This is a genomic window from Yoonia maritima (assembly GCF_002933395.1).
In the GTDB taxonomy this organism is placed as follows: Bacteria; Pseudomonadota; Alphaproteobacteria; order Rhodobacterales; family Rhodobacteraceae; genus Yoonia; species Yoonia maritima_A.
This window is the reverse complement of record NZ_PKFN01000010.1, coordinates 170,773-336,994: the sequence shown is the minus strand read 5'-3', so window position 1 is coordinate 336,994 and position 166,222 is coordinate 170,773. Positions and strand designations below refer to the sequence as shown.

Here is a 166,222-nt window from a genome sequence, read left to right as displayed (position 1 = left end):
CTATTGGCGGTGGGCCGGGCATCGGGACGCCCGCCTATGACGACGGCGGCAAGGGATCAAAGGGCGAGACGGGCACAGCCACGACGTCGGGTCGGCTACACTTTCCCTAACTGAACGAGGCGTTGGAGGATACTATGGATCAAGACGTAATCGACGAGCATTTTCAGGTGGTGAACAAGTATCTCGGCCTTGGCCCTAATGATTTTACTGCTGGTGCGAACTCACTTGTCGACGGGGATAAAGACAGCCAAGAGGTCATTCTCAACAATAGCGGCGACTGCGCGATCAAGGGCCACATACTGAAAACCTATGACCTTGATCAACTGCGCGCAATTGTACTGGCCGATACATTGTTGAACGCGACGGACATGCGGACGTTGAGCGCGCTATATGACAAAGTCGATCCCGCCCTTTTGACCCTGCTAGCCTCCGGCGATGTGAAACGGGGCTCGGACAAGCTCGACAAACCCGAACTTCTGAAGTTGGCTTCGCTTTATGTGTTTGGCCATTCGACAATTCCCCCCAACGTTCTGGAAACCGCAAACAGGTTGCTGTTCCCGTCCAAAGTCACAGTCTACACCGGAGATACCCTGACAATCGGCCCCGACACTCGGCTGGTGCTCGAAGATAACGACCCGATCATCCTTAACTTCAAACATGTGCGGATGGCAGCTTCGGCCCAAATCGGGGTGTATGGCAAAGCATCCTTATTCTTTGGCCAACTCACGGTTCTGCCCCCCGCTAAAGATCACGAAGAGAAGTGTGACACCACGGTCTACATCTCGGGCAGACCATTTGACCCCGACAAGGCCCAAACAGGAGAGCTGGGTGCCACACCCGATGTGGGCGCTGACGGCACGCCGGGCGAACACAAGTTGGACAAAGCCACCGACACCTATATCTGCACCTGGCCTCCCGGCGATGGCGCCCCCGGCGTGGCGGGGCTCGAAGGGGGCAAAGGCATCGAAGGCCAGCCCGGCCGGGCGATCCAGCCTGCCAATATCGACATCTGGTACACCGAAGGTGACCCGACCATTGTTGCCCAGGGCGGATGTGGTCAAAGTGGCGGCGATGGCGGGACCGGCGGAACAGGGGCGGCAGGTGGTTTGGGCGGCTATGCGCCCTCGGGGTGTATGCAGGCCAAAAATGGCATCTCTGGCCCCGGCGGGCGCGGCGGCGAAGGCGGTGACGGCGGCGATGCCAACCTCATCACCGAACCTGTGCGCGTCGTCAAAAGAAGCGCAAACCTTACGGTCGAGGCGCGCCGTGGCGCGGGTGGTGCAGGCGGACGCGCAGGTCCTGCGGGATACAGCCCTGACGGCAACGGCAGCCTTGGCGCAGCAGGGCGGGGCAAGGACGGACAAGACGGCGCGACACCTTTGGTTTTCACGGTCAGAGATTAAACTTGCAAAAATTTAAACTGCTAACCAATCTGTTCTGTCAGGCAGACCCGGATCTGGCCACTCGGGACTGTCTGGTTTTCCTTAATGCACGCGGCGCTGAAACAGACCGCTATTCTTACGCCCAGCTGCGGGTTTGGACCCAAAGGCTGGCACAGACCTTTATAGAACACGGGCTGATCCGGCGCGAACCCGTTGCAATGATCATCACCCAACAGGCAAGATTCACCTTGTGTTTTGCGGGGTTGATGCTGGCTGGTGCCGTGCCTGCACCGCTCGCCGGGATCACGCCGCGCGCAGAACACGCCAGTGTCAAACGACTTCTGCGAATCCTGCACGCTGACGCGATAAAGACGCTTGTAGTCGAAAGCGAGCAACACGGGCAAATACAACAGCTCTTGGCACAATCGGGACTGGAGGATGTCAAAGTGCTTGCCCTCGACGATCTGATGGCACAGCCCCCGCAACAGGCGTTTGACCTCTCAAGCCACCCTGCCCCCGATCCATCGGACGTGGCCTATGTCCAATACACCTCCGGCACAACCGCTCGCCCCAAAGGCGTGGCTTTAAGCCATGAAAATGTGCTGGCCAATCTGGCCTTTATGGACCGAATTTTTGAACAAACCGACACCGTGCGTATGTCCTGTTGGTTGCCGCTGCATCATGACATGGGGTTGGTCGGCAACCTTCTAAAGGTGCTCTATGGTCAAGGGTTCGGCGTATTTATGCCCCCCAACGCGCTGATGTATAACCCCGCGTTGTGGTTTCAAACCATCCATGACAACCGCGTTAATACTGTCGCCACGCCTGATTTTGCGCTTGGGCTGTGTGCCGATCGGGTTGATCCCGATCCGGGGTGGGATTTGTCCTGCCTGACGCAGATCTTTGTCGGAGCCGAACCCGTCAAACTGGCAACGCTGAACACTTTTGCCGACAGGTTCCATGCCTGTGGATTGGCCGCGTCAGCCTTGCGCCCGGTCTACGGCATGGCCGAAGCCAGTCTTTTGGTCGCCGGCGGTGCCCAAGACCTGACCCAGGCCCGCGACCATATCCTGCAACGTCCGCTCGGCGGTGGCGATCACACGCGCGACCTGCTGCCTTATGCCGTGCATGATGGCATCACTGCTGCCATCCGCGATCCTTTGACACAGGACCTATGCCCTGATGACACTATAGGCGAAATCTACCTGACAGGCGACAGCCTTGCGCGTAACTATCTGGACGGGTCAGCGTTGGCCCCAACAGACGCCGGGATGCCAACCGGAGACTTAGGATTGTTACATGACGGCCGCCTCTACATCACAGGCCGCAAGAAAGACGTGGTGATCGTGCGCGGCCTCACCCTGCCGGCCGAAGATATCGAAACGCTTTTGCAGCAAACATTAGGCGAGGTTCTGGGCGGTTTGCCCTCTGTTGCGATATCACGGCACTTTGGCGATGACGAACAACTGTATCTGTTCCAAGAAGCACCCCGCTCTGCGACGCGGGCGGATCTGGCATCGCTGCGCAAACATATTTCCGCCACGTTGATCGAACATTACGGCTGGGCTCCGGCCCAGATTGTGTTTGTTCCGGCGAAATTTCTACCGCGCACCACCAGCAACAAAATCGCGCGCGCGCTGTGTATGGAACAGTACATCGCGGGAACGTTAAAGACACTTTCCCCCAGCGCGCCCGAGACGCCCGTCGCCACGGTGCCGTCAGTCACTCCCGTAGATCCAGACGACCCAATTGTGATTGTCGGCATGGCCTGCAATTTCCCGGGAGCGGCGTCGATCGACGCCTTTTGGGAAAATCTATGCAACGGCGTGGATTCGATCACAGAAGTACCGCCTTCGCGGTGGGATAATGACCTTTGGTACGACCCCCGCCCCGGTATCCCCGGCAAAACAAACACCAAATGGGGCGGATTTGTCGATGAGCTGGACCTGTTTGACGCAGATTTGTTTGGTCTGTCAGCCATCGAAGCCCGTGAGACCGATCCCCAACACCGCATGTTGCTAGAAACCTCGTGGCGGTTGCTGGAATATATGGGCCACAAGAAATCCGATCTGGCCCGGTCAAATACCGGCGTGTACGTGGGCATCAGCGGAGCGGATTACCTGCACGCCAAAATATCCCTCACTTCGGGGCTGACCAGCCACAACGCTTACACCGGGTTGGGCAATGCCCATTGCATCGCGGCCAACCGGCTGTCGTATTTCTACGACCTCAACGGCCCCAGCATGAGCGTCGACACTGCCTGTTCATCATCTCTCACCGCGTTTAATCTGGCGGTGCAGTCCATGCGGCAGGGCGAATGCGATCAGGCCATCGTGGCAGGCGTGAACACGATGTTCACCCCGGGATCGACCACCGTGCTTAGCCAATTTGGCATGATGTCCCCCGACGGACGGTGCAAGACCTTTGATGCCAGCGCCAATGGCTATGTCCGCTCTGAAGGCTGCGGCATGGTGATGATCAAACGCAAATCCGCCGCTTTGGCCGCAGGCGACAGGATTTTGGCGCAGGTTTGTGCCGTGGTTTCGGCGCAGGACGGCGCGGGCTCGGACCCCGGCGGCGGCATCACCTTTCCCAACGGCGCAGCGCAGCAAGCGTTGATAGCCCGCGCATTGGATCAAAGCGGGTTTACTGGGGCCGAAATCACCTATGTCGAAAGCCATGGCACGGGCACCACCGCAGGCGACCCGATTGAGGTCGCGCAAATCAAACACCACTATGGCCAAATCAATCCGGATGCACCCAAGCGGTGCTGGATGGGTGGGGTTAAAGCCAACATCGGTCATCTGGAATCCGCTGCCGGGATCGCGGGGCTGATCAAAACGGTATTGGTGCTTCAGCACAAACAGATCCCACCACAAATCCACATCCAGACTCTCAACCCCAACATCGACCTGAGCGATACCCGTCTTGCCATCCCAAACGCGCTCGAATCGTGGGACTTGCCCGAAGGCGCGCCGTATCTTGCGGCCGTCAGTTCCTTTGGCTTCGGCGGGGCGCTGGCGCATGTGATCCTGTCGGATCCCAACACCCAACCGCACCACCCGCCCCAAAACCCCGACATGCCCGGGTTCAAAAAGTATCCTCTGGCCGTTACCGCCAATTCGCATGACGGGCTGCGGGCGACACTGGCAACCGTATCGGGCTGGCTCAAAGATCGTCCCGGCCTGCCACTGTCCGACATCAGCCATTCCTTTGCCAAAGGTCGCACGCCGTTGAAACACCGCGCTGCGGTGGTGGCAGTTCAGGGTCAGGATGCCGCTGCTCAGTTCGACGAGCTCATGGCCCAAGACACCTGGGACACCGCCGCAGACCGCAGCCACCTGCCCTGCTACCTCTTTTCCGGTCAGGGAGAGCTTTACGCCCAAATGGGCAAGGACTTTTATCAGCGATACCCGGTCTTTCGCGCGGCCTTTGACGAATGTGCCGCAGTGATTGACCCGCTTGAGCCAGGCTTTGATCTGGCCGAATACGCCTTTGCCGACAGGGACCAACATATCGACAAAGACCGCTACAACCTGCCGATCCTGTTTGCTAATCAACATGCGTTGACCACCCTGTTTCAGGCATGCGGCCTGACGCCATCCTATGTGCTGGGTCATAGTATGGGCGAATTTGCCGCCGCCAGCGTCGCCGGCGCGATATCCCCCCAAGATGCCATTTGGCTCTTGTATCATCGCAGCCGCCTGATGGAGGATGTGGTCGAACCGGGTGCCATGTTCGTGGCCAACGCACCACCCGAACAGGTCAACGCGTTGCTCGACCCAGATCTGGGACAGATCGCAGCGTATAATGGACCTAACCGGCTGACCGTGTCAGGCCAGATGACCCATATCAACCAAGTCCACGCAGCACTTGCCGAGCAAGGGGTGAAAACCCGACATCTCAACACTAATTTTGCCTTTCACAGCCCGCTGGTCCGCCCAGTTTTGGACGCCTATCGCAGCTTTTTGGATCAGGTCACGTTTCATCCGCCCAAACTGCCGTGGATCTCCAGCGTTACCGCCGATTTTGTGACCACCGCGCCTGACGCGGACCATTGGATCAACCAGCTCAGCCAGCCGGTGCTTTATGATCAATCCCTCGACCATCTGCGCCTGCAATCGGTCGATTTCGTCGAAATCGGTCCGGGCGGCGCCTGCCTCGCGTTGGCACTGGCCTGTTTGGGCAAACGCGACGCGCACCATATGCGCACGATGTTATATGCCGAACCGTCGCGCAAAGAAGACGGGTTCTTCATCGATGTACTGAAAAACCTATATCTGCGTGGGCTGGATTTGGACTGGTCAGACGTGATGGGTGGACATTTTTACCCCGAAAAGTTGCCCCCCATGGTGATGGATCGCAAACGCCATTGGCTCAAGGTTATCTCACCCGAGACCTTTGTCAAATTCAACGACGGCTCTTTGCATCACACCGACGACCCGGTGCCATTTGCTACGCTGGACCGGATCGAACCTAACCCAGCGAAACCCCCGCCTGACATCACGTCACAGGAGGGCTGGCATTACACCACCTCATGGACGCCGACGCCTACCCCGCCAGACACTGATTTTGCCGACCGCGCAATGAGGTGGATGGTCGTGGGCGCCAACACGCCCTTGACCGAGGCCTTGTGCCACCGGATCAAAGCCCGCGGAGATGGATGTTACTGGATCGAACATGGGACAGATAAAGCCGCAGTACGGGGCAAATCCGCGCAAAACAGCACCAAGCCAGATGCCCATATCACCTTGTCCGATGCTACGAACCGCGATCAATGGCGGCAAGCAATCTGGGACATTGCCCATCGGTGGAGCACTCAAGAACCGATCCCGTGGAAAATCCTGTTTGTCTGCCCGGACACGGATCTGGTGGACAATGATCTTGACGGCTTGAACGCATATCAATCGGGCAGTTTCACCAGCTTGATCGAAATGCTACGCGAGCTGAAGGAACAGGTGTTTTTCTGTCCCGTTTGGCTTGTGACCCCGAACACGCAGGCCGTTCAAGACCAAGGCACCGTGTCGCCAATGGCGGCCCCTATCTGGGGGTTTGGCAAGACCTTGTTCATGGAACAACCCGACATTCGCGGTGGGATGATCGACTATGACCGAGCGGATGATCCTGTGGGCACGGCCGATCACATCCTGCGCAAGGCGGTGACACCGGAATTTGAACCCTTTGTCGCCGTGCGGGACGGCAGGATGTATGTCCAGCAAATCACCCCCGCGCCTTTGCCCGCGCAAACGCGCGCAGACTTCAGGCCCGATGGCGTTTTCATCGTAACCGGAGGATTGGGCGGGCTAGGACTGGCCACCGCCCGTTGGCTCGCCGACAAAGGCGCGCGGCACATTGCGTTGTTGTCGCGCCGTGATATGCCGCCCAATACCGGGTGGGACACTCTTGACCCCGGCGATCCGTTTTATGCGGCAAGCCGCACAATCAGCGACCTGCGGGCGCAGGGCATCCAGATTGATACGCACGCCGTCGACCTGCGCGATGCCGCATCGGTTACAGCCTTGTTTGATAGCTTCGACGCTGCAGAAATACCCATCCGAGGCGTGCTTCATGCTGCCGGAGAAAACTGGTTTGATCGTGTGCAAGATATTGATATTTCAGCCCTTCTCGACACGCTGAAAACCAAAGTCCAGGCAAGCTGGCATTTGCACAACCTGACCCAAGACCGCGACTTGGACTGCTTTGTGCTGTTTTCCACGGTCTCTGCGCTGTGGGGGTCCGCCAAGCTCAGCCACTATACAGCTGGCAACCATTTTTTGGATGCTTTGGCAAACCTGCGCGCCGCACAATCGCTACCGGTGACCAATATCAATTGGGGGCCGTGGGACGACGTCGGGATGAGCGCAAAGGATAGCGAAAAGCCCACGCTGCAAAAGCTGGGTTTCTACCTGATGCCCGTCCCCGATGCCCTGACTGCGATGGAAACCGCCATGGCACAAAACCGCCACTCTAGCATGATCTGTGCAGTGAACTGGCAGACCTACGCCCCGATCATTAAATTCGCCACGCAGCCGTCTTTCTTTGCCCCTATTGATCACGGCGACCACAGGAAATTGACCACAGCCCCGAAACGGCTCAAATCCCTTCGAGCTTTGGACCGGGATGTGGCTTTGGACGCAATCGGACGGGTGATCCGCAAAGAATTACAATCCGTTACCCTGCTGGAAGATACTGATGAGATAAAAGGAGATATGCGGTTCAACATCATGGGCATGGACTCTTTGATGACCATGACCTTTGCGGCCAATCTGGAAAACTACTTCCAATGCGAATTCCCAACCACGCTGGCCTATAATTACCCCACCATCGACACCCTTGGCGCGTTTATCTACGACGTGATCCATCAAGCCGCACCGGACAAGGTCACACCTGACACGGAGAACCTGACCCCGTGGCTCAGACCCTTGAACAGGTCAGTCGTAGATGTGCCAAAACTCGTGTGCCTGCCCTTTGCTGGCTCTGGGGCTTCTGCATATGCTGCACTGGCGGCCAAGCTGGACGGCACCCGCGATGTCATCGCGCTGCAACTTCCTGGCCGCGAAGACCTAGCCGACATGACCCCCTGGTCCAACCTGCAAGACGTGGTGGCCAAAATCGCCCAAGATATTGAGGCAATCCAAGGACCCTATACGCTGTTTGGACATTCCATGGGCGCTGTTCTGGCCTATGAGCTGACCGCGTATTTGCAGCACGCGGGCCAACGTATGCCCCAGCTCCTGATCCTATCTGGCGCCGACTGCCCCATCCACAACACAGACGCCCGCGCGGTACATCTGCTGGAGGACGATGCATTCATCGACACCGTTCTGGACAGCTACGGATCAGGAGACACCGACGACGAACGTCGCCAGGCTGTTACCCGGATCAAAGACCTTTTGCGCGCCGATCTCACTTTGCTGGAAACCTCTGAGGCCTCCGACATTGCGCTGACCTGCCCTGTGGCCGCCATCCATGCCACAGATGACACGCTGACCACGCGCGATGGCATGGCCGCTTGGGCAAAGCTATGCAAAGATGCGTTTTTCCTGCAAACTCTGACGGGCGGACATCAAACGATCATCGACAGCACCGACACAGCGCTTGGCGCGATCACCAAAGCAGAGCACCTTGTCCTATGACACATACTCCAGAAACGGCGCAGAAAGATCCCTGGTACGCGATATTTGGCGGACGGTTCCCCGGCGATCAGCCGTTTTTCTATGATCCGAACGAATTTGATTGGGTGGCCGTATTTGAATCCCAATGGGAAACCATCCGTGATGAATTGTTTGCCCTCACACAGATTGAGCCCGAACGCGTCAAACCGTATGACTTCAACCACGCCATGTCATTTCCACCTCTGCACTGGAAAACCATGGGGCTCAAATTTTGGGGCATTCGTATTCACAAGAACCTCGACCGTTGCCCCACACTCGCAGGTATCCTTGAGGCGCGGCCCGAAATCACCAGCCTGTCTCTCAGCATTCTTGAACCCCACTCTAACATCAACCCGCATCAAGGCGACACAGACGCAGTCTACCGCTGCCATTTGGGACTAAAGGTACCCGCGCCTTTGCCGGATTGCGGGTTTCAGGTGGGTAAGGACATTCGTAGCTGGGAAGAAGGCAAAATTCTGGTTTTCTGCGATGCCCAGACCCACACTGCATGGAACCAGACCGATGAACGGCGCGCAGTGGTGATCTTTGACGTGATGCGGCCCGAATTTCAGAACCGCACACGCGGGATTTGCACCCATGTTATGGCATCCATGATCATCCAAAAAATGTACTCGAACTCTGCGTGGTTACGACAACGCAGAGCATGGGTCAAACGCTGGCTTTACACGGGTTTACGGTTGGGGTTCTACGCGTACATCCCGTATAAAAACAAGTTTGGTGCCCGTCGCTGATTGGTCTTGTCCCACTTACGTTCCGGTCTTTTGTTCGAAAGCCGACGGGCTTTTGGCACCCAGTGATGTTGAAGTTGCGTTCAGAAGAGCGACCGACCGCGGCGCATCGGGATCGCTTGGATATCGCCCTTCACCTAAAATTCACGGTAGTCCGAAAACTTTGTGTAAGTGGCATAAAATATATTAGATTCAGCACGTTAAAATACTGATCTGCTGTAAGCGGTGTTTTGACCCGACCTTCCGCATTGCTGTGTGATCTGCGATTCCGCTCCTTGTAGAATTTGATAGGAGTTTCTCTATGGAGATATCGGATGAGTTTCTCACAGATATGGGGTCTGATCGCCGTAAATGCCCGAGGTGGCCGCGCGAGGTTAAAGCACGGATTGTAGCTGAGACGCTGGTTGAAGGCGTTACCGTCAACTCTGTTGCGCAACGATATGGTCTTCGTGCGACCTACTTGTCTGATTGGCGTCGGCAAGCACGCGAGGGGAAGTTGGTTTTGCCAAACCTTGATGGGGTGGACTTTGCGCCGGTGGTTGTCGCTGCGCCTTTGCAATCAGTGTCGCCCCCAACATCAGATCCAGACCAAAAGATTGAACTTATCAAGGGTGAAGTCACGATCAGACTTTCGGGATCAACGCCGGCCCTGCGGATTGCCGAACTGGTGGCTGTGCTGTGATCCATCCGTCGCATGGCGTGCAGATATTCGTGGCGACCAAACCGGTGGACTTTCGTAAAGGACATGATGGGTTGGCGGCGTTCGTCCAAAGTCATTTGAAGATGAAGCCCTTTGACAGTGCGGTTTATGTATTTCGAGCGAAGCGCGCAGACCGACTTAAGATGATTTGGTGGGACGGCACGGGCCTCGTGATGGCGTACAAACGTCTGGAACAAAACGTCTTCAAATGGCCAGCCATCAAAGACGGTGTTTTGCGGCTTGACCCTGCGCAATTTGAAGCATTGTTTGCGGGTTTGGATTGGCGGCGCGTGACGTCCTTAGGGACCCGTCCACCGGCTGCGGCAGAATGACTCGGGCTGCGTTTTGGAGGGGCACCATAGCCCATATTCTGCTAGATAAGACCCATGACTGAGCCCGCCCAATTACCCGATGATATCGATGCCCTGAAGGCCATCATCCTGACCCAGCGGGACCAGAACGCGCGGCTGGAAGCCTTGGTCAAAGCTTTCAAAAAAGCGCTGTTTGGAGCCAAGTCCGAGCGTATCGATCCCGATCAATATGAACTCTCTCTCGAAGATATTGAGACCGGCATTGCACAGGTCCAAGCCGAGATTGACGCAGATGAGCGCACCGCGCCAGTGTGTGCGCCCAAAGAACGCAAGCCACGCGGGGCCTTGCCCAAACATTTGCCGCGCGTCGAAGTAATTGTCGAACCAGACAGCACGACCTGTTCCTGTGGCCATGAACGTCATGTCATCAGCGAAGATGTCAGCGAACGGTTGGACATCGTGCCTGCGCAGTTTCGCGTGATCGTCACACGCCGTCCACGCTATGCCTATCGCGCATGTGAGGGCAGCTTTACCCAAGCCGCCGCACTGCCGCGCCTGATCGAAGGTGGCATGCCAACTGAGGCCACTGTGGCGACGGTACTGGTATCAAAGTTTGCCGATCACTTGCCACTGTTCCGTCAATCACAAATCTATGCGCGGCAAGGTGTTGAGATCGAGCGATCCACTCTTGCGTCGTGGGTTGGCAAAGCAGCCCATGAGCTACAGCCTGTCCATGACGCCTTGCTTGCGCATCTCAAGACTTCGTCCAAACTCTTCATGGATGAGACGCCAGCACCGGTTCTCGATCCAGGCCGAGGTAAAGTCAAAAAGGGGTACTTCTGGGCGCTGGCGCGTGATGATCGCGCATGGAACGGGCCCCAACCACCCGGCGTGGCTTTCACCTATGCTCCGGGACGATCGGGCACCTACGCATCTCAGATATTGCAGGACTTCAGCGGCATCCTGCAGGCAGAACGGCTACGCCGGATACAACCGCGTACTTGATCCGTGCGACAATGCCCCAATCCTGCTTGCCTACTGCTGCGCTCATGCGCGACGCAAGCTTTATGAGCTGACCGAGAACAATGTCGCCCCCATCGCCGAGGCAGGTCTCAAACAAATTGCGGCCCTTTATCGGATAGAAAGTAAAGCCCGCGACCTCACCGCTGATGAACGGCTTGCCATACGACAGGAAAAATCCGCGCCAAAGGTCGCAGCCTTCAAAGACTGGTTAGACCAAGCGTCCCATCAAGTCTCAGCCAAATCCCCAACGGGGGCTGCGCTCAAATACATCGCCAAATACTGGGACGGGTTGATCCTGTTCTTGGCCGACGGACGCATCGAGATGGACAACAACCCCGTAGAGCGTACGATCCGCCCCATCGCCCTGCAAAGAAAGAATGCTCTCTTCGCGGGCCACGACTCCGGAGCACAAAACTGGGCCATGATCGCGTCACTGATTGAGACCTGCAAACTCAACAAAATCGAACCGCACAACTACCTGACCGGGGTCATCACAGCCATCATAAACGGTCATAAACAGAAGGATATCGAGCAGCTGCTACCGTGGAACTGGGCAGCTTGAAGCAACGCTTACGATCTGTTATGAACTGGGCACCGTTTATTCCAAAGCTGCCAATAACCTTGCGATCCCCTGCTCTAGCTTTTGTCGGTCAATGGCTGTCAGATCGCGGTCCATTTTGAGGGTAAGTTGCCCTACCCCGGCGACGCATTTGACGCGGTCTGTGCCGGTTCTGACTTCGAATGTGGTACGCGGGCGGCGGCTGGCGCCCTGCCCTGCCCCATCCGCTGCCTTGCTGGCCGGGCGCGGTACGCTCGCGGTCGTCATGTCGCGCAGCACGCCGAGTTCGTCAGCGACGGAGCGGTTATCCCAGCCGTCCAGCTTAGCCCGCAGCGCGCGCAGTGCCTTTGGGTCTGTCTCGATCAGTTTGAGGACAGCCAGACCGAGATTACGCGACATTTCTTCGGGGTATTTGAGAACACCATCGACCAAATCCATCAGCCGCGCGAATGATCTGATGTAGCTGCGGCGCTGATAGTTGGCGGACTGGAACAGTTCTGCCACTGCGTCGTCGACGTTCATTGGTGTGGTGTCAGGATCGGCAGCATAGGCCTGCGCGGTTAGCGCCATTTCTGCAAATGACAAATCTTTGCGGATCAGGTTTTCGTCAACCATGCGACGGTACAATCCGGCGACACCTTCCCCGCGGGGAAGAATGCCTGCGGGAATTTCACCCCACCCTTCGCCACCTTCTGCAAGCAAGGCGCGGTAGGCTGACAGCCGACGGAAGCCTTGGATCAGTTCATATTTGCCGTCGTCGCGTTCTTCGACACGGATCGGGTTTGAAAGGCCCACGTCACGGATAGAGGTTACCAATTCGGACAGGTCCGGGTCTGGGCCCGGCTTACGGTCGCGCACCAGCGCCTGCGTGACGATAGCATCAAGCGGGATCATGGCGGTGACCAGCCCTGCCCGTTTCAGCGCGACGAACTCATGCGCAAGCGCGTCGTTTTCCGCTCTGATCTTGGCTTCGGCACTGGCGCGTTCATTCAGCGCGCCAGCGTTTTCGGCAATGGCGCTGGCCATGGGACCTTTGCGACGCGTGCTGGTATCTGGGGTGCTGACACGCTGTGTTTCAGGCTCCGCCATGTCGGGCATCGCGATGTCAAAAATACGTTTCTTCTTGCTCATCATTGGCTCCTTATTCTTTCACACCTTCCCCGCGGGGAAGATTTTCTGCGGCCATCTTTTCCCACGCGGGAAGCATAGCATCATGGAATTCTGTCCACGCTTGGTCAAACGATCCACGTGCACGGCGCCATGTTTCGCGCGTCATTTCCCGGTAGTCGATTTCATAAACCGAGCTAAGGAAGCGGTTGGATTGTTCGACAGCGCGGGTGGTTTCAATCGGGTGTTTTGCCAATCTATCGCCAAAGACCTGTTCAAATGCCTGATACATCGCGCGGTGCAAATCGTTGCCTTGTTCATAGCGCGTCAACAGGAACCGAATTTCGCGGAACACTTTGGGCAAGTCGATCTTCCCCGCGGGGAAGGATCCGGTGAACCCGTCTGACAAATCCTCGAGCGCCTCGGCCAGCTGACCGATAAAGGATGTCGTGCTGTCGTATTCCCAATAGCCCGGTCCTGATGGAATGCAGAGCATGTCAGCCGCAAACACAGCGTTCATTGACTGGTAGCCAATTGCTGGCGGGCAATCGAAAAAGATCAAGTCCCATGTGTCGTCGGGCAGTTGATCCAGATAGCGCGACACAGCCGCAAAGAACGACCATTCGGGGTTCAGATGCCGGTACTGTGCGCTGGCGAATTCAACAAAGGCCGCGTTGGCGCAGGATGGGATGATGTCGATCGTGGGCCAGTTGGTGGGCCGCACGAAGTCTCCGATGCGCAAATCCTGAAGGCCAAGTCCCCGAATTGAATCCGGGATTGACCGACGGGGCAGGGCGGTTCCGCTTTCGGCGGCGACTGGTGCTGCATTCATCCGGTCCGTTTCGCGGACCAGATCGCGCGCCATGATGCCCCAGACGGTTTGTTCTTCGCTGACGTCGGTCAGTCCCATGGAGTGTGAGAGCGTGGCTTGGGGGTCAAAGTCGACCACCAGCACCCGGTAGCCATCAAGTGCTGCAGCGTGCGCGAAGTGCAGAGCGACGGTAGATTTACCAGCGCCACCTTTGAAGTTGGCGATGGCTGTACGGAAAGCGCGGCCAGCAGGACGGGCGGGCATCAGGGATTTACCTTTTACCTTCATCTTGCGGCGCAGGGTGTTCACCTCTTCTAATGAGAACCAGCGCTGCCGCCCGTCGGGTTCGACCTTCCCCGCGGGGAAGGTCCCCAAGGAAAACAAGGCGCCACAGGCAGGTGAACCGATTTGGAGCAATGAGGCTCTATCCTACGGGTTGGTGACCATATTTAGGGGGACACGTGATGTGTTCTTCTAGCTGATGGGGGGACATCAAGACCCAATAGGGTGACACCCTCCAAGTGCCCCTATACCATTATATACACCCATTTCTTTTTTCTTTGATTGGGAATGGGGTTGTAAAAACACGAATCCTTGACAATTCACCCCAACCCAACGCTAACCACGGCGAGATTCGGAATAGCGTTGTAAATTCGTAAATCGACCGTACGGTTGGTACATAACAAATATACGAAGCAGCGTTCAAACTATCCGTGGCAATGCCGCACGGGAGAGCAGTGATGCAGGTGAAAGCAACGGGGCCAAAGGCCTCCGTCGTCAAATATGATATTCTAACAGCCCTGATGACGCTGGGGCTGCATGATAAAGGTACTGATGGCCGCCTTGCGCAACGTTTGGCTTTGTTGATCACCGCACGGTTTAATTGGCAATCTGAGACGTTCTGCGTTGGCTTGCGCGAGATTGCGCGGATGTGGCCTGTGACCGAACGGACAACAAAACGCGAACTGGCATTGATGCGGTCACGTGGCTGGATTTCCGTTCATCGCAATGCCGCGCGGGGCAGGGTGACAGAACACCGTGTACATTTGAACGCTGTGCTGGAGGCGACCCGTTTGTGCTGGCCACTGGTTGGTCCTGACTTTGTTGCGCGAATGGGGCAGGGGCCCCAAGAACAGCCAGCAAGTGAGAACGTCGTGCCATTTGCTAAGGCGGGTGCAGAGGCCCCGCAAAACGACGGGACAATTTGGGCGGCTGCTTCGCGGGTGATGTTTGATAATGATCCGGCTGTACATGCCGCGTGGTTTTCGAAAGTAACCGAGGTCGGTCGTGATGGGCCCCGATTGGAATTGGCCGCGCCAAGCGCTTTTGCTGCGCGTTATATTGAAACCCATTATGCCGGGCGTGTTTTGGCGGCGGTTACGGCTTGCGATCCAAGCGTGACGACCGTGCGGATCACGGGATAATGCTATGAAGTGATTGGCCGGATTTTTCACATCAAAATAGTTCTTTATTTGATCTGAATAGCAGCTACAATCACCTCATGGTACAGATATGGCAGTCGGGGCTTTGGCCCAAGTTCATTTACAATCACGTAGCAGTGGAACCACATTTGGCGGATGCGATGCAGGTTCTGGGCGAGGTGCAGGGCGTTCATGCTGGTATGGGGCCAGATGATCTGGCCGAGCTACGCCGCATGCAGATCGTGCAAGAGGCGCTTGCTTCGTTTGAGATTGAAGGCGTTACCCTTAACCATGATGAGATCGAAGCCTCAGTCATCGCGTCGATAAAACATCGCGAAGGTGCCGCAATTGCCCGCAGGTCTGATGCGATTGCGGCCTTGATGATGGCCGCCCGTAATGTGCAGGGACCTGTCACAGGGCAAGACTTGTGCGAATGGCATCGTTTGTTGTTCTATGGGATTGAGGTTGAAAACCTTGGCGCTTGGCGCGGTTTTGATATTGAGATCGTACGCTCTGCGACCGCAGGATCCCATGATGTGCTGTATAAAGCCCCGCCGCCAGAGTTGGTGCCGGGGCATATGCAGGATTTTACCGCATGGTTGGCGGATGAGGTCGCGTTGCCTGTGCCGATCCGCGCGGCGATTGCCCATTTGTGGTTTGAATCCGTTCACCCGTTCTCGGATGGGAACGGCCGGATTGGGCGCGCCTTGATCGAGGCGGTCTTTGCCACGTCTCATCCGCTGCCGTTTTCACTGTCGCGTCAGATTGAGAAAGAAAAGCTGGATTATTACGCGGCCCTTCAGGCCGGGCGCGAAGAGGGCAGGGGGGGCATTGATGCGACCCCATTTGTGGTGTGGTTCTTAAATACGCTGACCCGTGCCGCTGATGCCGGCCGGGCAGAGGCGATGTATTTGGTCCGTCGTAATCATTTCTTTGTGCGCCACGCGGCTGATCTAAACGCCCGTCAGCACAAGGCGCTGACGGCTATCTTTGCACAAGGTCCGGACCGCGTGACGCTTGGCCTAAGTGCCAAGGGGTACCGTAAGATCGCCAAAACCACTGCCGCCACAGCCACCCGAGATCTGGCGGCGCTGGAAAAGGCAGGGGTACTGAAACGATCAAAGGCCGGCGGGCGTTCGACAAGCTATGAGATTTTGTATTGAGGTGAGCGTCGTTTACCAGAGGTCTAGCAGAAGGCGTCGAGTGCCAAAACCATGTTTGGGTTTTTGGGGCCTGATCTGCTAAGCGCCTGTCTTGTGACACACGATGGTAGGCTAAATCAGTCCAGCTTCGCTTGATTTATGAAACACAGCCATTAGCAACTGAATAGCCCTTAGTCTCCGAGACACCTTCTTGGTTCATGATGTGCCGTCTGTTTCCGAAATCGATGGGCGACATGATCCCGCTTCGGGCATGTTTGCGTTTCAGATTATACAAGATTTCGATGTAGTCGAATACGCCCTGTCTTGCTTACTCGCGCGTTTTGTAAAGGCGGCTGGCGGATACTCTGGCGTGTGAGTGGATTGAAGACGCTTTCGGCGGCTGCATTGTCATGAAAATTTCCGCGCCTGCTCATTGAATGTTCAAGATCGTGGGTGCGAAGGAAGCGGGAACATCTGGTGGATCTGTGGTTGGCAAGTTGACACTTTGAAGCCCAAATGGTGCGCAGATGGTGAGATGTCTAATGATCAAATGGTGGAGCTTCTAATATGCAACCTGTGTAAGGAACCAACCCCTCATAGGGGATGTTTTCGACAAAGCGCGCAGGGAAACGCCGGTTTATGAATTTCACGGCTGAACCCATTAAAAATGGCGGGATTACCAATCCAGTTCAAATCACTCATAGCGACGACCGAACAGGTTCACCTAGAGGCTTCGCAGGCGAATAGGCCGCGCAGTTTATGTGAAGCCCTCGGGGCAATGGCTGATACTTGTTCATAGTCTTGCCAGCACCATTCCTCACTATGCAAGATATCGGGAAAAGTTGCTTTTAGTTTGTTTCAACCTGAGGCATACGACGTGCAAACATCGTCGTCCGACATAAGTAGGTAAGTCATGCACAAGATTGATATTGGCCATTTGAGTGTTAGCAATGACGCCCCACTTATGCTGATAGCCGGGCCTTGCCAGCTTGAGGGCTTGGATCATGCTCAAATGATTGCAGGTCATATGGCTGAGGTTTGCGCGGCTCATGGTGCACAGTTTGTTTTTAAAGGTAGTTTTGATAAGGCTAATCGAACATCTTTGAATGGCAAACGCGGCCTTGGCATTGATGAAGGTCTCAAGGTTATGCAAGCTGTCAAAGATAGCATTGGATGCCCTGTGTTGACGGATATTCATACACCTGAACAGTGCAGCACGGTTGCTGAAGTATGTGATATTATGCAAATTCCTGCGTTTTTATGTCGGCAAACTGATCTACTTCTTGCTGCTGGCGAAACAGGTGCTGTTATCAATATCAAAAAGGGTCAATTCCTAGCGCCATGGGATATGCCGAATGTTGTCGCGAAAATTGAAAGCACTGGAAACAATCGGATACTTCTAACTGAACGGGGATCATCGTTCGGTTATAATACACTAGTAGCCGATATGCGCTCGTTGCCGACAATGGCCCAAAGTGGATATCCGGTTGTGATGGATGCAACTCATTCAGTGCAGCAGCCCGGTGGGCAGGGGGGATCGTCTGGTGGGCAGCGAGAGTTTGCGCCAGTTATGGCTCGCGCTGCTGTTTCTTTAGGTATTGCCGCAGTCTTTATTGAAACGCATGAAGACCCGGATAACGCTCCATCTGACGGTCCGAACATGATACCACTTGATAAGATGGGGGCTCTTGTTGAAAGCCTAATGGCTTTTGATCGGCTAGCCAAAGCTAACCCTATACGTGTATGATCGTGTAATCAGTCAGGTACCACCTTACTCATTCTTTCACTATTTAGGTTAATATTCAGGCATTCATATTCTCACTACCTCAAGGGGGAATGTGTAGAGATATATACCCGTGTGCCAGACACGATACGTATATATCACTGCCTTTAACGCTTAGCGAAAAGAGACTGCCGAAGACCTGAAAGGCTAAAATGAAACTAGCAGAAGCCAATCACAACGATATTGTTCCGATGAGCGATGAAACTACGTCTATTGTCCAATCGGTACTGCAGGTTGAAGCCGAAGCATTGCTGAAGTTAAGCCGTGAAACGCCACCTGAGATTGCGCAAGCGATTCATTCAATCCATGAATCTACGGGTCCTTTAATCGTAGCCGGTGTTGGAAAAAGCGGTCACATTGCGCGCAAAATCGCCTCTACCTTTCGATCTCTTGGTAAGCGTGCGGCGTTTCTTCATGCTGCCGAAGCGAGTCACGGAGATCTGGGGATTATTCACGACGATAGCGTCGTTTTGGTTCTTTCCAATTCAGGTGAAACCACAGAACTCGCAGATTTGCTTGCCTACTGTCGACAATACAAAATCCCGGTCATTAGCATCACCGCGACCGAAGAAAACACCCTTGCTAGATCAAGTACGATCGCGATTGCTCATGGTAAGGTTCCCGAAGCTTGCATCAACGGTCTAGCACCAACCACGTCTACAACCGTTGCGTTAGCTATTGGTGACGCGCTGGCCGTTGGTTTTAGTCATCTGTTAAAGTCGGTACCTGAAGATTTTCGGCGTTATCATCCAGGTGGGAAGCTTGGATTACGACTTCTAAATGTTGGAGACCTGATGGTAGCCGGGGATCGCCTACCTATTGTTGCCCCGACTACACCAATGCATGATGTCGTGATCACAATGTCATCTAAAGGATTAGGTGTAGCACTGGTCATTGACGGAGACAAAACGTTAGGTCTGATCACCGACGGTGATATGCGTCGTAATGTAGAACGCCTATGGGATTCACAAGCTTGCGATTTACTCTCGAGTGCAAAGCCTGTGAGTATAGCGAAGATGACAACGGCGAGTGAGGCTCTCAAAGAGATGACCTCACGCGGGATCACCTGCTTATTGGTTCATGATAGATCAAAAAAAACATGTGGGCTTTTACATATACATGACTGTTTGCGCGCTGGTGTGGAGTGATTAGCGCGGCGTATTAGTCAAAACCTGATGTTGAACTGTGGAGGTTTGGATGACATTCCGTCAAAGAGTAAATATTCGCTTGGGTTGTAAGGTTAAAATGCTGGATGAAATCCCCCTTATGATGTTCATGACGTCTCAAAACTTCCCTACGAAGGAATAGATCCATGAAAATATCCTTTATTGTACCTTGGATTACGAAGAGTCGCGGGGGTACAGAAAACGTTGGTCACCTCATGGCAAATGCTATGGCCAAGAAAGGGTACGAGATAAACGTTTACACGTTTGATGATAGTAAATCTCCATCAGTATGGCCCTTAGCCGACACGGTAAAGATTCATTACCTTCCTCAAGGAGATAACATTAAGGCAAGCTATCAAATGACAATCGCCTTGGCAGAGGATTGTCCAGATTTGATTGTCGGGCTTCATATGAACCAATGGCTTCTAAAATATGCGGTAACCGCACAAAAAATAGAAGTCCCCTTGGTGCTATCAGAGCATATTGACCCGCATTTTCCTAAACGACTTGGTGTTTTTAGTGAAGAGCAGAGATTGGCGGCTTTTACTGGAGCTACTAGAATACATTTACTCACCGAAACCTTTAAAGACGCTTTGCCAGAATATCTGCAGAATAAGACTGATGTCATACCAAATACGGTTATGGAAACGGATCAGTTATGTGACCCAAGGGGAGGGGAGCAAAAAAGGCTGATTACGGTTGCGCGCCTAGTACCGCGTAAAAACTTATCACGGCTTATCGATGAGTTTGCCATCATAGCAGGACGTCACCCCGATTGGGTGTTGCAAATTCTCGGTGACGGTCCCGAAATGAAAAATCTTAAAGCCCGGGCTAAAGTTAAAGGCGTTGCTGGACAGGTTGAATTTTTGGGGCACTCAGACAGTCCTTATTCGTACTTGGAAAAAGCGCAACTTTTTGTTTTATCCTCACTTTTTGAAGGATTTCCTATGTCTTCACTTGAAGCTATGGCACATGGGATGCCTCTTGTTGGTTATGCAGCATGCAATGGTATTAATGAACAAATTGTCAGCGGAGTTAACGGTCTTCTTGCTAAGCGTAGCTTGGAAGCAGGGTGCCTAGCTGAATGTCTAGATGAGTTAATGAGTAAGGACGATCTCAGAGAGAAGATGGGGGCAGCCTCTAAAAAGAGATTTGATAAGTTGTATTCGAACTCAACAGTATTCGATGCGTGGGAGACTATTTTCAAGACTGCTATAGAGGCTGGACCCTCAAATATTAACACTCAAATAGAAACCGATGCACAAAGTGAAATTTGGCAATTGGTCAACTGCTAGCAACTCACGCCTTCCCATGCACAAGTATAACTGAGATATCCATGCCAAACGAAAATCATATAGCATTTGAAAAATTTGATGATCATTTACGTCTAGCCCGAAACGAAGGCGTAAATGATCCCGAGTTCGACTTTCGCGATTGGGTTATTAGTAACCGATATCAAGCATGGAATGTCGGTTATTTCGAAGCAAACTTAACCAAACGGTATGGCGCTAACCTACGTAAATTGTTCCCGAACGCATTGGGAATAGAGGACAAAAGGCATGGGAAAAGTCAACACTATATGATCTCAGGTACTATGTATAAAGATCCTGAGAAAAGTCATAAGGGCGGAGTGAAAACTTTACAGTCATTCCAAACAGGAGACACCTTACTGTTTCTTGAGCAAGGTTTCTTAGCTTCTACACATAGCTGGTCCGAGTCATTTAAAGCCAATGACCCCAAGTTGGGATGCCTTGGCTATGTATATGACGACATGTCATACTATTATATGGCGGACTATCCAAATCGCCTTATCCACCGCATGAATAGTAACAATGAGCTGTCGGATGAAGAGGTCAGCCGTACACGAGCGGTAATGGCTCGGATAGTGGAACAAAAGATATCTAAATACAATTCTCAGCCCATTGTTATGCCTGCAATGTCGGATGGATACGATGACCGTGTCCTAGTTTGTGATCAAGCTTTTGCTGATGCGTCGACTATCTATGGAAAACTGACTGAACGCGATTTTGAAAAAATGCTGCTGGCTGCTATTCGCGAAAATCCAGATTCACAAATCCTGATTAAGACACACCCAGATACTCATTGGGAGAAGGGTAAACGTGCAGGTTACTTTAATCATCTTGAAGATGTTGGCCGTATTCGCATCCTGCGAGATCCAGTAAACCCGTACAGTTTGTTCAATTGCGTTAATAAAGTGTACGTTGGCTCATCTCAAATGGGATTGGAGGCGTTATTCGCGGGTAAAGAAGTTATCTGCTTTGGTGCACCATTCTATGCGGGATGGGGGCTGACAGATGATAGGCAAACCATCCCGCACCGCCATCGCAAAAGATCTTTAGAAGAAGTGTTCCATTATTTCTATATATGGTACACGATCTACCATGTTCCGAATTGTGTAATTCCGAGTAGCATAGAAGACGCAATTGATTTTATAGAACAAAACCGTCCAGTAAAAATGCCGATTGGTGCTCAGAACGAATGCGATATACCAAGCGTATCTGTAATTTTACCAGTTTATGGTGTGGAAAAATATATCGATCAATGTCTTAAATCTATCCGAAATCAATCGCTTAAAGAAATCGAAATTATAACGGTAAATGATTGTAGCTTAGACGGAAGCCAAGCGATCATTGATCGGCATGCTGCTGAAGATTCACGTATTAGACCTATCGTCCTGAACAAAAATGCCGGCCAAGGGTTTGCTCGAAATGTCGGAGTTGAATCTGCACGCGGAGAGTACGTATTTTTCTTGGATTCAGATGACCTTTTCTATGATGAGCATATCCTTAAACGTACACTGCAAGCGGCAAACGGCGATCAATCGGAAATGGTCAGAGTTCAGAAAGTGGTTTTCCAAGACAAAACTTCACACAAAAGTGGAAAACTGGATGGGAATGAACGTTACTTTCAAGAACAAAAAATTGTACCAAACAGCAATAAATCAGCCGAAATTTTAAAAAGCTGGCATGTATGGCAATTTCTTTACAAACGGGAACTGCTTACTAAACACGATATAAAATTCAAATCAGGACAATGGGAAGAACGAGGTTTTGTATGCGAGTGTTATCGGCATACAAACCAAATTACCTGTTTGCCTCTACCTGGTGTTGCATATCGAAAGCGATCAGACAGCACTATGAGCAAGGTACGTACCGAAAATGACTTAGCAATGTTTTTGACAAACATCGAAAGCGTTCAAAAGTCCATGAGAGGATCCGCAGCCGAAGGCTTTGCACGCTATCAAATGATTAATGCTCTTATGTTACCGCAATGGTGGAAAACTGTTCAGCAGGTTGCTTCTAAAAAAGGTGAGGCCAACACACTTAATAGAATAGCTTTAGCATTCGGTTCACCTGAGAGCGGGGACGACGCAGACCTTAGCGATTTTCCATCACTGAATCTGCAACGACCACGCTTATTACTCGCCCTTCAAGCAATCTACACATCTCGTTGGGACATTCTGGAAATAGCTGCCGATAGAAAAGAAATTCCTCAAGCGGAATACCTCGCTGAAATGCTCCACAATCCTGAAAATGATGAGGAACGTATTTTACAAGAAGCTCTGTCGCTTTACGCTAGAAATGAGTTGGTAGCTACCGACAGAGACGCGGTCCTTCATAGCAAGACGATTGAGAAAAAACCAAAGCTCCTTATACATATAGGGTCAACGAAGACTGGGTCTACGTTCATCCAACACTTTCTAGAGCAAAATCGTGCAGCATTATTACGGGATGGTGTTTACGTACCGGAAGTAGGTTTGTTTTGGCAGAAAACCCGGCCTCATAAACAGGCAGGGCACGCCAATTTTGTACCTGAAGCTGTCCATGGAAAAAGCAATCTAAAAGAGCACGTTGATGCTGCTGTGTCGCTTATGGATGATCGAATACATACTGTTATTTTGTCCTCCGAAGCTTACTTCCTTAATCCTAACGCTATAGAGTTAGCTCGTCATTTTTCAGATTATGATGTGGAGATGGTAACCTATTTACGTCGCCAAGATGACTGGGCTAATTCGCAATACGCTGAGTTTGTCGCAGGTGGCGCCGTCGGACGTGTTGATAAGTCGATCGAGGATTGGTTGGAGACTGACCAAACGCGCAACCGAATGGACTACTATGGTCGCATAAAGCTTTGGGAGACTGTAATAAATAAGTCAAAAATACATATAGGTATTTACGATAGAGAACAGTTGAATGATGGTGATATCATTAGTGATTTTTTAATGCTTACTCATCTGGAAAAATATGCGGATTTACCTCGACCAGAAGCTAGGAAAGAGAACCAGTTTCCGTTCGGGACGGCTCACGTTAACTTAATCCGTAGGTTGAACAAAAATGACTGGTCAGATCGGAATGCATATTTCAACTTCATCGAGGAGGCTGGGCGGAAGGTCACCGAACTTCGCGAATTGAAGAAAAACATATCCGCTTCAAAGCTCAACCTTCTCACTAATACTCAGCGAAGTTCGATTATGCTGGAAGTGGAAAATACAAATAAAAACCTTGCGATAGAGTTTTTAGGTCGTCAAGATGGTACACTATTTGCACCTGTTATACCCAAGAACGACGACATATTAGATTTCATTAGCAACGATGAATTTGATGCAATTATGCGCGCCAATGATAAATGGGCGCCAAAAAAGAAGGCATCGAATACTCAATCCCTAAAGGGAGTGAAAAAGAAGGACAATCTAGAAGCTGCATTGACGAACTTTACGCCTTTCAAAGTGACGGATAGTCTATCATTTAAGACTTTTTCACTTATTAGTTATCCATTTCTATCAAGGAAAAAGCGGAAAAAGCTTCATGAGCAACCACGCAAATTTTTTAATGATAGTAGAAGTTCATATCTTCGCGCCATCTACAGAGTTATCAACTGGGAAAAGTCCAAGAGAAGCAGGGACGATGAAAGTGACGGCTCATTATTTCCTACACACAAGACATTAGTCGTAAAGTCTATTCGGCTATGTGGCCGAAAAATGAGCGGGCAAAAGCTCGCTAAGCTTAATAACAGCCCTGACTTATTTTTCTCGGATATGAGTGGTATCGGGGCTAACACAGTTCGGAGAGTTTTGATGATTGAACGCCGCTGGCGCAGTTGATGTGAATTCTGTAAATCATGTGTTGGGCTGGTTGATGTAGCTCCTGACCTGAGCCCCAAGTTCCCCCCAGCTTTGCACTGAGCCCTTGGGGTTAATGCACTTGCCCCCAACCTTGGACCACCTGGGTCTAGATATTTCCGGCTTTCGTCAGATTGGTGGGCTGGTGTGGTAATCCCCCCATTTTTAATGGGGCCCAGCCGTAGAATTCAGGCGGCTGCTTTTAGTTTCATGGCGGGTGTCATGCGGCCGATGCCCATGTTGGGTCGCTCGTTGTTGTAAGTGCAGAGCCATTCTGTTGCCTGATCCTGTGCCTCCTCAATGGTTTCAAATATGTATTGCCCCAGCCATTCGCCTCGAACGGTGCGGTTGTAGCGCTCGATGTAGGCGTTCTGTTGCGGCTTGCCCGGTTGGATGTACTCCAGTCGAACATTGCGTTCCAGAATGGCGGCACTTCCGCAATTGAAGTGTGCGATGGAGAGTCCAATTGAATAGTCTTGTAAAAGTGGATGTAAAACTCAACATCTCATCAACCTAAGAGAGTTCGCTTGGCAATCAAAGCCAGTTTAGAGAATAATAAGAACGAAGTTCGCACTTGCAGCGAACGGCTCCTTTCCGCCGTCTTCAAGTAACTGTAACCAAACCCGACTGCTTACCCGCTCCACTCATCACCAGCGGTACCTAGCTTTTCCAAAGACAAGCTTCACGCAGATATGAGATCGACTCATCGATCAACTCACCCGCATATCCCACTGATACATTCCGGATATCCGTGCCCAGAACCTTCGCACGAAGCCGTCGGTGGGAATGACCAAAGAACCAAGCGTCTGGGCGGTGTCGGACGATGAGATCGCTCATGTCTGAATGGAATGCAGCTGACAGCGCATCGATGTAACCAGCAACGGCCCTGTGCGGTCCGTGGTGGGTGACGATGACCGTGCGGCCTTGATCCCCGCATGGATGCTGATCAGCGAGTTTTTCTTCCAGCCATGCGCGATGGTCCAGGTGGACGCGCAGCGTCTCTCGCGGCTTTAACCGTCGGTCGCGGCGCATGATCGGCACTTCGCTTGCTGGTATGCCATATGGCAACGGTGCGCCGATCCGGTCGTAGTCTGCCATGAGCAGATCCGCATCGCGCATCGCAATTGACTGCGCGCCGGACAGGTTAAAATCTGTCCATAATGTGCAGCAGAGGATGCGGGTATCTCCATGCAGCAAAGCCTGTTTCTGGACGAAGTGAGCACCGGCATCGTCTGTCACTTTCGCGAGAGCCGGATCATCGCTGAGATGGCCGGAATAGTAGTCATGATTCCCAGGAAACGCATAGATGCGACCGGGCGGGATGAACTCTGAAAGGTATTGAAACACCTGCGCCCATCGATCTGCTGGCCCATTTGTCAGATCGCCAGCGAGAATCAGCGCATCAGCATTCCACACCATATCCTGTAGCCCCCACACATCAGATGGAACCAGCGAGAAGCGGCGGTAGGTGTCAAAGTGCAGGTCGGCCAGAACGACGATTTCGCCGGTTCTGTAAGGGATGGTCTGATATTGCATGGCGCTACTCAGTTCAGCAAAGGTTGGTTGGCGAGCGTCTCGGCGCGGTCGAGCATGCGGCTGACAGTGCGCAGGCTCAGGCTGGCGTTGCTGATCGCACCGCTGTCGAAGACATCCATGAGGGCGGCCATTGCTGGGTCTGGTAAGCTGCGCCGATGGCCCTCTGTTTGCGCGAACTGGCGCAGCTGGCCTGCCGTCAGGTCCGGCAGGTCCAAGACAACGCAGCGGCTTTGCAACGGCTCGGGCAGCCCTTGGCGGCTGTTCGCGGTCATGACCCAGTTCACCCAAGAGAGATCGCACTTGATCTGGAAGAACGGGCATTGCCATGTCGCCGCGGTCATACGCTCCAGCAAAGGCAGCAGCGCATCGGTCAACGTATGTCGCGCCCCCTTGTTCGAATGCACCTCACCCGACTTCTCGATCTCGTCGATGATGACCAGTGGGCCACCATGGCGCTCCTGCAAAATGGTCTGCATTAACTTGCCTTCACCTGCGCTGCCCCAGCCTTTCTGGAGCCCGACAAGAGAGAATGTGGCAGGCTCGCCCGTCGCTTCGATCATCGTCGTGGGCACCGACAGGTGGTGCGCCACGCGGCGAGCCCAGTGGCTTTTGCCGATGCCCGGAGATCCGACCAGAACGAGCGGATTGAACCGTAACCCCGGCAACCCGTTACGGGCCGATGCACGCAAACCGTGCCAGACCGCTTCGGTGGCCCGTGACATCCATGGCATCTCGGCATGCAAGGCTGCCGCAATCTCGTCAGCTTCGTGCTCGGTTGCGATACAGGCGACAGGCAAACCGCCGTTGAGAGGGGTAAGGCGCACGCGGCTCTCTTCAGTCAGGTGATACATACCAGTCGATGTGTGCAGCCGTTCGAGGTATTTGACGGACCGCATTCTTATCCGACGCATATCTGCGTCATCAACGATGTCGTAGGGATACACACGGTCTTCATCTGTCATCCGGCCTGCCTCGATCTCGGTCCGCTGGGCTGCCTCACGAGTTGCCTTGAGGAAAGCCTTTAACCGCTTCTCGACATCCCGCAACTTCGGCAGATCATCGTGGAAAGTCAGATTATGGAACGGAATCGTGGAATGTGACCGGGTCATAGGAATTACCTTTCATGGCGCGGGCAAAGCTCGCGCGGTCGCCAAGACGTCGATGACGATCAGGGCTGTTGGATATGAAAGGTTCCGGAACCTGCTGCGTTCTTAGAAAAGCGATCGAGCCTGAAGTGTCAAATCGTCTGGGAAAGGGCGTTTTCCAACACATGCAAAGCTCGCGTCATAAATGCGCTAACAAATTGAAATTAATATATAATGTGGGCTTCAGAGAGATTTCAATCGTCCGGTTGCACCGGTTTGCGCACGCTATTGCTTTTTTTTGCGCAAGCATTTGGTTTTTCTGACATAGGTGTTTGTGGTGACCCCGATTGGATTCGAACCAATAACCTGCCCCTTAGGAGGGGGCTGCTCTATCCAGTTGAGCCACGGGGCCGTTGTGGTTGATCAATGCCTTTCTTTGTTCATCTGGTCAACGGGACAAAGGGTCGTTAACAATGTCGAATGCAATGACAGGACCGATCCGTGACCAGCCGCAATAAACGACCACTGACTCTGCGCGATGTTTCTGAAGCATCGGGTGTAAGCGAAATGACCGTTAGCCGCGTTTTACGTAACAAGGGTGATGTAAGTGCTGCGACCCGTCAAAAGGTGCAGGACGCCGCGAAGAGTTTGGGGTATGTGCCCAACAAAATCGCTGGTGCACTGGCGTCGCAACGCGTGAACCTTGTTGCGGTGATTATTCCATCATTGGGGAACATGGTCTTCCCAGAGGTTCTTTCTGGTATTTCGGAAGTGTTAGAAGATACCGTGTTGCAGCCAGTTGTCGGCGTTACAGACTATCTTCCTGAAAAAGAAGAAAAAGTTCTTTTTGAAATGCTGTCTTGGCGACCATCTGGGGTGATCATTGCCGGTCTTGAACATTCTGAGGCGTCGCGTGCCATGCTGCAGCAGTCTGGTATTCCGGTTGTTGAAATCATGGATGTTGATGGCGATCCGGTAGATGCGTGCGTTGGTATTTCACACCGTCGCGCAGGTCGGATCATGGCCGAGGAGATCATCGCAGCGGGTTATAAACGTATCGGCTTTATGGGCACGAAGATGCCGCTCGATCACCGTGCCCGCAAACGGTTCGAAGGCTTTACGCGGACGCTTGCGCAGTCTGGTGTCGAAATCGCAGATCAGGAGTTTTATTCTGGCGGTTCTGCGCTTGCCAAAGGCCGCGAGATGACAGCCAAGATGATCGAACGGACGCCGGATCTCGATTTTTTATATTTCTCGAATGATATGATTGGGGCAGGTGGCCTGTTGTATCTGCTTGAAAAGGGTATCGAGGTCCCCGGTCAAATTGGGCTTGCGGCGTTTAACGGTGTTGAATTGCTGGACGGTTTACCGATCCAGTTGGCGACGATGGATGCATGTCGCCGTGAAATCGGTGCTAAGGCAGCCCAAATTATTGCCGATTACCATGACGGTGCAGATCAAGAAGAGGGTCAGCTTGTAACGCTCAGCCCCAAGCTTGCTTTGGGGGATACTCTGCGTCGCCGCTGATGGGTCGTGCTTGAAAGCACAGAAGTTCATCGTTCAATTGATAGCAAACTAGGATATCCAATTAGCAACGCACGCAGTGCGTCTGTTTGACAGATTGGATTGCCATGACTCCTGAACTTGCCCTTGCGAACCGTAAAGCACTGCCCGATCCATTGCGCGTGTTGATTAGAGAATTCCCTCGCGATGAATGGAAGACCAATCCAAACTATTCGCAGTTGATTGCATTTTGGTTGGACCGCCATCTTATGTTTCGTCGTTTGCTCACGCAATTGAATGGCGACCTTGAAGGTGTGATGGATTCTAATATGGACCCTGAAAACTATAAACGCAGCCTTTCACGCTATGGCGGGATGTTGATTAATCAGCTTCACGGACATCACCAAATCGAAGATGCGCAGTATTTTCCGGTTATGGCCAAATTGGACAAACGCGTTTCGCGTGGCTTTGATTTGTTGGATTCCGATCACCATGCGATGGATGGTCTGCTTGCCGGGCTTGCTGGTGGCGCGAATGATGTCTTGCAGTTTGATGCGAATAAGAAGGCAAAGTTCACGGATCGCTTAGGCGATTTGCACAGGATACTTGATGACTTTGGAAAGATGCTGAATAGGCATTTGATCGACGAAGAAGAACTGGTCGTTCCCGTGTTGTTAAAATACGCGCCAGAACAGCTACGCTAACAAAAAGGGCGCCTCGGTGGGCGCCCCTTTCAGTCAAACTGGTGGGCCTTACAATCCCAGTTTCGAGTTTTTATCGTAGAGCACGGTAACGTTGTTCATACGAGCTTCGATGCCTAAGAATGCAAAGAACACACGTTGACGCGTTGCTTCGTCAAGCGATGCGCCACTTTGTGCTTGTGCAAGAAGTGGCTGAAGTGCGTCCCATTCTTCGACAGCGAATTGAAGACCTTCTTCGATCCGTGCTGTTGGCGGTGGGCGAACCCCAACGCTTTCTAAGCCATTACGCAGGGCCGACAGCGTGTCACTGAACAGTTGCGCGTTCTTGGCTAGATCGGCTTGTGCTTGTTCGACGTTGATCCCTGATGCGATCAAGCAAACGTCTTTCGACATTTGCGCTGCCAACGTCCGTTGACGGCCTGAAAGGTCGATCAAAAGCGCATCAGCGTGCAGCAATGCAACAGGATCGGCATATTGTCCGGTGATTTCACTCACAAGAATGTTGGCCGTTTCCAAAAGCGGGCCACTTTTGTCGGCAAGCGCTTTGATTTGCGCATTATCATCTGCAGCAACGGCTGTTGCGGTTGCTTGGTCAAGCAGCGGACCCCATTCATCGTTTAACGAGCTGATAACTTGCAACGTGCGCGGTCGGGTTTCTTCGCCCACCACGCCCATCCGGCGGTTGCCTTGCAGTAATGCATCGCTGATGACCGTAAACTGTTCTGCTGAGATTTGCAGAACGGCTTGGCTTTCGCGAACAGTGATGCCCGAGTTGAGGTTGCAAGCTGAAGCAATGATGCGTTGGCTTAGCGTCGAAAGCTGGCCTGCAATATTGATCCGTTCGCTCGCGCCAACATCGGTTGCAATGTTTTGGGCAGATGCGCCCGTCGCAATGCAAAGTCCGATCGACGCGACCGAGGCAACGCGGGTAAGTCCAGAGAACGTGAACCGCCGTGATGCCGCCAACTTGGTCTTTAGATTAGTTGTTTTTGACATATCATTTCCTTTATCGTTCCCGTCTCAGGCACTGGCTTAGACAATCGTTAACTCTTGCAGGTATCGCTAGATAAACTTTGGTCGGTTGCGAGCGCGTGAATTGGGTACGTTGGTCATTGGCTGAACAAGTTACGCTGGTGACTTGATCCAAACTTCGACGCGGCGGTTGATGCGGCGGCCTTCTTGGTTTGCGTTGCAGCCAGATGGCGCAATTTCACCGTACCCAACCGAAGAAACTGTGATGCCATTGATACGGTCCCCAGCATATGAAACGAGGTCTTGTGCGACCTGAGACGCGCGTTGCTGTGACAAATCACGGTTGCCATCGAATTGGCCTACGTCATCGGTAAAGCCAGCAAGCAAGACTTCTGTGCCTTCGGGCTGTGTTTCGAGGTATTCGATCAGACGATCACGGTCGATCCGGCCGCGTTCATCCAGCTGTGCAGAGCCTGTGCGGAAGCGGAATGTCGTTGAAAGACGGTCATAATCAACCATCTGGCCCAACATTTGGCGCATAAATCCGGCCTCGTAGGCATCTGCAGCAGGGTCAAGCAGGCTGCGTGCGCGGCTGCTTTCAAGTGACTGTTCGCGACGATCTACAGCAAAGCCGATAAACCCAGCCTTGCCGATTAGGCTATCGGCGTCGTTTGAGCGGGCAAAGTCGACGAACGCAAGCGTTTGATCCGAAGCGGTGTCTTGTCGTGTGTAAAGGTACAGGCGACGCTGCAACGCGTATTCTTCGGTACGTGCTGAAAACGCATCAGGTGTCATTGTGATCCCGCATTCGTTCACAAGGCTAACCGGGTTTGCACCACGTTGGAACGAATAACCGACGACGCCGATTGCACCTTGTGTTGCGTTTACAAGCTGTGATGCTTCGCTTCCGGATGTGGCGATCTGCGCACCAGATGCAAGCGATGCAGTGGTTTCACCGAAAATGCGGTCTTCAAACACAGCACGGGTACCGGAGTCTTCGGATTGGGTAATGACCGTGATGGGCATATCAGGCCCACCAACCTGTGACCAATTCGTGATCTGACCAGAATAGATTGCGCGAATTTCTTCGGTTGTCAGTGTGTCGATCGGGTTTGCCGCGTTTGTAATGACAACAAGGCTATCGATTGCGACGATGTGTTCTTGGGCTGGGTCGACCATGTTACCGCCGCCGGCATCACGCAGGCTGCGGGCTTCGTCAGGGACAATGCGCCGCGACGACATAGCGATTTCAGCTTCGCCTGAAAGCAACTGTTGGAAACCGTCACTGGAACCGGTTGAAGCAACAAGGAACGAAACCAGATCGTCACCAAAGCCCTGATCGGCTGTCAGTGTCGCGATGAGTTCGCCGTTTTGCCCGGTGTTTCCAAGCGACGCAGCGGCATCAAGAACGCCTGCGTACCCTTCAAGCAAAAGCGGCATTAAGCCGGACCCAACAACATCAGATCCCCCAATCGTGATATCGGTTTCGACTGTGTTGAATGTCGGGCAGGACGCGCCAGAACAGCTCACTCGGCTTGCGGCGACCCGCAATTCGCCAAGCGCCGTCGCAATGATGTAGGCGTTGTCTTGGAAGTCGATGAACTCCCCTGTCATGTTCACTGTACCGTCGCCTGATGACAACGTCACTTCGCCTGCTTGCGCCATACCTGCGATGGTCAAGCTGCTTGCAAGGGTCACAATACCCAATGCAGCATTCGTTCGCTTACTTAACATTAATTACTCTCCTCCCCGGGTAGGTGATCAATTTATCGGCGAAAAATTGCCGCAAACGGATGCGCCCAGGTTTATGTGTCTACGTAATTAACCATTAGTTGGTCGAATTGTGCGCAAATTGCGGCGAATCTTTTCCAAAGTAGAGGAGAAGCGGATGAAATCGCTAAAATCGTCGACTTTTTGGATCAAATCCTATCCAAATGACCCATTCATTTTAGAGTCTCTGCGCGGAACGCCGCTTATTGCGAAAGTGATTCGTGCGACTTAACGCCGCGTCATCTTTAGACCATTTTGATCACATCTTTATCAATCGCGAGCATGTATCCTTTGCGTGCGATGTTTTTGACTAGTAGTTCACTGATCATTTGATTGCCCAAAGTATCGCGCAGCCGTTTGATCCGAGTTGCGCCTGCTGCCTCTTCGCAGTCGATGCTATTTCGGCCAGAAATGACGCCTTCAATTTCGGCGCCCGAAAGGACTTCGTCGTCCATGCGCGCCTCTGCTAAGACCGATAAGGTTTCGATTGCGGCTTCGGTTAGTTTGAATTCGAAATCATTTAGGTACACCGCCTTTTGATCACGGCTAATGATAAGTGAATTCACTTCGATCCCCTGCCGTTCAATTTTGCTCATCCGCCGGTTCAATACGACGAGCATGGCAAGGAACGCGACGGCCGCGATCAGCAGGGCGGTCGCAAATACCAGTAGGACAAAGATCACAAAGCGATAAGATGATAATGTATCTGAAAACGCTGTCCCCGATTGCGCCAGAATTTCCAGCAGCTTGATTTCTGCGTTTCCCGTGAGCGTGTCGTTTTCCACGAACAATCGTTCTACGCGTACATTAAATGCATTTGCGTCCGGCAGATTGATAAATAATAAAATAGCTGCGATGGCCAAAATTAGAACAATTGCTGCGATGCCCGCGACAACGATTTTATTGCCGATCTCACGTGCCTCAGTAGCGGAGGAAGTAGTCACCAGCGCTGCCCCTTCTTTCTTCTAGCCCGGCATCGTCAAAGACACCGAGCACATTCAATAGTTGCCAGCCGTCGCGTTCCAACGCCGGGCGTAGTTGATCTTCGGCAGACCGTACACTGCAATCGCCGCGGACTTGGGTCACACCATAATGAAGCCGCAGTGGTCCGTCTTGCTTGGCCTTATAATCAGCATAGCAATCAGCCTGCGCAGCCCCTGCGGTCATGCAGAAAATCATGAATGTAAAAGAAAGATGTTTCATGGCTCTAATTGACCTTAAAGCGGGCTGATATTCAATAACGTCATATGTTATCGTGTAGGCCATTGCATAACCATACCCCGTTATTGTTTGGCAGCGAAGGTTCGCTCCAGTTTCGTTTCATCAGCGTCACCCATTCTTTTTGGCGCAACAGATGAAAAGGAACACATATGTTTAAATCACTGATCGCAGGTGTCGCCGCCGTTTCCTTAATGTTTGCGACCGCTATACCAGCGCAAGCAAATGGATTTGATCGCGAGGATGCTGGCAAGTTGATTATCGGGCTCGCCGCAATTGCGGCGTTGAACGCGGCGCTAGAGAACCGAGACCGCAATGACCGCGAGCCAGCACAGATTGATGATCGACCGCAGCGCCATCCAGGAGGCTGGACAGGTCGCCCGCGTCCTGCGGGCAATCGAAATGTTTTGCCGTCTGAATGTTTGGGCCAAATTGATACCCGCTATGGAGATCATCGGATGTACATGAGCCGTTGTCTTGAGCGGCATCAAGTCCGGGTTGCTCAATTGCCGCGCCGTTGTGAAGTACGGCTGTTCACTAACCACGGCCCCAGAAACGGCTTTGACCCCGCCTGCATGCGCCAAGAAGGCTATCGTTCTGATCGGCGTCGCTAAGACGCTGACACTTAGCGCGACTTCAAGCCCCAGTCGTCGTGCCACCTTGGAGCAAGGGTTCGATATGGCCCTTGCCCCTTTTTTTATTCTTGAACCACGGCCCGTGTTCTGGTCACTGATCATATGACAAAACCTGATTACACATTTGAACAAGCCGCGCTTGATCGCGGTTTCACTTATATCGCTGGCGTGGATGAGGTGGGGCGCGGCCCGCTTGCTGGTCCCGTCGTTGCAGCCGCTGTCGTGCTGGACGCAAACAACATCCCCGACGGATTGAATGACAGCAAAAAGCTGACCGCCAAGAAACGTGATGCGCTTTATGACGCGATAATGGAGCAAGCCGACGTATCGCTCGCGCAGGCGACAGTAGCCGAGATAGACGAACACAACATTTTGCGCGCATCCCATATTGCGATGGTACGGGCGATTGCCGGGCTAAAACAGCCGACGGATTACGCATTGATCGACGGCAACATGGTGCCGCGCGGTTTGACCATTTCAACCAAGACAGTCGTAAAAGGTGACGGGCGTAGCCTGTCGATTGCAGCGGCTTCTATCGTCGCCAAAGTGTGGCGCGACCGACACATGGTGGATTTGGCGCAACAGTACCCGGGTTATGGTTGGGAAAAGAACGCGGGTTACCCGACTGCGGCACACAAATCAGGGTTGGAAAACCTTGGTGTGACCCCACACCATAGACGTTCGTTCAAGCCGGTGCACAATATCTTGTATCAAGAGTAAAACGTAACCCATTGATTCAATAAAACTTTTGACAGTGAATCCAGTCTGACTCACACTAGGGGCAACCAAAGAGCGGAATAACCGCCGGGTGTATGAGGCAGAAAATGACGATTAAAACCAAAGCAAAAGGGGCTTCTAAGCTCCCTCTGAACACGATTCTTGATGGTGACTGCATCGAGCGTATGAACAGCATGCCTGCGGGTTCTGTTGATCTAATCTTTGCGGACCCACCCTATAACTTGCAGCTAAAAGGCGACTTGCATCGCCCGGACAATTCCAAAGTCGACGCAGTTGATGACGCATGGGACCAGTTCGACAGCTTCAAAGCATATGACCGCTTTACGCACGAATGGCTCAAGGCGGCGCGCCGTCTTCTAAAGCCAAACGGTGCAATCTGGATTATCGGCAGCTACCACAATGTTTTCCGCATGGGTGCAGAGTTGCAAAACCAAGGTTTCTGGATCCTGAACGATGTTGTTTGGCGCAAATCCAACCCGATGCCGAACTTCCGTGGCAAACGCCTGACCAACGCGCATGAGACGCTGATCTGGGCATCCAAAGAAGAAGCTAGCAAATACACCTTTAACTATGAGGCGCTGAAGGCGCTGAACGAAGGCGTGCAAATGCGGTCTGACTGGGTTCTACCCATCTGTACCGGCCACGAGCGCCTGAAAAACGACGCAGGCGAAAAAGCTCACCCAACCCAAAAGCCGCAGTCTCTGCTGCACCGTGTGTTGGTTGCGACAACGAACCCCGGTGATGTTGTTCTTGACCCATTCTTTGGCACTGGCACGACAGGTGCCGTTTCTAAGATGCTTGGTCGTAACTTCATCGGCATCGAGCGCGAAGAAGCATACCGCAAGGTTGCCGAAAAACGTATCGCTAACACCCGCAAATTCGATAGCGAAGCACTTGAGGTTTCCACATCGAAACGCGCAGAGCCACGTGTCGCATTTGGTGTTCTGGTTGAACGCGGTATGTTGCGCCCCGGCGAAGAGCTGTGGTCGCTGAATGGTCGTCACAAAGCCAAAGTACGTGCAGACGGCACGCTGGTTGGTGATGACATCAAAGGATCGATCCATCAGGTCGGCGCCCATCTTGAAGGCGCACCAAGCTGTAACGGCTGGACCTATTGGCAATTTAAACGCGACGGACAGAAAGTTCCGATTGATCTGCTACGCCAGCAGATCCGCTCAGAGATGGCGAAGCACTGACGCAGGCTTAACTGCGTCACATTCCCCAACGTTGATACCGCCGGTGATTGCGGAGAACCCTTCCATGGTGGAAGGGGCCGCGATTACTAACTTTGCCCGCCGTCTTTGTACGGCGGGTTTTTTTGTTTAGCGAGGTAGGGGATTGGTTGCTGATTTATACGGTGCCCAGTCTTCGATCTCTGGGTAGTACAGGTTGCGCCATGTGTGGACGCGTGGGTGCATGACCTTTCGCCAGATGGATGGGACTAGTGCTGCCATCGTCATTACAGGGTACCCAAACGGAAGCTGCGGCGCCTCGTCGTCGGCGTAGTTTTGAAGCAGCGGGAAGCGTCGGTCGGGTTTGTAGTGATGGTCCGAATGGCGTTGCAGGTTGATCAACAGCCAGTTTGACGCTTTGTGCGCCGCGTTCCATGAATGGCGCGGTTTCACATGCTCATATTTACCAGCGCCCAGATGTTTACGCGTGAGTGCGTAATGTTCGACATAGTTGACCAGTTCTAGCTGGAAAACCGCCCAAAAGGCTTGGGTGGCGAACAGGAACACACCCCACCATCCCGCGATCGCGAATGACAAAATCGCAAATCCTGCCTCAAGCGCCCAATACCGCCAAAAGGGGTTGGACTTGTGATGCCAAGGTAGCTTTTTACGCGCGAGCATCGCCTTTTCCGCAAGAAACGACGACGTTAGGCTTTGCCAAAGGACACGGGGGAAGAAATGATAAAAGCCTTCTCCGTACCGCGCGGTGACAGGGTCACGCGGTGTGCCGACATAGCGGTGATGAACCAACAGATGCTCGGACCGGAAGTGCCCGTATAGGACCGAAGTCAGCAGAATATCACCCAGCCAGCGTTCGATCTTTGGCTTTTGGTGCATCAGTTCGTGGCTGTAGTTGATTCCGATAGTACCGGATAAAATCCCCAGCGCGGCGAATAGCGCCCATTCTTCACCCCAGTGCAAATGCCCGGATCGCGCCACATAGATCATCAGACCGAAAATAGTGATCAATTGAACAGGCACCCAGATCAGCGTGATAAGGCGATACCAGAAAAGATCTTTGTCCTCGGTGTCTGGGTCTTTGTTTTCGAGGTTCAGGCCCAGCAAGAAATCCAAGAATGTGAACAGATACCAAGTCGCCAGCGGTAGCAGCGCGATGGCCCAGCCACCATAAATTGCAGCGACAACAGCGATTGGGATTAGCGCAAGCGACAGCCAGAACGGAAGCGCGGCACTGATGCTTTTGATCGACATAGGGAACCTCGTAGTTACAATAAACCTACGCTTGGGACTGTGAACGCTCAAGAGTCGCGTAGCGTCGGACCAGCCAGATTGAATACTTTGCGCATCGCCGTGGGTAGGGCGGTGGGGCTGAAATCGGTCTTTGCGACGAACTCGCCGCGTGCTGGTGACGCGTCCATCCCAACCGATGCTGTCATGATGGTTAGGCGCAAATGGAAATGCGTAAAGGTATGCCGAGCCTCTTCGTTTAGGGTTTGCCAGTCCGCATCAATAGGTGGTGCAGGGTCAGGTGCATCGCCCCATTCAGACCCCGGCCAACCTAACATCCCGCCCAAAAGCCCGCTTTCAGGGCGCGTTTCCAACAGCCACGCGCCGTCACTGCGACATACGACATAGGCAATCCCAAACCGAGTCGGCGTTTTCTTTTTTGGTGTTTTCTTTGGCAGCTCTGCCGCAGTTCCTGCACTCTGTGCATCGCAAGGCTCTCGCCAAGGGCAAATTCCGCAAGCAGGGCTTTTGGGCGTGCAGATGGTTGCACCTAGGTCCATCACTGCTTGGGCATAATCGCCGGGTCGTTTTGTGGGGGTCAGTGCGCGTGCTTTTTCGGTTAATGCGGCCTTTGATCCCGGCAATGGGTCGTGGATGTTATGAAGTCGCGCCATGACGCGTTCTACGTTTCCGTCCACAACTGTTTCAGGCAGATCAAACGCGATGGATGAAATCGCGGCAGCCGTGTAGGGGCCGATGCCGGGCAGCGTCAGAAGTGTTTCATAGTTTTGCGGAAAAACACCATCATGGTTATCAACAACCGCACGGGCACATTTCAGCAGATTTCGGGCACGTGCATAGTAACCCAGCCCTGCCCATGCTGCCATGACGTCGGCGTCTTCGGCTGCTGCCAATTCGTGCACGGTTGGCCATAACGACATGAATTTGTTATGGTATTCACGAACGGCGGCAACGGTTGTTTGCTGCAACATGACCTCTGACATCCACACTGCATAAGGATTCGGAAGCGTTCCGGCGTTGCGCGCATCAGGTGGCACGCGCCACGGCATTGCCCGCGCATGGACATCATACCAGTCCAAAAGCTGTAAACTGAGGTCACGCAATGGTTATTTACCTTTCAGATCGCAGGCGCTGACTTGGCGCAACGACTGACATACAGTAGAGCTTAGTTATGAAACAAGCACGCCATAAGGGCACCACGCGCGGATTTTCTCGTGCGGCGACGTTGATGCAAACCCGCATTCGCACCGCAAGCGAAGAGCGTGGCTTTGCCGTGACACGTCTATTGACCCATTGGCCAGAGGTTGTGGGTGAAGCAACCGCAAGTGTCGCGACCCCTGTGAACGTGAGTTACGGCAAAGGTGGCATGGGCGCGACCCTGACCTTGCTGACGACGGGCGCACAGGCCCCGATGCTTGAGATGCAAAAAGAGCAAATTCGCGAAAAGGTGAATGCCTGCTATGGCTACCGCGCCATCGCGCGTGTGCGTATTACGCAGACAGCACCGACAGGATTTGCTGAGGGGCGCGTGGCTTTTACCCCAGCCCCGAAAACCCGCAAAACACCCAGCCCAGCCGCGCAATCGGAAGCGCAAGCCATGGCTGACACCGTTCAAAGCGACGATTTGCGTGCGGCCCTTGCGGCGCTGGGCGCGAACGTCTTATCAAAACAAAAAACCTGAATAGAGGTGAACATGAAACGTAGAACTTTATTGGCCACTGGTGGCGCTGCCATTTTGACCGTTGGGGCTGGCCTTGGGCTGTTGCCGCGTAATCAGCAGACGGGTCTTTTGCCCGGTGCAGCAAACGCACAAGAAGCAACGGGTGAACTGCCTGAGGTCATGGAAATGGTCGTTGGCAACCCGATGGCGAATGTCGAAGTGATCGAATACGCATCATTCACTTGCCCACATTGCGCCAGCTTTAACGCGAACCAGCACAAGCTGCTAAAAGCGAATTACATTGATACGAACAAAATCCGTTTCGTTTATCGCGAAGTGTATTTTGACCGTCCCGGTCTTTGGGCGTCAATGATTGCGCGTTGCACAGACAACCCTGACTTCTTCTTTGCATTCTCGGACGTGTTGTATGAACAGCAACGCGAATGGCTGGCAAGCGGCGATCCCGCAACGATCATTGAAGAACTGCGTCGCCTTGGTAAGACAGCGGGCCTTGATGATGCGGCGCTTGATGCGTGCCTTAGTGACGCCGCCAAAGCCGAAGCGCTGTACACTTGGTACCAAGACAACGCTGAGCGCGACGACATAAGCTCTACTCCGAGCTTCCTGATTGACGGCGAAAAGTATTCGAACATGAACTACGATGAATTCGCTGCAATTCTGGACGAAAAGCTTAGCTAAGTTTAGCGGAACATTAATAAGAAGGCGGGCCGTTTGGCCCGCCTTTTTGCGTTATAGGCCTAGCTGATCAAACGCTTGGTCAATGGGTGCCCAATCTGCGATTTGTAGTCGTACTGGCAAGGTTATGACCTTCGTCCGAAAACTGTCAGGCAGACGTACGGCGTCTTTTTCGGTGGTAACCAGTTGTGCGTTTCGCGTTTGCGCCTCGATCTCAAGCCGTTTCATCAACGCATCGGTCAGTGGTTGATGGTCGGCCAGTGCCTCGGCGCGCACAACGTCAGCGCCCATTTCGCGCAGCGTCAGAAAGAACTTCTCGGGGTGGCCGATACCTGCAAATGCCAGCAGCTTCAGGCTTTGCCACGGCATGCCAGTTGGAAGTGGTGCAAGGTGTCCGGTCAAATGCGGTACATCGAACGTCCAATCGGTGGCAAATTGGTCCTGCGCCTTTGCAGGCCCAATGGATAGTACAAGGTCGGCGCGCTGAAGTCCGACATCGACTGGTTCGCGCAGTGGCCCTGCCGGAATAACCCGCCCATTACCGAACCCGCGCATGGCATCAACGACAACGATAGACAGGTCTTTGGCGACGGCTGGGTTTTGAAACCCGTCGTCTAGTAAAATAACATCTGCACCTGCGTTTTGGGCTGCCTGCACACCTGCAGCGCGATCACGCGCGACCCAAGTCGGTGCAAAAGCAGCAAGCAGTAGCGGTTCATCGCCCGTTTGATTGGCTTTATGCTTGCGTTCATCCACCTGAATTGGGCCTTCAAGGCTGCCCCCGTATCCGCGCGACACAACATGCGGCGTGTGTCCGCGTTCTTTAAGCCGTTCAATCAGCGCGATTGTTGTAGGTGTCTTACCTGTACCGCCAGCGTTGATATTGCCAAGACAAATTACGGGTACATCCGGCCTGATGGCTGCAGGCCGTTTTAAACGACGTGCCGTCAGACTGCCGTAGATCGCGGCCAATGGTGCTAATAGACGTGCTGCAAAGGCGGGGCGATCTGGGGCCGTAAACCAAAATAAAGGCGCGCGCATTCAGTGCCCCAATTCTTCGAGCCGCAGCCGGATATAATCGGCAATCCGGTTGCTTACCGTTGCCCCACGAGAGGTGACATCCCATGCGGCATGCGCAAGTTCGGCAGTTTTATCAACAGCGAGCAAAATTTCGATGATTGATCCCAAATCGCCGCTTGATCGAATGAGACGCGACGCGCTTGCGGCATTCAAACGCGCGGCATGTCGTTGAAACGGCGCAACAAGCGGACCGTATAGGACGGCCGAACCCAATGCTGTCGCCTCGAAAGGATCACGGCAGCCGCCGCCGCGTAACGTGCCACCGATAAAGGTGATTGGCGAAATCCGATACCACAAACCTAGATCATCATCTGTGTCGATAACATAAACTTGGGTTAGTTCAGTAGGTTCGGGTTCTTCGGATCGCAGCGTGACGTAGAACCCTTTTTCACGCATCTTTTCGGCAAATGCTGTCGCATCATTTTTGTTGCGTGGGATCATAATAAATAAAAGACGGTGCGCGCGGCGGCTTGCCTGTAGGTGCGCACGGCTAAGGTCGTTTAGCTCGGCTAGATGCGCGGCGGCGGCCAACCATGTGGGGCGCGTGCCAATCGCTTTTACCAACGCTTGTCGCTCGTCTTCGTCGCAGGGCAGGGGCGGTGGGCAATCTTCCATTGCGCCAGACACGATAATTGCATCTGGTGACGCACCTGCACGGGTTAAGCGGTTGGCAGCGTTTTTATCAAGAGCGAGAATAGCTTCGAATTGCGATAGAAGAGATCTCATTGCGCCGGGCACCCAGCCCCCCGTGACCTGTTCTAGCCCATCGCCGTTTGCGTCGACCAAAATGCTGTGCATTTTGGCAGCGCGCATTTCATCCATAAGCAAGGGGTCAAGATCACCCCTGACCCAAACCCCAAGGGTAGGTTTCCAGTGCTCGATGAACTCGCGTATTGTTTCTTTGCTTCGGGGTTCCTGTATCGCGCGTCCACCAATTTGGTGATTCCACTCACGCAGGGTCGCCACGATTGTGATCGGATCACCATCGACAGTTATTTTGCGCCCAAGCGTCTCGATTGCGGTGAGTTGATCGGCATGGGTGCAGCGCGCCCATATCACGACCCCTTCCGGGCGTGCCGGATAAGCAAGAAGACGCGTCGGCTGGTCAGCCGACCCCCGGCTTGCCAGATAGGCTGCAATTGAAAGGGATCGTGCCATATTTGACTATCCAGCGGGGCTTAGCCCAATTCTTCGGTCGCAGATGCGGCTGTTTCTTCGTCACGCAGGCGATGAATATGCGCGATAAAATAACGCATGTGTGCGTTATCAACGGTGCGTTGGGCCGCGCCTTTCCAAGCGTTATACGCCGTTTCATAGTTCGGAAACATACCGACAACGTCGATGGCATCGACATCTTTGAACGCATTTTTCGTCGGGTCGATTAGTTCGCCACCAAAGACAAGGTGCAGGCGCTGGGTCATGGGAAAACCTTTGTGAGTGTTTAGATTACAAGCAGTCTAGGGGTTTGCGTTCTGCGGCTCAAGGAGCACGGCCAGATTGGCGTGCAAATTAGGGCCAGCGGCCAAAACACCCGGCACCTTCGGGAAAATGTTGTTGAACTGAAGTGGGCGGTCATGTTGGTCTGTGACGCGTGCGCCGGCCTCGGTCGCGATCAAAGCGCCAGCAGCAATGTCCCATTCCCAACTTGGCCGGAGCGTCATCATCCCATCAAAACGGCCTTGCCCTACAAGGCACAGCCGATAAGCCAGCGATGATCGAAACGCATGTTTTACCGGAGGCGCAACACCTCCGCGCCAAAACCGACCGTCAAAGTTGGGTTTGGCACCAAGGATTGTAGCAGCTTCGATCTGTGCCTCAGAGGCACAGATAGGTGCGCCGTTCATTGTTGCGCCGCCGCCGAGCGTGGCCGCATACATTAACTCGCGGACAGGCAAATAGACGGCTGCCGCAACGACACGGCTATCTTCCACGATGGCAAGGGCATGCGACCAGTCTTTACCACCTTCGATAAAGGCGCGGGTTCCGTCGATGGGGTCCACCACGAATTGGCGTTCCGTCGACATCCGGGCATCGGAGTCTTCGGTTTCTTCGGACAGCCAGCCATAATCAGGGCGTGCATCGCCCAGCGTCTCGGCCAGCATGTTGTTCACGGCCAAGTCGGCCTCTGTCACCGGGCCTGCACCGTCGGGTTTATCAGTGACGTTAGGGTTTTTCTGGAAAAACCGCATGGCGATGTCGCCCGATTGACGAGCGGCATCAATAAGAAGCGAAAGATCAGTCTCCGGCAAGGGTTAGCCCTTCGACCAGAAGCGATGGCACAACGCGCGACAGATACGTCCGGGCATCATTTGCTGGTATAATCGACATCAGCATATCCCGTAGGTTACCTGCCACGGTGCATTCATTCACGGGATAAGTGATTTCACCGTTCTCTACCCAAAACCCAGAGGCACCGCGCGAATAGTCGCCAGTGTTTGGGTTAATCGTTGATCCGATCATCGATGTAACCAGTAGACCAGTACCCATCTGCTTAAGCAGTTCGTCGCGTGTCTTATCACCTTGGGTCAAGGCAACGTTGGTCAGGCTTGGGTTTGGTGGTCCGCCAGTGCCGCGGGCAGCATTTGCTGTACTTTCCAGCCCCAACTGCCGGGCCGTGGCAAGGTCAAGCGTCCAGCCCGTTAGCAAGCCATCATCAACAATCGCGCGTTGCGATGTTTGCAGGCCTTCGGCGTCAAACAGCTTTGATCCCGGAACACGTGCACGGTGTGGATTTTCAATGATCGAAAGACCTTTAGGCAGTACCTGTTGATCCAGCGCATCACGTAGCCAGCTAGACCCACGCGCGATCATCACGCCATTGGTCGCCTGTAGCAGGTGGCCGATCAGGCCGCTGGCAATCCGTTCGTCGAACATCACAGGGTAGGCGCCAGTCTTGGGTTTACGGGCACCTTTGCGTTCAACCGCACGGGCCGCGGCGATTGTGCCAATTTCTTCGGCGTCGCGCAGGTCGGCCTGAAATACGCGGCTGTCGTAATCGTAATCGCGCTCCATCTCGGCACCGGTGCCGCTGATCGCAACACACGACAGGCCGCGATCGGTGCGGGCATAACCCGCAGAAAACCCGTTGGTCGCGGACATGTGTATTTGGCGGCGGCTATAGCCGGAGGATGCAGATTGCACCTGACTGATGCCGGGATTGCGCAGGGCGGCGGCTTCGGCGCGGGCGGCAGCGTCTTGCAGCGCGGCGGGATCGGGTTCTTCGCTCGGATCGGATAATTCAAGAACATCCGTTTCGAGGTTCGTCGCCAACTGCGACGGATCAGCCAACCCAGCATAGGGGTCTTCTGGCGCTTCTTTCGCCATCGCAACAGCGCGTTCAGCAACTTGGATCAGCGTATCCGGCTTAGTGTCGGATGATGACACACAGGCCTGACGCTGGCCAACCAGAACACGCAATCCGATATCCACCCCTTCGGACCGTTCCGCATGCTCAAGCGCACCTGCGCGGACGTCGATTGAAATAGAGGTGCCATCCACGGCAATCGCATCGGCGCTATCAGCGCCAGCGCGGCGGGCAGCATCCAATAGCTGCTGGGTCAGATCAGAAAGAGGCTGTGTCATCAGGTATCCTTTGTTCTCTCAGACGTAGTGTGTCAGACCTTTGGCTGCAAGCGGGCTTGGCCTCGAACGTTAAGAACAAAAAAGGCGCGCCGGTTGCCCGACGCGCCGTTTGCTTCATGTGTGGCAGTTATTTAACGCGTTGTCCGTTAACAAGAACATGACCTTCGCCATTCACTTCTAGGGTTGTTTCAAGTTGGTCGTCGCCGGTGGTGCGGGCGAACATGCCCATCATCATCCGTGGACCCATGACTTGCTCTTCTGGGATCAGACCCATATCGATTAGGTTGTCGATCAGTTGGTTCAGGCCATTCGCCTTGATCGCGACTTCGCCTTCGGGGCGCGGCATTGGCGCGAATGTCTGCGTATCAGTTGAATCGAATGTAAAATCTCCGGCACCCGTGACCAAAGCACCCGCAAGTGCGATTTTCAGATTTTCGAGCGATAGCGTGTTCAGTTCAAACGGAAGGTTGTCGCCTTTGATTGTTGCCTGCTGCGCAGGGTCCATCATGTCGATCATCGGCTGAGCGGTGCCAGAAAGTGCGAACTGGATCGTCGCAGGGTCGTGCGGCAGTACGTTACCCGGATCAATCATGCCCCAAATCATTTCGTTGATCGCAACGTCGATGAAATCAAAGCTCAGGCGGAAATCTTCAGGTTGATCGGACTTGCCCAAGGGTGCTTCGAAGCCAATACCATACTTCGCAAAAGTAAGCTCGATTGGAAAAGGAACTTCGGACCCTGTGATGTTAACGGCAACGTCGTTTGCGTTCGCATCATAAGAAACCACAGTGCTATTGAACTGTCCCTTAAGGTCGGTATCGCCCATGCTGACAGAACCCGCGAACTGTTCGCCATCTGCGTTTACATCGAAAATATAGCTGGCTGCATCAAGGGTATATCCGCCCTCCATCGCAAAACCGTTCGCAAACAGTTCTTCGGGGTTTTCGAAGTCCGCATCGATAGGCATCGCGATTGTCGCGGCCATATTGATGCCTTCGATCTTACCGCCGCCGGTAAAGTATTCGTCTTTGCCGCCCGGCACTTGAACATCAACAAGGATATCCGTTGATGCGATGTCCAGATCATAGCTGATATCACGCGTTTCAGTCTCGGCGGTGGCATAGGTGCCTGACATATCGTTCAGCACAATGCTTGCAGTGCCGTCAAATGTGACATCGCCGTCAACGATATCTTTCAGCGCAATCGCGATGCTATCTGCTTTTACGTCATAGTTCATCGCATCGGGGTCGCCGGACACAACAAGTTCAAGGCCGGACTGTGTGGTTTCAACTGTAACAACCACATCGGATTCGGGCGTGAATGTGATCGGGTAGCTGTCGCTCATCGTGATGACGACGCTACCGTTACGTTTTTCTTCGAAGCGTAGTTCTTCGATAGAGTAGTTTGAGGTAATTTCAGGCGAAGTTGATGTGACGGAAAGGTTGCTAACAACCAGTGTATCGCCAGACATTTCTTCTGACCCAACTTCAATTTCAGTCTGCTGGTAAAGCGACATTTGCTCTTTCCAGTCGTCCCAGACCTGCTGCGCAGTCACGTCAGCCTGTGCGGCGCCACCAGCAATCATTGCTGCAATGCAGACAGCGCTGCGCATTTTCATTGAGTAGGTCATTCGAATTCCTTTTCGTTATAATCTGCCCCGGTCGTTGTCGGCGTCAACAAGTCGTGCCAAGATCGGGTGTATCGATCGATAAACTAATCACCAATGCAGCTTACCGAAAGGGACAAGCGTGAAAAACATTAACATGGTCGGGAAAACCATACTTATCACGGGTGCTAGCCGGGGTATCGGTGCCGCTGCCGCCCGCGAATTTGCGGTAGCAGGGGCCAATGTGGCATTGCTTGCACGTAGTACAGACCACATTGCGGACATCGCCGGAGAGATCGGCGAAAAGGCGCTCGCCATTCCTTGTGACGTGTCGCGGCATTCCGAAGTAGAGGCCGCCGTCGCAGCAACAGCCCGCACATTTGGTGGGTTGGATGTACTGATCAATAACGCCGGGGTCATCGACCCGATTGGCGATCTATCTGACGCTGACCCGGATGCGTGGGGACGCGCGATTGATATCAACCTTAAGGGCGTGATGTACGGCATGCGTGCCGCGCTTCCGGGTATGATTGCGCAGGGCCATGGTACGATTATCAACGTGTCGTCGGGTGCAGCGCATGGTCCTGTCGAAGGCTGGACCGCATACTGTAGTTCAAAGGCGGGTGCATATATGCTGACGCGTGGCGCTGATCTGGAAAACCGGTCCAAGGGCGTGCGTGTCATGGGCCTTTCACCGGGAACCGTGGCGACAGAAATGCAGCGCGAGATTAAGGCGTCAGGGATCAATGCGGTTAGTCAGCTAGATTGGTCTGATCACGTGCCGCCGGAATGGCCAGCCAAGACCCTTGTTTGGATGTGCACGCCAGAGGCCGACGCCTACATGGGGCTAGATGTAAGCCTGCGTGAACAAACCATTCGCGAACAAGTAGGTCTTGTATGATCCACTGTGAAGTGACGGGTGACCTGTGGCGGATCACGATTGATCGGCCTGAAAAAGCGGGTGCTTTGACCCGCACCATGCTCGTCGAACTTGCCGAGATTGCAGAGCGTGCAAAAGAAGCCAAAGTTGTCGTTTTTGCAGGAACAGGGTCTGTTTTTAGTGCCGGTGCCGATCTAGAGGAAGCCCGCGCAGGGCTTGCGGTTGATCCTGTTTGGGAACGGCTATCTTCGGCGGTGGCTGCTTTGCCGGGATTGACGATCGCCGCTCTGAACGGAACTGTCGCAGGCGGGGCCTTTGGATTGGTGCTTGCCTGTGATCTGCGGATCGCCGTGCCAAAGGCAAAGTTCTTTTATCCGGTTATGAAGCTAGGCTTCCTGCCGCAGCCGTCGGACCCCGTGCGCATGGCCGCATTGATCGGCCCATCGCGTGCGAAAATGATCCTGATGGCGGGCCAAAAGGTTCTTGCGGATGAGGCTCTGCAATGGGGGCTGATCGACCGGATTGTGCCTGAAAGCGAACTTGATGCCCATGTCGCCACGTTATCGCAGGGCGCGCTTGGCGCTGAATATAGACATGTTAAGGGCATCAAAGGGCTGATTCCGGCGGGGTAATCCTTACTTGCCCTACTGGTGCAGGAACGGCAAAAGACGCGCAACGCGATGGGGTTTTATGGAACAAGACAATACATTGGTTGATCAGGCACGTGCCGCTTTTGATCAGGGCGTCGTTCTAGCGCAAGATTGGCTGCTTTCGCCGGCTGCTTGGTCACAGTTTGGGCTGTTAATCGTTGCCTACCTGTTGGCGCGTCTTGTGAATGCAAAGCTTACGCCGCGGCTTGAACGTTTCTTGACCCCTGATGCAGGAAGCATCTCGATCCTTTCGCATGTGCGTCGGTTTATTCTCCAATTCTTGCCGCTGATTTTACCGCTGTTGGCATATGGCTTTACTGCCCTAGGCGAGATCGTCACCCGGTCGATCTTTGGCTCTGGCGCTGTCATCGCATTCGGTAAGCGCGTGTTCTTGTTCCTCGCGGCGCGTGCATTGGCGCGTGACATTATCAAAGACCCATTCCTACGGACGCTGGCAAAGTTCGTACTTGTCCCGGCGACTGCGCTTTATGCGCTGGGCTTTTTCGATCAGGTAATCGAAACGCTAGGGAACACATCTGTAAGCTTGGGCAACATCAGCTTTTCGGCGCTTGCGATCCTGCGTGGGATCGTTGCGGGTAGTTTGCTGTTTTGGCTGGGGCAGTGGTCCAACTCGCAGTCGGCGGCCTATATCGAACAACAGCCCATGCGCCCCGCAATCCGGCAGCTTGTTGTTAAGGTAACCGAGTTCTCAATCTTCGGGATCGCCTTCCTGCTGTTAATGAACATCATGGGGATCAGCCTTAGCTCGCTTGCCATCATCGGTGGTGCCGTTGGTGTCGGCCTTGGTTTCGGTCTGCAAAAGATCGCCTCCAACTTTATCTCTGGCGTGATCCTGCTGGTCGAAGGCCAAGCAACGGTGGGCGATTATGTCGAACTTGATGGCGGTGAAGCCGGGACGATTATCAAGATGACGGCGCGTGCGACGTTCCTTGAAACCTTTGATGGTCGCTGGATTGTTGTCCCAAACGAAGACTTCATTACGACCCGTGTTGTGAACTATTCCGACAGCGGGTCCGCCAACCGTTACGAGGTCGATTTTTCTGTTAGCTACGATACCGATATCAACAAAATCCCCGCGATTATCGAAGCGGCGGTTGCGAAGCATCCAGAAGTGCTGACAGAACCCGAAGCCCCAGATTGTGAACTGCGTGGCTTTGGCGATAGCGGGGTCGATTTTGCGGTCGAGTTTTGGGTTAATGGCATTGATGACGGTAAGAACAAATATACCTCTGATGTGCTGTTCTTAGTTTGGAATGCTCTCAAAGATAACGGTATCGAAATTCCTTATCCGCACCGCGTTGTGGAAATCAAAGGCAACATGCCAACGTGACCGATGCCTTGGTCATTGGGGCTGGCCCTGCCGGGTTAATGGCCGCCGAGGTGTTGGGAAAGGCTGGCCTATCGGTGTTGGTCGCGGATGCGATGCCATCGGTGGGGCGCAAATTTCTGATGGCTGGTAAATCGGGTCTAAACCTGACGAAGATGGAGCCGATTGACCAGTTCCTGGATGCTTACGGCGATGCGCCAAAGGTCATGCGCGATGCCGTTGCCGCCTTTGGTCCGCAGGACATTTCAGATTGGGCCGAAGGTCTGGGTCAGCCCGTTTTTACAGGTTCGACCGGGCGCTTATTCCCGACGGTTATGAAGGCATCGCCGCTGTTGCGAGCTTGGGTTGGTCGACTGACTGATCTGGGGGTTGATCTGAAAACCCGCTGGCGCTGGACTGGTTGGGAAGGTCAGGCCGCGCGATTTGATACGCCCGACGGTGCACAGGAAATCACCCCAAAAGTCACCATTCTTGCATTGGGCGGCGCCAGTTGGGCACGGCTTGGGTCCGATGGGTCTTGGGCGCAGTTTTTGCCGGATGCCGTTGCACCGTTTGCCCCCGCGAATATGGGTTTTGTGGTGGATTGGTCAGAACATATGGCTCGGCATTTTGGGACGCCGATTAAGTCAGCGATGCTATCCGCTGGCGACACAGAATCACGGGGTGAGTTCGTGATTTCGGAGCGCGGTATCGAGGGTGGGGGGATCTACAGCCTGTCCAAGCCGTTGCGCGAAGGTGCACGGCTTACCGTCGACTTGCTGCCGGACTGGTCGGAAGATCGCGTTCGCGCGGCGCTCGCGAAACCTCGCGGTAAGGCGAGCCTTTCAAACCATCTGCGCAAGGTTTTGCGGCTTGATCCGGTGCGCATTGCGTTGCTGTCTGAATTCGGTCGGCCATTTCCAGATGATCTGGCCCCGCTGATCAAGGCGCTACCTATTCGGCACGCTGGCCCGCGTCCCATGGACGAGGCGATTTCGACAGCAGGTGGCGTGCGTTTTGATGCCCTGACAGATGGGTTGATGTTACGCGACCGCCCCGGCGTATTTTGCGCGGGCGAAATGCTGGATTGGGAGGCCCCGACTGGCGGCTACCTGATAACCGGATGTCTTGCGACCGGTGTCTTGGCTGGTGCGTCGGCTGTTGATTACGTCGTCGGCAAGAATACCCACTGACTAGTAGCAATCCTTAATGCTGCGCGGTAGACATTTGTAACCAGAGTGATGGAGTAACGTTTATGCTAAGAAAAGCTTTCCTTGCGACTACAGCTTTGACAGCCGTGATTGGGCATCAGGCCAACGCGCAGGACGTTGATCTAAGCTATGGCTATTTCGGAATGCCGGGTCTTGTCGATATGCCAATCGCACAAAGCGCCGACGAAGGTGAAATAGCGGGTGGTTTGATTGCCAAGGATGGCATGTTTCGTCTGAATGTAGGTGCGCAGTTAACTGACCGTTTGTCAGGAAGCGCGAGTTATACTTTAACAGATATTTATGACGCAACTGGGACTGGTATCGAAACAAGCGAATTGGAGCGATCGTTCAGTCTTCAATATCGGTTGGTCAATGAAGCCACTTATATGCCCGCAATTGCGATTGGGATGCGTGATTTTCTTAACCCAGGACGGTTCCAGTCTGAATATGTCGTGGCAACTAAGTCTATTGGTGACAGTCTGACGGTGACTGCCGGATTAGGTTGGGGCGCTATGGGGACTCATGATGGCTTTGATAATCCAATCGGTAGCCGCAGTGACAGGCCTGTATTCGATGAAAACACCCCCGAAGGACAGCTAGCAACGGATCAATGGTTTTCCGGTGATGCTGCGCTTTTCGGCGGGGCGTCGTATCAAATTAACGATAAATGGGGCGTGATGGCGGAGTATTCGTCAATTGCGTATCCCCAACAGGCGTATGCACCAGTTGTTGATGTCGAAAGCCCCTATAACTTTGGTGTAACGTACAGGCCCCTTGATGGTGTTCAAGTGTCGCTCGTGTCTTTGTATGGCGCTGATGTTGCGCTGTCCGGAACCTTTGTCTTGAACGCGAATAACCGGCCGGGAATGGGTGGCATCGAAAGCGCACCTGCGCCGGTAAAAGTGCGTAGCGAGAATGCGCGCGCCGCCCGTACTTGGGATCGTGGTAGTGTCCCCGAGGCGGGGCTTCGTTCTGCTATGAAAGCGTTGCTTGAGATCGAAGGGCTAGAACTTACTGGGCTGGAAGTTACCGATAGGACTGCGCGCGTGCGCTATGTTAACGGTCAGTATCGTTCGCAGGCCCAAGCGATGGGACGCGTTGCACGTATGATGACGCAAGTCATGCCGGGATCGGTAGAAACATTCATTCTTGAACCTGAAGTCAATGGAATTCCGCTATCGTCTACGTCACTTGCACGAAGCGATCTCGAAAGGTTGGAAAATCGGGCAGGCGCATCGGATGCGATTTTGGCCCGTGCTCAATTTTCTGATGCGGGTGGTGATGCTGGCCTGACGCAGGTTGCTTCTGATGCGCCCGCTTTTTCATGGGGAATTAGTCCGTATTTCGCCGTAACTTCGCTTGGGTCCGAAGGAGATCGTTCCGCTGACATCGGTTTGAAATTAAATGCGCGCTATCAGATTACGCCTCAGGTATTGCTGTCGGGGGCGATTGTTCAAAGTTTGCTGAAAGATGATTCAGAAGACCCCGTTACTGATACGACGCCAGATTTGCATAATGTCAGGACGGACGGCGGGTTCTACGGTGATGATGGTATCCCTGTCATGGAAAGCCTGATGCTAACCCACTACGGTCGGCCGGGCGAAAATCTTTATAGCCGGGTCAGTGGCGGGTATCTTGAACGGATGTACGGGGGTGTATCAGCGGAATTGCTTTGGAAGCCCGTTGAAAGTGACTTTGGCTTCGGCGCAGAGGTCAACTATGTCTCGCAGCGCGATACCGATATGGGCTTTGGATTTGATGAATACGACTATGATATCGTAACCGGTCACGTGTCTGCTTACTACGATATTGGTGACGGGTATCATACGCAGCTTGATCTGGGTCGGTATTTGGCTGGCGACTGGGGGGGCAAAGTGACGCTTGCCCGGGAATACGCAAATGGCGTCACCGTCAGCGCATATGTAAGCCAAACAGAGGTAAGCTATGAAGACTATGGCGACGGATCTTATAATAAAGGCGTGCGCATTTCTATTCCGCAAGATTTTTTGACCGGGCGACCAAGCCGTAAAGATTACGGTGCAACCTTGCGGACCCGCACTGGCGATGGTGGCGCGATGTTAAATGTGGATGGCCGACTGTACGAGGTTGTCCGCGATGCACACACCAATGACCTATCTGATAGCTGGGGACGGTTTTGGAGATGAAAAAGATGATGCGTTTAGGGTTTTGCTTTGTGGTTTTGACGCTGCTGGTATCCTGCGGCCAGAGTGGGATGACCGCGCGTTTGGCCGGGCTTGTCATGGGGCAATCCGCACCCGCAGAACAGGTTGCAAATACGCTTGTTCCTGCGGACGAAATGCACGCAAACCCCGGTAAATATTTACGCGTCAATATTCGTAACCAAGAGGCGTGGTCGTCAATGGTTCAGGTTGCGCGCAATAGTGGTCGAGTGACTTGGGTGGATCAGCGAAACGTAACTATGACGTTTGAGAACGGTTTGCTTGTTGCAACTCGTGGTTTAGTGCGTGATTTGATGGGTGCGGATGTTTCGCAGTCGTGGGTGGCGATCCAACGCGGGGGTGGAACGGCACAAAGACGGCATGATTTTATCACTGATCAGGATGGAATTTCGACGGAACTGTTGCAATGTAGCATCGTTTCCGAAGGAACTGAAGTTATCACACGCGCCGAAAAAACCTTCTCGACCCGTAGATTTAATGAGAAATGCGAAGGCGAACGCCTTACTTTCACCAATATTTACTGGGTAAATCAACATGGTGCTATGGTGCGCAGCCTTCAGGCAGTGTCGCCCGACGCCGGATATCTGCAAATCGATGTTTTCTGAACATGCGCAAACCTCTTGGATTTCGCATTAGGCCCTGATTTAATAGGGCAATGTGGATCACCACACAGTGGTAGACCACCCGTGCATTAATTGGAGTACCGACATGCGCCTTACAACTACTCTTGCCGCCACAGCTGTTCTGGCTGTTTCTGCTGTTTCCGCCAACGCTGGCGGTATGTCTGAGCCAGTAATGGCTCCACCTGTTGTTGTTGTTGAAGAACCAGCACCAACTTCTTCTATCAGCAGCACATATGTAATCATCGGTGTTGTTGCAGCTCTGCTTATCGCAGCTGCTGTAAACGCTGACGACGACTAAATCTAAGTCGAAAGACTTGATGAAAAGCAGGCCTCTGGGCCTGCTTTTTTCGTTTAACGGCTCGCGCGGGCCATCATTGCAAGGCGCATCAAAGTACGTTCCATCAGGGGCCCTTGCGGTGCCGTACTTGCCGAACGCAGTTGCAAATCCGCATCGGTCAGCGCCGTCAAAGCGCGTTCCAACCGGGGGCGACCCCAGTGGCTTGCTTGGCGTACGATTTTGTCGCGGCGCGGGCCAAAGACAGGTGGACGCAGCCGACCAACACCCGCCGCCGGGCCTCCGGGGTCAGAGGCCGCAGTGTGCAAGCGCCGAAAGTGTCGCATTGCGCCAATGCACAGCGTCACAGGGGTAACGCCCTGTGCGTATAGACTACTGAGCACAGGGCCCAGCTTTTCGGCCTGCCCAAGCGCCACGACCTCTAGCACATCATCCACGTCGACTTCTGCCGATTGTGGGGCGTTTAGCATCACCTCGGTTACTGACAGCGGTGTGTCGTCACCGCGTTTGTATAGGCTGATCTTTTCTAGGGTCTGTCGAAAGTCACCGGGTTCAAGCGACGAGGCCAGCGCAACAAGTGCATCCATCACCTCCCGCTCTGGCTGATCAATGCCCGCCTGTGTCAGGCTTTGTTCGATATCGGCGACCGATGGTGGGTCGTCATAGATACCGATAGCCATTGCATTGCGGTGGTTTTCGAACAGCTTGCGCAGTGCAGATTTCGCAGTCAGTTGACTGGCTGTTACGATGATCTGTGCATCGCCCGGTTTCCAGTCGACCAGCGCGTTGGTGATCGCCTTGGCGGCCGTATCTGTCGCGTCTTCGACAAAGGCAACGCGGTAGCCGGGAAAGAACCCTTGGGCCTTAACCGCGTCATCCAATAGCGCAGGGTCCTTGCGTAGGTCAGCGGCGGCCATGCGTGTCAGGCGCATTTCTTCTTCGCCGTTAGGACCAACCAAAGCGGTGATCGCTTGTTGCCGTTTTTCAGCGACGCGCATGGGGTCTGCACCAAAAATCAGCAGGCCAGTATGGGTCGGATCAGGCTTGCGGAAATATGCCGTTGCAGCGGTCCCTGACAGCTTCATTGTGTTAACTTAGGGCTAATGATCAGTAGGCGGCTCACGATCATATCGGCAAGAATGACGGACAGGCGCGCGGTCGCATCGGTTTCCGCAGTTTGGGTGGCCGTTGTGGAACCTGTCGCCGAGTAGCTGGTAAAAGCAGCAACTTGGCCTGCTTCGAATTCTTGTCCGTTGCTATCAACGAGCGTCCATGTACCAGTGCCGGTTACGTTATATCGGGTTGTGTCACCATCATCAGTGATGGCTGCGCTGCGGCGTCCTTGGGTCATGGTGACCTGTAGTGTGTATTGGGGCGCTGTGGATCGCCCCAGTCGCTGTTCCAGCCGCTCTTGTAGCCGATACCCTGCGATCGTTTCATCTGTTCTAAAGGCGATCATGCCGCGCAGGTTGCTACTGTCGCTATAGACAGGGGCAAAACCGCAGCCAGCCAAGGCAAGAAGCCCCAGAATGGCCAAGCGACGCGATGGCGGTTTAGACGACAATGTTCACAATCCGTCCCGGTACGATGATTAGTTTCTTCGGCGCGTTGCCATCCAAAGCTTTCTGCACAATCTCTAGACCCATCACGATTTCCTCGATTGCGTCTTTGCTTGCGTCGGACGCAACCTTGATTTCGCCCCGGCGTTTCCCATTGATCTGAATCGGCATCGTAACAGTATCTTCAACCAACATTGCCTCGTCTGCAACAGGCCATGGGGCATTAGCGATCAAGCCTTCGCCGCCCAGCAGGCTCCAGATCTCTTCGGATAGATGAGGTGTCATCGGTGACATCAGCTGTGCTAAAACCTTGGCTGCTTCACGTTTGGCTGCACCGCCTGCCTTGGATTTCGCCAAGACGTTGGTAAAGCCATATAGCTTCGCGATTGCCGCGTTAAAGCCAAAGGTCTCGACGCCCATGGTCACGTCATGGACTGCCTTGTGCGTGGCGCGCAGCAGATCCTCGTCACCTGTACCGGGTGCCGTGTCCATTGTTGCGATGTCGTTGGCAACACGGAACACGCGCGACAGGTGCTTGTGCGTGGCCTCTGCGCCAGATGCCGTCCATTCCACGTCCCGTTCCGGAGGGCTGTCGGACAGCACGAACCAACGTGCAGTATCCGCACCATATTTCGCCAGAATGTCATCTGGATCGACGACGTTCTTTTTCGATTTCGACATTTTGGCCGAAGGCACGATTTCCACCTCGGTGCCATCCGCCAGTTTCCCGTCGGTCACATCCTCGGGGAAGTGGTAGGCAGGGCGGTTGTCGGCACCCATCGTTTGGTATATCTCGTGTGTCACCATGCCTTGCGTAAACAACGCATTGAACGGCTCTTTGGCGCTATTCGGCAGATGCCCAGTGATGTTCATCGCGCGGGCAAAAAAGCGGCTGTATAGCAGGTGCAAAATTGCGTGTTCGATCCCCCCGATATACTGGTCAACGTTCATCCAATACGCGGCATCTTCGGCATTGGTCGGCGTTTCGGCATTTGGGGATGTGAAGCGGGCATAATACCAGCTGGAATCCACAAAGGTATCCATCGTGTCGGTTTCACGTTGAGCCGGTTTGCCACATGCAGGGCAGGCGCAATCGCGCCAGGTAGGATGACGATCCAGCGGGTTGCCGGGGATGTCGAATGTGACATCGTATGGCAATTCAACTGGCAGGTTTTCTTTCTTTTCAGGAACCGCGCCGCAATCATCACAATGGACAATCGGGATCGGGCAACCCCAATACCGCTGGCGGCTCAGGCCCCAATCACGCAGGCGGAACTTGGTCACGCCTGCGCCGATACCTTTGCCTTCGCAGTAAGCAATAGCGGTGTCGACAGCGTAGTCGCCGGTTTGGACGGTATCGCCAGCGAAACCTTTGACGTAGGTCACTGTTTCAGTTTTGGCTGGGGTATAGGCCTCGGTCAGGTTGGCGTCCGCGTCGGCGGAGGGCAGGAACACCGCGTTGATCGGCAGGTCGTATTTCGTCGCAAAGTCAAAGTCGCGCTGATCGTGCGCCGGGCAACCAAAGATCGCGCCAGTTCCGTAATCCATCAGGATAAAGTTCGCGATATAGACGGGCAGTTCCGAACCATTCAGCGGATGCTTGACGGTCAGGCCAGTGTCGTAGCCCAGCTTTTCGGCCTTTTCGATTGCTTCGGCCGTTGTCCCGCCTTTACGGCATTCAGCGCAGAATGCAGCGACTTTGTCGTCTTTGGCTTCCAATTCTTTGGCCAGCGGATGGTCAGGTGAAATACCGACGAAAGACGCACCCATCAACGTGTCTGGGCGGGTCGTGTAAACTTCGATTTGGCCGCCATCGGTGCGATCAAACGCGAATTGCAGGCCGCGTGATTTGCCGATCCAGTTGGCCTGCATCAGTTTGACTTTGGCGGGCCAGTCGTCAAGGCTGTCGATTGCAGTCAGCAGTTCTTCGGAATGGTCGCTGATCTTAAAGAACCATTGCACCAACTCGCGGCGTTCGACCTCTGCGCCGGAACGCCATCCTTTGCCGTCGATGACCTGTTCGTTCGCCAGAACGGTCATGTCGATTGGGTCCCAGTTCACGACGGCTTTTTTACGATAAATCAGTCCCTTTGACAGGAAATCAATGAACAGCGCTTGCTGCTGGCCGTAGTATTCGGGATCACAGGTCGCGAATTCGCGGGACCAGTCGATGGACAGACCCAGCGGCTTCATCTGTGCCTTCATGTCGGCGATATTGTTGTAGGTCCAATCCTTTGGATGGCCGCCTGATGCCATCGCTGCATTTTCGGCTGGCATGCCAAAGGCATCCCAACCCATTGGGTGCAGGATGTTATGACCGGTCGCCAGCTTGTACCGCGCGATCACGTCACCCATGGTGTAGTTGCGGACGTGCCCCATGTGAATACGACCCGACGGATATGGGAACATCTCAAGCACATAGTACTTGGGTTTGTCAGCGCTGCGGACGGCTTTGAATGTCTCGGCATCGGCCCAAGAGGATTGCCATTTCGCTTCGATATCGGCGGGTGTGTAAGTGGTCATCAGGGCGGTCTTTCAAGAATGCAAACGCCGGGCAACAGGGGCCCGGCGGATTTGATAATCGGGCGATATACCGAAGGCTATAGGATGCCGTCAGCGATACGAAGCTGTCGGGCGCGCGCGAGGATCGCGTTTTCTATGGCTGTTTGTGTTTCGATTGAAACGGGTCCACTGCGGCTTTGCAGTGCGACTTGCAGCGAACGCGCGTCCAGTGCGGGGTCAATGACGCGGATCGTGGCGCGATAGGCGTTGCCGCTGCCAGGGGGCGTGCCGTAGCCGGTCGATATGACACCAGTGAACGGATCAGCAGATTGTACAGGTAGAAAGTCTAGTACATCAAGGGATGCAGCCCATATGTATCGGTTCACCGCGACGTTTTCAGTACCGCGTGGTGTGTGGGGTTGGCCACCGCCACACGAGGCGAGCGAGCCGATCAACAAAGCAACAAGCCCTGTGCGAACAAAATTCAATATTGACGTCAAACCACTTCCCCTTTGCCGGGATACTTTGCCATTGGCGAAATATGTAGCGAACGGTTGAACGGGTCACAAGCGGTTATACAACAAAGCAGTCCCCACAAAAGTAAAGAGCGACCCAAAGGGCCGCTCTCGCTTAGTCAAATACTGGCTTCGCTTAGAATGCGAATGTCAGCTCAACAGTCGCGCCGTCTTGGTAGTCTGGGCCACCAACTTCGTCGTCTGCTTTTGCGCCACCAGTTTCAGCTTCTGCGTAAGAAACGAGGATAGATGCGCCGCCACCCAGGTCATATTCACCTGCGATGTATGCGTCTGTACCGTTGTTTGCGTCAGTCGCGTCGTCAGACTGGTCGTAAACACCAGCAAGGATAGTCAGACCGTTACCCAGGTCGTAAGAACCGTCCAGGCCGATTTTGTTTACGCCTTGGTCGTAGTCGTAGTCGCCTTTAACAGACAGTGCGCCTTCGGAGTAAGCAAGTGTTACACCGTAGTTGTCTTCGTCAGCTGCGTCGTCTTCTGAAACGTAGTAAACTGTCGCAGTTACTGGACCGAATGGGTAAGCAACTTGAACACCTACAGAAGATTCGTCCAGTGTTTCGTCAGATGCGTATGCAACTGTGATGTCTGCGCCAGAGAAAGACGCGCCTACAGACAGACCGAAGATTTCGGACGTGTTGTAGTCACCGTTTGCGCCGTTTGCCAGAACACCGAATGCAGCTTCGGATTCTTCTTGGTACGCAGCAACTACTGAGAACTGACCGAAGTCACCAGCAGCAGCAACAGACAGTTGGTCAACGTGGCTGTCGTCTGTTGGGAAGTTGTTGTCTGCATCTGCGACTGTGTAAGAAACGGCTGCTTCAACTGCACCGAAAGATGCTTCGCCGCGCAGAACTGTTTCGCCGTCAGCTTCTGAGAAGCCGTCAGATTCCATGTCGCCTGCAGATTTCCACAGTGTTTCAGCAGCAAATGCTGTGTCACCGTAGTACATGCCAGCAGATTCTGTTGTCAGAGACAGAACATAGCTTTCGCTGATGATGTCTGTTTCATTATCGTTGTCGATTGCGTCAAACTGAAAAGACGCAGCAGCTGTTACGCCGTTGTCCAGTTCCTGAGACATTGCAGTTGCAACGTTTGCGTCCCAGTAGAAACCGTCGTTGTCGCCAGCGATGCGTGAGTTGTAGCCCAGTGTTGCTTCACCGGAGAAAGATACTTCAGCAGCTGCGGCGCCAGCAAAGGCAACAAGCGCAGATGTTGTAAGAAGGATGCTTTTCATGGATTTATTCCCTCGTGTTTTGCATTCCCAAGAATGCCAGTTTTCCTAGCATTGGCGTTTAACTGCGCCCATTGGTTCTGACACTCAAGTAAATTAGACCATAATTAGGCGGGTTCGCGGAAAATGATGCATCAAGGACACACAGTGTTTTGGGCGGTGACATCGTCTCTAATTGCCTTTATTTCGGCCTGAAACGTGACGTGACCCTTATTTTTCGGAGCCTTACATGCCCTTAGCTGATATTCAGGACCGTATCCGTGCCGCTTGTGAGGCATCAGGGCGTAAAAAAGATGATGTGACCCTTATTGCAGTGTCTAAGGTGCAACCCAATGACCGGGTCGAGGCTGTCTTGGATCAGGGGCATCGAGTCTTTGGTGAGAATAAGGTGCAAGAGGCCGCAGGAAAGTGGCCTGCGTTCCGTGAGAGTTATAGTGACGTTCATCTTCACATGATTGGGCCGTTGCAGACGAATAAGGTCCGTCAAGCGATGGAGCTTGCACAGGCGATCCACACTGTTGACCGCCCAAAGTTGGCTGCGACCATGGTGCGGTTGGCGCAAGAGACTGGATATTGCCCAGATTTGTTTATTCAGGTGAACACCGGCGAGGAACCGCAGAAGGCGGGCGTTTTGCCTGCACAGGCAGACGCATTTATTGCCGAAGTGCGCGCGCTTGATCTACCCGTTAAGGGATTGATGTGCATTCCCCCCGTGGACGAGGAGCCATCACTGCATTTCGCGCTGCTTGCGAAGATCGCAGCGCGCAACGGTTTAACGGGTCTTTCGATGGGTATGAGCAGTGATTTTGAGCGCGCTATTGCGCTGGGTGCAACACATATTCGCGTTGGATCTGCTATTTTCGGCGATCGCGTAGCTGTGTGATGACGGACTATAACCCGCCACAGGATCCGCTTGTCATCTTACATGACGACCATGAGGTCGTTTTGGTTGATAAGCCGAGTGGGCTTTTGTCTGTTCCCGGTAAGGGCGAGTTGCTGGCCGACTGCCTGATGGCGCGTGTGAAGGCGGTGTTTCCTACTGCGCTTCTTGTTCACCGCCTAGATAGAGACACATCCGGGGTGATGATTTTTGCGCTCACCCCACATGCGCAGCGCCACCTAGGGTTGCAGTTTGAAAAGCGTCAAACCAAAAAGACATATGTTGCGCGGGTCTGGGGCGAAGTGCAGGAAAAGACAGGTACGGTTGATCTGCCGTTGATCGTGGACTGGCCCAACCGTCCCAAACAGATGGTTGACCATGAAAATGGAAAGCAAGCGCTGACCGACTGGCGCGTTATGCGTAAAGGCAACGGTGAGACGCGCGTGAGGTTAATGCCTAAGACCGGTCGTTCGCATCAGCTACGGGTGCATATGCTGGCCATGGGTCACCCAATTTTGGGTGACCCATTTTACGCCGAAGGGCCTGCGGGCGACTACCCCCGGCTAATGCTTCATTCTGAGACATTTCAGTTTCGGCACCCGGATGGCGGGCAAGGTACGCGCATCACAGCAAAGTGCCCGTTTTAGCTAGCGACAAATTCCGCGATTTTTTGGATTTCGGATTGGCTGATTTCATGTCCGCCTTGATGCCAATGCAATGTGACAATCGCCCCTTGCGCTGTGAAATAATCCGCAAGAGCCTGCGTCTGGGGTGCTGGGCAAATTGGGTCACGCTTTCCTGCCGTGATTAAGATCCGGCGGCCAGTAAGATTGGGCTGTGGTTTGGGCGTCCAAGGAATTAAGGGATGCATCAGGATTAGAGTATCAACGATGTCTGGCTGTTCTAGTGCTACAGCCGCAAGAATGTTCGCGCCGTTTGAATACCCAAGCCCAAACGTGCGAGGTGCGTTCGCCGTCGATATCTCGGCGCGGATGAACTGCGCCATTTCGGTCGTGCGGCGCGCAAGATCGGGCATGTCATAGACGCCTTCGCTTGCCCTGCGAAAGTAACGCAAGGCACCATGTTCGGTTACGTTGCCCCGCGGGGATGTGATATACGCACCCGGAGCGAGCTGTTCTGCAAATCCGTGGAACTGATCCTCGTTTCCGCCTGTCCCATGAAACGTCAGGAACAGCGGCTGTCCCGCTGCGCCCTTTGTGCGTTTTGCGTGATATGGCATATTAGTTCCCGATTGGTTGGAGGTAGCCTTCAAGTCGGGCGCGCAGATGTTCGTGCTGGCTCGGCAATTTCAGTGCTTCGCCAAGGTGCGCGGTATCCTCGTCACGGTCAAACCCCGGTTCGTTTGTCGCGACTTCAAACAATACGCCACCCGGCGTGCGAAAGTATATTGCATAGAAATAGTCGCGGTCGATGACTGGCGTAACCTGATATCCAGTGTCCAACAGCGCCTCGCGGACTTCTAGTTGGCGGGCGCGATTTTCGACGGCAAAGGCAATGTGGTGTACTGATCCGGCGCCCTGTGCTGCGCGGCGTGCGCTTGGGGTCAGTTCAATATCAATCACGTTGGCATCATTCCCGCCCGGAACGATGAAGCGAGTCACGTTGTTTTCTGTCTCTTGCTTTTCGTAGCCCATGAACTTTAGCAGTTCTGTGCTTTGGGCGTCATCGGTCAGTTGCATGTCGGTCGAATGGAAACCGCGAATACCGATATCAGCGCTGACACCATTGCCAGTCCATGGTGCGCGGTCATCATTGCTTTCGACAAGGGCAAATCTGTCGCCGTCTGGCCCATCAAACAAGATGCGTTTTTGACCAAAGCGGACGTCTTGGGACAGTGCCGTCGTTTCAAATGTGGCCAAGCGATCAAGCCATGCCTGTGACGTCCCTGTTGGGATGCTGAACGATGTTCGCCCAACTTCGCCAGTACCTGCGATGCCGCGACCAGCGTTTGGAAACGGAAAATACGTCATTACAGTCCCCGGCGTGCCGGCTTCGTCACCATAGTAAAGGTGGTAAACGTCGGGGGCGTCAAAATTGACGGTCTTTTTGACGCGCCGCAATCCAAGCACGTTAGTAAAGAACGCATTATTTGTTCGAGCGTCACTGGCCAGCGATGTGACGTGATGCAGGCCTTTAATTTGTTTTAGCATTGGTCATCTCCTGATCTGTTGCCGCATAAGTAGCGTGTTTTGATCCGCACTAAATACCACTGGGCGCACTGCAATGGTTCGAAAATGAACATGAATACACGTCAGACTGCGACAAAGGGTATGACCCCCGTAGCGCAATCAGCGTTGCGGGCATATATATCCATTAACGCATTACAACAAAGGAGCGTTCCAATGGGCCTACGCATTAACGATACAATACCCGATATGACGGTTGAGACAGATCACGGCACGATTTCCCTGCATGATTGGATTGGCGATAGCTGGGCAGTTCTGTTTTCGCACCCCAAGGACTTTACCCCCGTCTGCACTACAGAATTTGGCGCGGTCGCGCAGTTGGCAGACGAATGGGAAAAACGCGGAACGAAGGTTCTGGGCATCAGTATTGATGGTGTCGAAGATCACAAAAAGTGGAAAGGCGACATCGAAACTGTTGCTGGCACCAAAGCAGGCTTTCCGATCGTTGCCGACGAGGGGCTGGAGATGGCTAAAGCCTTCGACATGCTTCCTGCCGAGGCCTACATGCCTGACGGGCGTACACCTGCGGATAGCGCGACAGTGCGTTCTGTCTTTATCGTTGGGCCAGACAAGAAGCTAAAGCTGTCGATGACATATCCAATGACAGTCGGCCGTAATTTTGCCGAAGTCCTGCGTGCGCTGGATGGTTTGCAAACATCGGTTGGTCAGGGCGTGGCTACGCCTGCAAACTGGAATGTCGGTGATGATGTGATCATTCCAGCGTCGGTAAGCAATGAAGATGCCAAAGCGAAATACGGCGATTTCAAAACAGTGCTACCTTACCTACGCACGACGAAGCTTTAAGAAAAATGGACCGCATTCAAGATTGGATGCGGTCCACAAAATTTTAGAAACGGTACGCAAGCCCAAGGCTGAGGTACGGATAGATGTTTAGATCATCCGCATCGTCACGCGCTTCTGCGTAGTCGTCGCTGCTGTCAATTTCAGCTTGCAACGTGGCATCGTCAGATTCCGCTGACAGATCAACACCACCGATGAAAATCGCGCCGATTTCGCTGCTGAATGTCCAGTTGTCTGCGAAATGCAGATCATAACCGGTTGTCAGGACAGGTGCGACGGTGTTGTTGAATTCAGACTTTGTCGTCACAGAACCACTTGTGTACTCAGTTCCATCAATCTCGATGGGGTTGGCAGCTGACGCTTCTGCAACACCGGTGAAATCTGTGTTGGATAGGAACAGGCCACCTGAAACACGCCAGCCGCTTTGAGTTGGATAGTAATCTGCTAAGACGGCAACACCACCAAGGCTTGCATCAAATTCATATGAACCGTCACCAGGCTCAGAGCCGGAATCTTCATAAGAGAAGCCACCCATTAGCGCCCCGCGAACGCGAAACTGTTCGTTGATGACATAGGAAGCTTCAAGGTTGCCGCCGAATGTCGAAACACCAAGCCCGACGGACATATCGCCAGCTTCTTGCGCTTGGACAGCAGTACACGAAACAAGTAATGCTACGCAGCTAGCAAAAGTATAATTCATTATTAGTCTCCAAAAAGTGAATAAATTTTACCTACTGGAATTAGGCGGTGGGTATAGCTGAACTGAAGCATAATTTTATGATTTGTGGTTGGTTGTGATAGTACCGCAACGGTTGTTTTGGGGCTGAATGTGCGGTCCTCCGGTTTGCATGAATATGTAGCGTAAACTGAAAAGGCCCTGACAAATGAATGTCAGGGCCTTCGGGTAAATTAAGAGTGGGCTGAATTACTCTTCAGCGGCTTCTTCTTTAACGACTTCTTTACCAGTTTCCTGATCAACCATTTTCATAGCCAAGCGAACTTTGCCGCGATCATCAAAACCAAGCAGCTTAACCCATACTTCCTGACCTTCTTTTAGAACGTCAGAAGGATGGTTCAGGCGGCGGTTTTCGATTTGGGACACGTGTACCAGACCGTCGCGTTTGCCGAAGAAGTTCACGAAAGCACCAAAGTCGACCAGTTTCACAACTGTCCCTTTGTAGATCACGCCTTCTTCAGGTTCCGCTACGATTGAATGGATCATGTCGTAGGCTTTTTTGATCGCTTCAGCGTCGTTAGATGCCAGCTTGATCACACCGTCGTCATTGATGTCGACTTTTGCGCCGGATGTTTCAACGATTTCACGGATGACCTTACCGCCAGAACCGATAACTTCACGGATCTTGTCGGTTGGGATTTGCATTGTCTCGATCTTAGGAGCGTGAACGCTAAATTCTTGCGCGCCTGTCAGGGCTTTGCCCATCTCTTCGAGAATATGCAAACGACCAGCTTTCGCTTGCTCTAGCGCCTTGGACATAATGTCAGACGTAATGCCTGCAATCTTGATGTCCATTTGCAGCGACGTGATACCGTTTTCAGTACCCGCAACTTTAAAGTCCATGTCGCCTAGGTGATCTTCGTCACCCAAGATGTCAGACAAGATCGCGTAGTCGCCATCGTCTTCCATAACCAGACCCATCGCAACACCAGCAACTGGTGACTTAAGCGGAACACCAGCGTCCATCATGGACAAAGAGCCACCGCAAACAGATGCCATCGACGACGAACCGTTTGATTCAGTGATCTCAGACACCAGACGGATTGTGTATGGGAAATCAGTTGCAGCAGGCAGAACAGCCTGAAGCGCACGCCATGCCAGTTTACCGTGACCGATTTCACGACGACCTGGGCCAGACACACGACCAACTTCACCAACAGAATATGGTGGGAAGTTATAGTGCAGCATAAAGTTCGACTTATACATGCCAGTCAGCGAGTCGATCATTTGCTCGTCGTCGCCAGTACCCAATGTCGTCACAACCAGACCTTGGGTTTCACCACGCGTAAACAGGGCAGAACCGTGTGTACGTGGCAGGATACCAGTTTCTGAAACGATTGGACGAATAGTGTCCAGTGCGCGACCGTCGATACGTTTGCCGTTTTTCACAACATCGCCACGTAGAACGTTTGATTCCAGCTTCTTAAGCGCAGCGCCCAAGTTGCCGTCTTCTTTTTGTTCGTCGGTCAGTGCGTCAATGATTGATGCCTTTGCAGCAGAAACAGCGGCTGTGCGCTCTTGCTTGTCTGTGATTGCATAAGCAGCGCGCATCGCGTCTTCGCCTGCGGCTTTCACAGCAGCGGACAAATCAGAATAATCGACAGGTTCGAAGTCAAACGGCTCTTTCGCTGTTTCTTCTGCTAGGTCGATGATCAGGTCGATAACTGGCTGGATTTGCTCGTGTGCAAAGTTAACCGCGCCCAGCATTTCTGCTTCGGATAGTTCGTATGCTTCGGATTCAACCATCATCACGGCGTCTTTGGTGCCGGCTACAACAAGATCCAAACGCTGCTCTGGATTCAGGCGCAGGTTATGCATGTCGTCGATTTCAGGGTTCAGGATGTATTCGCCATCCACGAAACCAACACGACAAGCACCGATTGGGCCACGGAATGGCGCGCCGGAAATTGTCAACGCAGCAGACGCAGCGATCATCGCAACCATGTCTGGGTCGTTAACCATGTCGTGTGACAGAACTGTACACATGACCAGAACTTCGTTTTTGAAGCCGGGAACGAACAGTGGGCGAATTGGGCGGTCGATCAGGCGGGATGTCAGCGTCTCTTTTTCAGTTGGACGTGCTTCGCGCTTGAAAAAGCCGCCCGGCACTTTACCGGCGGCATAGTATTTTTCTTGGTAGTGAACGGTCAGAGGGAAGAAATCCTGGCCGGGTTTTTGGGCGCGTGCGAATGTCACGTTTGCCATAACACTGGTTTCACCCAGCGTGGCAATAACAGAGCCGTCAGCCTGACGAGCAACCTTGCCCGTTTCAAGTGTGAGCGTTTCTTGCCCCCACTGCATCGATTTTTTAACTTCGTTAAACATCATGTTTTCCTAGTCGGGCCGCAGCCCATTTTGCGTAGGGGGCGTATTCCCCCTCATTCCGGTATCTTCTTTGTCAGGCGCTGGAATGCGGGCGCCGGTCTCTCAAGATTTGCGGGCCATAGCTGAATTTTGTGTATTTGGGAAGAGAAAGCTCTTTCAACTACGATTTGGTCACATTTTGTACTGTGTCCGTTCAACTACTTGGCCTTTGCTAACCATGAAATTTGGAGTTATTTGTTCGCACACCTTATGCGTGTGCTGTGCTGCTTTTCAAGAGAATTAGTTTCGAGCCACCCCAAAGTAAAAAACGCCCACCAAAAGGCGGACGTTTTATGTCATTACCGAAGCTGTGCTTCGATTTGTCGGCTTAGCGACGTAGGCCCAGACGCTCGATCAGGCTTTGGTAGCGTGCTACGTCTTTGGCCTTCGTGTAGTCCAAAAGCTTACGACGCAGAGCAACCATTTTAAGCAGACCGCGGCGGCCGTGATTGTCTTTTTTGTGGGTCTTGAAGTGCTCTGTCAGTGTCGCGATGCGCGATGACAAGATAGCAACCTGAACTTCGGGCGAACCTGTGTCGCCTTCTTTGGTTGCAAATTCTTTCATGATCCGTGCTTTATCTTCAGCAGTAATCGACATCGGGGTCTCCTTGTTATTAAGGGTGAATGGCGCGATCCGGGATGTCGTCCAGAAAGGCCCGTGGAGGTTCCGGCAAGGGATTCCCTGCGCGGATGGCTGCGTTTAGGGGGATTCCGCTAAAAAGGAAAGCTTTTTATGTGGAAACCAGCGTGACCGAAGAAAGATCAAGTTCTGTCAGATTACTGAATGTGGCAACGATTTGATCGTCGGCGAGCAATACCAAACCGTCGTCAGATAGCTGTGTTGTGATTGTCGGTTCGTTCCCCGTATAGCTGATTTCGATTACGTCTTCGCCGGGCGCAAAGTCTTGGATGATTGTCCCGGTGTCGGTCCCCAGCACAAAGGTATCAGCGCCAGTGCCGCCGTTTAGGATGTCGTCATTTCCGCCAATCAGCACATCATTTCCTGCGCCGCCGTTCAGAAAGTCGCGGACGTTGTCTGCGCGATCTTCAATAGTATCGTCGCCCGCGCCGCCATGCAGAGTGTCCGCACCACCGCCACCGATTAATGTATCGTCACCCAATGAACCAAGCAGCATGTCTTCGCCTGCGCCACCCAATAGGATGTCATTGCCACCGCCACCGTTCAGACTATCGTTCCCAGAGCCGCCTTCGATACGATCATCACCGATGTGTCCAAACAGGTTATCATTCCCAGCATTGCCATTGATCTGGTCATCACCCGCTCCGCCGTGGATTTCATCGTCGCCCGCACCACTTGCCAGCAGGTCATGACCGCCTTCACCATCGAGATAGTCATCGCCTGATCCAGTGGTTACAATATCATCGGTATCACCCGAAAAAACGATCATGTCTGCATCGACCGCATCCATGAATTCGTCCATTGGCATGATGTATTCGTCATCGATTTCATTGGGGCCGTCTTCGGGTGTGGCGGTCTCTGGTTCGTCGTCTTCAGGGTCCACCAGCATAATTGCTGACATTGTCACCCCAAGAATTCCTAAAATCGCCAACATTGTCATTACCTACGGTCGAGCGAGTCGCTATCGACCCACCTGCAGGTTATTTTCTAGCATAGCCAACGCGTTGAGCAGTCTGGAAACTGCCGCAATGGTTAACGTGTCGTCGGGTCCCAACGCATCGGTTGTTGAGTATAGCTGATGTATAGTGGGTGTTTGGGGTGGCCATATTTGGTCAGCCCCAAGGTAAAGATCGGTTTCCCAGTCTTGTGCAAAAGCGCTGCTGTCGCAGCACCGCGTTCCAAATGTTCGCCGTGTGTCCCCCAAGCGGCGATAATTTGATCCGCCCAATTAACTGATTCCAATAGAACGGCGTCATTTTCTGAGCCGACTGGATCATTGGCTTTGCGCATCAAGTGGGGATCAGTCTCGCGCCATGCGAAGATGTTCGTTACCCGGAACGCGCCAAAACCCAGTGTACGGGCACGCCTTTCGCAACGTTCAACTGTTGGGTCGTTTTGAACCTCGGTTGCTTTGGATGGGTTTAGCATCACGAACATTACGCGCTTGCCAGTGTCTTCCCAGATTCTGGTTAGCGCATAGCGGTAGCGTTCGCAGTCCGAATAAAGTGCGGTCGAAGGCGCGTCGTCTTTGGTATGGCTTCGTACAATCATCACTGCGAAGGGGAAGGTGGATTAAAATCCACCCTACGTTACAAAAACGCGGGTTGGTTGGATTTCGCCACCGCGGTAGGTGCCGACAGCGATGGCCTTGCCTTCGAAGGATGCCCATACTTCTTCGCCGTATTCGATGCCTGACGCGATCACCGACGCCGGGTTGCCGTTCCGCAGCTTTGTTACGCTTTCAGCAAGGCATCGGACCTCTGGTAGATCTTCGAGCCCGATTTCTAGGGGTTGGATAAATGCGTCTAATTCGGTGGTTTTTGCGAGCGCGTCGATTTTTTCGAGGGTTACGCCATCGGTCGCTTGAAATGGTCCAGACCAAATCCGGCGCAACGATCTTACGTGGGCTTTACAGCCTAACGCCTCGCCTAGGTCGCGGGCGATTGAGCGGACATAGCCCCCTTTGCCGCACGTCATTTCCAGAACGACATGATCGGCGTCTGGGCGGTCAATAAGAAGAAGCTCTTCGACCCACAGCGGACGTGCCGCGAGTTCCATTTCTTCGCCGTCGCGCGCTTTTTTGTAGGCGCGTTCACCGTCTACTTTGACGGCTGAAAACTGAGGTGGAACCTGCATGATGTCGCCGATAAAGGCACCAAGCGCGGCCTTGATGGTTTCGTCGTCCGGGCGCAGATCGCTTGTCGCGATGACTTCGCCTTCGGCGTCGTCGGTATTTGTCGCCTGACCAAGCCGAATGGTAAAGGTATACGCCTTTAGGGCATCAGTGATGTAAGGAACGGTTTTTGTCGCTTCGCCCAATGCCACGGCTAGAACGCCGGTTGCTTCGGGATCAAGTGTTCCTGCGTGGCCTGCCTTTTTCGCGTCAAGCGCCCAGCGAACTTTGTTCACCACGGCGGTCGAGGTCAGCCCGGCGGGTTTGTCCACCACGAGCCAGCCAGAAATATCGCGTCCCTTGCGTTTGCGCGCCATCGTTCATGTCCTTTGTCAGATTGCGCGCTTGCTAGTCGCCCAAAGCGCAGCGGTCAAGCACGACAGAAAGTAGCGCGATGTTAACAGATTTGGAGGTGGGGTTGATTTTTTGTCTTTTCGACAAAAAGCCGCCCGCATATCGGTTGCGCGCGGCTTTTTGTTCTAAGCAGTTCAGAGCCCCGATTTACTGCTTTCGATGTATGCGGGGATAATTTCGTCGAATTTGCGGTTAATTGCTTCGAATTGCTGATCGATGCTTAGGGCGAGTGTGACGTCTGTCGATCCCGCCACCTGATCAAGGTCGGCTTTGAGTGTTGTCCAATCTGCGGCGATGGTTTCGAGCGATGCACGAACTTCTGGCGTTGGTGGCGCGGATACGCCGAGGCTATCGAAACCGTTGATCAGCGCGCCCATCGAGGCGTCAAACCGACCTACAGATTTGTCAAAACGTGTTGTGCTGCCCATCACGGTGTTTCCGGTTATCAAGCCGCAGGCTTCTTTGCTGATTTGATTGGAAAGCGCTGGCTGGCGGGTCACAATATCAAGGGTAAATGCGTCGCTTTGCAATAAGGCCGGCGGGATTGCGTAGTCAGCAATGATTTCGCGTAGCAAGTATTTTGACGTGTGCATCATATTAAGGTTGTGACGCGAAACATAGTCTGTCCCGTCAGTCGGACCTTCGCCGTTTAGGCGCCCCAGTGCGGCTTCTTTAAAGCGGTCCCACTGTGACGTTACACTATAAATCGTCGAGTTCAGTCCGCGCCCTTCCTCGGGTGTGTCGATGCCTAGTGCAGGGTCACCTTCTGTCAGCGCTGTTAGATAGCTGTCATAGTCGGCAACGCTTTGCGTGATTTGTGCGCTGTAGGCGTCGATCTCGATCCCGGCGTCGAAAAAGCACGACGCGACGGCCATGCGTTGTGCCGTTTCACGCATCAACCCGCCGACATGCACGCGCTCTGCGCCAGCCATATAAACCGCGTCGGCCTCGCTTTGTGCGAAAACTGACGTGCTTAGGCAAACGCTGGCGATCACAACGCCTGTAAGCTGCTTGGTTGCGGCAATGGGTGACTTTTTAGACATGGCGACCTCTTTACTCCGCGACAGGGTGAGATGCGCGTTGCCGCACATCTGTGATGTCATAGCGTTTGAAAACTTGTTGAACCCGCTCATTGTGTGCTGATCCATGTTTCGACGCGACGGTTAATTTGGCGTCCTGATTCTGTTGTGTTGCAGGCCGCCGGTGCGATTTCACCAAAACCAGTGGTTTTGATTGTCACATCGCTAAGGCTATCGCCCGCGAGTGTTTCAAGTGCGGCGCGCACTTGGGCGGCGCGTCCCTCTGCGAGTGACAGGTTGGGACCGAATGCACCGACCGAATCCGCGAACCCGACCAATGTTACTTCGGTGCCTGCTGGCATATCCTTGAGATAGTTTGCCAGCCGCGTCAGGTCAGCCTGGCCGCGAGGGTCAAGTATTGTCGAGCCGGTGCGGAAACGGAACGTGGATGACAGGCGGTCGTTGTTTGCCATCAGCGCGAGCATATTACTTGCCACGCGCTGTTCAGCGGCATTTGTACCTGATTGAAGAACGGTTTTGGCGCGCGGACTTGCGAGGCCCATTTCGACCCGCTCAACGCCCAGATTGATAAAGCCTGATTGCCGGATAACACCGTTCGCTGCATCAGATGTCGCGTAGTCGATAAACCCAGTTGCCATTGGGTCAGCAACATCACCGCGGTTGTACAGGAATAAGCGGCGGAACAATGTGTATTCCTCGGTTTTAACTGAAAACGCATCAGGCTCTGTGCCAATTCCACATTCGCTGATCAATGTTAGCGGTTTCTGTCCGCGCTTAAATGCAAACCCAACGTAAGCAATCGCGCCTTCATTTTCGTCAACATAGTTCGAGGCTTCGACGTTGTCGGTGGCCGTAAATGCGCTGGGTGCGTTTGCTGGTGAATTGCCGCCAAACACGCCTGCGTTAAAGACCGAAGCGGTGTCAGAGTCGCTTGTTACCACGGATACAGGAAGATCGGGTCCGCCGACCTGCGACCAGTTTGTAACTTCGCCGCGATATATGCGCGCCACGTCGGAAACGGATAGCTGTGTTACTGGGTTGGATTGATTAACAATCACCACCAGGCCGTCCAGCGCGAGAATGTGTTCTTGGTCCAGTGCGGTCATGTCGCCAGCGCCATTTGCAGCAAGTGCTGTGGCTTCGTCTGCTGTGATGGGACGCGCGGACATTGCGACCTGCGTAGTGTTGTCGAGCAGCCCAGAGAAAGCGTCGCCTGCGTTGCTAGAGCTAACCAGATAGGTGCCCATCGAATCGCCGAACCCTTGTTGGCCGACAAGCGTTGCTGCGAACTCTCCGTCGTTTGCAGTGGTGGTCACCGAGGATTCTGCATCTTGTGATGTCGCGTAGCCGCCCATCAATAGGGGCATCAAACCTTGTGCAATAGTGTCAGACCCGCTGATTGTGATGTCGGCTTCAATCGCTTTGGTTGTTGGGCAACTTTCGCCCTCGCAACGTACGCGGTTGGTCGCAATACGAAGATCACCCAACGCGGTTTGAAGAAGGTAGTAGTCGTCGACGACCCCGATCAAATTACCCTGAAGGTTGATCGTACCATCGGTCGACCGCAATGTGACAACGTCAGCTGCTGCGCTCGTGCATAGCGCGGTTGTGCTCGCCAGAATGAGGGTTCTCAAAATAGAACGTTGTTTGGTGCTGGTGGTGTGTTTCAAAGAAGAGCTCCATTCTACTAGGTCCCTGAGCGGGCTGAAATTTTAGGGCGTATTGTTTACCCGATGTACGGATATCGGCCAATACAAATGAGATTTCACAGCATCCTGAGAACAATTGTGGTGCCATTATGGCAGGGATCGGGCGTGAAATTACTTTAAACTTGGTTGAATGGCGTCGCAGATCACGTGTCCTGGTAGCGCTAACTGCCTATTTTTTGTGTAGCCACAATGGGATACGATGAAAATTTGACCAAGTGTAAAACACGGCATTTGGGCACAGAAATGTGGCGAAATTTTTAAATGCGACCGTGAATGATTTTTTATTTTGCAGACAGGCTGTGGGTAAAACGACACGCTATCAGGAGGATATGACCTCTAAAAAGGCTTCGCCAAATCGCTCGGCGTACCGTTCTCCAATTAAGCGTTCTAGCTGGCTAGCGTCAGCGTTGCGCATTTGTGCCACCTTAGCGAGCGTGGACGCGGTGCAGCTCATCGGTTTATCCGCGCCATGCGGACCGCGTGACAATGCGGCTTGCACTTCAAGTAACCGATCGTAGATTTCACCTTCGTTCCGTCCGGCTAGTTTACGCCTTGCGGGGTGGGTTTCTTCGACTGCGCCAGCAATGACTTCTAGGAAATCACGACCGTAGCTTTCCAGCTTTTTCGCGCCAACCCCGCCGATCTGCGCCATTTGGTCCAAGGTGACTGGGCGCTTTTCGGCCATTTCGATCAGAGTACGGTCATTGAAGATGATGTAGGCTGGCACCCCGCCTTGCTCTGCCAAATAGCGTCGCTTTGCTTTAAGTGCGGACAGTAATGGCGCGTCTTCTTCGCTGACAAGCATCCGGACTTTGGGTCCGCTGCCACGCGCAGCGCGAATGGTATCACGCCGCAGTTCGATGGTTGCTTCGCCACGCAAGATTGGCCGGGCGGCTTCGGTCATGCGCAGCGCGCCGTGGCGTTCGCGGTCAGGCCGAAGCAGGTCATGCCCCATCATTTGCCGGAATATCGCCTGCCATTGGCGTTTGTCGTATTCTTTGCCAACGCCGAATGTGGGCAAACTATCGTGCCCGCGTTGCTGAATCTTATCGGTTAGATCACCACGCAGAATGTCGATTAGATGCCCCGCGCCGAACCATTCTTCGGTCCGCAGCGCAGCAGACAACGCCATACGCACAGCGGTGGTGCCGTCGAACACCTCGGCGGGTTTATCGCAAAGGTCGCAGTTGCCGCAGGGGCCTGGGGTTTCACCGAAATACTCAAGCAGGTTTTGACGGCGACAACGAAGCGCCTCGGCCAACCCTAACAGCGCGTTTAGACGCCCATGGTCAGCAGCGCGACGTTCGGGCGGTGCTAGCCCTTCATCGACTTGTTGGCGGCGGAACCGGATATCATCGGGGCCAAATAACGTTAGCGTTTCGGCTGGCGCACCATCACGACCGGCGCGACCGATCTCTTGGTAATACCCTTCGATTGATTTCGGCAGGTCGGCATGCGCGACCCAGCGAATATCGGGTTTGTCGATGCCCATACCAAAGGCGACAGTGGCACAAACGATTAGCCCGTCTTCTTGTTGGAAACGGCGTTCAACGATGCGGCGGTCGTCGGCTTCCATGCCGCCATGATAATGGCACGTCGCATGACCAGCATCGTTCAACGCTTTGGCAAGGGTTTCTGTTTTTGCACGGGTCCCACAATAGACAATGCCGGACTGCCCTTTGCGGGCCGAAGCAAAGTTCAAGATTTGCGCGCGTGGTCCGTCTTTGACCGCAAAGGCAAGGTGGATGTTCGGCCTGTCGAAACCACGCAAGAATGTAGAAGGCTCTGCACCATCAAACAGTTTTTGCACGATTTCGACTTGGGTTTCAGCGTCAGCCGTAGCAGTGAACGCGGCAAGTGGTACATCCAACGTGCGGCGTAATTCACCGATGCGCAGGTAATCAGGGCGGAAGTCATGACCCCATTGGCTGACACAGTGGGCCTCGTCGACTGCAATCAGGTTCACGCCAACGCGTTTTAGCATGTTGACCGTGCCACCCGAGGCGAGCCGCTCTGGCGCCATGTAGAGCAGTTTCAGCGTGCCAGCCTCTAAAGCGGCAAAAACGTCGTCGGTTTCTTCTTGGGTATTGCCCGAAGTAAGTGCACCTGCCGAAACTCCAGCTTCGCGTAGTCCGCGCACTTGATCGCGCATAAGGGCGATCAGCGGCGAAATAACGACAGTAACGCCATCGCGTACCAACGCAGGCAATTGGAAACACAGGGATTTACCGCCACCTGTTGGCATAATCGCCAGCGTGTTTTGCCCAGCGATTACTGCCTCTACGATATCTTGCTGGCCCGGGCGAAACGCATCAAAACCAAAGATATCACGAAGCAGCGTGGCAGCGGGCATATAGGGTAACCTGTGTGGACGGGTATTTAAGTTCCGCGCACATTCCCACGTTCAGATTCTGGCAGCAAGCGCCGGAACGAAAAAAGGCCGCCTTCCTTACGGAAGACGACCCTTCTGGAGTACCGCTTGCGCGGATAGCTTAGCGAACGATGTCGTAATCTTGCTGAGCAACAACTTGACCGTCTACTTTCAGCAGGGCGATCACTTTGTTCAGTGGTGTACCACCAACGTTGACGCGAACGTCGCTGTTTGCACCAGCGTGGACAGATTCAGTTCCGATCAATGTGCCGATTTCGCCTGAAGCGCTTTTGTAGATCTCTACAACGCCGTCACCTTCAGCGCGAACGATGCCCAGATCCAGAATTGAAGTCGCATCCAAGTTTTCACCTAGCTCGAAGTAGCTTTCTGCAGAAGCAGCAGAACCCAGAGCGGCGACAGTTGCAGCAGCAAGTGCGATTTTTTTGATAGACATGATATGTTCCTTTTTCTCTTTTATTTTGCGACGTTAATGCCGCTGATTGTTTGTCTCGGCGGCGTTGTTTGCCGTGTTGATGAATTGCATATCGGGTGCTTGATGCCGTTTGAAAAGGCCGATTTCGATCACGAAAATGGTGATCAATGTGATCGGAAATAGTTCTTGAAAATGGTGCGGGCAGCCCCAATAGCTAGGTTCTGTGCGACAGTGAACGAAAGTAATTCCATCTCTGTGCGTTCGTGCGATGCTCAGAGTTTAGGCGCGATCACAAAACTTATGCGAACGCATAATTGTGAGGAGAAATATTTCTGCCAAATTACGGCTGTGTGATCGATTTTGGCGATCCGCAGCCGTTGCCACGGATGAAATCCCAACGTAGCGTCCCCGAAAATAGGAGTACGACAATGGGCGAGATCATATTTGTGCGCCACGGTCAGGCAAATTCAGGCGCGACTGACGAAGAAAGCTATGACAAGCTGTCAGATCTTGGGCATCAGCAGGCCCGTTGGTTGGGCGATTACCTGCGCGACCGCGAAGCCCCATTCGACAAAGTGATCGCCGGCAGTCTACGCCGTCACCGCGAAACGGCAGCCGGGATGGGGTTTGCAAAACCTGTCATTGATCCACGTCTTAATGAGATGGACTATTTTAGTCTCGGTAAGGCGCTTGATGATGTGCACGGTGTGCCGATGCCCGGCCCGGATGAATTCGCGGCCCATATTCCACAAGTCATGGAAGCTTGGCATCGCGCTGAAATCCAAGGCGTCGAAACATTCGCATCGTTTGAAGAACGGGTAACAGGTGTGCTGCAAGAAGCCGCGCAGCCGGGTGTTCGTGTGCTATGTGTGACATCTGGTGGTGTGATTGGGATGATTTTGCGCCATTTGCTGTTGTTAGACCCAACACGGTTGGCGCATGTATTGCTTCCAATCATGAACACGTCAGTGCATAGGGTTCACGTCATTCCGCAGGGGCCGATTTTGGCAAGCTTCAACGCAGCGCCGCATCTGGATCATCCAGACCGTGCGCATGCGATTACTCACTATTAAGGAACGAAAAATGGTGCATCTTTGGGTTCGCGCGGAAAGCCGCACCAACGAAGAACGTGTTGGCCTTACGCCGGACGGCGCAGCGCAGCTGCTGGAACAAGGGTTCACGGTCACGGTCGAAGAAAGCCGTCAGCGTATTATCCCAATTGCGGAATACGCAGCAGTCGGTTGCGACATCACGCCCGAGTTTTCATGGGTGGATGCGCCAGCTGATGCGCTGATCTTTGGGCTCAAGGAATTGCCCGAAGACGGCACACCACTACGCCACCGTCACATCATGTTCGGTCATGCCTACAAGGGGCAGCCATCGGGGCGCGTCCTGCTGGACCGGTTTCAGGCGGGCGGCGGTGCGCTGTATGATCTGGAATATCTGACCCACGCAGATGGTCGCCGTGTCGCGGCGTTTGGCTATTGGGCAGGGTATGCAGGTGCGGCTGTGTCGCTGATTTGCTGGATCGCACAACAAAACGACGGGCAATCGGGCCCGGTGCATGCTTATCCAAATGCTGCTGACATGCGTGCTGATTTGCTGTCGCGGTTAGGGGACACCCGCCCGAGCGCATTGATCATCGGAGCGCTGGGCCGTGTGGGTACTGGCGGTGCTGATCTATGCGAGGCGATGGGGATGCAGGTTACCAAGTGGGACATGGCGGAAACCGCTTCGGGCGGTCCTTTCCCCGAGGTGCTAGCGCATGACATCTTCTTGAATTGTATCCTTGCACGACCGGGGACACCTGTGTTCGTGCCAGCGGACGCGAAGGCCGCAGACCGTAAGCTGTCAGTCATTGGGGATATTGCTTGCGATCCAGACAGCGATTTTTCACCGATCAAGGTTTATGACCGGACCACGACATGGGCTGACCCAGCTCTGCGCGTGCACGATGATCCGGTTTTGGATGTAACGGCGATTGATAACCTACCTTCGATGCTGCCTGCGGAAAGCAGTGAAGATTTCGCCGGGCAGTTACTGCCTCATCTCATGACGTTGGGTGCATTGGGCCAAGATGTCTGGGGACGCGCAGGTGCATGTTTCAAAGGGGCGGTGGGTTAAAACCCACCCTACTATAACAGGTCATCCTGTAAAACGGTCGGGTCTATACCTAATGCTTCCAAACCGGTCTCAAGGTGGTTGGCCAAATGTGGCGATCCCTTGAGGTATTCTGCCGTGGGCGTCGTTGCTTCTTCGGCGGCCGTGCGCAGCGCTTCGTCCAGTTCTTCTGGTTCAAAGTTACCACGACCAATCCAAAAAACGGCGACTAATACGGCCTGTTCTGTTTGGGTTAGGTGATTAACAAAGCCATCGAACTCTGGCTCGGCCCGATTGAGCTCACGGGCGAGGATGATCACCTCTGCGATTTTATCTGTCGTGATTGGTAGCATGTTCACGTCCTCCTTATCCGCACTATGGGACAAGGCGTGATGCATGACCTTGATCTGGCGCAACTAGTCCCGAAGTGGGACGACCTTTGGGTCTGGCGGTGTTTCGAGTTCTTCAAAATCAAATTGGTCGAGCCGATTGGCACGTTTGCCAGCCTTATCCGCCGAGATTTTAATTTCTTCGATGTCTTTTGCCGCCTGCGCAAAGTGACGGTCAAGGTTCCCGACCCGCCCGACCAGTCGATCAACGTCACCACCTAGCAGAGCCAGTTCTTTGCGGATCGCGCCAGTTTGTTCGCGCATGCGGGCATCTTTGAGGATAGCCCGCATGGTGTTCAAGGTTGCCATGCAGGTGGTCGGCGAAACAATCCAAACGCGTGCGGTAAACCCTTCACGTACAATATGAGGCAGGCGGCTGTGGATTTCGGCATAGACAGCCTCGGAGGGGAGGAACATCAGCGCGCCGTCAGCGGTTTCGCCTTCGATAAGATAGCTGTCTGATATTTTGCGAATGTGTACGCGCACCGCCTGACCTAGTGCAGTAAGCGCGCGGTCCCGGTCGTGTTTGGTTTCTGCGGCGACAAGGGCCTCATAAGCCTCGAGCGGAAACTTCGCGTCGATCACAATAGGGCCGGGAGGATTGGGAAGATGGATCAAGCAATCAGCGCGGCGGTTGTTTGATAGGGTCGCCTGCCAAGTGTAGCTATCTGCGGGCAGGGCTTTGGATACGATGTCTTGCAGTTGGATTTCGCCAAACGCACCGCGTGTTTGTTTGTTCGAAAGAATGTCCTGTAATGACAGCACGTCGCCGGACAGTTTTTCGATATTGGTTTGGGCCTTGTCGATTGTGGCGAGCCGTTCCTGCAGTTCTGTCAGGCTTTTGGTTGTTTTCTCGGACGAACCGGTCAGCGTATCCTTCATCCGTTCCTGCATTTCTGCGAGTGCATAGGCTGATTTCAGTGCGTTATCGGCCAAACGTTCGGACATCTGCGCCTGAACCTCGGCCATTCGCGTTTCCATCGTTTGAATGACGCGGATTTGGGCGTGCGCTTGTGCGTCTGAAACTGTTTGGATGTTCCCCGCGAGTTGCTGTTGCCCTTGACCGAGGGCGTTGACGTTCACGGACAGCTGCCCGACTTGCTGCGCGACGCTGTAAACGGCATCAGCCGACCGGCCTGCACGACGCGCGGTTGTGATCAGCAGAATAAGCACCAGAAACATAAGGCATGCGGCCGAAACTACCCCGACCACCAGCGGATCGCTGAACGCATAGGTCTGGTCGCCGATCTGGATCATGTGCGTCCGAACAGCCGTTCAATGTCTGATAGTTTGAGTTCCACATAGGTCGGGCGCCCGTGGTTGCATTGCCCTGACAGTGGTGTTGCTTCCATTTCACGCAAAAGCGCGTTCATCTCGGGGCCTTGCATGCGACGCCCAGACCGGATTGATCCATGGCAGGCAACGCGGCTTAGGATCGCTTCGATCTTGGCTTTGACGCTGGCGCTGTCGCCTTGGTCGGCCAGTTCGTCGATGATGTCGCGGATCATGGCAGCTGCGTTTACTTCGCCCAAGATGGCCGGGGTTTCGCGAACAGCGATTGCACCGCCGCCGAAAGGTTCAATGGTCAGCCCAAGGCGCGACAGATCGTCGGCGATCGCAAGCAGCATCGCGGCATCGCCTTCGGCCATCTCGACGATTTCAGGGATCAAAAGCGCCTGTGCTGCGACCCCGTTTTCCGCCATCTGGTTCTTTAGCTTTTCATAGACCAGCCGTTCGTGGGCCGCGTGTTGGTCGACGATCACGATCCCATTTTCGGTTTGGGCGATGATATAGTTTTCGTGCACCTGCGCGCGCGCTGCCCCTAATGGAAGGTGGGCAGGCTCATCTTCGACGACTGGTTCGACGCGCCCTGATGGTGTTTCTTGGAAGCCGGGTGCTTGGGCCTGAAATGTCATGGAACGGGCGCTAAAGCTTGGGCGCGTTGGTCCAAGGCTCTTTTGGTCCATCTGATAGACGCGCGGTTCAGTTAGCGGCTGTTGTGGCTGCATCGCGCCCAACGTTGCCGTCGCGACGGTCGTCGATGCCCGGTGCCCCGCGCCAGCAAGCGCATGGCGTAGCCCGGATACGATCAACCCGCGGACAGTGCCGGGATCGCGAAAACGGACTTCGGATTTGGCGGGGTGGACGTTGACATCAACCAAGGTTGGTTCGCAGTCGATAAACAGCGCAGCAACAGGGTGCCTATCGCGCGATAGCACATCCATATAGGCGGCACGTAATGCGCCCAGCAGCATTTTATCACGAACCGGACGCCCGTTGACGAACAGGAACTGCGCAATCGCCGCACCACGCGAATATGTCGGCAGGGCCGCATAGCCCGTCAGGTGAAAACCTTCGCGCTCTGCGTCGATTGCCAATGCGTTTTCTGCAAATTCGCGTCCTAGCACAGTTTGCAACCGACCGTGTAGCGCGTCGAATAAATCGCCGGTTTGCGCATCGGCGCGGAAGGTCGTCCGGTTGTCGCCGTTTGATGCATCACGCAGAATAAAAGTGATGAAAGGTTCGGCCATTGCGAGCCGTTTGATCACGTCACCGACGGCTTGTGCTTCGGCGCGGTCGGTGCGCAGGAATTTCAGCCGGGCAGGGGTCGCATAGAACATGTCCCGTAATTCGACGGTCGTACCTGATGATAGGGCGGCGGGGCGAACATCGCTCATCTTGCCGCCCGTAACGTCGATGCTTGCGGCATCTGCACCCGGGACACGTGATGTGATGGTCAGGCGGCCAACGGCACCTAGCGACGGCAGGGCCTCTCCTCTGAACCCAAATGAATGGATGTTCAGCAGGTCAGATCCGTCTATTTTCGATGTGGCATGCCGGGACAAGGCGAGCGGTAAATCGCCAGCTGCAATCCCGCAACCATCGTCTGTCACACGGATCAGGGTCTTGCCGCCGTCGGCAATGACAACCTCAATCCGGGTTGCACCTGCATCGACAGCGTTTTCAGCTAGTTCTTTGACGGCCGAAGCCGGACGTTCAAGAACTTCGCCCGCCGCAATCCTGTTGATCGCGGCGTCGTCAAGCTGCCGAATTACCGGGCGGGGCTTTATCTGGGGGTCTGCTATGGCCATGCCACAAACTATAGCATGAACCTGCGATTCTGCGAGAGAAGAGTTATAAACCCAGCGTGATCAATTTGGTGTGCTTTCCAACCCTTCGGGTTTTCCAACGACAACGAAATGCAGGTTGTCTGGCTGCAGGAGTTCACGTGCGACCCGGTTTGCGTCTTCTAATGTGACCGCTTCGATATAGTCGTTTCGGTTGATCACATAGTCGGGCGACAGATCGATCATCTGCATGCCCACCATGATATTGGCGATATCGCTGTTCCCGTCAAACCGTAGCGGATATTCACCCGTCAGATAGGTTTTGGCGCGGTCAAGTTCTGCCTGCGTAATTCCGTTTGTGGCAGTGTCGGCCCAAACGTCGCGTGTTACTGCGATCGCTTCGGCGATGGTTGCGTTCGATGATGCAACCGATCCAAGCATCATTTCAGCATGGAATTTTGGAACAAGGTAGGTTCCAATCCCGTAGGTCAGGCCACGTTTTTCGCGTACTTCGTTCATGAGCCGCGATTCAAAACCACCGGACCCCTGCACATTGTTCAACACATAGGCGGCAAAGAAATCAGGATCGTTCCGTTTCATGCCTGCGTGGCCAAAGAATGCGACGGCTTGCGGGGTATCGTAGTCAATGACGGTCATGCCGCCATCAAGGCTAAATGCGATGTTATCAGGCAATTCGGGGCCTTGCTCTGGCAGATCACCTAATAGCGTATCAAGCATCGGTCCAACCTCGGCTGGGGTGATGTCACCGACAACCGACACGTAAAGCCGGTCGTGTGTAAGTGCGCGTTGGTGTGCTTCATGCATGTCTGATTGGGTCAGGGCGTTCACGCTTTCGACTGTCCCGTCGCTGTTGGTGCCGTAGGGGTGGTCGCCGAATGCAGCGGAATAGAATGCTGTGCTTGCGATGCTATTAGGCCGCTTACCTTCGGATGCAATGTTGGCCAGAACCTGTGCGCGAACACGGTCTAAGGCGTCTTGGTCAAATGTGGGTTCAATCAGTGCTTGGCGCAAAAGTGCGATAGCCTCGTCCTGATTTTCAGTGAGGAATTGGGCCGAAACACCAATCGAGTCATCATAGGCCGAAAACCCGTAACTTGCCGCTAAGGCTTCGCGCGCTGTCTGAAATTCTTGGGCGTTCATGTCGCCCGATCCTTCCTCTAGCAACCCCATCATCAGGTTGGTCGCGCCGCGTTTGCCCGGCAAATCCAACGATGTGCCGCCACGAAAACGGATTTCCACGGCAATGAAAGGGATGCTTGGTTCTTCGACGACCCATGCGTTGATCCCACCGGGGGAAGTTACTTCGTTAATGTCAATTTCGGCGCTGGCCGTCGTGGCAAACAGGCTAAGCGTAAGGGCGATAAACGAGCGAAACATTAGCGGGCGTCCTCTTGGGTGGCGACAACCCAGCCGGTGACGGCCTGATCGCGGTTGAGTACTTTTGTGGCGACAGTTTTGACGTCTTCTTCGGTGACAGATTGGAGAATGTCAGGCCATGCTTGCACATCTGCGACCGTCAGGCTTTGACTAAGCGCTGCACCGTATCGCTGAGCGAGACCCTGTGTGTCGTCCAATGCATAAATTTCAGAAGCCCGCAGTTGTGTGCGGATGCTTTCCATGCGCGCTGGATCTATATCGTTCGCGATGAAGTCTGCGATAACCTGATCCATTGCTGCTTCGGCTTCTGATAATTTTACGCCAGTCGCGGGGGCGACAGAAACGCTAAATGTAGCGGTATCCAACGAGCTCCCGTTATACGAGGCGCCCGTGTAAAGCGCGGTTTGCGTGTCGAATTGAAGCGCAATACCGAGATCAGATGTAAATGGTGACCCGCCCAATAGGTCTGCAAGATAGACAAGGGCTGCGGCTTCTTCTTGTGCGCCGGGGTCGCGTTCGGGGGCCAAATAACTGCGGGTGAGGTAGGGTTGGCTCACCCGTGGATCAGTGTATGTGATCCGACGTTCTGCGCGCTGTGGTGGTTCTTGGGGGCGGATGCGTTCGGGTAGGTCGGGTTCAGACGGGATGACACCATAATAGGTTTCCGCCAATGCGCGTACCTCGTCGGGTTGCACATCACCTGCAACGACCAGCACGGCGTTGTTTGGGGAATAGTACAGGTCATAAAAGGCCAGCGCGTCATCGATATTCAGCTGTTCCATCTCGTGTTTCCAGCCGATGACAGGCACACCGTAGCGGTGGTTTTGATACTGCGCAGCGTTGAACTGTTCGCGTGCCAATGCGCCGGGATTGTTTTCGGTGCGTTGATTACGTTCTTCGAGCACGACATTGCGTTCAGTCGCGATGTTATCCGCAGTGATGGCCAGATTGGTCATCCGGTTGCTTTCCATCTGCATCATCAGATCAAGCCGATCAGCAGCGATGCGTTGAAAATATGCGGTGTAATCGTAACTGGTAAAGGCGTTGTCGCTGCCGCCGTTCGCGGCAACGGTCGCTGAAAACTCACCCGATTCCAGAATGTCGGTTTGCTTGAACATCAGGTGTTCAAAGAAATGCGCGACGCCGGATGCACCAACGGGTTCGTCCGCCGAACCGATTTTATACCAAACCATGTGTACAACAACGGGCGCGCGGTGATCTTCGATCACGACGACCTCCATCCCGTTGTCTAGGGTGAAGGTTGTCACCTCTTCCGCCTGCGCGGCGGCAGTTGTGGTGATCATCGCCAAAGCGGCAAGCAAACGTTTCATAGGCACCCTTCCGGTTTCGTCAGATGCAAACTGACGCCGGGTGCCGTGATGTTCAAGCCGCCATACGCGGATGTGAGGATTGTTTTACTGTTCCGCAGGTGCGGTTGGCACGATGACGCCCAACGCAGCAAGGCGTGCTAGCTCTGCATCGGCGTCAAGCGCCTGACCTGCGTAAAGAGGAAAGTACCGATCTCGGTTCAGTGGATTGAATACGTTCGACAGCTTTTTGCGCTTGCGAGCGGCTTCGTCCCGTACAGCCAATTCAGCACGGATATCAGGGTTTACGCCATAACGCGCGGTCTGTGCGACAAGTGCGGTATCACTGGACGGAATACCACCAGCGTATTGCGCGGCAGGGTTTCCGCCAAGCGCACGGATAGCATCGGCCTTTGGTGTTGGATCGGCAAGGTTAGTGCCACCCGGTGTAGGCGTTGGTAGGGTTGTTGTTGCTGGCAATTCTAGCGACCGTGAAGGAATCACCGAAAACTCATCAGGACCACCATCCGATATGCCGGTACTACGCAAAGGGCGTTCTGTGTTTCCGCACGCGGCAAGTGTGACAAGCGTCAGAACTGATAGAATAATTGCACGCATTAAAGCACCCATTGAAAGTATCGCATTCTGTGTAACCGAAGCCCGCGGCGACGTCACGCGCTGTTCTTCTTGGGGCTGGATTTGTGATCTTCGCCCAAAAATGCAAGGCCAACGGCCCCAATAAAGATCGCGACATCAGCGATGTTAAATGAATACGGGTTGTTGAAACCACAGCAGGACATGTTCAGGAAATCGGCGACTGCGCCATAGAAGATGCGGTCAACGACGTTGCCAATTGCACCGCCAATCAGAAAACCCGCTGACATGTAGACCCATTTTGATCCACCGTTTTTACGCAGCCACCAAAGGACTGCGGCCGAGATGACGACCGCAAGCCCAATAAGAACCCAGCGCATGTCGAAACCGGAAAATAGGCCAAAGTTGACCCCACGATTCCAAGCCATCTGGAATTCAAGGTAGGGCGGGAAAACCTCGATCTTGCCGCGCCCGGGATTTCCCAGACCAAGCCAATGCACCACGTAGTATTTGCTGGCTTGATCCAGCAGCAGCACCCATAGCCCGGTCCAGAAAGTTAGACGCATATCCGCCCCTTAGTGTTTGAAGTGGCGCATGCCGGTAAAGACCATCGCGATCCCGGCTTCGTCAGCTGCGGCGATAACTTCGTCGTCGCGCATTGAACCACCCGGCTGGATCACACATGTCGCACCAGCGGCGGCGGCCTCTAGCAGGCCATCAGCGAATGGGAAGAACGCGTCAGACGCAACAGCCGAACCAATGGTCAAAGGCTGAGGCAGTTCCATGGCTTCGGCCATACGCTCCGCTTTTTTCGCAGCGATCAGGGCAGAGTCCAGACGTGACATCTGGCCAGCGCCCACGCCCACTGTTGCCTTGTCTTTGACATAGACAATTGCGTTGGATTTGACGTGCTTTGCTACCTTCCATGCGAATAGCAGATCAGCCATTTGTTCGTCGGTCGGGGCAACCTTTGTCACGACTTTCAGATCATCCATGCCGACGTAACCGGTGTCTTTGTCTTGAACCAACATGCCGCCAGCAACCTGACGGTAGGTTGTGATCGGTGTCTTTGGATCGGGCAGCGCCTCTGTGGTTAGAAGGCGCAGGTTTTTCTTGGCGGCGAAGACAGCTTTGGCTGCGTCTGATGCGCCGGGGGCGATCACGACTTCGGTAAAGATTTCGACGATTGCCTTGGCGGTTTCTTCGTCCAGCGGCTGGTTTAGCGCAACGATCCCACCAAAAGCAGATGTGCGGTCACAGTTAAACGCGTTTTGGTAGGCTTCAAGCAATGTCGCGCCACGTGCTACGCCGCACGGGTTCGCGTGCTTGATAATTGCGACAGCTGGGCTTTCGGCTGGGTCGAATTCAGCGACCAATTCAAACGCCGCGTCAGTATCGTTGATGTTGTTGTAAGATAGTGCCTTGCCTTGGTGCACAACTGCGGTCGCAACGCCGGGGCGGTTGGTGCCGTCAGTATAGAATGCCGCAGACTGGTGGCTGTTTTCGCCGTAACGCATGGTTTGCTTGAATGTGCCGCTGAATGAACGGCGACGTGGCTCATTCTGGCCAATCGCGCTAGCCATCCAAGTGCTAACGGCAGTGTCATAGGCTGCTGTGCGGGCATAGGCGGTTTGTGCAAGACGCTGGCGCAGGGCCAACGTTGTTTGACCGTCATTCGCGTCTAGCTCTGCAAGAACCGCGTCGTAGTCTTCGACATCTGTCACAACAGTGACAAACGCATGGTTTTTCGCTGCGGAACGGATCATCGCAGGGCCGCCAATGTCGATGTTTTCGATGCAAGCCGCGTAATCGCCGCCCTTCGCAACGGTTTCCTCAAACGGGTACAGGTTCACGACCAACAGATCGATTGGGCCGATGTTATGTTCGACCATCGCATCGCGGTGCCCGTCTAGATCGCGGCGCGCCAACAGGCCACCGTGAACAACGGGGTGCAGCGTTTTCACGCGGCCGTCCATCATTTCTGGGAAGCCAGTGACATCGGCCACATCGCGAACTTCTAGTCCAGCATCGCGCAATGCTTGGGCAGAGCCGCCGGTGGACAGCAATTCAACGCCGCGATCAGCAAGCGCGCGGGCAAGATCAACAAGTCCAGTTTTGTCGGATACAGAAAGAAGCGCGCGGCGCAGTGGTGCAAGGTCGGTCATTCAAAGTCCCCAGGTGTATATTCCACATCGTCCGCAACGTCGGTCTGAACAAGATCACGCAGGGCAGTTGGAGTGTCTTGCGCCTTGGCCAGTGACCAACGGACGCGTGTCGCATATGACATTGCGCGTCCAGATAAAACCACTTGATGTGTCCCAAGAGGCCTTAATCGACCATTTTGTAGGTAAACTGAGGGGGCAAGCGACAGCTCAGCGGCACCATCATGGGTAAACACCCATGTTTCGCCCGATTTGAGCGCAAGGAACACGTTTTGATGATCTAATGTCGCAGTGACGTCGGGGTGTAGGTGAAACCTTATTTTATAGCCAACACCGTCGGTACCACGCGCCGCGTCAAACTTTGCATCATCTGTATCGTCGAGCGTGGTTAGCAGGTCTTCGCAAGTCAGTTGTCTGCCATCGATAGATAGTTGCAATATGCGCGCATGGGTCAATCCGTGGCTGGTTTGGTACCCGTTGTGTGATAGTTCGGCGCATCGTCTACCTTCGGCAATGGGGGCGTTGTAGCGCACGGTGTCAGGCGTTTCGCTTAGTTCTGCGTTGTCAGTGTTCAGACGCGATGATGACACACCATCAAGACCTAACGTGGAATGGCTTGCTGTTGCGCGGCTGGCTCGCCGCCATTCGGTCCCAAAGCGCGCGCCAGATCCGCTGTTGACGATGATTGGCCGTCGCCCAGAATTTAGTTCAAACCCCAACGTACTTGCGTGCCCTTTGAGAGACGCCATGTCGGTAGGCGGCGGAGAGGCATCGATAATCAGAGACGTACGCCCACCTGTTAGCTTCGCAAACCCCATGTGAAGGCCCGCACCCGGTGTTGTCCTGACGCCAGAATCCGCGAAAGCCTGATCGAGCCGACCCTCAAGTCCCGATCCGCCGCCATGAAACCGTGTCAGGCTTCCGTCACTATGTCGAAGTGCGCGCAATGTCGGGACGATTGCGTCAATGGCTTGCACGATGTTGCGGGGAATGCGCCGTTTTACGCTGGTTAGTGTCTGTACCGCTAGATTTAGAAGCGTCAGGATTTCCAGTAATTCTTCGGGATTGCGGGTTGCAATCTCCCCATCGCTGGAAACTTGTGATGCACATTCAGCCGCGAGCGCTTTGACGGCGGTGTCGACATGGCGGTCCATACTACTCAGCATGAGGCCAGCATAGATAAGACCAGCCAAGGCTTCGAACCGTGCAAACCCATGTGGGGCAGCCACCCAGCGTCGCGCTAGAAACAGCGTTTGCTGCCCAAGTGAACGCATGAATTGATCCGTGGCGGGTTGATCTTGTCCGCGCAAAAGGAAAGGCCCGTGATTGATAAGCCGTGTTAACCTGCGCCCTGCAACACTTGGCTCCCAGCCGGCGCTTCGTCCGTTTCCGTACCGTTTAATCCAATCATAAACCCATGTTTGGGCACGGGTCCGTGCCTTTTCATCGCCGACCGCGACAAGGTCATCCATCCAAGCAGAGCCGTGAATCTCGTTCATTACATCTGGATTGTCATGCGCAATGTCCCAAATCGACAGATTGGGGCCTTCAACGAATAGGCCAGAAAACAGAAAGTTGCCGGTGATCAATTGACGGCCACGACCTATAGCTCCGATCATCCGCGGCTCGGGCTGAATCACAAAGCTTGGAGTTATATCAGAAAACGCCGCGCGCCGGGCATGCACCCGGTTCATAAATGCTGTCCGGCGATCCCGCCATGTGGTCGCTTTTGCCAATTCTGCACTGCCTCGGCCAATTGTTATTGCGGACAGGATAGAAAATGATTGCCGTTAAGTCACTAAAACTTCTTAACCTAAGCGCGGACCTGCCAAGGCGATGAAGTCGTTTGAAGAAACGGGGCCTTATGAATGATTATTTTGCTTTTTGTAGAACGGCCATATAAAATCCATCCATTCCGCCAAGGTCAGGCCAGTAGTCAGGGCGCAGACGCAGCCCGCCTTCTTCGGTGATCCATTCTGGCTCAATCCCGGGGACGTTCAGTGCCTCGGTGTCAATCGTCAAGTCTGAATGACGCGCGAGAGCTTCCTCGACTTGCACTTCACCTTCGTCGGGTAGCAAAGAGCATGTACAAAACACCAGCCGCCCGCCCGGTTTCAGCAAGCCTAGCGCGTGATCAATCATCGTTTCTTGTTGATCAATCAATGCGCCAAACTCTGACCCATCTTTAGCGTATGGCAGGTCAGGGTGCCGCCGAATAGTTCCCGTCGCAGAACAAGGTGCGTCAAGTAAGATTGCGTCGAACCCAGTTTCCTCAAACGCAAAGGCGTCGCTGACCACGGTGCGGGCTTTTAGCCCGACACGCGTTAGATTCTCTTGAACCCGTTCCATGCGCCGTTCGGACAAGTCTACTGCTGTTACATCTGCACCCGCAGCAGCCAATTGCATCGCTTTGCCGCCGGGGGCTGCGCAAAGATCAAGAACCCTAAGGCCCTTCACATCACCCAACAGCTTCACTGGAATTGCCGCGGCAGCATCTTGGACCCACCAATCGCCAGCGTCATATCCGGGCAACGACGTCACCTGACCAGCGTTTGTGATACGTACGGAACCTGTTGGCAGAACGGTGCCGCCAGTTGCTTTTGCCACGGCGTCAGCATCGGTCTTTGTCGTTAGATCAAGCGGGGCGCCACTAAAGTGTGCTGTTTCCATGCCAACAACCGCCTCGCGGCCCCATGCCGCAACCAGCGGCTGGCGTAGCCAACCGGGCGTCAGCGGTACTGCACGCTTGCCCCAGCCTTCGGGGCCTTCAGCCGCGATTTTACGTAGGACGGCATTTGTTAGGCCCTTCATCGCTTGGGTGCGTTTGTTCCGTGCCACGATTTCCACGTATGCATTCACGACACCATGCGCCGCTTCGCCACCGCACAATTCGATAACCCCAAGGCGAAGCGCGTTCATTACATGATCAGGCGGCGTCTTTTTCAGGTATGGTTTTAGCATCCGATCCGCACGGTCCAAGCCGCGCAATGCGTCTGTCGCTAGGCGCTGGGCGCGTGCGCGGTCATCATTGGCTAATTGGTTCAAGGCACCGCCCGCTATCAGTTCTGCCATCAGGCGACCTTCGGTCGTGATCTGCATCAATAGATGATGCGCGGTGCGTCGGGCAGGCAAACCTGTTTGATTCATGGGGTATCTCTTGATGCTGGGTGTAAGCGGGGTATATCAAAGCCATGCCGCCGACAAGGAGAGTCCAAATGCCCGATCAAGACAAAGACCAGTCTACGCCAGCGCAACGTGCACTTGCCGAAGCCGAAGAGCGCCGTAAAAAAGACGCAGCGCAGGGGCTTCCTACCGAACTGGGTGGACGCGATGGACCCGAGCCGGTTCGCTTTGGCGATTGGGAGCGAAAAGGGATCGCCGTAGACTTTTAATCGCGAGAATCGGCAACATTTTGCCCTCTCTAAGCGGATTCTGGCATGAAATTACCATCCCAAATTATACGTATTAGGTTTTCGTAATTCTTTGGCTACATCGGTTTTGAGCCACTCATGGTTCTAACAAAAAGGGATGTAACCTATGAAAATCGAGGCACTTATTACTGCGATTGCTGTGTGCGTTTCTTCAGCCGCTTATGCGTCGGACGAATGCACTTCAGAGCTTGTGGATGTCAAACTGGAGCAGGCAAAAGAAGCGATCCAAATCATCGGCCAAAATGACCCCGATCTTATGTTTGCCGTGGTTAGCGAGTTTCAAGAAAATATAACTGTTGCCCAAGCGTCTGCCGAAATGGCACCGCTTTGCGAGACATACGACGCTGTGATTGCAGCAGTCGAAGGGTGAATTCTTTCGGCAAGGGGGCAAATTGGCTCCCTTGCTTTTGTACCTTTGTTGGAACCAATTTGCCACTATCATCGGTTTTGTAATTTTTCACTCTCTCTTTTCACGGTTAATTAGGATAATTGTGGAAAAAAATGATATCGTCATCAACGAATGGCGGTCGATTGATGGAGAGAGCATGCGTTTCACTTTGCATCGGGCACTGTTGCTGGGCCTGTCTTTGTTGACTGCTGGCTGCAGTCTTCCCCGTGGTGCCGGGTTCCAATCCGAGGTTTTAGCCGCGTCAAACGCAGGTAATCGCGAGGAAGGTGAAGAGCCGGTTTATGACTTTGAAGTTATTGAAGTCACCCGCGACACCCTACCTGTTATTAATGCTTGGCCCAACCATGATTTCTATCCGTATCCTTGGATTGCAGCACAAGAACAACCAGCATCATTAATCATTGCACCCGGTGACACGGTTCAATTGACCATTTGGGACGCCGAAGAAAATTCGCTATTGTCTGGAACTGGTCAGCGCGCAACGCCTTTACAAGAAACGCAGGTCGGATCTGATGGTCGCATCTTTGTACCTTATATTGGTGATATGCGGATTTCGGGCATGTCCGCGATGACAGCGCGCGGGCGTGTTGAAGAAGAACTGAGCAAAACGATCCCGTCTGCACAAGTTCAGCTTGTGGTGACGCCGGGCCGCCAAAATATGGCGAACCTTGCTTCTGGCGTGGGTGCGCCTGGTTTATATGAATTGCCTGACCGAAACTTTAAGTTGTTAGATTTGCTTTCATTGGCTGGTGGTGCGAACCCCGCCCTCGCAAATCCGCAAGTGCGTTTGATCCGGGATGGCCGTACGTATGGCATATCGCTTGAGCGGCTGTTGGAAGAACCCGCCCAAAACACAACCATGCGCGGCGGTGACCGGGTTATGATCATTGCGGATGATCGCAAATTTTTGTCATTGGGTGCCACGGGCACCGAAGCCGTGCACGAGATCACCGAAAAAGACATGACCGCGCTTGAAGCAATGTCACGTGTTGGTGGCGTGAGTGATGGGACCGCGAACCCGAAGGGGATTCTAATTATGCGCGAATATGATACGTCAGTTGTGCGCGACGATACGACAGGCCCCGCGCAAGAACGCGTTGTGTTTACGATAGATCTTACCTCTGCTGATGGGCTTTTTTCGGCTGGTAAATTTATCATCCAAGATGACGATCTCATCTATGGCACCGAAAGTGCACTTGGGCCCGCGCTCACTGTGTTTGGACTGGGGCAATCAATCGCATCACTTGCAAACTGATTGCGTCAGAACAACGTAATATCATCGGCAAGTGCGCTGGGGTTGGTCACGTTTTCGATCACCAGCGCATTGCCGTCGCCGAAATCTATGGTCATCTGATCACCATCAAGATCCCCGTAGATCAAAATCAGATCATTGGCTGAGGTAAGGCCGGTCCAAAGGTCTGGGCTGAGGGTGATGTGATCTTCGCCTTGGGTGAAGTCTCTGATTGTGTCGAGGCCCCCATTGAAAATGAACTCATCTGCGCCAGCGTCACCGAACAAAATGTCATTTCCAGCGCCACCATCGATCACGTCATTTCCCGTGCCGCCGCGTAGAATATCTTGTCCTGTGCCGCCACTGAGGGTGTCCGCGCCAGCGCCACCAAACAAGATGTCTGCACCGGCATTACCAAAGATCGTATCACTACCGCTTCGGCCTAGAATTGTGTCATTACCGGTTTCGCCTGAAATGATATCGTTACCACCGCCGCCTATGACGACATCGTTACTCGCACCACCATTTAAGGTATCGTTCGTGTCCTGCCCGATGATGAAGGGTGCGCGCCCCTGTGATGTATCACTGTTTCCAGCGATAGCATCGCGTAGTTCGCTAAGGTTTCCCACAGTGATGACACCGATGCCAGTCATCAGATTGATGACTGCCGGATCGTCGTTATCGCCGGTTGGGGGATCAAGGTCTGGCGGCGGCGTATAAGGCCCAGGATAGCCAGGCGTCACAGTCTGGGGAATGCGTGTAATTCCGATCAAGTCGGCGTTGGTAAAATCGCGGTAGTCGATAGGCCCGCCGTCCGCGCTTTGAACGATTAAAACGTCTTCTCCGTAACTGATCTGAACGCCGTTTGTTAGCATTGTCATCGTCAACTGACTTGCGTCGCGCAGCATTGGCCACAGGGAGAGGTCAATAGAATCTTCGCCGAGCGAAAAGTCAGTAATCGTGTCTGTCGCACCATCTGCGGACAAAATAAACACGTCGGCACCTGCCCCCCCGGTTAGCACATCGCTGCCACCACCATCGCGTAGAATGTCGTCGCCTGCGCCGCCGCGCAGGACATCACCCCCAAGTTCACCTTGTAAGATGTCACCACCATCCGACCCTATCAGCACATCACCAGCAAGGGTTGCCGTCGCGGTCATGCCTGCTGGTCCTGTTGAGAACCGCAGTTTTGTTATCCCGATTTCACTGCTGCTTGCGACATAGATATCTAAGCCGTTTCCCTGTCCGCTAACCGCAATTGCACTAATGTTATCCAGTCCCATTTCCGTCGTATCGGCGATGTGAGCGCGTGGTAAAAGCTGACCGCCTTCGAGTAGAACGAACACGCTTATCCCGTCATCTGCGCCTCCTGCGATGACGAAGGTTTGGCCGTTATGGTTGATTACCTCTAGCGCTGAAATCCCACCGAAACGTGTTTCAAGGTCATCGAGCACATGATCGCGCAAGATCATATTGCCGTCTGGATTTAGTTGCATGACCGAAATGCTGTCGCTTCCTGCAGCCCCCAGCACCACATAGGTCTGCCCATTCACGACAGTGGTTGTCATCACTGTTGGTGCGTCAATCCAAAGTTCTTGATCAGTCCCTAGATTGTCAACGGCTGATAGGGCCCCGGTTTCGTCAATTGACCAGCTGGTAACGCCATTGCCTGTCATGCTCGCGGTTAAAAGAATATTTTGCCCGTCTACTGCTGCGGTGGCCGTCGCCGATATTTGATCGGTATATGTTCCTGCAATCCCCGCCGTTGTTGTTTGCGGGGAAATTGCGCCTGAGCTGTCGAAGGTGATTTGGCCTAAACCATCGGCGCAAATCAGGCCGCCGTAAACGGCAAAGCTGCCTGTTCCTAAATCCACCGTAGTAAAATGCTGATAACCGGTCAGTTGCTCGACCGATACAGCCAAATCGAGGTTAAATGCGCCGTTCGGATCAAGCGTGATAATTTGCGGAGCGGACTGGGTGCCATTACTGGTGAACAACGCCGTATTGCCGCCATCGCTCAGAACGCTAAGGGTCGCCACACCACCAGCTTGCAACGCGCCATCAAAGGGTTGGATATCAATGTTCTCTGGTGTTGCGCCGTCGATGTTCCAATTGCTTAAAACACCGTCTCCTCCAGTGGTACTGTACAAAACTTGCCTGCCATTAACTGAAACCAAAGCAAGGTCTGTTACGTGTGAATGTGCGAACGCGGCCCCAGAATTGAGGTAACTTATCAAAGTGATTTGTGACATGTGTGGTCCCCCCCAGGACCTGAAACAGTCGTCTGGGGGTCAGCATTGCGCTATGGCTCGTCGCTTGCGTGTTTCAAATGCGGCAGGACTAGGGATATTGCCTTGAAGTTACTTCAATGTTTGGCCAAATTTTATCGAACTCTATTGGCTGCACAAAGCCAGAGCGCGGCGGCGCTGATTGTTACTGGCAGTCACATCGCGCGATATGCAGATATGTTTACCCGTGATGCGCATTGGTCGTTCGGCCGTATTTTTTCGCAAATTGTTGATCAGGTGCCCGGCGTTAACCTTGGATTTACTGAAATAGTGACAAAACGCACATACATTTGCATACGGCCAGACCGTAGTCAAAAGTAGGGCGCTTTAGATTGGTTGACGTTTAACAATTTATGTCTGTGGGCTTCCCGTGCAGCAACGTGCGGGAAGCCTATTCTTTAGTTATCGTATCCGTTTGGATTGGCAGATTGCCACGCCCAAGTGCTTGCCGTCATGTCGTCCAGTCCGTGCTCTGCGGTCCAGCCAAGTTCTGCAGCGGCGCGGGATGCATCGGCTTGCATCGCAGCGATGTCGCCTGCCCGTCGCGGGGCTTGCTTTGTTTTGATTGGGCTTCCGCATGCACGTTCAAATGCTGCGACCATGTCGCGAACGCTATAGCTTTGGCCGGTACCGATGTTGAATGGCCGTGCACCGGTGGATTTATCAGCGTAATTTATTGCGGCGACATGGGCGCGCGCCAAATCGACAACATGAATATAGTCGCGCAAACCTGTGCCATCGGGCGTGTCGTAATCTTCGCCAAATACTGTCAACGCGTCCCGCTTGCCCACGGCGACTTGCGCGATGAATGGCATAAGGTTGTTGGGAATGTCTTTTGGGTCTTCACCAATTTTCGCAGAATGGTGCGCGCCCACTGGATTAAAGTAACGCAGTAATACCGCTGAAGTACCTGCGGTGGCTTTCGCCCAGTTGGTTAGAATATTTTCGGCCATCAATTTTGATTGACCGTATACCGACATAGGGGCCGTTGGATGGGCTTCGTCATAGGGGAGGTAGACCGGTTCGCCGTATACCGTGGCCGAGGATGAGAAAATGATGTTTTTACAGCCGACCCGATCCATCGCATGAAGGAGCGCGAGTGTCCCGCCAACGTTTACATCGTAATACAGCAGTGGTTTTTCTTCGCTCTCACCGACAGCCTTCAGCCCAGCAAAGTGAATCACTGCTTCGGGACGGAAGTCTTGCATCACGCGGTTTAGGATCGCTGGATCACGCACATCGCCTGTAAAGTCCGTGACATTTCCATTCGACAAGCCGCGCACACGGTTAAGAACTTCGGGTGTGGCGTTAGAGTAGTTATCGAGTACACAGACATCGTGGCCTTGGGCCATGAGTTCAAGAAGAGTGTGACTGCCGATATACCCGGCGCCACCTGTTACAAGCACACGCATTAGAGAATAAAATCATCCGTACTCAGACCCGTTACCCCAGTGACAAGAATCGCAATCTCGGCTGTGCCATCAAGGTCGCGGTCAATTTCAATTGTGGTGTCAAAACCGTTGCCGGCAACGACTAATGTGCCGGGTACCGTAAAATCTGCATCGAATCCAGAAATATCGATGACATCAATGCCAACCTGAAAGTCAGTAATCGTATCGGCACTGCCTGCCCAACTGTCGCTAGCGGCGGCAAAGATAAATGTATCCGTGCCAGCGCCACCCGTCATGATATCTTGGCCCATACCACCTAAGATGTAGTCTGCCCCATCGCCGCCGTTTATGGTGTCGTCGCCACGTCCGCCAGATAGATCATCGCTACCGGCATTGCCGTTGATCGTGTCGTTCCCGCTTCCGCCGAATATCGCATCAGCATCTGAACCGCCGTTCAGCGTATCATAACCACTTCCGCCATAAACAGTGTTCGTTCCACTTTCGGTTTCAACCGTATCGCTGCCAGAGTTACCGTGGAGCGTGTCGTTGCCGGTTCCACCGTCCAAATCATCATCGCCGCCGTTCCCGGACAAGGTATTGGCACTGTCGTTGCCGGTCAGTGTGTCGTTTCCAGATCCACCGCTTGCGTTTTCAATCACGACGCCATTGGCAATTGTGAAGCCACCGGAAATTCCGTCGGCAGCTGAAATAAAGCCGCCGCCGCCTACTTCGTATTGTAGCGTGGCCGGGCGAAGGTCGATGTTTACATCGCGGTTCCCGGTGTAGCCAATCGTATCCTCTCCGCCAGTGTCCCAGATGGCGAGCCAGCTTGTGCCACTGTTTGCACTGTTGCTGTCAGGCAATTCGTAAAAGCTGTCGCCATTGGCATAGGTCGTGTTGGCACCATATATTTCTTGAAGCACCGCGATATCCAAGGCCATCGGTCCAGCAGCATCACCATATGAGTTGCTGTTTGAAGGGGCTTCGTTGTAGCCGCCATTATACGACATGATTGTATAGACGGCTTGGTTTAAATCGTAATCGCCATAGTCCCCAAAAGGGAAACCTGGGGCGCTGGGATCTAAGCCGCTTAAGATCAAAGAGCCGTCGTGTGGGTGAGCGAGGCCCATGCCATGAAGCGCTTCGTGTACTATGGTGGAAAAACCTAGCCCACCTACCTGAAGACCGTTTGTGTCCCATCCGTATCCACTGGCGTTAAATACGCCGACGCTGGATGACGAGCCGTTAGGATAATAGAAATATCCCAGCAATCCGTCGTTATTCAGTTCATTCGTGTCAAGAACGACCTGAAAGTCGGAATTTGCATTAGTAGATTCTACAAATGTAATATCCGCTACAGCTGAGATCGAAGCAAGCGCGGTCATAAACTGCGAACGTTCGTAAGCAGACCAACCCTCTGATGTGATGCCATCGCGTTCGTCGCCATTGGTGACAAAGTAAACTGTAATTGGTTCGTTGGTGTCTGTGCGCTGAGTTCCACCATCAAGGGTGTCGACTGGTGTTGGCGCAGTTACCGCAACTGCTCCAAGTCGATATGTGCCAGAGCCGCTATCATTGTATGCTGCTGCTTCAACATAGAACGTACCACCTGCCTCGTTTCCGATTGTCGTCTGCGAATTATAATTGCCGCCGCTGTCATCGTCTTGTGCGATAAGGCTACCCGTTGCATCATAAACGCGAAGATAAGGGTCGATTAACGAAACTCCTGTTAACGAGATTTGAACATATTCCTCGGGATCCAAGTCAATCTTGACCCAATCGCGGTCACCAGATGTTTCGAGGGTGTCTGAATAAATCCCCCCAACGGAGAGTGTGGCAGTTGTCGTCGTGTTATTGGGAAGATCAGGCATTCTGTAATCTCTTTTACGCAAGTACTCGGGCATTCCGGCACGTGCTTTTCGCCGAAAAATATGGCGAAATTCGGTGCGCAGCACATATTCGTTGCCGCACTTTCTACAAGCAGAAGCGCGCTGTCAAACTTTGCTATTAAATAGAGCGGTTTATCGCGGATCAGGTTCTTGCATAAACATCTTCGTGACGAATAATATCGTCTTCTCCAAGATAGCCTCCGGTTTGCACTTCGATCAATATCATGTGCAATTTGCCGGGGTTTTCAAGGCGATGCTGTGCGCCAAGTGGTACGTAGATTGATTGGTTCTCGGACACCAGACGAATACTGTCGTTTATGGAAACCTTGGCTGTTCCTTGAACGACAATCCAATGTTCTGACCTATGATGATGGGATTGCAGCGACAACGATGCGCCCGGGTTTACGACGATCCGTTTAACTTGAAACCGATCCCCCATCGCAAGGCTTTCAAACCACCCCCATGGCCTGTGGTCTTTGGGAAAGCGCTCAGCTTGCGGCGCATGGTTCTTTTTCAAAATTCTGACGGCGCTTTTCACATCTTGCGTTCGGCTTTTGTGAGACACCAGCACAGCATCAGGCATTGCAACTGCGACAATATCATCTAGCCCAATCGCGACGATGGCTTGGCCTTCGACTTCGGACCGTAGCAACGTGTTTTCACAATCAATGGCAGTGGCTGCGCCAGATAGCGACAACCCTTTTGTTTCGGTTTCACGCCAAACGGCGGCCCAATCGCCAAGGTCAGACCAGCGTCCAGCATAGGGGACAACTGATAGGTTGTCGGCCTTTTCCATCACGGCATAGTCGATCGAGATGCTTGGCGCGGCGGTCCATGGTTCGGGGGCGAGGCGGAGAAAGCCAAGGTCAGGCTTCGCCTCATTCACGGCAGCATTTACCGCCGCGTACATGTCGGGCGCATTTGCGCGATATGCGTCCAAGATCGTCTGGGCCGAAAACAAAAAGATGCCTGCGTTCCAAAGATAGCAGCCCTCGGCCAACATCGTGGCAGCTTCGGTTGCGTTTGGTTTCTCTACAAAAGATTTAAGAGGGCGTGGTTCTTGGGTATTTCCGGGCGCGCGCTCTAATTGAAGATAGCCGTACCCTGTTTCGGGACGATCGGGTTTGATCCCGAACGTAACAAGATCGCCCGTTTCTGCGGCGGGAACAGCTGATGAGATGGCGTTTGAAAATGCATCGTCATCAGGGATAACGTGATCTGATGGCGCAACAAGCATGAGGCCTTTGGGGTTGGTTTCAGAAATGTGCAGCGCAGCGGCTAAAATGGCAGGTCCTGTGTCTTTCCCAGTTGGCTCAATTAGAACCGCGCCGGGGTCGATGCCGATTTCGTCTAATTGCTGGACGACGGTGAAACGAAAGCTATCGCCCGTTACCACGACAGGCGCAGCATAGCGTGCTCCGTTTAACCTTTTAACGCTGGCTTGGAATAGACTCGTTGAACCAATCAAAGGTGCAAACTGTTTCGGATAGCTTTTACGGGAAAGTGGCCACAGTCGTGTGCCTGAGCCGCCGCATAAAATGACCGGAGTAATGGTTTGTGGTTCCATTATGCGTACCTTTGGGGTGCGCCCGACTTTGTTTGCGCAACATACCAGTCGTATGTTGAGCTGAGCCCGTCACGCAGGTTGATTTGTGGTTTCCATCCAAGGCGGGCTAATAGATCTGTATCAAGCAACTTGCGCATCGTCCCATCGGGTTTGGTGGTGTCAAATGTGATCGTTCCTGAAAATTCGGCTGTATGTCCGATCATTTGGGCCAGTGCGCTGATTGTTATGTCTTGGCCCGTTCCTACGTTGATATGGCTTTGCATCGGTAGCGTGGCGTTTGCATATTCGTGTTGGTCTAAATTCATTACAAACAGAGCAGCATCTGCCATGTCGTCCGCGTGCAGAAATTCACGTTTTGGGGTGCCGGTGCCCCAGATGGTTACGCTTTCGTCGTTGTTTTGAACGGCGGCATGAAAGCGTGCGATCAAAGCGGGCAAAACATGCGCGTTTTGGGGATGAAAGTTGTCACCGGGACCGTAAAGGTTTGTTGGCATGATGGACCGGTAGTCAGTGCCGTACTGCCGATTATAGCTTTCGCACAGCTTGATCCCGGCGATTTTCGCAATCGCGTAGGGTTCGTTCGTGGGTTCGAGCGGACCAGTTAACAATGCGGCTTCTGTTATCGGTTGCGCAGCTTCGCGCGGGTAAATGCATGACGACCCAAGGAACAGTAGTTTGTCGATCCCCGCGGCGTGGGACTGGTGAATCACATTTGCCGCGATCATCATGTTTTCGTAGATAAACTGTGCGGGATAGGTGCTGTTTGCCATGATGCCGCCAACACGTGCGGCTGCAAGGATCACGGCATCTGGGCGTTCGCGTTGTAGAAACTGACGCACGGTGCTTTGGTCGGTTAGGTCTACTTGTGCACGGGTGGCGGTGATGACTTCGTGCTTAGCTTCCTTTAGTAGCTGCCGGATGATGGCGCTGCCGACCATACCGGTGTGACCGGCTACATAAATGCGCATGTTATGCCTCTACCGTCATGGGTAGGCTAAGCCCGTGTTCCTGCAGTAGCGCGTGACGTCGTGCTGTTTTTAGGTCCTCGGCCACCATTTCAGCGCACATCTGTTGCGCTGTGATTTGGGGCGACCACCCTAGCTGCGTCTGTGCCTTTGTTGGATCGCCTAGCAATGTGTCCACTTCGGCGGGCCGGAAATAGCGTGGGTCGATTCGCATGATCACGTCACCGGGTTTGACCGACGCGGCACGGTCGCTTGTTACGGCTGTCACGGTCGCGGTTTCATGGATGCCTTGGCCCTTAAATGCCAGTTGCAGTCCCAATTCTGCCGCGCTCCAACGGATATAGTCGCGGACAGAATGCTGGATTCCGGTGGCGATCACGTAATCCTCTGGGGTGTCTTGTTGCAGCATCATCCACTGCGCACGTACATAATCTTTGGCGTGCCCCCAATCGCGCTGGGCGTCGATGTTACCCATGTAAAGGCAGTCCTGAAGGCCCATCGCCACGTTGGCTAGCCCGCGTGTGATCTTGCGGGTCACAAAGGTTTCGCCGCGGCGGGGGCTTTCGTGGTTAAACAAGATCCCATTGCAGGCAAACATGCCATAAGCCTCGCGGTAATTCACGCATGTCCAATACGCGAACATCTTTGCGACGGCGTAGGGACTGCGGGGATGGAACGGGGTCTGTTCCGTTTGGGGGCTTTCGCGCACTTGGCCATAGAGCTCAGATGTTGATGCCTGATAGAACCGCGTCTTCTTTTCTAGCCCAAGAAAACGGATTGCTTCGAGAAGCCGGAGCGCACCCATTGCGTCCACATCAGCGGTGTATTCCGGCGCCTCAAAGCTAACCGCGACGTGGGATTGTGCGCCAAGGTTATAAACCTCGTCCGGTTGCACTTGCGCGATGATGCGAGTCAGGTTCGAACTGTCGGTTAAATCGCCGTAATGCAGGATGAATCGCGCGTCGTCTGTTTGTGGGTCTTGGTAAATGTGATCGATGCGGGCGGTATTGAACTGTGACGCGCGCCGCTTGATCCCGTGCACCTCGTACCCTTTTTCAAGCAGTAGTTCGGCCAGATACGACCCGTCTTGACCGGTGATCCCGGTAATCAACGCACGTTTAACCATTAACAGCCTCCGATGCCGCGTAGCGATTCGTTAACTACGTTGGTGCCGGAGAGGTCTTAACGACGCGTTAACCGTCGTACGGTGGGTGCAGGGATCGTTTACGCTGTGGCCGCAATACTGCGCTGGATTTCACATTTTCCGAAAGGCGCGATTGTTCTCATGTCCGATCAAACTCCAAATCTGTCCTTGCCGTTCATCATGCCCGCGCAGGCGCAAAAACACGTCACTCATAACGAAGCGATCGAGCTGCTTGATATGTTGGTACAGCTTACATTGGAATCAAGCATGGCGGTTACGCCGCCGTCGGCTCCAACCGAAGGCCAATCTTGGGCGCTGGGCGTTGGTGCGACGGGCGACTGGGTGGGGCAGGATGGCCTGATTGCAACGTGGCGGGGTGGGGGGTGGCTATTTGTCGCGCCTCGCGATGGCTGGCTGGCATGGGTCCGCGATATTGCCGAATTGCAGGTGTTGAATGGTGGCCAGTGGGTGACGAAGGGAGCAGACCCTGAAACCCAAAATTTACCGATGGTTGGGGTGAATGCGACTGCTGACATCACCAACCGATTGGTCGTGTCGAGCGATGCAACATTGCTGAACAACGCGGGCGCGGGGCATCAGGTGAAGATCAATAAATCGGGGGCAGCGGATACGGCATCACTGCTTTACCAAAGCGGCTGGTCGGGCAGGGCCGAGATGGGGCTGTCTGGCAGCGATGATTTCAGCATTAAAGTCAGTGCAGACGGGGCAACTTGGGAATCAGCCATCGGGATTGATAGCGCAATCGGGCGAGTGCGCATCAATCAATTGTTGCATGTGGCACCAGGTGCCGCGCCCGCTAATCCCGAAGCTGGCGACATTTATTTCGATTCTTCAGCGGTGAAATTGCGCTGCTATGATGGGGGCGTTTGGCGGGACCTTTTCTAAGGTCAGTTGGGCGAAAGTAGGATTCGGGGGCGTGGTTGGAATTGACCACGCCCTTTTTCTTTTCCGTGTCAAATTCGAAGTGCGCTGATTGTATGCAGAAAAATGGTGACACAAATGCATATCGTGCTGATATGCTGTGGATTAACCGTGCAGAGTGCTTGCGACAACATAGTTGCTCTGCTACATCGCGCAGGATTTTGACGCTTTCGTGATCCACGGGGGCCAAACAAGTTGCCTGTTTGCTATCCGCTGTTGGGTGGTGATCTGGGCCTAAGACATCGGAAGGGTGGACGTGTCCGAAACTGCTGGTATCTCCACAAGCATTGCGTCGCGTTATGCGACAGCTGTGTTTGATCTTGCCAAAGAAGGTAAGGCCATCAAAGCGCTCGAAACTGACGTAGCTGCTTTGGAAACTGCAATCACCGACAGCGCCGATTTGCGCACGTTGCTGACATCGCCGCTATATAGCCGCGAAGAGCAAGGTGCAGCGATTGATGCTGTTGCGAAAAAAATGAATTTGTCTGCGACAACAAGCAACGTGCTTTCGCTGCTTGCTGGCAAGCGCCGCTTGTTTGTGTTGCCGCAGCTGTTGGCCGTACTGCAAGGCATGCTTGCCGAAGAGCGTGGCGAAGTGACTGCAGAAGTTACAGCCGCGAAGAAGCTGACAAAAGCGCAAGCTGACAAGCTAGCCAAAACACTTACTGCCCAAGTGGGCAAATCTGTCACTATCAAAGAAACTGTCGATGCATCAATCATCGGCGGTCTTATTGTCAAAGTGGGCTCTAAGATGATCGACACGTCGATTGCCTCAAAGCTCAACGCACTCCAGAACACTATGAAAGAGGTCGGATAAATGGCGATCCAAGCGTCTGAAATCTCTGCGATCCTTAAGGACCAGATCAAAAACTTCGGTCAGGAAGCCGAAGTGGCCGAAGTTGGCCGGGTACTAAGCGTTGGTGATGGTATCGCCCGCGTTTACGGCCTTGATAACGTTCAAGCCGGTGAGATGGTTGAATTCCCCGGTGGTATCCGCGGAATGGCCTTGAACCTTGAATCTGACAACGTTGGTGTTGTTATCTTCGGTTCTGACCGTGACATTAAAGAAGGCGACACCGTTAAGCGCACAAAGTCCATCGTGGACGTGCCTGTTGGTGACGAACTGCTGGGCCGCGTTGTTGACGGTCTTGGCAACCCATTGGACGGCAAAGGTCCAATCAAAACGACAAAGCGCGCAGTTGCTGATTCCAAAGCACCGGGCATCATCCCACGTAAATCGGTTCACGAGCCGATGGCGACTGGTCTGAAATCCGTTGACTCAATGATCCCAGTTGGCCGTGGCCAGCGCGAATTGATCATTGGTGACCGTCAGACAGGTAAAACAGCGATCGCACTTGATACGATCCTGAACCAAAAGTCTTACAACGACGCTGCTGCAAGCGACTCAGACAAACTGTACTGCGTATACGTAGCGATTGGTCAAAAGCGTTCGACAGTTGCTCAGCTAGTTAAAAAGCTCGAAGAGTCAGGCGCGATTGAATATTCAATCGTTGTTGCAGCGACCGCTTCTGATCCGGCACCAATGCAGTTCCTTGCACCATACGCTGCGACAGCAATGGCAGAGCACTTCCGCGACGCTGGCCGTCACGCGCTGATCATCTACGATGATTTGTCCAAGCAAGCTGTATCTTACCGTCAAATGTCTCTGCTTCTGCGCCGTCCACCAGGACGTGAAGCTTACCCAGGTGACGTTTTCTACCTCCACTCCCGTCTGCTCGAGCGTTCTTGTAAGCTGAACGAAGACAACGGTTCTGGTTCTTTGACTGCTCTGCCAATCATCGAAACCCAAGGTGGTGACGTTTCTGCGTTTATTCCAACTAACGTTATCTCGATCACTGACGGTCAGATCTTCTTGGAAACAGAACTGTTCTACCAAGGTATCCGCCCTGCGGTGAACACTGGTCTGTCAGTTTCTCGTGTTGGTTCTGCTGCGCAGACGAATGCGATGAAATCTGTTGCTGGTCCAGTTAAGCTTGAGCTTGCTCAGTACCGTGAAATGGCTGCGTTTGCGCAGTTTGGTTCCGACCTTGATGCCGCGACACAGCAGTTGCTGAACCGTGGTGCGCGTCTGACCGAGCTGATGAAACAGCCGCAGTACGCACCGCTGACCAACGCAGAGATCGTTTGCGTCATCTACGCTGGTACCAAAGGCTACTTGGATAACGTTGGCGTCAAAGACGTTGGCCGTTTTGAGGCTGGTTTGCTGAAGCACCTGCGTACAAACGCATCTGACGTGCTTGAAATGATCACCAAAGAAGATCCAAAGATCAAAGGCGACGCTGAAGCCAAGATCAAAGCTGCTTTGGACGCTTTCGCTGCTGATTTCGCTTAAACCCTAAGATAAGGAGACGAACACGTGCCTAATCTTAAGGACCTTAAAAATCGGATCGCGTCGGTCAAATCGACCCGTAAGATCACGAAGGCCATGCAAATGGTCGCGGCTGCAAAATTGCGCCGCGCCCAAGACGCAGCCGAGGCATCGCGCCCCTACACAGAGCGTTTTAACGCTGTGATGGGCGGGCTTGCTGCTTCGGTTGGCGGTTCAGAAAGTGCACCTAAATTGCTGTCCGGTACGGGCAGCGATCAGGTGCAGCTTTTGATCGTCATGACGGCTGAACGTGGTTTGTGTGGTGGCTTCAACGGCAACATTGCCAAGCTAGCCAAAACACATGCGCAAAAGCTGATCGCTGAAGGTAAGACAGTGAAAATCATCACTGTTGGTAAAAAAGGCCGCGACGCGATCAAACGCGAGTTGGGCGAATACTTTGTCGATCACGTCGACATGAGTGGCGTCAAACGTCTCGGCTATGTCGATGCGCAAAACATTGCAAAGGACGTGCTGTCCCGCTTTGATGATAACGAATTCGATGTCGCGACGATCTTTTTCGCGCGCTTTGAAAACGTTGTTACGCAGCACCCGACTGCACAGCAAATCATCCCAGCCAGCTTTGACGTAGCTGAAGATGCTGACACAGCACTGTACGACTACGAGCCTAGCGAAGAAGAAATTCTTGCTGACTTGTTGCCGCGTGGTGTTGCAACAGCAATTTTCAGTGCTCTGCTGGAAAACGCGGCCTCTGAGCAGGGCGCACGGATGTCTGCAATGGACAACGCGACACGCAACGCTGGCGACATGATCGACCAACTGACAATCGAATTTAACCGTTCGCGTCAGGCTGTGATCACCAACGAGCTGATTGAAATTATTTCGGGCGCGGAAGCGCTCTAGACCCCGGAGAAAACCATTATGGCAAACGCTAAAGGTAAGATCACGCAGATCATCGGCGCCGTCGTTGACGTGCAGTTCGGTGACCACCTGCCAGAGATCTTGAACGCCCTAACCACTGACAACAACGGCAAGTCGCTGACACTTGAAGTTGCACAGCACCTTGGTGAAAACACAGTTCGTACAATTGCGATGGACTCCACCGAAGGTCTGGTTCGCGGTCAAGAAGTGACCGACGAAGGCACAACAATCACAGTTCCAGTTGGCGACGCCACACTGGGCCGGATCATGAACGTTATTGGTGAGCCAATCGACGAACGTGGCCCAATCGGTGAAAAAGATCGCCGTTCCATCCACGCTGAGGCACCAGAATTCGAAGCGCAGTCAACTGCTTCCGAAGTACTGGTAACAGGCATCAAAGTTATCGACCTTCTCGCGCCTTACGCGAAGGGTGGTAAAATTGGTCTGTTCGGTGGTGCGGGTGTTGGTAAAACAGTTCTTATCCAAGAGCTTATCAACAACATCGCTAAAGTGCACTCTGGCTACTCCGTATTCGCGGGTGTGGGTGAGCGTACACGTGAAGGTAATGACCTTTACTACGAATTCATCGACTCCAAAGTTATCGACATGGATGACCTGACCAAGTCCAAAGTGGCCCTGGTTTACGGTCAAATGAACGAGCCTCCCGGTGCGCGTATGCGTGTTGCCTTGTCTGGTTTGACAATGGCCGAAGCGTTCCGCGACCAATCCGGTACAGACGTTCTGTTCTTCGTTGATAACATCTTCCGCTTTACACAAGCGGGTTCCGAGGTGTCAGCGCTTTTGGGTCGTATTCCTTCTGCGGTGGGCTACCAGCCAACACTCGCAACCGACATGGGTGCGATGCAAGAACGTATTACATCAACTAAAAACGGTTCGATTACATCCGTTCAGGCGATTTACGTACCTGCGGATGACCTTACCGACCCTGCGCCGGCGACATCGTTTGCGCACCTTGATGCGACAACCGTTCTGAACCGTGCGATCTCTGAAAAGGGTATCTACCCTGCTGTTGACCCGCTCGATTCAACATCACGCCTGCTGGACCCGGCAATCGTTGGTGAAGAGCACTATGCAGTTGCTGCTGACGTTCAGCAAATGCTGCAGCGCTACAAGTCGCTTCAGGATATCATCGCGATTTTGGGCATGGACGAACTGTCAGAAGAAGACAAACTGACCGTTTCTCGTGCACGTAAAATCGAACGCTTCCTGTCTCAGCCGTTTGATGTTGCTGAAATCTTTACAGGCTCACCTGGTGTTCAGGTTGCTTTGGAAGACACAATCGCATCGTTTAAAGCTGTTGTTGCTGGCGAATACGATCACTTCCCAGAAGGTGCGTTCTACATGGTAGGCGGCATCGACGAAGTGAAAGCGAAAGCCGAAAAAATGGCTGCAGCCGCAGCTTAATGAACCTGTAAGGAGCCAACATGGCAAACCTACAATTCGATCTAGTCTCGCCCGAGCGCCGTTTGGCGTCGGTCGAGGCGACCGAGGTCCAAATCCCCGGTGCTGACGGTGACATGACCGCGATGGCTGGCCACGCGCCAACCATCACGACATTGCGCCCCGGTATCTTGCGCGTGACACACAGCGGCACCACTGAAGAATATGTTGTTCTTGGTGGTTTCGCTGAAATCAGCGCGACAAGCATTTCTGTGCTGGCTGAACAGGCGCTGCACCGTGATGAGCTGACCCAAGAAGTCTACGATCAAATGATCGCAGACGCCAAAGAGCTATACAAAAAGCATGAAGAAGTGTTCGAAAACGAACCTGGTCCTGTCGATGACGCGGCCAAGCTGATTGCCGATATGGTTGCGATTGGGTCACACATCGGTCTGGACCCAAATCAATCTAACTTCGGTTAAGATTACGCAAACTATTGCCATTGGCCCCGTTTTACGGGGCCTTTTGCTATTGTGGGGTCGCGTTTGTTACTAAAAAGTGAAATACAACCGTAAGTAAGTTTTTAGTTCGCGAACAGTAATGCACAGATTAAGCAGTGGAACAGTAGGAATTGATCACGGAGAGGTGGTCTTATTCTCTGACTTTGAAGATGATGGCGCGATGTGGCGTGGCGAAGGCCCGCGCCAAAGTCGTGCAAAAGTGAAGTTTAAGGCGACCTACGGGTCCCCACCTCATGTGCAGGTATCGATGTCTATGTGGGACATTTCGAACTCGACAAACACGCGTGCCGATGTGCAGGCAGAGAATATTACCGAAGATGGCTTTGAAATCGTATTCCGCACTTGGGCCGATACGCAAGTGGCGCGGGTGCGCGTGGCATGGACGTCATTCGGAGAGCTCCCTCATGATGAAGGTTGGGAGCTTTACTGAGCGTAGCTTGGACGTAGATAGAACGCGTTGCGCGATTGGCGCAGTCATATATATTTTTAAGCTAGAACTAGATTTTAGACACCCAATATTTCAAATGTTCCAGCGCAGTCGCAATTTATACGACTGCTAGCAAAATTAGGAACTAAAATATGAGTATTAAATATTTCGCGTCTGTCGTGGCTTTGTGCGCGGCGACCTCTGTGAATGCTGAAGGACTATACTACGGTGGTGGTATTTCGATCACTCAAGCGGAATCAGATGCTGGATTTGGAGCGAACACGGTATCGAGCGACACTTACGGAGCAGTGACTGGTACGGTCGGCTACCGTTGGGACCAATCGAACATGTTCTATGGCGCTGAGTTTGGCTTGGACGTTGCTGTTGGAAGTTCAATGGAAGATGATGGCGCGGATTGTTTTACAGCCGCGAACGGGCCTTATTACTGTGACCATGTTTTGACGTCGCGATTGCGGGGAATCGTGGGCATGCCAATGGGGAGCTTCGAGGGTTTTGCTTCGTTCGGGTTTGCATCGATGAGTGGCAATGCCGCAACATTTATTAACACGCAGGACGTGGCAGTTAACTCTGGGTATACGTTTGGATTGGGTTTGCAGCAGGATCTGAGCGGCAATACACTTCGCTATGAGTTGATCTACGATAACTTAGAAACAAATACGCAAAGCCAAGGGTCTGGTTACGAGCCAACGTTTGAAGCAATCTCGCTGAACGTATCGTACCTATTTAACTAGGATATTAACGCGCCCCGTTCCAATGGACGGGGCGACATCAGGCTTATTAAACTTATTTCGCGGCGTATAGACCTTCGTAGATTGGGCCGAGCGTCTTGTGATCGAACAGAGATGACACAGACGTGCCGTTCCATGTGTTCAGGATCGCTTGGGCGAACATCGGTGCGGTTGGTACGATACGGATGTTTGGTGCGGCTTGAACAGCCTCGGTCGCGGCAATCGTGTCGGTGATGACAAGACTTTTCATTGCTGACTTTGTGATGCGTTCAACCGCTGGGCCGGATAATACACCATGCGTGATGTATGAATGAACCTCTTTCGCGCCATTATCCATCAGCACCTCAGCCGCTTTGCAAAGTGTGCCAGCCGTATCAACGATGTCATCGACGATGATACAAACGCGGTCTTTGACGTCACCGATAACAGTCATTTCTGCGACCTCACCGGGCTTGCCACGGCGTTTGTCGACGATGGACAGAGGTGCACCAATGCGCTGTGCCAGATCGCGCGCGCGCGCCACACCGCCAACGTCAGGCGATACGACCATAACGTCGTCCATGCAGGACCGGAAGTTATGCATCGCGTCGAGCGCGTAAATTGGCGACGCATAAAGGTTATCAACAGGGATATCGAAAAAACCCTGAATCTGCGTTGCGTGCAAATCTAGGGTAAGGATACGTTCTACACCGGCTTCGACCAGCATGTTCGCGACCAACTTAGCCGTGATCGGTGTGCGCGCCTTTGAACGGCGGTCTTGGCGGGCGTAGCCAAAGTAGGGGATTACTGCGGTGATACGGGCAGCTGATGAACGGCGCAGCGCATCGGCAATAATCAGCAATTCCATCAAGTTGTCGTTGGCGGGGTTGGATGTTGGCTGAACGATGAACATATCTTCGCCGCGGACGTTTTCAAAAACCTCCACAAAGATTTCGCCGTCGTTGAACCGTTCAACACGGGCGTCGACAAGTCCGACATCCATGCCGCGATGCATCGACATCCGGCGAGAAATTGCTTGGGCTAGAGGCTGATTCGAGTTTCCAGAAATCAGCTTTGGCGCGGTCATAGTTGGCATCAGTGGGGTCCTTTGGCAGAAGGCAGTAACAGAGGCGTGACAGATTCGAGGCGTTGACACCGACTAACACAGGGTTACCGTCGCGCAAACAATTCGCGCACTCTAGGAGACTAAAAATGGCCCATATCGACTATTTCTTCGCGACCATTTCGCCGTTTAGCTACCTATGCGGGACTCGCCCTGCAGAAATCGCGGCGAAGCACGGCGCGACCATCACTTATAAGCCGCTTGATATCATGAGCCTGTTTTCTCGGACGGGTGGCACAGCGCCCAAAGATCGGCACCCCAGCCGTATGGAATATCGTGCACAAGAATTGCGTCGTCAGACTGCCCATACCGGTATGCCTTTGAACCCAAAACCCGCATTCTGGCCAACGAATCCTGCGCCGTCGTCATATGCGATCATCGCGGCCCAGAACGAGGGTGGTGATGTTGCTGCATTGGTTTATGCGATCGGTGCGGCCTGTTGGGCGGAAGATCGCGATATTTCTCAAGATGAAGTTATTCGTGACTGCCTGACCAAAGCGGGCTTTGCCCCGGATCTGGCGGACAAACACATGCTGACCAGCGCCGATACATATGCCAAAAACCTAGAAGAGGCCGTCGCGCGTGGTGCGTTTGGTGCGCCGTTCTTTATCACCGACACGGACGAACGGTTCTGGGGTCAAGATCGCCTAGACGACCTAGACGCATATTCGGCTGGGCGCGGCTAAATGCAAAATATCATGGGGCATGACATTCATGCCGATACAGTCGGAGAGGGATCTCCGGCTCTTGTCTTGCATTGTGCGCTTGGCCGATCCGAAGCAATGATGCCGCTGGTCCAGCAACTTGGTTATCGGGCGACTTTGTTCGATCTGCCCGGGCATGGCCAAAGTGGTAATTGGGACGGGGCAAGCGACTATCAAAGGCTGTCAGCAGATGTTGCCGCCCAGTTGTGTGATGGACCGACGCATGTGATTGGTCATTCTTTCGGTGCGACCGCCGCCCTACGGCTGGCTGTGGAACGCCCTGAATTGGTAAACCGTCTAACGCTTATTGAACCTGTCTATTTTGTTGCCGCTAAGGGCACCGATGCCCACACGGAATTCGCAAAGGGGTTTCGCCCGTTTGTGGCAGCTATGCTGCGCGGCGAGGAAGACGCCGCCGCCAAGATGTTCAATGAAATCTGGGGCGGCATGCCGTGGGATGCGATGTCGGATCGGCGCAGGCAGTACCTGACAGAACGCATTCATTTAGTTGTAGCAGGTGCGGCCGAGATCGAAGAAGACGCGGCAGGGATCACATCGGAACAGCGGCTAGGCGCAGTTGATATACCCGTCACGCTTATCCGTGGCGGTGCGTCGCAGCCTGTCCTCGCTGATATTCATGCGACGCTGGCTGCGCGGTTACCGAACGCGACTGATCATGTGGTGCCGGGTGCAGGGCATATGCTGCCCATGACCCACGCTGATCAGGTTGCCGAAATCATCCGTTCAGCAGATTGATGAACTGCTGAACCCCGTCTTCGGTCATGGACCAATCGGTGACCAGACGGCCCGTTAACAGCGCGTCAGGGTCGCCCTCATCGGGATCGCCATTTATTACATAATAGAATGCGCCGCCATCCAGCATGCGCTTGTGTTCGCTACGTGGCATGTCGAAAAAGATGATGTTCGCTTGCGGGTCGTATTGGAGCGTCAGCGCGTTATGCCCGCGAAGCCCTTCGGCCAATTGTGCACAGCGGGCGTTGGCCGCGCGCGCAGTATCTAGCCATAGCCCATCGGTTAGATACGCCTGCATCTGTGCGGATAGAAAACGATGCTTGGACAGTAGATGGCCGCCGCGCTTGCGCCGCAGTTCAAATTCCCATGCAAGGTCAGGATCAAAGATCACGCAGGCCTCTACGCCCATCGCGCCGTTCTTAGTGCCACCAAAGCTTACGGTGTCGATGCCCGCCTTCCATGTCATTTCTGCAGGGCTGCAATCCAGCGCGACCAATGCATTTGCAAATCTGGCACCATCCATGTGGGTTTTCATGCCAAAGCCACTGGCGATGTCAGTCAAAGCCTTGATTTCGTCGAGCGTGTAGATCGTGCCTTTTTCGGTCACTTGCGTGATCGACAGGGGCCCGCGCTGTGGACCATGCACGCCACGGTTCTGTTCTGCCTCGATCTTGTTGCGCAATGTGTCTGGCGACATCTTCGCGTCGTCAGTCGGAACAAGCGTTAGCTTTGCTTGTGAATAGAACTCTGGAGCGTTGCATTCGTCTTCTTGGATATGGGCAACATCAGCGCAGAAAATCGTATCCCAAGGCTGGGACATCGTGGCGAGCAGTAGGGCGTTTGCGCTGGTGCCGTTAATGACCAGATATACGGCGGCTTCGGAGGCTTCGAATACGTCACGCACCTGCTGGCGTACCGAGTCCATGATCGCGTCCGCGCCATAACCGGGTGCATAGCCGGTGTTGGCAGCCATGATGGCCTCGATAACTTTGGGATGCGCAGGACCGGCATTATCGGATGAGAAAAACATTTAGGTTGGTTCCTCTATGATGTGGTCTTCCCAGTCGTCTTCGTCGACCTCGAATTCGGGGACGGTCATGCCTTTTACGGACACGCCTGCACGATGAACCGACTCTGGATCGCCAGTAATCAACGGATGCCAGTCGTACAGTGGGCGACCTTCATGGACCAGACGGTAGGCACAGGTTTGTGGCAGCCAATACATCGTTTCTTGGATCGTCTTTGGGGTCAGGACGATGCATTCAGGGACGAATTGATGACGGATAGGGTAATTGCTGCAAAGGCAGCTTTCGTCGTCCAAAAGGCGGCAGGCCACGCGTGTCATCACGACCACGCCAGTGTCTTCGTCCTCTAGTTTATTAAGACAGCATTTACCGCAGCCATCGCACAGCGCTTCCCATTCTGGTTTGCTTAGCTTGTCCATCGGTTTGGTTTCCCAAAACCGGTCGGCTAGGCCCGCGCGAGTGATTTCATTCGACATCTTGCAGGATCTTTCGGGCGGTGTCGCAATCAGCATCCATTTGAGCAATTAGCGCGTCGAGCCCATCGAACTTTAGTTCTGGCCGTAAGTACTCGACCAAGGCGACAGATAGGGTTGCGCCGTATAGGTCACCCTTAAAATCGAAAAGGAAGCTCTCGCAATTTGGAACTTCGCCATTGAACATGGGGCGCACGCCAATGGATGCAGCGCCATCGTATGTACCCGCATGAGGGCCGTCCAGAACGTCGACCTTCACTGCGTAGACGCCAAATTTCGGTGGGTGCAGCCCGGTGATCGACATGTTTGCGGTCGGAAAGCCAAGGTCACGACCACGCTGGTCGCCACGAATGACCTCGCCTTCGATCCGGTGCCAGTGACCTAGCATCGCGGCGGCATCGCGCGGTTTTCCATCGGTCAGCGCCTGACGGATCGCGGTGGAGGACACGTTGGCAGCGTCAACAGTTAGGATCGGTGCGACAGTTACGCCAAAACCCATTTCTTCGCCAAATGCCTGAAGGTCAGCAACCGTGCCAGCACGCCCTTTACCAAAACAAAAGTCAGCGCCAATAACCACGTGCTTTAGGCCCAACCGGTCAGTGATGACAGATTGCGCGAATTCGCGTGGGGTCAGGTTCGCGAGTGCTTCGTTGAACGGAACCTCATACAGCTTTTCGACGCCCAGCTTTTCCAATCGGTGGGCGCGCGCCTCTGCGTTCATCAGCCGAAACGGATTGGGATCGCGCGAAAAATAAGTGCGTGGATGGGGTTCAAACGTCATGACGCCCAATGGCGCATTCGCGGCCTTTGCCGCAGCCCGCGCAAGATCGATGACAGATTGGTGCCCGACATGGACCCCATCAAAGTTGCCAATAGCCGCGGCCGCGCCGCGGTCGCTAGGGGCAATAAATAGGGTGTCTCGGATGATGCGCATGGCCTTGCGTAGCGCGGCCTGAGGGGGGCTGCAACCCTATAGCCTTTCGGAAAGCGTGTATCCCTTTTCGCTGCCTCTTGGCGTTGCCAAGAACGCAAAAAGTGATGCGTCTTTGAGCGATTGTTTCCGAAACGTTTTAGTCGAACTTGCGCGACGGAGCGAGAACGGTCGCATCCCCCACCAGCACCTTTTTGTCGTTCACAAGGCAGCGGGTGTTCATCGTCACCCGGCGTTTTGCGTGATCAATGTCGACGACTTCGACTTCGGCTAGAACCATGTCCCCGGGGCGAACAGGCGCAAGGAACTTTAGGCTTTGGCCTAGATATACTGTGCCATGACCGGGAAGCTGTTCACCAATTACGGCTGATACGAGGCCAGCAGTCAGCATCCCATGCGCGATACGCCCGCCAAAGATCGTGTCTTGGGCATAGTCGTCGTCAAGATGCACTGGGTTCCGGTCCGTCGACACTTCGGCGAATAGCTCAATATCGCGGTCAGTTACGACCTTGCGCAAAGAACGGACCATACCGATCTCGATATCTTCGATACAGATCGTTCCGCGTGGGGCGTTATCTAGCATGTTGCGCTCCATTGAGTAACAAAAAATCCCATTCGCCGATTGGCTTTGAAATTTTATTACTTTGCAAGCGCAGAAAAATCAAGCGTTACGTTAGCGCAAGTGGCCGATAGCGAAGGTGGCGCTGATCTTTTGATCATCCAGATAGGTTTTCAGCGCATCCGGGTCAGGCTGCGTCGTCGTTTTCGTTTCGGCAGCGGCCAATCCGCCTGAAATGAACAACACATCCAGATCTTCTTGAAGAGCACCCAGTACATCAGTGTGCGGGCCGTCGCCAATCGCGATGATGGACGCGTCAGACGGTACCTTGTTCAACGCCGCTAAACGGCGGCGCGCAAGGTCATAGATGGGTGGGTGGGGTTTGCCGAAATACAGGCTTTCTCCACCCATTTCAGTGTAAAGCTGGGCCAAGGCACCCGCACACCATTCACGGACGTCGCCACGATCAACGACGATATCTGGGTTTGCGCACAGCAGCTTTAGGCCCTTTTGTTTGGCGTAAAGGAAGTCGGCGCGGTTCACAGCAAGGTCGGCCATCGGATCGAACGGGCCGCAGCAAACGATGCCTTCGGCCTGATCTAACGGGACGCGCTGAATATCGACCGGGTTGTTGATGACGGAAAGCGGCTTAAAGAAATCATCATCACGCGGGCTTTCACCCATGAAGTAGACTTTTTCACCGACGATGCCGCGATACATCGCAGAGCGGGCGCTATCACCTGACGTGGCAATCGCATCCCAAGCATCGTCGGGAATGCCAAAACCTAGGATTTGGTGGGCAACTGATTCCCAAGGGCGGGGTGAGTTGGTGACAAGCACCACAACACCGCCTTGTGCGCGGTAGGCTTGCATGGCCGCAACCGCGTCTGGCAGGGCCTCAACGCCGTTGTGCATGCAACCCCAAAGGTCAACAAAGGCCGCGTCATACTGGCCCGAGATGTCTGCGAAAGTTTCGATAATCCGGGTCATGGCGCGGCCTTTTATAATTGTAAGAATGGAACGCCCCGGATCATCTCCGGGGCAGGCAGTTTAGGCCTTAAGGTTCGGGATGATCTGCTTTTTACGGCTCATGATGCCTGGCAGAACAACGCTGTCACCTTCGACTTTGGCGTCGAATGATTTTTCAGCAACCGTTTTCACAACGTCGTTCGGGATGAACATTGTTGCTTCTTGGTTCAGGATGTCCACGACGAACAATAGAACCTCGTCAACGCCGTCCTCTTTTGCGACTTTTGGCATGGTTTCCATGATGGATGCCTGACGGTCCAAAATGATCTTTGGCGCGGTGGTTTCCAGAACAGACACGCGGAATTTCTTGCCGTCTACGCCGTATTCTTTGCTGTCCATGCGCAGCAGTTCCGCGTCGGAAAACTCTGAAACGTCTGATTTTGCTTCGAACATTTCGGATGCATAGGCTTCAAGATCGATTTTCAGGTCTTTGGCCAATGCTTCGGCAAGGTCCTTGTCTACGGATGTCGTTGTTGGTGAACGGAACGCCAGCGTGTCGGACAGGATGCAAGAAAGCATCAGACCTTTGATGCCTTCTGGCATGTCGGCGGCTTTGTCGCCCATCATCTCATTCATGATCGTCGCAGTACATGCGAGCGGACGAATTGTGATGTTGATTGGGTTCTTCGTTTCCAGACCACCGGCCAGTTTGTGGTGGTCGATGATTGCCAGAACGTCAGCGTTGTTGATGTTCGCTGGCAGCTCTGCTGGGTTGTTCGTGTCAACGATAACGCAAGACTGATCGTCTTCGACATCTGCGATCACTGCGGGCAATTCAAAGCCCCAGCGTTTGGCGACAAATGCGGCTTCGGTGTTTGGAGTACCAAGCAGGGCTGCTTTGGCTTCGATGCCAGTGTGGTTCAGGAACCATTCCCAGATCAGTGGGGAACCAGTGCTGTCTGTGTCAGGTGCTTTGTGGCCGAAAACAAGAGTTGTCATTGCTGTCACTTTCTAAGGGAGAATTTGGCCGTCTTATAGAAGTGTCCAGCCACCCTGTCACCCCATCGCGTTGGTTTGACCGAATATCGGCGGTGTGGTAAATTGACTTACCGAAAAGGAGGAACCTAACAATGGACCAGAACGCTTAACCGCCTCGCCATTCTTGATGGGCGCAACCATCGCCCGACCCTTTTTAAGAGGAGCACCCTGACAATGGACATGCTGCAGTAACGCCGTTTTTGGCGTGTCGCTTGGCCGCAATGGCCCCATGATCATTTATCGAAAGGTGCAGATATGCCCCGTAAATCACCCAAACCCCGCAAGGCGGGTCAAAACCCGTTGTCCGCTACGAAAAACCGCCGTGCTGTGCGCCCTGAACCGGGCGGCCCCCGTCAGGGGCGGCCTGCGTCAAACCTACAGCGCCGTGCGCGCATTGACACACGACCACCGCGGTTTCCGGGTCGCTTAGGCGGTCGATAGATACCGTTCCCCATCGCTGTCGTGGCGGTGGGGCTTGCTTGCGTGGCCGATTTCGTTTTGTTTGACCGCGTAGGAGACCAATTTGCGCGAAGCCGATCTATATCCCCCAATCAAAGCCCACCTGCAACGGCAGGGCTATGACGTTAAGGGAGAAGTCGGCGCAGCCGATGTTGTCGCGCGACGTGGCGATGATTTGGTAGTTGTCGAGCTAAAGCTTGGATTTTCGCTAGCCCTGTTTCATCAGGGGATCGAACGGCTGCTTGTCACCGATCACGTTTATGTCGCCGTGCCTGCTGGTGGGCGTGCAAAAGCTCTCAAGGCCAACGTCAAACTGGCCCGCCGCGTCGGGCTAGGCGTTATGACGGTCCGCGAGCGTGACGGATTTGTAGAGGTGCTTGCCGATCCTGCGCCATACACCCCCCGAAAATCTAAAAAGAAGCACACACGATTAGTACGCGCCTTTGATCGGTTGCAGGGTGATCCGAACTCCGGTGGTGCGACGCGCCATGGAATCGTCACTGGATACCGCCAAGACGCCGTACGCTGCGCGCGCTTTCTGGCAATCCACGGTCCATCCAAAGGCGCAAAAGTCAAAGAATGGACCGAAGTCCCACAGGCCACCCGCATCATGGCAGATGACCACTATGGTTGGTTCGAACGTGTCGAACGTGGGGTCTATGGCCTAACCAAAGCTGGCCAAAAGGGGCTTGCTGACTTTGGTGACGATTAGTCGTCGCGTGTGATGGTCCAGCCTTCGTTCTGTAATAGGCTAAGAATTCCGTTTTCACCGATCAAATGCGCGGCGCCAGCGGCGATAACGATATTATCGTTTTCGGCCGCAGCTTGGGTAATCACAGGAATCCAATTGCGGTTGCGATCGTCCAACATTGCCTCTTGGGTTTCGTCAAAAAGCTGGGTTGCGGTTTCGGTATCCATGTCTGGTAAATCGTCCATCGCAATACGCGACATTTGCCACAAGGTTCCGATGTCTTCGGCAAAATAACGGTCAAGCATACCGACGAACACCTGTTGTTGCACGTCTGGCATCATCAGGCTCATGCGCAGAATGTCTAATTGTTCTTCCAATGGCTCCGATTGAAAAATGGAGAACATCGTTTGAAAATCTTCCAGTGATTGTATTGGAATGTTGGCTTCGGTCGCGGCACCCATGATCATGTGATCCAGCCCAAGTTTACCTGCGATCATGTCATCCATCGCGCAAGAGGGTATGGCGAGAACGATTGATGCATACCAAGGCTGCATTTTAGCGATCATAAAGCTTGGAATGTTTCGATCAGCGGCGGCAGTCGATAGTAACTCCCACGATTCATCACCAAGAAGCTCTGGCAGTGTTGGTCCTTCGGTTAGGAACAACTGGCCGGGGTCCGTCGACATAAGCTGTTGTAGGGCTGCCTGATCTTCAGGGGATGCTTCTACAAGGATCAGGTCGGCATTCACGACATCGTCAGACAGCTTTGCATATAATGCATCTAGGCGGGGATCGTAGATGTGCATCGTGCCAACGATTTTCACGTCATGGCCATCTTTATGGGCATCCCAAATCAAACCTTGGGAAAAAGGAATTTCCGCAACAGCGGCATCCAGCCGCGCATGTTGTTCGACCGAGAGCTGATTTAGATAGTTATCGCCGACGCATAGGGCAGCGGCGGGAAAACCGAGAGCTGTAAAAATCACGGTCGCGGCAGAGCGAAAGAACATCGGTATTCCTTTGGGTTGTGACGTGTGCAATGTAATCACTGGCCGCCCCGGGTCAATTACCCGGGGCGGTTTTCTAATATCATGCGTTGGCCAATCCTGATTAACCAGCGGCCAATAACGTGACGCAAGCTACGTTGCGGAGGTGGAACAAGCTGCAGCCGTGGCTTTGCCGCGACTAACATCCCACTAGGGAGCCGGATCATCTGCGGATTTATGTCAATCTCGGGGAGGAAAGGCACAGGGGGCCAGCCGCTTGCTGCAGGTGAAATCTGCAACCGTTGTGGTTGCGTGCGCCGCTTCGCTGGCCGCTCAGAATAATCGTTATGAATTTCAGGGCCGACCTTGTGGTCGACGACATAAAACGGGGGATGCATGTGCTATCCGATCTACAAATCTTTGAAGTATTAGGAGAAAAATGCGCTGAGCCAATGGCACAGCTGCGCTGCTTAGCTGGGTTACCAGCTGAGATGGATGAAATCCTTTCGTTCCATAAGCAGTCTCCTTGATTCGTAGTCGTCTAACGGTTGTGTAGCTCAAACGTAGGTCTTCGCCAAAGCGTTTTTTTGATAGTGACTAAAACTGTTCTTTTTAGGCAAAAATGAGCTGCAAGATCAGAATAGTCGCAAGTAACATCCCAACAACGCCTTCTGGCCCAAACATGCTGAATATTCTCATAATCCGTACTCGTTCATTAATATATTGGCTTCTGCCTACCAGTTGTGGCTTGTATCTTGTGTGCGTTAACGCACCGTTAAGAAAGTTCTTTGGATAATCCTTCAGGATCGAGAATTTCGATCCTTTGCCGCGATGACTTGATCACGCCCAGTCTAGATAATTTGCTGATTGATCGACTAACCATTTCGCGATTGGCGCCAATCGTCCCGGCGATTTCAGCGTGCGTTGGTGCATTTTCAATGACCGCACCTGCCGCTAATTTGCCGTGTTCTGCGGCCAAGCGGAACAAATAGGTGCCGACACGTTGTTCGACAGACAATGTGGTCATTTCCATGTTACGTTCGGTTAAAATCCGAATGCGTTCCACAAGCTGTTGGGTGATCCTGCTGCGAACTTTAGGGACCTCATTAAAGAGCTGTAGAAAACACTCACGCTTTAGAATGAGCACCCTTGTCTCTGTTTTCGACACAACAGCAAGTGATCGGCTTTTGCCATCTAGGGCCGCGAGTTCTCCGAAATATGCGCCAACTGGAAAACGTGAAAACACAATTTCGCGGCCTTCGGTCGTCCAGTAAACAGCCAGCAATGATCCATTCAGCAAGAAGTATAAATCGTAAGAACTGTCATCTTGATCAAAAATCGTCTGCCAATCGCTGAAAGTTTTTTCAGTTACGGATATCGGAATTCCGGACAAATCATCAGCGGTTATTCCAGAAAACAGCGGCAGATTAAAACTAAGCAGTTCTTCAACGGTCATATGCCTGCCAGTATCTCTTTTGCCGCGATAATTTCTGGCGGCGTTGCGTTTGCATGAAACATTTCGACAGCTTGGGCTAATTCGGTTTTTGTAATGAACCCAGCTTTGATTTGATCAAGACGTGTGCGGATAAGCCATAAGCGCGCGTTTTGTGATGTCGCAATATGAGCGGATTTCGCAAAGGCGGCGGTTGCGGCTTCGGTTTGCCCGGCCTTAATGCAGACCTGTGCATGAAGCCGTAACACCTCGGCTAGCCAGCAATTTAGGCCAGAAGCCTCATTTTCGATGACGGCTGAAATCGATTCTTGCAGTGCGGCGTCGACCTCAGCCTGCTGTGCTAGTGCCATCGCATAATGTGACCGGAAATACGGTAAGCCGACCCGAGCGCCGCTCATTTCATGGGTGTTCAGCACCTGACCAAATGCGGCCAAGCCATCTTTGGTGCTGCTTTGGGACGGGTCCATTACGTTCAGCCACGCCGCACCTGTCACCTGCCAAAATGCAGCACCTTGTTCGTGGGCGGCTTCAATCCCTTGCTTTACTCGCGCTACGGCCGTTGTGACATCGCCAGCGTAAAATAGCGGAACAGAGCCCCAGATTAACGAATATGGAAGCATGACGGGAATATTTAACAGGTCTTGATGGGCGTCAGATTCCGTAACAAGATCATGAATTAAATGGGTATCGCCAACAATTGAACGGCCAACGCTGTCAAACATTTGCGTCGCCGCAAATGGATCGACACCGTATTGCGTGATCATCGCACCATGTTTGTTGATGTCGTATAAGTCGCGCAGCTTGGCAAATTCGACGAACAGCCGTTCGAAATTACCGCTGTAGCAATGCAAACATGCTTCGACGTTGAGTGCGGCGAGTTGTACTTCTCCGTTTGTCTCGGATATCGGAACCTGTGCTGCGGTTTCCAAAAGTAGCTCGCAAAATTGATCTGCTCCGGTTCGATCCCCTGAGATAATCGCGTGAGAAAACATACCGCAAAACGCTGGCCCGTTCGCAGCGGAATAGCCTTGTTGTGTGGATGCCAGTTCCGACACTGCTTCAAAGGCTTCTTTTACAGTGGGTGTCATATAGCCGCCCAGTTGGACGCGGATTGACGCAAGCGCTGTATAGCACGCAATTTTCAGATCATGTACATCGACGTCAATGGGCGCCTGAGAGCACAAAGAAATTGCCGCAAGGATATGTGCTTCGGCATCTTCGAATGCCCCCTGAAACAACGCCCACTGACTGACAGTAAGATAGTTCTGAATTGCAGGCACATGTTGCTGTGCAAGGCTGAGGTGGTCAGTCAGGATTGCGGGGTTCCGTCGCACAGCGTCAGCATGGTTTTCTTGCAGATGTGATGCAATTTGGCTGTGAAGATCAACGCGCGTACGGCGCAGTAAACCGTGGTAGGCCGCTTGATGCAATAAAGCATGCGAAAACGTCCAGCTGTCGTCCGATTGTTCTGTTAGCACCCCGCGCGCGCAGGCCCTTGATAAATGCGGTTTTAGAGGTTCGTGATCTTTGGCGATTGTACGCAGCATTTCGATGTTAAAACTACGCCCAATGACAGACGCGCATTGCAGCACTGGCTTTGACGTACCTGTTGCGTCGATTTGACTGCCAAGAAGATCCATCAACGATCCTGGAATGCCTTGGTCATCGTTTGACAAGGATCGTTGAAAGAGCTGTTCTAAAAACAGCGGAACCCCAGCTGCTTTTTCGATCAAGGCTTCGCGATTTTTTGCCTGCGTTTTCCCCGTGGCGAGCGCATCAAGCATATTTGAGGCTTCGACGTGATCCAACGCATCTAGCGGGATCAAGGATATCGGTAAATTGTCTAGGTATTTGCCGATCTTTGTGTCTTCTCGGCTTGTCATCAAAATTTGGTACTGGCCCACTTCGGCGCTTTGCAAAATGTTGACGAGAACGCCAAAGCTCGCGTTGTCTAGCCAGTGTAAGTCTTCAAAGACTAAGATGCCGTCCGGTTGGATGACTTGGATCGCCTGCCAAATTGAATCTTCAATAAGTGCTTTCAGTGCGACACTAGATTTTTCTGCCAGCAATCGCTGCCCATCCGAAAGCCCTAGCACCAGCGCTAAGGCGCGTTGCGCATCGGTAGATAGCCCAAAGGGGCCAAAGCACCGTTGAATATCTGAAAGTTCGGGCAGGGATTTGCCCGTTTGTATTGTAATCCAATCTTTGAAGGGCTGATAGCTGGCGCGCGTATGCACCCCGTTTGCGTTAAATGTTGCAATGCGCGATGCGGATTGTGCGACATGGCGGCAAAGTGAGGTTTTCCCGATACCCGCTGGGCCAATGACAAGGCTCGGTTGGTTGCTGTTTGCGATGCGGCTAAGTTCATTTGTACGGCCGACAAAAAATGGCTGCAGTTGATTATCGGGTCGCGCGATTGCCACTGTCGGTTGGTAAAGCGTTTGGGTTTCGGAAAACCCCTTTAGCCTTTGGTCCGGAATAGCCTTTACGACAAAGATTCCCCGAAGGAGATCCTTTGTACTTTGGGCAATCATGACACTGCTAGGGGCTGCACGTTCTTGGATACGTTGGGCGAGCGTGGTGACCATACCGGTCGCGCGCGGCAGGTTGCCAGCGTTTCGACGGCGTACTGCAACTTCGCCAGTGGCGACGCCTGCACGTAGCTGGATGTCACCACCGTCCCTATATTCGGCATCAATAGTTTTGACTGCGGCAAGTGCAGCGTTTACTGCCTTTGATGCCGTAAGTTCGTCGGCATGTTCGAGACCGAAAAGAGCGACAACGCCATCGCCTAAGTATTCGGTTACTTCGCCACCGTGTTCTTCGACGATAGATCGCGATTGAGCATAAAATTCTTCAAGCCATTGTTCGAGATCTTCGGCGTCGGCAGTGCTTGCGATGTCACTAAAGCCTACGACGTCAATAAACACCGCAGTGACTTGTTTTCGTTCGCCCTTGCCAACCGAAGCAGGGGGTCGTTCCGAGTGGTTCATGCCGCGCTCCCGTGCCCACGGAAGTTACTATAGGCGGTTTCTTGCCGCTTCCAAGCGTGCAATGCGCCCGCTGTCGAATGGGTTTGACAGCGTCCAACTGGTCCATATGCGGAATGCGCCGGGCAACGCAGATTGCGCGCCGTTATCTCCTGCATTTATCTGAAGCGGTTGCGAGATCATTTTTCCCGCCGGAAGGTTAGCAAGTTGTGCATTTTGAACGTCGACTTGGGCATGTACACCAGCCGCTTGGGCGGATGTTAAGCCAAAATCGAGGTTTGAAAATTGCCATTTTCCCCATTTATTTAGGGTTACTACGACCTGATTGACGCGGCGGGCCACATCGCCAAGCGCGCCGTAGTTAGTTAACGGACATGGCATGTCGCGTTGGGCATATCTTGCCGACCAAATTGGCGATCCTTGTTCGGTTGCAACCGTGTAATGGTCGTTGCCCATGCTGAGTTTACCAAGTTTTTTATTGTAACCGTAAAACCACACTCCGGCGAGCCGCGGCAGATTGCTATTCAGGTAAAGGTTGGGAAGATATGCAAAGACACCATCGTGACCTTCAACTTGAACGTCATTGATTGCGATAATCGCCTCGTTGTAATTTCGAAAACCAAGTAGGCGAGGCAGGATTGTCGGCCGCACACCAATTTGCTGATTGGCAAGGATGGAAATAGGATGTGTTCCTTCGGGGGTGGTGGCTTGGGGGTGCAATGTCATGCCCTTGGGCAATGTATTTTGAAGTGTAGTTGCGTCGACGGCGTGGAAGCTAAAGAAACCATCCAATTCACCGACCCCAAAAAATGGTGTTAACGGCCAGTTCGCATTTTGGGCGTATGGGCTGGCAAGTCGGGTCGCGTCACCAGGGCCATTATCAATGATAAGATCACCTTCGCCGACAATTTCGATATCCGCGCCGGTAAGACCACGCGCTGCCGCTAGACCAGAGATTGTCGCGGCTTCAACGCAGCCAGCGTTAATACCGCAACGTGTCCAATCGCCCGCGACATAAAGGTTTTCAAACCCGGTACCATCCGGAGGTAGGCGATACTGCACGCTGCCGGGGACTGATAACACATACCGTTCAGACCCATAAAAGTTTTGACGAAAATACTGTGACTTGAATTTACCGGGGCCGGTGTCGGCTTTTTCAGAATGCAGTAGGTCTAGATCAAATTTGCCATTCTTTTCTGCCTTCGGCCACATTTGAAGTAGGGCGTTGTTGGCCCAATCCATTACACGATCTTCGAATGGGATGGGGTCAACGCCCGCATTTTTTGCAGGGCTACAGAAATACGCGATCGACGCAGGACCGGGCGCAGTCCAGTCTTCGCGGCCAATCAGGTCTGACATATCGGCCCAAGTATCAAGTGGTTCAATAAAGCTGGTAATGACGGTTTTTAGATCTGCAGGAATACCACCGATATTGTGTTTGGCGACGACATCGTTCCAACCCATTTCAGCAGCGGTATTGTCGACCCAAAACTGTGCGGCCTGCGTCGCGACGGTTTGCACCTTATCCAACATCATTTTCCAACGGTTGCTGGCCGCGATAAGTTCGGACGCCATATAGGGGAGCGAACCTAATGACGCGCCAAGAATGACTTCGTCGAAATCTGTGCCGCGTTTCAGGCTGTAAGGCGTACCTGTTGGTGGTTCTTTTTCGCATTCGAAATCGATACCAGATGCTTCCAATTCAGCACCATTCTTAAGCTGTCCCCATAACGGTTTCGATGGCCAACAAGGCAAGCCCTTAACCGGAACAAATGGGTCATAGTCGCCGCTGTTGACCACGGCCTGTTCGACCATATCTATTCTGTCGACGCATGATTTGCTGTCGTCCAGTGCCAGATGAGTCGCCGCATTGAAGAATTTGAATTTTACGCCGCGATGTTTGAGTATCTGATAGTAAGGACCAAAGATCGTGTCCCCCATCCCAGCCATCATTTTGTAAAACAACGATCCTTTGTAACTGAACGCGAGACGTAGCAAACCCCGGATTGCGGTGCCTGCACCAACGCTTCGGTGGTCCGTCATACCTCCCGGGTAGCCGAACACGTAATCATAGCAGCCACGAAAAACAGCTGAATAGACCGCTTCATCGCTTGCACCATAGTCAAGCAACCATTGGCTAATTTCGTGATCGTCGATCGCATCGAAGCCATGCAAAAATAGACCGTTGTCGATTGTGCCACGAAAAAAAGCGAGCGACAGATCAATGATGTATTTAAAGCGGCGGGCCTCGTCGGACAAAACGCCGTTGATGTCTTTGTCAGTTGCGAGCCAGTTCTGTGCATGGCGTGCCATATCGGCAAGCACCATCAAATCGCTTTGCGTGTGCTGTTTGGCGTTCTTTGGCATTGAATGCGCGTAGTCGCGCATCTGATGCAGCGGCGAACGTTGCTGTGTGGTCATGCCTTTGCGTTTTAGCGCGGGGTTGAAGCGGTCGGGCGTGACGTATGATTTACCTTTTTCAATTTCCTCGAGAATCTTTTCAATGAAATTGACAACCGATTCCAGTAATTCCTGAAAGTAAGAAAAAGGTGTGGGAAGAACCCCACCGGTCCCTGGCGTTTGCCCATTGGGTTCGAATTCAATTAACCATGGATGGATTGTTTTCTTGCCATCTGTTTCAATTTCTTCGGCCAGTAAAAAACGGTTAAGACCGGTAAAGGCTTTTTCGATTGTTCCCAAAGGGGCGTCAGGGCTGCGTAGTCCGGTACTGTTTAGCTGGTCATAGCAATCGCGCATCAGTCTAAAGCCGTTTTCATAGAAACCAGCCCAGATATGTAGTCCGTGTTCTTCGATACGTGCCGCGTGATCCATATTGCGGCCACTTGCGCCTTTGCCACCAAGACGCCATCCAAGTTGATAAAGTGTGATGTCGTATTCATCTTGCCAATTGGGTAGCTGTGTAATCGCATACGCAGATGTAATTGCGCCGACGCCGCCGCCGATTATGGCAATTTTCTTTTTGCGGACCATCTAATGTCTCCGGGTTATTTTATTTAATGCGTTATAATTTTAAATATAATTAAACTATTGTGCGGCCGTTAATGTAATAAAAATCAATTTGACCCAAAAAAAGGCTGCCAAGCAGTATGGCAGCCTTTTTTGTATTTTTAATGTCACGGAATCTATTCGTAGCTATGCCACGGTGCTGCGACGCTAATGGATAAAACTGGCGCTGCGTTCTGTCGGGCTTTCATTTGAAAGTTGCCGTGATGGGTTTTCCCGACCGCAGCTGTCGGCAAGTGCTCAAGCAACGCCTTATAACTGGGTAGTTTATTACCGCCGCAAGTACGAACGCGCTTTTCAATGGTCGTATCGTCTTTGAATAGCTCTTTAGAGCTAAAGGACAGCGATAAGATTGGTAACGTGCCAGCGCTGCCCATCGTGTAACTAAAGCCTAAAGTGCGTGTTGGAAACGCGATCTGTGGCGGACAGCTTATCATGCCATCTATCGACATGGATAACACATCAGGCGACACCTGCGCGGGCATGCAAAGCGCGGGAAGAATTGTCCGTTGAACGTTGTCTGCCTCGCAGTGAATGGTGACCTGTTGTGTCAGTGTATCATAGGCCAACATCGTTGCGCGTGCTGATGGGTCATAGTCCTGCAAAATTAGGGAAAACGGAGTTTCGGACATGAGTGGGGACAAGTCCGAAGCTGACGCAGGGATTTCCGCCAATAGCGTTATACCCAGTTTTTTTCCGTCATGGCGAAGCCTCAGCCGTGCGCCATATTCCAGCGCAGATAGCCCTTGGGCTGCGCTGATGACTTCGCGAAGCTGGATGCTGGGTCCGGTGCCGCCTAAATCAGCGATTATTTTATACGCTTTGGCAAGGCGGGTTGCTGGGGCGACGGCGGGGTTGTCAACTTCGGTTGTAAGAGCGAGCGCTTTGTCGTCAGCTGAAAATTCGACGGCGACTGGTGCGCCTGTGTCTGTTAATGTGCTGGGGTGCCAATGCGCCCAGCCGTTGGGCTCCATCACGCCGATATCGTGCAACACACGCTCAAGCGCATCCCCCGCATACCCGTGACGGCGCAGATACCAACACCAATCGAGATCGCTACGTGACGGAATGACAGGGGCTAAGTTGAACATTGTGTGTGCCTTTAAGCTGTGTTCACAGGAGGAGGGGCTCATAGTCTTGTTCAGCGTAGTTCGGACAAAGGTAGGTGATTGTGCGTTTGGACACAGATTGAGGTTTTTTTACCAAACGGATAGAAATTTTTGTCCGGTGCTATTTTCGTTTGGGGAATTCCCCAGCAATTGCAATGATGTAGTTGATGCAAAGTGTGGGCTGCATGTTGTCATCTGTTGCGCCGGTGCTACAGGTGTTTGGGGCCTCGGACAGCATTTTTAAACTATAAAGTAGAGATTGATGTTCGGGAATAAACCCTAGGCTGCGCTCTGATCCCGTTTTGTCGCCCACCTTGCGTGAAGTAAGAGATGGACCGGTCCCTGAGTGCATAGGAACGCGGCCTCGCAGGTCAGGTAGCCTGAACTGTGTATGTCCGTCGCCGCCGTAGGTCGTACCGAGGATGGCAAAAAGCGCTTCGTTTGATTTAATATCTAACATTTGCCCGTCACAAAATGCCCAGCCGCGCGGCGCGAAATTTCCGCTGAAAAGGATCACTTGTCCCAGTAAAGGTTCCATAGGAATGCGGGACTCCAATTTATGGTCACTAACGAAGCAAAGACGCCGTGTAATATGGTGTGCTGTTCGTCGAAAAAAGTCTGTGATATTTCGCACATAGGTGCTTGAGCAGAGTGGTCGCGGTATGATCTGTCGGGCGCTATGAATGGTCTGGTGTATGGCTAAGACACTTGCTGTTAATGATTTTGTGTTCCGTCACGCTTTGATCGATGGGTTGTTGTGGTGTGACGTAAGGTAATCCTCTGATTGCAAGATTCGATGATTGCAGAATTCAAAATACACGCATAAAGTGTGTTGGCATTGTGGCTTACCGTAGTGCGTGAGGGTGGGTGTTGTAAAATTACAGCATATTGCTTGTTGGTATTCTGTTTATCGGTGACACAGTTTTATCTAGTGCTCTGTATTTGAAGTAAAATTTCTCAAAATTGTGGGTATTCGTCTGCGTCCGATCGATAGATTTGGGTGTTTATGTCTATTAACCCATTGTTTTTGAGAATTTGTTTGCGCAATCATCGAGGTGTTAAGATTGTATTAACACATGCGTAGAGGCGAGCAGGGCTTTGTGCAAAGGGACGTAAAATGGCAGACGATCGAAAAACGGGACAATATTTTGCTTTGCTAGAAGAGCATTCGGCTGATGAAACTGTTTCCCAGCTTGGCCGTAATGATGATGTAACCTCTCATGAGCGTTTCCCGGATGTGGACGACATCTTGGATCGCTTGGCCGTGAACGTAAGAGCCGCAGAAAAGAAGTAGTGCTCGCGCCTCAAGCTGAGTGTTGTTAGTCTGCCGCAAACAACTACCCTGAGGCTCCGATATGCGGCGTTTAACCTATTTCGTCATCTTTCTTGCCGCGCTTTATAGCATTTATTGGCTCGTCGGATCCCGCGCTGTGGAACGCGGTGCTATATCGGCAATCAGCCAAGCCCAAGACGATGGTTGGGACATCTCTTATGCAGATTTGAACACAATTGGTTTTCCGTCGCGATTTGATACGACGGTCACGGAATTGTCCGTGTCACCAATCGATTCACAATGGCGTTGGCAGGCGCCGTTCCTTCAGGTTTTTGCGCTTAGCTATCAGCCTAATCGTGTGATCGCGGCATTCCCGGATGAACAACAGTTTACGGTTGCGGGGCAGGTGATCACGCTTAATACTGATGGTCTGCGAGCAAGCGCCGGGGTCGCCCCGAATGCAGACCTAAGCTTTGATGACGCTACGATTGAGGTCGGGCCGTTGACCGCAAAATCGGATTTAGGTTGGCAGATAAGCTGGGACCGTGCACTAGGTGCCTTTCGTACGCAGCCATCTGCTGAAAATCGCTATGATGCGTATTTCGAAGCCGATGGGATCGTATTACCTCGGGAGATTGTAGCGCAAATTGATCCGTCGGCTGCATTGGGCCCTGTATTAACGCATGTGGTTCAGGATAGCGCAATTACTTTTGATCAGCCTCTTGATCGTCATGTTTTTGATGGTCTGGGGCCGGCACCGGTTGCGACCAATTTTACACTGCGTAATTTTACCATTCGCTGGGGCACGGTCACGGTTCAAGCGCAGGGTGGTTTTGATATCGACAGGCAGGGAATTCTAGACGGGCGCATCACTTTTCGATCAGAACAGTGGCGTGAGATGATTGAAATGATGGTCGCCGCCGGCGTGATCGATTCCGGTGTTGAAACGACGGTTATGAATGTTGCTTCGACGATGGCTTTGGGTGGCGGCGCGCTTGAGCTGCCATTGGTGTTTAGGGGCGGCACGATGTCGATCGGTCCGCTTCCAATTGGTCCTGCGCCTCGTTTTCGTTAGAGCTATCCTTTTCCGAATAACCCTGTCAGCGCGCGGCGCACTAGTGCCGTGACCGACGGTCGTTGGGTCGTCTGGAACGGCAGTGGTCGGCAGACCTCGATCGCGGCGACGCCGACGCGTGCGGTGAGGGCGCCGTTGATAACGCCTTCACCAAACCGGCGCGATACTTTTGATAAAACACCTCCGCCGGCGACCGATCCAATCAGATCATCACCCACAGCAACCGCGCCTGTAGCAACAAGATGCGTCAAGACAGAGCGAGTCAGTCGCCAGCTTCCCAATGTGCCTGCCCTGCCACCATAAATCTCGGCGATGCGGCGGATCATGCGCAGGTTCGAGGTTAGGGCCGTAAATAAGTCGGCCAAGGCAAGCGGAACGATTGCTGTGACTGTCGCAACCTGACGCGCCGCTGCTTCGACCTCGCGCTGGGCGCGGGCATCTAGCGGGGCAAGCAATGTGTTTTCGGCAAGACCGATCAAACCATCCGCATCAAGCACGTCCGCGCCGCGTGATTTAAGTTCCGAACGTCCCCATGCCGTGTCATCGCGGTGCGCGTATAATTTATCAACCGCGGCGACGACCGCGCGCGCTGATTTTAGGTCACCACTGTTAAGCGCGTCTGCCGCTTGTCGTTGGATTGTGTCCAGCCTTTTTAACCGCCCAAACGCTGCTAGCTCTCGTAATGCGACGATGGCTAAGACCAGGATCAAAAGGCCAACCAATGCAGTGGCGATTCCACCTAAGATAGGGGACCGTGCTATCAATTCGTTGACGTAATCCCATGCTGCGAGCGATACGATAAAGCCAACAAGCGAAACGGTGATTGACCAAAACCAACGCGCCAGCCGCGATGGTTTGTGTGCTGCGATCGCTGCGACCTGTTGCATCGCTGCGCCTTGTGGGGTTGTCACAAGGTCAGGCACTGGCGGTGCCGTGTCAGGCTTGGCCGTTTCGGTTTCATCAAGGTCGATCAGGACGGGGCCGTTTGTCATAGCCTGTCTCCCAACAAGAATTGAACGGCCTTATCGAGCCGAATATGTGGTGGCCCATCACCGGGGCGTAGGGTCAGTGGGGCAGGGGCGAACCGCATCACGCTGTAATCGGCATCAAGCCACTTTTCAGCGCCGGAACGCGCAGGTGATAGCAGATGCGCTGGGTCTTCAGGCAGCTTTCCGGGATAAAACGCCGCTTGTTTCCCGGTATCAAGCAAACGCCCCCGCACCACGTCCAACTGCTTTCCATCGTGATCGAGGGTGTCTTCGACCGTGGTCCGTAAAGATGCGATAGACATGGCCGCGGTCTTCGCACCTGCGAAATCTGCGCGATCACGGGCTTCGCGTAACAAGGCCTCGGTTATAGCGGTAAGTTGCGGGTGCTGGCTGTGGTGCAGGTGGTCTGCCTTGGTTGCTGCGAACAGGATTTTTTCAACGCGGCGTCCTTGGAATATCCGCGTCAGGAACGCGTTTCGACCGGGGCGGAAGGCACTAAGGATGCCAGCCATCGTACCGCGCAGATCGTCAAGCGCGGCGGGGCCTGCGTGGATCGCACCCAGAACGTCGACCAGCACAATTTGGCGATCAATCTTAGCAAAGTGATCCCGGAAAAACGGGCGCACGATGTTGCGCTTGTAGCTCTCAAAGCGACGCTCAAATTCGCGACCCAGTGATTTGCGAGAAAAGCCGCTGCCGGGCAGTGGTGCGAACGTCAAAACGGGTGACCCTGCCAATTCACCCGGCAACATGAACCGTCCCGGAGTGCAGTCTGAAAATCCAGCCGCGCGGCTTTCGTTCAGATGGGTCGTAAATACCTCAGCAAGTTGTAGGGCCGTTGGTTCATCAAGCGCAGCATTCGCGTCAGTACCATTGCAAAGCTGTAAATAGCTGTCGCCACCCGGTCGCCCTGCAGCACGGGCAAGCGCTGCGGCAGACCATTCTTCATAGGATTGATCTAGCAATGCCAAATCAAGCAACCATTCCCCCGGATAATCGACGATATCGATATGCACAGTCCGTGGGCCGGATAAGCCAGACAACAGTCCGCTTGGTTGAACGCGCAGTGATAGGCGTAGTTCACTGATCCGATTGGTGCTTTCGGGCCATTTTGGTGCCGGCGCGGTCAGGCACCCCAAATGCGTTTCATAGGCAAAGCGGGGAATGGTGTCGTCGGGTTGCGGTTGCAGATATGCCGTTTGAATACTGCCATTCGCAGCGGCCGCCAGTTGGGGCATACGCCCGCGATCCATCAGATTTGCGACCAGCGAAGTGATGAACACAGTCTTGCCTGCGCGCGAAAGCCCAGTCACACCAAGCCGGATCACTGGATCAGCGAACGGAGATGTCAGCGTATCAGTTACCTCGGTCGCGGCACGTGTGATCTGATTTGCGATAGTTGCGATAACCAATTGCGGCCCTTTCTATGCTTGTGACCAAGATAGGGCCGTGTCTGGTGGATGTGTAGGGATTGATTTTATGTACTCTCCCCCCTAATCGGGGTGAATGCCACGTTTTGCCCTTCTTATCGAATATCACGGTGCGCCCTTTTCGGGGTGGCAGCGCCAGAATGACCAGCCTTCAGTGCAGGGCGCGATAGAGGCGGCTTTGGCTAAGATTGAACCGGGTGAACATACCATCGGTGCTGCGGGCCGTACCGATGCTGGCGTCCATGCTACTGGACAAGTCGCACATTGTGATATGAGCCGCGATTGGGACCCGTTTCGACTGTCCGAGGCGATCAACTTTCATCTAAAGCCGCATCCGATTGCGATCGTGAAATGCGCGCGCGTTGATGACGAATGGCATGCGCGCTTTGGTGCGTTGGAACGGCGGTATCTGTTCCGCCTTGTTGCACGGCGCGCGCCGCTAACATTCGAGGCTGGCCAGTTGTGGCGTGTGAACCGTCAGTTAGATGCTGCGGCGATGCAGGCTGGTGCGGACCGACTAATTGGCCTGCATGACTTTACGACATTTAGGTCATCTATCTGCCAATCGAAAAGCCCAGTCAAAACGTTAGATGAGTTAACGATCAAAGAAATCCAGCGCCCGAATGGCATCGAATACCAATTTCACGTGCGCGCGCGGTCTTTTCTTCATAACCAAGTACGCAGCTTTGTCGGTACGTTGGAACGGGTCGGCGCGGGTGCATGGACCCCTGATGATGTTACGTCCGCGCTTGAAGCCGCAGATCGGTCTAGGTGCGGACCGGTTTGCCCCCCACAAGGGCTTTATCTTGCGGGTGTGCAATATCCCACTGATCCGTTCGTCTGAAAACTGCTTGCGCGTATGTGAATGGTCAATCAACCGAGGCTTGTTTAGTATCTAGGGGAACCAATCCGTAGTGAACCAGTTAGCCAATGTAGGGGGCAGCAATTGACCGATTTGAAGTGGCTCGTTTTTGGTTTCATTTGTGCGGCAAGCGCCGCGCAAGCGCAGGATGTGCGTCTGAATAGTGCACAAGCGCGCGGCGCATTGGATGATGCATCTTTGCTGCGTGCGTTGGATGATACGGCCGTCCCGCAGGATTACATCGCAGCAGCGCGGGCGGACTATCGTCGGCTTTTAACGGCGCTATATGCGCAAGGCTATTACGCTGGCCAAATCTCGATCACTGTAGATGGCACAGAAGCATCGCGCATCGCGCCGCTTTCAGCGCCTTCAAGTATTTCTAAAGTCGTGATCAATGTATCGCCGGGGCCACGGTTCACATTTGGCGAAGTTTCGATAACACCCTTGCCAATGGGCGCTGAACTTCCGCAGGATTTGGGGCCACGCCAACCTGCGCGATCAGGACAGATATCGTCGGCTGTGTCTGGTGGTGTAAATAGCTGGCGCGATCAGGGGTATGCGGTGGCGCGCGTGGCGTCGCAACGTATCACGGCACGCCATTTCGATGAAAAACTCGATGTTGCTGTTGCGCTTGATCCCGGACCTTTGGTTCGGTTCGGTGATTTAACCGTGACAGGGAACGAAACGGTAAGCGCGGATCGCGTGCGCCAAATTGCGGGTTTGCCAACGGGCGAAGTGTATTCGCCGTCTGACATTGACGCTGCCGAACGTCGCTTGCGTCGCACGGGTACGTTCGACAGCGTGGCAGTGACCCAAGCGGATGACCTAAGCGACGGTGCAGTCTTGCCAATGACCGTTCAGTTAGATGAATCTAAGCGCCGCCGCTTTGGCTTCGGGCTTGAGATGTCGACGATCGAGGGGCTGACAGTCTCATCTTTCTGGCTGCACCGTAACCTGCTGGGCGGCGCCGAAAGATTGCGTGTTGATGTCGAGGTTGCAGGTATCGACGGTGAGACTGGCGGAACCGACTATAGCTTGCGCGGGAATTTTACACGGCCTGCAACATTCGGCCCGGATACAGAGTTTTTTCTTACCTCTGAGCTATCGCGCGAAGATGAACCCGATTACCTGATCGATAAATTTGCCGTTGAGACAGGTTTTTCACGTATTTTAAGCGATGATTTAACTGTTCGGGTTGGGGTTGGCTTGCTAACAGCACGCGAAGAAAGCGACCTTGGCGCGCGGGAATACACGCTTTTAACCCTGCCGCTGGACGCAACATATGATCGTCGCGACAGCGAAACGAACGCGAAATCAGGATATTATCTTGACGTATCATCGACGCCGTTCGTCAGTCTAGGCGCTGATGTAAAGGGGCTGCGTTTGTTCGGTGACGCGCGTGGGTATTACAGTTTTGGCGAAGAGCAAAAACTGACTTTCGCCGGGCGCTTGCAGTTCGGGAGCATCGTTGGCGCTGATATTGATCAGGCGCCTGCAGACTACCTGTTTTATTCTGGTGGTGGCGGGACGGTGCGCGGGCAACCGTATAAATCACTTGGGATTGATAGCGTCGTGGGCGGCACGGCGGTCACCACTGGTGGTACATCATTTGCTGGCGCGCAGTTAGAAGCACGTTATCGGGTCCGCGACAAAATATCATTGGTTGGGTTTTATGATGTTGGGCAAATTGGTGATACTGATTTGCCTCTAGAAGATGGCGACTGGCATGCCGGCGCAGGTATCGGATTGCGTTATGAAACCGGAATAGGTCCGATCCGTTTGGATATTGGCACCCAAGCGAGCGGCGATGACGCCGGCGAAGACGTGCAAGTTTACATTGGGATTGGACAAGCGTTTTGAGAAAGTTCCTGCCTTTAATATGTGCGATGTTCTTGCCGATGGCTGTGACTGCACAGACCCAAGAGGAAGAAGACAAAGGGTATTTAACCGAACTGATCGAGGAAAATCTGTCTGGCGTCAGTCGGGATGTTAGCATCATCGGTTTCCAAGGTGCACTAAGTTCGAACGCGACGATTGATGTCCTAACTGTTTCTGATGCGGATGGCGTTTGGCTTTCGCTCGAGGATATTGTGCTCAAGTGGAACCGTAGCGCGCTTTTGCGTGGTGCGATTGATGTCGAAGAACTAAGCGCGGCGCGTATCGTTGTGTCACGCCCCCCAGTATCCGAAGCATCTGCATCCGGCCCAGTCGCAGAAGCCACGCCATTTGCACTGCCTGAATTGCCCGTCAGCATCGCTTTAGATCAATTGAGTATCGAACAGATCGAACTGGGCGAGACATTCTTGGGTGAGCCCATAACGATCAGCCTATCGGGACAAGCATCGTTGGGTGGTGGCGAAGGTGACGCCAATATTACAGCCACACGAATTGGGGAAAAGGCGGGCGTTTTTGAAATCAATGGCGGGTACTCTAATGAAACACGTGTGCTTGATCTGTTATTGAACCTTGAAGAGGGTGCTGATGGCATTGCGGCCCGTATTCTGGATCTACCGGGGCGGCCATCTGTGAAACTTGCGATCGAAGGCAACGCACCTATCGACGATTATAACGCAACTCTTGCCATCGCGACTGACGGTCAAGATCGTTTAAGCGGCACCTTTGGATTGCTGAATGCTGATGCGCAGCAGCGTATCAGTCTGGACGTTGGCGGTGACATATCGCCGTTGTTTAACCCAGAATACCAAAGTTTCTTTGGTACGGATGCACAGCTGTCAGCCCAAGCCGTATTGTCTGATACAGGGCGCGTCGACATTCCTGAAATCGCGATTGATGCCGGGCGTGTCACGCTTTCTGGTGCTTTGCAGATTGGCAATGAAGGTTGGCCAGAACTGATCGACTTGGCTGGCGCTATTACGCCCGTCACAAATGAGGCCGTGCTGTTGCCCTTGTCTGGTCCGAAAACCTATGTGAACGGCGCGGATCTTGCGATCTCATATGATGCTGCGACAGCCGATGACTGGCGCGCGGACATTTCCGTGACAGGCTTTGATAGACCCGGACTAAAAATCGATGATCTGAGCTTGCGGGGTGGCGGAATACTCAAACCCGGCGAAGGCGACCTGATTGGTCAGGTGACCGCGAATTTGGCCTATGGGGCGACAGGCGTTCAGCTGGATGATGCTGGGGCAGCCCGCGCCTTTGGTGATCGTATTGAGGGTCTGTTGACTGCTGCGCGCGCTGAAGACGAGCCAACTGAAATCAGCCAACTCACTCTCAGCGGCGCAGGAATTGATATCGCGGTAACCGGAACAATTGATGGTCCAAAGTCGGGGTTTCAAACCTCTGCAACTGCGCAGGTCGACGTTGCAGGTCTGGAAAGGTTTTCAACGCTCATTGGCCAAGAGCTTGGTGGTGCGGCAAAATTTGACTTGCAGGCTGCGCTGACACCGCTCGACGGCCTATTCAATATTGCACTATCGGGGCAAACAGATGATTTATCCGTCGGGGTTGCCCAAGCGGATGCCGTTCTAGCGGGCCGCGGGACAATAGCCGCGACCGCGACGCGGAATACCGAAGGCACGCGGCTGGATTCGTTGCGTATTCAAACTCAAGCAGCTGCGGTGACGGCTTCGGCATCGTTAACCAGCGAACAGACTACAGCGCAGTTCAACGCAAGCCTACGTGATGTGGCAACTGTTGTGCCCGAAGTATCGGGTGCCGCGACTGTCGCGGGGCAATTACAGCGCAACGCTGAGGGTGTTATTGAGATAACGGTGAACGGCGCGGGTCCCGATGCGACCTTTGCTGGTGGAGCAAGCATTAATCCGGCGGAGATAGGACAAACGATTAATGGTCAAATGCGCGCGGCTGTGTCAGATCTTTCGCGCTATGCTGCTCTGGTTGGTCAGCCTTTAGAAGGGGCAGCCAACGTAACAGCGAGTGGCGTGCTATTGAGTGATCAGTTGCGTTTTGACTTTGATGTGTCGGGGCAAACCCAAAACGTGGTCACCGGGATCGAACGGGCTGACCCCCTTCTGGCCGGAGACGGTCAATTCAGCGTTTCGATTGCACGGCCAGCCAATGATTCTCTTTTGATCTCTGATCTGTCGGTTCTCACTGATGCGTTTATGTTGGGCGGCGATGCTGATCTGCGTGCCGAAGGCCCAACAACTGCCGACATTTATCTGCGTCTTACTGATGCGGCTGTTCTTGACCCTGGCTTGAATGGTCCCATCTCGCTCACTTTGAATGCTGTCCCGGGCGTTGGAAATGCAACGGATACCGTTTTGCGTATGTCTGGCGCTGGGGCCAATATCGCCTTGGATGCGAATGTGGCAGCACCTGCAAATGATTACGAGGTGACAGGTGAACTGACTGCGGATGTGGCCGACCTTGGTGTGTTCGCGGCTCTGGTGGGGCAGCCGTTAACGGGTGGTGTGACGCTATCTGCCTCGGGCAGTTTGCTACCCGATCTTAGCCGTTTTGACGCGACAATCGCTGCGCGCAGCGACGAATTGGGGGTTGGAAATCCAACTGTTGATCCGTTGATTGCTGGAACGGGACGTGTGAATGCAGCAGTCGGCTTGTCGGACGGCGTGTTGGCTGTTCGCACGCTCGAGGTGTCGACACCGCAAGTATCGATTGTCGGAGCGCTGAACGGCGCTGCTGGATATGGGCAGGGTCGGTTTAACGCAAGTTTGCGCGATGTTGGTGTGCTGACCGACCAGATCAGCGGCCCCGTGCGCGCAACAGGATCCGCCTCATTGGACGAATCTGGGAACTGGGGCATCGACGCCACAGGTACTGGACCTGGCGGTTTGCGTGCCGATGTTAAAGGTCAAGTCAATCAAAACGGTAGCATGGATTTGGACATTAACGGCAGTGCGCCGCTTGCCTTGGCAAACGCTGCAATCGACCCACGGCGGCTAAGCGGTACTGCGAATTTCGATATTGGCGTTAACGGGCAGCCTGAACTTTCGTCGTTGAATGGTCGCGTGACTTTCGCTGACGGTCGATTGACTGCGCCGACATTAAAGCAGGCGTTATCTGATATTGGTGGGCAGATCAGCCTAAGCGGCGATGCTGCGCAGTTTGATTTACGTGCGCAAGTCGAAGGCGGAGGGAGCCTTTCTGTTCGCGGTCCTATTGGCCTGACGGGTTCCAAACAGGCCGATCTTGCCCTGATTTTCGATAACGTGGTGCAGCAAGATCCCGAACTATATTCCACTACAGTGGATGGTACGATCACGATGAAGGGCCCGGTTGATGGCGGGGCACGTATCGCGGGACGGCTGACATTGGGGCAAACCGATATTCAGGTGCCGTCGTCTAGTATCAGTTCGCTTGGTGACCTTCCTGACGTCGTGCACCTTGGCGAAGGTGCTGCCGTGCGGCAGACCTTGCAGCGCGCCGGCGTTCTTCAGGCGGCCACCAGCGGTGATAGTTCTAGTGCCGGTTCAAAGCGGGCCTATCCGTTGAACATTATCGTTGATGCACCGTCGCGAATCTTTATTCGTGGTCGTGGCCTTGATGCTGAACTGGGTGGGCGGCTGACCATCGGAGGAACCACAGCGAATGTTGTGCCTGTTGGTCGGTTTGAACTGGTGCGCGGGCGCATCGATATTCTGCAACAGCGGTTTGACCTGACAGAGGGCAGCGCGACAATGCAGGGCGATTTTGCGCCTTACATCCGGCTTGTGGCAACAACAACGTCGACGACGGGAACCACGATCAACATTATTGTTGAAGGTCCAGCCAATGAGCCGGAAGTAAGATTTGAATCGGTTCCAGAACTACCGCAGGATGAGGTCCTTTCTCAGCTTATCTTTGGTCGTGATTTACAAAGCATCAGCCCGCTTCAGGCGGTGCAATTGGCGTCAGCGATCAGCACGCTTGCCGGTAAGGGTGGGGGTGCGATGGATCGCTTGCGTGAGAATATCGGGCTGGATGATTTTGACGTCACCACGGATGATGAGGGCAACGCCGCCGTGCGCGGGGGTAAATATTTGACCGATAACGTCTATACCGATGTGACGATCACTAGCGAAGGTGAAACAGAGGTCAACATCAACTTGGATATCACCAACGAGATCACCGCCAAAGGCAGCGTTGATCAAGATGGTGAAACCAGTGTTGGGGTGTTCTTTGAACGGGATTACTAAATTTAGAGCCCAAGAACGTCCATCATGTCGTATTCGCCCGGTGCTTTATCCTGACCCCAAAGCGCGGCCTTGAGCGCACCGCGTGCAAAGATAGCGCGATCGGTCGCGAGGTGACGTAGGACGATGCGTTCACCGGGTGCTGCGAACATGACGTCGTGTTCGCCCACGATATCGCCACCACGGATCGCGCTAAAACCAATATCACCACGTTTGCGTGCGCCAGTGATGCCATCGCGCCCGCTATCGCGCACATCCTTTAGATCGACGCCACGGCCTTCGGCCGCCGCTTCACCTAGCATAAGGGCGGTGCCTGATGGGGCGTCAACCTTGTGATGGTGGTGGGCTTCAATTACTTCGATATCGAAATCTTCATCCAATGCGGCGGCAACCTTTTGGGTCAATTTTACCAGCAGGTTCACACCAAGCGACATGTTGCCAGCCCGGACCACAACGGCGTGGCGCGCAGCGGCATTGATCGCGGCAAGATCATCATCAGTCAGCCCAGTCGTGCCGATCACATGTACCGCGCGGGCTTGGGCGGCGAGTTCCGCAAAAGCAACGGTCGCGGCAGGGGCTGTGAAATCAATAACCGCCTGCGCCTTGGCAAAGGCTTCTAGCGCGTCGTCAGTTACGGTAACGCCAACTGGCTGACCGCCCATCGCTGTGCCAACGTCCTGACCAATCCAGTCGTGTCCCGCACGATCAACCACGCCGACCAAGCGGCATTTGTCTGACGCAAGAACCGTGTTGATCAACATTTGGCCCATTTTGCCTGATCCACCGGTAATTACGATGCCTGGAGTATCTGTCATTGGTCTATCCCTTCGCGTTTGTTCCCTATTAGCCGTGGATTGCCGCTGACGCAAAGCCTTGCTTGGCTTTGGCGCAGAACAGGCCTAAATGTGGGGCATGGCAAAGAAATCAAATCGCGACGGCAAGGCACCCACACAACGTATGTTGCGCGTGGGCGAACAGTTTCGCCGCATCCTATCCGAAGTCCTGCAACGTGGTGACGTGCATGACCCTGAACTTAATCGCATGTCCATCACCGTGGGCGAAGTACGCATGACGCCGGACCTTAGCATCGCAACGGCGTTTATTCTGCCGCTCGGCGGGCAAGGCAAAGAAGAAGCCTTGGCAGCGATGCGTCGTAACCGCTATGAAATTCGCCACCTTGTGGTGAAAGGGGGCACGATGAAGTTCGCACCTGAACTGCGGTTCGAAATTGATGGTACTTTCGATCAAATGGACGCGACCCGCGCCCTATTGGCCGAAGACCACGTGCGTCAGGACATCGACGACTAATGCGCGCGCTGGCGTTTGTGTTGGTTTGGATGGCCGCCCCGGCGGCGGCTGTCACCTGCGCAGACGTATCTTACGAAGGCAACAGCTACACTACCTGTAGCGTTGATGCGGCGACCGAAGACCTGCGGTTATTCCTTCGCGATGACAAAGGCGCAGTGCTGGGCAGTTTTTCGGCCGTTGATGATTTCGCGGTCGAAGGCACGCTTGTTTTTGCGATGAATGCCGGGATGTACCACGATGATCGTGCGCCTGTCGGACATTATGTCGAAAACGGGATCGAAGAAATGCGCGTGATCCCGAACGCGGGGCCGGGAAACTTTGGACTGCTCCCCAATGGCGTGTTGTGCCTGACCGATGACGCGGCGCAGGTTTATGAAACTCTCGATTATTTAAGTAAAACACCAGAATGCCGCGATGCGACGCAGTCTGGGCCAATGCTCGTGATTGATGGTGACCTGCATCCACGGTTCTTGGTCGACAGCACGTCACGCTATCTACGCAATGGGGTCGGGACGACAGAAGACGGCGCAACAGCCGTATTCGCGATTTCAAACAACGCGGTGACATTCCACGAATTCGGAAGCTTCTTCCGCGATTTCTTGAAACTACCCAACGCGTTGTATTTCGATGGCAAAGTTTCGCGGCTTTATTCAACCGACCTTCGGCGCTCTGACTTTGGGTTTCAGCTAGGTCCGATGGTTGGGGTGGTCGAGTAGACGGATTGCGCCAGCGCGATTACTTCTACAACATCGGCGCTTGTTCTTAGTGCGGGAACCTTAGCGATTTCAAACCACTTTGCTTCGTCTACATCGTCGGATGCGTTTGGCGTGCCTGATCGATAGGTGCACAGGACCGCTGCTAGTAGGAAATGATGCTCGATAGTCCCATTCGCATCATGTGTGATGATGTCTAGGTTTGTTAGATAACGTGCGGGTTCTGCGACGATGGCGGTTTCTTCAAATAACTCGCGGGCAGCCGCGTCCAGCGCCGTTTCACCAAATTCAACATGCCCACCCGGAAAACCCCACAGCCCAGCATCGGGTTCGTTTTTTCGCTGGGCAAGCAGCACGTGGTCGCCGCGAAGAACCACGGCGATGGCAGCAAGTTTTGGGATCATAGCGCTGCGGCCACCGCGTGGCCTAGGGTGATTTGGGCGTCAGCATCAAAGTGCACGCCGTCGATTTGGCTTGGTTCAATATGCTGTCCCGCATCCAAAAATTTAGCACCCCAATGTGCCGCAAGCCCGGCATAAAGCGGCGCAAGCTGTGCTGACTTGGCCGCCGCGCCATAGAACACGTCTGAGATAGGCCCTTGTTCAAGCACCAAAGGCGGACAGATCAGCAAGACTTCGAAGCCGCTGTGTCTTGTTTGGTATTCTTCGGAATTTGCGATGGCAAGAAGGCCCGCGATCCCTGCAGCAACGCCTTCGGCGGTCAGTCCAAAATGTGCCTTTAGATCGTTTGTGCCAAGCATGATCGCCAGCACATCAATAGGTCCGTGGCTTTCCAGCGCAATCCGTAGTCCCAGCTGCCCGTTCATGTGCGGACCCATCGTTGGGTCGGCATAGGCGGCGGTGCGTCCGGGCAGCCCTTCCTCGATCAGCTCCCAGTTTAGTCCAAGATTAGCAAGTGCAGCCGTTGGCCACCGCGTTTCACGACCATAGCGTGCATATACCCCGCGCTTCTGGATCGGTGGCGTTCCATGCGTGTTGCTATCGCCAAATGTCATCAATGTTTTTGTCATGTCTGCACGCTATGTTCGGAAACGTTATTGGTAAAGTGTCATTGCCTCTTGGCCTATCGCGCAGGAACGCACATATATGCGGTAACAAACGTATAAGGAGACAGAACATGCTGGAATTGGACGCCACCCCACAGGCCCCTGCTGATCTGATCAAAGACGGAACTGACGCGTCATTTGTGGCCGATGTTATCGAGGCATCACAAACCGTGCCTGTCATCGTGGATTTCTGGGCGACGTGGTGCGGCCCGTGCAAAACACTGGGCCCAGCAATCGAGGCGGCCGTGACCAACGCGGGCGGTCGGGTCAAATTAGTTAAGATTGATGTGGATCGTAACCAAGCCTACGCTGGTCAATTGCAAGTACAGACGATCCCAACCGTCTATGCGTTTTTTCAGGGTAAGCCTGTCGATGGTTTTCAAGGTGCAATACCCCCATCCGAGATCAACGCATTTGTTGAAAAGATTGCGGCGCTTGGTGGTGATCCCGAAGCTGAAGGGCTGTCCGCTGCGATTGAAGCCGCTGAATTGATGCTCGACGAAGGCGAAGTTGCTGACGCTGTCGAAACATTCTCGGCGATCCTGCAAGAGGAACCGAACAGTGCACCCGCCTATGCCGGGCTGGTCCGGTCTTATCTGGCATTGGATGACGTTGAACAGGCCGAGGCGGTCTTGAACGGTGCACCGGCAGAAATTTCGACAGATCCGTTGCTTGAGGCCGCACATGCGCAAATCACCCTTGCGCGCGAAGCAGCAAACGCGGGTCCGGTCGCTGAACTGCAAGCCGCAGTAGAAGCTGACCCTGCAAACCACCAAGCCCGTTTTGATCTGGCAATTGCCCTGCATGCGAACGGGCAGGTAGAGGAAGGGGTCGATCAACTGCTCGAACTGTTCCGCCGTGATCGCGAGTGGAATGATGGAGCGGCCAAGGCACAGTTGTTTACGATTTTCGACGCTAGAGAGGCAAAAGATCCAATTGTCTTGAATGGTCGTCGGAAATTGTCATCGTTGATATTTGCATGATCGGTATATCGGCCTAGGTTGACTGTCATGATACCAATCGCTGACCTGCCTGATGTTATTCCTGTGTTCCCGCTACCGGGTGCGTTGCTTTTGCCGCGCGCACGTTTGCCGTTGCATTTGTTTGAACCACGCTATCTGGCGATGCTGGATGATGTGCTGAAAACTTCGCACCGACTGATTGGCATGGTCCAACCCTATGCGCGCCCGGACGACAGTAGCCGTTTACACGCGATTGGTTGTGCCGGTCGGATCACCGCATTCTCTGAGACAGAGGATGGACGCTATATGATCACTCTATCCGGCGCATCGCGGTTTCGGATCGCAAATGAGGTTGATGGTTTCACGCCCTATCGACGCTGCAAAGTTGATTGGAACGGTTTTGATCGCGATCTTGGCAGCGCCGAGAAAGATCCCGGTTTTGACCGAGAACCATTCATGAAAACGCTTGGTCGGTTTTTCGAAGACAAAGGCCTGTCCACAGATTGGGACAGCTTGGGTGATGCAGACGATGAACTGCTGATCAATTCACTCGCGATGCTGTGCCCTTTTGATCCCGAAGACAAGCAAGCCCTGCTAGAGGCGCCATCACTCACCACGCGCCGCGAGACGCTGACAACACTAATCCAGTTCGCCTTGCGTGGCGGATCAGGGGACGAGATTTTGCAATGAACGAGACACAATTCGATCCAAAAATGCTAGAGGCTTTGGTCTGCCCAATGACCCAAGCGACACTGACCTATGATGCAGAAAAGCAAGAGTTAGTGTCGAAAAACGCGCAGCTTGCCTTTCCAATTCGCAATGGCATCCCAGTGATGTTGGTGGACGAGGCGCGCAAGCTGGATTGATTAATACGCTCTGCGCGTTTCTTTGTAAGGCACGCCAGCTTCTCTGATTTTCTCAGCGATCCAACTTAGGCTTACACCTGAATAATTCTTAAGCTCGATCGCGGGTGTGTCATAGTTAAAGTGCATCCAATAACTGCGTCGATCAGATTGTTCGTCGCGTTCAAGCGTGCGGAATTCGACTTCTTTGATGTCTGAAAGGTCCACATGAAACCCGATTTCTGTGCCGTGTGCATGTTGCGGCACATGCCAAAGCAAATCGTCAGACGTTAGGCGAAAATGCCAGTATCCAGACGGTTTGCGTGACCGATATGCAAAAACGGCTTCCTTAATAAGATGGTAGGCCCCAGTGCCAACCAAGAAGACCCCAACGATGTTCCAGAAGTTGGGGTCGTGGATCGACATGCCAAAGCCAAACCTGCCCGGGATTAGACGTAGCCCAAAATAGATAAGTCCGATGGCCATTAGGGGAACGATAATCAACCTCGTAACCGCCCGCCGTTTAACCGATTTATGGATATCGAAAAAGGGCGACGTGTCGTTGTTGGGCATCTTATCCTCAACATGTTTTGATTGTGCGAGGTCAGATTACACCAGACTCAAGTTCAGTCCAGCCCGTGTTTAACCCGGCATGGTCACAACAATCGCGCCTTTGTCCGTCGCGACAACGGTATGTTCATATTGAACAACGGGTGCCTGAGGTTCGCTGTAAAGTGTCCATCCGTCGTCACCGTCAGTCGCCCAAAGTCCGCCCTTGGATAAGAATGGCTCAACGGTCAGCACCAGCCCTTTGTTAATTCGCCGTCTGTCACTACGGGTCGGCCATGTAGCGATTTCATTTGGATATTCATGTAGAGATCTGCCAACACCGTGACTGGCAAGGTTACGGATCAGCGTATAGTCACGATCCGCGGCAAAGCGTCCGATTGCGTTACCAATGTTGGCGAGGGGCCTATTGCTGCGCACCTCTTTGATACCGATCTGCATTGCGCGTTTGCCGTCGCGGCACAGTTGATCCAGTGATGGCCGGACCTTGCCAACGCGAAAGGTTGCGCCGGTGTCAGCGAACAGCCCGTTCTTTGACGCGGACACATCGATATTGACCAGATCGCCAGACGCAATAACGCGGTCGCCCGGAATGCCGTGGGCAATTTCTTCGTTCACGCTAATGCATGTTGCACCGGGAAAGTCATAGGCGGATTGCGGGGCAGATACCGCGCCTTCACGCTCCAGCAGCTCTCGGCCGATGTCGTCTAGCTCTGCGGTGGTCATGCCGGGTTCGATTGCTTTGGCCATGGTGTGCATGGTGTTGGAAACAATGCGGCCGATTTCCTTTAGACCGTCCAGTTCGTCCTCTTTTGTAATGGTCACTGATCGCTACCCCTGCATTAGTTTTGGCAAATCACCGGTCAGCCCGGCTGCTTCGCGGATGAAGCCGCGCCGAAGGCCGGGGATCGCGTTGACTGCGCCCATGCCGATATCACGCGCTGCACGCAGCAGTGGGTTATCGTTTGAAAACAGTCGGTTGAACGTGTCAGTGGCGAGCGCGAGCGTCGCCGTGTCAAACCGCCGCCATAGTTGGTAGCGTTCCAAAACTTGCAGGCTACCGATGTCTTCGCCGCGCGCGCGCGCGTCTGATAGGACCTCGGCCAATGCGGCCACGTCGCGTAATCCGGCGTTCAATCCTTGCCCTGCAATGGGGTGCATCCCGTGGGCGGCGTCGCCGACCAGCGCTAGCCGATCACCGATCAGGCTGTTGGCGAGCGTGAGGCCTAGCGGATAGGTGAACCTTGCGCCTGTCAGGCTGATTTGGCCAAGGAAACTGCCGAAGGCGGGGCGCAGTGCATCAAGGAAATCTGTGTCATTCATTGTGGCGAGTTCGGTGGCGCGGGCGTCAGTTTCGCTCCACACGATTGAGCTGCGATTTTCCGTGAGCGGCAGTATGGCAAGCGGGCCACCGGGCATAAAGAACTGGTGCGCGATACCGCCGTGCGGTTTGTCGTGGACGGCGGCGCAGACTACGGCGGTTTGCCCGTAACCCCAGCCAGTGCGCTTGATCCCGGCGCGTTCGGCGGTACCACTGCGGCGACCATCAGACCCGACCAAAATATGTCCAGTTACCACCTTGCCAGAGGCGAGCGTCACGCTGGCTTGGGCGTTCTGGATCGCCTGTGAAACAACGGTTTCTTTGGACAGTTGGGTGATCAAAGGTTCCTCTGCCATCGCGTCAAGAAATGCGCGGCGCAGGTGGCGGTCTTCGACCATGAAACCCATCGGGCCTTCTTCGATTTCGGCGTGATCGAAATGCAGCATCCACGGGCTTGGCCCTTCGCCTGCACGGCCATCGGTGACCTTGATTTCTAGCATCGGCTGGGCGTCATCGCTGACGGCATCCCATACACCGATGCCTTGTAATAGACGCTTTGATGACAGCGCCAAAGCATAGCTGCGCCCATCAAAATCAGGGCGTTTGCGCCGATCAATGGCCAAGCTGTCGATGATTGTCACGGCAAAGCCTGCCTGTGCAGCAGCCAGTGCCAAGGCCGGGCCGTTCAGCCCGCCACCTACGATGATGATATCCGTATCCATAGGGCGTAATATGACCCTGCGGGCCAGATTGTCCATGCGATCCTTGGCCGCTGAGGTGGGGTACCGTACTGTGGTTTTTGCGGTTTGGCTCGAAGTGAGGATTAACGCGTTATTTTATTGGGAAGTGAGCGGCCGGAGATGCGTCGGACTGGTGTCGGGCATATTTTGTATAGCCGAACGGGGTTAATGCTGCGTGCGTTTATGCGGTGTGGAAGTGCGAGGATGGTAGTCAAAAGCGGATATGCGCGTTTCTAGCAGGTGCTGTCGGCTTTATGGCACGCGTAAAGGTTTTGCAAAAAAAAGACACCAGAGAATTTGCTGTTTGTAAGCTAATTCGCTACGATTAAGAGCGAGCATTGGAGCGCAAAGATTGAAGAACAACTATATTTTAATCGACTTTGAAAATGTGCAGCCTAAAAATCTAGGGCTGCTATCAGGGCACACCTTCACGTTGATTGTATTTGTCGGCGCAAACCAGAAAAACGTCCCCTTTGATTTTGCTCAAGCGCTACAAGATTTAGGGCAGAATGCTAGCTATCAGAGGATTTCGGGGAACGGTTCGAACGCTTTGGACTTCCATATCGCGTTCTATTTGGGCGAATTGGCCGCAAAAGACGGCAGTGCGTATTTCCACATAGTATCGCGTGACAAGGGCTTTGACCCTTTGGTTGCTCATCTGCGGGAAAGAAAAATCCACGTCCACCGTCACCCCGATCTATCGGAGATTCCATTCGTCAAAATCTCGAACGCAAGTTCACTGGATCAGAAAATTGAAGCAATAATCGACAGCTTGAGATCTAGGGGCACATCGCGACCAAGGAAGCTTAAAACTCTCATTGGCACGGTCAATGCCCTTTTCTTGAAGAGTTTAGACCAGGCTGAACTGGCGGCGATGGTTGCTCAACTGGAGAAGCGCGGTCACGTTGTCATAAAAGACCAGTCAGTGACCTATGGCCCCGATATTACCGGACCTTAGCCAGCTATAACATACCAAATTGAAGCGCAGCCAATGACTGCGGCACAAACTGTGACCCGAAGCCGCTCCTTTCCTCGATTGTTCTCCGTTTTCCTCCCCGCTAGGGTCGCAGTAAGATAGGAGAATTCACATGCAAGATTGGCGATGGATGACGGCGGCTGATTTGGGTCGTGCGATTGGGGCGGGGGAGATTGATCCGGTTGCTCTGACGGATGTGTATCTGGATGCCATTGATACGCACGAATTCCGTCATCGTATCTATGCGCGGGTGATGCATGACCGTGCGCGGACCGAGGCTGCTGCGGCTTCAGAGCGCGCAAAATCCGGGTTTCGCCGTGGGCCGTTGGATGGTGTGCCTGTGTCTTGGAAAGATCTGTTCGATACCGCTGGCATTGCGACCGAGGCAGGTACCGCATTGATGGCGGGCCGTGTGCCGACGCAGGATGCGTTGGTGTTGCAGAATGCGACTGCTGCCGGGCTGGTGTGCCTTGGTAAAACACACATGTCCGAGATCGCGTTTTCGGGGCTTGGGCTGAACCCGATTACGGCGACGCCGCCTTGTGTGAATGACCATGACGCCGTTGCTGGTGGGTCATCGTCTGGGGCGGGGACTTCGGTTGCGTTTGGGTTGGCGGCGGCTGGAATAGGGTCTGATACTGGTGGATCGGTGCGTATTCCGTCTGCGTGGAACGATCTGGTTGGTTTGAAAACCACGCATGGGCGGTTGTCGCTGGATGGTGTTGTGCCGCTTTGCCTGACCTTTGATACCGTCGGTCCGCTGTGCCGGTCGGTCGAGGATGCCGCGCTTTTGTATGCTGCGTTGGAGGGTGAGAAAGCCGTTGATCTGGGGCATACAGATTTAAAAGGTGTTCGGTTGATGGTGTTGGATACCATCGTTCCCGATGATGTGCGCGATGCGCCGCGGGCGGCGTTCCAAAGTGCGGTTGAACGGTTGCAGAACGCTGGCGCGATTGTTGAGCACCGCTACTTCTCGCAGCTGTTTGATGCGTTCAATGTGGCGGGTAATCTGTACGCCGCTGATAGCTATGGCTGGTGGCGTGATCTGGTCGAGGCAAATCCCGAAAAGATGTTCCCGCAGATTTTGGAGCGTGTTCGTGGTGGCAAGGATGTAAGTGGCCCTGATTACGTGGCGGGTTGGAACCTGCTGCGCGATATTCGCAAGCAATACGCAGCCGAGGTCGTGCAGTTTGATGCGGTGATTATGCCGACGGCGCCGATACTGCCGCCGCATGCGGATCGCCTGTTGTCGGATGACTCATATTATAAGGCCGAGAACTTGTTGGCGCTGCGTAATACACGTGTGGCGAACCTGCTTGATTTGGCGTCTGTGACTTTGCCTACTGGCGTTCCATCCTGCGGGATCATGTTTAACGGGTCAAATGGGGGCGAGGCCGCGCTGTTGCGCCTGTGTGCCGCCGCTGAACAAGCGCTGGCGTAAAAGCCACAAAATCACAACGATTCGCCGCTAGTTCTGGACAGACAGGGTGGCATCACGCTACTTTGGTAAAAAAACGGGGCGAAATGATCCCGTGAATTGAGGCAGTTATGGTGTTACCCGAGCGGTTTTCGAACCTCCCGGTTGCGACGTGGCCCCGTTTGCGTGCGTTACTTGACGTACCGACAACGGCCTCGGACGTGATCAATATGACGATTGGCGAACCGCGCCATGCGTTTCCTGCGTTTGTGGGTGATATCCTTGCGGCTAATCTGCAGGGCTTTGCAAAGTATCCGAATAATAACGGCACTGATGACTTGCTTGATGCGATCGCCGGGTTTTTGAACCGCCGTTATGGCCTGGACCTTGCGCATGACCAAATTCTGACACTGAACGGAACGCGTGAAGGGCTGTATAACGCTGCGATGGCGTTGAGCCCTGAAGAAAATAATGGCCAGCCTGTCATTCTGACGCCGAACCCGTTTTATCAGGTGTATGCTGTTGCTGCGCTGTCTGTCGGTGCCGAGCCGATTTATGTCCCGGCGACCGAAAGCAGCGGTCACTTGCCAGATTTCCATGTGTTGCCTGATGACGTTCTGGCCCGCACGACGATTGCTTATATCTGTTCGCCCGCGAACCCACAGGGTGCTGTGGCTGATGCGGAATATTGGCGTGCGTTGATCACGCTGGCCGAAAAGCATGATTTCATCATTTTTGCTGATGAATGCTATTCCGAGATTTATCGCGAGACGCCGCCGGTTGGTGCATTGCAGATCGCGACCGAGATGGGTGCAGATCCTGATCGGGTGGTCATTTTTCATTCGCTGTCGAAACGGTCGAATCTGCCGGGCCTACGGTCTGGGTTCTGTGCTGGTGGTACAAAATCCATCGCGCGTATTCGGCAGTTACGCGCCTTTGCGGGCGCACCTTTGCCAGAGCCGCTGCAGGCAGTTGCAGCAAAGGTCTGGGATGACGAAGCGCATGTTGAAGAAAACCGCGCGCTTTATCATCAGAAATACGAAATCGCGGATGAAATATTCGGGCAGGTGCCGGGGTATCAATCGCCACAGGCGGGTTTCTTTCTTTGGCTGCCTGTTGAAGACGGCGAAGCGGCGGCGCTAAAGCTGTGGCAGGAAACAGGTGTTCGGGTTTTGCCCGGCGCGTACCTCAGTCGCGATGTCGCGGGCGAGAACCCCGGCGCAGGTTATATTCGGGTCGCTATGGTGGCCCCAACACAAGAAATGCAGCGCGGACTGACTTTGATTCGTGACTGTTTGTATGGTTGAGGACGGTAAAGATGGCATCATATCAAACACGGCAGCGGGACCCTCTTTTGGATAGTGCAACGCAAGCGGCGCTTGAAAAGCGCAGCAAGGAATTGCTGGGTCTTGGGCTTGGCTTTGTTGGCCTGATCATTGCCATGATCGTTGGTAGCTATTCGCCTGACGACCCAAGCTGGATTTCTGCGACTGATGCCCCTGTCCAAAACTGGCTGGGCCATTTTGGTGCGTCTATTGCTGCGCCGCTAATGATGGTTGTTGGTCTTGGTATCTGGGTTGTGCCAGTTCTGTTGATCGCTTGGGGTGCGCGTTTTGTACTGCACCACGGTCAAGATCGCGCAATGGGCCGCATTATCTTTGCCCCTGTCGCGATTGTTGTTGGCGCTGTTTATGCCGCCACGCTGACGCCGGGGACTGATTGGCCTGCTAACTTTGGCATGGGCGGTCTTTTTGGTGATACTGTTTTAGGTGTTATCCTGACCATCGTTCCGTTTGGCGCAGTCTTCGGTGTTAAGCTGCTGTCGTTACTGACAGGCGTTGCGCTGGTTGCTTTAATGGCTTTTGCGCTTGGGTTTACTCGGCCTGAGTTGCGCATTGCTGGGCGGTTCCTGCTACTTGGGACAGTGATGCTGTATGCGACACTGCTCAAGCTTGTTGGAAAGGGCGCTGCATTGTCTGCAAAGGCTGCACAGGGCATGAACGCTAACCTGCAAACATATCGCGCCACCGCAGCAGAGCGCCGGGCAACAACTGATTTCATGGATGAAGATGTGTTAGAAGACACGTTTGCCGATCCAGCCCCAAGCGTACCCGATTTAAAGGCCCGCGCTGCCGCAGTTGTGCGTGCACGCCCTGCGATGCCTGTGTCTGAACCACCGGTGACTGGTGCAGCACCAAAGATGCCACCTGCGCCGCCATTGACGGCATCGCGCAACATCGAAGCACCGCAAGTAGAGCCGCAGCCTGTCACAACGTCAGAGCCAGCACCTGCAACCGGCGGGAGCTTTTTGTCTGGGCTGTTGAAACGCAATGATCCAATGCCAGAGCCAGAGTTGGTGACGCCTGCGCCGATTGAGCCAATCGCTCCGCTCGCCAATGACTCTGAGCGGGTTAGCACGCGTATTGCCAATGCGATTAAGGCACGCGAGATCCCCCCCTCGCCGACTGGTGTCCGTATTGAACCGTCACTGACGGCTGGTCGCGGTCCTAAGCCGCTTGTCTTTGGTAATCGCGAAGCGCCAATTGTTGCAGCCCAACCTGCCGCGCAGGAACCTGCGTCTGCGTTTGTTCAAGAACGTGCACCAATCGCCGAGCTAGAGCCGATGCCGGAGCTGGATGATGAGGACACAACGCAGCCAAACATGGACGCGGCACCTTATGTTGCAGCGCCACATATGCCGATTCCGCCGGCGCATGTTCCCGTAGCACCATCTGCTACAGCGCGGGTTTCTGCGGCACCGGTTGCTGCACCGACGCCTGAACCACGTGCCGTCATTCAGCATCCGCCAAAGCGTGCGCCACAGCCATCGCGCCAAGCAAAGGCAGAAGCCCAACCTGCATTGGCGTTTGACGACAAATACGCAGATTACGAGCACCCGCCGCTTAATCTGTTGATGAACCCAATCGACGTTCAGCGTCATCACCTGAGCGATGATGCGCTGGAACAGAATGCGCGCATGTTGGAAAGCGTGCTGGATGACTATGGTGTTAAAGGCGAAATCACATCCGTGCGCCCCGGCCCCGTTGTCACAATGTACGAGCTTGAGCCCGCACCGGGTTTGAAAGCCAGCCGTGTGATCGGTTTGGCCGATGATATTGCACGTTCGATGTCTGCACTTGCTGCACGTGTGTCAACCGTGCCGGGCCGTACTGTGATCGGTATCGAATTGCCTAACGAGAACCGCGAAAAGGTTGTGCTGCGCGAAATCCTTTCGCACCGTGATTTTGGTGATGGAAACCAGAAACTGCCGCTTGCGCTGGGCAAGGATATCGGTGGCGAGCCTATCGTTGCGAACCTTGCAAAGATGCCTCACCTATTGATCGCGGGTACGACGGGTTCGGGTAAATCGGTGGCGATCAACACCATGATCCTATCGCTGCTTTACAAGCTGACGCCCGAAGAATGCCGCATGATCATGATCGACCCCAAGATGCTGGAACTATCGGTTTATGACGGCATTCCGCACCTGTTGTCCCCGGTTGTGACCGACCCCAAAAAGGCGGTCGTCGCCCTGAAGTGGGTCGTGGGAGAGATGGAAGAGCGTTACCGCAAGATGTCCAAAATGGGCGTGCGGAATATTGATGGCTACAATGGCCGTGTCAAAGACGCGCTGTCCAAGGATGAGATGTTCAGCCGCACTGTCCAGACCGGGTTTGACGATGAAACGGGCGATCCAGTGTTCGAGACCGAAGAGTTCGCGCCAGAGGTGCTGCCTTATATCGTCGTGATCGTCGATGAGATGGCCGACCTGATGATGGTTGCCGGTAAAGAGATCGAGGCCTGCATTCAGCGCCTTGCGCAGATGGCGCGTGCGTCGGGTATTCACCTGATCATGGCAACGCAGCGTCCGTCGGTTGACGTCATTACAGGTACCATCAAGGCGAACTTTCCAACGCGGATTTCATTCCAAGTGACGTCGAAAATCGATAGCCGCACGATCCTTGGTGAAATGGGTGCCGAGCAGCTGTTGGGCATGGGTGACATGCTTTACATGGCGGGCGGTTCCAAGATCACCCGCGTTCATGGTCCGTTTGTCAGCGATGAAGAAGTCGAAGAAATCGTGAACCACCTTAAGGGCTTTGGTCCGCCAGAATACATGTCTGGTGTTGTCGAGGGTCCGCCAGAGGGTACAGAAAGCAACATTGATCTGGTGTTGGGACTGGGTGACGGATCTGACACAGAGAATGCTTTGTACGACACCGCCGTGGCGATTGTGATCAAGGACCGGAAATGTTCGACTTCGTATATCCAGCGCAAACTGGCGATCGGCTATAACAAGGCCGCGCGTCTGGTTGAGCAGATGGAAGACGAAGGCGTGGTCAGTTCGGCCAACCACGTTGGTAAGCGCGAGATCCTAGTGCCAGAGCAGCATTAGCTAGGAATTTGACGAAAAACCCAGAAATTTGGCCGTTCGCGGCCAGATATGTTGGGATTGAGTGGTCGCGCATATACTTTTACGACTAAGTATATATGTTGAACGAAGCGTCGAATAAGTGGTTGGTCTGTTGCCTGTCGAAACGATATATACCCTAGCTGAATCCAATATTACGATTTCTGATGGTGCGCAGTTGTCAGGAATTACCCAAGGTGACGGAACTCATCTGGTTGGTAAGACTATTACGTTGAACAACAATAATTGGCAGGCTGTTAACATCATCGATGACAACGCGAATTTTCAGGATTCGAGTAATGGTCAGACCCTAGATGGCGCACAAACCTATGATGGCGTTGCATATGCAGGAGGCGAGCGTGTTGAGGCAGAGTATGGGTTAACGTTGCAGGACCCCGACGGGAATACCTATGTCGTGCGTGGGTTCAATATTAACGAAGCCGGAGGCGGGCCATCGTATTCTACAGTTGAAGGGCTTGCATTTGTCGGTGGCGTTGGTGGCTTCCCTCCTGTTGGTGTGCCGCTTACTGTGCTGTCGAGCCAAGAAGGACCAAGTAACCCATATACGACGCTTGCCTCGCCACCATGCTTTACACGCGGCTGTCGGTTGGAAACCCCGTTTGGGTTGATGGCAGTTGAAGATATCAAGGTGGGCGACCTTGTTTTGACGCTTGATCATGGCCCACAAACTGTGCGTTGGATTGGGGCTACTCGATTACCTCGGGCGGCGTTGGTGGCTAACCCAAAATTCTGTCCAATACTTGTTAAACAGAATGCATTTGCTGCGGGGCAGCCTGAGTGTGATATGCGATTATCACCGCAGCATCGTGTTTTGATCACGGACTGGCGAGCGGAACTTTTGTTTGGTGAAGACGAAATACTAGTGCCAGTGACTAAGCTAAAGAACGATCACACTATTGTTGTCGATCAGTGCTTAGACGGGGTTGAGTATTACCATGTGATGTTCGACCAGCATCAAATTGTGCAATGTGATGGTCTTTGGACAGAAAGCTATCTTCCGGGTGTTGCAGAAATCGACGCAACTGCGACCCAAAAAGAAATTGAGGCGTTGTTCCCTGAACTTGTTATTGCAGGCGGGCAAAGTGCAGTGCGAATCTGCGTGTCGGATAAGCGTACCTCGGTTATTCGAATGGACCCTTAGGGCAGCGTTTTCTTCTGGGCCGAGAGTGGCAGACACCCCCGGCACAAGGATAACGCGCCATTATTCTGGGGTCGCTACAATACCACCAACAATTAGGCTTTCGCTGTCATTCCCGGCAAAGGCGCCAACAACCGCGTCGGTACCAACAACACCATCTAGGTTTGCGGTAAGGTCTTCGTAAGTTACTCTTCCCCCGAGATTTGTTCCCGAGAAATTACCGTTCACAACAAGATCTCCGTCGTCGCCGGTTACTGACCCGGTATCAAAGGCAGCGATCAGTGTAATGTCACCCGTTACGAATGTTTCGCTGTCTTCGTCAACATGCGTGAGCGCATAGGTTCCATCGTAGCTGACTGTTCCAGTTGTGATCGCATCGCCGGGGTCGGACGCGGGCGCAATTCCGGCAACACCGACAAAGTTGGTTGTGCCATCTACAAGCCCGTAAGAATAGGCGTACCCAGTTAGGGCCGTCCCGACGACTGAAAGATCAGAATGCGATCCTGAACCACCGTCTTCTTCATAATTTTGATCAGGAATTTCGCCCTCATCAGATAGTGTGACAATACCCGTGCTCGGGGTGTTGCCGTCGCCAAAACCTTGGTCTTCGCATGCTGCTAAGCTAAGGCTTGAGATGAAAATAAGTAGGCCGCGCGTGTATGTCATCTGCGTTCACTTTCGAAATGATCAAATTATCTTAACGTTCCCATAGGGCGGGATAAAGTAAAACCTATAAATGTAATATGAAAAAACCCCGCTTGATTTCTCAAACGGGGTTCAAATTTGTCACGATGGATTGCTTAGAGCAAACCTTCGCGCTGGAGCTTCTTCCGAGCCAGCTTGCGCTGACGACGGATAGCTTCTGCTTTTTCACGCGCCTTACGTACTGACGGTTTTTCGAAATGTTGCTTAAGCTTCATTTCACGAAAAACGCCTTCACGCTGAAGTTTCTTTTTCAGAGCACGCAACGCCTGATCGACGTTGTTATCACGAACACTAACCTGCATGTGGTTTTCACCACCTCTCTAAGTTGGATTTGCAAAAATTGCAGGAAGTGGGCAGATAGCAAAGGTGGGCTAGTTTGTCTAGTACCCGTGGCCGTAAGGAGAACAGCGATGACTAAGACTGCTATTACACCAGATAAGGCAAAGTTATTGGATGCGATACTGCCGCATGTCGCTTTTGATGGCTGGTCGCCGGCCGCGTTTAACATGGCTGTCAATGACGTAGAAATTCCGGATGCTGAAGCCAAAGCAAGCTGCCCGCGCGGCGCGGTTGATTTGGCGATTGCGTTCCATCAACAGGGTGACAATGCGATGGTTGCTGCATTGAAGGCGACCGACCTGTCGGAATTACGTTTCAGAGACAAAGTAGCGACAGCCATCCGTCTGCGTCTATCCGCCGTTGATGATAAAGAGGCTGTGCGCCGTGGTACGACATTATTTGCGATGCCCCATATGGCTGCGGACGGGGCAAAGTTGATCTGGGGCACCGCTGACGCGATTTGGAATGCGCTTGGCGATACGTCACGTGATGCGAATTGGTACAGCAAGCGCATGACGCTCTCGGCTGTGTATGCGTCTGTTGTTTTATATTGGTTGGGCGATGACAGTTTGGATGGTCAGGCGACAGATGCATTTATTGACCGCCGTATTGATGATGTCATGAAATTCGAGAAGGTGAAGGCGCAGGTTAATGCAAACCCATTGCTAAAGCCGTTCACGGGACCGTTGGGAAAGATATTATCCGGCGTACGGGCCCCTGCGGGATCAGTCCCCGATGACTTGCCGGGTGTTTGGAAGGATCCGCAATGATGAAGGCCATTGAGATTTCCCAGCCCGGCGGGCCGGATGTATTGAAGCTAGCTGACCGGCCAATGCCACAGCCCGCCCATGACGATGTATTGATTAAGGTCGCGTTTGCTGGCGTGAACAGACCGGACGCGTTGCAGCGTGCAGGGCTATACAATCCGCCAAAAAACGCGAGCGATCTTCCGGGGTTAGAAGCCTCTGGTGAGGTGGTTGCCGTTGGTGCTGGCGTGACGACAGTTGCTGTCGGTGATCATGTTTGTGCGCTTTTGCCCGGTGGTGGTTACGCGGAATATGTCACGACACCTGCCGCGCATTGTTTGCCTGTCCCCGCAGGCCTTGGTATGGCGCAAGCGGCTTGTTTGCCGGAAACGTTTTTCACTGTTTGGTCTAACGTGTTCATGCGCGGTGGCTTGCAGGCGGGCGAACGGTTCTTGGTGCATGGCGGCAGTTCCGGGATCGGCACGACGGCGATCCAACTTGCCAAAGCTTTTGGCGCACGCGTGTTTACTACCGCTGGTAGCGACGAAAAATGCAAGGCATGCGTCGATCTGGGGGGCGAAGCTGCGTTCAACTATCGCGACGTCGATTTTGTTGAAAAAATGCAATCTGTTGGTGGGGCTGATCTGATCCTTGATATGGTCGGCGGCCCGTATATTCAGCGAAACCTGAAATCTTTGGCTGATGACGGACGGCTGGTCCAGATCGCGTTTCTGCAAGGGCCAAAGGTCGAATTGAACCTGATGCAGTTGATGATGCGTCGCTTGACGGTGACCGGATCGACCCTGCGCCCGCAATCAGATTTAGCCAAAGCGCGTATCGCGGACCAGTTGAGGGCAAAGGTGTGGCCATTGATCGAAGCGGGTAAGGTTGCGCCTGTCATGGATCAAGAGTTCGCCATGGAGGACGCAGCGCTGGCCCATGCGCGGATGGAAAGCAGTGCACATATTGGGAAGATTGTTCTGGGCGTTGGTACCTGACAAGTTTGCGATATCAAACCGCAAGGGGGGGCGTGGCTATGAACAAAGTGAAAAGTAAAATAGCGGTGCTGTCCGTTCTAGCCTGTTCGGGCTGTGCAGTACATCAGGACCGGACAGGGTATTCTGGGGCATGGTATTACGAACGCTTAACACCATATTACGAGAATACATTGTCGTTTAGACCACGGGTGTCCTTGCGAGCAGTTCGCGAGTTGGTCGGAACGAAAGTCATTCACCCAAATGGGGTAGTCGGGCATGCAGACTATTTCAGAAGTGATATCGAGATATTTTTTGCTGCGGCCGTAGTCGATCAAGAGGAACGGCTAAATTTGGCGCGGTCTGCGATCCGCATTACTTGTCCTGAAACAGATATAGGGGAAATTGAAGACAATATGGTTTATTCCGACGAGACCTACGTCGTTTTTGAGGGTGTTCGTTGTATTGGATACGCCACTTCGTAAATTGGGTGCTTCAATCTAACATCTGCGACGAAGTGGTAGATGCTGTCCCTTAGCTCTACTTTTGCCGCGGTGGGTAGGATTTGTAGACGGGGAGGTGCCAGCCGAACTGGATGCTTCCGGCGCGGAGGGCGAAGGCGCTTCCTGCGCAGATGAGGAGTGCAGTTGCTTCGGGGATTTCGAAGTAAAGCGCGATTGAGGCTGCGATGCCGCCTGCCATTGCGCAGGTCACGTATAGTTCACCTTGCTTTAGCACCAATGGGACTTCGTTACAGACCACGTCGCGCATCAGCCCGCCAAAGCAGCCGGTGATGATGCCCATGATGATCACGATGCTGGGTGGCTGATTGGTGGCGAGCGCGACTGCGACGCCAGCGGGTACGGCGACGGCAAGTGCACACGCGTCTAGCCACAGAATGGTTTTATATCTGCTTTCCAGCAGGTGTGCCGTCAGAAAGACCAGTAGTGCCGCCAGCGCCGCAACCCCGATGTATGCGGGATGATCGACCCAAAACACGACATCTCGATTTAGGATGATGTCGCGCAGGGTCCCGCCGCCGACTGCGGTCAGGCTGGCGATAAAGACAAACCCGACCAAGTCTAGCTGCGCGCGGCTGGCGACCAGCGCGCCTGTGAGTGCGAACACAAACACCGATGCGTAATCGAGGAATGCGAGCAGTGTCATTTCTTGAACGGGGCCATGCCCGCGCGCGCGAGTTCATCAGCGCGTTCATTTTCTGGGTGTCCGGCGTGCCCCTTAACCCATTCCCACGTCACGTCATGAGTCTGTACGGCGGCATCAAGCCTGCGCCACAGGTCTTCGTTTTTGACGGGTTTGTTGCTTGCGGTTTTCCAACCGCGTTTCTTCCAGCCGTGGATCCAGCCAGTGATACCGTCTTTGACGTATGAACTGTCGGTCACGATGGTCAGTTTGGTTGGGCGGTCCAGCGTTTCAAGCGTGGTGATTGCGGCAAGCAATTCCATCTTGTTGTTGGTTGTGTGGGCTTCGCCACCTTTGAGTTCGCGTTCTTTAACAACAGTGTCGCCGTCCCGCGCGATCAGCAGTGCACCCCAACCGCCAGGGCCAGGATTTCCAGAGCAAGCTCCGTCGGTGTAGGCGAATAGTTCAGGCATTTGTTTCTTTCTTTGCACGCATAATCACGAATGGGTCGGCTGTTCCAGCGAGCCCCTTTTCAACGCCTTCACGCGTGAAAACAATGGCAAAGCCTGCGGTGGTTAGCATGTTTTTGAGTTCATCAATGCTGACGTAGGTATAGAGCCGATCCATGGCGTCGCGGGCGGTGCCGGAACCTGTCTTCATGCCAAGATGAAGAATACCTGCAGGTTTTAACGCTTGATGGATGGCGGAAAAGTGCTCTGGCAGCTTTTCTCTTGGTGCGTGCAGGAGGCTGAAGCTGGCCCAGACACCATCGTATTCGTTAACCCCGTTGATGTCGTCAAATGTGCCTATTCGTGCACCGATATTATGGCTTTGGTTAGCAAATGCGACCATCTGCGGTGATGCATCTACAGGATCAGGCGAAAGCCCTGCGGCACGCATATGCACCGATGCTGTCGCAGGTCCGCACCCAAGATCGAGCACGCGTCCACCTTCGGGCATTAGGTCGATAAATGCCTGAAGCGAAGCGTCGGGTTTGGCGGTTTTGGTTAGCGCGGCATACTCCGCTGCTTTTTCATTATAGATCGCGATTGTTTTCGCGTCTGGCATCAGGCCGGTTCGCGCAACACGCGCGGGACTTTGAATTCAACGTTTTCTTTGGCGGTTTCGACCAGTTCAACCGTGACGTCGTATTTGTCGCGGAAGGCGTCGATGACTTCGTTGATCAGGACTTCGGGGGCGGACGCCCCGGCCGTGATCCCCATCGTTTTGATGCCATCAAGCGCACGCCAGTCGATGTCGGTCGCGCGTTGCACGAGTTGGGAATAGGCACAGCCTGCGCGGGCGCCTACCTCGACCAATCGTTTGGAGTTTGACGAATTCGGTGCGCCGACCACAAGGATCGCGTCGCATTTTGGTGCGATGGCTTTGACGGATTCTTGGCGGTTGGTGGTGGCGTAGCAGATGTCTTCCTTGTGGGGGCCGACGATCTTGGGGAAGCGTGCGTTTAGTGCCGCGACGATGTCGATCGTGTCGTCGACCGATAGGGTGGTTTGGGTCACAAAAGCAAGCTGTTCGGGGTCACGAACTTGCACCGTTGCCACGTCTTCGACGGTTTCGACCAGCAAGACCTCTCCATCTGGTAATTGCCCCATGGTTCCAACGGTTTCGGGGTGGCCTGCATGGCCAATCATGATCATCTGAAGGCCGTTATCCGCGTGGCGCTGTGCCTCGATATGAACCTTGGACACCAGCGGGCAGGTCGCATCGACATAGATCATTTCGCGCTTTGCTGCGGCGGCTGGAACGGCCTTGGGGACGCCATGCGCGGAAAAGATGACGGGGCGGTCATCCGGGCATTCGTCAAGTTCTTCGACAAATACCGCGCCCAAATCACGCAGGCTATCTACGACAAATTTGTTGTGGACGATTTCGTGACGCACATAGACGGGCGCACCCCATTTTTCGATCGCCATTTCGACGATCTTAATCGCGCGGTCTACGCCAGCGCAAAAGCCACGCGGAGCGGCAAGGTATAGGGTAAGAGGGGGCTTGTTCATCTGTATCCTCTGGCGGTTGCTACAGAGGTAGGACTTTGACGCCGTGGCGTCCAGTGGATGGCGTCAGACAGTTGCCCGCCTGACGCCAATATTATTAGCTTTCTTCGGTCGCGGCTGCTTCTTCAGCGAACTCTGGGCGTGGTTCACGGGTAGGGCGGCCCACCACATCACGCAGTTCATCGAGCTCGATAAAGTTGTCGGCCTGACGGCGTAGTTCGTCAGAGATCATCGGTGGCTGGCTACGGATCGTAGAAACCACCGAAACGCGGACACCTTTACGTTGCAGCGCTTCGATCAGTGGGCGGAAATCGCCATCGCCAGAGAAAAGCACAACGTGATCGACATGCGGCGCAAGTTCCATTGCGTCTACGGCAAGCTCGATGTCCATGTTGCCTTTGACCTTACGGCGGCCCATGCTGTCAGTGTATTCTTTCGCTGGCTTCGTCACCATCGTAAAGCCGTTGTAGTGAAGCCAATCCACCAGTGGTCGGATCGGCGAGTATTCATCATTCTCAAGCAGGGCTGTGTAATAGAAAGCCCGAAGCATTTTGCCACGACGCATAAACTCTTGGCGAAGAAGTTTATAATCGATATCAAAGCCAAGGGATTTAGCGGCTGCATAAAGATTTGAGCCATCGATGAAGAGCGCAAGCCGCTCGTCCCGATAAAACATGAAATTTCCTTTCAAAATTGTTCGCGCTGCCCTGCACTCAGTGAGTGGTAAGTATTGTGCAAGGGTTCGAATATTGTAATGTTTTCGCTAAACCTGACAAGTGGCGAATATGACGAATAATCTTAGTTTGGCGCTTATCGCCTTTGGTAGCAACGAAAATTCAATTTTTGGTGACCCTAGGGAAACTGTACAAAAAGCAATGAAATTTGTCGCTGATATGTCAGTGAAACATCATTGCTCGAGCGATTTATACCGGAATCCGGCATTTCCAAAAGGCGCGGGGCCTGACTTTTTTAATGCCGCAATGGTGATAAACACGAATCTGTCACCTGACACATTACTAGGGAAATTGCATGAAATCGAAACTGAAGCACTTCGCGCGCGAAATAAGCGTTGGGGCCAGCGCACTTTAGATTTGGATTTAATTGCCGTCGATGCGTTGGTTTTACCAGATGCCCTGACTTATTCTTATTGGCGCGATTTGGCGTTGGCTGATCAGCAAGCGCAAGCGCCAGATCGACTGGTTTTGCCGCATCCGCGATTGCAGGACCGCAGTTTCGTTTTGGTTCCACTATGTGATGTGGCGCCGAACTGGGTGCATCCTGTTTCCGGCAAAACCGTGCGTGAAATGCGCGATGCGTTACCGCAAGAGGAACTGGAAACTGTTGTGCGGGTGGATTAGCGCGGTTTGCTGCTTGTGCATGCCGCGAATTTTATGGTTCCATCCGGGTTCGGCCCCTTGTCAATCTTAAATTTTGGCAATAGATAAGCCTCTTGCTAAGTCCCCTTGTCTGACTGGAGTACGCCCATGGCCCGCGTTACCGTAGAAGATTGCGTCGATAAAGTTCCTAACCGTTTTGATCTTGTGATGCTTGCGGCCCACCGTGCCCGCGAAATTGCTGCTGGCGCTCCGCTTACAGTTGCCCGCGATAATGATAAAAACCCAGTTGTGTCACTGCGTGAAATTGCTGATGAAACACAGCAAGCTGACGACCTGCGCGAGCGCATGATCGAAGCAAACCAGACTCAAATCGAAGTTGATGAGCCAGAAGAAGACAGCATGTCCCTGTTGATGGGTGCAGAAGCTGACAAACCTGTCGAAGATGACATGTCCGAAGAAAAATTGCTGCGCGCGCTGATGGAAGCGCAAGGACAGCGCTAATAGGCCTTTGCCGGCCTACACAAATAGGTGCGGGACCAGATGACGACTGCTGACGAACTGATCTCTCTGGTCCGCGCTTATAATCCAAATACGAATCAGGCATTGTTGCGCGACGCATATGCCTTTGGTGCTGAAATGCACGAAGGGCAGTTTCGCCATTCCGGCGAGCCGTATTTTACCCATCCTATCGCTGTAACGTGTATTCTTGCTGAACAGCAGATGGATGATGCGACGCTTATCACTGCCCTACTGCATGACACTATCGAAGATACCAAAGCGTCATTTGCAGAAGTCGAAAAACGCTTTAGTCGCGAGATTGCTGATCTGGTTGATGGTGTTACGAAACTGACCAACCTGCAGTTGACATCGACGCAGACCAAACAGGCCGAAAACTTTCGCAAGCTATTCATGGCGACTTCGCGCGATTTGCGTGTAACGCTGGTAAAACTGGCTGACCGTCTTCACAACATGCGCACGATTAAATCGATGCGCCCGGAAAAGCAGGCCCAAAAAGCCCGCGAAACGATGGATATCTTTGCGCCTTTGGCAGGCCGTATGGGTATGCAATGGATGCGCGAAGAGCTAGAGGATCTATCGTTTAAGGTTCTTAATCCCGAAGCGCGCAGTTCCATCATTCGCCGTTTTATCACGCTTCAACGTGAAGCGGGTGACGTGGTGCAAAAGATTACGGCCGATATGCGGGTCGAACTGGAAAAGGCAAGCATTCAGGCCGAAGTTACGGGCCGTGCCAAAAAGCCCTATTCGATCTGGCGTAAGATGCAGGAAAAAGAAAAGAGTTTTAGCCGCCTTTCTGACATCTACGGTTTCCGCATTATTGTCGCAACAGAGGCCGATTGTTATCGCGTTCTGGGTGCAATTCACCAGCGCTGGCGGGCTGTGCCGGGCCGGTTTAAGGATTATATCAGCCAACCCAAAAGTAACGGCTATCGTTCGATCCATACGACAGTTTCTGGCCGCGATGGTAAGCAAGTCGAAGTGCAGGTCAGAACGCGTGAGATGCACGAAGTTGCTGAAACGGGTGTGGCGGCACATTGGTCATATAAGAACGGTGAACTGGTTGAAAACCGCTTTGCTGTTGACCCGGTACGCTGGATCGCGTCCCTGACTGAACGGCTGGATGAAGATCAGGATCATGATGAATTTCTCGAGGCCGTCAAGCTTGAGATGTACAACGATCAGGTGTTCTGTTTCACCCCAAAGGGTGACGTGATTAAGCTGCCACGTGGCGCGACGCCGATTGATTTTGCCTATGCGATCCATACGCGAATCGGGTCTGCTTGTGTTGGGGCAAAGGTTGATGGCATCCGGGTGCCGCTTTGGACCCGTTTGAAAAATGGTCAATCGGTCGAGGTGATCACCGCCGAGGGCCAAACCCCACAAGCAACTTGGATCGAGATCGCCGTGACGGGGCGCGCCAAAACGGCCATCCGCCGAAGTCTGCGCGAAGAAGATCGCGGGCGTTTCATGCGTCTTGGTCGTGAACTGGCGCGGGTCGCGTTCGAAAACGTCGGCAAAAAGGCCACGGATAAGGCGCTGCGCACTGCCGCTAAGGCGCTTGCCATTGCAGATGTCGATGAGCTGCTTGCGCAGTTGGGTAGCGCTGAAATCACTGGCAGAGAGGTCGTGCGCGCTATCTATCCAGAGCTTGAGGCGCGCGATGGCGATGAAGTAGATGAAAAACGCGCAGTTGTAGGGCTTGCTGCTGATCAGGTGCAACGGCGTGGTCCATGTTGTCAGCCAGTGCCGGGCGAACGTATTCTGGGAATCACCTACCGAGGTCAGGGTGTTGTTGTACACGCCATAGACTGCGAAGCGCTGGCAGATTACGAGGACCAGCCAGAACGTTGGGTTGATTTACATTGGCACGAGGGAACCCACGCCGCTGTAAATACTGTGACTTTTGATGTTGCCATCACAAACGATTCTGGTGTGCTGGGACGAATTTGCACATTGATAGGCGAGCAAAACGCCAATATCTCGGATCTTAGGTTTATTGATCGCAAACCTGATTATTTTAGGCTTTTGATTGACGTTGATTTACGTGATGCAGAGCATCTGCATCGTGTTATGACCGCCCTAGAGGCCGAAAGTAATGTGTCGTCCATCGTGCGGCATCGTGATCCCGCGCTCGCGAATATGAGGCGCAGCTAACTCGTTGTCGAAGGAATAAAGGTTTTGGTGTTTAAGCGCAGGGATAGGCGACCGATCTGGCAGATCGTGCTCGACTTTTTCTATCCCCGTGGCGGGTGGGCCCGCGCGTTTGAATATGTCAAACACCGAGTCCGGCGGCTGCCTGACACGCCAGAGAAAATATCACGCGGGATTGCCGCTGGGGTGTTCACCTCTTTCACACCGTTTTATGGAATTCATTTTGTCATTGCTGCGCTTATTGCGCGTGCCATGCGTGGGAATATCTTTGCAGCGCTGCTGGGAACTTTCTTTGGTAACCCGCTGACCTATATCCCGATCGGCGTTACGGCACTGTCTGCCGGGCATTGGTTGTTAGGTCGCCCATTCAATGCTGCGCTGTTTGGTTTCGGTCACCGAGACCCGAATTTCTGCGGCTTAGGGTGCCGGTTTGGCAGTGCGTTTTCCGATATTTCCCATAACTTCATGGCGATGTTCACCAGTGCGACCCCGGATTGGCATGGGCTGGCTGAATTCTATCACGAGGTGTTTTTGCCGTATTTGGTTGGAGGCATCATCCCTGGCATCATTTGTGGTGCTTTGGCTTATTACATTTGTGTACCCTTGATCACGGGCCATCAGAACCGCCGCCGCAAGGCCTTGCGTAACAAGTTAAGTCAGCTCAATAAAAAGTCCGATACAGCGGGTGGCGACAATCGCGGATAATCCTAGCTTCCTAAGTGAAAAGGGGAACGTAGATGACACATGATAAATTGCGTCTTGGTGTAAACATTGACCATGTCGCGACGGTGCGTAATGCGCGTGGTGGCGATGTTCCTGACCCTGTGCGTGCGGCCTTGATCGCGGAGCAGGCGGGTGCTGACGGTATCACGGCACACCTTCGCGAAGATCGCCGTCATATCATTGACAGTGATATTGATCGGCTGGCGACGCAACTATCGGTTCCGTTGAACTTTGAAATGGCTGCGACTGATGAAATGCAGGCGATTGCTTTGCGTCATAAACCCCACGCGGTTTGTCTTGTTCCTGAAAAGCGCGAAGAAAAGACAACCGAAGGCGGGTTAGAGGTTGCGCAGCAGGACAATAAGCTGGCGCATTATATTAAACCGTTTGTGGACGCGGGATCGCGTGTTTCGCTATTCATCGCGGCTGACAAGCGGCAGGTCGAAGCTGCCGCGCGTATCGGTGCGCCCGTGATCGAATTGCATGCCGGTGCCTACGCCGATGCATGGGCCGAGGAACGTTGGGACATACGCGATAGCGAGCTGACGAAAATCATGGATATGGCGGCCTACGCTGATGAATTGGGTCTAGAGGTGCATGTGGGCCATGGCTTGACCTACGACAGCGTTGGTCCAATCGCAGTGCTGCCGCAAGTCAAAGAATTGAATATCGGACATTTCATCATTGGTGAGGCAATATTCCGTGGTCTTGGTCCAGCGATTCAAGAAATGCGTCGGTGTATGGACGTGGCACGGGCGGGGATTTGATATGAACTATATGCGATACACTGGGGTGGTCATTGGCTTGACCATGGGGTTGCCGATCTTGCTTGGGTTGCTGCGACATTTAACGGGCATCAACCTGTCCACGGGATTTGTTGCAATTGCGCCAGCCCTTGCTGGTGCGATGATCGAAGGGCAGAAATTCGCGGTACAGAATGACCGAACTCCAACGTGGGCAGAAACCAAATCATTCGTGATTGTGGGTACCCTTATCGCTGCTGGCTTCTTGGCGCTTTTTACTGCGACAGTCGTCACGAACGTTCCGGGGTATGAAATCCTGTTAACTGCACCGCCATCAATTGGGCTGATCATCGGCATGTCGGTTTTCATGATTTTGATCATAGCGCTTTGCAATTTTTTATTCCTGCGTATGGGTGCCAAAAATCAGCTCAAGGCGATTGAAGCTGGGCGATCAAAATGATCTTGGGCATAGGCACTGACCTTGCGAATATCGAACGTATTTCTGGTACGCTTGACCGGTTTGGAGACCGTTTTCGCAATCGGGTTTTCACCGAAATTGAACAAGCTAAGGCCGAGCGTCGTAAAGATATTGCCGGGACCTATGCGAAACGCTGGGCTGCGAAAGAAGCGTGCTCAAAGGCGCTTGGCACCGGGTTGGCAATGGGTATTTCTTGGAAAGATATGTCTGTCACTAATTTGCGTAGCGGCCAGCCGACGATGCAGGTAACTGGATGGGCTAAAGAGCGGCTAGATGAAATGACACCGCCGGGTCACACCGCTGTCATTCACGTGACTTTGACCGACGATCACCCTTGGGCACAAGCGTTTGTGGTCATTGAGGCCCGCCCCGCCGCTTGACAGGGCGTGCGCGTCACCTCATGAAGCCTCAAACGCCAAAAAGGAATTTGGAATGGCCGAACAAGCCGAAAAAACTGGACCTGTAGGTGCTATCATCGAAACGGTCAAAACCGTCTTCTGGGCGCTCATTATTGCGGGGATTTTCAGAAGTATATTTTTTCAGCCGTTTTGGATTCCTTCGGGGTCAATGAAAGACACGCTGTTGGTCGGTGACTTCTTGTTCGTGAACAAGATGGCGTATGGGTATTCCTATGCGTCATGTCCGTCAATTCCGTTCCTAAACATCGGAGCGGATGACGTTTGTGGCTTTGCCGAGGACTTTGACGACCGCCTGTTCGGTTCAGATCCAGAGCGGGGCGATATCGTCGTGTTCCGCCATCCTGTGTCTGGCCGCGATTTCATTAAGCGCCTGATTGGTGTTCCGGGTGATCGCATCCAGATGAAAGACGGGCTGCTTTATATCAATGATGTGGCAGTTGTGGTTGAGGATACTGACCCATTCATCGAAGTGATGGAGCCGCAAGGCCCCGAACGACGCCGTCCGTCATGTATCAATGGCGTTGTTGGCGAAGGTGCTGACTGCATCAAAGAACGTCAGATCGAAACACTACCGAATGGCGTGAGCCACAGCATTCTAAACAGCGGGCCACGCCCGCAAGACAACACACCTGTCTTCGTTGTCCCCGAAGGAGAGTTCTTCTTCTTAGGTGATAACCGTGACAACTCGACTGATAGCCGGTTCAGCCAGGCCAGTAACGGCGTTGGCTTTGTCGAACGCAAAGACCTGATTGGTCGCGCGGATCGGGTTATCTTTTCATCTGCTGGCCGTTCCATGCTGTTTTTCTGGACATGGCGCAGCGACCGTTTCTTTAAGGCACTCGATTGAAGATTTCAGCTGAACTCTCTGCGTTTTCCGACCGGCTTGGCTATCAATTTGCGAAGCCAGAACTGTTGTTACGCGCTGTAACCCATTCGTCGATGGTCAGCCCGCACCGGGATGATAACCAGCGGTTAGAATTCTTGGGCGACCGTGTGTTGGGGCTGGTGATGGCCGAGGCATTGCTTTTGGCCGACCAATCCGCCCCCGAAGGGTTGCTTGCCCCGCGCTATAACGCGCTTGTTCGTCGCGAGGCTTGCGCCGATGTTGCCCGCCAGATTGATTTGGGCGCTGTGCTAAAGCTGGGCCGTTCCGAGATGAAATCTGGTGGTCGCCGCAAAGAGGCGCTGCTTGCTGATGCGATGGAGGCTGTCATCGCAGCCGTTTATCAAGACGGTGGATTTGATGCGGCGCGGTCAGCCGTGCTGCGCCTGTGGGGTAAACGCATCGATAATGTTGCCGTCGACGCACGGGATGCTAAGACTGCCTTGCAAGAGTGGGCGCAAGCCCGTGGCGAGGTGCCCCCCCAATACGTAGAGGTCGCGCGAACTGGACCTGACCATG

Annotated in this window: 148 protein-coding genes, 1 tRNA gene and 4 pseudogenes (1 of these 153 cut by a window edge); 73 read left to right on the top strand and 80 right to left on the bottom strand. The window is 53.6% G+C overall.

The genetic code is table 11. The annotated features are described in order from the left end of the window. Window positions 1-134 precede the first annotated feature (134 nt). From CYQ09_RS14880 to tnpC, 6 genes and pseudogenes are all read left to right on the top strand, one after another. On the top strand, window positions 135-1,403 hold the full coding sequence (locus CYQ09_RS14880; RefSeq protein ID WP_106746170.1) for a hypothetical protein: 1,269 nt from the start codon (window positions 135-137) through the stop codon (window positions 1,401-1,403). A gap of 2 nt (window positions 1,404-1,405) precedes the next feature. After that, entirely contained in the window at window positions 1,406-8,518 is a 7,113-nt protein-coding gene (locus tag CYQ09_RS14875; RefSeq protein WP_106746169.1) for a type I polyketide synthase, read from the top strand. After that, window positions 8,515-9,288 carry an aspartyl/asparaginyl beta-hydroxylase domain-containing protein gene (locus CYQ09_RS14870; protein WP_162617690.1) on the top strand — a complete coding sequence of 258 codons (774 nt, stop codon included), beginning with the start codon at window positions 8,515-8,517 and terminating at the stop codon, window positions 9,286-9,288. The genes CYQ09_RS14875 and CYQ09_RS14870 overlap by 4 nt, the downstream gene beginning before the upstream one ends. 298 nt (window positions 9,289-9,586) lie before the next feature. Further along, window positions 9,587-9,967, top strand: coding sequence for an IS66-like element accessory protein TnpA (gene tnpA / locus CYQ09_RS14865; RefSeq protein ID WP_106746167.1), 381 nt, complete (start codon window positions 9,587-9,589; stop codon window positions 9,965-9,967). Continuing rightward, window positions 9,964-10,317: an IS66 family insertion sequence element accessory protein TnpB gene (gene tnpB, locus CYQ09_RS14860; RefSeq protein WP_106746166.1), complete on the top strand. Its 354-nt coding sequence runs from the start codon at window positions 9,964-9,966 to the stop codon at window positions 10,315-10,317. The genes tnpA and tnpB overlap by 4 nt, the downstream gene beginning before the upstream one ends. A gap of 54 nt (window positions 10,318-10,371) precedes the next feature. Further along, window positions 10,372-11,881: pseudogene (gene tnpC, locus CYQ09_RS14855) on the top strand (IS66 family transposase). A 36-nt stretch (window positions 11,882-11,917) separates the two neighbouring features. Here tnpC and CYQ09_RS14850 read toward each other — a convergent pair. Both CYQ09_RS14850 and CYQ09_RS14845 read right to left on the bottom strand, forming a co-directional pair. Further along, on the bottom strand, window positions 11,918-13,009 hold the full coding sequence (locus CYQ09_RS14850; RefSeq protein WP_106746165.1) for a ParB/RepB/Spo0J family partition protein: 1,092 nt from the start codon (window positions 13,007-13,009) through the stop codon (window positions 11,918-11,920). A gap of 10 nt (window positions 13,010-13,019) precedes the next feature. Further along, window positions 13,020-14,159: pseudogene (locus CYQ09_RS14845) on the bottom strand (ParA family protein); the annotation flags it as partial. Between the two features lie 377 nt (window positions 14,160-14,536). Between CYQ09_RS14845 and CYQ09_RS14840 the strand changes: the two are divergent. Both CYQ09_RS14840 and CYQ09_RS14835 read left to right on the top strand, forming a co-directional pair. Then, window positions 14,537-15,220: a hypothetical protein gene (locus CYQ09_RS14840; RefSeq protein WP_106746163.1), complete on the top strand. Its 684-nt coding sequence runs from the start codon at window positions 14,537-14,539 to the stop codon at window positions 15,218-15,220. A 77-nt stretch (window positions 15,221-15,297) separates the two neighbouring features. Further along, window positions 15,298-16,380 (top strand): Fic family protein, encoded by a 1,083-nt coding sequence (locus CYQ09_RS14835; RefSeq protein ID WP_106746162.1) that lies wholly within the window; start codon window positions 15,298-15,300, stop codon window positions 16,378-16,380. A gap of 136 nt (window positions 16,381-16,516) precedes the next feature. Here the strand turns inward: CYQ09_RS14835 and CYQ09_RS18510 are convergent. After that, window positions 16,517-16,826: pseudogene (locus tag CYQ09_RS18510) on the bottom strand (IS3 family transposase); the annotation flags it as partial. A 446-nt stretch (window positions 16,827-17,272) separates the two neighbouring features. Here CYQ09_RS18510 and kdsA point away from each other — a divergent pair. From kdsA to CYQ09_RS14815, 4 genes are all read left to right on the top strand, one after another. Beyond that, entirely contained in the window at window positions 17,273-18,106 is an 834-nt protein-coding gene (kdsA, locus tag CYQ09_RS14830) for a 3-deoxy-8-phosphooctulonate synthase (RefSeq protein ID WP_106746161.1), read from the top strand. A 188-nt stretch (window positions 18,107-18,294) separates the two neighbouring features. Next, window positions 18,295-19,290 (top strand): KpsF/GutQ family sugar-phosphate isomerase, encoded by a 996-nt coding sequence (locus tag CYQ09_RS14825; protein WP_106746160.1) that lies wholly within the window; start codon window positions 18,295-18,297, stop codon window positions 19,288-19,290. A 164-nt stretch (window positions 19,291-19,454) separates the two neighbouring features. Continuing rightward, a complete protein-coding gene (locus CYQ09_RS14820; RefSeq protein WP_106746159.1) occupies window positions 19,455-20,603 on the top strand; it encodes a glycosyltransferase in 1,149 nt (382 codons plus the stop codon). A gap of 41 nt (window positions 20,604-20,644) precedes the next feature. Continuing rightward, window positions 20,645-24,430: a glycosyltransferase gene (locus CYQ09_RS14815; protein ID WP_106746158.1), complete on the top strand. Its 3,786-nt coding sequence runs from the start codon at window positions 20,645-20,647 to the stop codon at window positions 24,428-24,430. Window positions 24,431-24,636: 206 nt separating this feature from the next. Here CYQ09_RS14815 and CYQ09_RS14810 read toward each other — a convergent pair. The 4 genes and pseudogenes from CYQ09_RS14810 to CYQ09_RS14795 form a co-directional block, all read right to left on the bottom strand. Continuing rightward, window positions 24,637-24,867: pseudogene (locus CYQ09_RS14810) on the bottom strand (integrase core domain-containing protein); the annotation flags it as partial. A 241-nt stretch (window positions 24,868-25,108) separates the two neighbouring features. After that, a complete protein-coding gene (locus CYQ09_RS14805; protein ID WP_106746157.1) occupies window positions 25,109-25,984 on the bottom strand; it encodes a metallophosphoesterase in 876 nt (291 codons plus the stop codon). Between the two features lie 8 nt (window positions 25,985-25,992). After that, window positions 25,993-27,093 carry an AAA family ATPase gene (locus CYQ09_RS14800; RefSeq protein ID WP_106746156.1) on the bottom strand — a complete coding sequence of 367 codons (1,101 nt, stop codon included), beginning with the start codon at window positions 27,091-27,093 and terminating at the stop codon, window positions 25,993-25,995. A 311-nt stretch (window positions 27,094-27,404) separates the two neighbouring features. After that, window positions 27,405-27,481, bottom strand: a tRNA-Arg gene (locus CYQ09_RS14795). Between the two features lie 89 nt (window positions 27,482-27,570). Between CYQ09_RS14795 and CYQ09_RS14790 the strand changes: the two genes are divergently transcribed. Next, window positions 27,571-28,596, top strand: a complete 1,026-nt coding sequence (locus tag CYQ09_RS14790) for a LacI family DNA-binding transcriptional regulator (RefSeq protein ID WP_106746155.1) — start codon at window positions 27,571-27,573, stop codon at window positions 28,594-28,596. A 104-nt stretch (window positions 28,597-28,700) separates the two neighbouring features. Further along, window positions 28,701-29,276, top strand: coding sequence for a hemerythrin domain-containing protein (locus tag CYQ09_RS14785; protein ID WP_106746194.1), 576 nt, complete (start codon window positions 28,701-28,703; stop codon window positions 29,274-29,276). Window positions 29,277-29,324: 48 nt separating this feature from the next. Here CYQ09_RS14785 and CYQ09_RS14780 read toward each other — a convergent pair whose 3' ends face one another. The 4 genes from CYQ09_RS14780 to CYQ09_RS14765 form a co-directional block, all read right to left on the bottom strand. Further along, complete coding sequence (locus tag CYQ09_RS14780; RefSeq protein ID WP_106746154.1) at window positions 29,325-30,269, bottom strand: type IV pili methyl-accepting chemotaxis transducer N-terminal domain-containing protein; 945 nt, start codon at window positions 30,267-30,269, stop codon at window positions 29,325-29,327. A 129-nt stretch (window positions 30,270-30,398) separates the two neighbouring features. After that, complete coding sequence (locus CYQ09_RS14775) at window positions 30,399-31,979, bottom strand: phosphate ABC transporter substrate-binding/OmpA family protein (RefSeq protein WP_106746153.1); 1,581 nt, start codon at window positions 31,977-31,979, stop codon at window positions 30,399-30,401. A gap of 281 nt (window positions 31,980-32,260) precedes the next feature. Further along, entirely contained in the window at window positions 32,261-32,959 is a 699-nt protein-coding gene (locus tag CYQ09_RS14770) for a winged helix-turn-helix domain-containing protein (RefSeq protein WP_204353966.1), read from the bottom strand. Beyond that, window positions 32,937-33,218, bottom strand: coding sequence for a hypothetical protein (locus tag CYQ09_RS14765; RefSeq protein WP_106746152.1), 282 nt, complete (start codon window positions 33,216-33,218; stop codon window positions 32,937-32,939). The genes CYQ09_RS14770 and CYQ09_RS14765 overlap by 23 nt, the downstream gene beginning before the upstream one ends. Window positions 33,219-33,385: 167 nt before the next feature. Here CYQ09_RS14765 and CYQ09_RS14760 point away from each other — a divergent pair, with 167 nt between their 5' ends. The 3 genes from CYQ09_RS14760 to CYQ09_RS14750 all read left to right on the top strand — a co-directional run bounded on the left by CYQ09_RS14760 (window position 33,386) and on the right by CYQ09_RS14750 (window position 35,802). Continuing rightward, window positions 33,386-33,847 (top strand): hypothetical protein, encoded by a 462-nt coding sequence (locus CYQ09_RS14760; RefSeq protein WP_106746151.1) that lies wholly within the window; start codon window positions 33,386-33,388, stop codon window positions 33,845-33,847. Between the two features lie 123 nt (window positions 33,848-33,970). Further along, window positions 33,971-34,588, top strand: a complete 618-nt coding sequence (locus tag CYQ09_RS14755) for a ribonuclease HII (protein ID WP_106746150.1) — start codon at window positions 33,971-33,973, stop codon at window positions 34,586-34,588. A 104-nt stretch (window positions 34,589-34,692) separates the two neighbouring features. Continuing rightward, window positions 34,693-35,802 carry a site-specific DNA-methyltransferase gene (locus tag CYQ09_RS14750; RefSeq protein WP_106746149.1) on the top strand — a complete coding sequence of 370 codons (1,110 nt, stop codon included), beginning with the start codon at window positions 34,693-34,695 and terminating at the stop codon, window positions 35,800-35,802. 126 nt (window positions 35,803-35,928) lie between these two features. On the opposite strand, the gene CYQ09_RS14745 is transcribed toward CYQ09_RS14750, so the two are convergent. Together CYQ09_RS14745 and mutY are read right to left on the bottom strand one after the other, a co-directional pair. Then, window positions 35,929-37,050: an alkane 1-monooxygenase gene (locus tag CYQ09_RS14745; RefSeq protein WP_106746148.1), complete on the bottom strand. Its 1,122-nt coding sequence runs from the start codon at window positions 37,048-37,050 to the stop codon at window positions 35,929-35,931. 47 nt (window positions 37,051-37,097) lie between these two features. Further along, entirely contained in the window at window positions 37,098-38,150 is a 1,053-nt protein-coding gene (gene mutY, locus CYQ09_RS14740) for an A/G-specific adenine glycosylase (RefSeq protein WP_106746147.1), read from the bottom strand. A 68-nt stretch (window positions 38,151-38,218) separates the two neighbouring features. Between mutY and CYQ09_RS14735 the strand changes: the two genes are divergently transcribed. Next, window positions 38,219-38,728 carry a DUF721 domain-containing protein gene (locus CYQ09_RS14735; protein WP_106746146.1) on the top strand — a complete coding sequence of 170 codons (510 nt, stop codon included), beginning with the start codon at window positions 38,219-38,221 and terminating at the stop codon, window positions 38,726-38,728. Window positions 38,729-38,740: 12 nt separating this feature from the next. Beyond that, on the top strand, window positions 38,741-39,406 hold the full coding sequence (locus CYQ09_RS14730; protein WP_106746145.1) for a DsbA family protein: 666 nt from the start codon (window positions 38,741-38,743) through the stop codon (window positions 39,404-39,406). Window positions 39,407-39,457: 51 nt separating this feature from the next. On the opposite strand, the gene lpxK is transcribed toward CYQ09_RS14730, so the two are convergent. From lpxK to CYQ09_RS14700, 6 genes are all read right to left on the bottom strand, one after another. Then, window positions 39,458-40,444, bottom strand: coding sequence for a tetraacyldisaccharide 4'-kinase (lpxK, locus tag CYQ09_RS14725; RefSeq protein WP_106746144.1), 987 nt, complete (start codon window positions 40,442-40,444; stop codon window positions 39,458-39,460). Further along, window positions 40,445-41,641, bottom strand: coding sequence for a 3-deoxy-D-manno-octulosonic acid transferase (locus CYQ09_RS14720; protein ID WP_106746143.1), 1,197 nt, complete (start codon window positions 41,639-41,641; stop codon window positions 40,445-40,447). Between the two features lie 20 nt (window positions 41,642-41,661). Beyond that, window positions 41,662-41,904, bottom strand: a complete 243-nt coding sequence (locus tag CYQ09_RS14715; protein ID WP_106746142.1) for a DUF4170 domain-containing protein — start codon at window positions 41,902-41,904, stop codon at window positions 41,662-41,664. Between the two features lie 36 nt (window positions 41,905-41,940). Continuing rightward, the gene (locus tag CYQ09_RS14710; protein ID WP_106746141.1) at window positions 41,941-42,732 is read right to left on the bottom strand and encodes a 3'(2'),5'-bisphosphate nucleotidase CysQ; all 792 of its coding nucleotides are present in this window, start codon (window positions 42,730-42,732) and stop codon (window positions 41,941-41,943) included. Continuing rightward, a complete protein-coding gene (locus CYQ09_RS14705; protein WP_106746140.1) occupies window positions 42,719-44,065 on the bottom strand; it encodes a TldD/PmbA family protein in 1,347 nt (448 codons plus the stop codon). The genes CYQ09_RS14710 and CYQ09_RS14705 overlap by 14 nt, the downstream gene beginning before the upstream one ends. Before the next feature lie 127 nt (window positions 44,066-44,192). Beyond that, the gene (locus CYQ09_RS14700) at window positions 44,193-45,695 is read right to left on the bottom strand and encodes a DUF2125 domain-containing protein (protein ID WP_239495960.1); all 1,503 of its coding nucleotides are present in this window, start codon (window positions 45,693-45,695) and stop codon (window positions 44,193-44,195) included. Window positions 45,696-45,822: 127 nt separating this feature from the next. Between CYQ09_RS14700 and CYQ09_RS14695 the strand changes: the two genes are divergently transcribed. The 7 genes from CYQ09_RS14695 (at window position 45,823) to CYQ09_RS14665 (ending at window position 52,861) form a co-directional block, all read left to right on the top strand. Continuing rightward, entirely contained in the window at window positions 45,823-46,572 is a 750-nt protein-coding gene (locus tag CYQ09_RS14695) for an SDR family oxidoreductase (protein WP_239495963.1), read from the top strand. Further along, on the top strand, window positions 46,569-47,183 hold the full coding sequence (locus CYQ09_RS14690; RefSeq protein WP_106746138.1) for an enoyl-CoA hydratase/isomerase family protein: 615 nt from the start codon (window positions 46,569-46,571) through the stop codon (window positions 47,181-47,183). Before CYQ09_RS14695 ends, CYQ09_RS14690 begins: the two co-directional genes overlap by 4 nt. A 58-nt stretch (window positions 47,184-47,241) precedes the next feature. Beyond that, window positions 47,242-48,552 carry a mechanosensitive ion channel family protein gene (locus CYQ09_RS14685; RefSeq protein WP_106746137.1) on the top strand — a complete coding sequence of 437 codons (1,311 nt, stop codon included), beginning with the start codon at window positions 47,242-47,244 and terminating at the stop codon, window positions 48,550-48,552. Beyond that, window positions 48,549-49,721 (top strand): TIGR03862 family flavoprotein, encoded by a 1,173-nt coding sequence (locus CYQ09_RS14680; protein ID WP_106746136.1) that lies wholly within the window; start codon window positions 48,549-48,551, stop codon window positions 49,719-49,721. The genes CYQ09_RS14685 and CYQ09_RS14680 overlap by 4 nt, the downstream gene beginning before the upstream one ends. A gap of 62 nt (window positions 49,722-49,783) precedes the next feature. Next, complete coding sequence (locus CYQ09_RS14675) at window positions 49,784-51,904, top strand: YjbH domain-containing protein (protein WP_106746135.1); 2,121 nt, start codon at window positions 49,784-49,786, stop codon at window positions 51,902-51,904. Then, on the top strand, window positions 51,901-52,545 hold the full coding sequence (locus CYQ09_RS14670; protein ID WP_106746134.1) for a YjbF family lipoprotein: 645 nt from the start codon (window positions 51,901-51,903) through the stop codon (window positions 52,543-52,545). Before CYQ09_RS14675 ends, CYQ09_RS14670 begins: the two co-directional genes overlap by 4 nt. 103 nt (window positions 52,546-52,648) lie before the next feature. Continuing rightward, the gene (locus tag CYQ09_RS14665; protein WP_106746133.1) at window positions 52,649-52,861 is read left to right on the top strand and encodes a hypothetical protein; all 213 of its coding nucleotides are present in this window, start codon (window positions 52,649-52,651) and stop codon (window positions 52,859-52,861) included. Window positions 52,862-52,914: 53 nt separating this feature from the next. Here CYQ09_RS14665 and holA read toward each other — a convergent pair whose 3' ends face one another. The 5 genes from holA to CYQ09_RS14640 all read right to left on the bottom strand — a co-directional run bounded on the left by holA (window position 52,915) and on the right by CYQ09_RS14640 (window position 58,686). Next, window positions 52,915-53,943: a DNA polymerase III subunit delta gene (gene holA / locus CYQ09_RS14660; protein WP_106746132.1), complete on the bottom strand. Its 1,029-nt coding sequence runs from the start codon at window positions 53,941-53,943 to the stop codon at window positions 52,915-52,917. Then, a complete protein-coding gene (gene lptE, locus CYQ09_RS14655) occupies window positions 53,940-54,422 on the bottom strand; it encodes an LPS assembly lipoprotein LptE (RefSeq protein WP_239495959.1) in 483 nt (160 codons plus the stop codon). The genes holA and lptE overlap by 4 nt, the downstream gene beginning before the upstream one ends. After that, entirely contained in the window at window positions 54,412-56,940 is a 2,529-nt protein-coding gene (gene leuS, locus CYQ09_RS14650; protein ID WP_106746131.1) for a leucine--tRNA ligase, read from the bottom strand. The genes lptE and leuS overlap by 11 nt, the downstream gene beginning before the upstream one ends. A 77-nt stretch (window positions 56,941-57,017) precedes the next feature. Next, window positions 57,018-57,371, bottom strand: a complete 354-nt coding sequence (locus CYQ09_RS14645) for a DUF3576 domain-containing protein (RefSeq protein WP_239495962.1) — start codon at window positions 57,369-57,371, stop codon at window positions 57,018-57,020. Between the two features lie 199 nt (window positions 57,372-57,570). Then, a complete protein-coding gene (locus CYQ09_RS14640; RefSeq protein ID WP_106746129.1) occupies window positions 57,571-58,686 on the bottom strand; it encodes a porin in 1,116 nt (371 codons plus the stop codon). A gap of 226 nt (window positions 58,687-58,912) precedes the next feature. Between CYQ09_RS14640 and CYQ09_RS14635 the strand changes: the two genes are divergently transcribed. Together CYQ09_RS14635 and CYQ09_RS14630 are read left to right on the top strand one after the other, a co-directional pair. Further along, window positions 58,913-59,566 (top strand): YggS family pyridoxal phosphate-dependent enzyme, encoded by a 654-nt coding sequence (locus tag CYQ09_RS14635; protein ID WP_106746128.1) that lies wholly within the window; start codon window positions 58,913-58,915, stop codon window positions 59,564-59,566. After that, the gene (locus CYQ09_RS14630; RefSeq protein ID WP_106746127.1) at window positions 59,566-60,210 is read left to right on the top strand and encodes a pseudouridine synthase; all 645 of its coding nucleotides are present in this window, start codon (window positions 59,566-59,568) and stop codon (window positions 60,208-60,210) included. Before CYQ09_RS14635 ends, CYQ09_RS14630 begins: the two co-directional genes overlap by 1 nt. Here CYQ09_RS14630 and CYQ09_RS14625 read toward each other — a convergent pair. Further along, complete coding sequence (locus CYQ09_RS14625; protein WP_106746126.1) at window positions 60,207-60,803, bottom strand: alpha/beta hydrolase; 597 nt, start codon at window positions 60,801-60,803, stop codon at window positions 60,207-60,209. The two genes, CYQ09_RS14630 and CYQ09_RS14625, sit on opposite strands and share 4 nt — an antisense overlap. Before the next feature lies 1 nt (window position 60,804). Next, window positions 60,805-61,734 (bottom strand): VOC family protein, encoded by a 930-nt coding sequence (locus CYQ09_RS14620; RefSeq protein WP_106746125.1) that lies wholly within the window; start codon window positions 61,732-61,734, stop codon window positions 60,805-60,807. 192 nt (window positions 61,735-61,926) lie between these two features. Here CYQ09_RS14620 and CYQ09_RS14615 point away from each other — a divergent pair, with 192 nt between their 5' ends. Then, complete coding sequence (locus tag CYQ09_RS14615; RefSeq protein ID WP_106746124.1) at window positions 61,927-62,574, top strand: peroxiredoxin; 648 nt, start codon at window positions 61,927-61,929, stop codon at window positions 62,572-62,574. 43 nt (window positions 62,575-62,617) lie between these two features. Here CYQ09_RS14615 and CYQ09_RS14610 read toward each other — a convergent pair whose 3' ends face one another. From CYQ09_RS14610 to CYQ09_RS14565, 10 genes are all read right to left on the bottom strand, one after another. Continuing rightward, window positions 62,618-63,271, bottom strand: a complete 654-nt coding sequence (locus tag CYQ09_RS14610; protein ID WP_106746123.1) for a hypothetical protein — start codon at window positions 63,269-63,271, stop codon at window positions 62,618-62,620. 225 nt (window positions 63,272-63,496) lie between these two features. Beyond that, the gene (pnp, locus tag CYQ09_RS14605; protein ID WP_106746190.1) at window positions 63,497-65,632 is read right to left on the bottom strand and encodes a polyribonucleotide nucleotidyltransferase; all 2,136 of its coding nucleotides are present in this window, start codon (window positions 65,630-65,632) and stop codon (window positions 63,497-63,499) included. A 367-nt stretch (window positions 65,633-65,999) separates the two neighbouring features. Beyond that, complete coding sequence (rpsO, locus tag CYQ09_RS14600; RefSeq protein WP_106746122.1) at window positions 66,000-66,269, bottom strand: 30S ribosomal protein S15; 270 nt, start codon at window positions 66,267-66,269, stop codon at window positions 66,000-66,002. 133 nt (window positions 66,270-66,402) lie between these two features. Further along, window positions 66,403-67,245 carry a calcium-binding protein gene (locus tag CYQ09_RS14595; RefSeq protein ID WP_239495958.1) on the bottom strand — a complete coding sequence of 281 codons (843 nt, stop codon included), beginning with the start codon at window positions 67,243-67,245 and terminating at the stop codon, window positions 66,403-66,405. Between the two features lie 98 nt (window positions 67,246-67,343). After that, complete coding sequence (locus CYQ09_RS14590; RefSeq protein ID WP_106746121.1) at window positions 67,344-67,862, bottom strand: DUF1643 domain-containing protein; 519 nt, start codon at window positions 67,860-67,862, stop codon at window positions 67,344-67,346. Between the two features lie 33 nt (window positions 67,863-67,895). Then, window positions 67,896-68,801: a tRNA pseudouridine(55) synthase TruB gene (truB, locus tag CYQ09_RS14585; RefSeq protein ID WP_106746120.1), complete on the bottom strand. Its 906-nt coding sequence runs from the start codon at window positions 68,799-68,801 to the stop codon at window positions 67,896-67,898. A gap of 171 nt (window positions 68,802-68,972) precedes the next feature. Continuing rightward, complete coding sequence (locus CYQ09_RS14580; RefSeq protein ID WP_162617689.1) at window positions 68,973-69,881, bottom strand: type IV pili methyl-accepting chemotaxis transducer N-terminal domain-containing protein; 909 nt, start codon at window positions 69,879-69,881, stop codon at window positions 68,973-68,975. Window positions 69,882-69,967: 86 nt separating this feature from the next. Next, complete coding sequence (locus tag CYQ09_RS14575) at window positions 69,968-71,548, bottom strand: phosphate ABC transporter substrate-binding/OmpA family protein (RefSeq protein WP_106746118.1); 1,581 nt, start codon at window positions 71,546-71,548, stop codon at window positions 69,968-69,970. Window positions 71,549-71,906: 358 nt separating this feature from the next. After that, window positions 71,907-73,940 (bottom strand): DNA helicase RecQ, encoded by a 2,034-nt coding sequence (gene recQ / locus CYQ09_RS14570; RefSeq protein WP_106746117.1) that lies wholly within the window; start codon window positions 73,938-73,940, stop codon window positions 71,907-71,909. A gap of 139 nt (window positions 73,941-74,079) precedes the next feature. Further along, window positions 74,080-74,412 carry a hypothetical protein gene (locus CYQ09_RS14565; protein WP_106358538.1) on the bottom strand — a complete coding sequence of 111 codons (333 nt, stop codon included), beginning with the start codon at window positions 74,410-74,412 and terminating at the stop codon, window positions 74,080-74,082. A gap of 407 nt (window positions 74,413-74,819) precedes the next feature. On the opposite strand from CYQ09_RS14565, the gene CYQ09_RS14560 reads away from it, so the two are divergent. Together CYQ09_RS14560 and CYQ09_RS14555 are read left to right on the top strand one after the other, a co-directional pair. Further along, on the top strand, window positions 74,820-75,464 hold the full coding sequence (locus CYQ09_RS14560; RefSeq protein ID WP_106746116.1) for a histidine phosphatase family protein: 645 nt from the start codon (window positions 74,820-74,822) through the stop codon (window positions 75,462-75,464). 10 nt (window positions 75,465-75,474) lie between these two features. Next, the gene (locus CYQ09_RS14555; RefSeq protein WP_106746115.1) at window positions 75,475-76,515 is read left to right on the top strand and encodes a saccharopine dehydrogenase; all 1,041 of its coding nucleotides are present in this window, start codon (window positions 75,475-75,477) and stop codon (window positions 76,513-76,515) included. An 11-nt stretch (window positions 76,516-76,526) separates the two neighbouring features. Here the strand turns inward: CYQ09_RS14555 and CYQ09_RS14550 are convergent, their stop codons facing one another. The 10 genes from CYQ09_RS14550 to CYQ09_RS14505 form a co-directional block, all read right to left on the bottom strand. Then, window positions 76,527-76,844, bottom strand: a complete 318-nt coding sequence (locus CYQ09_RS14550; protein ID WP_106746188.1) for a DUF3775 domain-containing protein — start codon at window positions 76,842-76,844, stop codon at window positions 76,527-76,529. Window positions 76,845-76,907: 63 nt separating this feature from the next. Next, on the bottom strand, window positions 76,908-78,137 hold the full coding sequence (locus tag CYQ09_RS14545) for a DNA recombination protein RmuC (protein ID WP_106746114.1): 1,230 nt from the start codon (window positions 78,135-78,137) through the stop codon (window positions 76,908-76,910). Continuing rightward, window positions 78,134-79,972 carry a DNA mismatch repair endonuclease MutL gene (gene mutL / locus CYQ09_RS14540; protein ID WP_204353965.1) on the bottom strand — a complete coding sequence of 613 codons (1,839 nt, stop codon included), beginning with the start codon at window positions 79,970-79,972 and terminating at the stop codon, window positions 78,134-78,136. The genes CYQ09_RS14545 and mutL overlap by 4 nt, the downstream gene beginning before the upstream one ends. A gap of 60 nt (window positions 79,973-80,032) precedes the next feature. After that, window positions 80,033-81,346 (bottom strand): M16 family metallopeptidase, encoded by a 1,314-nt coding sequence (locus CYQ09_RS14535; RefSeq protein ID WP_106746112.1) that lies wholly within the window; start codon window positions 81,344-81,346, stop codon window positions 80,033-80,035. Beyond that, on the bottom strand, window positions 81,346-82,677 hold the full coding sequence (locus CYQ09_RS14530) for a M16 family metallopeptidase (protein WP_106746111.1): 1,332 nt from the start codon (window positions 82,675-82,677) through the stop codon (window positions 81,346-81,348). Before CYQ09_RS14530 ends, CYQ09_RS14535 begins: the two co-directional genes overlap by 1 nt. A gap of 84 nt (window positions 82,678-82,761) precedes the next feature. After that, window positions 82,762-83,271 (bottom strand): DUF3035 domain-containing protein, encoded by a 510-nt coding sequence (locus CYQ09_RS14525; protein ID WP_106746187.1) that lies wholly within the window; start codon window positions 83,269-83,271, stop codon window positions 82,762-82,764. A 53-nt stretch (window positions 83,272-83,324) separates the two neighbouring features. Continuing rightward, entirely contained in the window at window positions 83,325-83,813 is a 489-nt protein-coding gene (gene lspA / locus CYQ09_RS14520; RefSeq protein ID WP_106746110.1) for a signal peptidase II, read from the bottom strand. 9 nt (window positions 83,814-83,822) lie between these two features. Then, window positions 83,823-85,412, bottom strand: a complete 1,590-nt coding sequence (gene purH / locus CYQ09_RS14515; RefSeq protein WP_106746109.1) for a bifunctional phosphoribosylaminoimidazolecarboxamide formyltransferase/IMP cyclohydrolase — start codon at window positions 85,410-85,412, stop codon at window positions 83,823-83,825. Continuing rightward, window positions 85,409-87,145: a heparinase II/III family protein gene (locus CYQ09_RS14510; RefSeq protein WP_343229863.1), complete on the bottom strand. Its 1,737-nt coding sequence runs from the start codon at window positions 87,143-87,145 to the stop codon at window positions 85,409-85,411. The genes purH and CYQ09_RS14510 overlap by 4 nt, the downstream gene beginning before the upstream one ends. A 136-nt stretch (window positions 87,146-87,281) precedes the next feature. Continuing rightward, window positions 87,282-88,556: an RsmB/NOP family class I SAM-dependent RNA methyltransferase gene (locus CYQ09_RS14505; protein ID WP_106746108.1), complete on the bottom strand. Its 1,275-nt coding sequence runs from the start codon at window positions 88,554-88,556 to the stop codon at window positions 87,282-87,284. Between the two features lie 68 nt (window positions 88,557-88,624). Between CYQ09_RS14505 and CYQ09_RS14500 the strand changes: the two genes are divergently transcribed. The 3 genes from CYQ09_RS14500 to CYQ09_RS14490 all read left to right on the top strand — a co-directional run bounded on the left by CYQ09_RS14500 (window position 88,625) and on the right by CYQ09_RS14490 (window position 90,504). After that, on the top strand, window positions 88,625-88,801 hold the full coding sequence (locus tag CYQ09_RS14500) for a DUF1674 domain-containing protein (protein WP_106358553.1): 177 nt from the start codon (window positions 88,625-88,627) through the stop codon (window positions 88,799-88,801). A gap of 145 nt (window positions 88,802-88,946) precedes the next feature. Further along, window positions 88,947-89,210, top strand: a complete 264-nt coding sequence (locus tag CYQ09_RS14495; protein WP_106746107.1) for a hypothetical protein — start codon at window positions 88,947-88,949, stop codon at window positions 89,208-89,210. Between the two features lie 175 nt (window positions 89,211-89,385). Then, the gene (locus CYQ09_RS14490) at window positions 89,386-90,504 is read left to right on the top strand and encodes a polysaccharide biosynthesis/export family protein (protein ID WP_106746185.1); all 1,119 of its coding nucleotides are present in this window, start codon (window positions 89,386-89,388) and stop codon (window positions 90,502-90,504) included. A gap of 5 nt (window positions 90,505-90,509) precedes the next feature. On the opposite strand, the gene CYQ09_RS14485 is transcribed toward CYQ09_RS14490, so the two are convergent. The 6 genes from CYQ09_RS14485 to gmd form a co-directional block, all read right to left on the bottom strand. Then, window positions 90,510-92,732 (bottom strand): calcium-binding protein, encoded by a 2,223-nt coding sequence (locus CYQ09_RS14485; protein ID WP_106746106.1) that lies wholly within the window; start codon window positions 92,730-92,732, stop codon window positions 90,510-90,512. Window positions 92,733-93,166: 434 nt separating this feature from the next. Beyond that, complete coding sequence (gene galE / locus CYQ09_RS14475) at window positions 93,167-94,180, bottom strand: UDP-glucose 4-epimerase GalE (RefSeq protein WP_106746104.1); 1,014 nt, start codon at window positions 94,178-94,180, stop codon at window positions 93,167-93,169. Then, on the bottom strand, window positions 94,180-96,030 hold the full coding sequence (locus CYQ09_RS14470) for a M10 family metallopeptidase (RefSeq protein ID WP_162617688.1): 1,851 nt from the start codon (window positions 96,028-96,030) through the stop codon (window positions 94,180-94,182). Before CYQ09_RS14470 ends, galE begins: the two co-directional genes overlap by 1 nt. Before the next feature lie 160 nt (window positions 96,031-96,190). Further along, complete coding sequence (locus CYQ09_RS14465; protein WP_106746102.1) at window positions 96,191-97,615, bottom strand: mannose-1-phosphate guanylyltransferase/mannose-6-phosphate isomerase; 1,425 nt, start codon at window positions 97,613-97,615, stop codon at window positions 96,191-96,193. Further along, window positions 97,615-98,583, bottom strand: a complete 969-nt coding sequence (fcl, locus tag CYQ09_RS14460) for a GDP-L-fucose synthase (RefSeq protein ID WP_106746101.1) — start codon at window positions 98,581-98,583, stop codon at window positions 97,615-97,617. The genes CYQ09_RS14465 and fcl overlap by 1 nt, the downstream gene beginning before the upstream one ends. A 1-nt stretch (window position 98,584) precedes the next feature. After that, the gene (gmd, locus tag CYQ09_RS14455; RefSeq protein WP_106746100.1) at window positions 98,585-99,706 is read right to left on the bottom strand and encodes a GDP-mannose 4,6-dehydratase; all 1,122 of its coding nucleotides are present in this window, start codon (window positions 99,704-99,706) and stop codon (window positions 98,585-98,587) included. A gap of 159 nt (window positions 99,707-99,865) precedes the next feature. Between gmd and CYQ09_RS14450 the strand changes: the two genes are divergently transcribed. The 8 genes from CYQ09_RS14450 to CYQ09_RS14415 all read left to right on the top strand — a co-directional run bounded on the left by CYQ09_RS14450 (window position 99,866) and on the right by CYQ09_RS14415 (window position 107,035). Next, window positions 99,866-100,630 (top strand): DUF2793 domain-containing protein, encoded by a 765-nt coding sequence (locus CYQ09_RS14450; RefSeq protein WP_106746184.1) that lies wholly within the window; start codon window positions 99,866-99,868, stop codon window positions 100,628-100,630. A gap of 292 nt (window positions 100,631-100,922) precedes the next feature. Next, window positions 100,923-101,483, top strand: coding sequence for a F0F1 ATP synthase subunit delta (locus tag CYQ09_RS14445; RefSeq protein WP_204353964.1), 561 nt, complete (start codon window positions 100,923-100,925; stop codon window positions 101,481-101,483). After that, the gene (atpA, locus tag CYQ09_RS14440) at window positions 101,484-103,019 is read left to right on the top strand and encodes a F0F1 ATP synthase subunit alpha (RefSeq protein ID WP_106746098.1); all 1,536 of its coding nucleotides are present in this window, start codon (window positions 101,484-101,486) and stop codon (window positions 103,017-103,019) included. It begins immediately after the preceding gene. Between the two features lie 24 nt (window positions 103,020-103,043). Then, window positions 103,044-103,916, top strand: a complete 873-nt coding sequence (locus CYQ09_RS14435; protein ID WP_106746097.1) for a F0F1 ATP synthase subunit gamma — start codon at window positions 103,044-103,046, stop codon at window positions 103,914-103,916. A gap of 18 nt (window positions 103,917-103,934) precedes the next feature. Then, complete coding sequence (gene atpD / locus CYQ09_RS14430) at window positions 103,935-105,359, top strand: F0F1 ATP synthase subunit beta (protein ID WP_106746096.1); 1,425 nt, start codon at window positions 103,935-103,937, stop codon at window positions 105,357-105,359. A gap of 20 nt (window positions 105,360-105,379) precedes the next feature. After that, window positions 105,380-105,817 (top strand): F0F1 ATP synthase subunit epsilon, encoded by a 438-nt coding sequence (locus CYQ09_RS14425; RefSeq protein WP_106746095.1) that lies wholly within the window; start codon window positions 105,380-105,382, stop codon window positions 105,815-105,817. 118 nt (window positions 105,818-105,935) lie between these two features. Beyond that, window positions 105,936-106,286, top strand: coding sequence for an H-type lectin domain-containing protein (locus CYQ09_RS14420; protein ID WP_106746094.1), 351 nt, complete (start codon window positions 105,936-105,938; stop codon window positions 106,284-106,286). Between the two features lie 149 nt (window positions 106,287-106,435). After that, on the top strand, window positions 106,436-107,035 hold the full coding sequence (locus CYQ09_RS14415; protein WP_106746093.1) for a hypothetical protein: 600 nt from the start codon (window positions 106,436-106,438) through the stop codon (window positions 107,033-107,035). Window positions 107,036-107,087: 52 nt separating this feature from the next. Here CYQ09_RS14415 and CYQ09_RS14410 read toward each other — a convergent pair whose 3' ends face one another. Beyond that, window positions 107,088-108,107 carry a ribose-phosphate pyrophosphokinase gene (locus CYQ09_RS14410; protein ID WP_106746092.1) on the bottom strand — a complete coding sequence of 340 codons (1,020 nt, stop codon included), beginning with the start codon at window positions 108,105-108,107 and terminating at the stop codon, window positions 107,088-107,090. 116 nt (window positions 108,108-108,223) lie between these two features. On the opposite strand from CYQ09_RS14410, the gene CYQ09_RS14405 reads away from it, so the two are divergent. Next, window positions 108,224-108,820: a 2-hydroxychromene-2-carboxylate isomerase gene (locus CYQ09_RS14405; protein ID WP_106746091.1), complete on the top strand. Its 597-nt coding sequence runs from the start codon at window positions 108,224-108,226 to the stop codon at window positions 108,818-108,820. After that, on the top strand, window positions 108,821-109,594 hold the full coding sequence (locus CYQ09_RS14400; RefSeq protein ID WP_106746090.1) for an alpha/beta fold hydrolase: 774 nt from the start codon (window positions 108,821-108,823) through the stop codon (window positions 109,592-109,594). Here the strand turns inward: CYQ09_RS14400 and CYQ09_RS14395 are convergent. The 6 genes from CYQ09_RS14395 to CYQ09_RS14370 form a co-directional block, all read right to left on the bottom strand. Then, on the bottom strand, window positions 109,575-110,621 hold the full coding sequence (locus CYQ09_RS14395; RefSeq protein ID WP_106746089.1) for a threonine aldolase family protein: 1,047 nt from the start codon (window positions 110,619-110,621) through the stop codon (window positions 109,575-109,577). The two genes, CYQ09_RS14400 and CYQ09_RS14395, sit on opposite strands and share 20 nt — an antisense overlap. Then, entirely contained in the window at window positions 110,622-111,092 is a 471-nt protein-coding gene (locus CYQ09_RS14390) for a YcgN family cysteine cluster protein (RefSeq protein ID WP_106746088.1), read from the bottom strand. Then, on the bottom strand, window positions 111,082-112,023 hold the full coding sequence (locus CYQ09_RS14385) for a bifunctional riboflavin kinase/FAD synthetase (RefSeq protein WP_106746087.1): 942 nt from the start codon (window positions 112,021-112,023) through the stop codon (window positions 111,082-111,084). Before CYQ09_RS14385 ends, CYQ09_RS14390 begins: the two co-directional genes overlap by 11 nt. Before the next feature lie 136 nt (window positions 112,024-112,159). Continuing rightward, on the bottom strand, window positions 112,160-112,603 hold the full coding sequence (locus tag CYQ09_RS14380; RefSeq protein ID WP_106358574.1) for a MaoC family dehydratase: 444 nt from the start codon (window positions 112,601-112,603) through the stop codon (window positions 112,160-112,162). A gap of 90 nt (window positions 112,604-112,693) precedes the next feature. After that, the gene (locus CYQ09_RS14375; RefSeq protein ID WP_106746086.1) at window positions 112,694-113,569 is read right to left on the bottom strand and encodes a TIGR01459 family HAD-type hydrolase; all 876 of its coding nucleotides are present in this window, start codon (window positions 113,567-113,569) and stop codon (window positions 112,694-112,696) included. Between the two features lie 60 nt (window positions 113,570-113,629). After that, the gene (locus CYQ09_RS14370) at window positions 113,630-114,547 is read right to left on the bottom strand and encodes a manganese-dependent inorganic pyrophosphatase (protein WP_106746085.1); all 918 of its coding nucleotides are present in this window, start codon (window positions 114,545-114,547) and stop codon (window positions 113,630-113,632) included. 294 nt (window positions 114,548-114,841) lie between these two features. Between CYQ09_RS14370 and CYQ09_RS18365 the strand changes: the two genes are divergently transcribed. Both CYQ09_RS18365 and CYQ09_RS14365 read left to right on the top strand, forming a co-directional pair. After that, the gene (locus CYQ09_RS18365) at window positions 114,842-115,027 is read left to right on the top strand and encodes a hypothetical protein (RefSeq protein ID WP_162617687.1); all 186 of its coding nucleotides are present in this window, start codon (window positions 114,842-114,844) and stop codon (window positions 115,025-115,027) included. Window positions 115,028-115,109: 82 nt separating this feature from the next. Continuing rightward, window positions 115,110-115,757 carry a DUF2161 domain-containing phosphodiesterase gene (locus CYQ09_RS14365; RefSeq protein ID WP_106746084.1) on the top strand — a complete coding sequence of 216 codons (648 nt, stop codon included), beginning with the start codon at window positions 115,110-115,112 and terminating at the stop codon, window positions 115,755-115,757. Here the strand turns inward: CYQ09_RS14365 and CYQ09_RS14360 are convergent. The 6 genes from CYQ09_RS14360 to CYQ09_RS14330 form a co-directional block, all read right to left on the bottom strand. After that, the gene (locus tag CYQ09_RS14360) at window positions 115,754-116,746 is read right to left on the bottom strand and encodes a TraB/GumN family protein (protein WP_106746083.1); all 993 of its coding nucleotides are present in this window, start codon (window positions 116,744-116,746) and stop codon (window positions 115,754-115,756) included. The genes CYQ09_RS14365 and CYQ09_RS14360 overlap by 4 nt on opposite strands. A 751-nt stretch (window positions 116,747-117,497) precedes the next feature. Beyond that, window positions 117,498-118,178 (bottom strand): Crp/Fnr family transcriptional regulator, encoded by a 681-nt coding sequence (locus CYQ09_RS14350; RefSeq protein WP_106746081.1) that lies wholly within the window; start codon window positions 118,176-118,178, stop codon window positions 117,498-117,500. Next, complete coding sequence (locus CYQ09_RS14345) at window positions 118,175-121,168, bottom strand: ATP-binding protein (RefSeq protein ID WP_106746080.1); 2,994 nt, start codon at window positions 121,166-121,168, stop codon at window positions 118,175-118,177. Before CYQ09_RS14345 ends, CYQ09_RS14350 begins: the two co-directional genes overlap by 4 nt. Window positions 121,169-121,195: 27 nt before the next feature. Further along, a complete protein-coding gene (locus CYQ09_RS14340; RefSeq protein WP_106746079.1) occupies window positions 121,196-124,156 on the bottom strand; it encodes an NAD(P)-binding protein in 2,961 nt (986 codons plus the stop codon). A 152-nt stretch (window positions 124,157-124,308) separates the two neighbouring features. After that, window positions 124,309-125,280: a hypothetical protein gene (locus CYQ09_RS14335; RefSeq protein WP_106746078.1), complete on the bottom strand. Its 972-nt coding sequence runs from the start codon at window positions 125,278-125,280 to the stop codon at window positions 124,309-124,311. A 139-nt stretch (window positions 125,281-125,419) separates the two neighbouring features. Continuing rightward, the gene (locus CYQ09_RS14330) at window positions 125,420-125,836 is read right to left on the bottom strand and encodes a phage tail protein (protein ID WP_106746077.1); all 417 of its coding nucleotides are present in this window, start codon (window positions 125,834-125,836) and stop codon (window positions 125,420-125,422) included. A 579-nt stretch (window positions 125,837-126,415) separates the two neighbouring features. Here CYQ09_RS14330 and CYQ09_RS18360 point away from each other — a divergent pair. Both CYQ09_RS18360 and CYQ09_RS14325 read left to right on the top strand, forming a co-directional pair. Then, window positions 126,416-126,592 (top strand): hypothetical protein, encoded by a 177-nt coding sequence (locus tag CYQ09_RS18360; protein WP_162617686.1) that lies wholly within the window; start codon window positions 126,416-126,418, stop codon window positions 126,590-126,592. Between the two features lie 61 nt (window positions 126,593-126,653). Further along, window positions 126,654-127,646 (top strand): DUF2125 domain-containing protein, encoded by a 993-nt coding sequence (locus CYQ09_RS14325; protein WP_106746076.1) that lies wholly within the window; start codon window positions 126,654-126,656, stop codon window positions 127,644-127,646. A gap of 2 nt (window positions 127,647-127,648) precedes the next feature. Here the strand turns inward: CYQ09_RS14325 and CYQ09_RS14320 are convergent, their stop codons facing one another. Together CYQ09_RS14320 and CYQ09_RS14315 are read right to left on the bottom strand one after the other, a co-directional pair. Next, window positions 127,649-128,638, bottom strand: coding sequence for a YcjF family protein (locus CYQ09_RS14320; protein ID WP_106746075.1), 990 nt, complete (start codon window positions 128,636-128,638; stop codon window positions 127,649-127,651). Continuing rightward, window positions 128,635-130,047 carry a YcjX family protein gene (locus tag CYQ09_RS14315; RefSeq protein ID WP_106746074.1) on the bottom strand — a complete coding sequence of 471 codons (1,413 nt, stop codon included), beginning with the start codon at window positions 130,045-130,047 and terminating at the stop codon, window positions 128,635-128,637. Before CYQ09_RS14315 ends, CYQ09_RS14320 begins: the two co-directional genes overlap by 4 nt. A 94-nt stretch (window positions 130,048-130,141) precedes the next feature. On the opposite strand from CYQ09_RS14315, the gene truA reads away from it, so the two are divergent. The 3 genes from truA (at window position 130,142) to CYQ09_RS14300 (ending at window position 137,049) form a co-directional block, all read left to right on the top strand. Further along, a complete protein-coding gene (truA, locus tag CYQ09_RS14310) occupies window positions 130,142-130,909 on the top strand; it encodes a tRNA pseudouridine(38-40) synthase TruA (protein WP_106746073.1) in 768 nt (255 codons plus the stop codon). A 102-nt stretch (window positions 130,910-131,011) separates the two neighbouring features. Continuing rightward, on the top strand, window positions 131,012-132,787 hold the full coding sequence (locus tag CYQ09_RS14305) for an autotransporter assembly complex protein TamA (RefSeq protein ID WP_106746072.1): 1,776 nt from the start codon (window positions 131,012-131,014) through the stop codon (window positions 132,785-132,787). A 38-nt stretch (window positions 132,788-132,825) separates the two neighbouring features. Beyond that, a complete protein-coding gene (locus tag CYQ09_RS14300; protein WP_239495957.1) occupies window positions 132,826-137,049 on the top strand; it encodes a translocation/assembly module TamB domain-containing protein in 4,224 nt (1,407 codons plus the stop codon). Between the two features lie 2 nt (window positions 137,050-137,051). Here CYQ09_RS14300 and dapB read toward each other — a convergent pair whose 3' ends face one another. Beyond that, window positions 137,052-137,861 (bottom strand): 4-hydroxy-tetrahydrodipicolinate reductase, encoded by an 810-nt coding sequence (gene dapB / locus CYQ09_RS14295; RefSeq protein WP_106746070.1) that lies wholly within the window; start codon window positions 137,859-137,861, stop codon window positions 137,052-137,054. A gap of 97 nt (window positions 137,862-137,958) precedes the next feature. Between dapB and rbfA the strand changes: the two genes are divergently transcribed. Continuing rightward, complete coding sequence (gene rbfA / locus CYQ09_RS14290; RefSeq protein ID WP_106746183.1) at window positions 137,959-138,354, top strand: 30S ribosome-binding factor RbfA; 396 nt, start codon at window positions 137,959-137,961, stop codon at window positions 138,352-138,354. Beyond that, window positions 138,354-139,070 (top strand): phosphodiester glycosidase family protein, encoded by a 717-nt coding sequence (locus CYQ09_RS14285; RefSeq protein WP_106746069.1) that lies wholly within the window; start codon window positions 138,354-138,356, stop codon window positions 139,068-139,070. The genes rbfA and CYQ09_RS14285 overlap by 1 nt, the downstream gene beginning before the upstream one ends. On the opposite strand, the gene CYQ09_RS14280 is transcribed toward CYQ09_RS14285, so the two are convergent. Further along, on the bottom strand, window positions 139,037-139,471 hold the full coding sequence (locus tag CYQ09_RS14280) for an NUDIX hydrolase (RefSeq protein ID WP_106746068.1): 435 nt from the start codon (window positions 139,469-139,471) through the stop codon (window positions 139,037-139,039). The two genes, CYQ09_RS14285 and CYQ09_RS14280, sit on opposite strands and share 34 nt — an antisense overlap. Beyond that, entirely contained in the window at window positions 139,468-140,097 is a 630-nt protein-coding gene (locus CYQ09_RS14275) for an SGNH/GDSL hydrolase family protein (RefSeq protein WP_106746067.1), read from the bottom strand. The genes CYQ09_RS14280 and CYQ09_RS14275 overlap by 4 nt, the downstream gene beginning before the upstream one ends. Window positions 140,098-140,204: 107 nt before the next feature. Between CYQ09_RS14275 and CYQ09_RS14270 the strand changes: the two genes are divergently transcribed. Genes CYQ09_RS14270 through CYQ09_RS14260 form a run of 3 tightly spaced genes read left to right on the top strand, consistent with a single transcriptional unit; the run spans window position 140,205 to window position 141,961 of the window. Next, window positions 140,205-141,116 carry a thioredoxin family protein gene (locus CYQ09_RS14270; protein ID WP_106746066.1) on the top strand — a complete coding sequence of 304 codons (912 nt, stop codon included), beginning with the start codon at window positions 140,205-140,207 and terminating at the stop codon, window positions 141,114-141,116. A gap of 27 nt (window positions 141,117-141,143) precedes the next feature. Next, window positions 141,144-141,785 carry an LON peptidase substrate-binding domain-containing protein gene (locus CYQ09_RS14265; RefSeq protein ID WP_106746065.1) on the top strand — a complete coding sequence of 214 codons (642 nt, stop codon included), beginning with the start codon at window positions 141,144-141,146 and terminating at the stop codon, window positions 141,783-141,785. Continuing rightward, complete coding sequence (locus tag CYQ09_RS14260) at window positions 141,782-141,961, top strand: Trm112 family protein (protein WP_106746064.1); 180 nt, start codon at window positions 141,782-141,784, stop codon at window positions 141,959-141,961. Before CYQ09_RS14265 ends, CYQ09_RS14260 begins: the two co-directional genes overlap by 4 nt. On the opposite strand, the gene CYQ09_RS14255 is transcribed toward CYQ09_RS14260, so the two are convergent. From CYQ09_RS14255 to CYQ09_RS14245, 3 genes are all read right to left on the bottom strand, one after another. Next, window positions 141,962-142,423 (bottom strand): hypothetical protein, encoded by a 462-nt coding sequence (locus CYQ09_RS14255; RefSeq protein ID WP_162617685.1) that lies wholly within the window; start codon window positions 142,421-142,423, stop codon window positions 141,962-141,964. Window positions 142,424-142,579: 156 nt separating this feature from the next. Continuing rightward, window positions 142,580-143,329 (bottom strand): type I methionyl aminopeptidase, encoded by a 750-nt coding sequence (map, locus tag CYQ09_RS14250; protein ID WP_106746062.1) that lies wholly within the window; start codon window positions 143,327-143,329, stop codon window positions 142,580-142,582. Between the two features lie 6 nt (window positions 143,330-143,335). Further along, a complete protein-coding gene (locus tag CYQ09_RS14245; protein ID WP_106746061.1) occupies window positions 143,336-144,583 on the bottom strand; it encodes a UbiH/UbiF/VisC/COQ6 family ubiquinone biosynthesis hydroxylase in 1,248 nt (415 codons plus the stop codon). A gap of 334 nt (window positions 144,584-144,917) precedes the next feature. Between CYQ09_RS14245 and CYQ09_RS14240 the strand changes: the two genes are divergently transcribed. The 5 genes from CYQ09_RS14240 to CYQ09_RS14220 all read left to right on the top strand — a co-directional run bounded on the left by CYQ09_RS14240 (window position 144,918) and on the right by CYQ09_RS14220 (window position 152,531). After that, window positions 144,918-145,523, top strand: a complete 606-nt coding sequence (locus CYQ09_RS14240) for a PIN domain-containing protein (protein WP_106746060.1) — start codon at window positions 144,918-144,920, stop codon at window positions 145,521-145,523. Window positions 145,524-145,653: 130 nt separating this feature from the next. Beyond that, on the top strand, window positions 145,654-146,982 hold the full coding sequence (locus CYQ09_RS14235; RefSeq protein WP_106746059.1) for an amidase: 1,329 nt from the start codon (window positions 145,654-145,656) through the stop codon (window positions 146,980-146,982). 107 nt (window positions 146,983-147,089) lie between these two features. Continuing rightward, window positions 147,090-148,265, top strand: coding sequence for an aminotransferase class I/II-fold pyridoxal phosphate-dependent enzyme (locus CYQ09_RS14230; protein ID WP_204353963.1), 1,176 nt, complete (start codon window positions 147,090-147,092; stop codon window positions 148,263-148,265). Between the two features lie 11 nt (window positions 148,266-148,276). Then, entirely contained in the window at window positions 148,277-151,354 is a 3,078-nt protein-coding gene (locus CYQ09_RS14225; protein WP_106746058.1) for a DNA translocase FtsK, read from the top strand. Window positions 151,355-151,484: 130 nt separating this feature from the next. Beyond that, window positions 151,485-152,531: a Hint domain-containing protein gene (locus CYQ09_RS14220; RefSeq protein WP_162617684.1), complete on the top strand. Its 1,047-nt coding sequence runs from the start codon at window positions 151,485-151,487 to the stop codon at window positions 152,529-152,531. A 60-nt stretch (window positions 152,532-152,591) separates the two neighbouring features. Here the strand turns inward: CYQ09_RS14220 and CYQ09_RS14215 are convergent, their stop codons facing one another. Both CYQ09_RS14215 and rpsU read right to left on the bottom strand, forming a co-directional pair. Continuing rightward, entirely contained in the window at window positions 152,592-153,194 is a 603-nt protein-coding gene (locus CYQ09_RS14215; RefSeq protein WP_106746056.1) for a hypothetical protein, read from the bottom strand. A 134-nt stretch (window positions 153,195-153,328) separates the two neighbouring features. Further along, window positions 153,329-153,535: a 30S ribosomal protein S21 gene (gene rpsU / locus CYQ09_RS14210; protein ID WP_008231221.1), complete on the bottom strand. Its 207-nt coding sequence runs from the start codon at window positions 153,533-153,535 to the stop codon at window positions 153,329-153,331. A gap of 108 nt (window positions 153,536-153,643) precedes the next feature. On the opposite strand from rpsU, the gene CYQ09_RS14205 reads away from it, so the two are divergent. Genes CYQ09_RS14205 through CYQ09_RS14195 form a run of 3 tightly spaced genes read left to right on the top strand, consistent with a single transcriptional unit; the run spans window position 153,644 to window position 155,777 of the window. Further along, window positions 153,644-154,342, top strand: a complete 699-nt coding sequence (locus CYQ09_RS14205; RefSeq protein ID WP_106746055.1) for a COQ9 family protein — start codon at window positions 153,644-153,646, stop codon at window positions 154,340-154,342. Next, window positions 154,339-155,316 carry an NAD(P)H-quinone oxidoreductase gene (locus tag CYQ09_RS14200; RefSeq protein ID WP_106746054.1) on the top strand — a complete coding sequence of 326 codons (978 nt, stop codon included), beginning with the start codon at window positions 154,339-154,341 and terminating at the stop codon, window positions 155,314-155,316. Before CYQ09_RS14205 ends, CYQ09_RS14200 begins: the two co-directional genes overlap by 4 nt. 38 nt (window positions 155,317-155,354) lie before the next feature. After that, window positions 155,355-155,777, top strand: coding sequence for a hypothetical protein (locus CYQ09_RS14195; protein WP_106746053.1), 423 nt, complete (start codon window positions 155,355-155,357; stop codon window positions 155,775-155,777). Window positions 155,778-155,832: 55 nt separating this feature from the next. Here the strand turns inward: CYQ09_RS14195 and CYQ09_RS14190 are convergent, their stop codons facing one another. From CYQ09_RS14190 to CYQ09_RS14170, 5 genes are all read right to left on the bottom strand, one after another. Beyond that, the gene (locus tag CYQ09_RS14190) at window positions 155,833-156,459 is read right to left on the bottom strand and encodes a trimeric intracellular cation channel family protein (protein ID WP_106746052.1); all 627 of its coding nucleotides are present in this window, start codon (window positions 156,457-156,459) and stop codon (window positions 155,833-155,835) included. Then, complete coding sequence (rnhA, locus tag CYQ09_RS14185; RefSeq protein ID WP_106746051.1) at window positions 156,456-156,908, bottom strand: ribonuclease HI; 453 nt, start codon at window positions 156,906-156,908, stop codon at window positions 156,456-156,458. Before rnhA ends, CYQ09_RS14190 begins: the two co-directional genes overlap by 4 nt. Then, window positions 156,901-157,503: a class I SAM-dependent DNA methyltransferase gene (locus CYQ09_RS14180; RefSeq protein WP_106746050.1), complete on the bottom strand. Its 603-nt coding sequence runs from the start codon at window positions 157,501-157,503 to the stop codon at window positions 156,901-156,903. The genes rnhA and CYQ09_RS14180 overlap by 8 nt, the downstream gene beginning before the upstream one ends. Continuing rightward, a complete protein-coding gene (ispH, locus tag CYQ09_RS14175) occupies window positions 157,503-158,453 on the bottom strand; it encodes a 4-hydroxy-3-methylbut-2-enyl diphosphate reductase (protein ID WP_106746049.1) in 951 nt (316 codons plus the stop codon). Before ispH ends, CYQ09_RS14180 begins: the two co-directional genes overlap by 1 nt. Window positions 158,454-158,547: 94 nt before the next feature. Continuing rightward, window positions 158,548-159,126 carry an NYN domain-containing protein gene (locus CYQ09_RS14170; protein ID WP_106358613.1) on the bottom strand — a complete coding sequence of 193 codons (579 nt, stop codon included), beginning with the start codon at window positions 159,124-159,126 and terminating at the stop codon, window positions 158,548-158,550. A 109-nt stretch (window positions 159,127-159,235) separates the two neighbouring features. On the opposite strand from CYQ09_RS14170, the gene folK reads away from it, so the two are divergent. From folK to rnc, 9 genes are all read left to right on the top strand, one after another. Next, a complete protein-coding gene (gene folK / locus CYQ09_RS14165; protein ID WP_106746048.1) occupies window positions 159,236-159,808 on the top strand; it encodes a 2-amino-4-hydroxy-6-hydroxymethyldihydropteridine diphosphokinase in 573 nt (190 codons plus the stop codon). Between the two features lie 126 nt (window positions 159,809-159,934). Continuing rightward, the gene (gene rpoZ, locus CYQ09_RS14160) at window positions 159,935-160,288 is read left to right on the top strand and encodes a DNA-directed RNA polymerase subunit omega (RefSeq protein WP_106358615.1); all 354 of its coding nucleotides are present in this window, start codon (window positions 159,935-159,937) and stop codon (window positions 160,286-160,288) included. 39 nt (window positions 160,289-160,327) lie between these two features. Then, complete coding sequence (locus tag CYQ09_RS14155) at window positions 160,328-162,460, top strand: RelA/SpoT family protein (RefSeq protein ID WP_106746047.1); 2,133 nt, start codon at window positions 160,328-160,330, stop codon at window positions 162,458-162,460. 24 nt (window positions 162,461-162,484) lie between these two features. Beyond that, window positions 162,485-163,162, top strand: coding sequence for a DUF2062 domain-containing protein (locus CYQ09_RS14150; RefSeq protein WP_106746046.1), 678 nt, complete (start codon window positions 162,485-162,487; stop codon window positions 163,160-163,162). A gap of 32 nt (window positions 163,163-163,194) precedes the next feature. After that, on the top strand, window positions 163,195-163,947 hold the full coding sequence (locus tag CYQ09_RS14145; RefSeq protein ID WP_106746045.1) for a pyridoxine 5'-phosphate synthase: 753 nt from the start codon (window positions 163,195-163,197) through the stop codon (window positions 163,945-163,947). A gap of 1 nt (window position 163,948) precedes the next feature. Then, a complete protein-coding gene (locus CYQ09_RS14140) occupies window positions 163,949-164,383 on the top strand; it encodes an ABZJ_00895 family protein (protein ID WP_106746044.1) in 435 nt (144 codons plus the stop codon). Further along, on the top strand, window positions 164,380-164,781 hold the full coding sequence (gene acpS, locus CYQ09_RS14135; protein WP_106746043.1) for a holo-ACP synthase: 402 nt from the start codon (window positions 164,380-164,382) through the stop codon (window positions 164,779-164,781). The genes CYQ09_RS14140 and acpS overlap by 4 nt, the downstream gene beginning before the upstream one ends. Window positions 164,782-164,833: 52 nt before the next feature. Beyond that, complete coding sequence (gene lepB, locus CYQ09_RS14130; protein WP_106746042.1) at window positions 164,834-165,667, top strand: signal peptidase I; 834 nt, start codon at window positions 164,834-164,836, stop codon at window positions 165,665-165,667. Further along, window positions 165,664-166,222: the 5' portion of a ribonuclease III gene (gene rnc, locus CYQ09_RS14125; protein WP_106746041.1), read on the top strand. Its footprint extends 122 nt past the window's final position; 559 of the gene's 681 nt are visible here — the first part of the coding sequence; its start codon is at window positions 165,664-165,666; the stop codon falls past the right edge of the window. Before lepB ends, rnc begins: the two co-directional genes overlap by 4 nt.

Bases quoted from the DNA above. Each gene is read 5' to 3' on its own strand.
- CYQ09_RS14880 (WP_106746170.1), top strand. From the start codon at position 135: ATGGATCAAGACGTAATCGACGAGCATTTTCAGGTGGTGAACAAGTAT.
- CYQ09_RS14870 (WP_162617690.1), top strand. From the start codon at position 8,515: ATGACACATACTCCAGAAACGGCGCAGAAAGATCCCTGGTACGCGATA.
- tnpA (WP_106746167.1), top strand. From the start codon at position 9,587: ATGGAGATATCGGATGAGTTTCTCACAGATATGGGGTCTGATCGCCGT.
- CYQ09_RS14850 (WP_106746165.1), bottom strand. From the start codon at position 13,009: ATGAGCAAGAAGAAACGTATTTTTGACATCGCGATGCCCGACATGGCG.
- CYQ09_RS14840 (WP_106746163.1), top strand. From the start codon at position 14,537: ATGCAGGTGAAAGCAACGGGGCCAAAGGCCTCCGTCGTCAAATATGAT.
- CYQ09_RS14835 (WP_106746162.1), top strand. From the start codon at position 15,298: ATGGTACAGATATGGCAGTCGGGGCTTTGGCCCAAGTTCATTTACAAT.
- kdsA (WP_106746161.1), top strand. From the start codon at position 17,273: ATGCACAAGATTGATATTGGCCATTTGAGTGTTAGCAATGACGCCCCA.
- CYQ09_RS14825 (WP_106746160.1), top strand. From the start codon at position 18,295: ATGAAACTAGCAGAAGCCAATCACAACGATATTGTTCCGATGAGCGAT.
- CYQ09_RS14820 (WP_106746159.1), top strand. From the start codon at position 19,455: ATGAAAATATCCTTTATTGTACCTTGGATTACGAAGAGTCGCGGGGGT.
- CYQ09_RS14815 (WP_106746158.1), top strand. From the start codon at position 20,645: ATGCCAAACGAAAATCATATAGCATTTGAAAAATTTGATGATCATTTA.
- CYQ09_RS14805 (WP_106746157.1), bottom strand. From the start codon at position 25,984: ATGCAATATCAGACCATCCCTTACAGAACCGGCGAAATCGTCGTTCTG.
- CYQ09_RS14800 (WP_106746156.1), bottom strand. From the start codon at position 27,093: ATGACCCGGTCACATTCCACGATTCCGTTCCATAATCTGACTTTCCAC.
- CYQ09_RS14785 (WP_106746194.1), top strand. From the start codon at position 28,701: ATGACTCCTGAACTTGCCCTTGCGAACCGTAAAGCACTGCCCGATCCA.
- CYQ09_RS14780 (WP_106746154.1), bottom strand. From the start codon at position 30,269: ATGTCAAAAACAACTAATCTAAAGACCAAGTTGGCGGCATCACGGCGG.
- CYQ09_RS14775 (WP_106746153.1), bottom strand. From the start codon at position 31,979: ATGTTAAGTAAGCGAACGAATGCTGCATTGGGTATTGTGACCCTTGCA.
- CYQ09_RS14765 (WP_106746152.1), bottom strand. From the start codon at position 33,218: ATGAAACATCTTTCTTTTACATTCATGATTTTCTGCATGACCGCAGGG.
- CYQ09_RS14760 (WP_106746151.1), top strand. From the start codon at position 33,386: ATGTTTAAATCACTGATCGCAGGTGTCGCCGCCGTTTCCTTAATGTTT.
- CYQ09_RS14755 (WP_106746150.1), top strand. From the start codon at position 33,971: ATGACAAAACCTGATTACACATTTGAACAAGCCGCGCTTGATCGCGGT.
- CYQ09_RS14750 (WP_106746149.1), top strand. From the start codon at position 34,693: ATGACGATTAAAACCAAAGCAAAAGGGGCTTCTAAGCTCCCTCTGAAC.
- CYQ09_RS14745 (WP_106746148.1), bottom strand. From the start codon at position 37,050: ATGTCGATCAAAAGCATCAGTGCCGCGCTTCCGTTCTGGCTGTCGCTT.
- CYQ09_RS14735 (WP_106746146.1), top strand. From the start codon at position 38,219: ATGAAACAAGCACGCCATAAGGGCACCACGCGCGGATTTTCTCGTGCG.
- CYQ09_RS14730 (WP_106746145.1), top strand. From the start codon at position 38,741: ATGAAACGTAGAACTTTATTGGCCACTGGTGGCGCTGCCATTTTGACC.
- lpxK (WP_106746144.1), bottom strand. From the start codon at position 40,444: ATGCGCGCGCCTTTATTTTGGTTTACGGCCCCAGATCGCCCCGCCTTT.
- CYQ09_RS14720 (WP_106746143.1), bottom strand. From the start codon at position 41,641: ATGGCACGATCCCTTTCAATTGCAGCCTATCTGGCAAGCCGGGGGTCG.
- CYQ09_RS14715 (WP_106746142.1), bottom strand. From the start codon at position 41,904: ATGACCCAGCGCCTGCACCTTGTCTTTGGTGGCGAACTAATCGACCCG.
- CYQ09_RS14705 (WP_106746140.1), bottom strand. From the start codon at position 44,065: ATGACACAGCCTCTTTCTGATCTGACCCAGCAGCTATTGGATGCTGCC.
- CYQ09_RS14700 (WP_239495960.1), bottom strand. From the start codon at position 45,695: ATGACCTACTCAATGAAAATGCGCAGCGCTGTCTGCATTGCAGCAATG.
- CYQ09_RS14690 (WP_106746138.1), top strand. From the start codon at position 46,569: ATGATCCACTGTGAAGTGACGGGTGACCTGTGGCGGATCACGATTGAT.
- CYQ09_RS14685 (WP_106746137.1), top strand. From the start codon at position 47,242: ATGGAACAAGACAATACATTGGTTGATCAGGCACGTGCCGCTTTTGAT.
- CYQ09_RS14675 (WP_106746135.1), top strand. From the start codon at position 49,784: ATGCTAAGAAAAGCTTTCCTTGCGACTACAGCTTTGACAGCCGTGATT.
- CYQ09_RS14670 (WP_106746134.1), top strand. From the start codon at position 51,901: ATGAAAAAGATGATGCGTTTAGGGTTTTGCTTTGTGGTTTTGACGCTG.
- CYQ09_RS14665 (WP_106746133.1), top strand. From the start codon at position 52,649: ATGCGCCTTACAACTACTCTTGCCGCCACAGCTGTTCTGGCTGTTTCT.
- holA (WP_106746132.1), bottom strand. From the start codon at position 53,943: ATGAAGCTGTCAGGGACCGCTGCAACGGCATATTTCCGCAAGCCTGAT.
- leuS (WP_106746131.1), bottom strand. From the start codon at position 56,940: ATGACCACTTACACACCCGCCGATATCGAAGCGAAATGGCAATCCTCT.
- CYQ09_RS14640 (WP_106746129.1), bottom strand. From the start codon at position 58,686: ATGAAAAGCATCCTTCTTACAACATCTGCGCTTGTTGCCTTTGCTGGC.
- CYQ09_RS14635 (WP_106746128.1), top strand. From the start codon at position 58,913: ATGCCCTTAGCTGATATTCAGGACCGTATCCGTGCCGCTTGTGAGGCA.
- CYQ09_RS14630 (WP_106746127.1), top strand. From the start codon at position 59,566: ATGACGGACTATAACCCGCCACAGGATCCGCTTGTCATCTTACATGAC.
- CYQ09_RS14625 (WP_106746126.1), bottom strand. From the start codon at position 60,803: ATGCCATATCACGCAAAACGCACAAAGGGCGCAGCGGGACAGCCGCTG.
- CYQ09_RS14620 (WP_106746125.1), bottom strand. From the start codon at position 61,734: ATGCTAAAACAAATTAAAGGCCTGCATCACGTCACATCGCTGGCCAGT.
- CYQ09_RS14615 (WP_106746124.1), top strand. From the start codon at position 61,927: ATGGGCCTACGCATTAACGATACAATACCCGATATGACGGTTGAGACA.
- CYQ09_RS14610 (WP_106746123.1), bottom strand. From the start codon at position 63,271: ATGAATTATACTTTTGCTAGCTGCGTAGCATTACTTGTTTCGTGTACT.
- pnp (WP_106746190.1), bottom strand. From the start codon at position 65,632: ATGTTTAACGAAGTTAAAAAATCGATGCAGTGGGGGCAAGAAACGCTC.
- rpsO (WP_106746122.1), bottom strand. From the start codon at position 66,269: ATGTCGATTACTGCTGAAGATAAAGCACGGATCATGAAAGAATTTGCA.
- CYQ09_RS14595 (WP_239495958.1), bottom strand. From the start codon at position 67,245: ATGTTGGCGATTTTAGGAATTCTTGGGGTGACAATGTCAGCAATTATG.
- CYQ09_RS14590 (WP_106746121.1), bottom strand. From the start codon at position 67,862: ATGATTGTACGAAGCCATACCAAAGACGACGCGCCTTCGACCGCACTT.
- truB (WP_106746120.1), bottom strand. From the start codon at position 68,801: ATGGCGCGCAAACGCAAGGGACGCGATATTTCTGGCTGGCTCGTGGTG.
- CYQ09_RS14580 (WP_162617689.1), bottom strand. From the start codon at position 69,881: ATGTCTAAAAAGTCACCCATTGCCGCAACCAAGCAGCTTACAGGCGTT.
- recQ (WP_106746117.1), bottom strand. From the start codon at position 73,940: ATGCCCGCTGCCACGCTGCTTCGTGATATCTTTGGTTTTGATGCGTTT.
- CYQ09_RS14565 (WP_106358538.1), bottom strand. From the start codon at position 74,412: ATGTCTATCAAAAAAATCGCACTTGCTGCTGCAACTGTCGCCGCTCTG.
- CYQ09_RS14560 (WP_106746116.1), top strand. From the start codon at position 74,820: ATGGGCGAGATCATATTTGTGCGCCACGGTCAGGCAAATTCAGGCGCG.
- CYQ09_RS14555 (WP_106746115.1), top strand. From the start codon at position 75,475: ATGGTGCATCTTTGGGTTCGCGCGGAAAGCCGCACCAACGAAGAACGT.
- CYQ09_RS14550 (WP_106746188.1), bottom strand. From the start codon at position 76,844: ATGCTACCAATCACGACAGATAAAATCGCAGAGGTGATCATCCTCGCC.
- CYQ09_RS14545 (WP_106746114.1), bottom strand. From the start codon at position 78,137: ATGATCCAGATCGGCGACCAGACCTATGCGTTCAGCGATCCGCTGGTG.
- mutL (WP_204353965.1), bottom strand. From the start codon at position 79,972: ATGGCCATAGCAGACCCCCAGATAAAGCCCCGCCCGGTAATTCGGCAG.
- CYQ09_RS14535 (WP_106746112.1), bottom strand. From the start codon at position 81,346: ATGTTTCGCTCGTTTATCGCCCTTACGCTTAGCCTGTTTGCCACGACG.
- CYQ09_RS14530 (WP_106746111.1), bottom strand. From the start codon at position 82,677: ATGAAACGTTTGCTTGCCGCTTTGGCGATGATCACCACAACTGCCGCC.
- CYQ09_RS14525 (WP_106746187.1), bottom strand. From the start codon at position 83,271: ATGCGTGCAATTATTCTATCAGTTCTGACGCTTGTCACACTTGCCGCG.
- lspA (WP_106746110.1), bottom strand. From the start codon at position 83,813: ATGCGTCTAACTTTCTGGACCGGGCTATGGGTGCTGCTGCTGGATCAA.
- purH (WP_106746109.1), bottom strand. From the start codon at position 85,412: ATGACCGACCTTGCACCACTGCGCCGCGCGCTTCTTTCTGTATCCGAC.
- CYQ09_RS14505 (WP_106746108.1), bottom strand. From the start codon at position 88,556: ATGAATCAAACAGGTTTGCCTGCCCGACGCACCGCGCATCATCTATTG.
- CYQ09_RS14500 (WP_106358553.1), top strand. From the start codon at position 88,625: ATGCCCGATCAAGACAAAGACCAGTCTACGCCAGCGCAACGTGCACTT.
- CYQ09_RS14495 (WP_106746107.1), top strand. From the start codon at position 88,947: ATGAAAATCGAGGCACTTATTACTGCGATTGCTGTGTGCGTTTCTTCA.
- CYQ09_RS14490 (WP_106746185.1), top strand. From the start codon at position 89,386: ATGCGTTTCACTTTGCATCGGGCACTGTTGCTGGGCCTGTCTTTGTTG.
- CYQ09_RS14485 (WP_106746106.1), bottom strand. From the start codon at position 92,732: ATGTCACAAATCACTTTGATAAGTTACCTCAATTCTGGGGCCGCGTTC.
- galE (WP_106746104.1), bottom strand. From the start codon at position 94,180: ATGCGTGTGCTTGTAACAGGTGGCGCCGGGTATATCGGCAGTCACACT.
- CYQ09_RS14470 (WP_162617688.1), bottom strand. From the start codon at position 96,030: ATGCCTGATCTTCCCAATAACACGACGACAACTGCCACACTCTCCGTT.
- CYQ09_RS14465 (WP_106746102.1), bottom strand. From the start codon at position 97,615: ATGGAACCACAAACCATTACTCCGGTCATTTTATGCGGCGGCTCAGGC.
- fcl (WP_106746101.1), bottom strand. From the start codon at position 98,583: ATGCGCATTTATGTAGCCGGTCACACCGGTATGGTCGGCAGCGCCATC.
- gmd (WP_106746100.1), bottom strand. From the start codon at position 99,706: ATGGTTAAACGTGCGTTGATTACCGGGATCACCGGTCAAGACGGGTCG.
- CYQ09_RS14450 (WP_106746184.1), top strand. From the start codon at position 99,866: ATGTCCGATCAAACTCCAAATCTGTCCTTGCCGTTCATCATGCCCGCG.
- atpA (WP_106746098.1), top strand. From the start codon at position 101,484: ATGGCGATCCAAGCGTCTGAAATCTCTGCGATCCTTAAGGACCAGATC.
- atpD (WP_106746096.1), top strand. From the start codon at position 103,935: ATGGCAAACGCTAAAGGTAAGATCACGCAGATCATCGGCGCCGTCGTT.
- CYQ09_RS14425 (WP_106746095.1), top strand. From the start codon at position 105,380: ATGGCAAACCTACAATTCGATCTAGTCTCGCCCGAGCGCCGTTTGGCG.
- CYQ09_RS14420 (WP_106746094.1), top strand. From the start codon at position 105,936: ATGCACAGATTAAGCAGTGGAACAGTAGGAATTGATCACGGAGAGGTG.
- CYQ09_RS14415 (WP_106746093.1), top strand. From the start codon at position 106,436: ATGAGTATTAAATATTTCGCGTCTGTCGTGGCTTTGTGCGCGGCGACC.
- CYQ09_RS14410 (WP_106746092.1), bottom strand. From the start codon at position 108,107: ATGCCAACTATGACCGCGCCAAAGCTGATTTCTGGAAACTCGAATCAG.
- CYQ09_RS14405 (WP_106746091.1), top strand. From the start codon at position 108,224: ATGGCCCATATCGACTATTTCTTCGCGACCATTTCGCCGTTTAGCTAC.
- CYQ09_RS14400 (WP_106746090.1), top strand. From the start codon at position 108,821: ATGCAAAATATCATGGGGCATGACATTCATGCCGATACAGTCGGAGAG.
- CYQ09_RS14395 (WP_106746089.1), bottom strand. From the start codon at position 110,621: ATGTTTTTCTCATCCGATAATGCCGGTCCTGCGCATCCCAAAGTTATC.
- CYQ09_RS14390 (WP_106746088.1), bottom strand. From the start codon at position 111,092: ATGTCGAATGAAATCACTCGCGCGGGCCTAGCCGACCGGTTTTGGGAA.
- CYQ09_RS14385 (WP_106746087.1), bottom strand. From the start codon at position 112,023: ATGCGCATCATCCGAGACACCCTATTTATTGCCCCTAGCGACCGCGGC.
- CYQ09_RS14380 (WP_106358574.1), bottom strand. From the start codon at position 112,603: ATGCTAGATAACGCCCCACGCGGAACGATCTGTATCGAAGATATCGAG.
- CYQ09_RS14375 (WP_106746086.1), bottom strand. From the start codon at position 113,569: ATGACCCGGATTATCGAAACTTTCGCAGACATCTCGGGCCAGTATGAC.
- CYQ09_RS14370 (WP_106746085.1), bottom strand. From the start codon at position 114,547: ATGACAACTCTTGTTTTCGGCCACAAAGCACCTGACACAGACAGCACT.
- CYQ09_RS18365 (WP_162617687.1), top strand. From the start codon at position 114,842: ATGCCCCGTAAATCACCCAAACCCCGCAAGGCGGGTCAAAACCCGTTG.
- CYQ09_RS14360 (WP_106746083.1), bottom strand. From the start codon at position 116,746: ATGTTCTTTCGCTCTGCCGCGACCGTGATTTTTACAGCTCTCGGTTTT.
- CYQ09_RS14350 (WP_106746081.1), bottom strand. From the start codon at position 118,178: ATGACCGTTGAAGAACTGCTTAGTTTTAATCTGCCGCTGTTTTCTGGA.
- CYQ09_RS14345 (WP_106746080.1), bottom strand. From the start codon at position 121,168: ATGAACCACTCGGAACGACCCCCTGCTTCGGTTGGCAAGGGCGAACGA.
- CYQ09_RS14340 (WP_106746079.1), bottom strand. From the start codon at position 124,156: ATGGTCCGCAAAAAGAAAATTGCCATAATCGGCGGCGGCGTCGGCGCA.
- CYQ09_RS14335 (WP_106746078.1), bottom strand. From the start codon at position 125,280: ATGTTCAACTTAGCCCCTGTCATTCCGTCACGTAGCGATCTCGATTGG.
- CYQ09_RS14330 (WP_106746077.1), bottom strand. From the start codon at position 125,836: ATGGAACCTTTACTGGGACAAGTGATCCTTTTCAGCGGAAATTTCGCG.
- CYQ09_RS18360 (WP_162617686.1), top strand. From the start codon at position 126,416: ATGGCAGACGATCGAAAAACGGGACAATATTTTGCTTTGCTAGAAGAG.
- CYQ09_RS14325 (WP_106746076.1), top strand. From the start codon at position 126,654: ATGCGGCGTTTAACCTATTTCGTCATCTTTCTTGCCGCGCTTTATAGC.
- CYQ09_RS14320 (WP_106746075.1), bottom strand. From the start codon at position 128,638: ATGACAAACGGCCCCGTCCTGATCGACCTTGATGAAACCGAAACGGCC.
- truA (WP_106746073.1), top strand. From the start codon at position 130,142: ATGCCACGTTTTGCCCTTCTTATCGAATATCACGGTGCGCCCTTTTCG.
- CYQ09_RS14300 (WP_239495957.1), top strand. From the start codon at position 132,826: ATGGCTGTGACTGCACAGACCCAAGAGGAAGAAGACAAAGGGTATTTA.
- dapB (WP_106746070.1), bottom strand. From the start codon at position 137,861: ATGACAGATACTCCAGGCATCGTAATTACCGGTGGATCAGGCAAAATG.
- rbfA (WP_106746183.1), top strand. From the start codon at position 137,959: ATGGCAAAGAAATCAAATCGCGACGGCAAGGCACCCACACAACGTATG.
- CYQ09_RS14285 (WP_106746069.1), top strand. From the start codon at position 138,354: ATGCGCGCGCTGGCGTTTGTGTTGGTTTGGATGGCCGCCCCGGCGGCG.
- CYQ09_RS14280 (WP_106746068.1), bottom strand. From the start codon at position 139,471: ATGATCCCAAAACTTGCTGCCATCGCCGTGGTTCTTCGCGGCGACCAC.
- CYQ09_RS14275 (WP_106746067.1), bottom strand. From the start codon at position 140,097: ATGACAAAAACATTGATGACATTTGGCGATAGCAACACGCATGGAACG.
- CYQ09_RS14270 (WP_106746066.1), top strand. From the start codon at position 140,205: ATGCTGGAATTGGACGCCACCCCACAGGCCCCTGCTGATCTGATCAAA.
- CYQ09_RS14265 (WP_106746065.1), top strand. From the start codon at position 141,144: ATGATACCAATCGCTGACCTGCCTGATGTTATTCCTGTGTTCCCGCTA.
- CYQ09_RS14260 (WP_106746064.1), top strand. From the start codon at position 141,782: ATGAACGAGACACAATTCGATCCAAAAATGCTAGAGGCTTTGGTCTGC.
- CYQ09_RS14255 (WP_162617685.1), bottom strand. From the start codon at position 142,423: ATGGCCATCGGACTTATCTATTTTGGGCTACGTCTAATCCCGGGCAGG.
- CYQ09_RS14245 (WP_106746061.1), bottom strand. From the start codon at position 144,583: ATGGACAATCTGGCCCGCAGGGTCATATTACGCCCTATGGATACGGAT.
- CYQ09_RS14235 (WP_106746059.1), top strand. From the start codon at position 145,654: ATGCAAGATTGGCGATGGATGACGGCGGCTGATTTGGGTCGTGCGATT.
- CYQ09_RS14230 (WP_204353963.1), top strand. From the start codon at position 147,090: ATGGTGTTACCCGAGCGGTTTTCGAACCTCCCGGTTGCGACGTGGCCC.
- CYQ09_RS14225 (WP_106746058.1), top strand. From the start codon at position 148,277: ATGGCATCATATCAAACACGGCAGCGGGACCCTCTTTTGGATAGTGCA.
- CYQ09_RS14215 (WP_106746056.1), bottom strand. From the start codon at position 153,194: ATGACATACACGCGCGGCCTACTTATTTTCATCTCAAGCCTTAGCTTA.
- rpsU (WP_008231221.1), bottom strand. From the start codon at position 153,535: ATGCAGGTTAGTGTTCGTGATAACAACGTCGATCAGGCGTTGCGTGCT.
- CYQ09_RS14205 (WP_106746055.1), top strand. From the start codon at position 153,644: ATGACTAAGACTGCTATTACACCAGATAAGGCAAAGTTATTGGATGCG.
- CYQ09_RS14200 (WP_106746054.1), top strand. From the start codon at position 154,339: ATGATGAAGGCCATTGAGATTTCCCAGCCCGGCGGGCCGGATGTATTG.
- CYQ09_RS14195 (WP_106746053.1), top strand. From the start codon at position 155,355: ATGAACAAAGTGAAAAGTAAAATAGCGGTGCTGTCCGTTCTAGCCTGT.
- CYQ09_RS14190 (WP_106746052.1), bottom strand. From the start codon at position 156,459: ATGACACTGCTCGCATTCCTCGATTACGCATCGGTGTTTGTGTTCGCA.
- rnhA (WP_106746051.1), bottom strand. From the start codon at position 156,908: ATGCCTGAACTATTCGCCTACACCGACGGAGCTTGCTCTGGAAATCCT.
- CYQ09_RS14180 (WP_106746050.1), bottom strand. From the start codon at position 157,503: ATGCCAGACGCGAAAACAATCGCGATCTATAATGAAAAAGCAGCGGAG.
- ispH (WP_106746049.1), bottom strand. From the start codon at position 158,453: ATGAACAAGCCCCCTCTTACCCTATACCTTGCCGCTCCGCGTGGCTTT.
- CYQ09_RS14170 (WP_106358613.1), bottom strand. From the start codon at position 159,126: ATGTTTTATCGGGACGAGCGGCTTGCGCTCTTCATCGATGGCTCAAAT.
- folK (WP_106746048.1), top strand. From the start codon at position 159,236: ATGACGAATAATCTTAGTTTGGCGCTTATCGCCTTTGGTAGCAACGAA.
- rpoZ (WP_106358615.1), top strand. From the start codon at position 159,935: ATGGCCCGCGTTACCGTAGAAGATTGCGTCGATAAAGTTCCTAACCGT.
- CYQ09_RS14155 (WP_106746047.1), top strand. From the start codon at position 160,328: ATGACGACTGCTGACGAACTGATCTCTCTGGTCCGCGCTTATAATCCA.
- CYQ09_RS14145 (WP_106746045.1), top strand. From the start codon at position 163,195: ATGACACATGATAAATTGCGTCTTGGTGTAAACATTGACCATGTCGCG.
- CYQ09_RS14140 (WP_106746044.1), top strand. From the start codon at position 163,949: ATGAACTATATGCGATACACTGGGGTGGTCATTGGCTTGACCATGGGG.
- acpS (WP_106746043.1), top strand. From the start codon at position 164,380: ATGATCTTGGGCATAGGCACTGACCTTGCGAATATCGAACGTATTTCT.
- lepB (WP_106746042.1), top strand. From the start codon at position 164,834: ATGGCCGAACAAGCCGAAAAAACTGGACCTGTAGGTGCTATCATCGAA.